197 protein-coding genes and 2 pseudogenes (1 of these 199 cut by a window edge) are annotated in these 230686 nt (G+C 35.1%); 128 read left to right on the top strand and 71 right to left on the bottom strand.

Annotated elements, in window-relative coordinates; all coding sequences use genetic code 11:
• Positions 1-61, bottom strand: partial view of a DUF6119 family protein gene (locus ACUTSE_RS03090; protein ID WP_445639202.1) — the start only. 1745 nt of this gene lie to the left of the window's left edge; the window shows 61 of its 1806 coding nt (coding positions 1-61); it begins with the start codon at positions 59-61; its stop codon lies off the left edge, out of view.
• Between the two features lie 165 nt (positions 62-226).
• Between ACUTSE_RS03090 and ACUTSE_RS03085 the strand changes: the two genes are divergently transcribed.
• A complete protein-coding gene (locus ACUTSE_RS03085) occupies positions 227-625 on the top strand; it encodes an XRE family transcriptional regulator (protein ID WP_445639201.1) in 399 nt (132 codons plus the stop codon).
• Between the two features lie 83 nt (positions 626-708).
• On the opposite strand, the gene ACUTSE_RS03080 is transcribed toward ACUTSE_RS03085, so the two are convergent.
• Positions 709-1251: a hypothetical protein gene (locus ACUTSE_RS03080; protein ID WP_445639200.1), complete on the bottom strand. Its 543-nt coding sequence runs from the start codon at positions 1249-1251 to the stop codon at positions 709-711.
• Between the two features lie 227 nt (positions 1252-1478).
• Between ACUTSE_RS03080 and ACUTSE_RS03075 the strand changes: the two genes are divergently transcribed.
• The 4 genes from ACUTSE_RS03075 to ACUTSE_RS03060 all read left to right on the top strand — a co-directional run bounded on the left by ACUTSE_RS03075 (position 1479) and on the right by ACUTSE_RS03060 (position 6665).
• Positions 1479-3113 carry a hypothetical protein gene (locus tag ACUTSE_RS03075; RefSeq protein WP_445639199.1) on the top strand — a complete coding sequence of 545 codons (1635 nt, stop codon included), beginning with the start codon at positions 1479-1481 and terminating at the stop codon, positions 3111-3113.
• Positions 3114-3135: 22 nt separating this feature from the next.
• Positions 3136-4668, top strand: a complete 1533-nt coding sequence (locus ACUTSE_RS03070) for a hypothetical protein (protein WP_445639198.1) — start codon at positions 3136-3138, stop codon at positions 4666-4668.
• 111 nt (positions 4669-4779) lie between these two features.
• Positions 4780-5097: a DUF6922 domain-containing protein gene (locus tag ACUTSE_RS03065; protein ID WP_445639197.1), complete on the top strand. Its 318-nt coding sequence runs from the start codon at positions 4780-4782 to the stop codon at positions 5095-5097.
• Between the two features lie 587 nt (positions 5098-5684).
• Entirely contained in the window at positions 5685-6665 is a 981-nt protein-coding gene (locus ACUTSE_RS03060) for a DUF3644 domain-containing protein (RefSeq protein ID WP_445639196.1), read from the top strand.
• Positions 6666-6904: 239 nt separating this feature from the next.
• Here ACUTSE_RS03060 and ACUTSE_RS03055 read toward each other — a convergent pair whose 3' ends face one another.
• Both ACUTSE_RS03055 and ACUTSE_RS03050 read right to left on the bottom strand, forming a co-directional pair.
• Positions 6905-7741: a hypothetical protein gene (locus tag ACUTSE_RS03055; RefSeq protein WP_445639195.1), complete on the bottom strand. Its 837-nt coding sequence runs from the start codon at positions 7739-7741 to the stop codon at positions 6905-6907.
• A gap of 2 nt (positions 7742-7743) precedes the next feature.
• On the bottom strand, positions 7744-8628 hold the full coding sequence (locus ACUTSE_RS03050; RefSeq protein ID WP_445639194.1) for a DUF488 domain-containing protein: 885 nt from the start codon (positions 8626-8628) through the stop codon (positions 7744-7746).
• Between the two features lie 608 nt (positions 8629-9236).
• On the opposite strand from ACUTSE_RS03050, the gene ACUTSE_RS03045 reads away from it, so the two are divergent.
• From ACUTSE_RS03045 to ACUTSE_RS03035, 3 genes are all read left to right on the top strand, one after another.
• The gene (locus ACUTSE_RS03045) at positions 9237-10259 is read left to right on the top strand and encodes a YiiX/YebB-like N1pC/P60 family cysteine hydrolase (RefSeq protein WP_445639193.1); all 1023 of its coding nucleotides are present in this window, start codon (positions 9237-9239) and stop codon (positions 10257-10259) included.
• A 15-nt stretch (positions 10260-10274) separates the two neighbouring features.
• Positions 10275-13064, top strand: a complete 2790-nt coding sequence (locus tag ACUTSE_RS03040) for a TrlF family AAA-like ATPase (RefSeq protein WP_445639192.1) — start codon at positions 10275-10277, stop codon at positions 13062-13064.
• 248 nt (positions 13065-13312) lie between these two features.
• Positions 13313-13654, top strand: coding sequence for a hypothetical protein (locus tag ACUTSE_RS03035; protein ID WP_445639191.1), 342 nt, complete (start codon positions 13313-13315; stop codon positions 13652-13654).
• A 731-nt stretch (positions 13655-14385) separates the two neighbouring features.
• Here ACUTSE_RS03035 and ACUTSE_RS03030 read toward each other — a convergent pair.
• Together ACUTSE_RS03030 and ACUTSE_RS03025 are read right to left on the bottom strand one after the other, a co-directional pair.
• Positions 14386-14904, bottom strand: coding sequence for a hypothetical protein (locus ACUTSE_RS03030; protein WP_445639190.1), 519 nt, complete (start codon positions 14902-14904; stop codon positions 14386-14388).
• Between the two features lie 188 nt (positions 14905-15092).
• A complete protein-coding gene (locus tag ACUTSE_RS03025; protein ID WP_445639189.1) occupies positions 15093-15308 on the bottom strand; it encodes a hypothetical protein in 216 nt (71 codons plus the stop codon).
• A gap of 779 nt (positions 15309-16087) precedes the next feature.
• Here ACUTSE_RS03025 and ACUTSE_RS03020 point away from each other — a divergent pair.
• The 3 genes from ACUTSE_RS03020 (at position 16088) to ACUTSE_RS03010 (ending at position 18876) form a co-directional block, all read left to right on the top strand.
• Complete coding sequence (locus tag ACUTSE_RS03020) at positions 16088-16522, top strand: hypothetical protein (protein WP_445639188.1); 435 nt, start codon at positions 16088-16090, stop codon at positions 16520-16522.
• Positions 16523-16741: 219 nt separating this feature from the next.
• Positions 16742-18181: a hypothetical protein gene (locus ACUTSE_RS03015; protein ID WP_445639187.1), complete on the top strand. Its 1440-nt coding sequence runs from the start codon at positions 16742-16744 to the stop codon at positions 18179-18181.
• 323 nt (positions 18182-18504) lie between these two features.
• A complete protein-coding gene (locus ACUTSE_RS03010) occupies positions 18505-18876 on the top strand; it encodes a hypothetical protein (RefSeq protein WP_445639186.1) in 372 nt (123 codons plus the stop codon).
• 136 nt (positions 18877-19012) lie between these two features.
• Here ACUTSE_RS03010 and ACUTSE_RS03005 read toward each other — a convergent pair whose 3' ends face one another.
• Positions 19013-19579 (bottom strand): DUF6624 domain-containing protein, encoded by a 567-nt coding sequence (locus ACUTSE_RS03005; protein WP_445639185.1) that lies wholly within the window; start codon positions 19577-19579, stop codon positions 19013-19015.
• A 778-nt stretch (positions 19580-20357) separates the two neighbouring features.
• The gene (locus ACUTSE_RS03000; protein ID WP_445639184.1) at positions 20358-20726 is read right to left on the bottom strand and encodes a winged helix-turn-helix transcriptional regulator; all 369 of its coding nucleotides are present in this window, start codon (positions 20724-20726) and stop codon (positions 20358-20360) included.
• A 102-nt stretch (positions 20727-20828) separates the two neighbouring features.
• Between ACUTSE_RS03000 and ACUTSE_RS02995 the strand changes: the two genes are divergently transcribed.
• The 8 genes from ACUTSE_RS02995 (at position 20829) to ACUTSE_RS02960 (ending at position 30556) form a co-directional block, all read left to right on the top strand.
• Positions 20829-21359, top strand: a complete 531-nt coding sequence (locus ACUTSE_RS02995; RefSeq protein ID WP_445639294.1) for an NAD(P)H-dependent oxidoreductase — start codon at positions 20829-20831, stop codon at positions 21357-21359.
• A gap of 16 nt (positions 21360-21375) precedes the next feature.
• Positions 21376-22164 (top strand): PhzF family phenazine biosynthesis protein, encoded by a 789-nt coding sequence (locus ACUTSE_RS02990; RefSeq protein ID WP_445639183.1) that lies wholly within the window; start codon positions 21376-21378, stop codon positions 22162-22164.
• 1050 nt (positions 22165-23214) lie between these two features.
• Entirely contained in the window at positions 23215-23844 is a 630-nt protein-coding gene (locus ACUTSE_RS02985; protein ID WP_445639182.1) for a DUF6266 family protein, read from the top strand.
• A gap of 722 nt (positions 23845-24566) precedes the next feature.
• Positions 24567-26300 (top strand): GmrSD restriction endonuclease domain-containing protein, encoded by a 1734-nt coding sequence (locus ACUTSE_RS02980; protein WP_445639181.1) that lies wholly within the window; start codon positions 24567-24569, stop codon positions 26298-26300.
• 112 nt (positions 26301-26412) lie between these two features.
• A complete protein-coding gene (locus tag ACUTSE_RS02975) occupies positions 26413-28431 on the top strand; it encodes a histidinol-phosphatase (RefSeq protein ID WP_445639180.1) in 2019 nt (672 codons plus the stop codon).
• Entirely contained in the window at positions 28412-28720 is a 309-nt protein-coding gene (locus ACUTSE_RS02970; protein ID WP_445639179.1) for a hypothetical protein, read from the top strand. Before ACUTSE_RS02975 ends, ACUTSE_RS02970 begins: the two co-directional genes overlap by 20 nt.
• A 207-nt stretch (positions 28721-28927) precedes the next feature.
• Positions 28928-29818, top strand: coding sequence for a hypothetical protein (locus tag ACUTSE_RS02965; protein ID WP_445639178.1), 891 nt, complete (start codon positions 28928-28930; stop codon positions 29816-29818).
• Positions 29819-30085: 267 nt separating this feature from the next.
• Positions 30086-30556, top strand: coding sequence for a GNAT family N-acetyltransferase (locus tag ACUTSE_RS02960; protein ID WP_445639177.1), 471 nt, complete (start codon positions 30086-30088; stop codon positions 30554-30556).
• 54 nt (positions 30557-30610) lie between these two features.
• Here the strand turns inward: ACUTSE_RS02960 and ACUTSE_RS02955 are convergent, their stop codons facing one another.
• Positions 30611-31360: a LytR/AlgR family response regulator transcription factor gene (locus tag ACUTSE_RS02955; RefSeq protein ID WP_445639176.1), complete on the bottom strand. Its 750-nt coding sequence runs from the start codon at positions 31358-31360 to the stop codon at positions 30611-30613.
• A complete protein-coding gene (locus ACUTSE_RS02950) occupies positions 31357-32445 on the bottom strand; it encodes a sensor histidine kinase (protein ID WP_445639175.1) in 1089 nt (362 codons plus the stop codon). The genes ACUTSE_RS02955 and ACUTSE_RS02950 overlap by 4 nt, the downstream gene beginning before the upstream one ends.
• 410 nt (positions 32446-32855) lie before the next feature.
• On the opposite strand from ACUTSE_RS02950, the gene ACUTSE_RS02945 reads away from it, so the two are divergent.
• Genes ACUTSE_RS02945 through ACUTSE_RS02930 form a run of 4 tightly spaced genes read left to right on the top strand, consistent with a single transcriptional unit; the run spans position 32856 to position 39209 of the window.
• Positions 32856-33977 carry an efflux RND transporter periplasmic adaptor subunit gene (locus ACUTSE_RS02945; protein ID WP_445639174.1) on the top strand — a complete coding sequence of 374 codons (1122 nt, stop codon included), beginning with the start codon at positions 32856-32858 and terminating at the stop codon, positions 33975-33977.
• 35 nt (positions 33978-34012) lie between these two features.
• The gene (locus ACUTSE_RS02940; RefSeq protein ID WP_445639173.1) at positions 34013-37153 is read left to right on the top strand and encodes an efflux RND transporter permease subunit; all 3141 of its coding nucleotides are present in this window, start codon (positions 34013-34015) and stop codon (positions 37151-37153) included.
• A gap of 9 nt (positions 37154-37162) precedes the next feature.
• Positions 37163-38572, top strand: a complete 1410-nt coding sequence (locus tag ACUTSE_RS02935) for a TolC family protein (RefSeq protein WP_445639172.1) — start codon at positions 37163-37165, stop codon at positions 38570-38572.
• A gap of 16 nt (positions 38573-38588) precedes the next feature.
• On the top strand, positions 38589-39209 hold the full coding sequence (locus tag ACUTSE_RS02930) for a TetR/AcrR family transcriptional regulator (protein ID WP_445639171.1): 621 nt from the start codon (positions 38589-38591) through the stop codon (positions 39207-39209).
• A gap of 94 nt (positions 39210-39303) precedes the next feature.
• On the opposite strand, the gene ACUTSE_RS02925 is transcribed toward ACUTSE_RS02930, so the two are convergent.
• Both ACUTSE_RS02925 and ACUTSE_RS02920 read right to left on the bottom strand, forming a co-directional pair.
• Entirely contained in the window at positions 39304-40272 is a 969-nt protein-coding gene (locus ACUTSE_RS02925) for a fumarylacetoacetate hydrolase family protein (protein ID WP_445639170.1), read from the bottom strand.
• A 3-nt stretch (positions 40273-40275) separates the two neighbouring features.
• A complete protein-coding gene (locus ACUTSE_RS02920; protein ID WP_445639169.1) occupies positions 40276-41319 on the bottom strand; it encodes an MBL fold metallo-hydrolase in 1044 nt (347 codons plus the stop codon).
• Between the two features lie 121 nt (positions 41320-41440).
• On the opposite strand from ACUTSE_RS02920, the gene ACUTSE_RS02915 reads away from it, so the two are divergent.
• From ACUTSE_RS02915 to ACUTSE_RS02890, 6 genes are all read left to right on the top strand, one after another.
• The gene (locus ACUTSE_RS02915; protein ID WP_445639168.1) at positions 41441-42298 is read left to right on the top strand and encodes a helix-turn-helix domain-containing protein; all 858 of its coding nucleotides are present in this window, start codon (positions 41441-41443) and stop codon (positions 42296-42298) included.
• 327 nt (positions 42299-42625) lie between these two features.
• Positions 42626-43135, top strand: a complete 510-nt coding sequence (locus tag ACUTSE_RS02910; protein ID WP_445639167.1) for a hypothetical protein — start codon at positions 42626-42628, stop codon at positions 43133-43135.
• 156 nt (positions 43136-43291) lie between these two features.
• Positions 43292-43789 carry a hypothetical protein gene (locus ACUTSE_RS02905; protein WP_445639166.1) on the top strand — a complete coding sequence of 166 codons (498 nt, stop codon included), beginning with the start codon at positions 43292-43294 and terminating at the stop codon, positions 43787-43789.
• A 126-nt stretch (positions 43790-43915) separates the two neighbouring features.
• Positions 43916-44398 (top strand): hypothetical protein, encoded by a 483-nt coding sequence (locus tag ACUTSE_RS02900; RefSeq protein ID WP_445639165.1) that lies wholly within the window; start codon positions 43916-43918, stop codon positions 44396-44398.
• A gap of 126 nt (positions 44399-44524) precedes the next feature.
• A complete protein-coding gene (locus ACUTSE_RS02895; protein ID WP_445639164.1) occupies positions 44525-44998 on the top strand; it encodes a hypothetical protein in 474 nt (157 codons plus the stop codon).
• A gap of 146 nt (positions 44999-45144) precedes the next feature.
• Positions 45145-45807, top strand: coding sequence for a hypothetical protein (locus ACUTSE_RS02890; protein WP_445639163.1), 663 nt, complete (start codon positions 45145-45147; stop codon positions 45805-45807).
• A gap of 130 nt (positions 45808-45937) precedes the next feature.
• Here ACUTSE_RS02890 and ACUTSE_RS02885 read toward each other — a convergent pair whose 3' ends face one another.
• The 6 genes and pseudogenes from ACUTSE_RS02885 to ACUTSE_RS02860 all read right to left on the bottom strand — a co-directional run bounded on the left by ACUTSE_RS02885 (position 45938) and on the right by ACUTSE_RS02860 (position 52564).
• A complete protein-coding gene (locus ACUTSE_RS02885; protein ID WP_445639162.1) occupies positions 45938-46471 on the bottom strand; it encodes a GNAT family N-acetyltransferase in 534 nt (177 codons plus the stop codon).
• Between the two features lie 110 nt (positions 46472-46581).
• Positions 46582-47499 (bottom strand): arginase family protein, encoded by a 918-nt coding sequence (locus ACUTSE_RS02880; protein WP_445639161.1) that lies wholly within the window; start codon positions 47497-47499, stop codon positions 46582-46584.
• Positions 47500-47820: 321 nt separating this feature from the next.
• Positions 47821-48984 (bottom strand): PepSY-associated TM helix domain-containing protein, encoded by a 1164-nt coding sequence (locus ACUTSE_RS02875; protein ID WP_445639160.1) that lies wholly within the window; start codon positions 48982-48984, stop codon positions 47821-47823.
• Positions 48985-48987: 3 nt separating this feature from the next.
• On the bottom strand, positions 48988-51327 hold the full coding sequence (locus ACUTSE_RS02870) for a TonB-dependent receptor (protein ID WP_445639159.1): 2340 nt from the start codon (positions 51325-51327) through the stop codon (positions 48988-48990).
• A gap of 136 nt (positions 51328-51463) precedes the next feature.
• Positions 51464-51778, bottom strand: a pseudogene (locus ACUTSE_RS02865) (glycosyl transferase); the annotation flags it as partial.
• Positions 51779-51934: 156 nt separating this feature from the next.
• The gene (locus ACUTSE_RS02860) at positions 51935-52564 is read right to left on the bottom strand and encodes a hypothetical protein (protein WP_445639158.1); all 630 of its coding nucleotides are present in this window, start codon (positions 52562-52564) and stop codon (positions 51935-51937) included.
• Positions 52565-52960: 396 nt separating this feature from the next.
• Between ACUTSE_RS02860 and ACUTSE_RS02855 the strand changes: the two genes are divergently transcribed.
• The 4 genes from ACUTSE_RS02855 (at position 52961) to ACUTSE_RS02840 (ending at position 55891) form a co-directional block, all read left to right on the top strand.
• On the top strand, positions 52961-53287 hold the full coding sequence (locus tag ACUTSE_RS02855; protein ID WP_002985441.1) for a DMT family transporter: 327 nt from the start codon (positions 52961-52963) through the stop codon (positions 53285-53287).
• Positions 53288-53408: 121 nt separating this feature from the next.
• Entirely contained in the window at positions 53409-54455 is a 1047-nt protein-coding gene (gene atpB / locus ACUTSE_RS02850) for a F0F1 ATP synthase subunit A (RefSeq protein WP_445639157.1), read from the top strand.
• A 460-nt stretch (positions 54456-54915) separates the two neighbouring features.
• Positions 54916-55329, top strand: coding sequence for a hypothetical protein (locus ACUTSE_RS02845; RefSeq protein WP_445639156.1), 414 nt, complete (start codon positions 54916-54918; stop codon positions 55327-55329).
• Positions 55322-55891, top strand: coding sequence for an RNA polymerase sigma factor (locus ACUTSE_RS02840; protein ID WP_445639155.1), 570 nt, complete (start codon positions 55322-55324; stop codon positions 55889-55891). Before ACUTSE_RS02845 ends, ACUTSE_RS02840 begins: the two co-directional genes overlap by 8 nt.
• 734 nt (positions 55892-56625) lie before the next feature.
• Here the strand turns inward: ACUTSE_RS02840 and hxsC are convergent.
• Genes hxsC through ACUTSE_RS02820 form a run of 4 tightly spaced genes read right to left on the bottom strand, consistent with a single transcriptional unit; the run spans position 56626 to position 60311 of the window.
• Entirely contained in the window at positions 56626-57768 is a 1143-nt protein-coding gene (gene hxsC / locus ACUTSE_RS02835; protein ID WP_445639154.1) for a His-Xaa-Ser system radical SAM maturase HxsC, read from the bottom strand.
• Positions 57765-59261, bottom strand: coding sequence for a His-Xaa-Ser system radical SAM maturase HxsB (hxsB, locus tag ACUTSE_RS02830; RefSeq protein WP_445639153.1), 1497 nt, complete (start codon positions 59259-59261; stop codon positions 57765-57767). Before hxsB ends, hxsC begins: the two co-directional genes overlap by 4 nt.
• Complete coding sequence (hxsD, locus tag ACUTSE_RS02825; RefSeq protein ID WP_445639152.1) at positions 59254-59634, bottom strand: His-Xaa-Ser system protein HxsD; 381 nt, start codon at positions 59632-59634, stop codon at positions 59254-59256. The genes hxsB and hxsD overlap by 8 nt, the downstream gene beginning before the upstream one ends.
• On the bottom strand, positions 59631-60311 hold the full coding sequence (locus ACUTSE_RS02820) for a peptidoglycan-binding domain-containing protein (RefSeq protein ID WP_445639151.1): 681 nt from the start codon (positions 60309-60311) through the stop codon (positions 59631-59633). Before ACUTSE_RS02820 ends, hxsD begins: the two co-directional genes overlap by 4 nt.
• Before the next feature lie 702 nt (positions 60312-61013).
• On the opposite strand from ACUTSE_RS02820, the gene ACUTSE_RS02815 reads away from it, so the two are divergent.
• Complete coding sequence (locus tag ACUTSE_RS02815) at positions 61014-61832, top strand: alpha/beta hydrolase (protein WP_445639150.1); 819 nt, start codon at positions 61014-61016, stop codon at positions 61830-61832.
• A 164-nt stretch (positions 61833-61996) separates the two neighbouring features.
• Positions 61997-63250 (top strand): alpha/beta hydrolase family protein, encoded by a 1254-nt coding sequence (locus ACUTSE_RS02810; RefSeq protein ID WP_445639149.1) that lies wholly within the window; start codon positions 61997-61999, stop codon positions 63248-63250.
• Positions 63251-63395: 145 nt separating this feature from the next.
• Here the strand turns inward: ACUTSE_RS02810 and ACUTSE_RS02805 are convergent, their stop codons facing one another.
• Both ACUTSE_RS02805 and ACUTSE_RS02800 read right to left on the bottom strand, forming a co-directional pair.
• Positions 63396-64244, bottom strand: a complete 849-nt coding sequence (locus tag ACUTSE_RS02805) for a hypothetical protein (RefSeq protein WP_445639148.1) — start codon at positions 64242-64244, stop codon at positions 63396-63398.
• A gap of 128 nt (positions 64245-64372) precedes the next feature.
• Positions 64373-65389 (bottom strand): PTS transporter subunit IIC, encoded by a 1017-nt coding sequence (locus tag ACUTSE_RS02800; RefSeq protein WP_445639147.1) that lies wholly within the window; start codon positions 65387-65389, stop codon positions 64373-64375.
• Between the two features lie 147 nt (positions 65390-65536).
• Between ACUTSE_RS02800 and ACUTSE_RS02795 the strand changes: the two genes are divergently transcribed.
• On the top strand, positions 65537-66883 hold the full coding sequence (locus tag ACUTSE_RS02795; protein ID WP_445639146.1) for a hypothetical protein: 1347 nt from the start codon (positions 65537-65539) through the stop codon (positions 66881-66883).
• A complete protein-coding gene (locus tag ACUTSE_RS02790) occupies positions 66880-68679 on the top strand; it encodes a WG repeat-containing protein (protein WP_445639145.1) in 1800 nt (599 codons plus the stop codon). Before ACUTSE_RS02795 ends, ACUTSE_RS02790 begins: the two co-directional genes overlap by 4 nt.
• A gap of 481 nt (positions 68680-69160) precedes the next feature.
• Here ACUTSE_RS02790 and ACUTSE_RS02785 read toward each other — a convergent pair whose 3' ends face one another.
• The gene (locus ACUTSE_RS02785; protein WP_445639144.1) at positions 69161-70114 is read right to left on the bottom strand and encodes a helix-turn-helix transcriptional regulator; all 954 of its coding nucleotides are present in this window, start codon (positions 70112-70114) and stop codon (positions 69161-69163) included.
• Between the two features lie 95 nt (positions 70115-70209).
• Between ACUTSE_RS02785 and ACUTSE_RS02780 the strand changes: the two genes are divergently transcribed.
• A complete protein-coding gene (locus ACUTSE_RS02780; protein ID WP_445639143.1) occupies positions 70210-71499 on the top strand; it encodes an NAD(P)-binding domain-containing protein in 1290 nt (429 codons plus the stop codon).
• 102 nt (positions 71500-71601) lie between these two features.
• Here ACUTSE_RS02780 and ACUTSE_RS02775 read toward each other — a convergent pair whose 3' ends face one another.
• Complete coding sequence (locus ACUTSE_RS02775; RefSeq protein ID WP_445639142.1) at positions 71602-72756, bottom strand: MFS transporter; 1155 nt, start codon at positions 72754-72756, stop codon at positions 71602-71604.
• Between the two features lie 164 nt (positions 72757-72920).
• Here ACUTSE_RS02775 and ACUTSE_RS02770 point away from each other — a divergent pair, with 164 nt between their 5' ends.
• Positions 72921-73790 (top strand): helix-turn-helix domain-containing protein, encoded by an 870-nt coding sequence (locus ACUTSE_RS02770; protein WP_445639141.1) that lies wholly within the window; start codon positions 72921-72923, stop codon positions 73788-73790.
• Positions 73791-74072: 282 nt separating this feature from the next.
• Positions 74073-74666, top strand: a complete 594-nt coding sequence (locus tag ACUTSE_RS02765) for an FMN-dependent NADH-azoreductase (RefSeq protein WP_445639140.1) — start codon at positions 74073-74075, stop codon at positions 74664-74666.
• Between the two features lie 52 nt (positions 74667-74718).
• On the opposite strand, the gene ACUTSE_RS02760 is transcribed toward ACUTSE_RS02765, so the two are convergent.
• The 3 genes from ACUTSE_RS02760 to srmL form a co-directional block, all read right to left on the bottom strand.
• Positions 74719-75969, bottom strand: coding sequence for an RNA polymerase sigma factor (locus ACUTSE_RS02760; protein ID WP_445639139.1), 1251 nt, complete (start codon positions 75967-75969; stop codon positions 74719-74721).
• 1 nt (position 75970) lies between these two features.
• Positions 75971-76312, bottom strand: a complete 342-nt coding sequence (locus ACUTSE_RS02755) for a YciI family protein (protein WP_445639138.1) — start codon at positions 76310-76312, stop codon at positions 75971-75973.
• 196 nt (positions 76313-76508) lie between these two features.
• Complete coding sequence (gene srmL, locus ACUTSE_RS02750) at positions 76509-77543, bottom strand: PheS-related mystery ligase SrmL (protein ID WP_445639137.1); 1035 nt, start codon at positions 77541-77543, stop codon at positions 76509-76511.
• A 181-nt stretch (positions 77544-77724) separates the two neighbouring features.
• On the opposite strand from srmL, the gene ACUTSE_RS02745 reads away from it, so the two are divergent.
• A complete protein-coding gene (locus tag ACUTSE_RS02745) occupies positions 77725-78603 on the top strand; it encodes a helix-turn-helix domain-containing protein (RefSeq protein WP_445639136.1) in 879 nt (292 codons plus the stop codon).
• A gap of 128 nt (positions 78604-78731) precedes the next feature.
• On the opposite strand, the gene ACUTSE_RS02740 is transcribed toward ACUTSE_RS02745, so the two are convergent.
• The 3 genes from ACUTSE_RS02740 to ACUTSE_RS02730 all read right to left on the bottom strand — a co-directional run bounded on the left by ACUTSE_RS02740 (position 78732) and on the right by ACUTSE_RS02730 (position 81897).
• Complete coding sequence (locus ACUTSE_RS02740; RefSeq protein WP_445639135.1) at positions 78732-79859, bottom strand: hypothetical protein; 1128 nt, start codon at positions 79857-79859, stop codon at positions 78732-78734.
• A 4-nt stretch (positions 79860-79863) separates the two neighbouring features.
• Positions 79864-81018 carry a helix-turn-helix domain-containing protein gene (locus ACUTSE_RS02735; RefSeq protein ID WP_002985391.1) on the bottom strand — a complete coding sequence of 385 codons (1155 nt, stop codon included), beginning with the start codon at positions 81016-81018 and terminating at the stop codon, positions 79864-79866.
• 246 nt (positions 81019-81264) lie between these two features.
• Positions 81265-81897, bottom strand: a complete 633-nt coding sequence (locus tag ACUTSE_RS02730; protein WP_445639134.1) for a helix-turn-helix domain-containing protein — start codon at positions 81895-81897, stop codon at positions 81265-81267.
• Positions 81898-82651: 754 nt separating this feature from the next.
• Here ACUTSE_RS02730 and ACUTSE_RS02725 point away from each other — a divergent pair.
• The 6 genes from ACUTSE_RS02725 (at position 82652) to ACUTSE_RS02700 (ending at position 92436) form a co-directional block, all read left to right on the top strand.
• Positions 82652-84403, top strand: coding sequence for a hypothetical protein (locus ACUTSE_RS02725; protein ID WP_445639133.1), 1752 nt, complete (start codon positions 82652-82654; stop codon positions 84401-84403).
• Between the two features lie 139 nt (positions 84404-84542).
• Positions 84543-85799 (top strand): gliding motility-associated C-terminal domain-containing protein, encoded by a 1257-nt coding sequence (locus tag ACUTSE_RS02720; protein WP_445639132.1) that lies wholly within the window; start codon positions 84543-84545, stop codon positions 85797-85799.
• A gap of 10 nt (positions 85800-85809) precedes the next feature.
• Positions 85810-86742, top strand: coding sequence for a PorP/SprF family type IX secretion system membrane protein (locus ACUTSE_RS02715; RefSeq protein ID WP_002985382.1), 933 nt, complete (start codon positions 85810-85812; stop codon positions 86740-86742).
• A 12-nt stretch (positions 86743-86754) separates the two neighbouring features.
• On the top strand, positions 86755-88713 hold the full coding sequence (locus tag ACUTSE_RS02710; RefSeq protein ID WP_445639131.1) for an OmpA family protein: 1959 nt from the start codon (positions 86755-86757) through the stop codon (positions 88711-88713).
• Between the two features lie 41 nt (positions 88714-88754).
• Positions 88755-89948, top strand: coding sequence for a hypothetical protein (locus ACUTSE_RS02705; protein ID WP_445639130.1), 1194 nt, complete (start codon positions 88755-88757; stop codon positions 89946-89948).
• A 184-nt stretch (positions 89949-90132) separates the two neighbouring features.
• Positions 90133-92436 carry a tail fiber domain-containing protein gene (locus tag ACUTSE_RS02700; protein ID WP_445639129.1) on the top strand — a complete coding sequence of 768 codons (2304 nt, stop codon included), beginning with the start codon at positions 90133-90135 and terminating at the stop codon, positions 92434-92436.
• Between the two features lie 164 nt (positions 92437-92600).
• Here the strand turns inward: ACUTSE_RS02700 and ACUTSE_RS02695 are convergent, their stop codons facing one another.
• The 3 genes from ACUTSE_RS02695 to ACUTSE_RS02685 form a co-directional block, all read right to left on the bottom strand.
• Positions 92601-93011 carry a VOC family protein gene (locus ACUTSE_RS02695; RefSeq protein ID WP_060874189.1) on the bottom strand — a complete coding sequence of 137 codons (411 nt, stop codon included), beginning with the start codon at positions 93009-93011 and terminating at the stop codon, positions 92601-92603.
• Between the two features lie 58 nt (positions 93012-93069).
• A complete protein-coding gene (locus ACUTSE_RS02690) occupies positions 93070-93639 on the bottom strand; it encodes a Crp/Fnr family transcriptional regulator (protein WP_445639128.1) in 570 nt (189 codons plus the stop codon).
• Positions 93640-94249: 610 nt separating this feature from the next.
• A complete protein-coding gene (locus tag ACUTSE_RS02685) occupies positions 94250-94705 on the bottom strand; it encodes an META domain-containing protein (protein ID WP_445639127.1) in 456 nt (151 codons plus the stop codon).
• 262 nt (positions 94706-94967) lie between these two features.
• Between ACUTSE_RS02685 and ACUTSE_RS02680 the strand changes: the two genes are divergently transcribed.
• The 21 genes and pseudogenes from ACUTSE_RS02680 to ACUTSE_RS02580 all read left to right on the top strand — a co-directional run bounded on the left by ACUTSE_RS02680 (position 94968) and on the right by ACUTSE_RS02580 (position 120147).
• Positions 94968-95906, top strand: coding sequence for a helix-turn-helix domain-containing protein (locus ACUTSE_RS02680; protein WP_445639126.1), 939 nt, complete (start codon positions 94968-94970; stop codon positions 95904-95906).
• A gap of 324 nt (positions 95907-96230) precedes the next feature.
• Positions 96231-97205 carry a FecR family protein gene (locus ACUTSE_RS02675; RefSeq protein WP_445639125.1) on the top strand — a complete coding sequence of 325 codons (975 nt, stop codon included), beginning with the start codon at positions 96231-96233 and terminating at the stop codon, positions 97203-97205.
• Entirely contained in the window at positions 97171-97767 is a 597-nt protein-coding gene (locus ACUTSE_RS02670) for a sigma-70 family RNA polymerase sigma factor (RefSeq protein ID WP_002985370.1), read from the top strand. The genes ACUTSE_RS02675 and ACUTSE_RS02670 overlap by 35 nt, the downstream gene beginning before the upstream one ends.
• 8 nt (positions 97768-97775) lie before the next feature.
• On the top strand, positions 97776-100928 hold the full coding sequence (locus tag ACUTSE_RS02665; protein ID WP_002985369.1) for a TonB-dependent receptor domain-containing protein: 3153 nt from the start codon (positions 97776-97778) through the stop codon (positions 100926-100928).
• Positions 100929-100938: 10 nt separating this feature from the next.
• On the top strand, positions 100939-102357 hold the full coding sequence (locus ACUTSE_RS02660; protein ID WP_445639124.1) for a tetratricopeptide repeat protein: 1419 nt from the start codon (positions 100939-100941) through the stop codon (positions 102355-102357).
• Between the two features lie 10 nt (positions 102358-102367).
• A complete protein-coding gene (locus ACUTSE_RS02655; RefSeq protein ID WP_445639123.1) occupies positions 102368-103714 on the top strand; it encodes an alkaline phosphatase family protein in 1347 nt (448 codons plus the stop codon).
• A gap of 240 nt (positions 103715-103954) precedes the next feature.
• The gene (locus tag ACUTSE_RS02650) at positions 103955-105304 is read left to right on the top strand and encodes a sigma-54-dependent transcriptional regulator (RefSeq protein ID WP_445639122.1); all 1350 of its coding nucleotides are present in this window, start codon (positions 103955-103957) and stop codon (positions 105302-105304) included.
• Between the two features lie 437 nt (positions 105305-105741).
• Positions 105742-105819 carry a K(+)-transporting ATPase subunit F gene (gene kdpF / locus ACUTSE_RS02645; RefSeq protein WP_081474131.1) on the top strand — a complete coding sequence of 26 codons (78 nt, stop codon included), beginning with the start codon at positions 105742-105744 and terminating at the stop codon, positions 105817-105819.
• Between the two features lie 114 nt (positions 105820-105933).
• Positions 105934-107628, top strand: coding sequence for a potassium-transporting ATPase subunit KdpA (gene kdpA / locus ACUTSE_RS02640; RefSeq protein WP_445639121.1), 1695 nt, complete (start codon positions 105934-105936; stop codon positions 107626-107628).
• Positions 107629-107631: 3 nt separating this feature from the next.
• Positions 107632-109650, top strand: coding sequence for a potassium-transporting ATPase subunit KdpB (gene kdpB / locus ACUTSE_RS02635; RefSeq protein WP_445639120.1), 2019 nt, complete (start codon positions 107632-107634; stop codon positions 109648-109650).
• Positions 109651-109654: 4 nt separating this feature from the next.
• Positions 109655-110215 carry a potassium-transporting ATPase subunit KdpC gene (gene kdpC, locus ACUTSE_RS02630; protein WP_445639119.1) on the top strand — a complete coding sequence of 187 codons (561 nt, stop codon included), beginning with the start codon at positions 109655-109657 and terminating at the stop codon, positions 110213-110215.
• A gap of 1 nt (position 110216) precedes the next feature.
• On the top strand, positions 110217-111308 hold the full coding sequence (locus tag ACUTSE_RS02625; protein WP_445639118.1) for a porin: 1092 nt from the start codon (positions 110217-110219) through the stop codon (positions 111306-111308).
• Positions 111309-112439, top strand: coding sequence for a sensor protein KdpD (locus ACUTSE_RS02620; protein ID WP_115090580.1), 1131 nt, complete (start codon positions 111309-111311; stop codon positions 112437-112439).
• Positions 112436-114142, top strand: a complete 1707-nt coding sequence (locus ACUTSE_RS02615; RefSeq protein WP_445639117.1) for an ATP-binding protein — start codon at positions 112436-112438, stop codon at positions 114140-114142. The genes ACUTSE_RS02620 and ACUTSE_RS02615 overlap by 4 nt, the downstream gene beginning before the upstream one ends.
• A gap of 76 nt (positions 114143-114218) precedes the next feature.
• Complete coding sequence (locus ACUTSE_RS02610) at positions 114219-115430, top strand: serine hydrolase domain-containing protein (RefSeq protein ID WP_445639116.1); 1212 nt, start codon at positions 114219-114221, stop codon at positions 115428-115430.
• Positions 115431-115524: 94 nt separating this feature from the next.
• A pseudogene (locus tag ACUTSE_RS02605) lies at positions 115525-116353 on the top strand (helix-turn-helix domain-containing protein).
• A gap of 61 nt (positions 116354-116414) precedes the next feature.
• Positions 116415-117029: a DUF417 family protein gene (locus tag ACUTSE_RS02600; protein WP_445639115.1), complete on the top strand. Its 615-nt coding sequence runs from the start codon at positions 116415-116417 to the stop codon at positions 117027-117029.
• A gap of 378 nt (positions 117030-117407) precedes the next feature.
• Positions 117408-117863 carry a hypothetical protein gene (locus ACUTSE_RS02595; protein ID WP_445639114.1) on the top strand — a complete coding sequence of 152 codons (456 nt, stop codon included), beginning with the start codon at positions 117408-117410 and terminating at the stop codon, positions 117861-117863.
• Between the two features lie 24 nt (positions 117864-117887).
• The gene (locus ACUTSE_RS02590; protein WP_445639113.1) at positions 117888-118661 is read left to right on the top strand and encodes a DUF362 domain-containing protein; all 774 of its coding nucleotides are present in this window, start codon (positions 117888-117890) and stop codon (positions 118659-118661) included.
• Positions 118646-119131, top strand: coding sequence for a hypothetical protein (locus tag ACUTSE_RS02585; RefSeq protein ID WP_445639112.1), 486 nt, complete (start codon positions 118646-118648; stop codon positions 119129-119131). The genes ACUTSE_RS02590 and ACUTSE_RS02585 overlap by 16 nt, the downstream gene beginning before the upstream one ends.
• Positions 119132-119265: 134 nt before the next feature.
• On the top strand, positions 119266-120147 hold the full coding sequence (locus ACUTSE_RS02580) for a hypothetical protein (RefSeq protein WP_445639111.1): 882 nt from the start codon (positions 119266-119268) through the stop codon (positions 120145-120147).
• A 105-nt stretch (positions 120148-120252) separates the two neighbouring features.
• Here the strand turns inward: ACUTSE_RS02580 and ACUTSE_RS02575 are convergent, their stop codons facing one another.
• Entirely contained in the window at positions 120253-121014 is a 762-nt protein-coding gene (locus ACUTSE_RS02575; RefSeq protein ID WP_445639110.1) for a DUF3883 domain-containing protein, read from the bottom strand.
• Between the two features lie 7 nt (positions 121015-121021).
• On the bottom strand, positions 121022-121450 hold the full coding sequence (locus ACUTSE_RS02570) for a hypothetical protein (RefSeq protein ID WP_445639109.1): 429 nt from the start codon (positions 121448-121450) through the stop codon (positions 121022-121024).
• 726 nt (positions 121451-122176) lie between these two features.
• Here ACUTSE_RS02570 and ACUTSE_RS02565 point away from each other — a divergent pair.
• The 3 genes from ACUTSE_RS02565 to ACUTSE_RS02555 all read left to right on the top strand — a co-directional run bounded on the left by ACUTSE_RS02565 (position 122177) and on the right by ACUTSE_RS02555 (position 124780).
• Complete coding sequence (locus ACUTSE_RS02565; RefSeq protein WP_002985330.1) at positions 122177-122314, top strand: hypothetical protein; 138 nt, start codon at positions 122177-122179, stop codon at positions 122312-122314.
• A gap of 183 nt (positions 122315-122497) precedes the next feature.
• On the top strand, positions 122498-123301 hold the full coding sequence (locus ACUTSE_RS02560; protein ID WP_445639108.1) for a hypothetical protein: 804 nt from the start codon (positions 122498-122500) through the stop codon (positions 123299-123301).
• 1257 nt (positions 123302-124558) lie between these two features.
• Positions 124559-124780 carry a helix-turn-helix domain-containing protein gene (locus ACUTSE_RS02555; protein WP_445639107.1) on the top strand — a complete coding sequence of 74 codons (222 nt, stop codon included), beginning with the start codon at positions 124559-124561 and terminating at the stop codon, positions 124778-124780.
• A gap of 64 nt (positions 124781-124844) precedes the next feature.
• Here ACUTSE_RS02555 and ACUTSE_RS02550 read toward each other — a convergent pair whose 3' ends face one another.
• From ACUTSE_RS02550 to ACUTSE_RS02520, 7 genes are all read right to left on the bottom strand, one after another.
• Positions 124845-125288 carry a hypothetical protein gene (locus tag ACUTSE_RS02550; protein ID WP_060874164.1) on the bottom strand — a complete coding sequence of 148 codons (444 nt, stop codon included), beginning with the start codon at positions 125286-125288 and terminating at the stop codon, positions 124845-124847.
• A gap of 34 nt (positions 125289-125322) precedes the next feature.
• Positions 125323-126135 carry a 5'-nucleotidase, lipoprotein e(P4) family gene (locus ACUTSE_RS02545; protein ID WP_353100217.1) on the bottom strand — a complete coding sequence of 271 codons (813 nt, stop codon included), beginning with the start codon at positions 126133-126135 and terminating at the stop codon, positions 125323-125325.
• A gap of 145 nt (positions 126136-126280) precedes the next feature.
• Positions 126281-127219: a cysteine synthase A gene (gene cysK / locus ACUTSE_RS02540; protein WP_445639106.1), complete on the bottom strand. Its 939-nt coding sequence runs from the start codon at positions 127217-127219 to the stop codon at positions 126281-126283.
• An 18-nt stretch (positions 127220-127237) separates the two neighbouring features.
• Positions 127238-128059, bottom strand: a complete 822-nt coding sequence (locus tag ACUTSE_RS02535; protein WP_445639105.1) for a serine O-acetyltransferase — start codon at positions 128057-128059, stop codon at positions 127238-127240.
• A 6-nt stretch (positions 128060-128065) separates the two neighbouring features.
• Complete coding sequence (locus ACUTSE_RS02530) at positions 128066-128440, bottom strand: winged helix-turn-helix transcriptional regulator (protein WP_445639104.1); 375 nt, start codon at positions 128438-128440, stop codon at positions 128066-128068.
• Between the two features lie 892 nt (positions 128441-129332).
• Positions 129333-131147, bottom strand: a complete 1815-nt coding sequence (locus ACUTSE_RS02525; protein ID WP_002985317.1) for a chloride channel protein — start codon at positions 131145-131147, stop codon at positions 129333-129335.
• A gap of 70 nt (positions 131148-131217) precedes the next feature.
• Positions 131218-131817 carry an acyl carrier protein phosphodiesterase gene (locus ACUTSE_RS02520; RefSeq protein WP_445639103.1) on the bottom strand — a complete coding sequence of 200 codons (600 nt, stop codon included), beginning with the start codon at positions 131815-131817 and terminating at the stop codon, positions 131218-131220.
• A gap of 99 nt (positions 131818-131916) precedes the next feature.
• On the opposite strand from ACUTSE_RS02520, the gene glmM reads away from it, so the two are divergent.
• A complete protein-coding gene (gene glmM / locus ACUTSE_RS02515; protein WP_445639102.1) occupies positions 131917-133305 on the top strand; it encodes a phosphoglucosamine mutase in 1389 nt (462 codons plus the stop codon).
• A gap of 178 nt (positions 133306-133483) precedes the next feature.
• Here glmM and ACUTSE_RS02510 read toward each other — a convergent pair whose 3' ends face one another.
• The gene (locus tag ACUTSE_RS02510) at positions 133484-134557 is read right to left on the bottom strand and encodes a peptide-N-glycosidase F-related protein (protein WP_445639101.1); all 1074 of its coding nucleotides are present in this window, start codon (positions 134555-134557) and stop codon (positions 133484-133486) included.
• A 155-nt stretch (positions 134558-134712) separates the two neighbouring features.
• Here ACUTSE_RS02510 and ACUTSE_RS02505 point away from each other — a divergent pair, with 155 nt between their 5' ends.
• The 3 genes from ACUTSE_RS02505 to aroC all read left to right on the top strand — a co-directional run bounded on the left by ACUTSE_RS02505 (position 134713) and on the right by aroC (position 137461).
• Positions 134713-135762, top strand: coding sequence for an AI-2E family transporter (locus ACUTSE_RS02505; RefSeq protein WP_445639100.1), 1050 nt, complete (start codon positions 134713-134715; stop codon positions 135760-135762).
• Positions 135763-135767: 5 nt separating this feature from the next.
• Positions 135768-136310: a YqiA/YcfP family alpha/beta fold hydrolase gene (locus tag ACUTSE_RS02500; protein ID WP_445639099.1), complete on the top strand. Its 543-nt coding sequence runs from the start codon at positions 135768-135770 to the stop codon at positions 136308-136310.
• 62 nt (positions 136311-136372) lie between these two features.
• Positions 136373-137461: a chorismate synthase gene (gene aroC, locus ACUTSE_RS02495; protein WP_445639098.1), complete on the top strand. Its 1089-nt coding sequence runs from the start codon at positions 136373-136375 to the stop codon at positions 137459-137461.
• A gap of 236 nt (positions 137462-137697) precedes the next feature.
• Here aroC and ACUTSE_RS02490 read toward each other — a convergent pair whose 3' ends face one another.
• From ACUTSE_RS02490 to hutI, 3 genes are read right to left on the bottom strand one after another with little or no spacing between them, the layout of a single operon-like run.
• Positions 137698-138372: a response regulator transcription factor gene (locus tag ACUTSE_RS02490; RefSeq protein ID WP_445639097.1), complete on the bottom strand. Its 675-nt coding sequence runs from the start codon at positions 138370-138372 to the stop codon at positions 137698-137700.
• Positions 138372-139418 carry a formimidoylglutamase gene (locus ACUTSE_RS02485; protein ID WP_445639096.1) on the bottom strand — a complete coding sequence of 349 codons (1047 nt, stop codon included), beginning with the start codon at positions 139416-139418 and terminating at the stop codon, positions 138372-138374. The genes ACUTSE_RS02490 and ACUTSE_RS02485 overlap by 1 nt, the downstream gene beginning before the upstream one ends.
• 27 nt (positions 139419-139445) lie before the next feature.
• Positions 139446-140699 carry an imidazolonepropionase gene (gene hutI / locus ACUTSE_RS02480; protein ID WP_445639095.1) on the bottom strand — a complete coding sequence of 418 codons (1254 nt, stop codon included), beginning with the start codon at positions 140697-140699 and terminating at the stop codon, positions 139446-139448.
• 76 nt (positions 140700-140775) lie between these two features.
• Between hutI and corA the strand changes: the two genes are divergently transcribed.
• The 3 genes from corA to ACUTSE_RS02465 all read left to right on the top strand — a co-directional run bounded on the left by corA (position 140776) and on the right by ACUTSE_RS02465 (position 144171).
• The gene (corA, locus tag ACUTSE_RS02475; protein ID WP_002985293.1) at positions 140776-141861 is read left to right on the top strand and encodes a magnesium/cobalt transporter CorA; all 1086 of its coding nucleotides are present in this window, start codon (positions 140776-140778) and stop codon (positions 141859-141861) included.
• Positions 141862-142637: 776 nt separating this feature from the next.
• Entirely contained in the window at positions 142638-143360 is a 723-nt protein-coding gene (locus tag ACUTSE_RS02470; RefSeq protein WP_445639094.1) for an OmpA family protein, read from the top strand.
• Between the two features lie 121 nt (positions 143361-143481).
• Positions 143482-144171 (top strand): phosphoribosylaminoimidazolesuccinocarboxamide synthase, encoded by a 690-nt coding sequence (locus ACUTSE_RS02465; protein WP_002985289.1) that lies wholly within the window; start codon positions 143482-143484, stop codon positions 144169-144171.
• 35 nt (positions 144172-144206) lie between these two features.
• Here the strand turns inward: ACUTSE_RS02465 and ACUTSE_RS02460 are convergent, their stop codons facing one another.
• The 5 genes from ACUTSE_RS02460 to ACUTSE_RS02440 all read right to left on the bottom strand — a co-directional run bounded on the left by ACUTSE_RS02460 (position 144207) and on the right by ACUTSE_RS02440 (position 149095).
• Positions 144207-145280: an alanine racemase gene (locus ACUTSE_RS02460; RefSeq protein ID WP_002985287.1), complete on the bottom strand. Its 1074-nt coding sequence runs from the start codon at positions 145278-145280 to the stop codon at positions 144207-144209.
• Positions 145280-145723, bottom strand: coding sequence for a GNAT family N-acetyltransferase (locus ACUTSE_RS02455; RefSeq protein WP_445639093.1), 444 nt, complete (start codon positions 145721-145723; stop codon positions 145280-145282). The genes ACUTSE_RS02460 and ACUTSE_RS02455 overlap by 1 nt, the downstream gene beginning before the upstream one ends.
• Before the next feature lie 344 nt (positions 145724-146067).
• Positions 146068-147183, bottom strand: coding sequence for a GNAT family N-acetyltransferase (locus ACUTSE_RS02450; RefSeq protein ID WP_445639092.1), 1116 nt, complete (start codon positions 147181-147183; stop codon positions 146068-146070).
• Positions 147184-147412: 229 nt separating this feature from the next.
• The gene (locus tag ACUTSE_RS02445) at positions 147413-148081 is read right to left on the bottom strand and encodes a spermidine synthase (RefSeq protein ID WP_259188122.1); all 669 of its coding nucleotides are present in this window, start codon (positions 148079-148081) and stop codon (positions 147413-147415) included.
• Between the two features lie 129 nt (positions 148082-148210).
• On the bottom strand, positions 148211-149095 hold the full coding sequence (locus ACUTSE_RS02440) for a hypothetical protein (protein ID WP_445639091.1): 885 nt from the start codon (positions 149093-149095) through the stop codon (positions 148211-148213).
• Positions 149096-149470: 375 nt separating this feature from the next.
• Between ACUTSE_RS02440 and ACUTSE_RS02435 the strand changes: the two genes are divergently transcribed.
• The 6 genes from ACUTSE_RS02435 (at position 149471) to ACUTSE_RS02410 (ending at position 156373) form a co-directional block, all read left to right on the top strand.
• Positions 149471-150421, top strand: a complete 951-nt coding sequence (locus ACUTSE_RS02435) for an ABC transporter permease (RefSeq protein ID WP_002985281.1) — start codon at positions 149471-149473, stop codon at positions 150419-150421.
• A complete protein-coding gene (locus ACUTSE_RS02430) occupies positions 150414-151361 on the top strand; it encodes an iron chelate uptake ABC transporter family permease subunit (RefSeq protein WP_002985280.1) in 948 nt (315 codons plus the stop codon). The genes ACUTSE_RS02435 and ACUTSE_RS02430 overlap by 8 nt, the downstream gene beginning before the upstream one ends.
• The gene (locus tag ACUTSE_RS02425) at positions 151358-152116 is read left to right on the top strand and encodes an iron ABC transporter ATP-binding protein (protein ID WP_002985279.1); all 759 of its coding nucleotides are present in this window, start codon (positions 151358-151360) and stop codon (positions 152114-152116) included. Before ACUTSE_RS02430 ends, ACUTSE_RS02425 begins: the two co-directional genes overlap by 4 nt.
• Positions 152117-152133: 17 nt before the next feature.
• The gene (locus tag ACUTSE_RS02420) at positions 152134-153072 is read left to right on the top strand and encodes a siderophore ABC transporter substrate-binding protein (protein WP_445639090.1); all 939 of its coding nucleotides are present in this window, start codon (positions 152134-152136) and stop codon (positions 153070-153072) included.
• Positions 153073-153244: 172 nt separating this feature from the next.
• Entirely contained in the window at positions 153245-153817 is a 573-nt protein-coding gene (locus ACUTSE_RS02415; protein ID WP_002985276.1) for a hypothetical protein, read from the top strand.
• A 102-nt stretch (positions 153818-153919) separates the two neighbouring features.
• Positions 153920-156373 carry a tetratricopeptide repeat protein gene (locus tag ACUTSE_RS02410; protein ID WP_445639089.1) on the top strand — a complete coding sequence of 818 codons (2454 nt, stop codon included), beginning with the start codon at positions 153920-153922 and terminating at the stop codon, positions 156371-156373.
• A 51-nt stretch (positions 156374-156424) separates the two neighbouring features.
• Here the strand turns inward: ACUTSE_RS02410 and kdsA are convergent, their stop codons facing one another.
• Positions 156425-157243: a 3-deoxy-8-phosphooctulonate synthase gene (gene kdsA / locus ACUTSE_RS02405; RefSeq protein WP_002985271.1), complete on the bottom strand. Its 819-nt coding sequence runs from the start codon at positions 157241-157243 to the stop codon at positions 156425-156427.
• An 18-nt stretch (positions 157244-157261) separates the two neighbouring features.
• The gene (locus ACUTSE_RS02400) at positions 157262-157819 is read right to left on the bottom strand and encodes a DUF4199 domain-containing protein (protein WP_445639088.1); all 558 of its coding nucleotides are present in this window, start codon (positions 157817-157819) and stop codon (positions 157262-157264) included.
• 163 nt (positions 157820-157982) lie between these two features.
• Between ACUTSE_RS02400 and ACUTSE_RS02395 the strand changes: the two genes are divergently transcribed.
• Genes ACUTSE_RS02395 through ACUTSE_RS02385 form a run of 3 tightly spaced genes read left to right on the top strand, consistent with a single transcriptional unit; the run spans position 157983 to position 161504 of the window.
• Positions 157983-158471 carry a SixA phosphatase family protein gene (locus ACUTSE_RS02395; RefSeq protein ID WP_353100185.1) on the top strand — a complete coding sequence of 163 codons (489 nt, stop codon included), beginning with the start codon at positions 157983-157985 and terminating at the stop codon, positions 158469-158471.
• 3 nt (positions 158472-158474) lie between these two features.
• Positions 158475-160583 (top strand): polyphosphate kinase 1, encoded by a 2109-nt coding sequence (gene ppk1, locus ACUTSE_RS02390; RefSeq protein WP_002985265.1) that lies wholly within the window; start codon positions 158475-158477, stop codon positions 160581-160583.
• 3 nt (positions 160584-160586) lie between these two features.
• On the top strand, positions 160587-161504 hold the full coding sequence (locus ACUTSE_RS02385; protein WP_002985263.1) for a Ppx/GppA phosphatase family protein: 918 nt from the start codon (positions 160587-160589) through the stop codon (positions 161502-161504).
• A 151-nt stretch (positions 161505-161655) separates the two neighbouring features.
• On the opposite strand, the gene ACUTSE_RS02380 is transcribed toward ACUTSE_RS02385, so the two are convergent.
• A complete protein-coding gene (locus tag ACUTSE_RS02380; RefSeq protein WP_353100178.1) occupies positions 161656-162030 on the bottom strand; it encodes a DUF488 domain-containing protein in 375 nt (124 codons plus the stop codon).
• 89 nt (positions 162031-162119) lie between these two features.
• Positions 162120-162689: a hypothetical protein gene (locus tag ACUTSE_RS02375; protein WP_445639087.1), complete on the bottom strand. Its 570-nt coding sequence runs from the start codon at positions 162687-162689 to the stop codon at positions 162120-162122.
• Between the two features lie 692 nt (positions 162690-163381).
• Between ACUTSE_RS02375 and ACUTSE_RS02370 the strand changes: the two genes are divergently transcribed.
• Entirely contained in the window at positions 163382-164857 is a 1476-nt protein-coding gene (locus ACUTSE_RS02370; RefSeq protein WP_445639086.1) for a hypothetical protein, read from the top strand.
• Between the two features lie 106 nt (positions 164858-164963).
• Here the strand turns inward: ACUTSE_RS02370 and ACUTSE_RS02365 are convergent, their stop codons facing one another.
• The 4 genes from ACUTSE_RS02365 to ACUTSE_RS02350 all read right to left on the bottom strand — a co-directional run bounded on the left by ACUTSE_RS02365 (position 164964) and on the right by ACUTSE_RS02350 (position 169669).
• Positions 164964-165722 (bottom strand): TIGR02757 family protein, encoded by a 759-nt coding sequence (locus tag ACUTSE_RS02365; RefSeq protein WP_445639085.1) that lies wholly within the window; start codon positions 165720-165722, stop codon positions 164964-164966.
• A 40-nt stretch (positions 165723-165762) separates the two neighbouring features.
• Entirely contained in the window at positions 165763-167148 is a 1386-nt protein-coding gene (locus ACUTSE_RS02360; RefSeq protein WP_445639084.1) for a di-heme oxidoreductase family protein, read from the bottom strand.
• Between the two features lie 86 nt (positions 167149-167234).
• Complete coding sequence (locus ACUTSE_RS02355; RefSeq protein WP_445639083.1) at positions 167235-168308, bottom strand: imelysin family protein; 1074 nt, start codon at positions 168306-168308, stop codon at positions 167235-167237.
• A 26-nt stretch (positions 168309-168334) separates the two neighbouring features.
• Positions 168335-169669 (bottom strand): autotransporter outer membrane beta-barrel domain-containing protein, encoded by a 1335-nt coding sequence (locus tag ACUTSE_RS02350; RefSeq protein ID WP_445639082.1) that lies wholly within the window; start codon positions 169667-169669, stop codon positions 168335-168337.
• Between the two features lie 554 nt (positions 169670-170223).
• On the opposite strand from ACUTSE_RS02350, the gene ACUTSE_RS02345 reads away from it, so the two are divergent.
• From ACUTSE_RS02345 to ACUTSE_RS02320, 6 genes are all read left to right on the top strand, one after another.
• Positions 170224-170637 carry a thioredoxin family protein gene (locus tag ACUTSE_RS02345; RefSeq protein WP_445639081.1) on the top strand — a complete coding sequence of 138 codons (414 nt, stop codon included), beginning with the start codon at positions 170224-170226 and terminating at the stop codon, positions 170635-170637.
• Between the two features lie 43 nt (positions 170638-170680).
• Positions 170681-171610 carry an FAD:protein FMN transferase gene (locus ACUTSE_RS02340; protein ID WP_445639080.1) on the top strand — a complete coding sequence of 310 codons (930 nt, stop codon included), beginning with the start codon at positions 170681-170683 and terminating at the stop codon, positions 171608-171610.
• Between the two features lie 2 nt (positions 171611-171612).
• On the top strand, positions 171613-171822 hold the full coding sequence (locus ACUTSE_RS02335) for a DUF4266 domain-containing protein (RefSeq protein ID WP_230848010.1): 210 nt from the start codon (positions 171613-171615) through the stop codon (positions 171820-171822).
• A gap of 10 nt (positions 171823-171832) precedes the next feature.
• Positions 171833-173287 carry a DUF3570 domain-containing protein gene (locus tag ACUTSE_RS02330; RefSeq protein WP_115090534.1) on the top strand — a complete coding sequence of 485 codons (1455 nt, stop codon included), beginning with the start codon at positions 171833-171835 and terminating at the stop codon, positions 173285-173287.
• A gap of 11 nt (positions 173288-173298) precedes the next feature.
• Positions 173299-173823: a hypothetical protein gene (locus tag ACUTSE_RS02325; RefSeq protein WP_445639079.1), complete on the top strand. Its 525-nt coding sequence runs from the start codon at positions 173299-173301 to the stop codon at positions 173821-173823.
• 110 nt (positions 173824-173933) lie between these two features.
• A complete protein-coding gene (locus ACUTSE_RS02320; protein ID WP_445639078.1) occupies positions 173934-174965 on the top strand; it encodes a hypothetical protein in 1032 nt (343 codons plus the stop codon).
• Positions 174966-175033: 68 nt separating this feature from the next.
• Here ACUTSE_RS02320 and ACUTSE_RS02315 read toward each other — a convergent pair whose 3' ends face one another.
• Complete coding sequence (locus tag ACUTSE_RS02315; protein ID WP_115090531.1) at positions 175034-175702, bottom strand: ABC transporter ATP-binding protein; 669 nt, start codon at positions 175700-175702, stop codon at positions 175034-175036.
• Between the two features lie 145 nt (positions 175703-175847).
• On the opposite strand from ACUTSE_RS02315, the gene msrA reads away from it, so the two are divergent.
• The 6 genes from msrA (at position 175848) to ACUTSE_RS02285 (ending at position 181277) form a co-directional block, all read left to right on the top strand.
• Positions 175848-176378 (top strand): peptide-methionine (S)-S-oxide reductase MsrA, encoded by a 531-nt coding sequence (msrA, locus tag ACUTSE_RS02310; RefSeq protein ID WP_115090530.1) that lies wholly within the window; start codon positions 175848-175850, stop codon positions 176376-176378.
• Between the two features lie 8 nt (positions 176379-176386).
• Positions 176387-176680, top strand: coding sequence for a hypothetical protein (locus ACUTSE_RS02305; protein WP_115090529.1), 294 nt, complete (start codon positions 176387-176389; stop codon positions 176678-176680).
• A gap of 111 nt (positions 176681-176791) precedes the next feature.
• Positions 176792-177205 (top strand): hypothetical protein, encoded by a 414-nt coding sequence (locus ACUTSE_RS02300; RefSeq protein ID WP_445639077.1) that lies wholly within the window; start codon positions 176792-176794, stop codon positions 177203-177205.
• Positions 177206-177476: 271 nt separating this feature from the next.
• Positions 177477-178217: a sensor histidine kinase gene (locus tag ACUTSE_RS02295; RefSeq protein WP_445639076.1), complete on the top strand. Its 741-nt coding sequence runs from the start codon at positions 177477-177479 to the stop codon at positions 178215-178217.
• Positions 178183-178893, top strand: coding sequence for a LytR/AlgR family response regulator transcription factor (locus tag ACUTSE_RS02290; protein ID WP_002985224.1), 711 nt, complete (start codon positions 178183-178185; stop codon positions 178891-178893). The genes ACUTSE_RS02295 and ACUTSE_RS02290 overlap by 35 nt, the downstream gene beginning before the upstream one ends.
• A 116-nt stretch (positions 178894-179009) precedes the next feature.
• Positions 179010-181277 (top strand): cation:proton antiporter, encoded by a 2268-nt coding sequence (locus tag ACUTSE_RS02285; protein WP_445639293.1) that lies wholly within the window; start codon positions 179010-179012, stop codon positions 181275-181277.
• A gap of 59 nt (positions 181278-181336) precedes the next feature.
• Here the strand turns inward: ACUTSE_RS02285 and mdtD are convergent, their stop codons facing one another.
• Complete coding sequence (gene mdtD, locus ACUTSE_RS02280; protein ID WP_445639075.1) at positions 181337-182764, bottom strand: multidrug transporter subunit MdtD; 1428 nt, start codon at positions 182762-182764, stop codon at positions 181337-181339.
• A gap of 171 nt (positions 182765-182935) precedes the next feature.
• Positions 182936-183514: an anthranilate synthase component II gene (locus ACUTSE_RS02275; RefSeq protein WP_115090524.1), complete on the bottom strand. Its 579-nt coding sequence runs from the start codon at positions 183512-183514 to the stop codon at positions 182936-182938.
• A gap of 39 nt (positions 183515-183553) precedes the next feature.
• On the opposite strand from ACUTSE_RS02275, the gene ACUTSE_RS02270 reads away from it, so the two are divergent.
• The 5 genes from ACUTSE_RS02270 (at position 183554) to ACUTSE_RS02250 (ending at position 190957) form a co-directional block, all read left to right on the top strand.
• Positions 183554-184522, top strand: coding sequence for an aminodeoxychorismate synthase component I (locus ACUTSE_RS02270; RefSeq protein ID WP_445639074.1), 969 nt, complete (start codon positions 183554-183556; stop codon positions 184520-184522).
• A gap of 208 nt (positions 184523-184730) precedes the next feature.
• The gene (locus ACUTSE_RS02265; protein ID WP_445639073.1) at positions 184731-185132 is read left to right on the top strand and encodes a hypothetical protein; all 402 of its coding nucleotides are present in this window, start codon (positions 184731-184733) and stop codon (positions 185130-185132) included.
• Positions 185133-185248: 116 nt separating this feature from the next.
• Positions 185249-186334: an efflux RND transporter periplasmic adaptor subunit gene (locus tag ACUTSE_RS02260; RefSeq protein WP_445639072.1), complete on the top strand. Its 1086-nt coding sequence runs from the start codon at positions 185249-185251 to the stop codon at positions 186332-186334.
• Between the two features lie 29 nt (positions 186335-186363).
• Entirely contained in the window at positions 186364-189528 is a 3165-nt protein-coding gene (locus tag ACUTSE_RS02255; protein ID WP_445639071.1) for an efflux RND transporter permease subunit, read from the top strand.
• Positions 189488-190957, top strand: coding sequence for a TolC family protein (locus ACUTSE_RS02250; RefSeq protein WP_445639070.1), 1470 nt, complete (start codon positions 189488-189490; stop codon positions 190955-190957). Before ACUTSE_RS02255 ends, ACUTSE_RS02250 begins: the two co-directional genes overlap by 41 nt.
• Before the next feature lie 113 nt (positions 190958-191070).
• Here ACUTSE_RS02250 and ACUTSE_RS02245 read toward each other — a convergent pair whose 3' ends face one another.
• Positions 191071-192594 (bottom strand): hypothetical protein, encoded by a 1524-nt coding sequence (locus ACUTSE_RS02245; RefSeq protein WP_445639069.1) that lies wholly within the window; start codon positions 192592-192594, stop codon positions 191071-191073.
• Between the two features lie 207 nt (positions 192595-192801).
• Between ACUTSE_RS02245 and ACUTSE_RS02240 the strand changes: the two genes are divergently transcribed.
• A complete protein-coding gene (locus ACUTSE_RS02240) occupies positions 192802-193620 on the top strand; it encodes a hypothetical protein (RefSeq protein ID WP_445639068.1) in 819 nt (272 codons plus the stop codon).
• 87 nt (positions 193621-193707) lie between these two features.
• Here the strand turns inward: ACUTSE_RS02240 and ACUTSE_RS02235 are convergent, their stop codons facing one another.
• A complete protein-coding gene (locus tag ACUTSE_RS02235; protein ID WP_445639067.1) occupies positions 193708-194427 on the bottom strand; it encodes a response regulator transcription factor in 720 nt (239 codons plus the stop codon).
• A 338-nt stretch (positions 194428-194765) separates the two neighbouring features.
• Between ACUTSE_RS02235 and ACUTSE_RS02230 the strand changes: the two genes are divergently transcribed.
• The 9 genes from ACUTSE_RS02230 to ACUTSE_RS02190 all read left to right on the top strand — a co-directional run bounded on the left by ACUTSE_RS02230 (position 194766) and on the right by ACUTSE_RS02190 (position 207038).
• Positions 194766-197150: an outer membrane beta-barrel protein gene (locus tag ACUTSE_RS02230; protein ID WP_445639066.1), complete on the top strand. Its 2385-nt coding sequence runs from the start codon at positions 194766-194768 to the stop codon at positions 197148-197150.
• A 170-nt stretch (positions 197151-197320) separates the two neighbouring features.
• A complete protein-coding gene (locus tag ACUTSE_RS02225; RefSeq protein WP_445639065.1) occupies positions 197321-199309 on the top strand; it encodes a TonB-dependent receptor domain-containing protein in 1989 nt (662 codons plus the stop codon).
• Positions 199310-199314: 5 nt separating this feature from the next.
• Entirely contained in the window at positions 199315-199710 is a 396-nt protein-coding gene (locus tag ACUTSE_RS02220) for an outer membrane beta-barrel protein (RefSeq protein ID WP_445639064.1), read from the top strand.
• A 106-nt stretch (positions 199711-199816) separates the two neighbouring features.
• Complete coding sequence (locus ACUTSE_RS02215) at positions 199817-199999, top strand: hypothetical protein (protein ID WP_445639063.1); 183 nt, start codon at positions 199817-199819, stop codon at positions 199997-199999.
• Positions 200000-200065: 66 nt separating this feature from the next.
• Positions 200066-202312 (top strand): radical SAM protein, encoded by a 2247-nt coding sequence (locus ACUTSE_RS02210; protein ID WP_445639062.1) that lies wholly within the window; start codon positions 200066-200068, stop codon positions 202310-202312.
• Positions 202312-204516 (top strand): peptidase domain-containing ABC transporter, encoded by a 2205-nt coding sequence (locus ACUTSE_RS02205; RefSeq protein WP_445639061.1) that lies wholly within the window; start codon positions 202312-202314, stop codon positions 204514-204516. Before ACUTSE_RS02210 ends, ACUTSE_RS02205 begins: the two co-directional genes overlap by 1 nt.
• A gap of 85 nt (positions 204517-204601) precedes the next feature.
• Positions 204602-205132: a HutD family protein gene (locus ACUTSE_RS02200; protein ID WP_445639060.1), complete on the top strand. Its 531-nt coding sequence runs from the start codon at positions 204602-204604 to the stop codon at positions 205130-205132.
• A 15-nt stretch (positions 205133-205147) separates the two neighbouring features.
• Entirely contained in the window at positions 205148-206494 is a 1347-nt protein-coding gene (locus ACUTSE_RS02195; protein WP_445639059.1) for a HEAT repeat domain-containing protein, read from the top strand.
• A gap of 1 nt (position 206495) precedes the next feature.
• Positions 206496-207038: an RNA 2'-phosphotransferase gene (locus ACUTSE_RS02190; RefSeq protein WP_445639058.1), complete on the top strand. Its 543-nt coding sequence runs from the start codon at positions 206496-206498 to the stop codon at positions 207036-207038.
• 281 nt (positions 207039-207319) lie between these two features.
• Here the strand turns inward: ACUTSE_RS02190 and ACUTSE_RS02185 are convergent, their stop codons facing one another.
• Both ACUTSE_RS02185 and ACUTSE_RS02180 read right to left on the bottom strand, forming a co-directional pair.
• A complete protein-coding gene (locus ACUTSE_RS02185) occupies positions 207320-207637 on the bottom strand; it encodes a hypothetical protein (RefSeq protein WP_445639057.1) in 318 nt (105 codons plus the stop codon).
• Positions 207609-208631: a M28 family metallopeptidase gene (locus ACUTSE_RS02180; protein WP_445639056.1), complete on the bottom strand. Its 1023-nt coding sequence runs from the start codon at positions 208629-208631 to the stop codon at positions 207609-207611. The genes ACUTSE_RS02185 and ACUTSE_RS02180 overlap by 29 nt, the downstream gene beginning before the upstream one ends.
• A 160-nt stretch (positions 208632-208791) precedes the next feature.
• Between ACUTSE_RS02180 and ACUTSE_RS02175 the strand changes: the two genes are divergently transcribed.
• A complete protein-coding gene (locus ACUTSE_RS02175; protein ID WP_002985184.1) occupies positions 208792-209601 on the top strand; it encodes an SDR family oxidoreductase in 810 nt (269 codons plus the stop codon).
• 82 nt (positions 209602-209683) lie between these two features.
• Positions 209684-210340: a fructose-6-phosphate aldolase gene (fsa, locus tag ACUTSE_RS02170; RefSeq protein WP_445639055.1), complete on the top strand. Its 657-nt coding sequence runs from the start codon at positions 209684-209686 to the stop codon at positions 210338-210340.
• Positions 210341-210418: 78 nt separating this feature from the next.
• Here the strand turns inward: fsa and ACUTSE_RS02165 are convergent, their stop codons facing one another.
• A complete protein-coding gene (locus ACUTSE_RS02165; protein WP_445639054.1) occupies positions 210419-210574 on the bottom strand; it encodes a hypothetical protein in 156 nt (51 codons plus the stop codon).
• 741 nt (positions 210575-211315) lie between these two features.
• Positions 211316-212521: a sodium/glutamate symporter gene (gltS, locus tag ACUTSE_RS02160; RefSeq protein ID WP_445639053.1), complete on the bottom strand. Its 1206-nt coding sequence runs from the start codon at positions 212519-212521 to the stop codon at positions 211316-211318.
• Between the two features lie 251 nt (positions 212522-212772).
• Here gltS and guaA point away from each other — a divergent pair, with 251 nt between their 5' ends.
• The 5 genes from guaA (at position 212773) to ACUTSE_RS02135 (ending at position 218645) form a co-directional block, all read left to right on the top strand.
• Positions 212773-214299, top strand: coding sequence for a glutamine-hydrolyzing GMP synthase (guaA, locus tag ACUTSE_RS02155; protein ID WP_002985175.1), 1527 nt, complete (start codon positions 212773-212775; stop codon positions 214297-214299).
• Positions 214300-214367: 68 nt separating this feature from the next.
• A complete protein-coding gene (locus tag ACUTSE_RS02150) occupies positions 214368-216395 on the top strand; it encodes a LysM peptidoglycan-binding domain-containing protein (RefSeq protein WP_445639052.1) in 2028 nt (675 codons plus the stop codon).
• Entirely contained in the window at positions 216395-216802 is a 408-nt protein-coding gene (locus ACUTSE_RS02145) for an OsmC family protein (protein ID WP_002985170.1), read from the top strand. The genes ACUTSE_RS02150 and ACUTSE_RS02145 overlap by 1 nt, the downstream gene beginning before the upstream one ends.
• The gene (locus tag ACUTSE_RS02140; RefSeq protein ID WP_002985168.1) at positions 216802-217023 is read left to right on the top strand and encodes a DUF3820 family protein; all 222 of its coding nucleotides are present in this window, start codon (positions 216802-216804) and stop codon (positions 217021-217023) included. The genes ACUTSE_RS02145 and ACUTSE_RS02140 overlap by 1 nt, the downstream gene beginning before the upstream one ends.
• Positions 217024-217340: 317 nt before the next feature.
• On the top strand, positions 217341-218645 hold the full coding sequence (locus ACUTSE_RS02135) for an NAD(P)/FAD-dependent oxidoreductase (RefSeq protein WP_445639051.1): 1305 nt from the start codon (positions 217341-217343) through the stop codon (positions 218643-218645).
• A 1-nt stretch (position 218646) separates the two neighbouring features.
• Here ACUTSE_RS02135 and ACUTSE_RS02130 read toward each other — a convergent pair whose 3' ends face one another.
• Positions 218647-219741, bottom strand: a complete 1095-nt coding sequence (locus ACUTSE_RS02130) for a DUF3810 domain-containing protein (RefSeq protein WP_445639050.1) — start codon at positions 219739-219741, stop codon at positions 218647-218649.
• A 65-nt stretch (positions 219742-219806) separates the two neighbouring features.
• On the opposite strand from ACUTSE_RS02130, the gene ACUTSE_RS02125 reads away from it, so the two are divergent.
• The 6 genes from ACUTSE_RS02125 to ACUTSE_RS02100 form a co-directional block, all read left to right on the top strand.
• Positions 219807-220085, top strand: coding sequence for a (2Fe-2S) ferredoxin domain-containing protein (locus ACUTSE_RS02125; protein WP_002985161.1), 279 nt, complete (start codon positions 219807-219809; stop codon positions 220083-220085).
• A 24-nt stretch (positions 220086-220109) separates the two neighbouring features.
• On the top strand, positions 220110-220931 hold the full coding sequence (locus tag ACUTSE_RS02120; protein WP_445639049.1) for a helix-turn-helix domain-containing protein: 822 nt from the start codon (positions 220110-220112) through the stop codon (positions 220929-220931).
• A gap of 75 nt (positions 220932-221006) precedes the next feature.
• A complete protein-coding gene (locus ACUTSE_RS02115) occupies positions 221007-221759 on the top strand; it encodes an MBL fold metallo-hydrolase (protein WP_445639048.1) in 753 nt (250 codons plus the stop codon).
• Between the two features lie 515 nt (positions 221760-222274).
• On the top strand, positions 222275-223825 hold the full coding sequence (locus ACUTSE_RS02110; protein ID WP_445639047.1) for a T9SS type A sorting domain-containing protein: 1551 nt from the start codon (positions 222275-222277) through the stop codon (positions 223823-223825).
• 3 nt (positions 223826-223828) lie between these two features.
• Entirely contained in the window at positions 223829-227047 is a 3219-nt protein-coding gene (locus tag ACUTSE_RS02105) for a hypothetical protein (RefSeq protein WP_445639046.1), read from the top strand.
• Between the two features lie 7 nt (positions 227048-227054).
• Positions 227055-230686: DUF6443 domain-containing protein (locus tag ACUTSE_RS02100; protein ID WP_445639045.1), on the top strand; the 3632-nt coding region annotated here is incomplete at its 3' end.

The following is a 230686-nucleotide window of genomic DNA, read 5'->3' as shown; positions in this document are numbered from 1 at the left end:
CAAAATAATTTTTATCTATCTTAAAAATTTTCAAATCAATCTTAAAATTATTTAATTCCATAGTATTTGTAAGGTTTATATAGTATTATCTAAAGACCATTTTTAATAAATTTAGCTATAATATTCTCATTTTGGGATATTTTACTAGATAATTTTATAACTTTACCTTTCAATCTTTTTAAATCATTGGCTTTATCTTTGAGCCTTCTTAATTCAGCTATTAATTATGGAACATAAAATACATCAAGGAAGAAATGTAAAGCGTTTTAGAGAAATGCTTGGAATCAAACAAGAGGTTCTTGCTTTTGATTTAGGAGAAGATTGGAATCAAAAAAAGATATCTGTTTTAGAACAGAAAGAGGTAATTGATAATTTACTGTTACAACAGATTTCTAAAGTACTTAAAATACCCGTTGAAGCGATTGAGAATTTTGATGAAGAGCAGGCTGTAAATATTATCTCTAATACTTTTACAGAAAATTCTGCAATTAATTTATACTGCAATATAAACCCAGTTGAGGCAATTGTGCAATTACACAATGAAAAAATTGCTTTATATGAACGTATGCTTAAAGAAAAAGATGAGATGATGAATCGCTTAGAGAAGTTGATTCAAAGTAAATAGACATTAGTTTATATTGTATATAACAGAAAAAAGGTAGAATTACTATAGATGGTATTCTACCTTTTTTGTTTTTAGATAAATATTTATCGATAAGTGGTTGTATCTCTTTGCTGAATAAGTTTAAAAGCATCTAACATTTTATGAAAGTTGAGCATTGAGACGTTACAACAATAATCTTTTTGATAATTACTATTAGCCATTGTAGCTAAGATTAAATCAAAGAATGATTTGTTTACTTGTTCAATAGTAAATCGATTAAAAACATTCTCAAATACTATATAAGGATTCTTACATTCATCTTTATTCAAATATTTAATCCTCTTTAGTTCTTCATCAGATATTTCAGAAATTGTGAGACCTTTTTTATAAAACTTCTTTGGTTTTAGATATATCCTATATCCTGCTTTAAATATGGATTGTAAAACAGTTGCATCATAGATAACCTCAGAAGCACTGATTTTATCATACATCTTATGACTTAAAGTATAGCAACAGTAATTGCGTAATTGCTCTTGGAAATATTCTATATCGGCAAGTTCTATTAGCCATTTGAGTAGTTCATACGGACATTCAATATTATCTTTTGTCCATAAATGAGATTCTAAAGTAAAATCATACGTTTTCATAATTTAAGGTTTTAGGTTACTTATAAAGTTACCTTACTATAAATCAGTAAAGTATTCGCGTTCATTGGTAAATTATACGTTTAAAATTGAAGACGATTTAATTTAATAATGATGAGTATTGGGTTTTGAATGAAAAACGATAGGTGAATATAATATGCTCTTTCAGAATAGATTACCGTAATCCAAGATAAGAACTTGCAGTTGTTAACTTTAAACACTGTAAGCTTATGAAAACTAAATTAGAAATCAACGAATTACAAGGTATTCCCCTTGTCGTTCAAGAGAAACTTCTCTATGAGATAAACAATGGAAATGTTGAATTAATCTTTGCAACAAGTCTGCATTTTTCAGCTATCAAGCAAATAACGGTTATTCTAAATAAGGATATACCTGAGAATAAAAGACAAGAACTACAAGAATCTTCTTGGACTAAAGAAGTGTTTGAACAATTTGCTGTAGTTGTAACATTTTGTAAACATACCGTCTTTCCTTTTGAAAGTGATTTTCACTTTACTTATCTCTCTCTTTATCTAAATCCACAGTTTATTATCTATTCTCGCAAAGAAAGTAGTTGGGGAAGTTTATTACAGAACTTTTATACTTTTTCAATCAGAAAACAACTCCTACAGCTTGATAATTGGGTAATGGAGATAAAACAGAAGCACGAGGATTATAAAGCTCGTTTTATTGATTCACTTGTTAAACAGAAGCAATTTCAGGCTGTATTGATTATGTATGCGCATATCATACGCCTTTACCTTCACAGCGTACAAAGCATGCTGTTTCCTAAAAGTGCTTTAATCTTTAATTCAGATGTAGAGTTATTGGAATCAATAGAAAATAACTACCCAGAACTAAGTCAAATCTTTATCAATAATGATATTGATAAGATGTATCTGTTCAATCTATTAAATGTTGATTGCAATAGCGAGATAGCAATTGAAGAGAGTGATCTTATTAAGCTTGAGCGTGTATGTACTGTTATAAGTGAACAATTTGAAAAAGGAGTCAATAGCTTTTTTACTCCAAGAATTGAGTATCTACTTAGTGATTTGAAAGGAAAGCAGATTTTCTCTAAAGTAGAATATGAACAGTTTATACTTAATGCTGTAATTAAAAGACTTCTTCAAAGCTACCGCATTGACTTAATCTATTTGATTGAAAGTAAAGTTTCTAATGACTCTATAGAATTCCTCTTGTTTATAGTGGGTACTGATATCAAGATTCAAATGGAACAGCACATGTCAACCTTAATTAGAAATCATTTTAATCAACGAGTTGAAATTACTTGTCTACTACATAAAACCACTTGGATAGAACGTCATGGTACAAAATTCTTGCCGTTTATCTATAAGCACATCACGGATGATAATGTAGTATACAGTAGAACCAAAAAGAAGCATGCTAAGTTTATTCTTCCTGTTTTTGAACTGCCCGAAGATACTGATAGTTCTAATTGGCAAAAGGACTTTTGGAAACTATGCCAAGATAATTTAGAGAGTCAATGGTTTCAGATGGATTTGTTTAGTTGTTCTACCTATCAAATCGGACATATTGTACAGTTAGGAGGTATTTTTAAGCAATTGTGCCTTTCATTCTTATATAAGAAGCTAAACTATGTTCCTCATTTTGCCAGCCCACGTTACTTGTGGAAACTCGTACAATGGGCTGATAGAGAGTATAGCAATCAGTTAATGAGTGTAGAACAGTCAGATGCTCTTTTCTATTTTCTAAATACAAAACTGCCTTACTTTCCAAGACAATCAACCCCTGTTAGTACTCCTACACAAGAGCAGTATTTAAACACACTGCACATTTGTAATCACTTCTATAATCACCTTAAAGAATTATATACCAATTAATAACCCTTAAATATTTTAAATTATGGAGACTAAATTTCAATTATTGAAAGAGCAAAAGTTCCCTGAGAACTTAGAGAAAAAACTAATAAGTAGTATAACAGATAAACAAGTTACTGCTATTTGGTACGGAGGAGTTTATGATTCATCCTATGACCTTGAAGTATTTTGGCTTCGCGTAAAAGACAAAGAGGAAGCTACTAAAGTATTTAGCAAGAAATATACTAAAGCACTCTTAGAAAACAGTAATTATCATATTGTATTATTAGACGATAACGATTTTGAATTACAAGATAAAGTAGGAAGAGCATTCACTAAATTATGTTTAGGTGATACGCTTTTACTCTATAAAGATGATAGTATAGAATTGCCAAGAAGTGATGGTTATTCGTATGATGTAGAGAGGTACAAGCTCAAATATATAGAAACCTACAAGCGTTTATCATCTTATTCAGATGATTTTATCAAAGAGGAAACCTCAGGAGTGTCTTATCTCTATTTAAAATTCTTTGAGCACGATTTAGATGTTATTGAAACAATGCTCTTTGGAACTACTAATACAAAATGTAACATTACAGAGAGACTGTTATTACTCGAGCGAGTATTTGCTCCTATCAAAAGCCTTTTTATAAAGAAAGAGGATAATTTGTACTACATAATAGATTCGATTGATAGGGACTCTGAAACTGCATTATACGATGATTGGGCGTTAGCACTTCAGAAAGTTCAAGCGAAGTTGCATAGTGTAGTTATACAGTTGCTTGAGAAACTCGAAGTAGATTCAAGATCATATAAGATAAAATCAAAAGGTAAGGTAAAGAAGAAAAAAGTATTCAAGCATTTATATCAATTATTTCCTCTAACTACGACTAAGGGAGTAGAGGAAATCTATAAATTTCATGAAGCTGTAATTTTTGAAGCTGAAAGAACAATTAAACATTTTTATCTTTTAGTGCTTACTACTAAAGAGGAAGCTCTTGAAGTACAAAAGGTAATTGATAGTTTTAGTTGTAAAGATGATAATGTCAGATTTACAATTATTGCGCATACAAGACTTTTTATTCAAGAATATAGCTTTGAACACATTTATTTCTTTGAAAGAGTAATTAAAGAAGAAAATATAATTTACTCAAATGGGTATTATCCTTCCATTCATTGGATGAGTAATTATGATTGTGATTATAGTGAAAGTGCCTTTAGACTAGATTATTCAATCTCCAAAATTAATAAGTTAATTAAGAAGAATATTATTAACCCTCAAAAAGAAGGCTTTATCTCTACAAATAAATTACATAGATGCTTATATATAAAGCTACAGATGTATGTGCTTTTTCACACGTACTATTTACCCCACACGACAAACTTAAAAACACTCATAGATTTAGCTCTTTATGCAGACAATGAAAATGCATCTAAGTTGAGTAAGCTGTTTAGTCAACTAGATTCCTTTTTGCTTACCTACACGCAGAAGAATACTGAGCAGAAAGACAATAATTTAATTTTAGATAACTCTACTATTGATTCGTTAAAGCAGTTTTTTGATTTTATAGATGCATAAAGTAAATGGGGGATATTTTTTATTAATAATTGCACAATGTTAGGCGTTATAAAAAGAGAGATGCACAGATAAATAGTTGCTTAACTTTCTTAAAATCATTATATTCATAATATGAAAAAAGAACAAAAACTAACAGATATTTCGACTTTAGGGACTCAATTATTTTGGGATACAGATATTAATAATCTTGATTATCAGAAAGCATATGTTCCCATTATAGCACGTTTAATTGAACGCGGAGATCAAAGTGAAATAGATGAAATAGTTCGACTGTATAGCAAAGAAAAAGTGCTTTTTACAATATGTAAAGAGATTAAGTTCTTACCTAATTACGCTATTAAAAAAGCTATTAGATTTTTTCCAGAACTTAGAAAAGAAGATATACTTTGTTATCAAAACAGAAAAGACAAATCCTCTCATTGGATATAAATAAAAAAAGGTAGTATTACTATGAATGGTATTCTACCTTTTTTGTTTAATTCATAATCTTAAATAATCATCTTACTAATTTGCAACCTTCGGGAGAAAAACGAGTGGTCTTTGATACTGGAAAATTTTCAATTTGTAAGGACAAAGACACATCTCGATAATTTAAACGTCATTTCGTTGTGGATAAGAACTTCGTTTATAAATTAACCAACAAGCATCAAGTAACTTATATAAATAAATAGATAGGAGGAATTTGGTAGTGTACTTCAAAAATTTGCTTTTCTTTCTTGCAGAGGGCTGGAAAACTACTCTGAAGTCGCAAGTTTTTGATTGAAATGGTAGGTAGACTCAAAATATTGAGGGGTTTACGGATTTCCGTAATAGAATTATAGAAAGTTTTAATATGTTTGAAATTAATACTTTTTGATTATTTCGCTATCTATAATAAGCTAATTTCAAAAGGTTTAATTTACAAAAACAATTATATTAATATAAATTAAACGAAATACAAATATAGGTATTTTTTACGAAACAAAACACGATGTAGTTTCGTAAAAAAACAATCTTACATTCAATTATAACCAATTATGGCACAAAAAAGAAATAGAAAAATAAAATCTTTCAAAGAAGAATTATTAACGAAATCTAGAGAAGCAATGCTTTCAGCTGTACAGATTTTCAATAATCCTAACATACAATTCAAATCTGAAAATTTCATTATTCTAGCAAATATTTCTTGGATGTACTTGTTACACGCATACTACCGAGAAAAAAATATAGAATATCGTTATTTCAAACAACAAGGTGCTAGAAAAAAATTTGATAGAACTAAAAAAGGAGCATATAAATTTTGGGAATTAGAAAGATGCTTGGATGATGATAATTGTCCTATTGATCAAGTTTCAAAAGCAAATCTTAAATTCTTAATTGGCTTAAGACATGAAATTGAACACCAAATGACAACAAGAATTGATGAATATTTAAGTGCACGTTTTCAAGCTTGTTGCCTAAATTATAATAATTTGATTAAGAAATTATTTGGAGATAAATACGGAATTGATAAGCATTTGTCTTTTTCACTACAGTTTTCTTCTATTAAAGAAGAACACGCCAACCAATTGAGAAAATTTACCGATTTACCTCAAAACATTGCTGCTTACATAAATGATTTTGACGAAAATTTATCTGATGATGATTATAACGATATAAAATATTCATATCGTGTTTTATATGTTCCAAAATCTGTTAATCACAAAGGTCAAGCTGATAAAGTAATTGAATTTATACCTGTAAATTCTCCAGAAGCACAAGGTCTGAATAAAGAATATGTCTTGGTAAAAGAACGAGAAAAAAAGAAGTATTTACCAAGTGAAATTTACGGAACTATGCAAGCTAAAGGATATCCAAATTTTAACGCTTATCAACATACACAATTTTGGAAACAGAAAGATGGAAAAAATCCTAAAAATAATTTTGGAACACAAGTCGTAAAGACATGGTACTGGTATCAAAACTGGTTAGAAGAAGTGGAAAAACATTGCCAAGAAAGTGGAAATAAATACAAGTAAAACTGCGGTAACAAGGGTTTGGCACAATGGCGGGTTAAGGCTTAATTTTAAGTTTCGATTTTCTATTCTGCAAAGAACCAACTATATTGACTTTTTTCTTAAATTTAGCTAATAATAGGCTTTTGTTCTAAGTTGCGTGCTAAATTGAAACTTTTGCTTTTAATTCCCACCATTCCGCAAAGTCCAACCATACTGTACCACAAAATACATTCTTAAAAAAGGAAAATATTTTTTTTATTTTATAAAAACAAACTATACTGTGTTTCAATCTTAGGCTGAAAAGTTCCGATAATCATAAACGGATTATGTGAAGTATAATGATACAATGCAGATGTACCTAGATAGAAATGCAAGTCTTTTGTTTTTGCAAAATCTTCAAAATATTTATCCTTAACATCTTGAATAGCTCTAGCTTCATTCCCTTCATGTTTGGCTAAACATTTCCAAAATAATTGACCAGTTTCCCAGTCTTCAATCATCATATTACTTACTCTACCTTTATCATCTTCAAATTTAAATTTGAATGTATAGGGCAATTTTTTTACGACCTCAAAAGGATTTTCAGGATGTTCATATTCGAACATATTGGTTTGATCTCTATTTGCTTTTAGTTGATCTATCTTTTTTTTATTCCATTCTCTTTCAACTGATTCAGCATAAAAATCAAGAATTTTAGTTGGTTTAAAAACGGCTAATGACGTTCTAATTTCTTTATTTTTAGCTTCTTCAATCAATTTAGTCATATTGGTATAGACATTTTTTAAGACTATTTGTTTACGTTCATACCAAGATCTATCTTTTCCGGTACCTAGATGACCTAAAATAGCTATTTCACTATCAATAGAATACGGTCTATAACTTTCAAATCGAAAATCACTTCGGTTTTTTACTAAATCAATTTCAATCCAATCATACTTACGGTATTGTTCTTCATATGATTTTTTTCTAAAAGGAATTGGATATATTCTAATCCAAGAGCCATCTTCTAAAAAACCTGCGGTACAGACTAATTCATCATATTTGCCAGAAATAGTAGGATAAGTTTTAACGGTAATAAGGACTCTTTTTTTAGCCATATTTAGATATGTTTTAATTCATATTCGAATATAGTGTTTTTTGCAATAGCTTCAGCTAATGGTTTTCTGTGGCATTGACAAATATCTGCTTCAAAACATGTTAAAGCAATTCTTTTGTATTTTGAAAGTAAATCAATTATTTTATTTTGATAAACATCAGTTTCTTTTAAAGTAGTTTTTTTATAGACTTCAAATAAAGCATTATAATCTTGTTGTGTATTTAACTCTTGACGTTGGTCTGAATTGATACCTACTTCTGGAATATGAATGTATTCGATACCCAAACTTTCACAATATTTTTTTAACAAACTTTTGCTAAAACCAAATTTCATACTTAAAGAATTTTTTCTAACATCAACTAAGAGTTTAACATCATTACTAACTAATTTATTTAAGTATTTTTCAAGTGAAACTCCTTCGTAACCTATTGTAAAAAGTATTGTTTCATTAGTTTCTTTTTTTGAACACATTACTTTTTGAAGTTGTTGTTCGTCTAAAATTTTACTAGCAATTGTACTGTTAATAGCATAGTAAGGAAAGTTAATGTATGTATGTTTAATAAGAGTGTTAATATTCATAGTACTATATAATTGTACTACTTCGATTAGTATTTTCTTATCATCAATTTTTAACATTTTTACAAAGTCATCTGAATTATTTTTGATATAATAGTTTTCGTTTTCTAGTAAACTACTATTCTTCACCATAGTATTCAAATCTGCTTTTACTGAAAAGGAATAACAACCAAATTTATAAGGTATAAATTCATATTCTGGCTTTTTCTTTTTCTGACTGTATAAAAACAATAATTTTTGGATGCGAATTTTTTCTAATTCTCCACCCAATAGTTGTATTAAAGCTAATATTATTTTTCTTCTGTAAAACATATTGCAAATTTAGGTAAAATGAAACTGATAAAATAATTTAAGTGAAAAAGCATATTCTAAAAACTTCCTTTAATCTTTACCGGATATGCTAGATGTTTGAATTGTAAAACTTTACATAGACAAAAAGAGTTCGTTATAAAAAACTTAGTGTCAAATAGTGGGTGATTTGCTAATATGAAATCACTTTAGATTTTACTTTGTAAAATTGGTAAATTTAGTTACCGAAAAGGTAACAGCAAGTTATGTTTTGAGGCACTCAAAACTACGTTCGTGTCATCAAAACGACTTGCTCTTGCAGAGGGCAGGAAAACTACTCCGAAGTCGTGAGTTTTTTGTTTAAATAGTAGATAGACTCAAAATATTGAGTGGTTTACGGATTTCCGTAATAGAATTAGAGAAAGTTTTAATAAGTTTGAAAGTAAAATAACATTGTTTAATTATTTTGCTATTTCTGTTCAAGTAACTCTATTAAGTATTTGATTTTTTTAAAACTAATAATATTAGTAACAAATTAGTGAAATATGCATATAGGTGTTATTTGACGAAATTACACCATGTTTTGTTTCGTTAAAAAACAATGTTATGTGCTATTTTAAAATAACCGACAGATGTATCTATTAGACAAAGACAGACTCGAATTAGGAGACATAATATTGATTAAATCAGAATCAAGAATTTCTCAAATGGTAAGAAGATTGACAGGAAGTCAGTTTTCGCACGCTATACTTTATGTAGGAGTTTCAAGTATTATTGACTCTGACGGTTATGGGGTTCAATCAAATAATTTACAAAGACTTCTTATTGAGAAAGAAGACGATGTTGTTGTGCTAAGAGTAAAAGATGAAAGCAAAAAAGACTTGATAATTAAGGCTGAATATTTTGCAAGACAGAAAATCGGTACAGAATATTCTACAGATGAAGCAAAAATAGCGACTATATCAAAAGAGCTTGAAGCAAAAGAACCCAATAGACAATTCTGCACAAGGTTTATTGCTCAAGCATATGACAGTGCTGGAATAAAGTTGGTTGAAAACCCAGCTTATTGCGTTCCTGAAGAAATATTAAACTCAACAGAACTAAAAGTTGTTGAAAATCCATTAAGACCTGTTTCTGTAAAAGAAATTGAATTTGCGAATTCTGAAAACCCATTAGCTAAACAAAGAGAAATACATAATAGCATTTTCAAAAAAGCAAGAGAACTTTCAGGACAAGACATTCAAACTTTCGAACAAATTAATGAATTGATTATTCAAAGACCAGAAATTGATACTGAACTAACAAAATTTGTTACTGAATCGGGCTATTTAACAATGATGGAAGATGACATTGAAAAGAATCCGTGGCATTATAACGCAGAGAAAATGATTGAATATTACAAAAATCCTGAAATAATTGTTGACACTGCTATTTCCTTTGCTTCGACAGAAGAAAAATCGAGAGAGAGATTAAATATGACCATTTATTCATTAGTCCAATTAGACAAACTCTATCCAAGAGAATATTTCAAAATGGAAATTAAACTTTATAGAAAATTAATTAAGTTTAGTTTTCAAAGGCAAACAGAAGCTTTAAAAGTTCTTAAATACTATAAAAAAACTATGCCTAATGCTATAACAACAGTGCTAACCTAAATTTCGTAATAAAAAATGACACATATTCCTCAAATTAATAAAGGTTCAGAATGGAGAAAATGGGACTTACACGTTCATACACCTTTTTCTATTTATCAACGATTTGGAAATAATGATGACACAACTTGGGAAACATATATTAAAGACTTAGAAAGTCTACCTGAAGATTTTGCAGTAATTGGTGTTAATGACTATTTATTTTTAGAAGGATATGCAAAACTAAAAAAAGAACAAACTGACAATAATAGGCTTCCCAATTTAAAACTATTACCTGTTGTTGAATTTAGAATTGAAAAATTTGCTGGAATTAATTTCGAACAGCTGAAAAGAATAAATCTTCACGTAATTTTTTCTGATGAAGTACTGCTAGAAACTATTCAAAGTCAGTTTTTGAATACTCTAGAGCAAAGTTATTATTTAGAAAGTGGAGAACCTTGGACTAGAGCAATTACACCACAAAGTGTGGAAGAACTTGGAAAGCAAATAAAATCATCAATTCCGCCAGCTGAACTGCATAAATATGGTTCTGATTTGACAGAAGGATTTAACAATCTTAACGTGAAAGAAGAAGAAATTTTCAGAGCTCTCAATAAAGATTGTTTTAAGGGAAAATATTTAATTGCTATTGGAAAAACTGAATGGGGTGATTTAAAATGGACAGATGCTTCTATTGCTACTAAGAAATCAATAATTAATAGAGCACATATAGTCTTCACTGCTTCAAATTCTATAGTTGAATTTGACAAAGCTAAAACACAATTAACGAATCAAGGCGTTAATGATTTACTTTTAGATTGTAGTGATGCTCACTACCTTTCAAATCAAACAGATAAAGACAGAATCGGGAATTGTTATACTTGGATTAAAGCAGATCCAACATTTGAAGGCTTAAAACAAATTTTATATGAGCCAAATCACCGAGCAAAAATTTCAGAACAAAAACCAAGAGAACCAATACGCAAAATTGAAAGTATCAAATTTAACTTCCTCAAAGAAACTTACATAAAACGTAATAATTCAAATGAAAGACAAGAGTTTTGCTTAAATCAATTGAGAAACGAAATTTTCTTTAGTCCATATTTTACTTGTCTAATTGGTGGTAGAGGAACAGGTAAAAGCACGATAATTAATTTATTAGCTGAAAGACTAGGAGAAAAAACCGATTTTTTCAAGGAAAATAATTTAATCATTGACGGCAAAAAATATGACATTGAAACTGATACGAATAATTTAGTTAATGTTTCGGGAACTAATGAGATTGAATTTGTTAGCCAAGGCAAAATTGAAAGACTTGCAGAAGGTAATGAATTAACTAAACTCATTTTTAATGAGAGAATAAAGGAGGTTGAAACAGGTTTCTATGATTTAGATGCTGAGATAAATTCATTAATAATCATTATAGATGAGACGGTAAAGTTACTTTTTGATTTACAAAATATTAGCCTTTCATTAAAAGAGAAAAATAAAGAAAAAGACACAACTCAAAACATTATTGATTCAGTCAATGATGATAGATATAAGGCAATCACTAAAAGAATTAATGAAATTCGTAGAGAAATTAATGCTATAAACGCAAGCCAAAATAGATATGAGAATTTATTAAACTCAATTCGTATTTTACTAATAGAAAACGTTAAAATTGAAACTCAAAATGATATAGAATTAAGAATTAATGAAATTTTAAATCTAATTAAAAGCATAGATGAGGTTTCTATTAACCAAGAAAATGAAGTTTATATAGAACTAAATGAGTTTAAAGCATCAACTGAAAGAATAGACATTTTAACAAGAGATTTTGTTTCGGAAAATCAAAAGCTAAAAGGGTTCTTTTTAGAAAAAGGAATGAGTGAGGAATCAATAAAAGACTCTCAAAAAGCGAACGAAAATTTAGAACGAACTAATTCAGAAATAGCACAGCTAACAACGAAAACAGATAGAATTAAAGAATTATTTAAAGAAAATTCCAATAAAATTGAATGTCTTTCAGGCCTTTACAATTCATATTATCAATTAATAGACACTAATCTTACTCAAATAAATCGGAAACTTGAAGTTAACAACGAAAACGTACTTAATATCAATTTTAAGTTTGAATTCAATACTGATTTTTTGAAACAAATAGTTTTTGAAGAGTTTTATAGTACATTTTCCAACTTTCATATTTCTGGGACTTCACAAGGTCAAGTCAGAGAAGTGCTATTTTTAATAGAACCTAATGAGGACTTATTAAACTATGATTACAAAACTTTTTTAACCAAATTAGAAAATGAAATTGAATTAAAGGGTTATCGTAGAACAAATAATTACGTAAAAATAGTTACTGATATTTTTAGCTCAAATATCAATTTCATTATCTACAAACTCATTTTAAGAAAACACATTTATAATCTTTCAAAATTCATTAAAATTAAAGGCTATTACGGAGATCGTGAATTGCAAAACTGTTCATTCGGACAAAGATGTACTGCTGTAATTGTGACACTATTAATGACAGGAGTTAAACCTCTTGTAATTGACGAACCAGAAGCTCATCTGGATAATCGATTAGTAGCAGACTATTTGGTTGACCTTATTAAATCAAAAAAGCTTGATAGACAAATTATATTTGCTACTCACAACTCAAATTTCGTAATTAATGGTGATGCAGAATTAATTCATATTCTTGACATTCCACAGAACAATATATTTACAAATTTAACTTCAACCTCAATTGAAAACTATGACAATAGAGAAAAATTGTTAAAACTTGAAGGTGGTAGGGATGCTTTTTTAACTAGAGAACAGAAATATGGGATACATAATTAATTATAAGCACTAGGCATAACATGGGGTTGCAGCAATGGCGGGTTAAGTGATTATTGAAAGTTCCCTCTTACTATGTCGCAAAAGCCAATTACATTGACTTTTTTTCTTAAATTTATTCAATGAATTGGCTTTTGCTTACCGTGTCGCTAAATTGAAACTTTTCGCTTCAATTTCGGTCACTGACGTCAAGCCTCGAAGCGTTATCTGCAAGTTCATCTCAACATTGCGAAATAAACAACTGAAATAAAATGTATAAGTATCATTTTCGTCCAGAATATGGATCAGAGAAACTTTTGATAGAAATCTTTGATGGTTTAGAAAAAGAAGAATTTCTTTCTGATTTCCTTGATGCAATTAAAATATTAAAGCCCAAAGTTGTAGACTTTGAGGATTTATGGATGAATGAGGAAATTTTAATAAATGTAAATTCCGAAATGGGAGAATTCATTCTTTCAAAAGATACATGGGGTTTTGTTTTCCTAATGTCCGAAAATAACCAAGAATGTCTTTTTCGAATAAATTCAATTTTAGAAATCACAGAAAATTTTGAAAAAGTAGAAGTCGATTTTGAAGATTATAAATTAAAATAGAGCCTGTTACTTAACACCTGATGAAATACACATTTTAGAGATAAACTAAGAACCTTTTTTTCCTCAAAATCAATTTATAAACAGTACATTTGATATAGAATCAAACGATTCCAATCATAGCATAAAACTTTCCGAATAAGGTGCTCACCATAATTTAAAAAAGTGAACAACCCTATTTATAAAGCATACGAGATAAAAGAGGCTAACCCTCTTTCTCCGCAAAGAAAACCGATAACGAGAGTTATCGGTTTTTTTATTTTGTGAAAGTGATGGAGAGTTTCACTCTCAGCATCACTTTCACAAAATAAAAAAAGCACAAGACCGAATGCAATGAGGGATTGTTTTTCTTTGTGTCAATTTACCTTGTTTGGGATCTATAATCCCTCTTTTCTTGTTTAAAGCTCGCTTTGAGGGTACTTTTTGGAAAATAAAAAAACGTGGATAAGCGCAGCTTATCTGTTTTCTTTGTGTCAATTTACCTTGTTTGGGGATCTGTAATCCCCTCTTTCTTTTTGAAATGAATTTTCATGTTATAGGGGGAATTGCCATTCACCCCTACGTTTATCCTGAAACTAAAAAAAGCACAAGACCGAATGCAATGAGGGATTGTTTTTCTTTGTGTCAATTTACCTTGTTTGGGGATCTGCAATCCCTCTTTTCTTGTTTAGATCTCGCTTTTGATGTTCATTTTAGAAAATAAAAAAAAGCTACTCAAACAAGTAGCTTTTCTATTATCTAAGAACCTTTATTAAAAGATTCCTTATCATATTTGCTCGCTGAACAGCATTTTTACCCTCAAATTCAAAAACAGTCTCATGATCAAACTTTCCATCATTCCAAAATACTGTAAGATACCCTAATTCATGTTTCTCTCTCTTTTTCCAAGCTAAAGCAAAAACACCCACTAAATATAATCTTGTAGCAGATATTCTACTTTCAATAGTTGATTGATCTTCAGATAGAATATTTGATATACGGTCAAATGGGATATCACCAACTTTTAATGCTTTAATATTAAATTGTTCATCATAATATTCATAAAGTTCAATGTTATTGTTCTTTAAATGAAACCCACTAAGTTTAATGGTTCTATCTATATCAGGATGACCATAAACTAAACTACCAGATCGTACAAAACTTTTAACATCAAAATCTTTTTTCCATTGATTTTGCTTCTTCAATTTTTTTATTGAGTAAACAATACCCACAATACAAAAGACTATTAGCGCTAAAATAATTATTACATCCATTTTTTTAGTTTAATACATTAATATTTGACCTATAAATTTTATCCAAATATAAACACAAAAAAATGTTAATCACTATACAACAACTAACTCTTTTACATTTTTTTTAAAAATATAACATCCATCCACTTTTTGTTTCCCAACGCTCTAAACCAATAGGTTGAAGTAAAAAAGCACGGTGCATTAAACTCTTAGTATGTAGTAGTTGTTACTTCTTTCTTTGGTTTGTTCTTTTTGATCTTTGTTACTTCTTCTTGGGTTAGAGGTTCTTCTTTTTCTTCTACGATAGGTATAACTTGTTCTACAGACTTAACTTCCATATCACCCCTCAGGATATTCATTAAATAGTCTTCATCGAGTAACTCCTTTTGACTGTCTTTTTTTGATGGTTGTTTTGCTGTTTCCATATTGTACCTTTTTAAAGGTTTACATTTTACATGATGGATAGTTGTAAGCTTTAGCTTATTGGAAACATTATACTAATACGTTTTTACAATAAGATCATTTTAAAACAGCATTAAAGTGCTATTTCAAAGAAAATTGCAAAACTTACTTAACTATCTTACAGCAAAGAAAGTATATATACAGTTTGAAAACTTTAAATGGAATTTTAAGGTTATACTTGGTACTTTAGTGTCAAATAGTGGGTGATTTCTTAATATGAAATCACTATAGATTTTACTTTGTAAAATTGGTGGAGTTAGTAATCGAAAGATCACAGCAAATTATGTTTTGAGGCAATCGAAATTGAATTCGTGCCATCAAAACGACTTGCTCTTGCAGCCGGCTAGAAAACTACTCCGAAGTCATTAGTTTTTTGTTGAAATAGTAGATAAACTCAAAATATTGAGTGGTTTACGGATTTCTGTAATAGAATTAACAAAAAAATTAATATGTTTGACTTTGTAACTATTTCGCTATCCATATTTAAAAAGATATTTTTTATTTAGATAGTTGTGCTAATTATAATAAATTAGCCTATTAAGTATGTGGTTTTTAGTGGGTTAAATGTGTTTACGGCATATTTTAGAAATATGGATATAGGTGTGATTTTAAGAAACTATGTTCTATTGTATTTCGAAAAAACAATGTTATATGTAAGTTTTCCTAACATGACGTGTAAATGAGATTCTATTATTTATTTCCCTTACTTATTTTATTAACTTCTTGTTCAAGTACAAAAAATTTGAATGGAAAATATCGTTCTAATAAAGCTGAATTAGGTTTTTTTATAACGGAATTAAATTTTAAAAATGAAAACGATTTTGAGTACAAATTTTCTGGTGATTTACAGCATACTGAATTAACTGGAACTTATAAAATTGTAGATAAAAATGTCTATTTAAAATTTAATAAAGAAAAGGGACAAATAGAATCGGAAAATGACAGTTTAACAATTGTTGAAATTTTAATCGGTAATTGTCATAACTACGACCTAAAAAATGAATTAAATATTGATTATCATTTAAAATATAAAATTAGAGGAAATAAATTATTTTCATACAGAATTGATAATGGTAAACTTGTTACAAGATCAAAAAATTATGAAAATACAAAGAGGTTTTTATTGTTCGGTTCAAAATGGAAATCAAAAAAAAGTTATCTCAAAGCAATAAATTAAAACCTGCATATAACATCGGCTTGGCAAAATGTGAGGTTTAGGTTTGATTGAACGTTATTGTTTTCTAATTGTCAAAACCTGTTCATATTTGTATTTTTCGTACGTTTACAACTAATGGAACAGCTTTGGCTTTGTTTGGGTCTGAATTGAACATTTACTCAATTTAAGTCCGCCACTTCGCCAAGTCCAATTTCTGACATTGTATCAAAAATGCTGCTAATGAAACAACTTATTCTATTCCTATTTTTAATAATTTCAAATTGCTTGTTTGGACAAATATCTAAAGAACTAGTAACAACAATAAAGTCTTTAGAAAAGTACCAATCATTTTATACATTAGATAGGGAAATAAATGACATCGAAAACAAAGTAGATAAAATTGCAAAATCAGATGAATTAGAATATTTAGCATTAAATGGGAGTAATGTTTATATAAAAGGTGTAGCAATTAAAATTTTAATTAACAGAAATGATAAAAATATTAAAGATGTTTTTAAAAAACTGATTAATTCAAAAGATTCAATAATATGTAATACAGAACACCTGTCAAGTTCGGTTTCACTTCCTGCTTTTTTCTTCGAAAACCTTTCTTTTAATAATAAATTAGACAAAGGAACCCAGAATAACATAAAATCCGATTTGATTGAAATTATTTTAAACAATCAACCTGTTAATATAAGTTTACTCAACGAAATTCACTATCAAATTCCAGTCAATAAAAAGTATTACGAAAAAATTAGAAATATTGTTGTTAAATCAAATTCACCTTCACTACTTATTACTTTGGCTAAATATCAAAACGAAAATGATATTGAACTAATCAAAAGTTTTAAAGAAGATTCTTTTTCTGCTATCGAAGAATTCCCAAATGATGACTTTTTACCTTTTCTTGAAGAATACACAAATCATTACGATGAGTTTCCTTATATGTTTGCTGTTTCAAAATTTTGCAATCCAAAAGGAGCAGAATTGGTTTCAAAAATTGTCGATTTAAAAACAACAAACCTTAAAAATAGTACATGTAATAAAAACTATTGTTTAAAAGCATTTTACAATCAAATCTATAGGAATGATTGCAAATTATTTTATCCAATACTCGAAAAAATGTGGTTAAGCCACAAAATTCTTTCCTTTGATATTTTAGATTTTTATGAAGAAAATCACACGAAAGAAGAAACTGTAAACTTTATACTTTCTGGACTTTCTCTAAACGGTAAAGCTGAATTAATCAGTCAAAATATGTACGATATTGAAAAAATGCTTAGTCAAAATAATGAAGAAGATTTAACTTTTGGTGAAACAGGTAAATTGATTAAACTTTTAAATAGACTGAAAACTTTGTCAGAAGAAAAATATCAATTCGCACTTAATGGTGTAATTTCTACTATTGATGATTTAGAAACTGATGATTTTATTTACCAACTCAACGATAATAGAAACCTTTTGAAAGCAAAGAATAGTTTTATTCAAAAAATGAAATCTAATGAAAGTGTTTACGGTCTTTTAATAATAATTAATGGTGTCAAAAAACTAGGAGATAAAAAGCTATTCAAAGCTTGTTTTGAAATTATTAAAGAAAGGCGAAATGAATTCCAAGAAAAAGAGGTTTGGGAAAAATCACTACAAGAATTCTTAAGAAAAAACAAATTGAAATTATAAAACACAATATTAGATAACATCTGTTTAGCAAAATTCGGGGTTTAGGTTTAATTGAGTGCTATTGTTTTCTAATCACTAATCCAAGCCCAGTTATATGACATTTTAAAACATGATCCTGCTAGAAGTTAACAAACGAAAGAATGATAAAAAATACGGATATTCTATAACTATATTTTGCAGGGATACTTTGTATTATTACAACTCCAAACAAGGAGTTTTAAAGCTGAAAAAGAGAGGTATAATGAAGCACTTGTAGCTTATCATTTTGAAAATAGTGTTGCAGTTCAAGAAGATGTATGAGGATTACATAAAATAAAGATAAGATGAAAAAAGTAATCGTATTAGTAGTACTATCCATGTTTATCATTAGTTGTGGGTATTCAACATCTAAAGAATATAAGGGGTATATGTACTATGAAAAAAAGCCTTTGACAGGGGTGAAGATTTTAGAAGAAGGAACGGATAACTTCACCTATACAGATCATAATGGATATTTTATACTGAAGAGAAGTCATGAAAACTTTATCAATGATTTAGTTATTTACAGACATAATACAACAGATACACTAAATTTAGAAAAGGGACGACCTTCTATAGGAGCTGGAAGGTATTTCTTGTTTTTAGAACCAGGTAGAAAAACGGATACAGTTGATTTACATTTGGAAAATAGGATAAAATCTAGGTTTATTGAATAAACAAGGAGAGTGAGAGTTGTTTGTTAAAATTCCTCTCAACAGTATAGTAAAAACAGTAGTAGGAAAGTATAATTTCCAATCCTATTGTGATTTTGAGGTAGGAATTTAATGGTTTCTTGCATCGTAATGAAATCAATTATTTTATCCAACCGATTTCTTTTCTCCATTGATTGTATGCAGGATCTTGATTGTCTATTTCTTTAATTTGATCAGAAGAAGGAATGTTTTGCAATTGTAAATCTGTTAATAAAGGTAAACCAACCTCATTGCGATATTTATTTAAATGTGTACTATTTTCAACAGGATAAAGTGTATCGGAACTGATCATTTGTGTACCATATTTCTGTGGTTTACTTTGATATACTTGAATTCTATCGTACAGATATGCTATATTTTCTGGTGAGATATCTTGCTGATGTTCCAGCATTAGGTTATATGAATTAATCATAAAATCAGGTTCACTAATCGCATGTTGTATAATAAGCCAAGCTGCTCCACTGGCTTTCTCTCCAACTTTACTTATGGTAGGATATCCAATTTGTTTTATAATATCTCTTAGAATTAGGCTGTTTTTTTGATGAACTTCTCTCATCTGAGGATTATAACCTTCAGACAGCTTTCCTTGGTTAAGTAGCTGTTCTCTTACTGCTAAATCATTTTCTGCTAACTTAATTAATTCTATAGCTATTTCAGGATATACCATTGTTTGTAGATATTTAGTTGAATTTATAAAGATATAAAATACGAGGCTTTATGAATAAAATATATGCTAAAGGATATTTAGAGTAAGTGCCTAGATCGCACTTCTTGCGCTCGCTAAGACCTTGCCAATTGTGACTGCATAATTATTCCAAATCAAAAGTGAAGACTTCATAGAGACCTTAGCTTATATCTTCTTATAATGCATATCAAATAGCACCAACGGCTTGGGATATAATGTATGTAAATACAGATACACCGAAGTAAATAAGATTTGAATTTATCCTCAGTGTTGACTCAAAATATTGAGGGGTTTACGGATTTCTGTAATGGAGATTAGTAAAATTATTTTATGTTTGAAAATAAAACTAATATTTATATTTTAAAAAATAATTAATTCATATTAAAATAATTATATTAATAGAAAATTTAACAATATTTGGATTATTTCACAAAATCAAACTGTGTTTTGTTTCATATAATAACAATGTTAGCTGCAAGTTTACTATTGCATATAATAATTACTCTCTCATAATAAATATGTATAAAGACTATTTTTCAATTGAAAATCACGATGAAGATAAAATAACTCTTTATTAAGTAAAGTCGTGATTTGTAAAGTCGTAAAGTTGTAAGATTTTTCGCTTAAAGGGAGATTTTACTATTTAGAAAATTCAGCGTTTCGATTTCCCATAACCCTTCACCCATAACCCTTCACCCATCACCTCATAACCCATCACCCATACCCCTCTCTTATTTAAAAGACGTAGTTACAACAACCTTTATAACGCGTTTTTGTCTTGTTCTTTATGTTCAGCTCCCCATTTTCCTAAAGCTTTAATAATTGGAGCTAGTTTTAATCCAATAGAAGTCAACTCATATTCAACGCGAGGGGGCACTTCAGGATAGACTGTTCTCAAGATAATATTGTGCTCTTCTAGTTTGCGTAATTGAAGTGTTAAAACTCTTTCTGTAATATTGGGTAATACCTTTTTTATCTCTCCAAAACGCATCTTCCCTTCAAGTAAATAACAACAAATAGCCATGGTCCATTGCCCTCCAATTATACTTGTGGCATATACCTCATTACATTCATTTTCAAGGGCTTTTTTGTTTTCGAAGTGAGTAGAAGTCTCCTTAATTTTGGTCATACTTACTTTTTTGATAGTATCTAACAATTGGACGTAAAGGTACAAAAAGCTGTTTGAACTCCCTATTTTTGTGGTAGTAATAACAATTAATGAGAAGAAATGATGCGTACATTAGTGATTTTAATTCATCCAAATTTTGGAGAATCTATTGTAAATAAGTTATGGATAAAGGCGTTAGAGCAATCTCCTGAACGTTACTTTATTCATAATTTACACACAGCATATCCGGACGGAATAATTGATGTTCAAAAAGAACAGGAATTGATTGAAACCTTTGATCATATTGTGTTTCAATTTCCTTTTTATTGGTTTAATTGCCCTCCTTTGTTTAAGACTTGGTTAGATGAAGTATTGACTTATGGTTGGGCTTATGGTAGCCAGAGTGGTTACAAAATGAGTAATAAGAAAATAGGATTAGCTATAACCGCAGGGATTGAGGAGAAGGAGTATCGTGTGGAAGGGAAGTATAACTATACACTGGAGCAACTATTAGCTCCTTTTGAAGTAACGTTTAACTACATTAAGGCAGACTATAAAGGATTCCATGCGTACTATGGCATCGAACTAGATAGCTCAGTAGAAACAATAAAAAATAGTATTGCTCCTTATATGCAATTTATAGCAACAGTATAATATTTAAAATAGTATAATGAAATTAGAACTATATCAAATAGATGCTTTTACAGCACATATTTTTCAGGGAAACCCCGCTTGTGTTGTTCCTCTGAAAAGTTGGTTGCCAGATGAGGTTTTATTTAAAATAACAAGAGAGAATGCTGTTGCAGAGACCGCTTTCTTTATTGATAAAGGCGACAGTATTCATTTAAGATGGTTTACTCCAGAGATAGAGATGGATTTATGTGGACATGCCACATTAGCTGCCGCACACTGCCTATCAAGTATATTGCATTACCCAAAGGACAGGATTGTATTTGATACCAAGAGTGGCGAGTTAATCGTAGAGGTGAAAGATGGAATGTACTATATGGACTTTCCTTCAAGAATACCAGAGGTTTCTTCGCTACCAGAGGTTATTGCTAAATCGCTTACTATACAGCCCAAAGAAGTGTTGAAATCAAGAGATTATATCTTGGTATATGATACTGAACAGGACATTAAGAACATCAAGGTAGATCAATCTGTGCTTGATTTAATCAACTTAGATCCAGGAGGTGTAGTGGTAACGGCTGTAGGTAGTGATAGTGATTTCGTATCGAGATACTTCACTCCACAATCTACTATTCTTGAAGATCCCGTAACGGGATCTGCGCACTGCTCATTGATACCTTTATGGGCATCGAGATTAGGGAAAGATAAACTTTTTGCTCGTCAGTTGTCAGCGAGAGGAGGGGAGCTATACTGTGAGAATAAAGCTGAAAGAGTAATCGTAGCAGGTCAAGCAAGAACGTATTCTACAGGACATTTCTGGACAGAATAATATTATACAAAACGAGGATAAGTCATACTTATCCTCGTTTTGTTATTTTGCATCCGTATAGGCTACATCATATAGACCATTTGGTTTTAGATAGATGATATTATCTTGAAAGTCCATTTGTTTCTTTGTGAGGTTCGTTTTTTGTAAATCGCCTTTAATCGATAAACTCTACAACTTCACAAAAGACAAAAAAGCGACTTAGCAGACAATAGAAAACCAATTTACTTGAAAGCAAAAAATATCATTATAAAAGACAATTTACCCCAACGTAAGTCAAATAAAGAGTGTCAAATGTTTGAAAAGGCTGAAAAAATAAAAGGTGTTTATACTTTGTGAGGTTCGTGTTTTGTGAGGTTCGTGTTTTGTGAGGTTTGTGCTTTGTGAGGTTTGTGCTTTGTGAGGTTTGTGCTTTGTGACAATCCTTCAAAAAGGTAAAGAAGCGAAAAAGCAAAACACACTTTTCACAAAAATTAATTTGACCTTTATTTGGGTTAGTTGAAGGGTTTTTTGTTTCTTTTTTACCCTTTAAAAAAGAAAGGATTGTTCTTTGTGAGGTTTGCTCATCGCCTCACCATCTCACCATCTATCTCATGGGTTTATATTTGTTTTGGTATTCGATGAATATATCTCACCGAGTTGCTATTTTGTTTTTGTGTTCGATGAATCTACACTTCGTTTCGATTTTCACTGCGTTCCGATTTCACCATCTTACCACCTCACCCTCTCACCCTCTAGGTAGATAGTAAAGGCTTTGTAAGGAGTAACATTGGTAAAAAGGCCTAAAACCCTTACTGGTACTTACTTTCCCCTAACAAACCCTTTACATGCTATTTACTGCTTTATGTCAAGGTGTTGAAATTCAGTTATTTGTAGTTTTTTAATTAGGAAAAGAAAGGAAAAAAACTCCTTTTTTATCCCAAAAGTGGAAGAAAACGGAAGGGGGGATTGTCCGTGTTTTTCTGCTTTTCTAGTTTTGTATCGAGTGCAATAGTAAAGCTAGCTACTAGGTGTGACTCATAAAAAAGTAAGAACCATTTAAAATGCAAAATTATGGGAAAAATGAATAATGGATTAACAGGAGGTTTCAGCGGTAAAGTAGGAACACTTGTAGGAGCAAACGTAAACGGGCAAAATATCATTCGAAATGCACCTAAAAAAAGTAGTAAAAAACCAACAGCTGCACAGTTGAGTCATCGTGAAAAATTTAAATTAGTGTCCAATTTTTTACGACCCTTAAACGGTTTACTTAAACGCCATTTTGGACCTATTCAAGAATTAAAGTCTAATGTAAATTTAGCTTTAGCGTATCACCTTCAGGAAGCAGTAAGTCCAGTAGAAGAGGGGTTTGTTGTAAACTTGAGTAAGGTTGTAATAAGCAAGGGAATTTTACAAACGATCTTTGTGGATAATGTAGCTATTGTAAACAAAGAGCTGACGATAACTTGGAATGTAAATTTAGTTTTTGGTTTGGTAAATAAAGCAGATGTACTTACTGTGGTACTCTATCAAAAGGCAACTCAATCCATATTTATTTTAGAGCAGGTAGCAGAACGTGGTGCGGGTGAATTTAAGATTCAATTTCCTGCTAGTTTTGAAGATACGGGCTACGGTGTTTGGATCTTCTTGACCGATGTTGACCAGGTAGAATGTAGTACAAGTATGTTTTTAGGGGAATATTAATAATAACAAAGCATCGCATCTATTTTCATTGTGTATTTGATGAAATAGCATGCGATGCTTTTTTTATGTTTGTGATTGGTGTGAGCAAATTTTCCGATTGGAGATCAGGCTTTTTTTTATTGAGAAGTTATAGATCTTTACAAACAATACCGTTATCTTCTGGTAATTCAATGGTGGTATTTGTAGTAGTGCATTCTATTGCGAATAAAGGCGCTGGTTTTTTAAAATATTAAATAGTAAAGATATTTTCACAGTTTTACGACTAGGTGAATGAACAGTATTCGCCTTATAAAAGCATACTGAATAGGCTAAAAAAGTTACAGTAAGTTGTGTTTTGAGGTACTCGAAATTAGATTCGAACTTCTAAAACGATTTGCTCTTGCAGTGGGCTGGAAAACTACCTCAAAGTCGTTGGTTTTTGTTCGAATATAATGTTAACTCAAAATATTGAGGGGTTTACGGAATTCCGTAATAAAATAAGAGAAAGTTTTATATGTTTGAGGAGAAAATAAAGTTGTTTAACTATCCAAATTATGGAAATAGTAGTTTAGTATGGTTAGTTTCGATATTTGTAATAAAATAGTTTGGTAAGTGTTTAATTTACAGAAAACTAATTATGGATATCGCGTATTTTACAAAACATTAAAATAGGTTTTGTTTTATGAAACCAAACTAATATTAAATAAAATTTTGATTAAAATATGAGCTTGACACCAAGAGGTATGAGTATTCAAGAAATATATAGACAATACTCAGATAAAAAATTTTTAGTAAATAGAAAATATCAAAGAAAATTAGTTTGGACTGTTGATGAAAAAGAATATTTAATTGACAGCATAATTTCGGACTTCCCTATCCCTTTAATACTATTTGCCAAAACTCAAGATGATAAATTTGAAATCATAGATGGTTTACAAAGATTAAATGCGATAATTTCTTTTGTAGAAAATCGTTTTTCAGTTGATGGAAAATTTTTTGATGTTAATCAATCATCACGAGCAAAACAAAATTGCGATAAAAAATTATTTGATGCAGTAACTGATTTTAGTTTGCTTTTAGACCCCCAAACTTGTGCAAATTTTCTTGACTATCAATTAGCGATTACAGTTTATCCTAATTCTAATGAAAATATAATCACAGATATTTTTGGTAGAATAAATTCAGGTGGTAAACAACTAAGTCCTCAAGAAAAGAGACAAGCCGGAATGATTGATAATTTTTCTGACTTAATTAGAAAAATATCATCTGAAATTAGAGGTGATTCATCAAACGATTTGCTTGAACTCTCTGATATGCCAGAAATCAGCATTGATTCAACACGTGAAAATATAGGTTATGGATTAATAGCTGAAGATATTTTTTGGTGCAAAAATGGTGTTATTTGGAAAAAACAATTAAGAGATAGTGAAGATGAAGAAATGATAGTTGACATAGTTTCATCTATTCTTAAAGATGAGCCTTTAGCTAAAAGTAGAGATTTATTCAATAAAATATATGATGAAAATTCTGATGTTCACAAAGAATTAAATAAAGAGTTAATCATATATGGAGCCGAAAGGATAACTCATGAAATAAAAGTCGTGTTTTCTATACTTGAAGAAATATTTGACTCCCAAAACACAACTATAATTGATATCACGAATCCAAAATCTAGAAATCCTGTTAAAGAGTCTTTTTATTCAATTTTTATGGCACTTTTTACCCTAATAGTAAAAGAAGAAAAATCACCTGCAGAAAAAGACAAAATTGTAAATGCTCTTCAATATTTACAAAAGAAAATGACATCTACAGCTAATTACTCTGTCACAGCTGATAGAGAAAAAAATATAGACCTAACATATGGTTTAATTCATAAATTTTTTGTAAAAAAAGACCCTCCTGTACTAAAACATGGGGCTGGATTAGCATTAGATTTTGAAAATTCTATAAGACGTTCAAAAATTGAGTCAAATAGATATGAATGCAAACAAGGCTTCTTTGATTTATCTACTAAAAGAAAATTAAATCAGAAATTGTACAAAGAAATAATTGATACAATTTGTGGTATAGCTAATGTAGGACCTGAGGAGGATGGATTTTTATTTTTTGGTGTTGCTGATAAACAAAGTGATGCCGAAACCATTAAAAAATTAGACTCAATTGTTTTTAGAACTATAAATGATAGATATATAGTTGGAATTGACAGAGAATTAAAAATAGAAAAATGGTCTTTAGATGATTATGTAAATAAATTATTAGGTGAAATAGATAAATCAGAGCTTTCAGAGCCATTGAAAAGTCAGGTCAAAAGTCAAATTGATATTATAGATTACAAGGGAATGTCGATTATAAGAATTAGAATTCCTAAACAATCTGAAATATCATTTGTTGGCAAAAAATCTTTTATAAGGGAAAATTCTAAAACTATTGAAATGGATGCTCCACGCCTTCTTGCGATAAGTAAACTATTTAAATAATTTTACCTTATATTACATTAAAAAATGACAAGTTTGTATTGAGTAGAATATTAGAATATGTTTCACTTAAATAGAAAATTTTTATTAAAATCACCTAAATAATGTATATTGAATGAAAAAAATCGACCTTCATACACATACAATTTCAACTGTGAGCGATTATGATTTCACATTCGATTTGACAAAAGTTACAGAATATGTTGAAAAACTAAAAATTGATGCACTAGCGATAACGAATCATAATGTATTTAATTTAAAGCAATACTACGAAATAAAAAATGTTCTCTCAATTCCGGTTTTTCCTGGAATTGAAGTAGATTTAGAAGGAGGACATATTTTAGTTATTACAGATATTGATGATTTTGAAATATCAAATTTTGATGAAAAGTGTAAATTAGTTTCAGCCAAAATAATAACAAATACAGATTCACTAACATTAGAGGAATTCAATTCTATATTTTCTGATTTAAGTAAATATATATTAATACCTCACTATGATAAAAGCCCTGTAATAAAAGACGATGTTATCGATAAATTAGCACCTCATATAACAGCAGGAGAAGTAGCAAGTATATCTAAATTTAAAAGGCTCTTCAGAGAAGAAGATGATTTAGTTCCTGTATTATTTAGCGATATGCGATTTAGATCAGATTTAAATAATTTTTCTACTAGACATACATTTTTTGATTTAAATGAAATTACATTTGCAGGGTTAAAGTCTTGTCTAGCAGATAAAAGCAAATTAGCATTATCAGAAGAGGATGGAAATGAATTTTTCCAAGCCACTGTCGATGGTCTAAAGCTTTCAACAGGTCTAAATATTATTTTAGGAGAACGTTCTTCTGGAAAAACAATTACTTTAAATAAAATTGCTTCATCATCCGGAAATGCTAAATATATAAAACAATTTTCCCTTCTTCAAGATGATGAAGAGACATTCAATAAAGCGAATGATCATAGACGAAGCATTGTATACAATAGATATCTTAAAGAGTTTAAAAATGTCGTTGAAGACGTGCTTCAAATAGATTTAAAACAAAATCATTTGAATATTGAATCTTATTTAGATTCTTTGAAAAGGTACGCAACTGAGAGCGAAAAAAAGGATTTGTATTCGAAATGTAATCTTTTTAATGAAAGTAATTTTGTTGATAATGATTTTACAAATCTTGATAAATTAATTCAATCTGTAATTTATATTATTGAAAATAATGAATATCAAGATATAATCACACAACACATATCGATTATTAATTTAAAAAACTTGCTTAACGATTTAATTGATAAAGCAATATCTTCCAAAATTGAAAATGAAGAAAAGAAATGGTTAAATGTTATTATAAATGATATACAACGTGAATTAAGAGTTAAGACTACTAGTGTTTTTGTAGAGAATTTAGATTTCTATGAAATATCAATTGAAGAAATGAAAGTTGAAAAATTTAATAATCTTGTCAAGGAACTTCAAAATGAACGAATAATTAATGAAGATAGTTTAGGTAAGTTTTCAATAATCACTTCGACAAAGAAAATTTATGGAGCATCAGATTTACAAAAAATTGGAAAAGATAAAAAAGCTTATTCTCCAGCTTATACTTTTTATAATAATCCTTATCCATATCTTTTGAAATTAAAAGAAATTGGTATTGAAGAGGCTTCAATTTATAATTTTTTTATTAAAATTGAATCTGAAACATTAAATAGTGATGGATTTAAAGTTTCTGGTGGTGAACGTTCAGAATTTAATCTGATACACGAGATTAAAGATGCTACTAAATTTGACATTCTATTAATTGACGAGCCAGAATCTTCGTTTGATAACTTGTTTTTGAAAAAAGAGATTAATACTTTAATTAAAGATATTTCACTTCTAATGCCTGTAGTAGTTGTAACACATAATAGTACCGTTGGAGCATCTATTAAACCAAATTATGTAGCAATCACACAAAAAAAAATTGAAAATAAAGAAATCATTTATCGAATATTTTCAGGTTATCCATCTGATAAAGAGTTAATTTCTTTTGATGGTGATAAAATTAAAAATTACGACTCCATATTAAATTGCTTAGAAGCTGGAGTAGAAGCATATCAAGAACGTCAAAATTTAACTTATGAAATACTTAAAAATTGATAATAATAAAGGATATTTTAGATTAGTTTCTGATGAAACTTCTTGGATAGAAATTGATAAAATAGATAAAGATAGCTTATTATCATTATTAAAATTAGCAGGGCGTTCAGACGAATTTAAAATGGATGAATATCAAGATGAATTACTTCAAAACCCTGCGCATAATATAATTTACAAGAATATCTTTTTGAAATTCAATGATTTTATTGAAAATAAAACAAGATTTAAAGATAGTGTAGAATCAACTTATAAACCTGCTTTAGAGAAATATAAAATAGAAATCGACTAAAAGCCTTTCTCTAACATTATATTGGTTAAATGACAGATTAAAGGAAAAACTTTAAGTTTTTCCTTTTTTTATAAATTCAGAAAATGATAAAAGTTTGTTGCTTAGGTTAATGCAAGATTGAAAGTTTCGACTTTCTATTTCACCGTTATCGCCAATACGCGATCCGTTAGCAGATATTTCTACAAATAACATTTTAATAATTAAATCATGTTAAATTGGTTCAATAATTTAGATACAATATTACAAACAGCAATTATTTCCCTTATTACTTCAATTACAATAATGGTTCTTACTTGGATAATTGGAATACTCAAAGATAGATATAGCTTAAACTATAAGCTTAAAAAAGAGTATGAGTTTTCACAAAGAAAAAAATTGAAAGAAGAAATAGCAAAAAATAAAATGCCACTTTTAAATAGTATTGAAGAGTTGAACTACCGAGTTTACAATTTAAATATAAATTTAAACAAAGGTTGGTTGAATATCTCAGAACATAATTGGTTTATAAATGAACAGTATTTTCTTAATAGTTCTATTTATAGAATGCTAGAATTTTGGTATTGGATTATAAAGACAGAGCGTGATACTATTTCAATTGATTCTACAATTGCGGATGATGAAGATATTTTATTTTTAACATATATAAAAACTTTTAAAAATATATTTTGTGATGCTGAAATACTCAAAGAACTGGGCTATAATTCTAGCCAAGATACAAATCATTTTTTTAAAAATGATTTGGAAACTTACGGTAATTGGTTGATTGAAAATGATAAATTAATTGGATTTGAGGAATTTAAAACTAAACTTAAATTAAATTATGTTGGATATAAAAAAGTGATTGAATATTGGACAAGTATTAAAGATATTGATAGTGATAAAAATTTGAATGCTATGAGAGCGTTTCATCTAATTTCAATTAATTTTCTTAATAAGTTTGGACATAATTATCAAAAAACTAATACAAAAAAAATTAAAATTTTAACAAAGTCTTACAATACTAAATTAAAAATTAAATCGGGTTTTAAAGACTTTTTGATAAAGAATAAATTAGATAAGGAAATGAAATATATTATGAAGGAATTAAATAAAAATTAAGCATGAAGGACTTCCTATTGGATTGAACTGCAGATAACTAATTAGTTATCAAGATGTTTTTGAGCTATAGTCTTAAGATATAGCATCTTGTCTTAAAATCAATTATTAAGAAGTACATTTGATATAGAATCAAACGATTCCCATCATCGTTTAAAACTTTCACGATGAGGTGTTCCCGATAATTTAAAAAAGGGAGCATCCCTATTTACCAGTACCCTTATCCCAATTTTAGCATACAACTCCTTATATAAACAACTTTAGATATTCATGCCTATAGATACTATTAGAATCGAAATAATTGATGTGGCTCATGCTCAAGGCTATTATGAGCTTTATAAAAACAGAGCTGCTAATGGGGATCATTGCTTTTTAGTCAATGAAGAGCCTTTAGATTTTTTAAAGCGTATTAGCTCCTATTGTGAGGCGTTATATGTCATTAAAACTAGTGACAATCCCAACGCTATCATTGGTGATATTGCTTTGCATCATTACAATATAGAAGACAAGAGTATTCAATTTGGAGGTACGATACTGTCAACATATTGGGGAAAGAACATCATGAAGCTGGCTTTTGAGCAAGTGAAAGAGGTAATACACCAAGAGTTTAAAGTGAATAAAATACTTGGCGTAACAACACCTGATAATAGTAAAGCCATTCGTTTAGTAGAAAAATTGGGTTTTGTGTGTGTCGCTAAGGATGATAATGAGGTTACTTACGAATTCGTGTTATCGCAATAAATCAAACTGAATCTAGCTTCACTCGAATTCAGTTTGACTCTTTTAATCTACGATTTAATAATCCATCCATGTTTTAAAAAGTGGCTTTTTCTCTCTACTAATCAGAACTTCTTCTTGGGGATTATTTTTAAGATCAATTTTTAGTTTTCCATTAAAATAGTTATGCACTTTTTGAATGGCATTTAGGTGTACAATATATTTTCGATTTGTGCGAAAGAATTCTTTTGGATTGAGTTGTAATTCAAGATTCTCTAACGTTTGAGGGATTACCTCTTTTTCTCCAGTATATAGTTTAGCGTAGGTAATATTGAGTTCGGAATAGAAAAAAGCAATTTCATGAATCAGGACTGTTTTGTAACTATCTCGGTAGGGAAGTAAAAATCTAGTGCGGTATTCCTTTGGCTGAATGTATTGGAGTAAATTCTCAATAGAAGGACGTAGCATTTGCGATTCGAATTTATTCAAAGCAAGTTCAAGTTCGTCTTTTTCAATTGGTTTTAAGAGGTAATCAATACTGTTGTATTTAAAGGCTTTTACCGCATATTCATCATAAGCGGTTGTAAATACAACCGGGCATTCTATTTTTACTTGATTGAATATTTCAAAGCTAATACCATCGGCTAATCGTACATCCATCATAACCAAATCAGGGGCTAAATGCTGACTAAACCAGTTGATTGCGCCTTTTACACTATCGAGAATAGCGAGTATTTCTATATCGGGTCTTAACTCGATTAATAACCGCTTAAGTCGATCACTATTGGGTTTCTCATCCTCTATAATTACAATTTTTTTTACTTTCATATGATCATCGGTATTTTTACAGTAAAGGTATGTTCACCCTTTTCAATGCATGGTTTTCTATCAGAAACTAAGGCGTAACGACTCATGATATTATTGAGTCCTATGGTTGCAGATTGAGGTTTGGTAAGCAAAGGCAATAAATCATTCACCACAATTAATTCATTTTCATTGGTGGAATAAACGCTGATTTTTAAGGGATTGTTTTTCAGGGTTTGATTGTGTTTTAGCGCGTTTTCAATCAAAAGTTGCAAAGATAAAGGAGGTAACCTCAAGGGAAGTTTATCTTGTTCAATATTTATTTCGAAAATAACGCCTTCTCCAATTCGATTTTTAATCAGGAAGAGATAGGAGTTTAAAAATTTTAGTTCCTCTTCTAATGTGATCAGATTCTTTTTTGAATTGACTAAAAGGTAACGGTAAACTTTGGTGAAATTCTCGGCATAATGATAGCCCAGTTGTTGATCTTCTAGTATTAATTCAGATAGCACACTTAGGTTATTAAACACAAAATGGGTATCGAGTTGTAACCTTAAGGCTTGCAATTCTGCTTCTGCAGCTACTTGTTTATGTTGTGTTGCGGTTAGTTCGTATTCTGTTGCTTTTAACTGATGTTCTGCGGCTTCAATAGCAGTTGCTTTCCAGTTTTGCAACAAGAAATTACCGGTACTAATGGCACTGATCATCAAGACAATGAGTATGGTTGCTACAACCCATTGAAAGAATTCTCTCATTTCTTTTTCTGTTGGGGTAGAAACATCAAAAATCTGATTGATGATAAAATTTAAAATAGAAATGACTACAAGCACGCCAATGATTTGAATGATAATTTGCGTAATCAATCGCTTTAAGGGCTTGATGGTCCAAGGCATTTTTACATTGAGTACAGAATCGAGATATAAACTCAATTCAGAGATTATCCCACAAAAAATCAAAGAGGTTGACCACTCTATGATGATGTCGACATAAGATCGGTCAAAGTAGTCCGTATAGTAGGTATTATAGGGGTCTAACATATAACAAAGTAAATGCGAGCCTACAAAAGCAAATAAGATTAAAATAATTCTAATTTCTTTATTTGTAATCATTTAGTTCGTTTTTTAATCCAGTTGTAAAGATAATAATTATAAGTCTAGCTCCTTCTTGTAAACCGTTTACTGATGTAGTAGCACAATAAGGTTTCTTAAAAGTATGCAAGCTAAAAAACGAAAGGAACTTTTCGTACTATAATTGCATTGGAACGGAAAAAATAGGCAGTGAACAGTCAAAATCTCAGCGGTGAGATGTAACTGAAATAAAGGAGGGTAAAACGGGCTATTGCTAACAAGGGTAAGGCTTAGGGGAAATTGCTACCCGCTATTTGGGTTGTGCGAATCAGTTGACTTTGCTTTAAAAACGCTTCACTTGGATATTTTTACGTTTCACCACATTTCTCTCCATAAAGAATAGGAGTCTGTTCTTTCTTTGCCCCCAATTATTAAACAAACATTCAAAAGAAATGATGAAGTATTCTACTAAAAAATGGAAAATTCGACCGGTATTATTGACTTTAATTTTAGTGACAATGTTAGCTGCTTGTGGTTCAGAAAATCAGGAATCGGCTCTATTTGATATGCCTGCTCAAGAAACAAATTTTGTTGCGTTAGAGCAAGGGAATGCCACTATAACGCATACTTATCCTGGAATGATTGAAGGAGCTGTTAATGTTGATATTAAGGCACAGGTTAGTGGATATTTAGAAGAAATCTATGTGAAAGAAGGAGATTATGTTGAAAAGGGACAATCGCTGTTTCGCATAAAAGGGGACGTTTTCCATGAACAAGTAAATAATAGCCAGGCTGCTTTAAAATCAGCACAAGCTAATTTAGCTACGGCAACCTTAGAGGTAGATAAATTAAAACCTCTAGTGGAAGGTAAAGTAATCAGTACGATTCAATTAAACGAAGCTAAAGCCCGTTATGAAGCAGCCTTAGCACAAGTCGCTCAGGCAAAAGCAAGTTTGGGGTCTTCACAACTCAATGCTGAATTTGCGTTGATAAAAGCCCCAGTTAGTGGTTATATCAGCCGTATTCCTAGTCGCATAGGGAATTTAGTAACTCCAAGTGATGCTGCTCCCTTGACAACGCTATCAGACATCCATGCTGTTTTTGTGTATTTCTCTTTTAGTGAGGCCGATTTTATCGCCTATAAAAGACAGCAAAAAGATAAAGAAACAATTGAATTAATCTTGGCGGATGGATCAATATATCCGCATCAAGGAAAACTGGAGTTTGCAAGTGGAAATATTGATAGAAACACAGGGAGTATGACCATGAAAGCCATTTTTGAAAATCCAGATAAGCTATTGCGTTCAGGAGGATCAGCACGTGTTGTAATCAATAAAATACAAGCGAATGTTTTAAAAATTTCTAAACTAAGTGTAAAAGATATTCAAGATAAGTTTTTTGTGTTTAAGCTGATAGAAGAGAATAAAGTAGCGATGACTCCTGTTGAAATATTCGGTAGCTCGGGTGATGATTATTTAATTCAATCTGGAGTTGAACAAGGAGATAAGATTGCCCTAAATAGAATAGATGCTCTTATGGATGGGATGGAAGTTATTCCAGTTGTAGCAGAGTAGGCGTATTTAAAATAAACGAAGTATAAAATAGAATTATGTTAAGAAAAATAATAGACAGACCGGTTTTAGCCACCGTTATATCCGTGATTATTGTAATCTTGGGTATTATTGGGCTTAGTCGTCTTTCAGTTACGCGTTTCCCCGATATTTCACCACCAACCGTAACCGTAACAGGTTCATATCCTGGAGGAAATAGTGAAACGGTTATTCGTTCTGTAGTGACTCCTTTAGAGGAACAGATCAATGGAGTAGAGGACATGCAATACATTAAATCTACGGCGAGTAATGATGGAACGTTTTCTATTTCTGTCATTTTTAAACAAGGAGTTAATGCAGATCAGGCTGCAGTAAATGTTCAAAATCGAATCCAACAAGCGACGCCAATATTACCAGCTGAGGTTTTGAGAATGGGACTTACCACCTCAAAACAGCAGAATAGTATGATTATGGTGTTTAATCTTTATACCAGCGATAATGAGAAATACGATGAGAAATTTCTTCAGAATTACGCGAATATCAATCTTATTCCACAAATCAAACGGGTTCCTGGGGTAGGTCAAGCGCAAATTTTTGGTAGTAAAGAATACTCCATGCGCGTTTGGTTAGATCCAAGAAAGATGGCGGGATATGGTTTAGTTCCTGCTGATATTACAACAGCTATTGCCGATCAGAGTTTGGAGGCCGCACCTGGTAAGTTTGGAGAAGATTCGGATGCGGTGTTGCAGTACGTCATGCGTTACAAAGGGAAGAAAAATGTGCCTGAAGATTATGGCAATGTCGTTGTGAAAAATGAAGGAACGAATATCATTCGATTAAATGATGTTGCTCGAGTAGAATTTGGATCTGTTTCGTATGGAAGTGAAAATAAGAGCAATGGTAGAAATGCGGTGACGATTGCTATTATGCAAACTACAGGATCAAATGCCAATGAAATTGAGATTGGAATTAATAAAGAAGTAGAGCGTTTATCTAAATCTTTTCCCCCAGGTATTCATTTTAGCAAAGTAATGAGTACAAAGGAAAAATTGGATGAAGCAACCAGTCAGGTGACAACGACGCTTGTTGAGGCATTTATTTTAGTTTTTATTGTTGTATTTCTGTTTTTACAAGACTTGCGTTCAACAATAATTCCCGCTATTGCTGTTCCTGTTGCTATTGTCGGTACGTTTTTCTTTTTGTTGATTTTTGGGTTTACAATCAATATATTAACGCTTTTTGCCTTGGTTTTAGCCATTGGTATTGTGGTCGATGATGCCATTGTGGTCGTTGAGGCGGTCCACAGTAAAATGGAAGGTAGTTCCATGTCTGGTAAAGAAGCAACTAAAAGTGCGATGAGTGAAATTACAGGTGCTGTTATTTCAATTACATTAGTCATGTCTGCTGTGTTTATTCCAATTGGTTTTATGGAAGGTTCAGCGGGTATATTCTATAAACAGTTTGCCTATACACTAGCGATTGCAATTATCATTTCGGCTGTAAATGCATTGACGTTAACGCCTGCTTTATGTGCGCTATTGTTGAAAAACAACCATGGACATGCTACAGAAAAGAACGGATTCGGGCAGCGCTTTTTCACCGCTTTTAATGTTGGGTTCAATAATTTAACCGATCGCTATGTACATGCTGTTCGATTTTTGGCGCTGCGCAAATGGTTGGCAACGGGGTTAGTTGTTGGGATAATCGCTATCGCTGCTTGGGCGATGATGAGCACGCCAAAGAGTTTTGTTCCGATGGAAGATGACAGCATGTTTATTTATTCCTTAGAGATGCCTCCAGGAACCAATGTGGGGCCAACATTAAAGGTAATGGAAGAAATAGATCGATTGCTAGCAGAAGTAGAGGCAGTTGATGAAAATACGGCTATTACAGGATTTAACCTTTTGAGCAATAGTAGTGGTCCAAGCTATGGACTTGGATTTGTTAAGTTTAAACCACAAAAAGAAAGAGGAGCTGTTAAGAATATAGATGAATTAATGGCTATTGTCAATGAGAAATTGGCAACCATTAAAGAAGGGACAGTCATGGCGCTGAGAATGCCTCCTGTAGAAGGGTATGGTGTTTCAGGGGGAGCGGAACTAGTCTTGCAAGATCGTATGGCACGTGATCCAAGTGTGCTAAAGGCTAAGGCAGATGAGTTGATTGGACAAATTATGGCAATACCTGGAGTACAGATCGCCTTTACGATGTTTAGAACGGATTATCCACAATATGAAATCGAAGTAGATGAGGATAAGGCGAAGCAAATGGGCGTGAGTGTAAGCGGTTTATTAAACGTGATGCAAACGTTCTTTTCGGGAGATCAATCTTTAGACTTTTCTCGTTTTGGTAAGTTTTATCGCGTAAATATTAAAGCGGATGGCGTTTTTCGCAAGGACAAAGAGTCGTTGAATGAAATATTTGTGAAAAACAAGGCGGGAGAAATGGTTCCTGTGAAAGCTTTGGTAACGCTTAAGAAGGTGTACGGACCAGAATCGGTTAGTCGTTATAACTTGTACAATGCTGTAACAATTAATGTGAGTGCAAACCCTGGGGTGAGCAATGGCGAGTTAATGGGGAAAATGGAACAGGTTTTAGATCAACTTCCTTCGGATTATAGCTATGAATGGACGGGATTGAGTTTAGAAGAACAATCAGCAGGAAATCAAACGGTATTAATCTTGTCGTTGTGTCTCTTGTTTGTTTACCTCTTGCTTGCAGCACAATACGAGAGTTATCTGTTACCTCTTGCTGTTTTATTATCTATACCAACGGGCGTATTAGGGGCTTACATTGGAATTAAAGCGGTTGGATTGGACAACAATATTTACGTTCAAATTGGACTTATTATGTTGGTTGGATTACTGGCTAAAAACGCGATTCTAATTGTCGAATTTGCCGTACAAAGGCGTCAATCTGGATTGGCAATTGCGGAGGCCGCTTTCGAAGGGGCTAAATCGAGATTGCGTCCAATTGTAATGACCTCGCTAGCCTTTATTGTCGGTATGATTCCTTTGATGCTTTCTTCAGGAGGTACAGCCACAGGTAATAAATCGATTAGTATAAGTGCAGCAGCTGGAATGTTAAGTGGAGTAGTACTCGGAATTTTTGTTATTCCACTTTTATATATTCTTTTCCAGTATGTACAAGAAAGAATTTCAGGTGTAAAAGAAAATGAACGTGAAACAGCACACAAATAAAGTTAAAAAATGAAACCAATATATAGCGTATTAGGTATAGCTACCACAATGTTACTGATTACGTCTTGTGTGGGGGCTAAAAAATACAAACAGGAAGAGTTAAATCTTCCTGTTACATTCCGCCAAGAATTAGAAGTAACAAGTGATAGTGTACAGTTACCATGGAAAAGGTTTTTTCGCGATGAACAACTCGTTGTCTTAATTGAAAAAGCTTTAGAGAACAATAATGATATCCATATCGCTTTAAAAAATATGGAACAATTAGATCTAGCCTTTAGGCAAGCTAAATTAGGATTGTTGCCCACGTTAGATTTTGCTGCGGGAGCTAGTAGAAATTATGGCTCAAAAAATGCGATGAGTAGCCAGATGGCAGAACAATTCGCATCAAAATCGTATGTAGATGATTTTAGTTCTTCGCTTAAACTGACTTGGGAAGTGGATATCTGGGGAAAAACGAAATTGCAAAAACAGGTTGCTCAAGCGGATTATTTTGCACAAGCAGAAAATCTTTTAGCGCTTAAAACACGCATCATTGTACAAGTGGTACAAGCGTATTACAACTTAGTGAGTCTTGATGAACAGTTAGAAATTGCCAAAGAAAACATTGCGCTAAGTGAAACAACGCTGCAAATGATGCAATTGCAATATGAAGCAGGACAGGTTAATTCACTTGCAATCGAGCAAACCAAAGCACAGAAAAAAACAGCAGAACTGCTAGTTCCATTAGTGAATCAAAATATTGCTATTCAAGAGAATGCGTTGAGTATTATCTGCGGAAAGTACACTGCACAAATAGATCGCACCACAGGGCTTCAAAATATCGTACAAGAAGAGGTGTTAACCTTGGGAGTTCCCGCTCAGTTGATTAGTCGAAGACCCGATGTGAAAGCGGCAGAATACGCAGTAGTTGCGAATCATTCGAAAATAGGATTAGCGAAGGTAGCGATGTATCCTAGTATTAGTATAAGCCCACAAATCGGAACCAATGCAGCGAAGTTTAATGATTGGTTTGATCTTTCAAACGCGCTAACTAAAACATTGGTAGGGAATTTAACAGCGCCAATATTTCAAAAACGAGCTTTACAAACAGCGTATAAAACGGCTGTTTTAGAAGAGGAGAAAACAAGAATCCAATTTAAACAAGTGGTATTAAATGCCGTCGGAGAAGTTTCGGATGAATTAGCAAAATACAAGGCTGCAACGGAACGATTAGTCTTGATGCAGGAAAAAGCTGCTTCTTTAGAGAAGGCCACTGCGGATGCTTTAAAATTGTATCAAAGTGGAATGGCGACCTATTTAGAAGTGATAACCGCTCAAAATAACAGTTTGCAAAATGCACTAGATAAATCTACTACAGAAATGGAAAAGCTCAATGCTTCTGTCGGATTGTACAGAGCTTTAGGGGGAGGAGTTGAATAAGGTTAAAATAGAAATTATGAAAGAACAAATTTGCCAAACAGCGCTAGGCCTTTTTATACAAGATGGTTTAAGAAGAATTACAATGGATGACTTGGCTTTGGAATTAGGGATTTCTAAAAAAACGATTTACCAATACTTTTCTTCAAAAGAAGAACTAATTGGCCAATGTGTAAAAGAGGTCAATCGAATGGTTCTGGTGTATCTTAAATTTCTCAAGAAGAGTAGGCTTTTGGCTATTAAAGAGTTATTAGAAATTAGGCAATGCTTAGAAATATTTATTGCATTTAGTTTTTCCTCTATTATCAATGAACATTCAAGGTTTTATTATAAGATTGAATCCAAACAAAAGAAATTTTTAACTCAAAAAGTCAGCCCTTATTTGGAAGCAAATTTAGAAAAGGGGATACAAGAAGGGGTATTTAAACAGGATTTGGATGTTGAATGCTGTTCGTGGTCGTTTATTTCCCTTATTACTTCAAAATTGCCCTCGGAGTATGATCACGATACGTTAAAAGAGTCGATCGTCGATTTTTATTTTAAGGCAATCACAACAGAACAAGGAAGTGATGAATTTCGATTGCTGAGTAAAGATTATTTAGAGGAAGTTAATTTTGATGATTTGCTCAAAGTCATTTAAACGTATAGAAACTAACGTTAGATTTTAAAAAAGACAATACACGGTGAACGATGTATTGTCTTTTTACTTTGTGTGTATTCCTATAATGGTCTTTTTACGCACTTATATGAACTGTATTGGTAATCGTACCAATGCCTTGTATTTCTAGTTCTACTAGATCACCGTGCTGTAATTGTTTACCTAATTCGATACCACATCCAGTGCCTACTGTGCCGGAGCTCCATACTTCACCCGCGTGAATGGTTCTACCTTTACTGATACTAACGAGAATCTCTTCAAAGGATTGAGCATGCTCATTGGTATTTCCTTCAGACCACAGCTGTTTATTGACGTACGCTTTCATTGCACAAGCATTGATGTCGATTTCATCCTTTGTCACGATGCATGGCCCTAAGGTAACGGACTGGTCAAAGTCTTTAGCGTTGTCAGCCCAACCTTTTCCATTGAGCACATTCTTGATTTGAAGATCGCGTAGGGTCCAATCGTTAAAGATGGTATATCCGAAAATGTAATCAGCAGCATCTGCTATTGAGATGTCTTTTCCAGTTTTGCCAATGACACATCCCAATTCTAACTCATAATCTAAGCCTTTAGTGCCTTGAGGAGCATGAATTGTTTCACCAGTATGTGAAATATACGTGTGATCTCTTAGTTCATATAATGCTTCTTTGCTGTTCTTGATTCGGTCAATCATCTTGTGTAACTGCTCACTTAAGATGCTGACATCTTGAGTGGTTTGCTGACCGATTAACGCTATAATGTTTTCTGAAGCAGTAGCAAGATGATTATCAGGATTCATAAACATAGTCCCCAATATTCTTTTGGGCTGTATAGGCGCCAATAATTGAATAGACGATAGCGGAATACTTTGATAGATATCTTCATTAGACAGTATCGCTCTTGCTTTCTCTAATCCATCCTGACCAGATTCTATTAAAGACTGCATAGAGCTAAATATCACTTCTTGTGGAGCGATAGATCTTAAGTCTAAAATAGCGTTATTGGAAGAAGTGATTACGCCCAAACGAACTTCTTTATTCAGTTGATAGGTTACAAATTTCATGGTTTACGGGTTTAAAAATTGTAGCGATTCATTCCAAGAGCTATAAGGATCCCAGGTTGGAATCGTATGATTGTATTTTTGGTCGTAAAAAGCCCTAACTTCAGTTAATGAAGCAGGGATGTCATTCCATGGTGGGATAAACTGACCTTCTTCTTTGCTTTTTACAACGGCTAAGATGCTCATGTAAATGCGCTCGGGTTGTATCCAATGTAAGTATTTCGAAATATCTATTTTCTTTGTGATTTCCTCTGCTGTAATTCCTTTTGTATAATGTTTGTCTACTTGCTCTAATACGAAAGTTAAATATTGTTTTTGCTCCTCCACAAAGTCAACACCGCAAAGACTACCATGACCCGGAACAACAATTTTAGGTTTTAAATCCTGTATAATGTAGTCCAATACTTTTACCCAATTATGGATACCTTGTTCACTATAAGCCGTACAGCCATTGAATACAACATCTCCTGCAAATAAGATTCTTTCTTTCTCCAACCACAGCAATACATCACTATTTGAGTGAGAAGGAGCTACATCTATCAGCTGTACTTCGGTAGTATCCAAGTGTAGAGTCGTGTTGCTCGTTATTTCTATATCAGGGGTAATCCACTCAACGCCTGTTAAATCAAAACCTTCAAACTCTTTCGCAAAGAAGCGTTCTCCTGTTGATGATGCTAAGGAGTCTTTTCCTCTTTTAATGATGGTGTCAAACCATTGTATATTTTCAGTAAGGCGTTCTTGAGCTGCATTCTTGTGCATGATAATGCAAGAATCCTTAAATACCTTATTTCCCCATGTATGATCACTGTTGTAGTGTGAATTTACCACATATTGAGGGAGTTCCTGATTGCTTACTTGAGTATAAATATCTTTGAGTTCCTGCGCGTGAAATAGATCAAAAAAAGTATCATATACTAATCCTTTTCCTCGATTAATAAATGCTGCATTAGCCCAGCTAATTCCTCTATATGGAGAAATAGCAGCAAATATATTATGATCAATCTCTATTACTTTTAAACGATTGGAAGTGATTACTCTTTGCTTGTTCATGGCTTTTAATGTATTGATTACTAGTACAAAATTAGGTAATATGCGTTTTTAAGTGGTGAACAAATCAGTAGAATAGATGTGCAAATAGTAAGATTTTGTATCTTTGAGCGAAAGACCGCTTATGGAAGTAAAACAACATACGATTGATTCAATCGTTCAAGATAGGGGATTGGACTTACAGCAAGCCATCTATATTTCTAAGCATACGAAAGAAATTGAGAATTACTTCGCGAAGCATCCTCATGTGATCAATGCTTTCGTGATTGGGCTTTGTATTGGTGGTCATGCTAAGATAAAAGTGGATTTGGTAGAGCACACGATTCAAAGAGGCAGCTTGATAAGTCTGGTACCTAATGCGATTGTTTATCCTATAACGGTTTCTGAGGATATTGAAATCCATTCTTTAATGTTTTCTTTTGATTTTATCACGACATCTGTTTCTCTTTTTAAGACAACGTTATTAGAAACACTAAGGCAACAATATGTTATTGATTTGGATGACACACAATTGGAATTATTAGGTGACCTTTATCAAGCGACAAGTAAGTATCATTATTCAGCGCATCCAATTGCTGAGGTACAGACGCATTTATTTAGTGCCTTGCTTTTAGAAATTCAAGGTGTCTATGTACATGCGAATAAGAATACCAAAGCTGAGTCGCGTTATGAGCACCTAACCAAGCTTTTCTTTGCCTTGTTGTACAAGCATTTTAAAGCAGAGCGCGCGCTGCAATTCTATGCAGATCAATTATGTGTAACTCCTCAGCATCTATCTACCGTGATTAGAACGGTAACGAAGCACACCCTCTCTTACTGGATAAGCGAGATGGTCATCTTGTATAGTAAATCACTGTTAAAAACGACAAGCTTAACAAGCAAAGAAATTGCGGCTGAATTAAACTTTGCAGAACCTACTTTATTTAGTCGTTTTTTTAAGAAGAACACAGGAATGACACCTAATGAGTATCGAAAGGAGTAGAGTAAGAAGTAGGGTAAAAGAAGATTTAGTTAAAAGGAAGTAATTTGGTAGAAGCAGGTTTAGGTACTAGTTTCCGACAGGAGGAGTATACGCATGATATTTTACGTTTATCTAGCTAAAAATTTAACTGTTTGGCTATAAGGGAATCAATGACTTATAATTTACATTTTGTGCTTCGATATAAATTTGTACTTTAGTAGAAATTCAGCTTCAGGATGCTTGTTATCAAGGAGCTTTGGTCTTTTTACGTCATAGTACAACACAAGCTACAGCGAAATGAAAATATTTATTGCACTCCTAACATCACTATTAATTTCGGTCACTGCCATGGGGCAAAATATACCTACAAATCAAAACCCGAAGTATAATTCAAGTATTAATCCGAAGTATAATTCAAGCATTAATCCGAAGTATAACTCAAGTATCAATCCAAAATATAGTTCTTCTATTAATCCTAAATATTCATCAAGTTTAAACCCAAAATATAACTCAAGTATTAATCCAAAATATACTTCTGACTTAAATCCCAAATACAATTCAAGTATCAATCCCAAATACTCATTTAATCTAAATCCGTTTTATGGAAATGGGGCAAGAAAATATCTGTTTAATGAAGAAGGAAATTTGATTGGGATTTTAGTTGAAGCAAACTCCAATGTTTATTTAAGTTTTAATACTGACGGAGAATGGGTGGGGTACTTCATTAGGGCAAAGTCAAATTTCAACTTATTTAATCTTGATGGAGAATGGACAGGACAATATTTGTGCTCAGATGCTGAAAATGGCTATAATTTATTTTATGAAAGTGGGGAATGGACAACTAATTATGTAAAATAATTATGAAGACATATCATCAATACATAAAAAAAACAGATGTACAAAGTCTAATAAAAACGCAAATCAAAAAGGTACCCTAAGAGGCAGAACAACTTTTAGGAAGAAAGCTAAACAATATAGGAGAGCTTTATGAACTTTCGCTTTAAAAACAAAGATATGAACAAGATAGTTGGTTTAGAAGATCAAAGTGATTATGAAGATTATTGGGACTTTATCAATTATCACATTGATGGCTATTGGTTAGATGAAAAACTGGATGAGCTTTATCCAGGTAATATGTACAAAGGACTTATTCCAACTCTTGTTTATTGGATGGAAAGAGAGGATGAAAAAGAAGTTGTTTGGAACAGAATTTTACCCAATGAAAATGAAACAAGTATCTGTCCGATTCTAATGTGTCCAGACGATAATGATTTTTCATGTACTGTACTTGTCGCAGAAATTCGAAATTGTGGAAACATAATTCAATGGAAACGAATAGGTTTAGATAAAACAGAAGCGTGGGAAGCTGAAAAAGTTGGTTCAAACGTGGAGTGGTTTGATCAACTAACAGAATTAAATTTTTCTAAAGATGATTATCTAAAAATGATTGAAAAATTTAAACAAAGATTAGCGACTGATAAGTTGCGAATTGAAGAACAGATGAAAGGATGAAATGAAATAAAATTTATTTAATTTTTGCTTACTGTGTCACTAATTGAAACTTTTCGTTTCACTTTCTGCTTCTGATACCAAGCTTTAAAAAGTTTGGCAATATTTTAAAAAGACACACAAACGACAATGGATTGGACGGACTTAAAAAATAAAATTTACTATTTGGACGGCTCTTTGCGTGATATTTATGTTGCGCAGACAACTATTGCCGACTGGAGAAAATGGACTAACTATGTAAATGAGAGGTATCGTATAGATTGGTATAACGGTAAAGCTAGTAAAAACGAAAATCAAATAACTTTTAATGTAATCGAGGACTTTTGGAATGGTAGTCATGATCTGTGTTCAACCGCAAATATCTTCATTGACAAAATCCAAATTAATGCCCATTTCTTTGACGACATAGAAATAGAAAACGATATTGACCCAAGAGAATTCATATCTATAGACGACCATAATAAATTAGTTAAGTATATGACAGACCTCTCTAAAATACTTGACAAAGAAGTAATATTGACACCAGAAAATGAACACGAAACAATTCTTTTTAAGGTTAATAAAGACAAAATAGAATTTGGCGAAAACATTAACCCTGTAACTGGAGATTAAGAACACAATAGAAAAAAAATTTCGCATAACAAGGGTTTGGCGCAATGATGAGGTAAGGCTAAAATCTGATGTTTCGCCTTTAATCCCGCTGCTTCGCAAAGTGATCACAACAAAACACACAAAGAAATGATAATAGTAAAATTCAGAGATTGGGAATTCATTGTAGACAAAGAATTGACAAAAATGACGTACGACAAAGTCCCTGGTGGTAGTTCTGAAGGTTGTGATTGTAATGACTGTAAAAATTTTGTCAACAGCAGAGAAACAATTTATCCTGAAGAAATTAAAAAATTCCTAACTGAGCTTGGAGTTGATTATAAAAAAGAAAGTGAAATTTGCCATTACTGTCGACAAGATGATGGGCTTCATTATTATGGAGGCTGGTTTCATTTTAAAGGCCAATTTAAAGGTAAAGATTGCCATGTTCCGACCGGTTATAATAGTTTCACCTTTGATTTAACACCAATAAATGACAAGTTTAGTATTGGTTTTCATTATTACAGTGCTTCGACTTTTTTTGATACAAAAGAGAATCTAGTCCAAATTGAATTTGAAGCCAAAATCAATTGGACAATTGACAAAGAACTAGAGAGTGAATAAATGGCCTATACATTGACACCCTATTAAAACGGAAAATCCTCTTCTCATTTAAAATCAACTATTTAATAGTATTTTTTTTAGAATCAAACGATTCTTATCCTAGCCGAGAACTTTCTTAATAAAGGGCTCATTCTAATTTAAAAACAATGATAATAGAATTAATTCCCGTTATAGAAATTGGATATAATAATCAAGGGATTCCAGTCCCTGACCAATATCCGTATTGGGATTTTCCAGAACTATGGGATAAATATAATTTTGATAGTTATAAAAAAGCAGGTTTTAAAGACGAATTAAAACCTTATTTAGCTGGTTCGTCATTTTATACACTTGCTGAAATAACAGATGATAATTTGACTAAGTTAGTGATAGACCATACACAAGAAATGCTAGATGGAAAATATCAACGCGAACAAACAAGCCCTTTATTTGGTGGTTATGTACTTCGCATTGATGGAGAAGATATATATTTTCCACAATGTTGCGGGGATCTTTCTGACATTCATTATTGGGAAAAGCTTGCAAATGGAGAAAATGGCTTTTATGCAGGACATCCACAACCACAGGTAAAAATAGAGGCGAATACTATTATACTTGACTTTTCAGTAGAAGCATTGGATGAAGACTTTATTCCGATACCAAAAGACAGCATAGTTTCTTTGGATATCCTCACTTTAAAGAAAGCGATTGTTCAAACCAAACAAGAACTCAAAACATTTGAATTAAGGCTGGAAAAAATAAATAGAGACAACCACCTAAATATTGATGAAATAGGCGAGCTCTTAATTTGGAATGATACAAATGATTAGTAAAAAACCGAATAGTTAACAATAACACGAAATACTTGGAACCTATAAGTTTTCCTTTTATTTCGAAATAGGACAACTAAAAAAGTGAAGGAAGCTTTGCCTAATGGAATAACGGAGCTAAGGATTATGATTAATCCACTCTAAATTTCACTGCTTTTTTCATCATAATATCTACCTGCTCATCATTACCCAATGTGAAGATGTGTTTATCAAACGTAACAAAACCATTCTTTTGATAAAAGCGGATAGCTCTTTGGTTTTCTTCCCAAACTCCTAACCAAATATAGTGTACCTCTTTTTGATGAGCCAGCTGCATCGCTTTTTCATAAAGTAGTTGCCCAACCTTTTTACCGTGGTAAGCTTGTAATACATATATGCGTTCGATTTCTAGTGATTTTTCGTCTTGTAATTCTGTCTGAGATTGCCCGAAATTAATCTTCAAGTATCCGATTACTTCCTGGTTCAATAAAGCAAAATAAAAGGCTGAATCTGATAGGGCTAGTTCTGCTGTTAGTTGCTCTTCAGAAAAACTTGCATCAAGGTATTTCTCCATATTTTCTGCTGTGTTATCAGCTGAAAATGTTTCAAAAAACGTCTGTCTGCTAATTTTTTGAAGTTGCTTACTCTCGTGTATCGTTACTTTTCTAATTGTTATATTTTCCATTCCCTTTTTTCTTTTTTGATGAAATTAGTTAATTCACTCTCTATTGTATTGTTGCTATTTTCTAAATGCTTGACAATATACTGTTTTTCAATTTCAGTTTTATTCTGAGTTTAGTAACTTGATTTTTCTGATTCGTTTATGTGTTGAAGACAACTCATTATATTGTTTATAAAAGCTTTGGTATATACTCCATCAGGATCAAGATCAGGGTCAAGAATAGTGATTTCTAGACCAAAACATCTCTCATGTTGTACTAACGTTGTTACGATTTCGTGTAATTCATCGTAGGTTAAGCCATCTTCTTGTCTACAATCAACAGCAGGCATGATTGTATCATGTAAAACATCTACATCCAAATGAATAAAGAAACCATCTAATTCTTCTTGATCAACCATAGATAAAAAGTGATGAACTACAGTTAGAACTGTTTCCTTGCGAAGTTTATACAAAGGATAATAATGAACATTTGATTCTAGAATCGGTTTTTCATAATCATCATCGTATTCTCTATTTCCGACGCAATAGACATGTTCTTCTTTTAAATAAGGGCTTAATTTTTGAATATTTGTAAGTTTTTCATGGCCATAACCACAGGCAATAGCTAAATCCATACCAGCAGCACCATGTGTTTGTGACAATTCAGGAATGGTATAATCTGTATGTCCATCTAGGAAAAAAAGTCCAAAAGTCCCTTTTTTCTTCAACGCTAGAGCACTTCCTATTAAAACACTACAATCACCACCCAGTACAAGTACAAAGGAGTCTTTATGTAAGTGTTGTACCATACTATTGGATTGTTGTTCTGCATATTGTATGATGTGCTCAGCATTGCGCACTTGTGTAATTGGATCCAAATGCATAGCAAACGGAAAAGCTTCTAATCGATGCGTTTCTTTAGGAGCTAAAAGGGTATGAAAGTGATGAAAACGCATCCAATCCGGTAGTCTTTTTACTCCGGGTTCATCAATAGTAGGGGATTTTATAAGCCCTAAATTCGTAGGGCATTCTAATAAAATAATCTTTTTCATCGTAGTTGTATTTCCTTGAGGAAAATAATGTATTCAAGTTAAGTAATTAATTACTAATGTTCAGTCGTTCCTTTGAATCAAGACATCAAGGTAAACGAGGCATACGGTTGAGAAGGTAACGCGTATAAAGCAAAACGTTTAGTATAAAAATGGAAGATACTAAAAAAAATAAAGCATTTATTATGTCCGCTAGAAGAATTTATTCTCGCGTTTGAAGGAGTAGGAGATACAAAAAACAGGCAATAGGATGAGCTTATTCTATTGCCTGTTTTTTTATTATAATAAGATGAATTCCCCTTCTTTTTAACTTATAAATTTTACTTATTTTTTCTTCTTTTTCTTCTTTGATTTATTATACCAAATGACAAATCCAGTAATAGGTAAAGAAGCACAAATTAAGGATCCTATAAAAGCCATAATTTTAGTAGGGTAACCCCAGATGGTTCCGACATGTAAATCATATTTTAGCGAGTTAACTTTACTTCCTAAAGCAATGCTTTGGTAGGTATGATCTTGTAAGGAAGTGATTTGTCCTGTGCTTTTATCAAAATAAATCCACTCGAATTTACTTGTTTTATCTTGTTCTAATCGCACCTGTAAATTGTGTTCTGTACTGGTTTTATCTCCCAATCGAAGTGACACCATATCAGCGGTTGGAAATGTTTGAAGAACATACTGTACAGCATTATCAAGCGTATTGACATACACTTGATCCACAAAATCAAATGAAGTAGGTTCCATAACCTGAAACTTAGCCTCATCTACTTTATTTAGCGTATTTTCAACGGACTTACTGAATGTAGGAAAGGCAAATAGAATTCCTGTAAAACCAATAAGAATAGCGAGCAGAAAACTATACATGCCCAATAGGTTGTGAAAATCATAATTTAGTCGTTTCCAATTGACTGAGAAGTCAAAGGCAAAACTTCTCTTAAATGTTTTTCCTTTCCATTTTTTGGGCCACCACAATATGATTCCTGTAACGCTGATAACAAGAAATAAAACGGTGCTACCTCCAACAACCCATCCACCATATTTACTGCCTAACCAAAGGTTGCGATGCAGTTGTAAAACCTGGTAAAAAAATTCGCGTTTGCTATCTTCTACTTGTTGTACTTGCCCCGTATAGGGATTGATAAACACGCGCTTGTAATACACTATTTCATTGCCGATACCGAAAGCTTCTTTATCTGTTTTTAAGGCTCGAAATACCCAAGTTCTGTTTTTAGCGGGATAGATATCTACTCGATTAATGGGGTAGTTTTCTCCCACAGCTTCTTGAGCCAAACGTTCAATTGCTGAATAAGGTAACGCTGCTGTATTCGTTTCCTTTTTGTCATTTACAAGATAAAAATGATTGGGATAAACTACTTTTTTTAAATCATCATGAAAAACATAGATACAACCCGTAAGACTGACTAGGACCACGATAATACCCGTAAACAATCCCAACCATTTATGTAACCATAAAAGAAATTTCTTCATGGATTAAAAATTATATTGTAAACTTATAGTGGCTTGCATTCCATTACCACGAATGTAATCTGCATCTAAAGCGCGATATTGACTTACAACAGGATAGTAGGTTTTATTGAATATGTTTTCTACACCCATACTAGCTTTCCAAGCTTTGTTGAGGGTATAGGTCGTTGCTAAGTTAAATAAACTGATATCTTTGACTGCCCCTTCGCTGTTTTTGTATTTTCCTTTTTCATTCATCTCAAAGCGATCTCTGCTTCCTGAAAATAACCAATAAAGTTGAATACTCCATTTATCCGTTGGCGTATAGTAAACAAACCCCGTTGCTTTTGGCGGAGAAATGCGTCCACCGTTTAGATAAACTTTACTTCCGTCATCAAATTTAGCTTTTCCTTCTACATAGGCATAAGAACCACCAACGGTCCATTGTGGAGATAAGGTAGCTTCTCCAGTAATTTCGAAACCATGTACACGTTCAGGTTCTCTTTGAGCAACTAAGTATCCATTAACATCCACCAAATTAGCTCCTAATTTAGAGGTACTGAGGTAATAAGCACCTGTAAAATTGAAAATGGAGAATCTACTTGAAAACCCTATTTCGTAATTATTGGTAATAATAGGTTCGGTTTCTAATTGACCTAATGTACTTTCGGTCGCTCTTCTTAAAATACGCCCCAATTCATTAATTGCAAACCCTTGTGAAAAACTGACAAAAGGATTGAACGCTTCGTATTTATTATAGCGCAATCCTACATTAAATAGCGTTGTTTTATAAGGGATTTTACCACCTTGTACAAAAATACTACCCTCATTATTAGGCCCAGAAGCGATGGTATTAAAATCTTTAACTTCTACATTTGCGTTTTCATATCGAATTCCTCCTTTAAAAATAAGATGATCCAATACATCTATTTTTAACTGAGCATAAGGTGCTATATTCACCATATTCATCGAAGGAATATAAACCCTTCCGTCCGTTAAGTCTTGATCTGTTTTATCGTTTAGTAAATCAATACCATAGGTTATTTCACTAGGCCTATCAAATAAAATAAAAGGAGTATTAAAATTCAGGCGAATCCCCTTTTTATTGGAGTTAATTCTCGTTTGTCCAGGACCATACCAAGAAGTACTTTGTTCAACATAGCGATTCATCGATCGGAAAGCATTCATATAGAAAGACAAATCGACTTGAGTATCAAGAAACAAATTGCTATGGGTATAGCCCAACATAATGTTGTGATTATAAGGTGTTCCTGCATGTTCTCCTGGATCTGTTCCTGCAATACCTATTGTAGGTTCGCTTCCATACTTTCCTGTTTTACTGATGTATCTAGCATGTTGCGTACTAGAATACCCATTGTAAAAAGCGCGAATAGCAGAATTTTCATTGATTTCATAGGTAATCTGTGCAAATAAATTCTTTTGATAAGTATTGGATAATCCATCCGTTTGCCCAACAATTAATCCTTCACCATCATGTTGAACACCTGTATAGTCTAAAGATGCCCCGGCGATATAATTCCATTTTTGATACTTCCCTCCAAAAGATTGAGATACTTTGTATCCTAAAGTACCGCTGCTATTGGCTGGATTAAATGAAGTTCCCAAAACAGTTGTTCCTCCAAATGAGTGATCCCCTTGCTTTTTCTTGGTGATGTAGTTGATGATTCCACCTGTAGAGCCATTACCATAAATAGCTGTAGCCCCTTTGATGACTTCCACTCTTTCAATAGCAAAGGGAGCAATTGAACGAATATCTCTGGCGCCATTCATGAGTGGGGTTGATTGTGGAATACCATCTATTAAAACAAGTAGTGGCCTCCCTCTTAATGTTTGCCCAGAAGAAGTCCCCTTATTCGTAGCACTTCCTAATCCAGGAACTAGATTGCTTAAAATCATAGCTATATCAGTCGTTACGCTCATCTGTTTCTCCATTTCTTTTTGGTTGATAATCGTAACAGAAGAAGGGATGGTTGCTATATTTTCTGCACGTCGACCTGCAGTGATGATAATTTCATTCAAAGCCTGTTCAGCAGCTTGTAATTGTATGGGTAAAATGGCTTTTAATTCTGATTTTAAAACCGTTAGAATTTGTTCCTGATAGCCATTTGCTGTAATTAATAGGGTAGCATCCTGATAGGGAGTCCAATCTAAAACTAACTCTCCACTCGTATTTGTTACCCCTTTATTTTCGCCATTAATCGAAATGATAGCTTGATTCACTGCTTGTAATTCCGCATCGGTAACTTTAACAGTCACCTGCTGTGCAACTAGGGTAGTTGGGAAAAAATACAGAATAAGCCCAAAAAATAAAATACTTAATTTGGTATTCTTTAGGGATAGTAACATAAAATACGGTATTTATTTAGAATAGTTCTATTTAATCACCGCAAATGTAATTATATTTTAGAATAATTCTATTTAAGGAATTATGTTTTTTTTATTAAAATTTAGCCTTGTAATTTCGAGTGTGTACAAGGTAATAGGCTCCTAAAATCTTAGCATACAAATTTCCTTTCAATACGTGAATGGTTTGCCATACCACAACAATGGTCAAAGCACTAAATAGCGCTGGAAAAAACTTAACCCAAAAGACCGTATTTCCAAGTAGTTTAATTAGCAAGGAAAACCAAGAAGTTACGGGTGGAATTGACATATACCCTAGGGCTAAATGATTCGCTTGATCTAAGTGTAGGTATTCATCCCGCTGCAAATCATAGTCTGGATGGATAAGAAAATACTGCAAGATAAATTTGAGCAGTACAAATCCAGATAAAATAAATACCTCCTTTTTGGGCATGATTTGATTGGATTAATGCATTGGTTATAGCTAAGATAAATATTTTGTAGTATTCTTTTTTAGTAAATAATGTATTGAAGGATATTTTCCAAACCTCCTTATTACCCAGAGCAACGGAAAATAGTTTGTGCTAATACAGCCTCGCAACTGCGTATTTTATTCCATGACATAAATCAATTGAGGAGCTCCTGCATCGTGTTCACCCACCGCAACATAAAAAGGTTTTTGGATGGGAAGAGATTGGAAAAGGTCCTCCTGATGGGCGAGTAAAAACGTTTGATGGGTGTCGATATACGCTGTAGTTTCAAAGAGATTATACATATCCATGACATCATCCCACTCTTCAAAATCATATTCTTTTCCTTGAATCTCTTGCGTTAAAATATCCAATAGAGGAATCACACAAGCAGGTAAATTAGTTCTGTTTTCTATATAATGAAATCGATCGTCCATTACCTCGAATTGAGGTAATTTCTTTGACGGATAGCGAAAGTCGATCGCAAAAGAAGTAAACTCACCTCCATAGAGTCCATCCTGTTCTAAATACAATAAGTTGAATGCGGTTGTTGAACCTTTGGTGTATTTTTCGTTTAACCAATAGTCCGCTACATTTTGCCTTAACTCATAAAACATGGTTTCTACCGCTTCCTCTCGATTGTGGTTTTTCCATTGTTGGTAAAACTCCTTTTGTACACTATTTCCTGTTCGTTCGATACTGTTACAAACCAGTTGTTCCATTTGTTTTTCTTTGGCGCGTAATTGGTCGAGGATGATTTTATTTCTCATGATGGGGTTATTTGCGCGAAAGTACAAAAAAGAGGGGATGAACGCTAAGAAAGGCTGTTGTATTACCGAACAATAACAATGGATGGGGGAGGCGATGTTTTTGAGGCGGTGAGATTGGTGAGATTGGTGAGGCGGTGAGGGGGTGAGATTGGTGAGAGGGTGAGATTGGTGAGAGGGTGAGAAGGTGAGAAGGTGAGAAGGTGAGGGGGTGAGGGGGTGAGGAGGTGATGAGGGGCTGAGATTTTTGAGGCGATGAGAGGGTGAGGAGGTGAGGGCTATTCACTGTAAACCGTTAACTAAACCGCCAACCGTCCACTAAAATAATTACTTATCCTGTGATAAATTTTAAGTAAATGAAGCCCTCTACCTTTACAAAAAATAAAAATCTAATAAAAAATGAACTGGATTATTCTAATTATCGCGGGCTTATTTGAAGTAGGATATACCTTTTGTTTGGGAAAGGCAAAAATTGCAACAGGTAGTGTTGCTGTTTCGTGGTATACGGGTTTTACTATAGCGATGATCATTAGTATGCTACTTTTGATTAAAGCTACTCAAACGTTACCGCTGGGAACGGCTTATGCCATTTGGACAGGCATTGGTGCCGTCGGAACGGTAGTATTAGGTATTGTAGTGTTTAAAGATCCTACCTCATTTTGGAGGTTGTTTTTTATAGTTACGTTAATTGCTTCTATCATCGGTCTGAAGGTCGTTTCTAGTTAAGCTCTACTTAAAAAGAGCACCAATACTTAAAGCCTTTCAGCATGGATGATGCATACATAGAAAACGACTTTCTTAAGGCCTCTTTTGAGTTTAAATTCCTCTAACTTAATTTATTTATCGAATGAAATATCTTTCACAATTACTATTTGTTTTACTTCTGTCTTTTTCATTTCAAACTTATGCACAAGTAGAGCAAGCTAGTAGTAAAAGCTTAAAAATAAAAGAAACTATAGAACATCATTTACTCGATGATTACTATTTTACGTTGTTTAAAGATGAAGAAAAGAATAAAACCTATGGTTTTCCTTTGCCTGTTATATTGGTTGATCAGGGGGTGAGAATATTCTCTTCTTCAGCTTTTATTGAGGGAGATCAACTAGCAAAACATGGGGAGCATTACTATCGTTTGGACCATAACAAAATTTATAGAACCGACGCGGCAGGACAGAAGATAATAGTTGATGGAAATCCTGTAAAACCTTTCGATTTTTCCATCACTAAAAGTGTGGTAGGATTGCTCTTTATTGCACTGTTGATGTTTGTTGTTTTTACCCAATTAGCAAAGAGTTATAAAAAGAATCCTACTAAAGTACCCAGTGGAATTGGTCGATTATTGGAACCGTTGATTCTATATGTAAGAGATGAAATCGCCAAACCTAATATAGGCACTAAATACAAACAATTTATGCCTTTTCTATTATCTGTGTTTTTTTTAATTTGGATAGTCAATATATTGGGATTAACTCCTTTTGGATTTAATATTACAGGGAATATTAGTGTAACGTTCTGTTTGGCACTTATGACCTTAATTCTTGTTAATATAAATGGAAACAAATCCTATTGGCAACATATATTTTGGATGCCAGATGTTCCGTATCCTGTTCGGTTAATCTTATTGCCAATTGAGGTATTGGGAATTTTTACCAAAGGACTTTCCCTCATGATTCGATTGTATGCAAATAATGTAGCAGGTCATACCGTTATCATGGGACTGATCGCGATTATCTTTCTTTTGAATGAGGAATTTACCGTAGGTGGTAGCATTAGTATTTCCTTGTTGTTAACCTTGTTTATTTATATCATTAAGATACTTGCCGCTTTTCTGCAAGCGTATATTTTTACGATTTTATCCGCTTTATTTATTGGTCAAGCTGTAGAAGAACACTAGTAGTGGATGGGGGAGGCAGTTAGGCGATGAGGAGGTGAGGAGGTGAGGAGGTGAGGAGGTGAGGCAGTTAGGCGATGAGAAGGTGAGATTTATTCTCCACTGTGTTTGTCCGATTCGTATGTCACCCTGAGGGCACGAAGGGTCGCATCCTATATGGTTAACGGTTTACAGTGAACTGTAAAACCTTACAAACCTCTACATATAGGAGTGACCGATGCGATGCTTCCTGCGTCAGCAGGACATAACGTTTAAAGATTATTTTTCTCTAATTGATAAATCATACAACTTCACGACTTGATAAAAAACAAACCTCAAAAACCTTACAAATCTCACCTCCTCACCTCCTCATCACCTTACAAACTTCACCAATCTCACAAAAAAACAATTTCCATACAATATTTTTGATGCTCAATTGTCTTCCTATATAGGACACTAATTGTTTAATTAAAGAAATTAAAAAATGAGAAAGACATTTTGTAAGTCTAAAGCGAAATACCGATTCATTAAGTTTTTCGCCTTTATGGTAGTTGCATTAGCATTATTTGGAACAGCTTTGATGCTCCTTTGGAATTGGCTTATGCCGAGTATTTTCGGGTTAACAACGATTGATTTTTGGCAAGCGATTGGGCTTTTTGTATTAGCAAGGTTACTTTTTTCAGGAAGGGGATTTCGAAGAGGAGGAGATTCTACTGAACATCGTGGTTTTGGAAGACACGCAGATCTAAAACGCGAAAAATGGATGAAGATGTCTTTTCAAGAAAGACGAGAATGGTTTAAGAAAAGAGGGTTTAATCGCGGTTTTGGTTTTCATACTCCACATGTGTTTGATTCTGCTTTTACTAAAGAAGAAAACGATACAGCTGGAAATGAGTAAAGATAAACATCATCAACAGGTAGAGCGACAGGTAAAAGAAAACCTGCCTCGAATCCGCAATTTCATTAAAGGCCGAGTAGCCAATGATGAAGATGCTGAAGACATACTGCAAGATGTTTTTTATCAGTTTCTCAAAGCTATGGAGGGTACACAAAATCCAATAGAGCTGGTTTCGAGTTGGTTGTATCGGGTAGCAAAAAATACCATCATCAACAAGAACAAAAAGAAAAAGGAAGAACTTATTCCGTTCTATTGGTATGATCAAGATGGTTTTTTGATCGAAAAGTATGCTTTGTTTCCCAAAGAAAATGATTTTGACGATCCGGAACAAAGTTATATATGGGCTATGGTTTGGGAGGAATTAAGTGAGGCTCTTTTGGAGCTTCCCATTGAACAAAGAAACATTTTTGAATGGACAGAGTTTGAAGGTATTTCGATAAAAGAAGTTTCGCGAACTACCGGTGTATCCGAAAACACCTTACTTTCCAGAAAACACTATGCAGTAAAACATCTTCGCAAACGGCTGAAAGACATTTACAATGAAGTCGTTTTAAACAAGTAAAAACAAAGAGAAAAGGAGTTTTAGGTGTATGGTATGGTAGACGAAACAAGTAAAAATGCGGGCAACCAACCCTTTATAAAATGAGTGGGATAAGGATCGTTATCTAACAATTCCAATACAGACAAATTAAATCGAACAAGAAGTACGTCAGTCCCAACGCGCATTTTAGCGTTATGTGGACTGACGTACTTCGTTGTCGTTTATGATTCTATTTCAATCTTGTGATAAGTCATTCCACGTTTTAAGTTTCCAACCATTCTTTTGAGATGATCCTCATTGAGGAAGATAGTAGTCCAGTACTCAAATCTTTTACATTGAATACTGATATAATAGTTCCTTTTGCATAAGAAAATAAACGTCAAACCGCTGTCCTTCTGGTACGTCAATTTCCTGTATTTGTTCGTGTGATTGGTCTGCTATTGGATAAGCAACTGACTTGTCGTTTTCTTTTAAATAAGTTAAAAGTCGCAACTCTTCTTCAATCTCTGTTTTTGTTCGCTAATTGTGGGTATACACTCTAAATACATATTTTAACTCACCATCTTCAACGAGGTATAAATGATTCATAGCAAGTCTAAAGATGTGGCATTGGGTTTTATCACTTACGTGATATTTTTCTTGAATAAGTTTAACGAGCTCGGTTGGTGAAAGTGTTGTGTTTATAGTTGGAAATTTTGCTGTTATCTTTTTTTAGGTTTTAGGATACTATTTTAGAGGTATTAAAATTTATTGTACTAACTAAATGCTTTAATAAACTCACTACTTTTTTTGATACTAGATTTAAACATCCCCCCGCATTCATTTAATTTTGTACAAGTTGCACAATCATCAAAGTAAATATTTTTCCAATCTGAAATAGATTTTACACTAAAACTCCAAAGGTCTTCTGATAATAGGCATAATGGAATATTATAGATAGAAACATTCATACCGAAATCATTTAGAAAATGAACAACCTCTTGTAAAATCTCTTGATAATCATAAGGGTCAATCCATAATTTGTCAATATTATAAGGTGTATATCCTTCCATTTCCAACCCCATTAAAGCAATATGTTCAACAAAGGGCATATTTTTATAAATGAACTGTGCTAATTCTTTTAATCTAACAATGCTAATTTTATGTAAAACAATTCTAATTTCAATTCGTTGATTATATCTTGCTAGATTATAAATTCCCTTTATTGTTTGATTAAATGCTCCTTGAGCTTGCACTACATAATCGTGAATCTCAGGGATATCAGCATATAGCGGTATAGCTAATAAGAGATTATTGTGATTAATTGAATGTAATTTTTGAGCTAGGTTAGGCCATGCAAAAGATCGGCCATTAGTTAGGCATTGAACAAAGGTAGTAGGTAAATTTTTTTTCAACTCTTCAATTAAAAGAAAGAAACGCTCTCCTAGAAGAGTAGGTTCTCCTCCTGTTATACCGAGAGTTTCGCATTGATCTTTAGGTATTAATTTGATGAGCTTAGAATTAATTTCATAAAAATATGCTGTATCGTCTCTGTCCTTAGGTGGTTGAGAGCACATTAAACAATTACTATTACATCTTTCTGTTAGAAAGAGAAAATTGTGATATGAGTTTTCTCTATACAAAGTATTTACTACTCCATTAGTATTAAGAACAATGATGTCATTTTGTTTTAAGTGTTCTAAATTTTTAACCGAATGAATAATTGGTAGATTTAAATCAGTAAATGAGTCTAATGGAAAAGTCGTTAGAATTGCTTTTGATTGAGAAAGATGATTAAATTCTACTTGATTTAAGTCGTTAATGCTAACAATAGCATCCTTTTCTACTTTATTAATACTTATTTTTCCTACTATGAAATGCTCTAAATGGGTTGCTTTACCTCTTGTTTGTAATATCATGATTGAAATCCTGTAATCCAGCTTTTAAATATTATTTCATTTTCTTTATCTGTTGCTATTAATTCAAATATAAAGCGAATTATTTCCATATTTTTTTTACAAAAAATACTAGTAGGTCTAAAACCATATAAATCCCCTTGTGTTGCATAATTAAGAATAGGATCTGCACCACAATAAGGTTGAAATGCACAATCACTGCAGCCAGCTAAACCTTCATTACACCAAGATTCAGATATTTCTAAGGCTTTACTGCCATAGAAGATATCCTCATAATTATCTTTTCCTAATTCACCTAATTGAAACATAAAATCTTTAGATTCAGCAATCATTCTTGCTTCATCGGATGCGTACACTTTCCCATCATAATTAAAGACAATAACACTGTTTAATATACCAGAAGGAGATTGTAAATCAACATAGCCTACTGGGAAAGGTGTAAATATCTTTTTAAGTAAAATAGAAGCATAATCTTCGGCTATGAATATTCCTTTTTTATTGTATTCTAAAATGTGAAGTAATCCTTCTTTATAAAAAGCTAAAAATTCTTCTATAAAATAGTGATTTTTATTAGGGTTGTATTTTGCAAAACCATAGGGGCTGATAGGTCTGAGAAAGATATTTGAGAAACCTAAGTTCACATATTCATCTACTATTTCTTTAGGATATTGAAGAGACAAATTAGAAGTAGTCATTAAAGCAGAAACCTTATCATTTCCAAGTATTTTACGACATTTATCAATACCGTTAATAGTCAGTTCGTAACTATTATTTCCAGGACGTTTTCTGTTTTTGTTGTGAAGTATTTCTGGACCATCTAATGATGTAGAAATTAAAATATTATGTTCTTTAACAAATGCCAGAATATCATCATTAATCAGCGCTAAGTTTGTACAAATAACAAAAGAAATATTCTTGCTTTTTTTGTCTGCTTCGATTTTAGCTTTTTCAACAGCATATACAATTTTATCAAACGCCAATAAAGCTTCTCCTCCTTGAAACTCCATAGTTAAATTAGGGTTAGGACTTTGCATCATTAACTTTATTCCTTCATCGATATGATAAAAAGACATATCATATCGTTTTTTATCTTGCACAACTCTAGATACTTGACAGTAATGACAGGTATGCTCACACCTTAATGAGATTACAAAAATGTGTAATGCAGTAAAATGGTCTAAAAATGATTTTTTTGTTCTATAACGAGCAACCAATACCTCTAGTAATTCAGGAACTGGAGTTTCAGAGATTATAAAATTTGAAATAAGATTATAGTATAAATCTATATTGCTATTTTTTTGAAAACGTTTAGTAACTAGTTCTGATATGAAATTCTTTGGGACTAAAACAAAATCGCCAATATCATTAGTGATAATATCAACAAAGTTGTTAAGTGATTTAAATTTAAAAGGTAAAAGATAGTAAGTTTCAGATGTATTATAGTAATCTGGATTTTTAAATTTTCTAGTCTCTTGTTTAGATTTTATATCAATCATGTTTTATCTCATTTGGATTAAAACCAACAGGATCGCTTATCGAATATTCTTTTTTTTCAAAAATATCAAAATCATAATTTGCGAAAGCTTTAGCAGTGATGAGTTCTCTTAAATTTGAGGTTTCAGTATTAATAATTTCTCTTAGTTTAAAATCAATCAAATCATTTTTAATTCGAACAATTAATTCCTCCTCATCAAATTCTTCTTTACTTTTGAGCGATAGAGAAACAAGATGACAATTATTCTCAAGAGTAATACTAACATTAAATTCATCTAGATACCAGTACATACATTTAAAAATTACTGATTCAGAATAGCTTAAAACATCAAGTTTAAAGGAAAGTGAGCCACTAGTATAGTTTATGTTTCTCATAACTTATTTTGCATTGATTCTAAAGTTTTAACACCTACTTTACCATCCGGTTTTAATTCATTTTCATCTTGAAATTTCTTAACAGCGTCTTCTGTTTTACCACCAAAATATTCAGATACTATGACATCATAGCCTAATAACTTTAAAATTGTTTGTAATTTTTCTACATCTTTTCCTTCACAGCCTTTATAAAGTATTCTTTCTCCCAATTCATAAACCCTAGTAGTTTCATCTACTTTACTAGTAGATTCTTGATAAGTTCCTGTTTGAGGCGACTTAGTAGAAGAACTAAAACTACTCGTTTTTGTCGAACCAGAAGAAGAAGTTGGATAACTATAAGTTGATGAGGAACTTGTAGTAGTTCTACGACTACTAGTTGAGCCAGAACTATAACTTGATGAATAATGAGATGAATGAGAACGATGAGATGAATGAGAACGATGAGATGAATGAGAACGATGCATCATTGCATTAAAACTAGTCCCTGTAGAATTTAATTTTAGAACAAGAGTTGGTTTTAAATTACTACGCTCTACTTCATCAGTGAAGTCATTAGAATCAAGAGAAAAGAGATCTTTGTTTTCCTTCGCGAATAGGTTAGAAAATGTTGCTAATGTCGCTAATAAGACTGTTAAAGATTTAGCTTTTAGCTCTTTTATTTTTTTAATATTTTTCATGATAATATAACTCAATACTAATATAAGTAATCGATCTATTTAGGAGACTAAATAAAAACATCTCTGAATTCGCAAAATTAACAATATATATTACAAATAATCTTTTTAATTTATAATAATATTCGAATGCTAATAGAAGAAGTTTTAGCTTTTATTTTTTGCCTTAAAAGTGAGTCTATGATTCTCGTAATTGATGTATATTATTATGATACAGGTACAAAAGTAGTTGGGTTTTTATAACTGTTTTATTCGTGATTATACACATTGATTCGATAGAGATGTTTTTATTTTTGTTTGTAAGAATAGTAACACACAGTATAGTTCATCCGAGACTAAATCTAAATTTATAGCAAGAGAAAAAAGCGAATGCATGAGGCATGCATTTCAATCGCTTTTTGATCGTATGACAAGAATAAAATTTTTTTCGATAATCCTGCTGTAGGATTTTAAACCCAACAGATAATTATTAGCCCAGGAGCACTCTTTTTTTAAGAGTGCTTCTTTATTTTGATACAATAAGTAGACCTTCAGAGTTTTAATAAACTTATTTTCTAAAAAAAATATACCATTCAGAAGAGCAGAAGTAAAAACAAAGCATGAAATGTCTTATTTTTAAAAGAGTAAAAAGTACTGTTAGGCATGTAGGAGTATCTTTTTATGGATTTACCTCAATGAACCCATTTAAAACTAAAAGATACGAAAATGAAAGCAAAAATTACGAAAGTATGGTATTTACTAGGTGTAGTCTTGATTGCGAGTTGTACCAATAAACCTGCGATTAAAGATGTAGTACCGGAACATGATACGTTTAAACTACACGCGAAAGAACTAAATGAAGAAAGAGTGATCAATGTATGGACGCCCAAAGACTATGGCAGTCATCAAGATTCATTGCCAGTGATTTATATGGCAGATGGAGGAATAGGAGAGGACTTTCCGCATATCGCTAATACAGTAGAAGAACTCATTCGAGAACAAAAAATTCCAGCGGTTATTTTAGTTGGTATTGAAAATACACAAAGGCGAAGAGATTTAACCGGATTTACAACGGTTGCAAAAGACAAAGAAATTGCTCCAGAAGTAGGTGGATCTGCTGCGTTTAGAGCGTTTATCAAGGATGAATTATTCAAGGAAATTGATCAGCGCTATCGAACCAAAGCAGAAAAAACAATACTGGGAGAATCTGCAGCAGGTTTATTTGTGTTGGAAACCTTCTTTTTAGAACCCGAACTATTTACTAACTACATCGCATTTGACCCTTCTTTGTGGTGGAATGATCATTATTTAGTTCGAACAGCGAAAGCCACTCTAGAAAAACAGAAACCCGTAGAAAAAAAGCTGTGGTTTGCAGGGTCTAATGCGACGGATATCGCTCCTTATACTAAAGAATTAGCTGCTATTTTAACGGAGAACAAAGACGAAGCCTTGAAATGGAGGTATGCAGATGAACCAAATGAAGTACATACATCTATATTTAGAGCCACGAAAGAGAAAGCCTTGATTTGGGCTTTGAATCCATAAAGCGTATCGGTTTAATTGAATATATTTAAAACACATATAAACAGTGTAATTTGTAAATTAATCTGTTTGTATGTGTTTTATTTTTTGTCTATTTGTTTTATTTTTTGTTAACTTTAGATTTATTTATGAATAGTTATTAGGAAATAAACATTAAAAAAATAGATATGAAAAGAATACCAAAAACCCTTTTATTGTTGCTATTCCTCTCCATGAGCGGATGGTTTATCGCTTGTTCAAATGATGATACAACACCATCGCCTAATCCGAGTGCCTATGTTTCGGAGGCGAATTACACCTTGGATCAACTAGAAGAAGCATCGAGTATTAAGATTATGACGTATCAAATGCCTGGTATTAGCGGACAGGAGGTACAAGCAACTGCTTTGGTGTTTTATCCCAATTCGCCTAAACCTGCAGATGGCTGGCGAATCGTGATGTGGGCCCATGGTACGGTAGGGGTATCCGATGATTGTGCACCAAGTAACAAACCAATTAGTGCCAATTTTAAAGTTTCGTTGAAAAGAATTTTACAGGAAGGCTACGTCGTGATTGCCCCAGATTATGAAGGGTTGGGTACTCCTGGTATTCACCCGTATTTAAATTTGAAGAGCGAAGCTTTATCTTGTATTTATGCGGTTCATGCACTGAAACAAAAGTATTCGGATGATTTTCAAGGCGATTGGATTTCGTCTGGTCAATCACAAGGCGGACAAGCTTCTCTAGGGGTGGCGGAATACGCGAGTGATGATGCTTCTTACAAAGGAGCTATTGCTGGGGCACCTGGTTCAAATCTAGGAAAGATTATCCTAGAAGTAGCACCAAATGCACTAAGAGCCCTAGAAGCGCAAGAAAATAAAGCCAATCCTCCCATTCCGTTAGAAGAGCGCAATTCAGTAGTTACTTACGCAACTTTATTGGCCTATGGCGCTTTATCGGGTGTGGGATTGAAAGCAGAGCATCCATCGTTTGATTATACAATCATGTTTAAGGGAAGGAGTAAAGCTTTTGCCTCTTTAGCAGAAGGTAGTAATGGAGATGATGGTTTGTGTTTGGATGGAATTAGAAATGCGTATAAAGCAGATATTATTCAATTTATGAGAGAAGATGAGTCTCATAAGGTCATGGACTATCCAGGGATCAATGAAGAAGCATTTCAGTCGAATAGTATAATCAAAACATCCATTGCCGCTAATCAACCGGGAACAAAAAGACTAGATAAACCCATTTTGGTGATTCAAGGAACGGCCGATACGAATGTTCCTTATACCATTACACAGGAGTTAGTCGATCACCTAAAAGAATTAGGTTCCCCTCAGGTAGAACTCTTGTTGGTAAAGGGAGCTTCACATACCCAAGCCATTGTACAAAGTACGGATCAATTAATTGCCTTTGTAAAGAAGTATTTACCGAGTAAATAGAACAATAAATTGTTGTGAATCGAAAGGGAGGGGATTCGGAATAAAGAAAGATAAATAAAGCATTGGTTTTTTAAGCAAAGTAAATAAAAAACAGTACAGTTATTGTTTTAATTAGTAGGTCAAAAATATAACATAGGTCTGACCATTACCACTTAAAGAATGCTTTTACAGTTAAATACAATCCTTTTAGTACGGAGCCTGTGTGCTCCGTATTTTCTTTTGCCTGAGATTTGCGCGTTCCTCTTACCTGAAAGACATCAGTCGTTGAGGTGATTGTTGCATCGAAGGTATTTTCATCTATAAATGTACCTACGATTAAAAAAGGCTCTGAATGATGAAAGGAGGAACAGATAAAGCCGTCGGCAGTCATCACACCATTAAATCCTTGGACGCCTCCAGCTCCATAGGCTTTGCCAATCATCATTTGATCTTTTCGGTATAGATCAAACGTTTGTACCCGATCCATGGTATAGCGAAGTAATTCTTTCGGATCACTCAAATCCTTCAAGGTACCAAAATCAAGATGCCAAGTCCCTGTAGGTACAATAGGGGTAGGGTGAGCTACTTCCGTAAAGGGCGATTTATATTGATCGACCTTTTGTGCTTTAAATTTCGCACGTTCAACCTTGGCACTAACCCCATCAAGGTATATTCCTGCTATGGTATCGCCCTTTCTTGTTCCTCTAAATTCGCTGTGTAATCCAGTCTCAAAACTGACTGAGTCTACAGCAGTATGCCAGTCTTCGCCTTCATGCCAATAGCTCCAATGTGCAAGTTCAGAGCCGCTAAATAAGCGTACTTGACGCATGTCTGTCTTTCCTTCAACGCCAAACAACAACGGAATTTTTACTCCATTTTGTACAATAAAATGGCCTTGCCAGATCTCGTAACCATACTGCCCCGCGTCTCGGGGTTCTAACTCATAGCTTTTCGTACACGATAAAAAAAGAAAAGGCAGACTAGTCAATACAAAAAGAGACACTGATTTTTTCATAAACAAAATGCAGTCAAATTTGATTCAGGTTACCCTAACGTATTTCAACGAAGGACTTGATTTAATTTTATCTAAAAATACGAAAAACAAACTTGCCGAACAATAAGCGATTACCTAATAACAAACCATTAAAACAATTTCATATCTCCATCTTGAATCCAGTTTTTCTTTTTCATGACAGCATAAATCAAGTAAGATAAAAGCATAGGCAATATAATTTGTAAGCTTACAATCGCCAAGAGAATATAGGTGGTGGAATACGCGTCTTTCATCGCATTAAAGGTTCCGATTTGACCTACTAATCCACAGCTTCCCATACCTGATTCTAAGGCTGTATTTTGCATATCAAAAAACAAAATGGCTATGGGACCTAGTATAGCAGCTGTTACGGTTGGTGGAATCCAGATCTTCCAATTCTTGTAAATGTTGGGCATCTGCAACATACTCGTACCAAGACCTTGGGCTAATAACCCCTTTATGCCATTGTCTTTATAGCTAATGGTAGCAAATCCAATCATTTGTGCACAACAACCAATCGTAGCGGCTCCTGCTGCTAAACCATCCAATTGCAACATCAAACACAGGGCTGCGGATGAGATGGGTAGGGTTAAAACCATTCCGACTACAACGGCTATGACCATCCCCATGATGAGGGGATTCGTGTCCGTAGCAAGGATAATTACTTGCCCGATCCATTGCATTAATTGATTGACACTAGGGCCAATCAATTGAGCTAAAGCCACACCAACTAAAACGGTGACGATGGGCGTAACGACAATATCGATCCTCGTTTCTCCTGCAACAGCTTTTCCAATTTCTACTGCAATAATGGTTGCTAGAAACACACCTAATGGACCTCCTAATTGATAAGCTGCTATGCCCACAACAGCAGAAGAGAACAACACCAATTGGGGCGCTCTTAAGCTATAGGCAATCGCAAGTGCGATTGCTGGACCTGTCGCCTGATTTGCAAAAGGCCAAACCACTTCTTTTAAAAAGGGAATACTAAATTCTTCTCCTATGGTTTTTAGGATTGTCCCTACAAGCAACGTTGCAAATAACCCATAGGCCATGGCTCCCATAGCGTCAATAAAGTATCGCTTACTTGAAATTTGGATGTCTTTTTTTTGAAGAAATGCTTGCATGAATCGGTTGATTTAATAAAAAATAATAAGCCTCAATCCGTTGTTGATGAAACCAAGGCACAATAATTAATACGGATAGAAGTACTGAATTATTTTTAAATGCTAATATAGTTCGTAAATTAGTATTTTTATTCACAAATTTAAAAAATGAGGACCTCCCATACCGCTATTAAATTAGTATTTTTACTACTCAGCACATTACTTCCTGCTGTTATATTTGGTCAGTCTGCTGTTGTGTTAGATCAACTTACGACCTTAGAAAGTTACCAAAAAGTATACTATGCAAATTCATTTGATCACAGTAATCCATACTTTAGAAAAAATGATAAAGGACGTTGGAATGGGTTCTCCGTAAAGGAGGTCTATTTTAATGAAGATTACTTTTCTTGTTCGCTTGATGTTTCAAAAGAAAATGCAGTGAATCAGTTTATTGCGTATTTAGAACAAACGTATCCTACTGACTTAAGAATAGAACAGGAGTATTATGAACGCAAGTATACAGTCGCTACGCGTGCTTTTGACCTTGTGTTTACGGTAGAAGTAAGAGAAGATGCTGATATCCAAGAAAATACAGAAGCTGAATTAATAATGAAATTTTCAAGGGTAGTGAATCATCCCTTAGCCAATCTCTCAGAGGAATTAAAGACAAATGAAAACGGAATTACCTGTTTATTGCAAGTTTCATGCTATAATGTGGTTCCGACGGTTTTGGTGGATGGTATTCCCATCTTACCCAAAAATAAAGAGGATGAATATTCTACGTATGGGGCCATTGTATTGAATAAGTATATCCTAAATTCCGATACGCCAATTGATTTAGCTTTTCTCCTTACACCAGGTATTGATGATGAGGGAAAGGTAATGCCTAAAATTCCAAAAAGCTCTTATGCATCGTTTTCGATTGAATATATAAACGGAAAAGGGGATGTGGTACAAACGATTGATTTGTTTAACAATCGCGCCTATGTAACCGATACGATTGTTGAAAATGGAGATACAAGATACTATTCTTACCCAGGAAGCAATGATTATACCAAGAAAGACATTCGATTCAACCACCAATTAAAAGCTCCTGTAGCCTATAACGTAACGGGATGGACCAAGGGGAAAGACTTGCGTAAAGAAAAGAATTTAGAGGAACAAATCAAACAGTTTTATCGAGCGTATGCCACTTTGATTTTAGATAAAAATCTCAATGCAATGACGCAGCTTTTGTATGATTCTTTCCTAGAAAAATACACGTATAACTACAACAATACGGAACTAAAATCATACCATGAATACGACAATTTGGAGTATATGCTCGAAAGAACGTTCAAAGTAGTAACGGCAGAGCAAACGAAACTTCATATAAGTGCTAATGGGAAATTGGCTTACTTAGAAGCAGTAGACAAAACGGCCTATTTAAAAGCAGTTGGTCTAGATTACATCAAGAATATATCTTTTCTATTTTATATAGATAACAATACAAACGAATTAAAAATTATCCGATGAAAACGTATCTGCCTATCTTGTTGTTTCTTTTAGTTAGCTCATTTGCACAAGCGCAAGTGGACCTCGATAAATACAGCAACGCCACAACCAATGAAGAATACATTGATTTGATTGAGGATGATTTAGAATCTTTAAAGGGTTTTGTACGTTTATTTGGTACGGATAATGATAAACCGAGAACACCGTCAGAAGTAGCGCCTTTAAAACTGGCGTTTAATCAAAAGGAGTATGAGGCTCAGATTGATGAAATTACAAAAACCAATATTCAGTTTACTGATGTAATGGCGGATGGTTTTGTTACCATACAATTGGTTAAGGACCCAGCAGTCTATCGTTCACTAGATGATATCAAAGCGCCTATTTATGTGAAGAAAGTGTATTATCAAGATGGTAGCCCGCAAACGATAGAGGATCAAACGAATATCAATACTTATTTTGCAGCAGGACTTGCATTGACCAAAGCGGTAGCTAAAATAGACGTTGAAATGACTTTTTCAACGGTTAAAAAGTTAGACAGCCTTGTACTTCCTGCCAAACTACATCAAAAAACAAGATACCGTGGGGTAGATATTGAAGTGGTTGAGGTAACGGATAAAAGCGTATTGCTCAAAACAGCAGCAGGCGATTTGGAATTTGATGAGATTCAAGCACTATTAAAAAATAAAAAACGCGTAAGTAGCTATCGATCGCAACGATCAGGTATGCACCCCGATCAATTTGATCTTTTTATAAAGGAATACTTGAAAGATATCGAGGAGGTTTTGGATTTTGCGGAGGATAATATGGAGCTGGAACATGCTGAATTCAAAAAGGCTGTAGCAGGTAAACTAAGCAAATTAGAAGAGCTATGGTTAACTAAAGTTGATCAATCTGAAGAAGCACGTTATTTGTATTATGAGTTTGGAGAGCCTATGGATCAACTCGTGCTGTATTTCAATAGCGAAACCTACGAGAAAAAGATTACAAAGACACTGTTGAATTACGAACCAAAATCTCGTTTTATTTCATACGAAGAGGATAAGACCTTGATATACAATGCGGATTTAAAGTTAATTAAAGAATTTTCAGACCCCTATATGTCCCTCAATGACTACTTCTTTGCTACAGAAAGACAATACTTTTATTTGAATGATAAATTCGAAATGCAACCATTGACCTATTATAGTGTAAGTAGCGTATTGAATAATTATGCGATAATTAAAGAGGATGACGAATCGCCTCAGGTGTTGGTGGATGCAACGAATACCAAAATCATGCAAGTAGATCACGTTGAAGTAAGCGAGGAATATCATTATGCGTTAATTGAATCGGGAGATTCTTATTATCTGTTAAACAACAAGAGTCTTACGCCTCAAAAAATGGCTCATGTAGATCAGGTTTCTGTAGCAAACAAAGGCTATTTTATCGTCAAGAAAAAGGATAAATATGGTTTTATGAATGCAGAAGGAAAAATCGTTGTTCCTATTCAGTATGAGCAAGCTAATGCTTTTTCTGATATGGTTGATTTATTACCTGCTGATGTGTTATTTGCTGTAAAACAGAACGGCAAATGGGGGTTTGTAGATGCAAATAATAAAACGGTTATTCCTTTTATGTATAGCGAAATTAATGGCCCTTTTTCGTACGGACTTGCACCAGTTTATTTAGATGATGCTTTAGGTCTGATTAACTTGAAAAACGAAAAAGTATCGAAGTTCGTCAATAGAAATTATGCACAATCCAGCAATTTCGGAAAGCGAACGATGAGCTTAAGTGATGGTACGTATGACTATAAGGGAGAAAAAGAGAAGGAATAAGTAGTGGGAATGGGTTATGGGTTGGAAGTTATGGGTTATGGGTTGGAGGTTATGGGTTATGGGTTGGAGGTTATGGGTTGGAGGTTATGGGTTGGAGGTTATGGGTTGGAGGTTATGGGTTATGGGTTATGGGTTATGGGTTATGGGTTGGAGGCGATGAGAAGGTGAGGCGATGAGAAGGTGAGGTGATGAGAAGGTGAGGTGATGAGAAGGTGAGGTGATGAGAAGGTGAGGCGATGAGGTGGTGTGATGTAAAGTCCCGTAGTGGCAAATGGCAATTTGCCAAATAACTTGATAAAACGTACAACTTCGCAAAAAAAAACAAAAAACAAAAAAGCAAAAAAGCAACTTGGTGAGCCGATGTGATGTAAAGTCCCGTAGTGGCAAATGGCAATTTGCCAAGTAACTAGATAAAACGCACAACTTCGCAAAAAACAAAAAAGCAAAAAAGCAATAACAGCTATTCTTCGTATCACAGTTTTTAACCTTTAAACAAACTAGGTACGACCCCATAGTATTTTTTAAAAGCTACTGTAAAGTGCTGAGGATTCTTATATCCCAAATGCTCGGATACCTCAGTGACATACCATTTTTGATCTAATAATAGTCGCTTAGCCTCAAGCATTCTATATTCTTTAGCATATTCAAAAATAGTGGTTTGAAATACGATTTTAAAACCAGTGGTAAGTTTTTTGATATTTAATCCAATTGTTCGACTTAATTGTTGAATGGTCAATGGGGTTTGGATATTTTGTTCGATTAATACCTTCGCATATTGAATTTGATCGAACTCCTTTGCAGATAGCTTTGGTATATGGTTTGTTTTATCAAAAGCATCGACTTGTAAGATCATTAACTCTGTAATCTTAGCTTCTAAATACAACTTTTTAAGATGCCCTTGATAGGTGTCATCTTTCATTTCTTGGAGTAGGGCAAACATTTTAGGGGTAATAGTTAAACTGCGATCCGTCCAAACGTGGTTCTTCTTTGTTGTTTGGTTGAGAAACTGTTTTTGGAAATCATTTCCATCTTCAAAAAAGCGTTCAAACAAGCTTCGGGATAACATAATTTCGATAAATTTCCCTTGGTTTTTCGTGGGATTCATGACCACTTTCGTTTCACAATTATTGTGAAACATAAGACTGTGTTCTCCTGATTTCAGGCTAAAAGATCCCCCTTCATCACAAAAGCAACTAGATGCACCAGAAAGTCGAAAGTGCATCTTTAACGCATCATTTTTAACATCGATGAGTAGGTTCTGATCTTTTTCGAGTTCATAATCACAAGAAATAACCTCAACGCGATCGAAAGACTTCTCATTAAATACAAAAGTAGCTTTATTCTCAGGCACACGTATTGCTCTTACTTCTTCTGTAAGTACTGTATTTTCCTTCGGTAGGCTTAAATCTCTTTTTATAGTTAACGGTTTAGTCATAAAGTTTGGATTGCGTCATATTGAGTTTGGATTGCGTTAATTCCTTGGTTCAATCTGCTGATATCTTTACACAAAATTAGTAAAACTAAAGCAAAATGAGACAGATAGAACAAGAACATTATGACGTTATTGTGATAGGTGGAGGCCAAGCTGGACTAGCAATAAGTTATTTATTAAAACAAGAGAAGATTAATCATATTGTATTAGAGAGAAGTCAAATCGCCAATTCTTGGGTGAATCAACGTTGGGATTCCTTTACGCTTAACACGCCAAACTGGATGAATCTGTTACCAGGGATGGTACTCGACCCAAAAGAAGATAGGGAAGCTTTTAAAACCAAGGAACAATACATTGATACCTTGGTGCGATACGCAAAAGAACACCATTTACCTGTGGTAGAACAATGCGAAGTTACGGCTGTGCATTCCTACAAGGAGTACTATGGTGTTGAGGTTCGTTATAAAGGGACTAGCAAGACGCTATCAGCCAATCAAGTCGTTGTTGCCTCTGGTCAGATGAGTGATTTTAAAAACCCTTTATTCGCTTACTCAATTCCTTCACACATTACGCAAATTAACGTGGCTGAATATAAAAATCCGACACAAGTTAGAGGAAATGTATTAATTGTTGGGAGTGGGCAATCGGGCGTTCAAATAGCAGAAGAGCTTGCACAGACAAATTATACAGATAAAGGACAGCTTTATTTAGCAACCAGTGAAGTAATGCGTTCCCCTCGTAGGTATAGAGGAAAAGATATGATGGAATGGTTGTACCTTATGGGAGTCATGGATATGCGTATGGATGAATTAGAAGATGTCAACATCAGTCGACAAACCCAGCCACAAGTATCAGGCGTAGGGGCTTATGGACATACAGTAAGTTTACAATCTTTGCATAAAATGGGCGTTACCCCTATTGGTAAACTGGTAACGAGTATGGAAGAAGGGTTTACTTTTAGTGATGAAGTCAAACAACATATTGCATTTGCAGATAAAGGATCTGAACAATTAAAATTGAGAGTAGATTATTATTTGGAACAAAAGAATCAACTTCATTTATTTCCACAAGACGAAATAGATGAAGCGGATTGCCCTAATGTGAACTTCAGTGCAGCTGGTACACGCACAGCCTTATCCTTTTCAGCAATTGATACCGTAATATGGGCTATGGGCTATCAGGCTTCTTTTTCTTATTTGCATATTCCTCATGTTTTAAATGAAAAGGGTTTCCCGATTCACACCAATGGAGTATCCCCACAACCAGGGTTGTATTATTTAGGTTTTCCTTGGTTGATTAAACGTAAGTCGGGTATTATTTTTGGGGTTGCCGAAGATGCACAAACCATAAAAGAATTAGTCTGTAAATATAGAAATAATGCAGGGTGAGGGACTGTAAGAGATTACACATACAGAGGTAATTGTAGTACAAATGAAAACAGCGTATAGTTTTTACTAACGCTGTTTTTATGCGAAAAGACGCATTTAATCCTATTTGAATAATGTAGCCTTGTTTCCTAGAAGTACCATGACAATTCCAAATAAAGAGAATAAGGCAAACGAGTATCGAAGGTCAAAAGACGAGGAGATAAAACCGATCACAGGAGGCCCTAGTAGAAAACCCAAAAAAGCAATAGAGGACACTAAGGTTAGCGCTGTTCCGGGATGTACCTTCGGATGTTTACCGGCTATTCCATATAACGTAGGAACACTACAAGAACCCCCAAGTCCGACAAGCATAAAAGCAAAAGTAGTCAGCAGTAAGTGGGGAAAGAAAACGGCAAGGAGTAAACCCGAACTCATCAAGATACCCGAATACTGAATGACCTTTTTATGTCCCAATACCGTTACGAGTCGATCACCTAAAAATCGGCCAATTGCCATCAGGAGAACAAAAGACGTATAACCGAGAATAATCAAGTGTTCTGGGGCTTGCACAATATCCTGAAAGTAGACACCGCTCCAATCAAACATTGCCCCTTCAATCGCCATACTCAAGAAGCCAATAATCCCCAATTGAACGAGCGTTTTGTCTAATTGTTTGAAGATAGAACCCTTTTCTCGTTCTTTATTTGACGTTGGCTCAACCGTTATCAATCGCTTATAACTAAAAACCCACAGTAAAATAACAAGGAAGTAGACGAGTATAAAATGCGTGGCGGTAGAAAGATGATAATGCAACATTCCTAAAGCAAATAAAGCACCGATAAAGCCAGAAATACTCCAAGCCCCATGAAAAGAGGACATCAGGGACTTGTTCAGCCTAGTTTCTAATTCGACGCCTTGTGTATTGATGGCGATATTGCATAGATTTCCCAAAACACCAAAGAAGAACAAACCCAATGCTAATGTTACATAATGCGTCGAAAATCCGAGGAGAACCAACACCAGGGGATAAAGCAGGAAGCCATAGCGAACACTGCGTTGACTACCATAAGTACGGATTAGTTTTGCCGATAAAGGCATGGTACTTATCTGTCCAATAGGAAGGAGTAAAAGTAGCGTGCCAAGTTCAGCATCTGTCAAAGCAAGCTGTGTTTTGATACTCGGTATTCTACTGGCCCAAGAAGATAGAACAAGACCATGAGCAAAGAAAAAAAGAGAAATAGCAACGCGCGTGCTGTTTTTAGAAAAAATAAACCTCATACGTAATGGAATAAGTTGAATCGGTGCGAAAGTAGGATTTACACGAGGGCTTGGGATATTCCATTTTAAGGCTTTTATATTCCATTTTAAAGATTTGATAAACGAAGACTAAGATTTAACAACCACACTCGTTTTGGTTTTATATTTTTACAAAAAAAACGACGATGCATCTTTTAACAATTTCGGAGCTCAATACTCGATATCAGGTATTTTATCCTTTTTTAATGGAAGAATTTTTCCTTGTAGAAGCAGAGGATGAGACAAAGTTGTCTTTCTTTGAATGGAGCTATCAGTTTAGAGGGCTTGTCTTGTTATGTTGTACGCAAGGTTCCTTGTCGATAAAGATTAATAAAGTAGCATATCGCGTAGAAGAAGAGGCTATACTTACCATCTTACCAGAGATGACGGTGGAACCCTTGTCTTTTAGTGAAGATTTTAGGGCGACTGTTTTCCTGATGTCTTATGACTTCATAGAGAAATTTACTATTCTTCCTGAGCTAATCAGCAATACGGAGGTTTTGAATTCCCCATTGTTATATGCTGCGGCACAAGATAAAGAAAGACTGGAAGAACTTGCGGCATTAATCGTGAAGTATTATGGGCAACCCAAAACTATTTTGTTGAATCAGATGATACAATATCTCGCTTTTTCACTTATTACGGGCGTAGCGAAGTCGTACCAATCCTTAACCCAAAAAGAGAATTTACAAAAAAATAGAATCAATCAAATTACAGATTCTTTTTTCGAATTATTGCAGCAACATGGCGAGTTACAACGACAAGTTTCTTTTTATGCGGAGCAATTGCATTTAACTCCCCAGCATCTGAGTTCATTAATTAAAAAAAGAACTGGAAAATCAATCAAGTCTTGGATTGGTTTTGTCGTCATTAATAAAGCAAAGGAATATTTAAATATGACTTCCTTATCCATTAAGGAGATTAGTGATAAAATGGAGTTTGCAGATGCCTCTCTTTTTTGTCGCTATTTTAAAAGATACATTGGGCAAACACCTAATGCTTATCGAAATCAATAAAGAATAAAAACGAAGAGAAAAAGGGATGATTGTGTACAATCTCATTGACTTTTGTTTGGGGTTTGTTCGGTGCACCTTCGGTAAAAAGGGGTTTTACCCAAGTAAACCCGAAGATGATCCGAACAAACCCCGAACAATATCAGTTTCTTTTGATACGGAAAGGATTTCCTAATCTAGGAAAAAAATAGCATCGTCATACTAGATGCATAAAATTAGTTAGCGCTGTGTCCCCTTTGTTGTTTGTCAATCGTTAAGTAGTAAAATGAAAATACTTTAAAATTGATGAAGACCATTTTACACCTTACCTCAAGTGCAAGAGGAGAACAGTCGCATAGCACGAATTTAGGATTAGCTATTATCAAGCGTTTAGAAGAACAAGAACAAGTGATTGCCATAGAAACGTGGGATTTGGTGCAGAACCCACCACCTTTATACAGCAGCGAGATGATTCAGAGCTTCTATGTTGCACCAGACCAACCCAACTATGATTCGATTCCAACGTTAGCCTATGCCAATAGAGTTGTTGACAAAGTGAAGGAAGCAGATATCATTGTGATTAGTACACCGACTTATAATTTTACTGTTTCGGCTCATTTAAAAGCATGGGTGGATCAATTGGTTCGCGTGGGTGTAACGTATACGTATGACGAAAAGGGGAGTCGAGTAGGACTGATTACGCAGAAAAAAGTCTATTTGGCTATTGCTTCTGGTGGAATACAACCAGCGGGAATCGTTCAGGATTATTTAGCGGATTACTTGAAAGCTGTTTTGAAGGCCTATGTTGGGATTACAGCCGTAGTGACTTATCGAATAGAAGGAACCGCTTTTCCTAATTTTTCACCTGATTATACAGGAATCGTAGAAAATTTTCAATAGCATAAGAGATTATAAAACTAAGAGCTATTGCCTTTTCGGCTGTAGCTCTTGTTTATTTTTCGTTTTGCTGTGTGGTTAGTGCAGCTATCTTTTGGTTTAGGATATTTTGCTCTGCAGGCGATTGAGTCAACGCTAACGCCTGTTGAAAGAAGTGAATTGCTTTTTGTGGATGTACTGGGGTATAGAGATAACCCAACAGCTCAAAATAAAAGCGGTTATGGAGAAGCTCCAGCTTTTCGGCCTCTTTTATTCCTGCTTCAACCCCGTAGACTTGCGCAAAAGCAAAGGTGCGATTTAAGGCTGTTATCGGCGAGTATTCGACTAAGATTAACTGATTGTACAAATCCAAAATAGACGTCCATTTCGCTGGGTTTTGCGTCGTATGCCAATAGGCAATAGCAGCTTCCAAATGGTATTTTGATGTTTCCTCCTGATTGGTTGCCTGTACGAGATAATAATTTCCTTTGTCTATCAGGGCAGTATCCCAATCTGCCGTATTTTGCTGGTCAAATAAAACAAGTTCCCCCTGATGGTTGACTCTTGCATCCAGACGAGAACTTTGATAGCAAAATAACGCAAGTAAAGCGTTCGTTTCTGCCGTATTGGTCCTGTCGTTGGCCGTTAGCATAACCGTTAATCGGAGGGCTTCATAACACAACTCTTTTCGAATCACTTGATTGTGATTGGTAGAAAAATAACCCTCATTAAAAAAGAGATATAAGGTTTTATGAACCTGAGGCAATCGCTGGTTAATTTGAGTTGGCAAGAGTGCTTTAATCTCAAAATTACTGGCTCTTAATTGCTCTTTTGCCCTGAATAGTCGCTTCTTAATTGTTTCTTTTTTCGTTAATAGTGCATTGGAAATTTCATCTATACTAAATCCGCATAGAATTTGCAGTGCTAAACAAAGTTGCCCTTCCGCTGGGATAATGGGATCACAAATAGCAAAAATCATCGCCAGTTGACTATCCGTACTAACCGTCGAATCTAGTTCAATCGGCAAATCCTCTTGGTCTGTGTGTTGGCTAATTTCGCTTTTTACTTTTTGATCAAAGACTGCCTGATGCTTAAAGTAATCTTTGGTTTTGTTTTTGGCAACGGTATACAACCAAGCTTCAGGATATTGGGGAATTCCCTCTATAGTCCATCGTTCCGTTGCTTTTAAAAAAGTATCACTCACAATATCTTCGGCTAGTTCAATATGCGCTAAGCCAAAATGACGGCATAGTACAGCCGTCATCTTTGCATATTGTTCTCGAAACAGATTCGGAATCACTTCCTGCACTTTTGTTGAATGATCCAAATTAGTTGCGTTTTAAAATTTCACGTACTTCAATACTTCCCCCAATTTTGAAAATAGGATTTTGTTTGGCAATTTCAACCGCTTCTTCGATGGTTTCCGTACGGATGACGATATAACCGCTTAAGAACTCTTTAATCTCCGTATAAGGCCCATCAGACACAATTTGGTTTGCTCGGATGTGCTTTGCACTTTCTTTCGTAGGTAAAAGTGTATTGCCTTTGTCTACCAATTTATTTTGTGCCGCAATACTGGCGAGCCAATTCATGCGTTCTTGCACTTGTTCTGGAGAAGGTTGAGTATCCGCTACATCCTGTAATCTGAAAATAAGCATAAAATCTTTCATGGTCTTTCTATTTTATTATTTACCCTAAGACGATTGAATCTTCCTAAAGGGGACACTTATTTTTTTCTAAACACTAATTTAATGAAAAACTGAAGATGTAGTTGTTTTTCCTCAAGATAAAAAGGGTAAAAAAACAACGTATAGTCCGCAAACTATACGTTGTGACAACTACTAACGTATATATGGACTTTGTCAGTTATCTTAGGGTGATGGCAAAGGTTTCAGACAGCTCCATTCGAATGGCCTCTTGGATGGCGTTAATCTCTTCGTTGAGTAAGGTTCTTTCGTTTGATCGATAAGCAATACGGTAGGCCAAAGAGGTTTTACCTCCTTGTGAATACGTATCCACCAAGGTGATGCTTTCAACTAAGTCGTGTCCTTTTTCTCGTATAATCTCACATAGATTGTTGTATTCGATCCAGTTTTCTTCTCGGTTTGTCGCATAATCATGAACCCAGAACGAGATATCTTTGAATACAGGAGGAAATTTAGAATAAGCTTTAAATGCTACCAATCCATTTTTAAATTGAGAGAGAAAGCGATCATCTTCACTCCAAAAATAGCGAATGTCAGGGATACTACAGAAAGACATGACTAAACGGTCCAAGCCTAAACCAAAAGCCCAACCCGTCGCTTGGATGTTACATTGCTTTAAAATATCGGCATGTATGACTCCTGCACCTAGTACTTCCATCCATTCTCCATTTTCCATCACTTCTATTTGCAAAGAAGGGGAGGTAAAAGGGAAGTAATCGTCCAAGAAGCGATAGGCTTTTCCGGGATATAAAAACTGCATTAAACCGATTAGGGTTTGCTTTAAATCGGCTAAAGCATCTGTCCCATTAGGAAGTATTTTCACTACTTCCATTTGGTGAAAAACAGGGTAATGGGTTTTATCAATGGTATCTTTTCGATATACATCTCCCGTCACAATGAACTGATGGTGCCCTTGGGTTAATAGCTGATTTTGGTGGGCTGAAGTTTGTGTTCGCAGGACAAAATTTTCATTGACGTAATAGGTATCATGTGTAGAACGCGCCGGATGATCCTGTGGAACCAGTAGCTTATCAAAATTGTCTTGTATAGATACAACTTCTTCCAAGTAATCAAACACGGTAAAATCGCTGAAGAAAGATTGAATCTTTTGCTTTAATAAGTAAATGGGATGCGACGGATTGTTGTGAAGCTTCTTACTTCTTTTCTCGTGAATAGGATTTGAAATATTGTTCATATACATTGAATTTGAGTGTCCAATACAGGCAGGCTGTATGGACTATTACAAGACACAAAAGTAGAGGCATTGAAACGATTATACTGTTCATTTATTTGGTTGTTATGTTCCTTTTTTACGTTTTTAAGGCTAAATTTAAGTCGTAAATGCATTTTATGTGCTTTTATTTAGATATTTGTATATGACATTATTTTTAAGTTTAGATCAACTCTATGCGTTACATGAACTAGATTCCGCTTTGCAAGGGGAGGGAATATTCATGGTAGACCATACGGATATACCCGTTCAACAATACGCTTACAGCAGACATCAATTTGATGGTTTGTTGCTCTGTTTTGTCCTAAAGGGAAGCATGAACGCACAAGTTCACTTTACGGAATATGAGGTGAACCAAGGAGATGTAATACTCGCTTTGCCTCATTTACTCATTGATGTCAAATCGGAAAGTGAAGATATAGAGGCTATTACGATTGGACTGTCCATTGATCTTATTAGTTCTATTCCTCAGTTATGGGAATTTATCAATAGTGATCCGGTACGTTCCAATCCGTTGCTTCATTTTCATTCGGAGAAACAAGCCTTACAAAGGGAGTTCCTCTTATATCTCCAGCAATTTTATCACACTACATCCAGTGCGCAAAAGAATACAATCATCAGGTACCATCTGCTGGCGTTGATGCACATGATTATGGAAGCGCATGAAGGGCTGAGTAGTAGAGTAGACGCAGGAACAGATCGCAGTACGACTATTATAGAGGAGTTTTACGCCTTGGTTTCTAAACATGCAGTAGCACATCGGGACATCCATTTTTATGCGGAAAAGTTGAACTTAACGCCTCCTTATTTAACGACTTTATTGCGCAAAAAGACAGGGAAATCTGCCTTGAAATGGATCAATCATATTGTCATGCTACAAGCAAAATCTTTACTAAAAACATCGGATTTATCGGTCAAAGAGGTGAGTCATCAACTCAATTTTCAGGATCCAAGCTTGTTTTGCCGCTATTTTAAACAACATACAGGCTTGTCGCCCAATGGTTTTAGAAAGCAAGGGGGATAAGGGGATTTGGAAAGTAGAAGAAACTTACTGAGGAAAAAGCAGATGAAGCCTAATTGCGAATGAGAAAAGTTAGTAGATGAGGTAGATTCCTGTATACTATTTTTAGATTAAAATAGTATACAGTTTAGCTACGTATTGCTGCACATCTCATTGGAAATCATTGTTTTATAGTAGTAGGATTCTGTTCGTTTAAAACTCTCATAGCTGCGAAAACCACTAGCCAATATAAGATCTACCTCATTGAGGTTACTATGATCCAAGGTTTCTTTTAAATCTAAATATTCTTTAAACCTACATTTATTGATAAATTGAGAGAAATTCATTTGATATGTATTATTGATAAAGGATGATAGATAGGTTCTATTCGTCATTAAATCAGGCAACAAATCTGTAATTTTTAATTGAGGGTTTAAAAAGGGTTTTTCATTATAAAGATATTGTTCAAAGGTGGCTTTATCGATGACCACTTCTTTGTATTTTTTCGTTTCTACTTCATCCGCATCAAGGATGATATCTTCATAAACGAGATTGAAATTTTGACTAAAAATATTATAACATAAACTAATATTAAAAAACATAAATAAAAAGTTGGGAATCAACTGCCCAAATAGCAAGCTGTTCTTCATATCGGGAATCAGGTAAAATAAAATAGGACCTGGGTAAATCAAAATGCTGATTAATAATATATGATACATCCAGGTCAACGAATTTTGACTAGTATCCGAAGAATAATTACTAATGTGTTTTCGATATCGAATGAGCCTATAAAGTGCTAAAGAAAGATATACGGTATTGTATATAATTCGAGTGACGATTCTACCATCATCGAAAAATAATGCATTTTTGATATCACTCCCTGATGCTAAAGGCGTTTGAGGCATTACTCTAGAATAGATGATATAAGAGATGCCAATCAAAAAACAAATGACATAATGGTAGTAACTAAAGTTCTCATCCTTTTTTAACCTTGATAATTTAAATACAATGTGATAAAAAATAATGGGCAGTAACAGCACCGATTGAAAATTCAAGCCTTTAAACCACCAATATAGTTTTAAATTAAAGACGTAAAAAAAGATAGTAACAAAGAAAATGATACTAACAATGTAAAAGGACATCAAAGCGATGGATAACCTTTTGGTGAAAAAATCTAACGAATGATCATATACTTTTAGCGTAATCAAGACCAAGCAAAATAAGGCTGAAAAAATCGACGCTGAAAAAGAAATCACTAAGAATAAGTATTCGAAATCCATAAGTTTATTGATTTAGGTCTATTTTATTTTGATTGATGATTTGTTTGGATCTTTGGTAATGCCTATAGTTGGAAAAACCAGCAAGAAGAACTATTTCTTCAAGACCTAATTCAGGCTTGGTTTGAAGTAATTCATCTACTTCTTTTAATCGCCATTGATTGATAAACTGGCTCACATTGGTATGAAACGTGACATTGATGAATTTGGAAATATACGTTCGATTAATACTAAAATGTTTAACCAAGTCATCGAGTTTAAAATTCTTGTTTAAATAAGGTTTATCTGTTGAAAAATAAGAGAGTATATCTTCTTGTGTTAGTAAACTCGTTGATTCTACATAAGTATTGTCATAGGCAGATTCAACAGGTAAATTATCGATGGCTCCTTTGTTGTCAACCGTTACGATTTGTCCAGAAGGTAACATAACATTGGTTCGATATTGACTGACTAATTTATTAACGATATTCTTTTGTAGCATATTATAAGTTACGACAATATGTTGTAAAGGAATTAGTAGAATAATCGCAACGTCAATGAATAAGATTTTATGATTATTGAAGGTGAATAAGATGGAAAAAATGGTTCTCAATACCAATAATAAATGAATCCAATTCAATCGGTTCGCATGAAACATAAAACCAAATTGTTCCTTGTTGTATTGATATAATCTCACCCAACATAAACTAGTATAATAGATCATCGTTAAAGAGGTATAGATATAGAGATAACGATAAAAGAAATAGTACAGATCTAAATCCTTATACCCTTTTGTGGAAAGCAAAACATAGACCAAAACAATAGACATGATAAAGATGACTAGGGTTAGTTTATAATGAAAGCGATTAAAGGCTTCTTTACTTGGTAGTATGTAGCATATAAAGTGATAGAATACAACTTGCGTGAGGTGAATCAACAAGAAAAAAACAGGCACAAGAAATAACCTACCTTTATAGTGTTCTAAAGATATATTGGTGAGTAACCACATAAAAATCATCAAGAGATAGTATCCGCCAAGTGTCCAGCGAATCCTATTCTCTGTAGCAGATAAACTCTTGTGAAAAACAATGATAAAAATGATGCCACAAGTCATTGCGGAAATCATGGGGATCGAAATCAATAAGTATTTTAGAAGATCCATCGTTTTAATATGATTAATCATTTAAATTAGTTCTAATTTAATAATTTATCGCCGCATAGGCAAGTAATTATGTAGGTTCTACAATAGTCTTTTTTGGGTCAAAAATGCCTTTGGTTTTCAATGAAATAATATTGAAAACCAAAGGTTCCTCTAGTTGAATATCAGGTGAGGGAACCTGTTCTACAAACCGAGAGCAGGTAGAAATAGCGTGATACTAACCAATAGATGCTATTGCGTTAGTGAAAAATTAAAATAAGGGGTGTTTTTTTATTGGATAGGATGGTATAATCCTTTACAATGGAATATCTCAATGATGTCTTTAGCAGCAACGTTTAACTTACTTGTTGCGGTAAGTTTCAATAAGAGGTGATTCGTAGTAGTATCTAGGTGCATTAATTCGCTATGAACAAACCCCTTGTCCTTGATAATCATAATATAGGGTTGATTGAGTACTAAATCACTTACCTCAACTTTTTTGCAAAAATAAAAACTCAACTTACTTTCTAGTTTAATTATATTGGCCTTAGGAAGTTGAATAATAATATCAAAATCAACATGCTGTGGAAAATATACTTGAGGTAAATTGTTCCATTGAAAAGTAGGATTAAAATAGTACTCCCAATGATTGGCAAGATAGAGAAGAGGAATTTCTTTCAAATCCTCTTTTATTTTAACGGTATGGTAATTGTCATAAAATAACTCGTTTAAATCAATTTGATATTCCTTACATAAGATTAATATTCTTTCATAGGGAATGGAATTGCGTATTTTCCAACTGGATAACGTATTGGCCTTTACATTAAATACCTCGGCTAAGTCCATTCCTCTTTTTACTCCTAATCGCAATTTGAGCTTTTCTAGTACCTTTTCTGTCGTAGTCAGTTCAAAAATCTTTTTCATAATCATCAATATATTAGAAACACAGGATAACCGTGTGTTTGATTCTACACCACAAAAAAACACGCTATTTGAGAATAAAATTCTTTAAAGCGTAAAAACATATTTTCTTATTGTATATGCTGTTTTTAGCATGGTACAAATAGAGGTAAATAAGTAAATTTTACATTTTTACAATTGATGTAATTAGCTGGTAGTTAGTGGATTATTTGTTTAAAATGATAAAAGTTAAAACGTGCCTGGCAAAAATGGAAGGCTGTATTTTTTTTGAATTTGACTTGAATACAAGGGGATGTAAGACTAATTTTAGCGATTTTAAATGGCGATTAGCTTTAGTGTATGTGATTTTTTTTTGACGCTTTTCAATCCTTATATAAGAGTGCATTACTTGAGTGTATTGACTTATCACGTTGTTGTTTGGTTTTGTTTTCACCTCTTTTCTGTTTGGTTAAAAAAAGAAAGATTAAAAACTCGCATTTTTTCATTCTAAAAAGTCGATAAAAGTGATTTTGGTACAGCATTCACTTTAATTTTTGCCATAAGGAATAAAAATTATTGTTAATAAAATAAGCTGAATTCCCAGTATTTAAAGGGGACAAAATAATTTTACCTTTTATTATATCATCTGTCCGTTTGTTTTTACACTTTGTAAATCAATTCGTTAGGAGCCAACCTACATTTGCACTAGTCCAATACGAGAAATGCTATAAGGCATAAGGTTGGATGTGATTTTTTTAATAATTAAAATATAAAATGTATGAAAAAAGTAACGGTAATGCTTGCTTTAGTGGGCGCTGTTTATGTAGCTAACGCACAAGTGGGAATTGGAACACCAAGACCTGCAGATGCATCACAATTAGACATTAAAGCAACAGACAAAGGATTATTAATCCCGAGAATAGCATTAACCTCTACTGAAGTATTTAGTCCTATTAATGGAACAGAAGTAGAGAGTCTTTTAATATATAATACCAATACGACGACAGGTCAAAATGGTGTTGAACCAGGATTTTATTTTTGGGTAGGAGAAAAAGCGGGTGCTACTCCTATTGTAGCGCATTGGGAACGCATTGTTGATCAAACCACTTTGGATGAAGCTATTGGTAATATTACTAATATACAAGGAGATTTAACCAAAGTTATTGAGTTACTAACCAAAGTTTACCCTTCTAATAATTTAGTTGATCCAGCGGTAAGTGATGATACATTAGGTGGAGGATTGATTTATACGCCTGGGCAAGAAGCAAATGGTTCAAATCCAGCAGTAGCACCTAAAATTGAATATGTGTACTATGATGGAACCAGCTATATGACCAAAGATATTACTTCGGATTTGGTAGCCTTAATCAACGGAAATGAATCAAAAACAACAATTTTAGAATATCCTGCGAATTCTGCTAAATTCTATTATATAGCGGAAGAAACAATTATTGCAAACGGAGGAGATACACCAACTACACCTTTTGAAACGGATGGTACTACTTTGCGCGCGGGTGTTGTATTTATTGATGTACCTGAGTCAGTAATCCAAAATATTGAAACGATATTGGATGGAACGACGACTATAGTAAAACCAGGTACAACGAATGAATATTATACGGTTGAAGAGATTATTAAACTAATTGCTTCAGAGGTTGAAGGCAATGTAATCTATAAAAATATTGGAGATGATACAGATCCAAGTTGGGTTTTCCAATATTTTGATGGTACGCAATATGTGACTATTGATTTAGCTGATGTATTAGAAGCTTTAGAAACGAAAACACAAATTAAAAGAGCAGTTGCTGAAGATGATAGAGATGATCTTGTTTATGAAGATAGTAGAACAGCACCAATAAAAGATAATATTAAAAAGGGAGAAATTTACTACCAATATAGTGCAGAAGGTGGAGCGGTTGATTATATCAATGTAACAGCAGATATCTTGACTTCGATTACCAATAACGAAGAAATTCGCAATGAAATCAACGAGATTATAAACAATATCATTCGTCAAGGAGGAAACGTTTATTTTACAGAAACTGCTATTGCAGCGGCAGATAATGAAGGAGTTGATGTTCCTGCAAATAGTTTATTTGTAATTAAAGAAGTTGGTGGAGTAGAAGTGAAAACACCGATTGATATTTCAGGGACCGTATTTCAAGTTATTGTAGATAATAGTGTTGCTATTAAAAAGATTTTAGGAGATAAAATTGTAAACAATACAGTAATTAATACAGGAAATCAAGAAAATGGAAAAGATATCTACCTTTATAAAGGAACAACTGATATTGAGGCAAATACGGCTGTGACTTCTGGAGTTACAATTGAAAATTTCCTTGATGGAATGACGCAAGTGAGCGATATTATTAGCATTAGACTAGCTAAAAATGGAAGCTATATTACAAGTAATGTAACAGATATCACAATTAGTGGTGCTCAAGTAGATTTTTACATTGGAACGGGTAGTATGTATCATGCACTATCTGGTGGAACGTATCAAGTGGTTATTGAATTTACAGCTCAATAAGAACAACACCCTACACTTGTCTGCTTCTAATTGGAGCAGGCAAGTGTTTAAAATTGAATGAATACGAACACGCTAATGCATCAATGGAGTGGTACTAGAATACACTTCGTTTAACCGCATTAGGGATAAATATAAAAGTATGCTAAATAGATGGTTACATTTGGTTTGCATTCTTTCTTCCTCTTGTGTCTTGGGACAAGTAGTCAATCAAGGCAGTTTATACATTTTACCTCATACAGAACTGTCCACATATTTCAGCTTTGAAAACCTGCATACGGCTCAGACTTTCAATAATGGTGTCTTTGTTTTGCATCAGGATTTCATTAATCACGGATTGTATGACTATTTGAATGAGGGGAAAGAATTCGGAAAAACAGTTTTTACTTCTACACAAATGCAACAGATAAAAGGAGCGGTTATACCTAAATTTTATGATGTCGTTTTTGATAATACCCACCAAGGAATTGCCTTTGAAGTTTCATCTGGACTGATTGCACAGGGAACAGTTGATTTTAATCAAGGAATTGTACAGCTTACCTCTCTTGATCAATCTTTTGTCTTTGAAGATGGAGCAGAAGCTCAAAAGATGAGCAACCAAAGTTATGTGGAAGGATATGTAGATAAAATCGGAAATACCCCCTTTGTTTTCCCTATTGGAGATAAGGGATTTTATAGAAATAGTACTATTTCAGGGCCCAAAAATAAGGAGGATGTGATTGCAAGTAGATATGTATTAGCTGATGCTGATTTTTTTACCGCTCATCCCCAAAAAGCGGAGGCAATAGAAATACTAAATACACAAGAATATTGGGAGCTCCAAGGAAATAAAGGGACACAAAGTGATATCATTCTCTCCTTGGAGTGGAATGAAGATACAACACCACTAGAGATTCTTCAAACAGCAGAAGCGAATTTAAGTATTCTGCGTTGGGATGTAAAAGAACAAGCTTGGGTAGATGAAGGCGGTGTAGTTGATATGGCAAACAAGCGCGTGACGACACCAACTACTATTCGAGATTTTGGGTTCTTTACTTTAGGGACGGTCAAAAAAGATTGGATGTTAGGAGGAGATGTAGTTATCTATAATCTGGTTACACCCAATGGCGATGGTAAGAACGATTATTTTATCATTGAAAATATTCACCGATATCCCAACAACAAAGTTGAGATTTTCAATCGTTGGGGGACACGTGTTTATGAAGCCAAAGGATATGATCCACAAGGCGACGGTAGTACCCAAGTATTTAGAGGGTATTCTGAAGGAAAAGCTACGCTAGATAGAGGCAGTAAATTACCAAGTGGTACGTACTACTATATCGTTACCTATGAACAGGTAGATGAGAAGGGTAGTCGTCTTATTAAAAAAGCAGCCAATCTGCACTTGGAGAACAATTAAAATTGCACAAATGAAAAGAAAAAAAATGCGAATAGGACCTATACTTCTCGTTTTAGGTCTACTCAACCTATATCAAGCCGCTGCTCAACAGGATCCTCTGTATACCCAATACATGTATAATCCGGCCATCATAAACCCTGCGTATGCTGCTAGTGTGAATCACTTGCAATTCTTTGGTTCTTATCGCACCCAATGGGTAGGACTGGAGGGAGCTCCTAAGACAGCGTACTTATCAGCAACTACCCCATTAAATGATTCCGGTTTAGGGATGGGATTCCATTTCAAAAATGATCATTTAGGAGTGATGGATGAGAATCAATTATCGATTGATTTAGCGTATACCATACAAGTAAATCAGGAATATAAATTGGCTTTTGGATTAAAGGGAAGTGGAGCTCTTTTGGATGTGAATTACGATAAACTAAGTATATATGATGGAACAGACCCTATGACAGCTGCCAATATTGCCAATTCGTTTTCTGGGAATGTAGGAGCAGGGGTGTATTTCTATTCTGATATTGCTTATTTAGGATTATCTGTACCGATGATTGTTTCAAGTAAGAAATACGATGACAATTCATATAGGGTCTACAATGAAAAAGCACACTTTTACTTGATGGGAGGGGCTGTTTTTGATTTGAATTATTACATCCAGTTTAAGCCTGCCGCTTTGGTGAAGGTAAATCCATCTTCACCACTACAAGTCGATCTGACAGCTAACTTTTGGTTCCATGAGAAATTAACACTTGGTGCAGCGTATCGTTGGAATTCTTCTTTCAGTGGTTTGGTTGGATTTCAACTGAATAAAGGCTTATTCATCGGTTATACCTATGATGCCGATACCCGTTCACTATCCAAGTATCACTCAGGTTCTCATGAAATCTTCATGAAGTTCGAATTATTTACTAATAATAGAAGAAAAGTAGCCCCGCGATTTTTCTAAATACAAACAATTATGGTTAGATATTTATATAAAAGTGTTTTGCTTTGTTTGTTCTTTACAAGCCTAAGTGGCTTAGCACAAACGCGAAAGGAAAGAAAAGCAGATCACAATTTTGATACATATGCCTATATAGAAGCCATCAAAGTGTATGAGAATATAGCAGAAAAGGGATTTATAAATACCTCTATTTTAAGTAAACTAGGTGATTCTTATTACTTCAATGGCAAGTTTGTTGAGGCGCATCAATGGTATGCTAAGCTCTTTGAGGAGGATTACCCAGATAAGGATTTAGTTGCCTTAGATAAAGAATATTATTACCGTTATGCTCAAACGCTCAAAGCGGTTGGAGAATACAAGAAGGCAGATGCAATCTTACAAGAATTTGCATCATTCGAAACGGCTGATTCAAGAGCTGTTTTACTGCTAACTCACACGGAGTTAGAACATCAAACTGTATCAGCTTCTCGTTTTACGATGGCCAATCTAACGATCAATAGCTCGTATTCAGATTATGGTGCTGCGCTTTTAGATGATCAATTGGTATTTACTTCTTCTCGTCTAAATGAAGACATACACAGTAAAGTACATGCTTGGACTGACGAACCATATACTCAATTGTATGCTACAACCATAACAGCGGATGGAACTTTTACACCCCCCATAGTATTTGCAAAAGAAATCGCTTCCAAAGAGTTAAATCGAGGAAGTGCGGTATTTACGCAAGAAGGGCAGTTGATGTATTTTACGAGTAACAACGGATCCATGAAAGGAAGCAAACGCGCAAAATATGACAAAGAGGATTCTTCCTTATTAAAAATATACCAAGCAACGAAACAGGTTAATGGGGATTGGGGCAACGTAGAAGAATTGCCTTTTAATATAGAAGGATACAATACCGCTCATCCTGCATTGACACCCGATGGCAAGTGGATGTATTTTGTTTCAGATCGACCAGGGAGTATAGGTGCATCGGATTTATTTCGCGTCGCTATATACGAATCAAATCGGTTTGGCCCTGTTGAGCATTTAGGAGATGCAATTAATACTGCAGGACGTGAAACCTTTCCCTTTATTTCGAAGGAGTATAACTTGTATTTTTCAAGTGATGGGCATCCTGGATTTGGCGGATTGGACGTGTACAAGACAAAAATAAATCGCGACGGACTCTTGGGAGTACCTGTAAATCTAGGACCAGATCTCAATAGCTCGTTTGATGATTTTGGATTTTATATCGACAGCACATCGAAAAAAGGGTTTGTGTCTTCCAATAAAGCAGGAGGGCAAGGAGGAGATGATGTATATCTCATTATAGAGAAACCGTGTATTCAACTTGTGATGGGAATTGTTTCAGACTTGGATACAAAAGAAGGTTTAGAAAAGGCAGAGGTACAGGTGATAGATGCCATGGAAAAACAAGTGGGTCAAATCAAGACAGATGAAGAAGGTTATTACCAGTTGAATCAACTTCATTGCGGGCAACACTATCGTATTCGCATAAGTAGAGCAGGGTATTTTACGAAAGAACTGGCGCTAACAATTGATCGTAATCTACAGCAACGACTAGATATTGCTTTAGAATCCAGTGATATACAAGTGGAGGCAGGAGATGATTTATTCAAAAAACTAAAGTTAGAACCTATTTACTTTGATTTTGCTCAATCCACTATTCGCCCAGATGCTCAAATAGAATTGATGAAAGTTGTAGCAGTCTTACAACAATTTCCCAACCTGAATATTGAGATTCGTTCCCATACAGATAGTCGAGGAGATGATACGTACAATCTGATGTTATCAGAACGTCGCGCTCAAGCAACAAGACAATGGATCATAAAACAAGGAATATCGGCTACTCGATTGAAAGCCAAAGGTTATGGAGAAAGTCAATTGCTAAATGAGTGCAGCAACGGAGTGCCTTGCGACGAAGATCAGCATCAACTCAACAGACGAAGTGAGTTTATCGTTGGGGAATAATTAGGATTGAAGAATAAAATAAATTTAAAAGAAAGAACACAATGAAAACGAAATATTGCACTATACCGTTAGTTGTACTCCTCTTAGGAGTATCAACTGCGTTGTTTGCACAAACGGGGATTAACACCAAGAAACCTTATGGAGTGTTTCATATTGATGGAGCCTCTAGCGTAGAAACAACAAATCCATTACACGACAAACCAACAATTTTACAACAATCTGATGATTTTATAGTATTGGAATCTGGAAGTGTGGGAGTAGGAACGATCGAACCCCATGCATCTGCTATTTTAGAATTAAAATCGGATAAAAAAGGGATTTTAATTCCCAAAGTAACTTTGCAAAATGCTACAGATATTGTGACAGTAAAAGATCCAGAAAAAGGGTTGATGGTATACAATAAAAAAGTAACCACTGGACTACAATATGAAGGTTTCGTGTATTGGGATGGACAACAGTGGAAAACCCTAGCCAATGACGTTTTAGCACAACCTAAAGTGACTACTTTGCATTGTAATGAGGCAGTGCTATCACCTGCTGTATTGAAGTCGGGTGTACCCTATGTAGGTTACTTAACTATCCCTTACTCAGGAGGAAATGGAGCTAAATATGAAGAAGGTAGCCCCTTGAGTTCTTTCGGAAATGGAGGGCTAGTGGCTACTTTAGAATCAGGTCAATTGAATATGGGGAATGGAAAACTAACATATAAAGTAGTCGGAACACCCAACAATGATGGAGGAGAAACAGGTAGAGCAGTTTTTAGTCTGGTTTTTGGTGAACAACATTGTGTGGCATTAGTAGGTGAATCGCCTTCTGGAAATTCGGGTTTTAAAACGGAAAAATTAGTTTATACAGGTTCTCAGCCCAATCTTAATCAAGTACTGACTATTGGTCGATTTCAATTTCGATACAATACGAGTAGCAGTAGTACAAGTGGGTGGGGGCCACAAATTGCCTTAGTTAATTCTGTTTCCATGGGAGAAACGTATCAAATAGGTGTTGATAAACGCCAAGGACAGGGTGGTTCTGGAGTTAGTTTTTATACGAGAGAAGTTACTTTATCTAGTAGAAATGACTTTAAATTCATGGGTACTAGTATGGGAGCTGGAGATGTTACTGGAGTATTTACCTACTATGTTGGTGATGTAGCGCATAAAACACTGTATAAAGTAACCTTTTATCACGCGGGTAATGGAGGAGGCGTATATGCTATTTTAGCCGAACAATATTATTAATTCATTCCCTTTTTTCCTTTTTCAAGAAGCATCAAATCAGTTTGGTTTGATGCTTCTGCTAATGGTACGAAAAGCCAAAAGATAAATGTTTTTTTTTACGAAATGACCTTCTATTTTTATCTTTTTTTAGGCTGAAAAACACAGACTTAATCAACTTTGCATACTAAATAGTAGAAAAGAAGTTATGAGAAAAATACAATACATAGTTCAATTTTTAGCGTATCTATTTCTCATTAGTAGCTATGCTCAAATCGGGATTAACACCCCTATGCCAGATTTATCTGCTGCGTTGGACATTACGGCTACTGATAAAGGTTTTTTACCACCGAGAATTGCCTTAAAAGGAATAAAAGATACTATAACCATTGCAAAACCTGCATCGGGCTTGTTCATTTACAATATAGCAACAACAACGAATGGGCAAGAAGCTGTCACCCCAGGATATTACTATTTTTCAGGTGCGACATGGGTTAGAATTGGAGATACGGGAAATACGTGGAGTACACAAGGTAATTGGGGTATTAATGCTAGTAATCAATTTATAGGTACGCTAGATGATGCGGATCTTGTTTTTAAGCGAAATAAAGTCAACATGGGGTTTCTGGCATCTGAAAATATGGCCTTGGGGCGTGAGGCGCTTACGGCTTTAACAACAGGGAGATATAATGTTGGCCTTGGATTTTCTACCCTGACTAAAAATACAACCGGTTCATTCAATACCGCGGTTGGAAATGGAACTTTAAGCCAAAACCTAACGTCTTATAATACGGCTATTGGTAATAATGCATTATCGAATCTTTCTTCAGGTGATGCGAATACAGCTGTAGGAAATGGTGCGGCTCAAAATTCGAGAAATGGCCGAATGAATACTACCATGGGGCATAATGCCTATTATAATGGATTCGCAGGCGGACACAATACCATGTTGGGCAGTTATGCCGGATTTAATAATTATTATGGCAACTACAATACTGTAGTAGGAGCAGAAGCGATGTACAACAATCAACACGGAAACTACAATGTCGTTTTAGGAAAAGGAGCTTTGTATCAACTAAAGCCATCAGCAGCCAATCAAGGAGATGCTAATGTGGCGGTAGGAAACGATGCTGGACTTAATTTAACTACGGGAAATCAAAATATTTTTCTCGGTGCTCAAACGGTAGCTAGTGACCCAACAGGAGATAATCAACTGAACATCGGAAATAGTATTTATGGAGTAGATATCAATAGAGGCAATACGGCAAGGATTGGGGTCAATACAGCTCAACCAGATGTGTCTGCTGTTTTAGATTTGAAAAGTACAAATCGCGGGTTTTTACCTCCTCGAATTGCACTAAAAGGAACGGATGATCAAGTGACGATAAAAACACCTGCTCAAGGATTATTGATTTACAATACCGCACAAGTAGAGAAAGGGGCACTTTCTGTTTCGGCAGGATACTATTATTTCGATGGACTTCATTGGGTTCCTTTTCGTTCAGAACAACAAGGATGGGGAACGAGAGGAAATTCGGATACTGATGCAGAACAGGATTTCATGGGTACAGTGGACAATCAGGATGTCGTATTTAAAAGAGGCAATATAAGAGCAGGATTATTGAGTTCAACTAGTACCTATAACACCTCTTTTGGAGTCAATACGTATAAGGGAACACCTAAGGGAAGTTATATAGGGCGATGGAATACCGCTATTGGGTATGGTGCTTTATCTGGAAACAATGATGCTGGGCTAGTGACGGGGCATGATAATACTGCCGTTGGAGCAAATAGTTTAAGTATAAACAACAAAGGGCAAAACAATACCGCTGTTGGTTCAGAAGTGTTGAGATCCAATATGACGGGTAATGACAATGCAGCTCTTGGTTTTCAGGCGATGATTTCCAACCGCATTGGAGGAGAGAATGTGGCAGTAGGTCGAAGTGCTTTAAGTGGAAATAGCGAAGGGAGCCAAAATACAGCGGTGGGGTTTCACGCATTGAATCAAAATATTTCTGGGAAGTTTAATACCGCAGTTGGGTATTTGTCAGGTGTAGAAAATGGCTTTGGAATTATACACAATACTACAGCAATCGGAAGTCAGGCTAAAGTATACCGTTCCAATGTTATTCGCTTGGGAAATAACGAAATTACCACTATTTACGGTCAAGTTCCTTTTGCGAGTATTGCTGATGCTCGATCCATGCGCGAAAGTAAACCCTTAGATTTAGGGTTGAATTTCATCGAACAATTAAAACCTGTAGAATATACCCGATCCACCCTTACAACGGGGAAAAAAGAATGGGGAGTCATCGCACAAGAGGTACAAGGAACTTTAGACACAATAGGGTATACTAATGCTGCACTCATCGAATCTGAAGGAAGCTCCGAGCAACTCTTACTCCTGCGATACAGTGAGTTAATAGCCCCCATGATTAAAGCCATTCAAGAGCTCTCGGAAGAAAATAAAGAATTAACGAGACGATTGGAAGCTTTAGAAACACAACCCTGATTCTTTAGTCTTACATGGAGTGATTTTGTTGTAAGGAGTGAGACTATTCTTAAAAAAAAGAGGAGGAGAATGTAAATTTGCATTGTTTACAGTAGGCATAAAAATAGCGCTAAAGTATTTTAACTTTAGCGCTATTTTTACTTCTAAAAGATAGGGATCATCTTTTATTCTTCCGCATGTAAACCTATTTTATTCCCTTCACTATCTAAAATCATCGCGATATAGCCTACAGGACCAAATAGCTGTTTGGGCTCTATAATTTGACCTCCAGCAGCTTCTACCTTATCGAGTACAAGTTGAATACTTGGGCTCGCATTGAGGTAGACAATTGTTCCGTGTTGTGAAGGTAGTGTAGTGGATTTTGCTAATACACCCGTTACTCTTCCAGACGTAGCTTGGACAACGGTTGGATTAAAAGGAAAGAAAACACCTTCATTAGCTCCATCCCCTTGTTTGATCATGTCTATAGCTAAAATGGTTTCATAGAATTGTTGTGCTCGATCAAGATCTGTAACTGGAATTTCAAACCAAGTCAGTACATTGGTTTGTGAGTCAATTTTTTTTAGTTTCTGCATGTTGAATCATTTTTCAACAAAATAATACCATAGAAAGTAGATATACCTGTGACTAATGTCACATAATTCTGCGTTTTCTTATACGACTTAATGTTTCTCTTTTTACACCTAAAAAAGAAGCAAGTTGAGAAAGAGGGACTCGTTTTAAAAGCTCGGGTTTGGTCCTTTCTAAGTAAGCTAATCGCTCTTCAGGGGAATACAATTGGAAAACAGTAGATAATTCTTCTTGCTTGATGGCATACAAACGAATACAACATCTTCCTAGTGCTTCAATGGCTAAGGAATGTTTGGCAATGTCAAACAATTTTTCTTTATCAAAAATGATTGCGGTTAAGGGCTCAGTAGCAATAATATTAAAATTTGATTTTTGACCTGAGCCGAAACTACTGAGGTTGGTTGCTATTTCATCTTCAAAGTAAAAGAAGGTGTTTTTAATTTCCCCATCAATTTCATAATAGCTTTTGCATGAACCACTTTCAATATAAAATAAAGAATTACATACTTCTTCTTCTTTTAATAAGAATTCATTTTTCTTAAATACCTTTTTACTTAATGCAGGTTGAAGTAATTCCCAGTCTTCAGTAGTAAAGGGAGTTAGTGAACGAATGAAAGTTAAAACCTTAAGCATGGGGTTGTTTTTATTAGATAGAAACAAATGTCTTTTATTTATTTTAGTAATCAAGCGTTTGCTTTCTCTTTTTTAAAATAAGTTCAATTTCCTGATGTATAGAGGTGATTCAAATCGTTATTCAACGATTCATTATAGTATTGTTTTATACCTTTTATTCGTGGATATATAGGAAAAATAATAAAAGACCTAATTATCTTTGTTAATGAGAACAAGTAAGTAAATAAATTATTTATTTACTTGTTTGAATCCTTTTTTGAAAGAATAAAGACACATTCAGTATTAGATAAATAGTGGGGACTACTACTAGTGAAATTTCGTTTTCAGTATTAGCAAAAAATCTTAAAAACACGCTGGCTCTATAGCAACAAAAAAGAAAACAACAAACAATTATTTTTATTCCTGCTGTTAGATGTACAATCAAACAGCAAACAAGTAGCTCAAAAGGCGCTCTTTTTTTAAAGAGTGCTTTTTGCATTCCTAAGGGATGTTATGGATAGGTATAGGAAGGAAAACGCTGGGTGTAGATTGTGGAAAAAAGAAGGGTGATTTTTTGTGTTCACAGAAAAATCACCCAGTCTGTTTAGTATTCTAGTAAAAGCGAGAACAATTATTCTGCCTTTAGTGTTGCAAGTACTTCACCCTTTGCATTTTTAAGTAGTAAAGTAGTTGCTTTAATTTCAAAAGAGGTACTATTAGTTAGTACTTCAATAAACTTTTGTTCGATTTCAAGGTTTGGACATGCCATTTGTGTAGAAGCTATTTGGCTAATAGTAAGTGTATTATCCTTACTCTCATAGCTCGCTCCAAAACCATTACATCCCAAATTTCCATTTACACTGTGATCTGGATTAAACGTCAATTGAGGCTCCTTAGGAAAATCTTTATCTAATGTGATAGCCTGGTTGTTTACTTCCGTTAATTTCCACACCGTTCCTACAAGTGCAGCATGGGTAGCAGCAACTTGTTCTGTTGCAGTTTGATCTTGTGGTGTAGCTGTTTCTTTTTTACTGTTACAAGACACAGTAGCGATTGCTAAAGCAACAATTAAAGTGATTTTTTTCATATTTTTTTTACTAATGTACATATAATTGAGATTATTTAAGAATTATATGTGTTATTTTGACTGCAAAATTCATAAAAAAACACCTAGCCAAACAATGTATATATGCGAATTTTTATTACATATTATAAATGAGGGTAGGGAGGGTTTTTCTGTCTATATTTAAAATTTTGTTATACTATTCTTTTTATTATGCTAATTGTTTTGTATTATTACTATTGTTTGTGTGTGATTGTTGTAGTTTTGTAATTTATAATCCGAATGGATGAATAGCGCTTCATCAGCTGCTTGTTTTAATAGATTAGGTAAGAGACAATTAGAGGTTTTGAATATGGATAAATTAATAGTAGAAGAATTTCACCATAGTGCGAATACTAGTTTATATATTAATTGTAGGAATCTTCATGAATTAATAGAAGAGCGAACAGATACTATTTTTAGCCCACATAAATTAAACTTCTTTTGTATTCAATTGTATGTACAAGGAGCGGGAACCTATACGGTCGATTTTAATCCCATAGCAATTCATGCAAAACATGCGTTAGTAATTGCTAAAAATCAAATGGGGCAATTTATCAAACCCGTAGACTATGAGGCTAAAGTGCTCATATTTACGGAAGATTTTTTCTGTATTGATGAACTTCATTTTCAATTTTTTTATAGCACAAATCTTTTTACGTTAGCGGAGCGCTTGGCACTTTTGGATGTGAGCGAACATTTCGATGAATTAGTGATACTGTTTGATTTGATTCGAAGTGAGTTAGATAAAAAGAATTATTTAAAAAAGCGACAAGTTCTCAATAATTACCTCTTTAATATTCTGTTACTTCTGGAAGAATGCATCGACCAGACGGAGTTAGAAAAACTGACAATCTGCAATGAAAGATACATTGTATCCACATTTAAAGCCTTAGTGAATAAAAAATTGGACAAGAGCATGAGTGTAAAAGACTATGCTGCTGAGCTCAATTTAAATGTTAGAACCATCCAATATGCTTTTAAACACGTAGAAAACAGAACGCCTTATGATTGGATTTGCGAGCGAATTGTGATGGAAATCAAGCGCTGCCTACTCTATAAGAACATAACAGTTAATGAGATCTCCATTTTTTTAGGATTTAAAGAACCCAATCACTTAACGGTATTTTTTAAAAAACAAACGGGAATAACGCCCATCAAGTTTAAGCATAATTTCAAAAATTAGTTTCGATATGCTGTAAAGCTAAGGGACATTTTCGCAGGAATACGCACAGGCAATTCTTCCAAATTTCGTTTTTAAAAATTTAAAAAATGACGCCTTATTTTTAAACGTACACTTCTTCTTTCCGTACTACAAGAGATGAAAAAGGCGCCATTCACCTTGTATATTCTTTTTTTAATACTGGGTTCATCCTATGTTCATTCTACGTTCATCTACCTTTTCATTATCCAAATAATCGTAATGATTCCCTAACAATTCAATAACCTTAAATTCTAGGTGTAAAATCAATTATTTCACTCCTTTACTAAACCAAACGTCTGATTAGTTTTGAGTGAACAAGAATTAAATAAGCGCCGATGTATTCAGTATCTCACTAGAGAACATACTGAAGAAGAACGAATTACTTTCGAAATAGATTTGCTTTTTGATGAAGAGCTAAAAAGCACCTATGAAACGTACTGTTTGTTGTGGAAAGCTTATCCTACCAATAATGAAATCTGGCAAGAAGCCAAGCAGCAATCAAAAAGAAAAAAACAGGTGAACACTTGGTATATCCGAGTGGCCTGTACGATTTTGGTGCTGATCGGCAGTTTTATGATGACGTATTTGCTGGTTCAACCTACTGTGAATCCAGCGCATTCCGAATACCGTATCTACACTAATTTACCAGGGGTGCGTAAACAAGTAACCTTAGAAGATGGGAGCGTTGTTGTGCTTAATGGACAAGCGCGTTTGCAATACACACAAAATGATTCTATGCGTTTAGCTTGGCTAGAAGGGGAAGCCTTTTTTGATGTAGTCAAAAATGTAAACAAGAAATTCCTCGTCAAACACGAAGATTTAGAAATTGAAGTAGTGGGGACTCAATTTAGCGTCAATACCCTCGGACAAGAAAAACGAGTAGCCTTGCTTTCAGGAAAAGTATTGGCCAAATTAGGCAACGGCGAACAACTATACCTCAAACCCAATGAGCAATTAGTATGGAATACAAACTTAGGGGAAGTTAAGCGATTCAAAACCAACGCAGAACAACAAATGAGTTGGCGCAATGAAAAGCTCATCTTTGACAATACTCCTTTAGCACAAGCTTTAACTCAAATCAATCAATTTTACGGGGTCACTTTTGTGATTCAAGATCCTGTTTTTGCACAAAAGCGAATCACAGGCGTATTTGATCAAGTAACCCTAGATGAATTCATACAAGCACTCGCTTTTGTGGCCAACTGCACCATCACCTTAAATAATACCAACTATTTAATCGAACCTTATGCCCAATATCCTCTATCAAAAAAGCAGCCCTAAGCCAGAAGATGATCTGGTGTTGTTTCAAGAAATAGCCCAGGGAAATAGACTCGCTTTTGAACGGTTTTATGTCAAGTATTACCAGTATTTATGCCGTTTTGCCTTGAGTTATGAAAAAGACCTGTACCTCGTTGAAGAAAAAGTATCGGATGTTTTTTACTATATCTGGCAGAAGAAAGAAGAGTTAAGTAAGATTGAAAATCCCAAGGTTTATGTTTTTACGATGACCAAGAATATGTTGTTTCAACAGAAGAAAATCACCAGAAAAACAATGCTAGACTTGGAATTTGAAACCGTAGAACACAAGCATTATGTCTCCACCATTGAAGACGATATCATACAGTCTGAACAAGAGGCCGACTTGCGACAAGCACTCTTGCATATTATAGATAAGATTCCGCCGAAATCAAGACGCATCTTTGAGATGAGTCGAATTGACGGACTGAAATACCAACAGATTGCAGACATTTTAGATCTATCTGTTAAGACAATTGAAAGCCATATGCACATTGCTCTGAAGACGATCGCCCTAGCATTAACCCAAACAAATAAAACTAAATAACCTACACCATGATGAAAAAAAGCGTCTTGCTAGCCACCTTAACTTTAGCTAGTATAGCAACACAAGCCTCCTCTTTATCTGCCGTCCCAAACGAGCAATTACAGGGGCAAGTAAAGAAAACGTCTAAATTAAAATTAACCCAAAATCAAGCAACACTCAAACAAGTATTTGAGCAGGTAGAAGCGCAAACCCAGCAACACTTTGTTTATATTGCTGCCGATATTCCGGTCAGTAAAAGCTATGAATTTACAACAGAATACGATTCGTTAGAAACGTTACTTCACCATATTGCTGCTAAGGCCAATGTATCCTTTCAGGCCCAAGGTAATCAAATTCTTGTGAAACCCAATACACAAGTACAAGAGCGCATTCTTGAATTCAAAGGAAAAGTAGTCGATCAAGATGGACTGCCTATTATTGGCGCCAATGTACGCGATAAAGACAATGAATTCATTGCAGTAACCGATCTAGATGGACAGTTTACGCTGACAGTAACCAAAGCGCCCATTACGCTTTCTTTCTCCTTTATGGGTTATAAAACCAAAGATTTGAGCTTTTCGAAAAACAACCTGAATATTTTAGTGAAGTTGGAAGAAGACAATCAAATGTTAAGTGAAATTGTTGTGACGGGACAAGGAGCCGATGTACAGAAAAAGCGTTTAGCCAATAATGTAACCGTAATCAAAGCGAGTGAGTTAGAAAAAATCCCAGCACAACGAGTAGATCAATTATTAGCAACGAAACTTCCCAATGCACAAATCAACCTAACAGGAGGGCAAGCGGGATCTACTTCATTGATTCGCTCTCGTGGTGTGAACTCGGCTTTTTTAAGTAGTACGCCCATTATTTATGTGGATGGAGTACGCTTGGATAACAACAATACTCGTGCTTCTCTTGGTGGAAGTGCACAAGGAGCTTCGATGAGTTCGATTGCAGATATTCCCATGGATAACATCGAAAAGATTGAGTTTATCAATGGAGGAGCAGCCACAACATTATACGGATCTGATGCAGCCAATGGGGTAATCCAAATCTTTACCAAAAAGAGAGGAATGCCAGGAACTTATGTCAATGTATTTACAGAAATGGGAGTGGAAACACCAACGACAGATTTCTTGTATTTTGATCGCACAAAAGACTTGTTGTTTGAAAATGGATTTTATCAAAAATATCGCTTAAACCTCAATGGAGAATCAGATAGTGGTTTTGGTTATAATTTCTCAACAAGCTACCAAAACTCATCAGGGGTACAAATACACAAGCAAAATGAAAATCAAAAATTTGATTTAAGCTCAGGATTTCATGCTAAGCTTTCAGAAGATGTAACCTATGAAAGTTCATTCATGTATGTTCACAATGCCTATAAACGAAACCGAAACGGAAACCAAGGGGGATATACGGGATTGTGGTTTGCGGAAGATGGAGCTTCTAAAATTACAGGACCGGGTTTTAAAAATCGCCTAAACGAACTGACGGATGAGGAATTTGCCGTGATGAAAGAGTTTGTGAATAATGCAGAGCGATTACAAGACAACAACATTACAGTGAATCGATTTACAACTTCGCAACAATTCAAGTACAATCCTTTGGAGAACCTATCCTTTAAATTAGTAGGAGGATTAGATTATCGTATTCAAGATCAAGAGAATATAGAAACCAATGAGTACTTGACAGCCACGAAAGGGCAATTGATTAAAGATCAGGGAAGTATTCAGAAAATACAGCGTAAATATTTAGGATTGACCGTAGAGTTCAACGGACAGCACAATATTAATGTTGGAGATTTCTCTTTCATTACAACCGTAGGAGGACAATTGTTTAGAAATTCGGATAATCAGACGTTGATTGAAGGGCGCAATATCCGAGATGGAGCCTATTCAATCTCAGAAGCTGCTATTCGCACCAGTGATGAATACATCAGTGAAGTATTGAACTATGGATTTTATCTTTCGGAAAACGTAGGATATAAAGATAAGTTGTTTTTGGATGTGGGGGTACGTGGGGACCGTAACCCTTCATTCGGAAAGAATATTGGGGTACAATACTATCCTAAAGTAGGGGTATCGTACATGATGTCGCAAGAAAGTTGGTTTGCCAATCCACTGGTGAATACCTTGCGATTGAGAGGGAGTTATGGGGTAGCAGGTAATTTACCTCCTGCTTACGCCAATGAAAAAACAGTTGCTTTTGATGGATACCTTGGTGAACAAGCAACGCGTTTTAGCCAACCAGGTAATGATGACTTACGCCCAGAGAAAACACATACATGGGAAACGGGAATTGACGCTTCATTTTGGAACAACCGCTTGACCTTATCTGTGGGGTACTATTACTCTAAAACCAAAGATGCCTTGTTTTATGTACCACCAGCCCCTTCTAGTGGATATACGAAAAGCCAATTGTACAACATAGGAGAAATTGAGAACAAAGGTTTTGAGATGAACTTTGCGTTGGAAGTTGTGCAATCACAAGACTGGAATGTTTCGCTTACAGGATCTGTCAATACCTTAAAAAACAAAGTATTAAGTACAGGTGGAGCACCTGCTTTTAATATCAATGGATTCAGTTCTAGAACATTACAAACAGTAGTGGAAGAAGGAAGACCCGTTGGATTTATCCGTGGAAACTATGGAGTAATAGGAGAGGACGGAACGTTAAAAGAAACTATTCCACAAGCGTATTTAGGAAGTACAATTCCAGAAGTATTTGGTAATATCGGTTTGAATTTACGCTATAAAAACTGGAGTTTATTTGCAAATGCCAATTACCAAACTGGAGGATATGCTGCCAATTGGGATGCCCAGTTTAGATACAATTACGGAGCATCGGATGATTTTGTACCAAAAGAAGAAATCGATAAAAACGGAAGAACCAATTGGTTGAACTTAACCAATCGCTTTGTAGAAAAAACAGATTACCTCAAAATTAGAACCATCGGATTATCCTACTATTTAAGACCAGCAAATCCGAGTTTATATCAATCCATCACCTTTGGATTTACTGTTGCGAATCCATTCAATTTTACTGCTTCATCTTTTGATCCTGAAGCGACCATCAGTGGCGCTGCTCAAGGACAAGGCGGGGCATCAACAGGAGGAATTGCCTATGCAACGTACTCTGCACCAAGACAGTTTTTAGGATCTATTAAAATTAATTTCTAAGTCGACCATCATGAAAAAAATAAGTATCGCTTTAAGTGTTGTTTTTACTCTAGCTCTAACAACGGTAAGTTGTGTGGATAACCCTTATGTAACGGAAGACAACTACCTGAATAAACCCAATGCAGGACATAGCTGGGTGATTGGGTTGCAAAAACAAATGGCTTTAACCACTAATATTATTGTCATTAATGCCGAAATCACCTCTGACAATTACTTCAATAATTACACCCAATATTCGAAAGTATTTGATCAACCTCAAATTGATTATTTTGATCCTGACGTCAATAATTTGCAAGCGAGTATCCAAGCGTTGCGCGAAATGGCTACTTATGGATTGGAAGTTGTTTTACCAAAAGATCCAACCTTGACCGAAACGGATATTGCCTATATGAATTTCTGTAAGGGATATGCCAATCTATTAGGGGGAGAGCTATTTCTGGGGTTACCTGAATCGAACTTAGGCCCTGTTATTACAGCCCAAGACATGTTGAAAAAAGCCGTTGAAAATTTTACAAAGGCGTATGAATTAGAAACCAAAGCAGACAGTAAAAATGCCTATGCCTTGTTTATTGCACGTGCCAATTACCGCTTGGGCAATAAAGCACAAGCTAAACAATATGCAGAGATGGCTATCGCTACGCCAAACTTACTGTACAACATTCAGTTTGACGGTAAAAACAGCGTGCCAAATGAAATGCAAAATGCAACCTATGATGCCTTGCCGAATCGCTTAGCTCCATTGCCTCGTTTAGACTACCTTGATCCGAAGTTTTTCTCGGTGGGAACCCCACAAAATGATCAGAAATCACTAGCACTGGCTAAAGGTGAAGAAGGATATTTAATATTAGCTGAAATTGCTTTAGCAACACAAGATATAGCAGGAAGTAAATACCAGTTATACCAGCTTTTGGACTTGGTTGCTTCTCGACCAACGGAATTAGTGGATGACAAAAGAGAAACGAGAAATGGAGGAATCCGCCCAGATTATCCGTTGAAAGAAGTAAAGGTTCGCTTTGATGCAAACGCACCAGAAAAAGAAGGATATGTACTGGATCGTCAAAAAGGAAAAGTACTGGTGAGTAAAGTATCGGGAACCAAGGTAACAAAAGCCGATATTGAATCAATCACTACCGCAGATGAGTTGTTGTATACGATTTATTTGTTGCGCCAAGAAATCTTCATCAGCGAGGGACGTCGTTTGGCTGATTTGGGAATCAAATTTCCTATTTCGCAAATTGAAGCGGGAAACAATGCCCATGTTTCTGCGGAATATACCAAAGCGTTAATTCCTGATTTTATTCCGGCAAAGGCTGGGATGGATGATTTTACAACCGATGCAACAACGGGAACTGTAACGATGAAATACGACATGAATAAGGTATTGGTTACGCATAAGAATAGCCCATACATCATGCCTTTATTTAAATAATAAGTGAACAATGAGAAAAGTAATTTTAAGTATAGGCTTGAGTTGTGTATGGGTATGTACCAGCTGGGCACAGGACATCAAACACGTCATCTTAGTGAGTATTGATGGATTCCGTCCTGAATTTTACCAAGAAGAACAATGGGGAACGCCCAATTTAAAACAAATGGCAAAAAAAGGAGTATCGGCGAATGGGGTGCGTACTATTTTTCCTTCTGTTACCTATCCTTCCCATACAACCTTGTCAACAGGAACGCTCCCGCATAAGCATGGGGTATACTACAATACAACCGTAGGCGAAAATGGTCAACCTGGGGAATGGATTTACGATAGTAAAGACATTAAAGTACCTACAATTTGGGAAAAAGCAAAAGCAAAGGGATTGATTACGGCTTCGGTTTCTTGGCCAATTACGTTACACAATACGTTTATTGATTACAATTTACCAGAAATATGGGATTTTGAACGCCCAATGGATCGCATTACGCCAACCAAATTATACGCCACACCGAAAGGGTTGTTTGATGAGGTGATGACGCAAGCATTGGGGCAAATTCACTACAATCAGTTGAATTTAAGTAGTCTCGCAATGGATGAAAACCTAGGGCGTAGTGCTGCTTACCTCATCAAAACGTATAAACCCAATTTGCTAACGCTACATTTGCCAAATACAGATGGTGCACAACACAGTGAAGGTAGAGAAGGAGAAGAAGTAGCTCGTGCAATTGCTGGTGCGGATAAAGCAATAGGAAATATTTGGGATGCAGTGGTTCAGGCCGGATTAGAGAAGGAAACGCTTTTACTTGTAACAGGAGATCACGGATTTGTTTCCACAGATTTTAGTATTGCACCCAATATCTGGCTCAAAGAAGCGGGACTATTGGATCGTGCTTTTTTCTTTTCAACAGGAGGAAGTGCTGTATTGCAAGTGAAAAACCCAAAGGACCAAAAGATTGTAGAAGAGGTAAGTCAACTCATTCGCAAACTGCCAGAACGCTATCAAGCGATGTTTGAACGTATTGATGAATCTCTGATTCGCGCTAGAGGAGGAGAAACAAAAGCGAAGTTGGCCTTATCAGGAAAATTAGGCTATGCGTTTTCGAATCAATCAACGGGAGAAATCGTTACCCCAAGTAAAGGTGGAAAACACGGATACTATCCTAATTTTCATGAGATTTACACCGGTTTTGTCGCGTATGGCCCAGGCCTGAAAGCGGGATTAGTAATTGATGAACTGAATTTAGAAGATATTCCTGTACTGATTAGCAAGGTGTTGCAATTTGAAATGGAAGAAGCGGAAGGCATGTACCTGCCTCTTTTTGAATCAAAAAAAAATGAATCAAAAAAAGAAGGGAAGTAATTGTATTTTAACTGGAAAAGAGTGGAGTAGTAATCTTCACTCTTTTTTTATTTTAGGCTACTTGTATATCCACTTATAGGATAGTTCGAACTTGAGGAATAAGCGAGGAATAAGCAAGAAAGAAATAAGGGAAGAGTGAGGAAGATGTGAGAAAAAGAATTGACGATAGATTCGTGGAAAGGGGAAAATAATTCCATCATTTATTTTATACCTTTAGCCTATTCTTATTAAACAAAGCAAATGGCACTACAGAAAATTTTAGTGGTCGATGATGAAGAGAAATTGCGCAAGTTATTATCTCGAATTATTGAGTTAGAGGGATTTGAGGTTCACCAAGCAGAAAATCTAAAAGTTGCTGCTAAGAAATTGGCCCAACTGCCAATTGATGTGGTATTATGCGATGTGAAGTTACCCGATGGGAATGGCGTTGCTTTTGTCGAACAAGTGAAGGTAACGCATCCAACGGTGGAGATTATCTTATTGACTGCTTATGGCAATATTCCAGATGGGGTACAAGCAATGAAGAATGGAGCTTTTGATTATATCACCAAAGGGGATGATAACAATAAGATACTTCCCTTGTTGTATCGCGCCTTAGAGCGAGTAGCTGTCAATCGCAGTTTGGAGCAAAATAAAGTAGATTGTATTGAAGAAGCCACAGGATTTGATCAAGTAATTGGCAAATCTCAAGCTTTTATGGGGGCGATTCATTTGGCGAAGCGCGTAGCTCCTACGAATGCAACGGTATTGTTGACAGGAGAAACAGGAACAGGAAAAGAGGTGTTTGCCCAGGGGGTACATCAAGCAAGTACAAGAGCAACCCATAATTTTGTTGCTATTAACTGCTCCGCGTTTAGTAAAGATTTATTGGAAAGTGAACTATTTGGACATAAAGCAGGATCCTTTACCAACGCTACAAAAGATCAAAAGGGACTATTTGAAGAAGCACATCAAGGAACAATCTTCCTCGATGAAATAGGTGAGATGCCCATTGAGCTTCAAGCAAAACTACTTCGCGTGGTAGAAACGGGAGAGTTTTTAAAAATTGGAGAGACAAAACCAACAAAGGTAGAGGTACGCATCATTGCGGCTACCAATAGAGACTTGGAAAAAGAAATAAAAGAAGGAAACTTTAGAGAAGATTTGTACTATCGTATTTCTGTATTTGAGATTAACCTACCTGCTTTAAGGGAACGCGTAGAAGATATTCCCTTGCTAGCGATGCGTTTTTGCAAGCAATTTGCAGCAGCACAGCACAGTACGGTGCAAACCATCTCCAACGAAGCCTTAGAAGCAATGAAACGGTATACCTGGCCCGGTAATATTAGAGAATTGCGCAACGCTATGGAGCGCGCTGTTATTCTGTGTACGCATACGGCCCTACAACTGGATGACTTGCCTTATGAGGTGCAACAAAAATCCCAAACGGAAGGGGAAGGCCTTGCTGCTTTAGATTTGGCTACGGTAGAAAAACTCCATATTCAAAAAGTATTGCAACACACCAAGGGCAATAAAACCAAAACAGCAGAATTGTTGGGAATTGCCCTAACAACCTTATACCGTAAAATGACAGAATACAACTTGATGTAAGATTGAAATAATACTAGAAAAGCTCCCAATACGGGGGCTTTTTTCGTTTACACCTCAACTTCACCCTATCGTTTTGATAGGGTTGAACGACACAAACCCTATCAGAACGATAGGGTTTTTTTGATGCTGGTTGTTGTGCTTTTTTATAAGATATTGATTTGTATGTAGTTGTGTTGTTGGTGTAAAAGCTGGTATGGCATTCGCTTATACCTAGGCAAAATAATACATCATGAAAGCACAATATGCAGTACAAAGCAGGCGTAGCCCAAAGCGACTACACAACACAGAATGCGCACTTCACGCAATCAATCACAAGTTTACTCTAACTTAAAAACAAACCCATGACCATTTTAGCGTGTATCCTTTTAGGCGTTGTGTGCTTTGTCTTGTTTTACAAAGCCATTCAATTTTTTGATAATCTATAATTTATTAGACCCATGATTTTATTGTTCCTTATTGCGTTGGCAGTATTTGCTTATTTGTGCTATGTCCTACTCAAGCCCGAAAAGTTTTAAAGACAGCTTGAAAGAGACTGTGAAAGAAGTAGGTCTAACCCTACTAATCTTTACGATGGTATATGGCATAGTATACCTCATTCATCAGATTTTATTATTAATTGATTAATTAAAATGAATACAGAAATAATCGGAATCCTTGTCACCTTTTTAGTGGCCATTGGAATTTCCATTCCCTTAGGGAAATATATAGCAAAGGTTTATGCGGGACAGCCAACCTTTTTAGATACAATTATGTCGCCTTTAGAGCATTTCTTCTATAAGAGCAGCCGAATTAAACTAGAAGAAGGCATGACTTGGAAACAGCATTTAGTCGCTTTATTGACGCTGAATGCCGTGTGGTTTGTCGTAGCTTTTATTTTGCTACTGACACAAGGATCATTACCCCTCAACCTAGACCACAATCCGAGTATGTCGCCTGATTTAGCATTTAATACCGCCATCTCTTTCCTCGTCAACTGTAACTTACAACACTATGCAGGAGAAACTGGAGTAACGTATTTGGCTCAATTGGCGTTGATGTTTTTGCAATTTGTGAGCGCTGCCACAGGTATGGCAGCAGCAGTAGCTTTATTTGAAGCATTTAGAAATAAAACCACCACTTTGTTGGGGAATTTTTATGTGTACTTTGTGAAGTCAATTACGCGTATTTTATTGCCTTTGAGTGTGATTGTAGCCGCTATCTTGATCTTTCAAGGTACTCCTATGACGTTTGAAGGGAAAGATACCATCACTACCTTAGAAGGACAGCAAGTAGAAGTATCTCGCGGTCCTGCAGCTGCATTCATCGCTATCAAACACCTGGGAACAAATGGAGGCGGTTTCTTCGGAACAAATTCAGCACACCCTTTTGAAAATCCGACTTACTTGACCAATATGGTGGAGATGATTGCACAGTTGATTATTCCCTTAGCCATGATCTTTGCTTTTGGTTATTACATCAAACGCAAGCGATTTTCTTGGATGATGTTTGGGGTAATGACTCTGGGGTTTTTGTGTTTGGCGATTCCAAACGTAGTAATGGAAGCCAATGGTAATCCTAATATTACAGCTATGGGAATTGACAATAGCCTAGGAGCAATGGAGGGAAAAGAAGTGCGAATCGGTGCTGCAGCTTCGGGGTTTTGGAGCATTGTAACAACAGTAATCTCGACGGGATCTGTCAACTCAATGCATGATAGTACCATGCCGTTATCCGGAATGAATCAATTGCTCGCCATGATGATTAACGCCTTCTATGGCGGGGTAGGTGTCGGCATCTTGAATTTCTTTGTTTTCATCGTATTAGCAGTATTTATCAGTGGATTAATGGTCGGTAGAACGCCAGAGCTATTTGGTAAAAAGATTGAAGCAAAAGAAATGAAAATTGCGATGGTTATCGCTTTAATACACCCTTTCTTAATTTTGAGTAGTACCGCTTTAGGTGCGGCTTTCCCCGAATTTACAAAGGATACCTTAAACAACCCTTCCTTCCATGGATTTAGCGAAATACTCTATGAATATACGTCCTCAGCCGCAAACAATGGAAGTGGATTTGAAGGATTAGGAGACAATACGCCTTGGTGGAACTTCTCTACGGGAATTATATTGCTGTTGGGGCGTTTCTTACCCATCATTGGACCAGTAGCTTTAGCAGGTTTCTTAGCACAAAAACGCTATGTACTAGAAAGTGCAGGAACGTTAGCCACAGATACAACAACATTCGGAATGATTGTATTCACTGTTATTTTAATTGTAGCAGCGCTGGCTTTCTTCCCCGTGTTAACATTAGGCCCTATTGCAGATTACTTTACAATACTAAGTTTATAAAAAATGGCAATTCAACATAATCAAGCTCTTTTTCAAAAAGAGGTCGTACTAAAAGCAAGTAAGGAAGCTTTTAAGAAATTAGATCCAAGAACCTTGTTTCGAAATCCGGTGATGTTTACCGTAGAAATCGGAACAATTATTATGCTTGGTGTTTGTATCTGGATTTTATTCGGAGAAGAAAGTCAAGGGAGTTTGGGATACAATGTGATATTATTCTTCTTGTTATTTATTACCCTATTGTTCGCCAATTTTGCAGAAGCAATTGCGGAAGCAAGAGGAAAAGCACAAGCAGATAGTTTGCGCAAAACCAGAGAGGAAACACCCGCTACATTAGAAGATGGAACAAAAGTATCTTCATCAACCCTTTTAAAAGGCATGGTGTATAGCTGCGTGGCAGGAGATATAATTCCAGCAGATGGTGAAATTATCGAAGGCTTGGCAACGATTGATGAAAGCGCCATAACAGGAGAAAGCGCACCCGTCATCAGAGAAGCAGGAGGAGATAAAAGTGCGGTAACAGGCGGAACAAAGGTATTGTCTGATCGAATTAAAGTACGAGTAACCGCACAAGCAGGAGAGAGCTTCTTAGATAAAATGATTGCTTTAGTAGAAGGAGCCAACAGACAAAAATCGCCCAATGAAATCGCGCTAACTATTTTATTAGCTGGCTTTACCTTGGTGTTTACTCTTGTGATTATCACGTTAAAACCCTTTGCTGATTTTGCCAATGTTGCGCTAAGTATTGGAGCATTGATTTCACTTTATGTGTGTTTAATTCCCACAACGATTGGTGGTTTATTATCGGCGATTGGTATTGCAGGAATGGATAGAGCCTTGAGAGCGAATGTAATTACCAAAAGCGGTAAAGCAGTTGAAACGGCAGGAGATATTGATGTTTTACTATTAGATAAAACAGGAACCATTACGATTGGAAACCGAAAAGCAACGCATTTTCATCCCGCTCCAGATGTAGATAAAAGTGTATTGATCAAAGCAGCAGTATTGAGTTCCCTGCGTGATGCTACACCAGAAGGAAAGTCTATTATTGAATTGGCTCGTGTAGATCCAACAGATTTTACAGTAAACAACCCGCGTTTTATTTCCTTTACAGCGGAAACAAGAAGCTCTGGTATTGATTATGATGAGGTACGCATTCGAAAAGGTGCTGTAGATGCCATCAAAAGTATTTGTGTACAGGCAGGAAATGAATTTCCTTCAGCGGTTGCAGATTGTGTCCGCAAGGTTGCAGAAAATGGAGGTACGCCTTTGGTTGTGGCTCAAAATGAGCAAGTACTGGGCGTTGTAGAATTGCAAGACGTTATTAAACCGGGAATTCAAGAGCGTTTTGCGCGATTGAGAAAAATGGGAATCAAAACGGTAATGGTAACAGGGGATAATCCCATGACCGCAAAATACATCGCAACAGCTGCAGGGGTAGACGATTTTATTGCGGAAGCAAAACCCGAGGATAAGATGAACTACATCAAACGCGAACAAGCAGAAGGTAGATTGGTGGCGATGATGGGGGATGGAACCAATGATGCTCCAGCCTTAGCACAAGCGAATGTTGGGGTAGCAATGAATAGCGGAACACAAGCAGCAAAAGAAGCGGGTAATATGGTGGATCTCGACAATGACCCAACCAAACTCATCGAAGTGGTAGAGATTGGTAAACAATTGTTGATGACTCGCGGTACCTTGACCACGTTTAGTATTGCCAATGACGTAGCGAAGTATTTTGCCATTATCCCCGCTTTGTTCATTACGGCAATTCCCGCCTTGGAAGGCTTAAATATTATGCATTTATACAGCCCTGAGAGTGCTATACTATCTGCTGTAATTTTTAATGCCATCATTATACCTTGTTTAATTCCACTGGCTTTAAGAGGAGTCGCTTATAAACCTATTGGAGCCAGCGCTTTATTGCGTCGCAACTTATTAATTTATGGCTTAGGTGGAGTAATTGTACCCTTTATCGGTATCAAACTCATCGACCTTTTTGTCTCACTTTTTATGTACTAAACAAATGAAAAAAACGCTTATACCCTCAATTATATTAACAACCGTTTTATTTGTGTTGTTAGGAGGAATTTACCCTTTAGTTTTATGGGGAATTGCCCAAGTTGCCCCAAATGCGGGAGAAGGATTTATTGTGGAATCAAATAAAGGAAAACAGTATACCAATATTGGGCAATCCTTTACGACAGAGGCGTATTTTTGGTCGCGCCCTTCTGCTGTCGATTACAATGCAGCAGGTTCTGGAGCAAGTAATAAAGCCGCTACGAATGCAGCATATCTTGCAGAAGTAGAGCAACGCATAGTGGATTTTAGTAGACTGAATCCAACCGTTCAAAAAGAAGAGATTCCCGTGGATTTAGTTACCGCTAGTGGTAGTGGATTAGACCCCCATATATCAGTTCAAGCTGCACGTGTGCAAATCGCGCGTGTTGCGGTACATAGAGGAATAGAAGCTAGTCGTTTGGAACAATTGGTTACAGCACAAACACAGCATCCGTTGTTAGGTGTATTCGGGCCAGAAACGGTCAATGTTTTAGCACTGAATATGGCATTAGATGCTTTACAATAACATGAAAAAGAGATTTTCTTTGGTGGGTGCGCTAGTCATCGGCGCACTTGCTTTTTCATCCGTACAAGCACAAGAACGCAAATGGATGGACGACCTCCAGGTACAAGCTTATGGGGAATTGTATTATATGTACGACTTCAATCAATCCCAATCAGGGCAGTTGAACAATTTTTTGTATTCCTATAATCGACATAATGAGGTGAACTTGAATTTTGGAATGGCCAAATTGAGCTATACCAAAGAAAGGGTGAGAGCCAACTTAGCTTTGATGGCGGGAACCTATGTGAAATCAAATCTAGCCAATGAACCCGAGGGATTAAAAAATATATATGAAGCCAATATAGGGGTGAAGTTATCCCCGACACAAGCACTGTGGTTAGACGTTGGTATTATGCCTTCTCATATTGGATTTGAAAGCAATATAGGAGCGGATATCATGACGATGACCCGCAGTATGATGGCGGAGAATTCGCCCTATTTCTCATCGGCTGTAAAACTGTCGTATAGCACACCCAATCAAAAGTGGTTCCTAGCGGTAAACGTAATGAATGGGTGGCAACGCATACAGCGTCCAGAAGGAAATTCAACATTAGCCGTAGGACACCAATTGACTTATACGCCCAATGCCGCATGGACCTTGAATAGTAGTTCTTTTATCGGCAGTGATACCCCCGATGTGGAGCGCAAGATGCGTTATTTTCACAACTTATATGTTGCGTATCAGTTCAACGAGCAGTTAAAGTTACTTGCCGGTTTTGATATAGGCATGCAACAAAAGGAAAAATACAGTAAGGCCTATAACACGTGGTATGCCCCATTGATTATGGGACAGTATAAAATCAGTGATGCCTGGCGCGTGGCGGCAAGAGTAGAGTATTACGGGGATAAAGAAGGGGTAATTATACAGACAGATACAGCGCATGGTTTTCAAACTTGGGGGTATTCAGTCAATGTGGATTATCAAATTACAACAGAGGTATTATGGAGAATAGAAGCCCGATCGTTTAATAGTAAAGATGCGGTGTTTAGTAGAAATGATCACGCCGTATCAGGACAAACGGTTATAGGAAGTAGTATCGCAATTCGTTTATAGATGGAAAGAGAAACGCGTCAAAGTGCAGAAGATTTTTTAGCACTTATTCGTCGTGCTAAACGAGGAAAGTTTAAGGTATATATTGGGATGAGTGCCGGTGTGGGTAAAACCTATCGCATGTTGATGGAAGCGAGAGATTTACAACGCAATGGCATCGATGTCAAGTTGGGATTTATCGAAACACACAACCGCCAAGAGACCCATGCACTTTTAGCAGGATTGCCTCTTATTCCTCGAAAAGAGGTCTTTTATAAAGGGAAAATGGTAGAAGAATTGGACTTGGAAGCTATTTTAAAAGAACATCCTGAAATCGTTATTATTGACGAATTGGCGCATTCCAACATTGCAGGAAGTAAAAATGCAAAACGCTGGCAAGATGTGATGGAGATATTAGAGGCAGGTATCAATGTGATATCTGCCTTAAATATCCAACACATTGAAAGTTTAAATAATGCAGTGAAAGACATTACGTCCATCGATGTGATGGAACGCGTCCCGGATAAGGTTCTACAAGAGGCGGATGAGGTTGTTAATATCGACCTTACCGCAGATGATTTGATTGAACGATTAAAGGAAGGAAAGATTTACCCTCCTGCTAAAGTACCGGCAGCCTTGCAAAATTTCTTTACGTCATCGAATATTCTTCAATTGCGCGAGCTAGCTTTAAAAGAAGTAGCCTCTCATGTGGAGAATAAAGTAGCTTCTGAGGTGAGTATGTCCGTATCAGCCAAACCAAGTCGATTCATGGCTTGTATCAGTTCGAACGATAAACACGCCAAAAATGTAATTCGAAAAACAGCGCGCTTAGCCAGTTACCTCAATTCAAAATGGTATGTGCTTTATGTACAAACGCCCAAAGAGCATCCAGATAAAATTGCCCTAGACAAGCAGCGACATTTGATTAATAATTTTAAATTAGCTACTGAATTAGGCGCGGAAATTATTAAAAGTGAGCATCCTAATATTGCTAAGGCTATTATGGTTCAGGTAGAACAACGACAGGTCACAACAATCTGTATTGGAAAACCTCGATTGCGTTTATACCAGATTATTTTAGCTACTAATGTATTCAATCAGTTGTTGAAGAAACTGACTTCTTTACCCATTGATATTATAATTTTTTCGAAATGAGAATTAAAACAAAACTAACGTTAGGTTTAGGCCTTCTATTCACGCTAATTATTTTTTTAGGGGGAATAGGAGCGGTATACATTCACTTTTTAAAGCTTGATACACGCAATATCCTACACGACAATTACAATTCACTGTTATATGCCAAGAGTATGTTGCGTGCATTAGATAAGTCGGGGGATGGTCGTTTGGCTCAGTTTGAAGAACAATTGAAAAATCAAGAAGGGAATGCGACTGAAGTTGGTGAAAAGGAAATGAATAGTACGTTGCGTAACTATTTTGAAAACTATAAGAAGAACGGACAACGTCAGGAGGATGTCGTTCAAATTAGGGAATGGTTGATTGAAGTGATGGAGATGAATATGCAGGCGATTGCACTGAAGAGCGAGTTGGCCAATAAAACAGAGGTGCAAGCAACCATCTGGATTGCTATTGCAGGAACTGCCTGTTTTGTCATTGCTTTAGGCTTGTTGATTAACCTGCCTTCCAATATTGCAGATCCCATTCAGAAGTTAACCGCCAGTATTAAACAAATTGCCAGTAGCAATTATAAAGAACGCGTATTTTTAGATAAAGATGACGAGTTTGGAGCCTTGGCTCAATCCTTTAATACCATGGCCCAAAAGTTAGAAGAATACAACAGCAGTCATTTGGCTAAACTGATGCGTCAGAAAAAGAGAATTGAAGCTTTAATTAACAATATGTCCGACGTTGTCATCGGTTTAGATGAGAATATGCAAGTGATATTTGTCAATGAAGAAGCTTGTAAAGTGCTAGGATTAGAAGAGGATGAAATGGTTGGGAAAAACAGTAAGGATCTCGCGTTATACAATGATTTAATGCGATTATTACTGAAGGAGATGAGTCTAGAACAAGTCGAAAAAGAACCGCTCAAAATTATCCACAACGACAAAGAAAACTATTTTGACAAGCAACTCTTGCCCATTGAAATTACCCCAACAGGAGAAGAACACGAAGAGTTGGTAGGGCATGTAATTATTTTGAAAAATATTACCGAATTTAAAGAACTTGATGCTGCGAAGACTCGATTTATCGCCACGGTTTCTCATGAATTTAAAACCCCTATATCCTCGATGAAAATGAGTTTGCAATTGTTGAAAAATGAGCGAATAGGTACATTAAATGATGAGCAAAATACGCTGATTGACAGTATTCAGGATGATGCAGGACGATTGTTGAAAATTACTTCGGAGTTGTTGAACCTGACGCAAATAGAAAGTGGTAAGATCGCGATGAATAAGCAATCGTGTTTAGTTAGTGAGATGGTACAAGACGCCGTAGAAGCCAATCACAGTCAAGCCGAACAAAAAAGAATTACACTCGAAGTGAAGCTTCCCGAAGTCTTACAACCAGTCGAAGTAGATGGAGAAAAAACAATCTGGGTATTGACCAACCTGATTGCCAATGCCATTAATTACTCCCATGAATCTTCAGTAGTACAAATCACTGTAGAACAACAGGAACAAGGAACCACAATTAAGGTGAAAGACGAAGGAATGGGGATTCCGCCCGAATATTTAAACAAAGTATTTGATCGTTACTTTAGAGTACCAGGTACCCATAAAGAAGGTACAGGGTTAGGTTTAGCTATTAGCAAAGAAATTATCGAAGCACAGCAAGGGACTATCACAGTACATAGTGAGTATGGCGTGGGAAGTGAATTCGTTTTATTGTTGTACTAGTAAAAGAGGTGAGAAAATAGCTAAATAATAAGAAAAGATGTAAAATTTATGCCTTTAAATAGTGTATCTTTAAAAGATGAAAAATAAAATACAGGTCGCCTTAGCTTTTTTAGTACTTGCCCTCGCTGGAGGTGCTGTTGTGCTGTATCAAAGATGGAATGCAGTAGCGGATGTAACCGTAACCAAACAGATCGAAAATGATAAACAGCCAAAGAAAAAAGAGAAAAGCCCGTCTTTTATAGCATTAAGTCAATTAGTCGATCAATATGCTGCCCATGCATTGCAACAAGGAAATATAAATGCGTTGGCAATTGCTGTATATAGAGATGGAGAAGTCTTTCAGCGATATTATGGTGTACTGGATTCAGTAACCAACCAAAAACCAACACCCAATACGCTTTATGAAATTGCCTCCATATCGAAGGTCTTTTTGGGGTCAATGGTAGCAAAGGCCGTGGTGGAGAAAAAGCTAAATCTACAGGATGATATTAGGCTCTATTTGCAAGGAGATTATGCTAATCTACAATATGAAGGAACGCCCATTACCATTCAAAATTTATTGACTCATACGTTGGGATTTCAAAAGAAAGCACCACCAAAATTAGATCAGATTTATCAGGGCGTACGAAAGGGAGATTATCAAGCGAAAGCCTTTGATTATACCATGACTGATTTATTGCAAGAATTACAAACCGCAAAGCTAAATAAGAAACCAGGAACGGTCTATGAATACAATTCGGTTGGCCCTGAATTGATGGCGTATATTATGGAACAGGTTTATCAAAAACCATACAAAGAAATACTCCAAGATTTTTTAGATACGCTTGATTTGAAACATACGTATCTGTATGAATACGAGAAACATAAAAAAGATTTAGCTGTTAGCTTTGATGAAGAAGGCAAAGTTGCACCTTGGTTGAAAAATCCATTATTGGGAGGATCTCATGGGATGATTAGTACGTTACCTGATTTGAGTACTTTCATGCAATTTCAACTAGAAAGCAATCATCCGCTTGTTGGAGAATCTTCTCGTTTACTATTTAAAGATGAAGAAGAAGGAGATGATAAAGGCTACTTATGGGATGTAGGATATGGGCAGAAGGAAGGAGCTTACCACGGCAAAACAGGAACATCAAATGGCGTGCAAAGTGGAATTTTAATCTGTCAAGATTCCAATTACGGTATGATTATCATCATGAATAATACTGCAGAAGCAGCCCAAGAGGATTGGATGAATCTATATAATCAAATAGAAACCGCCTTAATCGTATATCCCAACCTGAATTAACAATAACAAAACCATGTTATTCTAGCGGTAAATGGTTATTTCTATTGGAAATGATCAATAAGGAATGTATTTTTAGTATGAAAAACCAAGCATTTTGACGGAGACTGTTAAGATTCAAAACTATAGCCACGCAAGTGAATTAGATCCAATAAGGCATCCTTATTACGATATCTTGTTACTCGATGGAGACTTTGCGTTTACCCTCGATGAGAAGCAGTATCGCTGTCAAGGAAAGACGATTTTATTTATGTCGCCTTTTCAGCAGTTGGAGTGGTTGGAAGTTAATTCACATCAGGCAATCGTCTTGCGCTTTCACGGCGACTTTTACTGTATTGAATACCATAAAGAAGAAGTCGCGTGCAATGGAATTCTATTCAATAACATCTATCACACTCCTTTTGTTCGTGTTTCCGATGCTTTTTTCGACGAAATTCGCTCCTTATATACTAAAATTGAGGAGGTTGAGGATAGCATTCAATCGTATAATGTATCCATCTTAAAATCCTATTTACAGCTAATTTTAGCTTTGGTGAATAGAGAAAAACAACTCGAATTACATCAATGGGATTATCAATTAGAAGAAGACCAACTTCAATTCAAACATCAGTTGGAACAATCTTTTGCTCAACATAAATCGGTGGTATACTACGCGGAATTAAATGGTATTTCCCTTGCTAGTTTTAGCAAGAAAATTAAAAAAATCTACGGCAAAACACCGACGCAATTGATTCAAGAGCGAATCGTATTGGAGGCGAAAAAAACTCCTGCATTTGACAACAAAATCCATGAAGGAAATTGCCGCTGCTTTGGGGTTTGAAGATGAATTTTATTTTAGTCGGTATTTTAAAAAAGCAGTGGGACTATCACCCAGCCAGTTTCGCAAAGAAGTAGGTCTTTCGATCGTAGCAAAAAAGTCTAGGTAATAGGCTATTTTGTCCATGTTATCAGCGGAATTACCCGCGTATTTTTGGATAAAAAAACAAGATGAACATACTTCAAGTTGCTGCAGATTTACAAAAACAATTTTTTAATGTATTGAGAATCGCTATCTGTCTCGTTATGGTGTGGATTGGCGGTTTAAAAGGCTTTCAGTATGAAGCGGATGGCATTGTGCCTTTTGTTGCTAATAGCCCTTTGATGAGTTTCTTCTACCAACACGCCAATGATCGTGTATTGACAGAAGAAGGAAAGGAAGTAGCCGCCTATACTTTGCATAAAAACCCAGAGGGAAAAACAGTAAACCAAAATGTAGATTGGCATACACAAAATGGAACCTATCTTTTTTCATATGGATTAGGGATTGTTATTTGTGCGATTGGTATTTTGGTGTTCTTAGGAATATGGTCATCCAAAATAGGGTTACTAGGTGCTATATTAACGGTAGGGATGTCTTTGGTGACACTTTCTTTTCTCTTGACGACCCCAGAAGTCTATGTCCCTAATTTAGGAGGCGATTTTCCGACACCAAATTTTGGTTTCCCGTATTTATCCGGTGCAGGTCGACTGGTGCTTAAGGATGTCATCATGCTCGCTGGTGGTTTATTGCTAGTTTCGGATGGAGCAAGTAGAATGCTGAAAGACAAACAGAAGGGTAAATAATAAAAAAAACGAAGCTGATGGCTTCGTTTTTTTTGTGGTGAATTCATTCGCGTCTAATTGATATTAGACTGAGTAAAGGAGGAGGGGAAATAAATAATGATAAAAAATTAGTTTTATATTTTTCAATTAGTTGTTTATGAAGTACCGTATTAATATTAGAGTTGTTCGAAAATGTTTCAGAGCATGAAAATATGTAAAGTGATAATGCTATGGCAAATAGATAAGATAGTTATAATTCGTTTTTATGAAGTTTAGAGTTAAGGTGTTTTTAACGGTTTATTTATTATCTATTTAACATTTATTTGAGATTTCTTTAGTGAAATCAAATTCGTTATAAGAGTTAAATTTGCGACTTTTAAATTTAATTAAACTTAATAAATGCAAAGAAGAGATTTTGTTAGTAAGCTGATTCTTGGAAGTTTTTCGATTACGAGTTTAGTATTATTTAACTCATGTGAGAAAGATGATATAGTAGATTCGACAGCAAGAAAAATACGATTTAACAATTTTGAACATAAAGTAAATAAAATATTTATTACTAGAAATGATTTGAAAGAAGGATACTTGATTCAATCTAGTAATAACGATCACATGAGTTCTAGACAAATCATTGTAGGGTTTGTTTTTTATATAGATGATGATAAAGCATATTCATATTCATCTTTAAAAAAGAAGGCTATATGGATTGGAGAAGGTATATATTATTTTAAATATAAAACTCCAATCAAAATAGTTGTCAATAAAGAGGATCATAGAGTTAATTCAAGAGTTTTTATTGAAGAACGATTATTAAGCAACTATATTTTTGAAAAAACACAGTTTAAATCCTTTTAATTTTTAAAAAATAATATATACAGTATGGGAAGACCATTTATAGATAATGATAATTGTATTGGGTGTTATTTATGCATGGAAGTTTGTGGAGTAGACGCTATATATATAGCTAATATTTCTATAGGGGTTGGTAATGAAGAAATGCTACATAAAGGCTATAATATCCATATAGACGATACAAAATGTATTGAAACAGGGTTATGTGCTTCAGTATGTGATTATTGGGCAATTTATACTGTTCATGATGATGATCCTAGGTTACCACCGCCTAAACCAGGTGGAGGTGGAGGTGGAGGTGGAGGAACTCCTTTTCCTCCACCTCCACCAAAAAAAGAATGTACAGAACATATTAATAGATTGCAAGATCAACTCAGTTATGTGAATCAAAATTATTTTGGTATTGAGAAGTTACGAAATTTAAGTAGTGATTTAGGAGTTGTGAGTGATTTGAAAAAACTACAGGAAGAATCGATTATAAAGTTGATTAAGAGTACTGGTGGAGTAATTACTCCAGTTGATTCAAATCTAATTACTTGGGGAAAAATAGGCAAAAGTATTGGTAAAGTAGGATATTTAGCTGTAGCATTTGATGCTTATGATACAATTGTTGCTATTTCTGATGGCAATAGTGATGATGTATGGCTACCGCTTGGAAAGACTTTACTTGGGATTAGTGCAATAGTTGCAAGTGGGCCCATGGGATTAGTTTTTACAGGTGTTTCACTAGGTATAGCAATTTATGATTCAACAAAAACAGATGAAGAAAATAGAAAATTAGAACAATGTTTAACGAATTAAAAATGGAAATAATAAAATCTAAATACAGTCTGAAGTTTTTCTTTTTATATCCACTATTTTTCTTTTTGAATCTTGTGTTTTTAGGTGGACTTATTTATAATCTCTTTACTTATTCAGGAATCGTTTTTAAAGGATATTTTGAAAGAGAGCTATATGATGTGGTTGCAATAGTTTTTCTCTTAGTACTTTTTTTTGCTATGCAATATTATTTAATTTCAAATTGTAAAAGTATAGAGATTTCCGTATCGGAAATCAAAATGAAAAGATTGTTAAGTAAATCATTTCGTATAGCTAAACAGGATGTGATAATTCAGGAAGGACACGATAATATTGGACATAATCCTCAGACAAAAACATTCACGGTAATAAGTAAACAAACAAATAAAAAGTTTAAATTTAGAGAGTTTGAATACAAAAATTATGATAAACTTATTGCTTTCTTAAAGACTGAGGGATATGTTTTTTGTTAAGTATTGATACGAGGGAGATGAGACATAAAGGACGAAATAAAGATGAACGTCGTTGATGTAATAATGCGATCAAATCTAGGATTACACAACTCAAATCAATATTTTTGCCCCCTTTTTAAATTAAAATAAATCCTATGAAATTACGATTTTTAGCATTTTTGCTAACGATTATGACCTTCATCAGTTGTGATGATCCGTTTAAAAGACAAGACTTTTATTTATCTAACCCAACAGCGCAAGAAATAAAAGTGTCAATTGATGACAAGGCGTATGTGCTTGCTCCTCAGAGTTATGAAATACTGAAGTTAGAAGGAGGAATACACGAATTGACGTATAACAATCAAAAAACTTCATTCAACGTATTCAAGCAAAATTCAGGAGGTATTATTAACCCAACACTAGAGCCTCACTATATTTATTCGATGGTGTATGCGACCGAAGGAAATTTTGATAAGTTTGGTGCTAAGATGAGAGAAGTGTGGATTGACGGAGTGAGTTATGAAGATAACATCAAATCAACTAATGCGCTATTCATCGATAATAACTTGTATAGATGTACCTATTTTTTAGGAGAGGAGTACCCTGAAGAGCAAATTACGTATGATAAAAAAGCCGTTGGAAATTTCTTCAATAAGTTTTTTACTAAGGCTGAATTTATTGCGTTTTATGAAGAGATGCTAGTGGAAGAAGAAAAAGGTTTTTATCAGCAAAACCGCATTGAAGGCGGGGAATGCACCATTACAGAACCTGATGAACTAGCGTTAGTATTACCTGATGTGGATCAAGCCGATGTTATTGCCTCATATAAAAAAGAGATGGAATTGGTGCAAGAATTCAAGACCTCAACGGATGCAAGTAGACAAAAAGCAATCCAAAAAGAGTTGTTTGATTTAGCCATGAGTCGTTCAAAATTAGATATCAATTACAGCAAATTGACAACGGCGCAAAATGAATCAATGAATGATTTTGTACACGCAAGTGGTAGAATCTCTGGAGCAGGAATTATTCAGTTGTAAAATTCGAGTATAAAGGAATCCGTAAGGTTCCAGTTGAAATAGTATAAAAAAGCAGATTTTAGGAATGAAATCTGCTTTTTTTTTATGATTTTAAAGATGGTGAAATTATTCTTTAAGGTCAATTTTATAAACAATTGGATGAATACAGAGGGAAGCTAAATCTCCTTGAATAATAAGTAATTTTGCCTGATTTTCTTTTTCATTAAAGTCATATAATCGATAGAGATAATAGTTGTTTTGCTCCTGCCTACTTCGTTGTAATTCATTACTAGTAACAAAAAATGAAGTATCTTTTGGGCCCTTAGTTGTTTTTACTTCGATATAGATTTTAGTCCCATTTTCATTAAAGGATTGAATATCAAATCCTGTCCCATCGCCTTTATCTTTGGCCGTATGGCTTATTTTTTTAGCTAACTTTGGTTTATTTGCTAGAAGTAGTTTTTCTTTTTCGTACTGCATCACCAATAATTCACCTAAATCACCAATCCGTTTATTCTCGATTTTATTTTGAGTGAAATTGGTGAATTTTCCTCTAAAATCGTGAGAAGGGATTTGTACCTGTAACTGATGTGCTTCGGTTTTTGAGAGATTTAATATAGGAGTATGGATGCGAGATATTAGTAAATTAGTTTCTTGGTTTAGGTATTTATCTACAGCGTAAACAAAATCTTGTGTCAAAATAGTTAGTTTATCATCATAATAACAGGTTGCTGCAATTCTATTTGTGTGTAATTTTAGTAACTCTTGATCCAAAGATAGTTCATGTTGAATTATTTCACACATCAACTGAAATTGACCAATGTTTTCCAATCTCCCCTGGATAGGCTTATACAAGAAATCTACTTTTTTAGCAAAGTTTTTAAACATAGTAAATTTATAAAAAAAAGTATCTTTCAGGATAACGTAATACTAAGTATACTATTACAGCTCGATCATCTTGATAGGATTTTCTATCTGCAAAAAAAAGATTATTGATTTTATTTATCTCTTCTTTAAAAGTTTTGATACGGTAGTATAAATCTACTTTTTCATCATACAAAAAAATAAAAAGAGCTTTAACTTCAATAGGTTTTTTTTCCGCATACTGTGTAATCATTCGAAGTGGAAAGTACTGTCCAGCATTTAGTAAATTCTTTGTTTTTGATAGAGATTGAGCTAACATATCAGAGAAATTATCTGAATCAAGATTCCAATTGTCTTGAAAACATTTGACTGCCTGCCATTTGTAAATTTCTTTTTGACTGATAATCTCAAAATTCTCTTTATATCTCGCTATGTATTCTTTTAAAATTTGTTTGTTCATGTGGCTCAATATTTTAGAACTTATGCGGATTATGGAAACAAAGTGTTTAAGTTAATCCTATTTTATCTGTTCTTCTTTTCTTCTTTTACTCTTTTGTGTTCTCATCCAAACATCTACAGCAGCAGCAAAGAGGATGAAGATAAATTTTCCTTTCAGAACAAAATCGATATAAAATTGGAAATTAAGAAGCTCTTCAAAACATAAGATAAAATAGAAAAGAGTTAAAAAACAGAAGTTTTTTAAAATAGGAATCCATTGTATTGGTGTTGATGGTGTTTGCATATTAAATAAGTGAGATATAAGAGTGTAATATAAACAATAAAATGCAGTTACATGAATAAGAAGATAGTTTTAAAAGTTTTAATGTAATTTAACTTCAATAAGCACATCAATATTAGTGTTATACTTTTTAGTTTTATAGGATTATAAGGTATTTGTCGTTTCTTTTTTTGATAATAAGCAAAGAAATTTTTTGCCAGGATAAGACCAGCCTTCATGGTAATGTGCATGAAAACCAATATCAAAGTAGAGAAGAGTTCTTGTTAGATGTAACTTCATGAAATTTGAAATAAATGACACACTGTTATATCATAGAACAAGTGAGATAAGAAAATATCAAAATAAAATAACGGAGACTATAGTTCTAAAATAGAAATTGAATCCAACCAATTGTATTACTTTTGTTGTGGAATAGATGCAGTTCAAAGCTTATAAATAGGAGATACCATGGGGAGAAACACACCTGCAAATCGCAAAGTAGTCAAAGATAAAATCGCGAAAAAGAAACAAAAAGAACAAGAGGCTGCCACAAAGCGAAAAGCACTGTTAAAGGAAATTGTCAACCAAATGGCAACCAAGAAATAGCCCTGTCTTTCGCAAAAAACTAGCTATAAAAACTAGCGTATTTTATTAGGAACCGATTGGTTCTAAAAAAAGAACTTCATTTAGTAGAAAAATGACTGTGTAAAGGGTATCTTACACCGATGGAGTAGGGGATGAATCGAAGGATATGTACACTAAAATTTTAAAGATAAATAGACCAATACTATGCGAGTTATATTTTCCCTGGCACTATTTCTTGTAGCAACTTTTAGCTATAGTCAAAATACAATTGAAATTGATCAAGATCGAATAATTGAACTTTTTTTTAAGAATCGAACAGCTCCTGTAGCAGGAAGTAGATTAGATTCAATTTTTCAATTACCGAAAAAAATAGTTCGTATTAAGGGACGAAATGGAACCTATACTTGGAAAGATACGTTTGAATTTCGACGTGTATTTACCAATATAGTTACAAAGGAAGAATTGGTGTTTGAAATCCAATCGAAAGGAATAGAAGAAATCGTAACGCTTGATGAAGTAAAACAATTGAAACCTATTGTGGCTATTGATTGCCCTCCTGTAAAAATTGAGTGGGTGGAAGATCAGCAGTATTTTGAAAAATCGCTGGGATGTAATCGAGAAATAGAAGCAAGATTAAGTCAGATTTTCTCCCGTATTATTTCGGATGAAATACAAGCCTTCATACTGCAACTACCTTCGGGTGCTTACTACAATGGGATGCAAAATCTTATCGTGGATCAACCAATTAGAGAGGACGCTAAAAAATCGAAGGTGTATAGAAAAATTGAGGCAGAGTTCCATAAAAATGGAATAGAGCTTAGCAATCCTTTGGAACAACCCCTCGTTATCATTGATAATAAAAGGGTGTATTTAGAGGAACTTAATCGACTTGAAGGACAGGAATTTTTGTCTTCCATTGTCTTAAAAGGAGTCCAAGCTACTGCTATTTATGGTTCAAATGCAAGAAATGGCGTAATGATACTGAAGACAGCGTCTCATGTAAATTAGAAAATAGAGAAGGCCATGCAGTGTATCGTAAATACTGCAAATAGGTGGTATTTTACCAAACACTACTTATATATCTATACTATAAAATAGCCTATAACGCAGTGTTTTCTGGCGGTTGCGTCTCCCAATACAAACACGAGGAACACCGTGAAATAGGCATAAGTAGTCTGCACGCTTGCTGTGTTCTACAGCAACTGCGTATGTTGAAAAAAAAGAGTTGTTTCTACTGTCTCAATTGTATATTATATATCGTATTGTAAATATTTGACACGGTTTATTCGTGAATTATGACTGATTGTATAGCTAAAAAACGTCAAATTATCTGAGATCGAGACAGTGTATGTTTCTTGATTTTAAAGAACTAGTATAAAGGGGTTAAACATTATTTTCTTGGATGGAAGGTTGGTTAAACCTGCCCAAAAGCAGGTGTTTTGAGCAGGACTAAACAAACAAAAAACGAGATATTTAATCTCTTTACATTCCTATCATCTTGTGTACTTAGTGGTAAATATCGTAGGATTCCTTTATTTAACAGGCGTATCAGGAAAAATCCTTCGCTATTGATACTAAACAAGTAACAAAAACGTATTTAAAAAAAATTACATTGAATGAGATAAAAAAGAAAATATGAACTGCATTTGAGTGCAATTTTCTCTTTTTATGTTGTATTATCTTAGCTTGTTGGGAGATAAAAACTAAGTATATGGTAAACGCAATAGTATATATTGCGAGTTTTGATCGTGTGGATAGTTCAGTTTATAAGCTGAACTATCGCAATACGTCCCTCTTTAACAAATATCCTTGGTTTAAGCGGTTTTCTTTTGGAAAAAAACAAGAAAGTCTTTATTTTTAGAGTGCAAAATCATGTAAAATAAGATATCAAGTTCATAAACCTTGAGGCTTTTGTCTTAAGAGGTGCTGCATAAGAGGATATGACCCTTTTGCAGTGAAACAGAATAATCTGCTTTTACGCAATCAATACGCGTAGTAAACGAACAGTTAACCTAAAGCCCATTTTTAGGTAGCTACTGTTTCAAACGCTTGGACTAATGGAGTTAAATAAACAACAAGGTTTATATAAACGGACCTAAAAATACTTGTGGTATACGTGTAACTAAAAATAAGTGAAGTTTAGGTATGGTCTATAAATTACCACGAATGAGAACAACCAAGTCTGTATTGATTATCGTTTTGCTAAGATACGAAAAAAAACAAAGCTCGGAATGTTTTCCGAAAAAAAATGAATAAAAATTTACTATGCACAATAAGAATAGAAAAATCGTTGAGTTTATCAGAGACGAATGGTTACTCAAACATACCAATAATAGTCAGTTCGCACGAGATCACGGCATTGATGAAAAAATTGTGCGGCTGATTAAAGATGACGATACTTATGCGATTAGTTTAAACACATTAATTAAAATTTGTAACGCCAGAGCTTTATCACTTCAAGAATTTTGTGGTCTAGCTCAAGTCTAAGATAACATCTCAAGTCCCAATAAAAAAAGCCTTCTATGACGAAGGCTTTTTATTTTATGCGAGATTATTTTCTTTTGTATGTTACAGTAACAGGAAGTTTATCTCCTCTCATACTGATATCATATACTACGGTTAACTTTTGTTCTGTAACCGCTTGTATTTTTCTCGGTGTATGTCTAGGATCTTCACTAGTGAATGTAATTAGTTGATCTTTAATTACACCTTGAACTGCTGGACTTACATCACCTTTTCGTGTAGTTTCTACTAGTGTTGCTTTGTCTTCTGTCAAAGTCATTACATCCTCAGTAACTGCATTTTCTCCACCAGGCATGTCTGAAAATTTATGTTTCATAGATGGACCATTAGGAATTGAATAGAATAAACTATCCGTTACCCACGTTCCTTCATAATCGCTTTTTTTGCGGATCACGGAGTTATCATCACTTGAACAACTGCTGATGGCAAATGGCAAAGCCAAAAAAGCACAAATAGCTACTAATTTTTTCATTTTGTCGAGTTATTAATTTTTTATTTTTGTTGGGTTAAAAGCCTTTGACGCTTTTATTGTATAGGTTGTCTTTCTCTTCGGTTGTCAGATTGCGCTTGTATTCTAACAAAGCTGATTCCCAATCTCCATATCCTGTATTTGGTAAAACAATGAATCGCTTGCCAAATAACGCTTGGTTATTTTTTACATTTTGCAAGCGTTCTGCTTGTGTTTTTTTATCAAAAGCAGTAGAGAAATCAGAAAGGTTGTCACCAAGAAGCATTACAATTTCGTGTGTTTCACTTAATTTTTGTCTTCTTGTTTCTTTGCTAGATTCTGTCGTGCGAACAATCACATGTTGATCATCAGCAAAAGGGTAGTTGTATTTCTTTAGATTCTTCATCGTACCCGCTTTGTCATTTTGCGTACGATTCGTAATATAGTACACTTCGATTCCTTTAGAAGCTGCGTAGTTGAAAAATTCTAAACTACCTAATAGTGGTAATGCTTCTCCTTTAGAAGTCCAAGCATTCCACGTTTCTTCGCTGAATACTTTTCCTTGACGTGCCATTTCAACGGCATAAGGGGAGTTGTCTAAAAATGTTTCGTCAATATCGGTCACAATAGCCAATGGCTTGTCGAATTGTTGTGTTAAGATTTCATCCACTCTCAAGGTTGCTATATTGAAGGCTTGTGCAGCTAAGGCTTGATATTCAGCAGCATTTTGTTGAAATACCGCCGCGTATAATTTGCCATTTACTTCAATATGGTGTAAAGGATTGGTTGTTGAAGTAACTTGACTTGAAGGAGTTGTTTTACATGCGGATAAAACAAGAAGTCCTGCAAGGAGGAAAGTTCTTTTTAACATATTCTAGTTTTACTGTTTATTATACTGCAAAAATACAACATAAAATTAGAATAGAAGGAATTATGTAGTGGAAGGTAAAGTTGCCTCCATAAAAAAACCTTTCTACTTTGAGGTAGAAAGGTTTTAGTTATGCTAGTTGTAAGGCTTACTCTTTGTATTCAGCCGCTTTTTCGTCAAATAAATCATCAACAGACCAATAGCGTTCTCCTGTATCATAGTTGAACGTTAAAATCGTAGCTCCTGCTTCAATCTCAGGTAGTTTTTGTGCGATAGCAGCCAATGATGTTCCCGTTGAAATACCTGCTAAGATTCCCTCTTCTTTTGCAACGCGATTAGTATATTCAAAAGCTTCTTCTTTGTCAATGGTAATAATTCCATCAAAAATAGCAGTATTTACTACCTTAGGAACAAACCCTGCTCCAATACCTTGTAAAGGGTGAGGGCCTGGTTGTCCGCCACTTAATACAGGTGAATTCTTAGGCTCAACTGCGTATACTTTTAGTTTTGGAAATCTCTCTTTTAAGACTTCAGCTACTCCTGTAATATGTCCTCCAGTTCCAACGCCTGTAATAAAGTAATCAATACCTTCTGGGAAATCATTGATAATTTCTAAAGCTGTTGTTTTACGGTGAATTTCAGGATTTGAAAAATTATTAAATTGCTGTGGAACCCATGCGTTTTCCATTTGCTCTGCCAATTCAGTAGCTTTTGCAACAGATCCTGCTGTTCCTAATTCTCTTGGTGTTAAAACGAATTTCGCCCCAAAAGCAGCCATTAATTTTCTGCGTTCAATACTCATGGATTCTGGCATAACCAAAATTAATTGGTAGCCTTTAACAGCGCAAACCATCGCTAATCCAACTCCTGTGTTTCCTGAAGTAGGCTCAATAATCGTCGTGTCTTTGTTAATTAATCCTTTTGCCTCTGCATCTTCAATCATTGCTAAGGCAATACGATCTTTTAAACTTCCTCCTGGATTTTGTTTTTCTAACTTCATCCACACATTAAGGTTTGAAGGGAAAAGTTTATTGATTTTTACATGTGGGGTACGCCCAATAGTGTCTAAAATGTTTTGTGCTTTCATAACTATTTTTTTGTGTCGTTATATAATAAAATTGATAGGTTCTGGATATTTGTCTGTATACTTTGAATAGACTTTACTTTTGCTGTAAATAATAGAATTGGGATCAACACTTTTAGTTAACCAAACGTTACCTCCAATGACAGAATCATGACCAATAATGGTATCGCCGCCCAAAATAGTTGCCCCTGAGTAAATAACTACATTGTCTTCAATATAGGGGTGTCGACGCGTATTGGCTTTATCTTTAGAAACAGATATCGCCCCTAATGTAACTCCTTGATATATTTTTACATTGGTTCCAATGACGCAAGTTTCTCCAATTACAATACCCGTTCCGTGGTCAATGCAAAAGTGCGAACCAATCGAAGCGGCAGGGTGGATGTCAATACCGGTTTTATTGTGGGCATATTCCGTCCAAATACGGGGAAGTAATCGCACGTTTTGTCGCTGCAATTGATGCGCAAAACGATAGATGGCAATCGCGTAAAATCCGGGATAAGCAATGTGTACTTCTTGTAAACATGTTGCTGCAGGGTCATTTTCTAAAATAGCCGTTGCATCCGTATTTAATAATTGATATATACCGGGAAGAGCTTCAAAAAAATCATGCGCAATCTGATGTGAGCGGTCTTCTTGATTATTAATACTAAATAAAATGGAAATCATTTCATTCTTTAATGTATTTAATCGAATATTAATGGCTTGTTCGGAGTGATATCTCTTATCTTCTAATTGAAATAAAAAATGAAAAAGTGTATCCGTAAACTGTTCCATTCTTTTTTTATCTAGAAAAGCATTGGTGCTTTCATTTTTATGCAGTAATTCTTGAATAAAATCCATTAGAAATTAGATATTGATGGTTAAGAAATGATTGATTTCATGTTTGTTTTCAGCCGTGAGCTGAGTTGCTTTTACGGGAAGTTCATTGGCTCCCCAACCTGAAAGCGCTTCTAAAACGGGACGTAAGGATTGGCCTTTAGTACTCAATTGATATTCAATGGTTACAGGTGTTTCTGTAATAATGCGTTCAATAAGGTTCAATTGTTCCAACATCTTCAATTCTGAAGTGAGCATTTTACTTCCAATTTTAGGTAAATACTGCTGTATGCTAGAATAACGAGCCTTGTCCAAGTGAAATAAAGCGATCAATATAGGAATTCTCCACTTGCCACTAATGCAATGGAGGGTATGTTGAATCGTATGAAGATCTAAGGTTGCCATTATTAAGTTTCTTTTAGGAAAGTTACTTCCTTTATAGAAAGCTAATGTAAGCAAAAGTGCACAATTCACAAGGTGGTTAACGTTTATTTAGTATATTTTTCTACTAAATGTGGCGAAAATTAGTTTTTATAGTGTAATAAATATACTCATTGCGAACAATGGGTATCTTTTTGGGATAATAATTGTTAAAAGCGAAGTCGGGTATGCAAGGTTTCAGTAAATTAATCTGTATCTTTGATTTAAGAAAAGTGAGGAGCGTTAGTTTAAACGCTCTGTAAAGAATGCATAGTTCTTTGTATGTTTGTTTTGAAATAGATTTATTTTTAAGATTTCTTTTGAGCGGCTACTTGTAAGGAATTTGGTTTTGTTGTTTTGTTGTTCTATTTCAATGGTAAGTAACAAATACAAAGATACTATAATACAAGAGAGTGCCCCCCAAAATGGCACTCTCTATTATTTCTACCTTAACTCATGAACTGTATCTCAAATGCAGAAGCTGAGTTCTTATTTTCGAAAGGTTAACAATGCTATATTACGTTTCGCGCAAAAGCTCTATAATTAGTCCCCAACTTTTGCGCTTGATGCGTAAATTTGGTTTACAGTCAACGGTTTGCAGTCTACTGTAGATAGCTTGTAAGAAAAAAGATTTATAGCTAACGGTTACCACCTAGTGTAATGGTTTAGAATAAGAAAAACATACAATTACCTCTATTAAGTAAAGTTGCAATTTGAAAAGTCGTAAAGTTGTGAAGTGTATCAACCAAAGGAAAACTTTCATTATTTAGAAAATTCACCCTAAACTCATAACCCATCACTCATAACGTTCACCCATAACTCATAACCCATCACCTAAATAGCGCTGCACAATTAATTCCCTATTTATTCTTTTCGTTTAATTAATGGAAAGTGATTTCAAGTTATTTCGATAAGCTTCTAACATATCCGCTTTTAAGATATAACCAAAATAAGCTTTATCCTTTTGCACCAATAAAAAGTCAGACTTTCTCAGGTCAAAGCGATTGATAATATGCTTGGTACTATCATCATAAGAAACCGTAATCGGTTGCTCAATCAAATCAGACAAGGGGGTAAATTTCGTTTGGAACGTACTAAATACAATAGGACGCACGTGATTGAGGTTAATAACTCCTACAAGCGTTTGATTGTCATCCACAACAGGGATAAATTCTTGCTGGGTTTGTGTGAATATAGTTACCGCATCTTGTGTCGTTTGTGTCGACTTTAAAATGTGGATATCATTGCGAATGAAATCATGTGCATTAATTGTCGATAAAATATTTGCATCTTTATCAGAGGTGAAAACCATTCCTGTTTCCGCAATAGATTTAATATCCATGGAGTACTTTTCCATGTGTTTTGCAATGGCAAAACTGATAGAAGAGACAATCAATAGTGGCACCATTAAACCATAACCTCCCGTAATTTCAGCAATTAAGAAGATTCCAGTAAGGGGAGCATGAAACAAACCACTGATTACACCCGCCATTCCAACGACGGTAAAGTTGTGAATAGGCATGTCTTTTACACCTAAAAGGGATAAGAATTTAGCTACTGTAAAACCGAGGTAAGAACCAACAAATAGAGAAGGAGCAAAGTTTCCTCCATTTCCTCCACTTCCCATGGTCAATCCAACAGCGAACGTTTTAACTAAGGCAGCACCTGCAACAAAAAGGAGAAGAACCCATTCATTGGTTGCGAAATTTTTTAATAAGGTATTGTTGAGTATCGCTTCAGGTTGATCACCCGCTAGTATTTTTATACTTTCATATCCTTCACCAAAAAGGGTGGGAAAGAGGAAGATTAAAACAGCTAACATGGTTGCTCCAATCAGTGCTTTTTTATAGACGTGATTGGTAAACTTGGAAATGTAGGCTTCTGTTTTTCGAAACATACGCGCATGGTACACGCAGAATAATCCGGCAAGAACTCCTAAAATAACGTAATACCCCGTATTGAACGTATCGAATACCAGCTGTTTCTTAAAGGAAAGTAATATATCTTCTTTGATAATTAAATCAGTGACAATCGTTCCTGTTGCAGAGGCAATCATAATCGGAATAAAAGCAGAAACCGTAATATCAGCTAATACAATCTCAATGGCAAAAAGAACACCTGCAATAGGAGCATTAAAAGCAGCAGAAATACCCGCAGCTACACCGCAACCTAAAAGTAAAATACGATCTTTATAGCTGAGCTTGTAATTTTGTGCAAAATTAGACCCAAAGGCAGCTCCGGTAATGGCAATTGGCGATTCTAATCCGAGTGATCCTCCCATACCTACCGTCAGGGAACTCGTTACAATCTGAGAGTACATTTGTTTTTTAGGCATGACTCCCGAATGTTTTGCCACAGCAATCATAATTTGATATGTCCCTTTTTCAATGCTACCATTTAAAAATTTGCGCACCACAAATACCGTTAGTAGAATACCAATAATGGGTAAAATACTATTGGTGTAGGGCAGGTGAGAAATATTGTCAATATAGGTGGCAAATTTGAAAACAGCATGGGCAAATGACTTTAAAATGGTCACTGCTATTGCACTGGAAGCTCCTACTAATACACAGGATAAATACAAAAATTGGCGATCCGAAAGGATCGATTTTAAAAAAAATAAAATACCTTCAGCATACCGAAAGGTTTGCTTAAAATAGTACGCAATACGTTTTTTATTCCAAATTTTCATCTTGCAAAAATAGCCTAAATAGTCGATATAAGTAATCCGCTTCTCAATATTTTTTTATACAAAAAATAGATTAAATATCCGTAAAACGTGAAGTTTGTTGAACGGAAATAACGTGGTTTTCTAATTCTTTAAAAAATTGAGTAAAATCAGTTTCTAAGACAGCATAGTATTCGACTAGTTCTCTTGTCGCTTGAGACATTTTCGAAATTCCCTTGGTTCGTCTATCCATTTGAGAGAGAATATAGCCTAATCCTTCCACCGTTTCATAACATATAAACCAATTTTCTCGAATCATAATGGGTAAAAAGTTCTGAATCTTTGCAGGAAGTAAATCAAAATTACGCTCTAAGGTATCGTAAAAATTAGCGGTATATGTAGCTAAAGGCACCTCGTGATAAATAGCCCAATTCTTGGCCAGAAAATGATCGTAATACATATCGATTATCACTGCCGCATAATGGTTGTAAGTTGGAACTAATATTTTTTTGTCCTTGCGCCAAATAGAATGGTTATCTGTATAGGTGTCAATCTCGCGATGTAAGAGGATTCCATGCTGAATGCCTTTTGGAAAATCTAAGTATTGCTTGCCGCGAACACTGTCCGCAATAAAATTGCCAATGGCTTTTTTCTCGTCCTGTCCCGACAAATAAACATGTGCTAAAAAATTCATCTGATTGCTTTAAACTCAAATTTACAATTTTACCTTAGTATTTGAAAGTATAAGCGATTGAATTGTTTTATATTTGTTGGTAAGAAAAAAAATAGAAATATGACATTGATAAAATCAATTTCAGGAATACGAGGTACAATAGGAGGTAAGGTAGGTTTTAATTTAACTCCCATTGATGCAGTTAAATTTGCTTCTGCTTACGGAACATTTTTGAAAAATAATAGTGGTAAAGACCAATTGAAAGTAGTTATTGGTCGTGATGCACGTCTATCAGGCCCTATGATTCACAACTTGGTGATGCATACATTAGTTGGCTTGGGAATTGATGTAATTGACTTAGGTCTGTCTACTACACCAACAGTAGAAGTAGCGGTTCCGATGGAAGGTGCGGATGGTGGAATTATCTTAACGGCTTCACATAACCCGAAACAGTGGAATGCTTTAAAATTATTAAACGACAAAGGAGAGTTTTTAAGCGGTGCTGAAGGGGAAATCATTTTGGAAATTGCAGATCAAGATGCTTATGTCTTTGCAGAAGTAGATCGTTTGGGAAGCATTACCACAAGAAATGATTATATGGATATTCACATCGAAGAAATTTTAAAATTAAAATTAGTCGATGTAGAAGCAATCAAAAAACGTCAGTTTAAAGTAGTTGTAGATGGTGTTAACTCTTCGGGAGGAATTATTATTCCAGACTTGTTGCGTAAACTTGGTGTTGAAGTGGTGGAATTGTATTGTGATCCAACAGGACATTTTCCACATAACCCAGAGCCATTAAAAGAACACTTACAAGATATTTGTGCTTTAGTAAAAGCAGAAAAAGCAGATTTGGGAATCGTTGTGGATCCGGATGTTGATCGTTTGGCTTTCATCTCAAATGATGGTGAAATGTTTGGGGAAGAATATACGTTAGTAGCGGTAGCGGATTACGTATTGAGTAAAACTCCAGGAAATACCGTTTCGAATTTATCGTCTTCTCGTGCTTTACGCGATGTAACAGTAAATAGAGGAGGAAATTATGGAGCTGCAGCAGTAGGAGAGGTGAATGTAGTAGAATTGATGAAAGCAACAAATGCTGTAATCGGTGGTGAAGGAAATGGAGGGATTATTTATCCTGAAATCCACTACGGACGCGATGCTTTAGTTGGAGTCGCTTTATTCTTAACTCATTTAGCAAATCAAACCTTATCTGTAGCAGAATTAAGAGCAACGTATCCTCAATATTATATGAGTAAAAATAAAATCGAATTGACACCTAAATTGAATGTCGATATGATTTTAGAACTAATTGCTGAAAATTATAAAAATCAAGAAGTTAGCACAATCGATGGAGTGAAAATTGACTTTCCAACGAGTTGGGTACACTTAAGAAAATCCAATACAGAACCAATTATCCGTATTTATACAGAAGCCCCTTCTCAAGAGGAAGCCGATGGTTTAGCTGCTCGTATGATGGAAGAATTACGCGTAATTGCTGGGATTTAATGATAAAAAAAGAAGAGCGATGCAGCCAATTAAATATACAAAATGGGCAAAAATCAATCGGATACAAATGAATAAAAAAAGCGAAAGAAGATTCTTTCGCTTTTTTTATAGATTAAATTTTTAAAGTCTCTCAACCTCATCGCCTCACCAATCTCACCACCTCACCAATCTCATCCATTTATTGTACAACAGCAGGTTGAATCGGTGTAGTACTATGCACAACAACAAACGTAGAAATAGCATAGAATGCTTTATTTTCTGGGTTGTTCGCTGTCCAAGGTTCTAATTGGTAATTAAAATTCAAAGTTTTGTTTTTCAAATCACCTGTAAGGTTATTGATATAAGGAGGAACTACCATACCTGGACACCAACCCGCGCGATCAGGTTTCCAGTTTCCAGGTGCTTGATTGTTGATTGGATTATTGGCACAACCAATAGGCCCCATATAATGTTCAAAGGCGTTGCTTCCTTCTAATTGAATATGATGAGTTCTATAGCACCATTCTGCACATCCTCTACCACCAGCATCATTTGGCGTTGCATGTCCCCAACCTGAAATGGTTGTTCTGAAATAAGCCAGTTCAGTATTAGCAGGTAACTTAATACTTCTTGCTAAATCCGTTGTTTGTGCTGTTCCATACGGAACACCATCAATAGACGATTGGTTGTATTGGAATAAAGGAACGACAGCAGAATATTGATAAGCCGTTTCTCCATAGATGAAATCGAAATCAACGCTGTAAACACGTCCTTTGGCCAACCAAGTTTCCGTGTATATTTTAATTTCTGCCTCTCCTGTTAATAGTGATTTGAAATCAGTTACGTCAAATTCCCATCCTCTAGGTAACTTTTCAGAACCTACCCAATATGGAGTGATAAAACGACCAATTTCATACCATTCGTTTGTCTTTTTATTTTTTACATATACATTGGCAAAGCGATCCCATTCATCACATTCTTTATTTTGACATGGGTTTTGTACATACATCTTAATGGTTTGTACTTTTTCTATATCGGTTGGAAAAGTAAAAGTTCCCTCTGCGCTTTGAGATAAACCATCACCAAAACCTACTTTGACATCTTTAAATGTGGTGTAGTTAAAAGTTCCTGTTTTGGCTGGTTCTTCAATTACTGGACCATCATCATCAGGATTTGGTTCTTCTTTTTTTGGTGAAGAATCATCCGAAGAACAAGCGGTGCCTAGCAGTAAACCGCAAACTAAAAAACTAAGTAATAAAATTTTTTTGCTCATTGTTTTTTGTTAAGTGTTATAAAAGTGTGAATATAGTTAAAAAAAACAAAAAATAGCACAAGGGGATAAAATATATTTACAGGATTTGAAGGAATTAATCGGTTGTGAATTGTTATTTTTTATAACTTTAAACCTTACGTTTTAATGATTTCTATATGACTTCGAACCCAAAACCGTTAATTCCCAATTCTATTTTAGTACAGTTGGGATTTCTAGTTTTAATCTTGTTTGTATTTTACTTGTTGGCAAGTAATCTCGTTTTTTTTCTGCCTGGTTTTTTAGGAGCTTTGTGCTTGACTGTGCTATTATTACCTCCTTATCGTTGGATGACACAGAAAAAAGGGTGGAACAAGAATTTATCTATTATAGCTTTGATGCTAGGAAGTAGCATGTTGGTGCTTGCTCCCTTGTATTTGTTAATTCAAACAATCACCCAAAAGGTTCTAGTTGTTTTACAAGATAAAGATAAAATTCAAGCCGGAATTGAATCGACGGTTCGCAGTTTACGAGAGAGTTATAATATTGATATCTTCAATGAAAATACAATTAGTAAAGCAACAGAGTTGGGAACACAAGCTTTTCAAGCTATTGTGAATACCTCTGTAAATAGCGTCGTGGAAATTGGAGTGGCGTATTTGATGCTGTATTTTCTATTGAAGGAATATCAACAAATTCAAGCTTGGTTAACGCGTTATTTACCTATGCAGGCCAATAATATGGATGAGCTAAAAGTAGATATGAAACGCCTGGTTATTTCTAATAGTGTAGGGGTACCACTAACAGCTTTTATTCAAGGTATTGTTGCGTTTATCGGGTATTTAATCTTTGGGGTAGAAGATGCTTTTGTGTTTTTTATTCTTACGGCTTTTGCTTCTTTGCTGCCTGTTGTTGGAGCAGCAGTGATTTACATTCCTTTAATCGTTATGATGTTGGCTAATGGTCAGCAGGGTAGTGCTATAGGTTTGTTTATCTATTGCTTAGTGGTAGTGGGAACTTCAGATAACTTAATTCGATTTTTACTGCAAAAGAAAATGGCAGATGTCCATCCTCTAATTACTATTTTTGGCGTGATTGTTGGGGTGAATGTGTTTGGATTCATCGGAATTATATTCGGGCCAATTTTATTTTCTCTTTTCATGTGGTTAATAAAGATATACTACAGAGAATTTGTAGAGGCGAATAAGGCTAAAATTATTGAAAAATAGATAGCATGCAGTTGATTTATATTCATGGGTATGGCTCTAATAAGGAGTCAAGAAAGTATGTGTTATTAGAAAAACATTTCGCTACTTATCAAGCAAGTTGTGCAGAATGGACACCAGAAACAGATTTTAGTACGTGGTTGATGCAAGGCCATCAAGCGGTTGAACAAGAAGAAGCATTACTCCTTATTGGAGATTCAACAGGGGCTAATTTTGCTTATCAATGGAAGGAGAAACGCAAAGCACAAGGGCTTCAAACCATTCTGATTTTGTTGAGTCCGTTGTTGAGCTATTCCCATCGATTAAATAAAGATTTAATCTTTACCCCCAATTTAAAAAATAGCCTTCTTGATATTTCTGCGCCAGAAGATGCTTTTCTTCTAATCGGAAAGCAAGATGAAACTTTAGACTTACAGGAGTTGAATCCATATCAATGTGCAAATAGTGAGGTTCTCTATATAGAGGATTCTCATCGCTTGCCTTTATTTGAGCAATATCTACCGCTTCTTGCAGATTATGTGGAACGTCAACGACTGATTTTAGCGAAATAAAAGAAAGAAACGATTGGTTTGAAGTATCTTTGTTTGGCTCAATTAAATGATAGTATTGGATTATGAATGGAAATACCTTTGGCAACTATTTTAGCCTAACTACTTTTGGCGAATCACATGGCGAAGCTTTGGGAGGCATTATTGATGGATGTCCTGCTGGAGTAGTGCTCGATATGCAGGCAATTCAGCAGGAAATGGACAGACGCAAACCTGGACAATCTACCTTAGTAACCCAGCGCAAAGAGGCTGATGAAGTTCGTTTTTTATCGGGTATTTTTGAGGGAATCACAACCGGAACTCCTATTGGTTTTACTATTGAGAATACCAATTCAAAATCCAAGGATTACGAGCATATTAAACACGCTTATCGACCGAGTCATGCGGACTATGTATACGATCAAAAATACGGAATACGCGATTATAGAGGGGGAGGAAGAAGCTCGGCTCGTGAAACTGCTTGTAGAGTGGTAGGCGGAGCAATTGCTAAACAAATTTTAGCTCCTATGCAAATTACAGCTTATGTTTCCGCTGTAGGAGATATTCGCGTAGAACAACCGTATACAGTATTAAATTTCAACCAGATAGAAACCAATGCCGTGCGTTGCCCTGATCCAAAAGTGGCACAAGCAATGGAGGAACTAATTCGACAAGTAAAGAAAGAAGGGGACTCAGTAGGAGGGGTGATTACTTGTGTAATACAACAGGTTCCCGTTGGTTTAGGCGCTCCAGTTTTTGATAAATTAGATGCAGCATTAGCCAAAGCCATGTTGAGTATCAATGCCGTAAAAGGCGTAGAGTTTGGCAGCGGGTTTGCTGGAACACAACTAAGAGGAAGCCAACACAATGATATCCTATTGCCGAATGGCATTACAGTAACAAATAATGCGGGAGGAATTGTTGGAGGAATTAGCAATGGAATGGATATCTTTTTCAATGTTGCATTTAAACCAACTGCAACAATCATGAAAGATCAACCATCTATCAATGCGGCTAATGAAGTAGTAACGGTAGAGGGAAAAGGACGCCATGATGCTTGCGTATTACCTAGAGCTGTACCTATCGTAGAATCCATGGCTGCTTTGGTATTACTGGATATGCTTATTGAGCAATATGGGAGACAGGGATGGAAAAACTTCCAAGATAAAAAATAATTTTAATGCGTAGGTTCTTTGTGAAAGCGTTGGCTGTAAAATTGTTTGAATTATCTTTTAACAACCGATTTTCTTTTAATACAATGGATTACATACGCTGAAATTTTGTGAAGTTGTAGGTTGCGAAGTTGTTTAAAATTCTCTTGCAGCAAATCATTCTCTTTTATATAAAGGATAAAAATGCACTAAAGATTGAAGAATTGAATAAAAAAACAACTTCACAAAAAACAAAAAAACTATTCCTGAAGCATATACCCCGTTCCTTTGATGGTGTGAATTAATTTACCTTGTGTTTCGTCTATTTTATTTCGAATGTACGAAATGTACACATCTACCACATTGGTATTGGTGTCATACTGAATACCCCAAACTTGTTCTAAAATTTGTGTTCGTGAAATTACACGTCCTTTATTTTCCAATAGATACAATAATAATTTGTATTCTTTCGGGGATAAATCAATGATTTTGCCCGCTTGGGTAACTACGTGTTTTTCGGGATCCAATTGTACATCTCCACAATTGTAATACTTATTTTTATTTTCGTAGTTGAATTTAGTTCGACGGGTTAAGGCATTGATACGCGATAACAATTCACTGAAGTGAAAAGGCTTCGTTAAATAATCATCAGCTCCACCGTCTAAAGCATCAATCTTATCTGTGGTATCACTAAGTGCACTTAGCATTAAAATTGGAGTATAATCCTTTTTAAAACGAATCATTTTCGTAAGCTGAATGCCATCAATATCCGGAAGCATAATATCCATGAGGATTAAATCCCAATCGCCATTGAGGACGAGTTTTCTCGCCTCATCCCCAGAGGATGCCAATTGTACATGCATTCCTTTTTCCTCTAATCCTTTGACTATGAATTCGCTGATTCGTTTGTCGTCTTCAACTAATAATATATTCACTACTTTGGGCTATTTGAATTTGATTTCATAAAATCAGAGACAAGATACGCTATTAATTTACCAACTACATGATTATTGGTTGGATAATCTAAAGAAGGAGCACCTTCACAAATATGCAAATAGGCAACATTGGTTGATTCTGCAAAGAAATGCAAGAATTGACGGGTGCGTTCTGCAGAAAAACCAGTAGGGGTAATTGCGCTACTAGCCACTTGTGGAATCGCGTCTAAATCAATTTCAATCCCGTAAAATCCGCCGTCAATGTGTTTTTTTGCGAGCAATAATTCATTGCTAAATGACTTCTCTTTGCGGATGTTAATTTGCTCATACGTATTATATTTTACACGATCTGCATGCAATTTGATAGAACTGAACACACCTTTTGACGTGTAGTTTTCATGTAACCCAAAAACAAAGTAGTTTTTTAAAAAACCTTCTTCAAAAGCATAAGAAAATCCATTACCGCTATGTCTTCCTTCTAAAGGTCTAAAATCCGTATGGGCATCAAAGTTAATGGCATTGATTGCTTTACCTTTAGCTAAAGCAGTTCCTTTGATATTTCCATAAGCATTGTTATGACCACCGCCAATGACAATGGGAATTTTACCTGCCTTTACGATTTTGGCAATCAAATGAGAAACCTCTTTATCAATCAGCTGTACAAGTTCAAAAAGGCGCTTGCGATCCGCTTTGTTTGTTGGGTCTAGTTGTTGAGCTTCTGCTACTTCTGCAGCAAAATTAAGATGTCCAAGAATGGTCACCCAATATCCCTTGTTGAATCTATTGTGTTGAATATTCAAAAAAGTAGCAATAAATTTTTCCCAAGCACTAGCTGTTCCCATACGACCAAAATTAGCTTTTACCCCAATGTCTTCTGGAATACCTAAAACAACGTATTTGCTTTCATTTTGAGCGAGTTCTTTTTCCCAATCTGAGGGCTGTTGAATCACGTGAACGCGTTCGCCCAATTTTATTTCTCCATTTCTTAAACTCGTCAATTCAAGTAGTTTGTCTCTTGTAAAAATCGTTAGTTTAGTTTGTGTCATGTCGCGGTATTTTAAAGCTGCGTTTAATTAGTTTTTATAAGGTTGAATTTGCCCATTTAAAATGACAGTACCGATAGGGTTACTAGCAAAGGCATACGGTATTTCATAAAAAGAATGCAAAGGTTTAGTGATAATTACACTTGCTTTTTTTCCTTTGGTGATACTACCATGTGTAGCACTAACGCCCATCGCATAAGCACCATTGATGGTTGCTGCATTGATCGCTTCTTCTGGAGTTAACTTCATTTTAATACAAGCTGTTGCTACAACAAAGTTCATATTACCTGAAGGTGTTGTGCCTGGATTGGAATCAGAAGCCAAAGCCAAAGGCAATCCTGCGGCTAACATTTTTTTTGCGGGTGTGTAAGGAATAGAAATGAAGAAAGAACAAGTAGGTAAAGCTACAGGCATAGTGTTGCTGTTTTTTAATACCTCAATATCTTCATCCGTTACAATTTCTAAGTGATCAACAGAAAGGGCATCGTGTTTTACACAAGCGGCAATACCATCAATAGCTGTAAATTGATTCACGTGAATTTTTGCGCGTAAACCATATTGTTTTCCTGCCTCCATGATGCGCTCTGTTTCTTCCACAGAGAAATAACCCGTTTCTAAAAAGGCATCAATGTACTCTGCTAAGTTTTCTTTGGCAATCGCCGGAATCATTTCGTTTACAATGAGGTCAATATAGGCTGTATGGTTGTCTTTGTATTCGCTTGGAAAAGCATGAGCACCTAAAAAGGTCGCTTTAATGGCAATGGGATAGTTTTCTTTCAAGCGTTTAATCACGCGCAACATTTTTAATTCTGCTTCAACTGTTAACCCATAACCTGATTTGATTTCAACCGCGCCCGTTCCTTGTGCAATTACTTCTTCTACACGAACTTTTGATTGCTCGTATAAATCAGTTTCACTCGTTTCTTGTAGTTTTTTGGCTGAATTTAAAATTCCTCCACCGCGATTGAAAATTTCTTCATAGCTCAAACCATTGATGCGATCAACAAATTCTAAAGTACGATTACCTGCATACACCAAGTGGGTATGACTGTCAACCCAAGTTGGCAATACAACACAACCTTGGGCATCAATTACTTCTTGGATGCTATCATCTTCTTTTGGACAATCCGCCATTGAGCCATAATCCAAAATAAGTTCATCTTCAATTAGTAAAAAAGCATTGTCTATTTTAGGTAAGATTTTCATGTCACTACCTGAAATCATGTCGACAGAAGTTGCTCTTGTTTGTAGTAATTCTTTTATGTTTTTTATTAAAATTTTCATGGTTGTTCTTTAATTTTTTTATGTAGCTCTAAAAGTACAGTTTAAAAATGTCATATATTTAAACAAATTTACGAATGTGAGACGAGTTAAATATAGTAAAATAAGAAAACTTCAGCCAAATACTTTGGAATATTCTGGTTCTTTTCCGGATGTGCCTATTTCTATGCAGCTTTTTATTTATACAGAAGATCATTTTGAAGAGTATAATGATTTAAGCCTGAAGGAAATAGAGGAAGTTTTGAAGAATTCTAGTGCAGATTCCATCAAGTGGTTTAATTTGCACGGTTTACACGATATTGAACTATTGCAAGAAATAGGGGAGTTCTTTCAAATTCAATCGTATATCATGGCCGAGATTTTAAACTTTGGACGTAGAACAAGGGTTGAAGATTTAGACGATACGCTTTTTTTTAGTTTAAAAGCGTTATTGCCCTACCAAGATGCAAATCAAAATATCGAAATAGAACAAATTAGTTTTATTTTAAAATCGAATATACTCCTGTCTTTTCAAGAGAAGAGAGGTGATTTTTTTCATATCATTCGAGAGCGAATTCGCAAGAAAATTGGACAGGTTCGCAAAAGGGATACGGGTTATTTATTGTATTTGTTGATTGATTCTCTCATGGATAGCTTTTTTGTGACATTGGATGTCGTAGAGGATAATGTCGAGCAAATATTATTGGATGCAAGAGCGAAGTATCATCGAGATACACTCGTTGGTATTGAGGAGTATACGCAGGAATTAAACGATGTAAAACGCGCAGTGATGCCAATGCGGGAGATTTTAAACAATGTGGGAACGTTGCACGATAAAAAACACGCGCATATGATTATCAGCAAAGATAGCTTGGTTTTCTACGATCGATTGCAATATAAAAGCATCGAAATTTTGGATCAAATTGAATACAACCTCAATAAATTAGATAGTGCGACCAATTATTACTTTTCTTCTCAGAGTAATCGAATGAATGAAATCATGAAGGTATTAACTATTGTGTCTGTTATTTTTATACCGTTGACATTTATTGTAGGGGTATACGGGATGAATTTTGAAAATATGCCAGAACTTAAAATGGAGAATGGTTATTTTATTACGTTAGTGGGAATGTTTCTACTCGTGTTGGCTATGATTGCCTATTTTAAATGGAAAAGATGGTTTTAAACGCTATATAATAAAAACAAAAGCCCAACGACTCTCGTTGGGCTTTTGCATAGGAAACAACATATAACTTAGATAAAGTATAAAACTTTATATAGTTCGATTTTGGTAAGATAAAAAATACCGAAACAGTTGATTTTACTAGCGCTAAGCTGTATACTCCTTCGCCTGTATTTTTCTTTCTCGAACAAATGTAGATAACCTTATTCAGTTGAACTAATTTATTTTCTTAAAAAGTAATTAAAGATATGGTAAATCTAGGAGCTAATAGTTAAAAATAAAGGATGCTTTATAGGTAAAAGGCGAAATATTTTTATTTAAATGATGTATTTTGTGTTTTTATTTTAATTATTAACTATAATGATTTTTGGATAAATGAAAAATATGATAAATAAATACAGAAGACTTATTTATGCTAAATATTAAGACTTCCTGCGGAAAACCTTGACCGGACTGGGATTTGACAAGCAAAAAGAAGAAGTAAAAAAATATAAAAGGAAGTTTTTTTGTGCTAAAATAGATGTCGTTCAAGTTATACGCTTATTTTTGCATAGTTCTAAAAAAGACGAGGACAATTTGAGAAGGTATAAAGAATTTGAAAGGAGAATACAATAGTTAAGGAGATATTCTTACTAGAAGATGCTAATAAAAGTGTTTTCTTTTTAAAAGAGTGAAAAATAAAAAGTAAATGTATTTTATTTTTAATTATATTTGACTTGTTTATGTTAAAAAACAACAGAAGTGAATAAGAGTTTCTGTTTTTGTAAAAAAAGAGTATTATGAAGAACATCTATTTTTTAGTTTTGGGGTTGTCTTTACTTGGCACTCAACAGTTTTATGCCCAAAGTATCCGCGGAACATTCTATAATAAAGAAAACAATCAGGTGATAGCTGAAGGAAGAGTGTCATTTTATAATGATAAAGGGCAAAAAGTCATCGATATGTTGGTAGATCAAGAAGGAAATTTCGAAATCAACAGTAAAAATATAGACAAGGTTCAGAAAATTGTGGGTACAGCAGAAGGTTATAATTCAGCTGAAGTTGTGGTAAACAATATTCTCGATGATTTAGAAGTAAATTTCAACCTGACTAAAGAAATAGGGTATCCTAGAAAATCACAAGAAATAGGCGGACAAGGAGCAACTTTGTCGGCTGCTACGGCAAAGAATATGTTGCCGTTCTTTATTCAATATGATTTCAATAGTTCTTATTTTAACGATGACAATAGAGTTGCTGCAGATGAATTGTTGCGCTATATGCAAAAAAATACGACACAAGCCGTTGTGATTCGCTCGTATGTAGAAACAAGAAACAACGCCCAATACAACACCTGGATGGGAGAACGCAGAGCACAACGCGTGATTGATTATTTAGTAGAACAGGGAGTAAGCCCAAGTCGCTTAATAAAAGATGTAGTGCACTTGTCTCAAAATGCAAAAAACAGAGAAGGATCAACAGGAACAGCTAAAGATTTTAGACGATGTGATTTCTTGATTCAATAAAATATAAAACCGATGTAACATACATCGGTTTTTTTTTGTGGTAGAGTGAATTTAGAAATTGAAAATAGCGGGATATGTCGTAGTTTTTCTTATTTTTGGGGCCTAAATAACAACACACACTATGGAATTAAAGTACCAAGGAAAGACAAAGGATGTTTATAGCTTAGGTAATCATCAAGTACTTCTAAAATTTAAAGACGATGTAACAGGAACAGATGGCGTTTTTGACCCAGGAGCCAATACAGTAGGATTGACAATTGAAGGAGCGGGTAGAAGTGGATTGAAAATGACCAAATACTTCTTCGAATTAGCAAACGCTAACAATATTCCAACGCATTATGTTACTGCTGATTTAGACGAGGTTTCTATGGTTGTAAAAGAAGCAGTTCCTTTCGGAAAAGGATTAGAGGTAATTTGTAGATACCGTGCAGTAGGAAGTTTTTTCAGAAGATATAACGATTATTGTACAGAAGGACAAGCATTAGATAGCTTCGTTGAAATTACAATTAAAGATGATGAAAAAGGAGATCCTGTAATTTCAGAAGATGCTTTGGCCATGTTGGGTATTTTATCACATGAGGAATACAACACATTGAAAGAGTTGACTAAAACAATTTGTTGGATGGTGAAAGAAGAGTTAGCCAAAAAAGAGTTGGAACTTTATGATATTAAATTAGAATTTGGTAGAGATAAAGCGACAAATGAAATCATTTTGATTGACGAAATTTCAGGAGGTAATATGAGAGTATACCAAGCAGGCCAATATGTTGCACCATTAGATTTAGAGAAACTTTTTTTAAGTAACTTATAAAAAACAAAAAGGAGAAGCGCAAGCTTCTCCTTTTTTTATGTAATTACTTTTTTCTCTACATAATCTGAATTCATCAATCGAAGGATTCCCATATAATCCATATGGAAGGAAATCGTATCACCTACTTTTAGTTTTTCTGGATTAGCATCCAAGTCGATGACCATCATATCTGAACTAGAACCAACCAATTGGTGTTTGGTATTAACGGGAAAGAAGTGATCGGTATCAATATCCAGTAGCCCTAAATCAATAATCGCTCTGAACTTGGTTACATCTTCCCATTCTGGGTTAAATTCAATTTTTTCGCCCGTCATATTGATTCCTGTTTCTCCACTCGGCATCATTGGTTTTTCATGCAGTTCAATAATTTCGGCATGTAGTTTGAAAATATGCTGTTCATATTCTTCGTATTGACTACCATCGTAAGCATTGGTTCCCATGAAAAGCGTTTCACCAATTCGAAAGTGATTGATGGCTTTCGGTAGTTGATGATTGACAATTAAGGGAAGCGTAACAGATGCCCCACCTGAAATAAAGGGCAGCTTTTTGTTGAATTTTAGCTCTAAGAGCTCTTTATAGAGGCTTAGCTGAATTAATTTATCATTGTTGGGTAAAATCCCATACATACAGGTTAAGTTCGTTCCTAGGCCTATAATTTCAATATGAGGTAGACTGAAGACTTTTTCATAAAAAGAAATCAAATCTTCGCGTAAAACGCCTTCTCGGAGTTCTCCAAGCTCAACCATGATTACAATTTTGTGTATTTTATCCTGCTTTACTGCTTCTTTGGACAGTAGTTTAATCGTCTCTAACTCTGTATTGAAACTAATATCGGCATATTCAACAATCTCATCAATACTTCCATTAGGAGCAGGCTTGATGTAAATGGTTTCGATATCGGGATCAATGAGTTTGATACTCTTGAGGTTAGAAACGCGAGAATCACAAATTTGCTTGGGCTTTAATTCCAATACTTGTTCTAGGAACAACGAGTTACCACAGAGCAATTTACCCACCACGGCCCAAGTAATACCTTCCGTATCAAATAGGTTCTCAAGCAGGTCAAAATTGTGCTTTAGTTTCGTTTTATTTAAGGTTAAAAAAGCCATTACTTGTTGTTTAATCTCATTTCTATATACTTCTTCTCAAATCCTTTGCGCTCGTATAAATGTTGAGCAGGGTTGTTAAAGTCAACGTGTAAGGCAATGGATCCTGTTAAGTCTTCTTTTAGGAAATCAATTAACTGTCCGCCAATACCTTTTCCTCTTTGCGATTGGTCTGTGGCAATATAGACTAAAATATGTTCAGGGATAAATCCTCCCATCAAGGTATTCAACACAACAGTCATCCCTACGATGCGTTCTTCCTCTTTTGCGATGAGAATCACGCCGCCTGGTTTGTTGTCTTGACCTAGTGCATAAGCAAGAGCTTTGGCAATATCTTCTTTTGCATCTCCATATTGTTCGAGATGTTGAAATAAGAAGTTGGTGTATTGTTCTACTTCTGCTTGACTGACGGGACTGTCTGAATTCTTTTTTTCTATTTGAATCATAATGTGTGTTTTTACAACTAAGTAGTCGTACGCAGGTAAAAACCATTTCCATTATAAAAAATCAGCGGTAAAAAATAAAAACTGATGTATCGGATTGATGTGCTTATTGGCACATACAATTAGGGTAGATGTACTTCTCCTGACGTACTACTTACAATAGTTGAAAATTGTAAAATAAAATGTTTAAACCATAAAATTACAAAAAAAGAGGGCTTCTTGCAAATTTTTCAGAATTAATCTTCGTTTTATTTGTTTTAAATTGAGAATTATTCAAAAAAAATAAGCCTATTAAAAACAAGCGGAACACTTGGTTTTAATAGGCTTAGTACAGGTTAAGAATAATCTTAAATATCTTTGCGGTACGTTTTGCGCTCTTTGTGAATTTCAGGGTTGAAATGTTTCCATAATTGTTGAATTTTTACATTTTCAACAAGTAAAGGATTCGTTTCAATATGTTTGATTTTATGCTGTGTAAAACAAGCGTAAATTTCTTCAAATATAATGGCCGTAATTCCTTTATTTCTATAGTCTGGATCAATACCAATCAAATAGAATTCCGCGCGATTATTGTGTTTCATTGCCTGTAGCAAGTGAATGAATCCGAACGGAAATAATTTACCTTTTGTCTTTTGAAAGGCTTTCGAGAATGAAGGCATCGTAATAGCAAAAGCAATCATCTTGTTGTTTTCATCCATGACACATGATATAAAATCAGGATGAATGAACTGCAAGTATTTCTTTTTGTAATGTTCAATCTGAAAAGGTTCAATGGGAACAAAACTCTGCAAATCAGCATAGGTCTTATTAAGTAGGGCAAACATTTCATCTACATAAGGCATAAGTTCTTTGATGGTATTGAACACAAGAGGTTTAACCCCATAGCGCTGTTGAATCATCTGCGACATTTTGGCGATTTTCTCTTGATCAAAATTAGAGATGTCAAGGCTGTATTCCATCCATTCTGCTTCTGGTTTAAAGCCCAATTGATTGAGGTGCTTCGGATAGTATTCATAGTTATACAACCCAATCATAGTCGCAATGCGATCGAATCCTTTAGTCAACATTCCAGCCTTATCCATATTGGAAAATCCCATAGGACCTTCCATGTAGTGCATTTTGTTGGCTTTTCCGAATTTTTCAACTTCAGCTAGTAAGGCTTTGCTCACTGCTACATCATCAATGAAATCAAACCATCCAAAGCGAACTTTGGGCTTGTCCAAATCGTTAACTTCCGTCCAATTGATGCAACAGGCAATACGCCCCGCTAGTTTATTGTTTTTATATGCAAGAAAAAAACGAACATCTACAGTTTTAAATATATCATTGGAAGGATCAAAACTTTTTACCTCTTCTTTGATAATTGAAGGTACCCAATAAGGATTGTCTTTGTATAGGGTGAAGGGAAACTGGACAAACTCCTTCATCTCTTTTCGAGTACTCGCTTGTTTAACTTCGATCATTGTTTTTGAGTTAAAATCTAAAATGGGGATAAAAATACTAAATATTAGTCCGGCATTCCCTCTTTAAGGAGAATAAAATTTGAGAAGAGTATGAGGTTATTTGACGTTTTGCTTTGAAAACTTATACAAATGATAAAATCTGCTGGTGTAAAAGAGAAACTGATGTATTACTGAACAAAATAAATTAAAATACAATCCACACAATCTATTCTATTAGTGAATAAAAAGATTAAGCTAATCGTTTAATTGTGATAATACTATTGTGTTCTAAGGTCGTTGGCATAAAACGAACAGAGAAATGAGTGGCATCAAATAATGCTTTGAAGGCTTGATTGCGCTGTTCATCTTCTGGTGTGAGGACAATCGTATTGAAAATAATAAAACCATCAAGGGCTAATAATTGTTTGAGATGATCAACAAAATAATGCTCAAATAAGAAAGAAGGCATATGACTATCTTGAAAAATATCAATGACAATGAGATCGTATTGTTCTTGACAAGTTAAGACATATTCAAAAGCATCCATTTGAATGATTTGATGGTTTGCTTGATAACGGTCGAGATTAAAGTATTTGCGGGCAACATAGATAATCGCTTCATCGAGTTCAATACTCGTCATCGAGCCTGTGAAATTGATGTCATTGCGAAGTAAATGAACGGTACTACCAGCACCTAACCCCAAGTTTAGTACTTGTTGCATGGGTTTAATTTTAGGATAGCCAATGAATTTAAACGCCTTTTTAAATACTTGTTCTAATTGACCATACGAATAATTGGTGTTCTTTGTATCTAAAACCAATTGCCCATTTTGCCAGGTTATTTCTAACTTATGGTTGATTTTCGAAGTGATTTTTTTTACGGGAATAGGTGTTACGTAACTTAACCATTTTTTTAGCATATACTTTCACATCAATAAAAACAAAGATAAAGGAAAATATAGAGTGCTTTGTATTTTTATACAAATAGAATAAAAACTTTAAAGAATATAAAAAAAGCCCAAGTTCGTCTTGGGCTATTCGTTGTTTATTTAGTCTTGTTTTGTGACTTCGTACTGGTAAACAATTAACATATAGTGCTTGTCTCTTACTTTGGAACCTCGATATATTTTAGTGTGTGTAATATAGTTATCCTCATTATATGTATGTTCAAATATGAAGGGAGATTCTTCTGTTGAAAGGGTATAACTTGCTAAAGTGTTTGCAAATTTATAGGTAAGAGGAACAAAGTAAATATTGTCTAAAATGAGAGTGGTTAAATCAAATGGTAAAGCGTCAAACGGATTTTTACCTGTATCATAGCTAAAGTCAATCTCATTGTTTCCATCTGTGAGATTTATTAATTGATTGGCTGAGTTGTAGGTATAGGCTAACTCCATTGTTCGAGGTTCATTTTCTATTGTTTGAACGGATGCCTGAGTAAATTGCTTTAAGTTGTTGTACACCAAGTGTTGATTATATGAAATACGAGCATTATCTAGGACTTGTAAGTTTTTTACTAGCTCATTTTCATAAGAAAACGAATATTCACTTGTTGTGTGTGCCTCTGAACTAACCGTTAACGTCTCCATCTGTTGAAAAGTGTTGTATTTAGGTTTAAACGTATAAGAATTACGAGCAACAAGTAGGCCATTTTCGTACATGTCTTTTTTTAGAAGTAGCTCTTTTACTTGCTTGTCGTTATCATAGGTCAAGTCAAATAACGCTACAAATTCAGGCTCGCGATATTCCGGAGTGTAGTTTAAAGTGAAATCACCAGTTTGATTAGGGGCGGATGAGTAGGCAGTATAATTGACTCTTGTTAGTAGATAATTTTTTTTGCCTGTTGGTTCTTCCTTTTGGTTGTCATCAGAAGTACAGCTAATAAATAGAAATAATAAGCTGAAAATTGTAGTTAATTTTAAGGTGTTGTTCATGTTTTTTTGATTTTATGCTAATGTATGTTATTTTTTTAAGATAAGATAGTATTAATTTTTGGCCGTCTGTAGTAATACAGAAAATAGCTCAGCGAAGGGCAAAAGAAATCTATAGTTGTAAGTGCTAGTCCAAGTAAAAAGTAAATTTTATATAAATTACGGTATTCAAATCAAATGTGTTCGAATAGTTAGGTTTTATATGCATTTACTTCGAATTACTAAGGCTTTCTGATTTTTAAGGAAAGCTGTTGATAATATGAGAATTGAGAAAAGGTTATTTAAAGAAAACAAACCGAGAATAGTTTTTTCAACTCCTTCAAGTTTTATATATTTGCTCTTATTTAATTTTATTCTAAATAAAAATAACGCTTTTTTATGATAAGAATTACCTTAGTTCTTATACTGATTGTACTCTCTTTTTTATCCATTTTCGTGGGCGTAAAAGATATTTCGATTTTTGATTTACACCAATTGTCGAAAGATGAATTGCTGGTTATTGTTGTCAGTCGTATACCTCGAACCATTGCAGTATTGATTGCGGGTGTAGGAATGAGTATCTCCGGTTTAATTGTACAACAAATTTCCTTGAACAAATTTGTCTCTCCAACCACTATGGGTACACTAGATGCTTGTAAAATGGGAATTTTATTTAGTATGATTCTCTTTCCCAATGGAGGGATTGTGTTTAAAACGGTATTGTCTTTTACCATTGCTTTAGCAGCTAGTATTGTTTTTCTGCGTTTAGCTAGTAAAATCAAAGTGCAAAATGTGATTTTTATCCCCTTAATAGGAATTGTATTTGGAAATATCCTTAGCGCGATTGCTACTTTTTTCGCTTTCCGTTATAATCTCGTTCAGAATATGGACGGTTGGATGATGGGAGATTTCTCATCTATCTTAAAAGGAAATTACGAAATTTTATATCTCGGTGTATTGGTGGTTATTTTATGTTACCTCTACGCCAATAAGTTCACTATTGTAGGGTTAGGAGAAGACGCTGCAACAAGTTTAGGGCTAAATCCCAAACGCATCATGTATTTAGGTTTGGTGTTCGTTTCTATTACTTCAACTGTAGTTGTACTGACAGCAGGAGTAATTCCTTTTTTAGGCTTGATTGTTCCGAATATTGTCAGTTTAATTTTTGGTGATAACCTCCGCAAAACGATTAGTTATACGGCTTTGGTCGGTGCCATCTTTTTGTTAGTTTGTGATTTACTTAGCCGCATGATCATTGCCCCGTATGAGGTGCCTATTGGGCTGACGGTTAGTATTGTTGGGGGAGTGGTGTTTTTATATCTAATCTTAAAAAAGACAAAACATGCCTAAAAATAAGTTAATCACGATATTACTCGTTTCGCTACTAATCAGCATTGCTATTTATATGTTCACGTTTACAGGAACGAAGCTGGATTACGTTTTGCCTCGAAGAGGATTTAAAGTATTGGCGATGTTGTTGGTGTCTTTTGCTATTGGTTATTCTTCTGTCATTTTTCAAACCATTACAGCCAATCGAATTTTAACTCCATCTATCATGGGTTTTGATTCTTTTTTCTTGCTGTTGCAGTCGCTGATTGTTTTATGGTATGGAGATCGCACATTTCAAGTACTAGGATCGGAGTGGAATTTTGCCTTGTCTGTCGTCTTGATGATGGTGTTTGCCATGGTCATGTATTTCGCTGTCTTTAAGAGAGAAAGTAAGGGATTGTATACCTTGCTTTTAGTCGGACTTTTAATCGGGACGCTATTTAAGAGTGGTGCTTCATTTATTATGTTGCTAATTGATCCCAATGAGTTTAGTATCATTCAAAATGCCATGTTTGCTTCATTTGAGCGCATTAATTTGAAAATTTTAAGTATTGCTGCTGTGATTTTAGTGGCAACAATGTTATATGGAATCCGTTATTTCAAACAGTTAGATGTAATTAGTTTAGGTCGTGATCACGCCATTAGTCTTGGTGTGAATTACCACAAAGTAGTGCGATCGAATCTAATCTTTATCTCTATTATGGTGGCTGTTTCCACAGCGTTAGTAGGACCGATTACATTTTTAGGTTTATTGGTTGCCAACTTAACCTACGAATTGGTGAAGAAAAACAACCACGCTTTAATCGTCTTTACCTGTTGTTTGCTGACCTCCGTAACCGTTATTGGAGCGCAGTATCTGGTAGAGCATTTATTTAATATGACAACAACAGTAAGTATCATTATCAACTTCGTAGGAGGGGTGTATTTTATTTACTTGCTGTTAAAAAGTAATAAAGTATGATTCAAGTCAATCAAGTATCAAAATCATATGGTGAGAAACTGATTTTAAATCAGGTATGTGTAAGTTTCCCCAAAGGAAAGATTTCCTGTTTTATTGGCGGAAACGGTACGGGAAAAAGTACACTTCTATCAATCATTAGTCGTTTAGTTTCCCGAGATAAAGGAGAAATCAATTTGTTGAATAAAGAAGTATTAAGCTATACAAATGAAGATTTCGCTAAGCGTTTAGCGATCTTAAAACAAAGTAATAGCCCGAATATTCGATTGACAGTAAAAGAGTTAGTTTCTTTTGGTCGTTTTCCCCATTCTAAGGGAAGACTTAAAAAAGAAGATCATCAGAAGATTGAGGAAAGTATTGCTTTCATGGGATTGAAAGATATTGAGAATCAATTTATTGATGAATTGAGTGGAGGACAGCGTCAACGTGCTTTTCTCGCTATGGTATTGGCGCAAGACACGGAGTATATCTTATTGGATGAACCGTTGAATAATTTAGACATGAAACACTCGGTCGAAATTATGAAAACCTTGCGTGAATTGGCAGATAAATACCAAAAAACCATTGTTATTGTTGTGCACGATATCAATTATGCTGCAGCGTATGCAGATTACATCGCTGCTGTAAAAAACCATCAAATTCTGTATTTCGGACCAACCAACGAAGTGATTACAGAAGAAAAAATGAAAGATGTCTTTGATATCGATATGAAAATTATCGACAACGGAGACCACAAAATTTGTGTCTATTTTAAATAATTTATAAAAACATCGTTATGAGTAAATTTATGATTAGCTGCTTAGCAGCATCCGTTTTTTTATTTGTTTCTTGTAAAGAAACAAAAAATGAAGAACAAAGTTCAGCTACTGAAACAGCAGTACTTACCGTGGATCACCTATCGGGTACTTCTGAAGTAAAAGTAAACCCTAAAAATCCTGTAGTATTGAGCTACGGTATTTTAGATACGTTTGATGAATTGGGAATTCCAGTGAAAGGAGTGCCAGGATCAAATCTACCAGTTTATTTAGAGAAATACAGCGCAGCGGAATATGATAATGTTGGGGGAATTAAAGAACCTAATGCAGAAAAAGTAAACGCAGCAGATACAGAATTAATCATTATTGCAGGTCGTACAGCAGCAATGTATGATGAGTTCAAAAAAATTGCACCAACCATCAATCTTGATGTAGATGCTAAAGATTATATGAATTCATTCAAAAACAATCAACGCATTATCGGTAAATTGTTTGGAAAAGAAGAACAAGTAGAAAAAGAATTGAAAGACATCGATGCGCGTATTGCTAAGATTAAGAGTATCACGGAGAATTCAGATAAAAAAGGATTAATCGTTTTAGCAAACGAAGGTCGTATGAGTTCATACGGAAAAGGATCTCGTTTTGGTATTATCCACGATGTTTTTGGTCTAAAACCAGCAGATGAAAACATCGAAGTTGCAACGCATGGTCAAGTGATTTCTAATGAATTAATCAAAGAATTAAACCCAGATTATATCTTTGTGATTGACCGTGGAGCAGCAATTAAAAGAGCTACCTTAAGTAAAGAAGAATTTGCAAATGCACTCGTACAACAAACGAATGCATATAAAAATGATAAAATCATTTTCTTAAACCCTGAAACATGGTATTTATCAGGTGGAGGACTAAAATCAATCAAAATGATGATTGACGAAGTAGAAAATGCTGTGACGAAATAAGTAAAGTTGTTGTTAATTTCAAACAGGTAAAAACGAGTGGGTACATAATAGTACTCGCTCGTTTTTTTTTGCTCTTATTTTATCTAAATGAAATGTTAAATGGTGTCGTTTTTTATTTAAATTAGCAACTAAAATCAGCGGGTATTAACTTCTTGCTTTGCTACTTTATCTTATGGACAATCAATTTTCAAACACCATTTTCAAGCGTTTATTTAAAGATGTACAAACGCTTTTAGCGATTGCCTACCTTGTTGCTGTCGCTATTGGAATGCTCTTCAATTACAAGAAGTTTATCTTATTCGATGTCAATATTTTCGATTATGCAGGTTTGTTTGATTTTTTAATTGCTCCTTTTGGCGATTTTACCATTACCTTATTTACACTTGGAACGATTCTCCTGACAATCTTGATTTATCAACTCGATCTTTTTTGGCGTAAAAAACATCCCGCTTCCTATGCGAAAATGATGTTTAATATGGATCAAACCAAATGGTATACGAGTCAAAAGTATAGTTTAGGATTACTTCTTTTTGTTTTGTATATGTTTTTAGGAGCAGATGTTTATGCAAAGCGAAATAAACGCGCAGTTGTACAAGAAAATCCCATTGCTATAACGTATGCAGACAATACACAAATACAAGGAATTTTAATCGGCAAAACAACGGATTATATCTTTTTGTTGCAGCAAGAAGAAGTAAAAGTAATTCCAATGAATGCGCTGATTAAGGAAATCAAATTGAAATAAGAGTTAAGGGAATCTACCTAATTCTAGTGATTTTTTTATTTTTTATGCTCCAGTTGTTTTTTGCGACATAGGTTCGCTTTATTTTTGACTGAAAATAAAGCTATGGCACATCGCATTTACCTCTACAATATAGACAGTGAAACCCATCAAGTAGTTGAAGGGAATTTAGGAGAATGGAATTATGTAATTCCGGATCTATTGTTGCCCCTTTTATCAGCAAATGTACGAGCGAAAGGAAAGGCGTTGTATTTTGATAAAGAAGAAGGACTCAATCGATTGGCTAATTTCTATGATTTGTTGACCGAAACTTATCAATTACAAAATAAACAAGCATTTACGGAAGCTGTCACGGTTATGTTTGAATTTTTGTCTGATTTGCCTTATGATGCGTTTTATATGGATGCAAGTGATGTGTATACCATGAACGAAGAGAAACCGAAAGAACAGGCCAAACAGTGGGTAGAAGAAATCCAACAAAAATGGACGTTGTATCAAAAAGCCATAGAGACAAAAGACTTAGGTGTATTAGATGATTTAATTCGCGCCTCAGGTTATACTTCTTTTCTGGAAGCTTTAGAACACGATTGGGTACAATATGGCTTGGGACATTGGGAGGAAAGTAGCGTAAAACAAACGCGTAGTGTTGTCTTTCAGGAAGGTGAATTACAGGGGTTAAAAGACAAAAATGGAGTAATTATTGCTCCTGCAATATACGATGTTATTTACGCATTTAGTGAGGCCTATGTAGCCGTAGTAGAAAAGACAGGTAAATTCGGCTATATCAATGATCGAGGTAAATTGCTAGTACCCCTAGAATACGAGGATGCTTTTGATGGGTATCTTGTTGATCAAACCAAAGTGGGAATTGTTTGTGTAAACGGAAAAACAGGGCTTCTTCATCTTGATACACATCAGTGGGGGATTCCACCCGAATATGAAGAAATAGAGCAGTTGTACGGTCCTTATTACAATGTTGTACAAGACGAACAGTATCAATTACTCGATTATACAGGAAAGTATATCATTGAAGAAACAAGTGCGACGGCATTTGAACTCGACTATCCCATTAAGTTTTTTGCAAAACAACCCCAAACATCAAAACGAAAATACTATACTGTAACGGGACAATACCTTGGGGACTATCCCGAAGATGTATTGGAAGAATTGCCTTTGGGGTACTATTGGATTAAACCGAATAAGTATCAAAAAAAGAATAGTGTAATCAATCCCATGGGGGAAACAATACTGACGGATATTGACCAACTCATGCTATTTCCAGCATACACTTCTTTTGCCTATAAAGTAGAGAAGCAATGGAAGCTATTTGATTGCCAAGAACAAAAGAACATACTAACCAATGAGGTAATTGCTAAAATTCATGCGAATTATTTGTGTAATTACATGCACGATGCCTATGTGATTCAAACGGAAGAGGGGTATGGGTTTTACCATACCGCATCCCATCGTTGGCTAATTGAACCCCAGCAGGATAATCTAAAAATAGAACATGTAAACCAGTTGTTGCTGCTAGTGACCCAAAAACAGGGAATGCGTTATTTTGATTATCAGACACATACCTTAAGTGAATTGTATACGTATCTATGCGAACCCATTGATTATCATACGCAGCGTTTGTGCTTGTTTCAAGGAACGACAATGTATGATCTAGATCTTGAAGGAAATCGCCAAGAAATTAGCAACGAGCAAATGGGGCAATTATACGAACAACGCTATAATTTACGCGGTAAAGATTTAGCTTTTTTTACTTCGTTTTACGAAGCTTGGACGCAGCGAATGGGCGATCAGTATGAGGCGTATTTTGATGTAGATACGTTATATCGACGCGGAATTGCCGCCAGAGATGAGGAGGATTGGACTTCAGCCATCAAGTATTTTACAATTGGAGCGGAGCGCAAAGATCCGCGTATGTTGTATGAGTTGGGCGTGATTTATACCGATGAAAATGCATGGACAGCAATAGCGAACGGAATTGCTTATTTAGAAGAAGCTGCGGAACAAGACTATGCCGATGCGTGGAATACCATCGGGTATTTGTATCAAAATGGCATTGGATATGCGTATGATTTTGAAGCGATGATTCAAGCGTACGAAAAAGCTGTTGAATTGGGATGTGTTTGGGCCAATAACAATTTAGGCGACTTGTATTTCTATGGACAACACGTGGTACAAGATTACGATAAAGCCTTGTCTTATTATGTGTTATCGGAAAAATATTATGGAAGTTATGCCCAAAACTTGATCGAGATTTACTATCAGAGAAGTGATTTTGATCAAGTATTAAAATACTTGAAGCGCAACAAATACCAGCCGTATATTCACATTTATTACGGTATTCTATACGATCATGGGTATGGCGTTAAACAAAGCGAAAAGAAGGCGGTTGAACACTATGAGCAAGCAATAGAACATTCAAGCTATTTTTATGCCGTAGAGCGCCTTTTATACTATTATAAAGAGCATCCTAAATTTCAAGATGCAATACAGTATCAGCGAATTGTAGATTATGCGCGAATAAACGAAATAGAAATACCCTAAATACAAAAAGAAAAGAGGATGCTTTAGCATCCTCTTTTTATATGATAAACCTTAGAACTGGCGAACCGTTTGTCTAATTGCAACTAATTTAGTCATCAAGTCTTCGAAGTAATCCAAGTGCAACATATTCGCACCATCACTTTTCGCTTCTGCTGGGTTGAAGTGTGTTTCTAAGAAAATTCCATCAACACCCACTGCGATTCCCGCTTTCGCTACAGTTTCAATTAAATCTGGACGTCCACCTGTTACACCACTCGATTGATTTGGTTGTTGTAAAGAGTGGGTAATATCCAATACCGTTGAAGCAAATTGTTGCATAGCTGGAATTCCTCTGTAATCAACAATCATATCTTGGTAGCCGAACATAGTTCCACGATCTGTAACCATCACGTTTTCATTGTGGCAATCCAGTACTTTCTGTACTGCGTGTTTCATGCTCTCTGGACTCATAAATTGTCCTTTCTTCAAGTTAACCACTTTACCTGTATTTGCTGCTGCAACTACTAAATCAGTTTGGCGAACTAAGAAAGCTGGAATCTGTAAAATATCTACATATTCAGCTGCTAGAGCGGCATCAGAAGATTCGTGTATATCTGTAACAGTTGGTACACCAAATTCTTTTCCAACTTTTGCTAGTATTTTTAATGCTTTTTCATCACCAATCCCTGTGAAACTATCAATTCTCGAACGATTTGCCTTTTTAAAAGACCCTTTAAATACGTAAGGAATTTGTAATTTATCTGTAACTTTTATGATGTGTTCTGCAATGCGCATAGCCATTTCTTCACTTTCAATGGCACATGGTCCAGCTAATAAAAAGAAATTATCAGCTTCTGTATTTTTTATTTGAGGTATATTTCTGATATCCATAGTGTTCTTGTATTAGAATTATTTTCGTTTTGTTTTGCCTTTTTGCTTTTTCACTTTAACCATTTCTGGCTTTTGTGCAGCGGCCTTTATTTGGTCGTAATTCTTTGTTTTTAAAAAGTAAGCAATTATAGTAGTAAAGATAATACCAAATGAGAGATTATTCATCACACCATTTCTTAAAAATAAGTCAAAAGAAGCATTCTTCTGGGCTTCTTCCACACTCATTTTAGCATCGTGAATCAATGCTTGTTCTAGGGTTTCCATGAAATGTGGACTTACCTGATTGAAGGTAATGAATTGAACAATAGGGAAGAACAAGGTAATCATGATACACATAACTAACCCCGTTAGAAAGGCTTGTTGCCATTGCATCACGTTGTCAAAATAGTCTTTCTTTTTTTGTCGGATCCCCAACCAGTAAAAAATAAAGAGTAAAAAACTAAATAACATCTCATGTAGTACCTCAAAACGCACCTTTTCAGTGTGGAATCCCATCGACTTTCCTATAAACATCCAAATTAATGCAGCCAAGGTGGCCAAAGCAGCCCATTTGAATTCAATAGAGAATTTTTTCATTGTATTAGCTTAAAATATAATACTTCAAAAGTAAAGTTTTTATTTTATAGCTTAAAATATATTTTTTTCTAATTTTTTTTCTTAGATTTAATAGGAAGTATGAAAAAACAAAATAAAATAACCACTATTTTGTAAATTAATATAGTAAAAAAAACAATTAGTTATGAAAACGCTTATTTTAATTCGACATGCAAAATCGTGTTGGGAGGCTATTACGGAAGATAAGAATAGACCAATCTCAAAAGATCGTGGGGTGCAGGATGCGCTTTTAGTTTCTCAGGCAATTGCTTCACTTTTACCGGATCGTTTTATTGTTTGGACAAGTACGGCGCAACGAGCAAAACAAACAGCCGCTCTTTTTTGTCAAAACTTAGATATCAATCCAACTTATGTCATTGAAAAAGAAGATATTTATACTTTCGACGTCAAGAAACTGGCTCGAACGATAAAAAAATGTGAAAATACACACAATGCGCTGATTATTTTCGGACATAATGATGCTATCACGGATTTTGTTAATAAATTTGGTATGGTTTCGATTGATAATGTGCCAACATCAGGAGTGGTTGTGATGGACTTCCCTCAAGATGATTGGAAAGAAATTAAAAACGGAACTGTAATAAGTAAAGTTTTTCCTAGAGATTTAAAATAAGCAATGAATACAACTACTGCAACACCTAAATATTATTATGTTGATCGTGAGAAAAGCTGGTTGGCTTTTAACGAAAGAGTTTTACAAGAAGCCGGAGATATCACAGTCCCTTTACTTGAGCGCTTGCGTTTCATTGGGATTTTCTCTAATAATTTAGATGAGTTTTTCAGAGTGCGTTATGCAACGATTCGCCGGATGGTTTTAACGGGCGAAAGCAATCGTCGCCTGGGAAGTGGAGTAGTAGTCAAAGATTTGTTGACGCAAATTACCAATCGCGTAATCGTCTTGCAAAGCGAGAGCTTGCGTATCCTTGCTGAAATTGAAAAGCAATTAGAAGCAGAGAAAATTTTTATACTCAATGAAAATACGATCAATGACAAGCAAAAAGCCTTTGTCAAAGATTATTTTTTACATACCCTATCGCATGATTTAGTCACAGTTATCTTGAGTGACTTGGCTCCGTTCCCTTTGTTGAGAGATACACATGGGTACTTAGCAGTAAAGCTTGAGGTAGATGAAGCCTTGCGAAGCCAAAGAAGTAAAGCAAATAAACGCGAAAAAGGAACGCGTTATGCCATTATTGAAATCCCGAACATCGTCAATCGATTTGTTGAATTACCCTCAGAAGATGATAAAAAATACATCATCCTAATTGACGATATTATTCGAGATAATCTAGCGTCTATCTTTGGTATTTTCGATTATAAAGCGGAAAAAGCTTTTATGATTAAAATTACGCGTGATGCGGAATTAGGGGTAGATACGGATTTACATAAGTCTTTCGTCGAAAAAATCTCTAGTGGAGTGAGAGACCGAAAGGAAGGTGAAATTGTTCGTTTCGTTTACGATCAAGAAATGGATCAAGATCTATTGGATTTTTTACTTAAAAATGTAGAGATTGAAATGAACGATAGTATCATTCCTGGTGGACGATACCACAACCGACGCGATTATATGAGTTTCCCAACAATGGGAAGATCTGATCTAACCTATCCCAAACAAATACCGGCAGCCGTACGCGATTTGGATATGGAAGACAGTATCATTCAGCAATTGCAAAAGAAAGATTATTTGATCTATACGCCTTATCAGTCGTTCTCTTATTTGGTTCGACTCTTGCGTGAAGCGGCATTGGATCCACAAGTCTTGTCTATTAAAATTACCTTGTACCGCTTGGCTAAGAACTCTCAGATTATTAGTTCTTTAATCAATGCTGTGAAAAATGGAAAAAAGGTAATTGCACAAATTGAATTGCAAGCGCGTTTTGATGAGGCTAGCAATATTTACTACTCTGAATTGATGCAATCGGAAGGAGTGCAACTGATTTTTGGAGTAAAGGGACTCAAAGTACACAGTAAAATCTGTGTGATTGAGCGATTAGAAAATAAGAAAATTAAGCGATACGGTTTTGTTTCTACCGGAAACTTCAACGAAAGTTCAGCGAAAATATATACGGATGTTACCTTGTTGACTGCTCATAATCAAATTATGAAAGATGTGTCTAAGGTATTTGAATTTTTACAAGTGAATTACCGTGTACACAAGTATAAGCATTTACTGGTATCGCCCCATTATACCCGATCGGGATTCTATAAATTAATTGATCGAGAGATTCGCAATGCAAAGAATGGATTGCCAGCCTACATCCGACTAAAAATGAATAGTTTATCGGATTTGAGAATGGTGGATCGCCTGTATGAAGCGAGTAATGTAGGAGTAAAAATACAATTAAACATTCGCGGGATTTGCTGCCTAGTACCAGGTATCCCTGGGATGAGTGAGAACATTGAAGCCATTAGTGTGGTGGATCGTTTCTTAGAGCATTCGCGTATTTATATTTTTGGCAATAACAACAACCCTGAAGTATATATCTCTTCTGCGGATTTTATGACGCGAAATCTAGATGAACGCGTGGAAGTGACCTGTCCTATTTACGATGAACGAATCAAACAGGAATTGATTGAAACGTTTGAAATTGGCTGGAAAGGAAATGTAAAAACGCGTATTCAATCGGGTGATTTATCTAACAAATACAGGGATAAAAATGGAAAAGAAGACTTTCAATCTCAAAAAGAAATGTACCGTTATTACAAAGACAAACTAAAAGGATAATTCATGTTGAAGATAAAGAAATATGCAGCAATCGACATCGGTTCCAATGCGATGCGTTTGTTGATTATGAATATTGTGGAAGCGAAAGGGAAAGATCCCGTTTTTAATAAGAGTTCACTGATTCGCGTTCCTATTCGATTGGGACAAGATGTATTTACGCAAGGTGAAATTAGCAGTGAATCCAAGCAACGCATGATAGAAGCGATGCAAGCCTTTTATTTGTTGATGCGCGTGAATAAAGTCGAGCGTTTTATGGCTTGTGCTACTAGTGCCATGCGAGAGGCGGACAATGGACAAGAAGTAGCAGAAGCTGTTTTTGCTGCATCCAAGATTAAAATCAATATCATTGACGGCGAAAAAGAAGCGATGATTATTGCTTCTACGGATTTGAAAAATTACATCAATCAGACGAAGAATGTGATGTTTGTTGATGTAGGTGGGGGGAGTTCTGAATTTACAATTTTCAAAGAAGGAGTGCCCTTGGCTTCTAAATCATTTCGCAACGGTACTGTCCGTTTGTTAAACGATATGGTATCTAAAAGTGTGTGGAATGACATCCAAAATTGGGTTAGAGAAGAAACCAAAGATCTGCATGATTTGATTGTTATCGGTTCAGGAGGAAACATCAATAAAGCCTTTAAGATGTCTGGTAAAAGCCAGGATAAACCCTTGTCATATAGTTATTTGAACCAACAATTGACAAAATTGACAGAAATGACCTATGACGAACGTATTGCAATATTGGGATTAAATCCCGATCGTGCGGATGTAATCATTCCTGCGTTGCGAATTTATACGTTTGCCATGAGATCAAGTGGAGCAAAACAGATTTACGTACCAAAAATTGGAGTTTCTGATGGAATTGTAAAAGCCATTTACTTTGGTAAAATCCCATTGGAATACCAAACGATCACGTATTAATACAGGTAAGTGCTTTTTCAAAAAAGCCCAAAAATAAAAATGACGCAAAGTTTCTTAAAAAAAGAAAGCTTTGCGTCATTTTTATTTTTTCTATAACAGTACTTTTTCTTCCAGAGGCAACGTAGCTTTCGGTTGATAGTTATCCAAAGATTTAAACATCAAAGCGTTGATTAAACAATTTTTGCATATAGTCTTGAAGAATCAGCGCATGTGTATGTTCTGTGTCACGCGCAGCATAAACAAACGTAATAACTGGGTATTCTTCCCATTTTTCAATGAATGTAGGAACTAATTCATTGTGTTTGAGTTCTTGTAGATATTGGTAGGTAAAAGTTGGCCAATTTTCAACGATATGTCCATAGGCTTTTCGAATTTCTGTAGTAGGAGTAATGTCTTTGGCCCATTCCTCAATTGCTGCATGTTCTTTGGAAATACCCCGCGGCCATAAACGATCGACCAAAACGCGATAGCCATCCGCTGCAGAAGGTTCTTCGTAAATTCGTTTGATTTTTATTTGCGGTATCATGTTGAAATTGATTTAATTGCGCGATTAAGTCCTACCTTCTAAGATACAATTATTCTTTGGGAAATTCTTTTTTAGGATGCGAAATAATGCTACATATTTTTTATACACCAACTTTCTATTGTGTTTTTTACATTAAAATCATCAAATGTATTTTCAATTACTCTTTGCCTTCTCTTTTTATTTTTAGGGATATTATAATATTCACCTTTATAATACACTACTATATTATATGTATCAATTATAGCAGTATCAAAAGTTAAGTAATTATCATAGATAATAATATTGTCATCGTGCCATAACGCTCTATACAAACTCTCTTTTTTAGGAAATATTCTAAAAAGGTCTAGTTTTTGACCATCTTTATTAGAAAACGATACTTGCTTTAATTTAGTACTACGCAAACTATATTCTAGGTTGTTTAGTTTATCGCTAAGAATATTGTTTCGAATATAAAAAGAATCAAGTTTAATTAGTTGGTTATTATACAGCATTTCACCTTTCAAAAATCCTTGATAAGAAATAGTTGTTCTACTATTTTTTGCATAATTTCCAATATACAAGGGACTTCCTGGCTTAACGAAACTCGATAAGTCGTAATTTTGAGCATAATTACAAGAATAAATAAGTAATATTAGAATAGTTAATAGTTTGTGTATCATAATTTAAAGATAGAAAAAATAGTAATACTTTTTACTTTCCATTTAAATTTAAATGACAAGCGTATTGAAACGGTTTATAACTCTTTTATAGTAGATAATAATAGCTTAACTTATTAGGAAATACGCCTTTCCAGATACCGAAATCAACACTTGTATTGTTGTTTCGAACCATCTACCTGAGGTACATCTAGAAGTGGATAATTAAAATGGTAATATTAAAAATAAATGTTTAATTATTAATTTTTTTAATAAAAATTATTTTAATTAAATTTGTTTGTTAACATTTTTTTCTAAATTCAGAATAAATAATTTTTTTAAATATTTATATTATGGGAAATTTTTTTATTTTTTAGGAGTATTCCTTTTTTCATTATCAGGTTATGCACAAATTAAACCTGATTCTGATAAAGATGTTATTTTTGAAGGGCAATTGGCGAGTCGAGGATAGGATTTCATGTGGCTCTAAAAAGGAAAAATGTGTAACTATAATGGAGCCAATTCGTTTGTCACCACCATCAAGTGGCCAAAAAATTAATGAAAATGAATCTATATTAATTTATCATTCAGGAAAAAAAGGATGAATATTTTATTATAGATAAAAAATCTTTAGAAGCCAATGCTGGTAAGCTGGGGTCGGTAGGTTCAACTTTGTATTTTGAATATTTTAAAATTTTATTTATAATTAATACCTTATGGAAGTAATTGACACCTATTTTAAAAGCGTTAATAAGAGCCTTCTTTTTTTATTTATTTTTATTTTCTCCACTAGTTCATTTTCACAAGAAGTGTATTTTAGAGTATCAGAAAATGATTGTTTTAATTGTTATGTAAACATAAACCAGCATATCATAGGAAAAAGTGATATTCAATTTTTATTTCCTGAGAGTTCTAAAGGAAAAAGATTTGATGAATTTAATAAGCGATTTTTTAAAAATCAAATAATAAAAGAAAAGGTGATTTTTTCTGATAGTTTATATGCATTGACGAATCAGCCTTTAGATGATTTATCGGGTTTAGTTTTTATTTATAATGGCAATGTTATTTTTTCAGAAAAAGGGGCATATATAGATGAAGAAAAATTAAAGAGATTCAATAGCAGCGTTTTAAGTTTTACGATGACACTGAATATCAGAGAAAAAGGGTTTTCTAATAGGAATTTAATAAAAGCAGATTATAATGATGATCATTTATTGATTACTGATTTTCTGTTTAAAAAACTATACTTAATTGATGGTGTTGAAAATACCGAAATTAATTTTGATGCAATTGATTTTTTAGATATTGCCAAAAAAAGTCTAAAGAATGTAGAATATTTGGATTTAGAAAAAAATATTGATTTAATGTCAAGGTATGGAAAAAATGGTATAGAATTAGTAAATGTTACCTACTCTGAAGGAAAATTTTACATTAGCTTATATTGTCCTTTTATTTCAGATGACGAAATTATAGATGAAAATGGGAATAAGAAAGAAGTTTTTCGTATTGGAAATAAACCAAATTATTTAGTGCTTAAAAAAGAAGAGTTTAATGAGCGCAATGTACTGAAAAATATTTTTAGTTTTGATTTTGAAAATGAACAATACTTTTATGCTTTAGATGAACTTGTACAAGGCAATAGTCTATTGAAATTAAATCAAGTTATTTATTCAGATGAACAATTTAACAAAGATCAATCATATCCTTTATTTACTAAATTTCATATTGATGCTGCAAATAAAAGGATAACTTTTGATAAGTACTTAGATAGTATGGATTTGCTTGATTTTCAAAAATATAAAAATTTTAATACATTAGAATTCATCAATGTAATTAGTTTTATATCGCAAGATCAAACTATAGTGTTAAAGGATTTTCCTTATGTTATTGAACCTCTTTTAGGTACAAAAAAGAAACTTGAATGGGATGAGAACGTGAATAAAGTTTCTTATCCCCAGGATATTAAGTATAAAAATTTACAGTTTTGGAAAAGTAATAATGGATATAGTCTGCTCTTTCAAAAAGAGGATGAAATAGTAGTAAAAGAATATACTAATACATGGGAATTGAAGAGTCAGAAACCTTTTATGTTCAATAAAGCATTTATCAAACAGCTATACATAACTAAGAAGTACATTTATATGAAATCCACAACCGAAGATATTTATCGTATTGATAACTATTTGATTTAATATGTTATTTTTTTGTCTATGTGAAAATAGTTTATAGATGTATAAACCTCAATGAGTTAAATTCTTATTGAGGTTTTTTTTTCTCTCTCATTTTCCGTCACCCATCTTAAAACTTCTCAATCGCGCCCAATCCAAACAATGCAAAATCGTATTTCACGGGATCAACAGGATCTAATTCACGCAAAGCCGTATCCAATTCCAATAGTGCTTTGGCATCGTTTTGTGTGCGTTTTAAAATGCCCAATTTGCGTGCCATATTTCCTGAATGCACATCCAAAGGACAGGACAACTCACTTGGAGATACGCCTTTCCAAATACCGAAATCTACGCCTGCATTGTCTTGGCGCACCATCCATCTGAGGTACATATTAATGCGTTTTGCAGCCGATCCTTTTAATGGATCCGAAATGTGCTTTTGCGTACGTTGTTGGTGTTGAATTTCAAAAAATAAAGTTTTAAATTTTGAAATACGTTCCTGTAGAGGCAGGGAAGAATCGCTAAATACTCCTTCTAAACCTCTATGATGGCGGTAGATATGCTGTAACGCCTGAATAAAAGTAGCGAAGTCCGTACTGTTAAAGGTACGGTGAACAAATCCAGTTAAAGCATCTAGATGATCTTCGTTGTGATTCATGACGAAATCATAGGGAGAATTGCCCATTAGTTCCATCATTTTATGCGCATTTTTGATAATCATTTTGCGATTCCCCCAAGCAATGGTTGCACTTAGAAAACCTCCAATTTCAATATCTTCTTTTTGCGTATATAAATGAGGAATTTGTACAGGATCATCCACTATAAAAGAAGGATTGTTGTACAACAGTACTTTCTCGTCTAAAAATTCTTTGAGTTCAGCTTTATTCATCTAACAAAGGTAGGAATTAAACCTAAAGAAAACTGTTGTTTTAAAGCGAATTCAAAAAGGCTAATAGATCTTCTCTTTCCTTTTTGGACAACTGTTTGAATTTATCTTTAGCGCGTTGTGCTTCACCACCATGCCAAAGAATGGCTTCCGTCAAGTTGGTTGCTCGACCATCGTGTAAGAACTGCGTATGTCCGTTGACTAAATACTGAAAACCAATGCCCCAAAGAGGTCTTGTTTTCCATTCTCTGCCCGTTGCCATAAAATCCGGTCGACCATCGGCTAAATCTTCTCCCATGTCGTGCAACAACATATCCGTATATGGATAAATGGTTTGATAAGCTAAGGCTTTGATTGGACTAGGTCCTGTTTTTTGTTTCGGGACATGGCATTTTGCACAATCAATTTCTTCAAAGATACGCGCGCCATTGCGGACATTTTGATTGTCGTGAAAGCGAGAAGCTGGGACTGCCAAGGTTTGGGTATAAAAAGTGACCGCATCAACAAGAGCATTAGACACTTCTATTCCAGCCTTCAAGCCATCATCTCCATTGGTCTGTCCATATCCCGTTTCATAAGGAAATACATAGTTGGTAATTCCCATATCATTGTTGAAAGCAGCTGCACATTGCTCTAGGAGTGAAGCCGTATTGGCTTTCCATCCAAAGCGACCTAATTTTGTTTGTTTGGAAATCACATCGTATACATAATTAGCCTTTCCATAAATGCCATCTTGATTGGCATCGTTTGCATCAATTTGAGCAAGAATATATTCCTCAGGAATAGCTTCTAGTAAACCTAAACCAAATACTGGAGAACCAATACGCGGAGATAACAAGATATTGGCAGGAATGGGAATATAGGATTCGACCAAACTATAGTGTGGTTTACGCAAAGTTACTTTCGTTCCGTCTGCTAATTCTTCTACGAGAGTGGAATAAGTAACCTGAAATTGAGCCTCTGGTTCCACACCAAATACCGCCTGATTTTGTATTTGTAATCCAAAACCAGGAACAGGAACGGGGCCTCCGTTATCCGCGATGCCTGGTAAACTTACACGCATGAAAAAACCACTTCTCGCATTGAGGTTGGTAGGGAAGGGCGCTCTACCATCTTTGGGATGACAAGAGATGCAGGAAGAATTATTAAAAATCGGACCTAAACCACCATTTACTTTATTCGGCGGAGTTACATAAACGGATTCAAAAGTCAAGTCTCCTGTTAGATGTAAGGCTAGGTCAGCTCCTGATAAATTAGGAGCAGGGGTACCATACGCATTACTGGTATTGATAAAAACAGTAGTGGCTCCACCTGCCAATTGACGATCCAACAAAGAAGGAAGTTCTTCATAAGGCGTAGCATCATCACTAGAACAAGAGATAAAAAAAGAAGAAAAAAGAAGTACGGTAAGGAGTGAAATGTATTTCATTGCAAAAGGAAATCAGAGGGTGTTGTATGGAAAAAGAATACACCTTTTGGGGTGTATTCTTTTATAGATTGGGTTAGTAAGATGAATTAAAGACTATTGATATAAGGTTTCAATTTAGACTCTAATAAAGTAGATAAATCATTAACAATGTTTTGCGCTTTGATTACTTCTGGTCTATGGCTATAAATAGCTTCTGTAAAGGTTCCAGGAATTGCTTCAATAGCTGTAATTGCTGCGGTGATTGCTGTTTTGATTTCCGTATCTAAGGCTTTGTTATCTCCAGCAACAATTTCAGATAATCCTTTAACCGATTTATTGTATCGGCCTAAATAGATATTTTCAATACTTCTCATATTGTCTGCGAAGTCTCTTTTAGAATTGTTGCTAAAACGAGATTCTTCTTTTTCTGGGTAAGGAGTACTTCCTTCTGAGTTTAATGGATCTTCAATTTTACCTGTTCCTACTTCATCGGCAATGGTAATTAATCCATCGACAATTTCTTCTAATGCTGCAGCTTTTGAAGGGTATTTTGTCGAGTTTATTCCCGCTGAATTGAAGACTGCAACGTAATTTCCACCATCAACTTTCCATTGATCATAAAGCAATTGCGTATTTTGTTGTAAGTCTTCCGTAGCAGCTTTCAAGTATTCTTTTTGTCTAGCTGTAATATCTGCCGCTTTTTTAGAACCAGTTTCTCCCCATAGTAAGAACTCTATTAAGTGAAAACCACGTGCTTCGTTATTCGAACTAATTAAAGAAGCAGTGATTGCTTGATTACTTCTCAAAATGTTGTTCATCGCTTCTACATCCACAGGCCAAGTATCCATAGCTGGGTCAATTCCCTCTGTATCTACAGGACCATATAAGAACCCTTCTGATTGTTCCCAAGGTTTTCTCGTTTCAATCCACGCTTGTTTAGCTAATTCTAAATTTGCATCTGTTGCGTTAGCTGTAAAGTTGCTGATCGCTTTTCTCAAAGCATTGGCCTTGTCATTTAGATCGCGATAGGTTTCTGTAACAACACTTCCTGTTAAATCTGAAATTACAGTTGCGTATAAATCATCCTTTTTGGTGTCTGTAGAGGAGTCATCATTATTACTACAGTTCATCATCATGAAAGAAGTAGCAACCAATCCTAAAGCTAAAAATTTGTTTCTCATTATTTTATACTATTTGTTTTTTATAATTAAAAAGTAAATCCAATTCCTGCAGAGAACGTATTCTCTTTCTGTTTGTTTCCTGTATTTAAAGAAGTCACCGGATCAAAGTGGTCTGAACCTAGTCGTCTTGTTGCGTAATGCGCTTTAACTACGATTTGTGGATGAACAAACCAGTTGATTCCGCTGGTCCAAACACTTCTTTCCCAACGCGGTTTTCGAACTACAGCACCTTCTGTTTCATGCATGGTGTCATAGTATTCGTAACGTACAAAAGGATAGAGTTTTTGCGTTGTTGTATTGTTGAAGAAGTGGAGCACCTCATACCCAATATCCCCAGAAAAACCAATCATATTTTTCCCTACAGGCGTGCGTTTCACACCCAGATTATTGGAAAGATTGGCATTTTTTCGGCTGACAATGTTAGAGTTCTCTACATTTCCATATAAGAAGACAGAACTAAATTTTAGGTAGTCCTCATCATAACTCACATGGGCTTCTAGGATGCTGACATAAGCAGAAACATCCATGTCATTTTTAGGTCTATTAGCCGCTGCATCGTTGATGTAGGCTGAAACTCCCGCAAATGTGTTTTTATTAGTGCCAAATTTGTAATCGAGTCTAGCAGCGTACGCTAAACTATTGCCAACGGCCATTTCAAATCGGGTTTGATGCCCTCTTTTTATCCAATTTCTCGAGCTAAATCCAGTAGCATCCAATCCATTGGTGATGGAAAATTCATAGCTAAATCTATTTTTTAAGAATGTACCGTAGAATTGAATTCCGTTCTCATACCACCCCAGAGGAAGCATTTCATTTTCCATTTCTTGTCGGTATGTGGTGAAATACTGTGTTGGACGATCGAGATTTTGTGCCAAACTCAGGTGTAGTTTCATGCGTCCAACGCGAACATTGAAGTAGGGGCGAATTTTAAAATCAATGTGAATTTGCTCTAGTTTTACTTCTCCTCCTGATTCAATTTCTTTCTCATATTCACCAAATTCTTCTTGTGTATCAAGCTCTATAGTAGAACCCGTTCCGCCATGTTCATATTCGATTTCCGTTTTTAAACTAATCCAATCATTGAAGCGATAGCCTAAATACAAATTCAATCGTTCTGCATCAAATTTATTCTTGATGTTTGGATCTGTATCATAACGCCCATAGTTGTAATAATTAACAGCGCCATAGCCACTTAGTGTAAAGTTGTTTAAGCTGACTAATTTTTTCTTGTCCTCTTTAAGCTCTTCGAGGATTTCTTTTTTTAATTCTTCTTTGAGTTGTTGAAGCGGAATAGCGTCTTTGTCTTGGGCTTGCGTAAGGAAGCATTGTAAGGCCAAACAAACCAGTAATCTTGTTTTCATAAAGTGGTTATGAGGTGATTAAATTCAGTAAATTTTGACGCAAATATATGTTTATTTAGATTTATTAAAAATAAAATATAAGATTTTTTTAACTTTGTATGAAAATTAATGCTTGCTAATTAGTAGGTGTATGTTTGATTTTTGGGTTAAATATTGAGTATATTCATTTATTATTAAGAAATAAATTCATTATATGTAAAAATTGGTAAATTATTTTTTGAATTTGATTTAAATTTTGTGCTAAAAAAAGGGGTTTTTAAGGGGTGAAATGGGTTGAAAAAGAGCTTTACTGGTTTTTTGAAGTAAAATTTTAACTTATTTGTTTTTATTTGGTCTAAATAAATATATATTTGCCGTCAAAATTAGTATATCCTTCACGAGGTATTGACTTATAATTAACAAATAAAGATCGGCATGTTTTCTTGTTTTCCTTTCATCAAAGGGGATGGATTTGAGTTTCGTTTTCTCAGGATGAAAGAAGAGAAGTAGCTGTATAAAAGTTGAAAAAGGCAATATCGAATGATAGAGGATTAAAAATATAACCCCAAAGAAATATGAAAAAATTATATGTACTCTGTGCCTTTGTAGTAACCAATTTTTGCATAGGCCAAACATTTAACGATGCCCTAAAAAAGGCAACTGCAGAAGATAAACCTGTTATGTTAGTTTTTGCTGGCTCCGATTGGTGTGCTCCTTGTATCAAATTAGAAAAAGAAATTTTTCAATCTGCCCTTTTTGAAGCAGAAAAGAAGAATTGGGTGTTGTACAAGGCTGATTTTTTAAAGAAATCAAAGTTACCCGCTGAGGTTAAGAAAGAGAATGGTCAATTGGCCGATCAGTACAACCAAGAAGGATATTTTCCTTTGGTTGTGGTATTAAATTCTACGGGAAAAGTACTGGGGAAATTGAGTTATTCGAAAGATACGCCTGCAGCCTACATCAAAAAACTACGTGAATTTATTCAATAAAATAAAAACGGTTTAGCATCCATTTTTCTTCATTCCCTTTACTATGTCTTCCATTTTTAGTCGAGCGTTTTTCCTCATGGGATGTAATTTCGATGTTACTATAGTCGCTGATCAGTTAGAAGTAGCTCATGCTTTAATTGATAGGGCCATAGCCGAAATGAAACGCATAGAGTATCTACTTTCAGAGTGGATGCCTGATACCCCTGTTTCTATTGTCAACGCTCATGCTGGTATACAGCCTGTGCAAGTTCCTGAAGAGCTTTTGGAACTAACTGCTCGCGCGTTGAATTTTTCCAAACTTACCGAAGGTGCTTTTGATATTACCATGGCGGGTTTGAATCAAATTTGGACCTATGATGGGACCATGAAGAAGCTTCCTTCTTTTGCTGAATTAAAAGCGGCTATTCGGCATGTGGGCTATCAAAAGATTCAATTGGATCGAGCAAATCAAACGCTTTTTTTAGCGCAAAAAAAGATGAAAATAGGTTTTGGTTCCATCGGAAAAGCCTATGCGGCGGATTATGCAAAAGCTTTTTTAATGCAGCAGGGCGTGCAGGCAGGAATCGTTAATGCCTCGGGGGATATGGCAGCTTGGGGAACTCAACCCGATGGAAAACCTTGGTCAGTTGGCATCGTAAATCCCCTAAATAAGGCAAAGGTTTTCGCTACGTTTCCTTTAGAGAATGGCGCTGTTGTCACTTCGGGAACGTATGAAAAATACGCGGTCATCGGCGATAAAAAGTACTCGCATATTATTGATCCTCGTACTGGGATGCCTACAACAGAAATAGCAAGTGTTACTGTTTTTGCTCCTAAAGCGGAATTGGCTAACGGAATTTCAACATCTATTGCCGTGATGGGAATTGAAACGGGCTTGCACCTCATCAACCAGATTCCCAGCGCTAGCTGCGTTATTGTCGATCATAAAGCCAATTTATTCACCTCAAATAACATTAAAACCAATACGATTTAACAATGAGAAAACTATTTTACATGGGATGTTTGGTCTTGCTTCTCCCGTCCTGTCAGACGGTCAAAGAATACGAGAAGCAATACATCAATGATCCCGATATGGTACTAAGTGCGCATACATGCGAACGCTATGAAACTAATTTTCAGGTATACAGAGAAGGGGCTTCGGGCGCCAATGGAGGTAAAACGGGGGGAGGTTGTGGATGCAATTAAATAAAAAACAATGAAAAAACGACTCATTACTTTAATGTCTTTAACCTGTGTATCAGGATTGCTATCTGCACAAGAACATAACTCAACTCCACCCAGCTATAAAAAGAAAGTCTTGGAAACAACAGAACTCGATTTTTTAGGTAGTTATTATGATCAAAAAGGAAAGCATTCGGCTGTAAATGGCGGAATGGGAACGGAAGAACTGGATAATTACGCCGGAAATATGATTTTGTCTATTCCAGTGCGTTTGGATGGAGTATTGTCTTTTGATGTGGGATTTTCAGCTTATACTTCAGCGTCTTCAAGTAATATCAACCCCTTTATGAGTAGACAGATTACGCAAGTAAATGCTACGGGGGCTTCTACAGGTGCTACTTCAGTTGAAAGCACTAAAACACTGCAATATGGTAGCCCTTGGTATGCCTCAACAGGGCCTTCGCGCAAAGATGTCTTGTACAATTTGGGAGCGAATTACAGCCATAGTTCGGATGATAGAAACACCATTCTTACGGTTAATGCTGCTGTTGCCAGAGAGTTTGATTATGAATCCATCGGCGTAGGCATTGGTGTAACAAAGCTCTTCAATGAAAAGAATACAGAAGTTGGGCTAAAAGCCAATGCTTATTTTGATACGTGGAAGCCTTTCTATCCTACTGAATTAGATGAATATCACACCTATGGGACCAATTTCCAAAATGCAGGCTATTTTGCCAATGTAGAAATTTATGACCAAAACGGAAATGTATCGACTAAATATTTACCTGATCGATTTGTCGCTTTTGATGATTATAAACGCAATTCATACGCGGTTTCATTATTCGCCACACAAATTGTAACAGAAAAAATGCAACTCGCTGTATTTGCTGATGTTTTATATCAAAAGGGATTGCTATCAACGCCTTATCACCGCATCTATTTTGCAGATAAACCCGCTTACTATATAGGTACGCCAAATTATATTCCACTCTATGATTCTCCGCAAAATACAGAAGTGTATCGCTTAGCAGATGACATCGAACGCCTACCTGATACGCGTTTTAAATTACCGATTGGTATGCGTTTGAATTACTACGTCAACAATTGGTTAACCCTACGCAGCTATTACCGTTTTTATACGGATGACTGGGAATTGCGATCGCATACTTTTAGTTTGGAATTGCCTGTAAAAATATCAGAACGCATTACGCTATTTCCGATGTATCGTTTCTACACCCAAAGTGAAACTAAATATTTTGCTCCCTTTGGTCAACATACAACCAAGCAAAAATATTACACTTCTGATTACGACTTATCTGCCTTTGATAGTCATCAGTATGGAGGTGGTTTGGTTTACAACAACCCTTTTAGCAAAGCAGCGATTGGAGGCTTCTCCTTGAAAAATTTTGAAATCAGGTACAACTACTATGATCGAAACGATGGGTTAAGTGCGAATATCGTAAGTGTTGGATTAAAATTTGTACAATAAATTTAGAAGAGATGAAAAGAGCAGGAAGTTTAGCTGTCATAGGCCTATTCCTTTTGTTACTAGGATGTAATAAAAATGACGATTCCTCAGATACGCCTAAAGAAGACCTCGTTGGGATTTGGAGATTGAGAGAAAGAATAGAAAATGATCGTTTGATTACTTTGGGAATTTGTGATCTCAAAGAAGTTTATGTATTCGGAAAGGATCAGTATTCCCACGAAACCTATAGCCAGGAGCGCGTGAAATACAAAGCTGCAGGCGAGCCAAGTAAAAACGCAGGAATTAGCATTTTTGGAAGTGATGATGACTATTATACTGAAATTGACAATACGATTAACTGCAAATCCAATGGAGTAGTCTTAGGAACTTGGACGAAAATAGGAGGAGATAAGTATCAACTGAAAGGAACAAATACAACTGAAAATAAAACAGTTGAGCTTTTTTTCAGTGCAGATAAAAAAACCTTTTATCTAGAGCAAGAAACTCGTTTAGCAGGCAAAACATATAGCAGTTATTCGGTTTATAAGAAACAGTAAAATAGCCCAATAATCACAAGAATATAGAAGGAACCAAAGGGTTGATCCCAAAGTTGTATCAATAGTGCTAAGTAACACACATAATTATAATTATTTTAAACACACACACTATGAGTTTTAAAAAAGCAGGATTATTGAATGTCCTAATGTTACTATTTATTATGGTAACTAGTTGTAGTAAAGGAGATGATAATACAGTAGACCCAGATAATACACCCACAACCAAATTACCTACTTTGAGGTTAACGGCTAGCCCGAAGGACGCTTTTGTCAATGAAGATATCGCGTTTAAAGTTGTCGATGAAAAGGGAAATGTCGTAACAGATGCGAAGCTTTTTGTCAATGAACAAGCCTTAAATGCTACGACTTTTTCTTCAAAAACAGCAGCAAGCTTTAAAGTTTATGCCCAAAAAGCAGGGTTTAAAACCAGTAATACAGTTGAGATTCGCTTTATGGACGAAGAGGATGTTGATGCCGTAGTAACCGGAAAATGGAAGTTTATTCCGTCTGCAGTAGAGACTATTTTCGAATTCAAAAAAGACATGAATTTTACCTATACACAAGGAGGGATAGAGAAAAAAGGAACCTATACAGTCAAGGGAAATAGAGTACAGTTGACTTTAGTTGATGGGAGTTCTCAAGACGATGACTATGGAGTAATTAATATTTCGAACTATACGGCCAATTTACTAGATGTTGATATGATTATCAAAGATGGTTTTAAAAATGGTAAAACAGGACAATTGGAACGCGTAGTAGATGTAGATCCAGGAACTGGTGGAGGAGACGATGATGACGATGACGACAATCACGTGAATATCAATTTACAAATGTTTTATGGTGAATGGAGAGGATATGAAGATAATAACACCGAGTATGTGATCAAAATGAAGTTCAAATCGGAAAAGATGGAGGCGGAAGCTAAGAATATGGGAAAATACAATCCGGTATTGTACCTTGTTGATGAAATGCGTTATTACAGTTTGTACAATTCAAGCACGCTACTTCTTGAGGATAAGCACTCAACAATCAAGTATTACTTTAAAGTATCGAGCTATACCAATAGAGAGATTGTTGGAACCCTATACTTAGATAGCATGATTCCAAGTAATGGTATCAAATTGACGTTACAAAAGAAATAAACAGCTTTTTAAATGGATACAAAGAGGGTAACTCATTTGAGCTACCCTTTTTTTATTTTGTATCAAGGCTATGAATTACTAGTCATCAAACCATCGGTCATGATGAGTTTGCGGTCAGCCATATCAGCTAGTTCTTCGTTATGTGTTACTATAACAAAAGTTTGACCAAATTCTTCTCTCAATTGGAAGAAGAGATTATGTAGGTTCTCTGCCGTTTTTGTATCTAAATTACCCGATGGTTCATCAGCGAAGATTACCTTGGGTTTATTAATTAAGGCTCTAGCAACGGCAACACGCTGTTGTTCTCCTCCGGATAGTTCGGAAGGAAAATGGTGTGATCGATGTGAAACACCTAAATAGTCCAATAATCTTTTAGCTTCTTGTTCCGTTTCTTTTTTCTCTCTTCCTGCAATAAAGGCTGGAATACATACATTTTCTAAGGCATTAAACTCCGGAAGTAGTTGGTGAAATTGAAAGATGAACCCCAAGTTTAGATTTCGGAAGGTCGAAATTTCTTTGTCTTTCAACTGTAAAACATCTGTATTATTGATGACAAGAGAGCTATTTGGTTGAATAGTAGGTTTGTCCAATGTCCCTAAAATTTGAAGTAAGGTTGTTTTCCCAGCACCAGATGCACCCACAATAGAGATGATTTCTCGCTCTTTGATGTGGATATCAACTCCTTTTAAAACTTCTAACTGGTCATAGGATTTTCTAATATTCGTTGCTCGTATCATAATACTGTCTTTGATCGATTACAAAATAACAATGTTTTACTTCAATTAAAAATTAAAAAAGGAAAAATATTTCAAATGATTATTGACTTCCAATGATAATTAATAACTTAGACCTAGTAAAAAGAAGTAGTAAAGCATTGAATAAATGAAAAAAGCAATAGTAGCAGGGGGATGTTTCTGGTGTACAGAAGCGGTATTTAAAAGTTTAAAAGGAGTAATCGACGCAGTTCCAGGGTATATAGGAGGAGCGAAGGCGAATCCTACTTATGAAGAAGTTTGTACTGGAGAAACAGGGCACGCAGAAGCCATTGAGATTACCTATAATGAACATGAGATTAGTTATACTGAATTGTTGGAAATCTTTTTTGCAACACACAATCCAACGACGTTAAATCGACAAGGAGAGGATGTGGGGACGCAATATAGAAGTGAAATTTTCTATGTAGATGAAGGACAAAAACAAGCAGCTTTAGAATATATCGGTATTTTAAATGACGAAAAGGTTTTTGATCAGCCTATTGTTACACAAGTAAGTCCCGCTTCAACCTTTTATGTAGCAGAAGAGTATCACAAAAACTACTTTGAACGCAAAGGAACAGAAAACCCGTATTGTCAGATGGTGGTAAAACCAAAAGTCGAAAAATTTAAAAAGAATTACGCTTCTAAATTAAAATAAACCGACCCATGCAAGAGCAACAAACACAAACAAATTCACTCAAAACAAGACAGTTGATTATTGGTCTATTCCTTGATTTATTAGGGATGGCAAGCTATTTGATTCCTGGCTTAGGAGAATTTAGCGATGTGATTTGGGCCCCCATATCGGCTTTTATCTTAGCCAAAATGTACCCTGGAAAAGTAGGGAAAGTAGGAGCATTAGTTAATTTTGTGGAAGAGCTATCTCCAGGATTGGATATCATTCCAACCTTTACCTTAACCTGGGTGTATACCTATTATTTTCAGAAGAAAAGTTTCTAATAAATATTGTTTTTTATTTTGTTAAAATCATAAATTTTTCTTAACTTTAAAGTGCTTCCAACAATAAGCTTGGAGGTGGAAAAGCATTGATTAACTATAAACCATAATTTTATGAGAAACTTATTTGTGATTATTTGTAGCGTTCTTCTATTCGTTAGTTGTAAAGAAACAAAAAACAGTAGAGCGTTGGGGGATGAGAATGCAGGGAAAACTTTAATAGGTTGGTATTACTATAATTTAGGAGAAGAAAAGTATGACGATTTGAAACAATATCTCGACCAAGATTTTTTTAAAACAACGACAGAAGCGGAGTTTTATGCTAAATTAAAGGAGAGACAAACAGAACTTGGACATATCGTTAAAGCTGTTTTTAGAGAGGGCGATATGACAGAGGAAAACAAAAAAGAAAAAATTAAAGAATTCGAATTTGAATACGATGTTCAATACGAAAAAACGGCAGCAGTTGAGAAATTCCATTTAATCAAAAGAGGAGATGAATTCAAAATTGCTAAGATCGATTTCTAGAATTAGCACAACATATTATAACTCATGATTGGGTGTAAAAAGAGAAGTTTAAAATGAACTTCTCTTTTTTTGTTTTATACAAGGAATATTAAATATTCCAACTGAAGGAAAGAGTATATACGGAGAAAACTGTACATTTGTTAGCAATACTAGAGAGTAAACCGCTGAAATATTCAACTGATTCGACTAAACCGTATTGCCATAATCCTCACTAGGAAGAGCCATACGGTATAAATTTGCAGTTGAAAAATAGTAGCTAAAAGAGCAGAGCATGAAGTATTTATATCTTTTTATCATCTTGTTATTATTGATCATTGTTGGGATTTTGTTGTATTTTTTATTACAATACAACAAGCAGCGTGTTGCTTTTGAAAAAGAAAAAGATTTATTTGATACTAAAATCAAATATTTGCAATTGGAGAACTTGGAATCGAGGTTGGACCCCCATTTGTTCAAAAATATTTTAAATTCCATTCAATCTCATGCTTACCAAACGTATTATGCCTTGGATAAGATGGCAGGTGTACTAGATTATATTTTATATGATAGCCAACGTAAACTAGTAACGTTAAAAGAAGAACATGAGTTTGCCTTGCGTTTGATTGATATTAATAAAATTAAGTTGAATCCTCTTTTTCGCTTGGATGTTCGCTCGAATATTGGAGAAGTAGAGGCACTGTACGGAGAAGATTTAGTTGCACCTTTAATTTGTGTGGAGTTGATTGAAAATGCCTTTAAGCACGCAGATTTAACAGGGAATGATGCCTTTATTACCATCCTGTTTAAGTTGAAAAATGGACACTTTGATTTAGTCGTTTCTAATAAGAAATCCTCAAAAGGTTCACTTAGAAAAGAAAAAGGAGGATATGGTTTATCCGCATTGCGTGAACGTTTGCATTTGATTTACGGTCCTTATTATAAATTAGAAAAATCAGAAGACGAGCAAGTACACTCGATGCATTTAAAAATTAATTTGTATGATTTCAAAGCTAAAATGTATACTCTTAGATGATGAGTTGCTGGGATTAAAATACCTAAAGATGCTATGTGAACAAATTCCCGAAATTGAAATAGTGAAAGTATTTGATGATCCTACACAATTTTTGGAAGAAGCTCCTTCTTTGGATTTTGAATTGGCGATTCTCGATATCAATATGCCAGGTATGGATGGATTGAGTGTGGCTCAATTGCTGACCAACAAAGGAATTGTATTTGTTACCGCTTATAAAGAATATGCCTTAGAAGCCTTTGAGGTAGATGCAATTGATTATATCGCTAAACCCATAAAAAAAGAGCGATTGCAGCGTGCGATTCAAAAGGCAATGCGCCAGTTGAAACCTATCGAACAAAATACATCATTGACGATCAATTCTAACAAAGGGAAAGCCATTTTACAGTTTGATGATATTCTTTATATCAAAACGTGTGAAAATGACGGTCGCGATAAAGAAATTATACTAGAAGGAGAACAGCATTTGATTGCTAAGAATATTGCATTAGATAAATTAGTAGAGGTATTGCCTGCTCATAAGTTTTGTCGTATCAATAAACGCGAAATTATAGCGCTAAAGATTGTGCGCTTTTTTGGGCATGATTTGATTACCACACAGCTATTTACCGAGCAAGGAAAACCCCTCGAATTGACCTTGGGAGTTACTTTTAAAACAGATTTCCTAGATAAGATATAATTTCATTACAAGAATTTCGCGTTTCATTACAAGAAAGCTTGGTTTGAACTCAAGGCATGGTTTTTGAACCTATAAATTTCAGAGTTTTGCCTCTGAAATCGAAAACCTTAATCATGATGTCAAAATATAGGAATACCCTACTTTACGTTTCAATTATTGGTGGATGTACGGCTCTTATTTATTGGGTAGTTACACAAGGATCAAAATTGGAAGTAAATACAAAAGCCATTGTTTCAGACAATACGGCTTGGGAAAATTTTCTTCAAACCTTAGTACACAATTTAGAAAGTCCCTTAGCTTTACTTTTAGCTCAAATTGTAACCATTGTTTTGGTTGCAAGAGTGTTTGGATGGATTTGTAAAAAAATTGGACAACCTTCCGTAATTGGTGAGATTATTGCCGGTATTGCTTTAGGACCCTCCTTGGTAGGAACTTATTTTCCGGAGTTCTCAGCTGTTATGTTCCCTACGCAATCTTTGGGGAATTTAAGTTTCTTGAGTCAAATTGGATTAATTCTCTTCATGTTTGTGATTGGAATGGAACTGGATCTCAAAATCTTAAAGAATAAAGCGCATGATGCTGTTTTAATTAGCCACGCGAGTATTGTGATCCCATTTGCTTTGGGAATGGCGTTGGCTTACTATATATTCGAATCGTTTGCACCAGATGGTGTTGATTTCCTTTCCTTTGGACTCTTCTTGGGAATTTCCATGAGTATTACAGCCTTTCCCGTATTGGCGCGGATTGTACAAGAAAGGGGACTGCAGAAAACGCGAATAGGAACCATTGTAATTACCTGTGCAGCAGCGGATGATATCACCGCTTGGTGTTTGTTAGCTGCAGTAATTGCTATTGTACAAGCAGGAAGTTTCGTGAGTTCTCTTTATATCATAGCATTAGCTATTATCTATGTAATCGTCATGTTGAAACTGGTGCGTCCTTTCTTAGCGCGAATTGCAAAATATCAAGGGAATAGTAAGTTGCTATCGAAAGGAACTGTTGCTATCTTTTTATTGACGTTGATTATCTCAGCCTATTGTACAGAAGTAATTGGTATTCACGCTTTGTTTGGTGCGTTTATGACAGGGGCTATCATGCCAGATAACATGAAGTTTAGAACGATATTCATCGAAAAAGTAGAAGATGTAGCTGTTGTTTTATTCTTGCCTTTGTTCTTTGTTTATACGGGATTACGTACAGAAATAGGACTGCTAAATGAACCTTACCTATGGGAAATAACGGGATTGATCATTCTTGTGGCTACCGTTGGTAAGTTTGTTGGAAGCGCCATAACAGCCAAGTTCGTCGGTATAAATTGGCGGGATAGCTTGACGATTGGTGCTTTGATGAATACTCGAGGTTTAATGGAACTCATTGTCTTAAATATTGGTTTTGACCTCGGAGTAATGACAGGAGAAGTATTTGCCATGATGGTGATTATGGCGCTAGCTACAACCTTTATGACAGGGCCTTTATTGGATTTAATTGCGAAAATATTTGGTCCGCTTGGAGATGAACCACAGCACAAAGGGGTGATTATTGGAAAATATCAAGTGTTCTTGTTCTTTGAAAATAAACTAAGTTTAGCTCCGTTGATGAAGTTAGCCAATGCCTTTACAGGTAAATCAAGTGTAGATACGCGTATTACTGCGATGCACATGATTGATAGTCAAGAATTAAACTCCTTCAATACACAAGATTATGAAGAGGAGATATTTGAAGCAGTACAAGAACAAGCGACAGAAATGGACCAAGAGGTTCAGACCTATTATAAGGTATCCAATGACATTGAAAGTGATGTTGTAGGTATGGTTCACCAAGAAACTTGTGATTTACTACTGATCGAAATGGGATATTCGATTTATCGCGGATCTGTATTGGGAAATATCCTTGGTTTTACAACGCGTATCATCAATCCAGATGTGTTGTTAAACAAAGTAACAGGTAGAGAAAAATTGTTTGAAAATTCATGGTTTAATGCACGTACACAGCAAATAATGAATCGAACAAAAGTTCCATTAGGAATTTTGATTAACAAGGATTTTCAAAAATTAGAGCATGTATTCTTGCCTATTTTTAGCAAAGGAGATTTAAAACTATTGTCGTATGCGCAGAAGATGATTCGCAATAATGATGTGCAAGTTTCGATTTTAGATGCTACAGGAGAGCTAGAAAATCATACTGAGTTTAAAGAAAATATCAGGCTTATTGAACAGTATAAGCCAAATCACATACGCATCGTAAGTAACAAAGTAGTATCGAAGGAATTCATAGAGGAATTTGACTTGATGCTCATTACGTTAGATAGTTGGAAAAAATTGATTGAAACGAGAAGTATCTGGTTGAATCATGCTCCATCTATGCTTTTGATGCAATCGCTATAACTATTTAGTTATGTTGTTTTATATTAATTTGCAGAACCTCAAGCTGAAAAGCTTGAGGTTTATTTTTTGTTAGCCTTGTAATCCTGTGTACCAGATAGACTAGCCCCATCATTTCTATTGAGTTTCATAAAAACAGCACTCGATAAAATGGTTAAAATACCCATGACTAAAAAGGTATAATTAAATACCGCCGTAGGGTGATTGGGTGTATCAATCGTACTCCCTTGAAAGAGTTGTAAAAACATAGCCGAAATGGAAATTCCCAAACTAATTGCCAATTGTTGTGTAACTGATAGTAAACTATTTCCATCACTTGATGTTGAATTGTCTAAATCTGCGAGGGAAATTGTATTCATAGAAGTGAATTGTACCGCGTTAAAAGCGCCGTTAAATACCATCAATAAAATAATAACATAGAACGGAGTGTCTTGTTTAACAAAGAAAAACAAACTGATGAGCACACCCGTTGCAATCGTATTAAATACCAAAGTTTTTTTGTAACCATAGCGCTTCACAATTGGAATGACAAAGTTTCGAGAAATTAGATTGGACAATGCTTGTGGAATCATCATCAAACCCGCATAAAAAGCAGAGTATCCAAAACCTAATTGCAGAAGTAATGGAATCATTAATGGCATTCCACCAATACCAAATCGCGTGACTAAGTTACCAATCAACCCAATATTTAAGGTTTTGATTTTAAATAAATCTAGTTTTATGAGTGGGTGGCTACTTCGTTTGGCATAGGCTATATACGCCACGATAAGCAATAAGGCTAAGACCAATAAACCGACTAATTGAAAAACAGATATAGTAGGGGAGTTCCAGCGCTCAATAACCAAGGTTAATAAGGTCAATCCACCACTGAAAAAGATCCATCCAAGCACATCGAATCGCTCAACCTTATTGGTGAAATTAGGAATAATAGAGCGAGCGAGAATGATAGCGATAATCCCTACGGGTAAGTTGATCAAGAAAATCCAGTGCCAAGATAATTTCTCAACTAAAAATCCCCCTGCAGTAGGCCCTAACATCGGCCCTATTAAGGCGGGAATCGTAATGAAATTAATAATCTTTAAAAGCTGATCTTTGGGATAGGCATAAAGGAGAGTTAATCGGGCTACAGGAACCATCATGGAACCGCCAATAGCCTGAAATATACGGGCAAAGATTAACTCATTTAACGTATTAGATAAAGCACAAAACAGGGAGCCTAACGTGAATAAAGCAACGGCTAATATAAAAATACGCTTGGTTCCAAATCGATCGGCAAGCCAACCACTTAGAGGAATCAATAACGCTACCGTTAGGGTATAGGAAACAATAATACTTTGCATCTCAAGAGGAGATTCACCTAAACTTTTAGCGATAGAAGGAAGACCTGTATTTAGAATTGTACCATCTAATGCTTGCATAAAAATAGCTAAAGCGCCTAAATAGGGAAGATATTTCTGAACCTTAGGATCTTGTATTATTCCAGCTTTCATCTAAAAAATTTGTTTAACCTATAAAACCTTGAATTTACCATTTTCCATTTAGCCTGACAATATTTTTTAGAAGTTTTATGATTTAAGCACAATTCATCCACACTAAAAATCTTGTAAAGAAGGTATCAACTCTTAGGTCAAATAAGCTAAAAAATCACCAATAGGGGGGTGTTATTGCTCAATCCAATTGGCAAGCATTTGCCTACCCGCTGGAGTCATATAGGATTCAGGGTGGAATTGAATCCCTCTTACGTTTTTTGTTTTATGAGCAAAAGCCATGATAATTTGATCATTGCTCATGGCTGTGATCTCCAGCGTTTCCGGGAAGTTTTGTGGAGACAACGCCCAAGAATGATATAATCCAATGGGAGTTTGGTCAGGGATATTGTTAAAAAGCAAATCAGGGGTAAGGAGTTGTAAAAAACGCGTTTGCCCATGAAATACTTGTGCGATATTATACAGTTCTGCCCCATAATATTCTCCAATAGCCTGATGACCTAAACAGACACCAAGGATGGGTTTTGAATGCTCATAACGCGCAATAATATCGAAAAGAATTGGATAGGCGCGAGGTACATCTGGACCTGGCGATAAAACCAATTGGTCATAGGCCGCTAAATCATCAAGTTGTACTTGATCACTCTGCACAATATGGATATTGCAAAGGGGATGCTCATCGAAAATTTGATACAAATTGTAAGTAAACGAATCTCGATTATCGATAATTATAATTTCCTTCTTTTGGCTCATAAACAATTTGTACTTTTGACCTTCAATTTAGATTAGACTATGGGCATCAAAGATACAATTATCTCAAGTATGAATGCATTGGGAAAGGCGAGAAAACCTTTTTTATTTTTTGTGGATTACAAAGGAGAAAAAGGGCAAGTCATTCCTTTAGATGAGGTTGATGCTGAGGAAATTTTATTTGCTTTTAATGGAGTAACCAATCAAGAGAATCAACCAGAGTGTAAGAGACTGCAACTTCACGCTTATCCACTTTCCTTTGAAACCTACCAAAATCGATTTAATCAAGTAATTGAACAAATTCAAAAGGGAAATACCTATCTGATGAATTTAACGGTTTCTACCCCTATCGAAATAGATGGAAGCTTACAAGATGTTTTTTATGCAAGTAAAGCCAAATACAAGCTTTGGGTAAAAGATAAAATGATCTGTTTTTCTCCTGAGATTTTCATTCAAATCAAAGAGAATCGCATCTATTCTTTTCCGATGAAAGGAACCATTGACGCTACAATTCCACAAGCAGAAACCTTAATTCTCCAAGATGAAAAGGAAACGGCGGAACATTATACGATTGTTGATTTAATTCGCAATGATTTGAATATAGTGGCTAAAAAAGTAGGCGTTGATCGCTTTCGCTATTTGGATAAATTCCAAACTACCAAGGGAGAGTTATTGCAAATGAGTTCGCAGATCAGTGGTGATTTAGAAGCAGGATGGCAAGATAACATAGGCGATATTTTAAATCAGCTGTTGCCTGCAGGGTCTATTACAGGATCTCCTAAAGAAAAAACGGTAGCTATTATTGAAGCAGTAGAGGAATACGACCGAGAGTATTATACAGGTGTTTGTGGACTTTTTACTGGGGATTCACTAGATACGGCTGTGATGATTCGCTTTATTGAACAACAAGGACAACAGCTGTATTACAAAAGTGGAGGAGGAATTACCTTTAGTAGTGAGGCTCAGAAAGAATATCAAGAGATTTTGCAAAAAATATACATTCCATTCTAGGTTAAAGTACCTACTAAATGGACTAGAAAAATACGTAATTTGCATTCAATTATCCCAATTTTACCTCTGATTTTGTTTTAGTAGTAAAAGATAAAATAAAGGAAGAATTTCATTTTCAAATCGTTAAAAAAATTTGATTCTTTCGACGTGTTAAAAAGAGTTAAGCTAAAACGTAAATTTAAATCTCGTCTTATATTTGATACGATTTATGAAACGTATCCTTACCCATATTTTCTTTGTTTTAGTCCTCCTTTTTATAGGGGCTACTAACGTATTGGGGCAAGAGGTAAACACCAGATCAGCTGCATGTACTAAGGCAAAGATCGAAGTGGAGCATCTTGGAAAAGAAAAAGGAACATTCACGCAAAAAAATATTGAAGAATACAGGAAAGATTCTCTTTTTTCTAGTGTAGAACTAGATGAAGGAGATTCCCATGTTCAAGATCAACAAGATTCTCTTGTTTTCGCTTCTGCTTTAGTAAAAGTAGGCGGCTATTTATTTTCCTTATACTTCATTCTTTTTGCTATTAAAAAACGCCGTACTTCTTATGTGGCGTCTATACAATTATTTGATTATAAATATATTGTGTATCGCGTATTGCGAATCTGATTCTTCTAGCTTGTAATGCATTCATTTTAATTGCCTAGCACTTTTGTCGGCAATTTCGGTCAACGTTCTTTTGAGACGCTGACTTTTCAATCAAATTAATGAACAAAATGTATGATATGAAAACAGTAGTTTATATTGTTTCTCTAAGCGCTGTAATGGGGTTATTTAGCTGTAATACCTCAAAACAGGAAAAAGAAGAGGTTAAAGATTATCCAGTTACAACACCTTTAGTAAGGGATACAGTTGTAACCAAAGAGTATGTCTCTCAAATTAAATCCGTAAAAAACATTGAAATTCGCACCCAAGAAAAAGGGTATTTAGAAGCGATATTGGTCGATGAAGGGCAATATATCACCCAAGGCCAATTGTTATTTCGCATTCGCCCTCAATTGCATGAGGCTGAATTAGATAAATCAAAAGCAGAAGTAGCAGAAGCCCAAATTGAAGTAGAAAATGTAGAAAACTTAACCCGTAATAATATTGTTTCTACCAATGAGAAAGCCGTAGCTCTAGCGCGTTTGCAAAAGGCAAAAGCCGAAATGAAATTGGCTCAAATCCACTTGAGTTATACCGAAATTAGAGCGCCATTTTCTGGTTATGTTGGGCATTTAGCTAAACGTTTAGGTAGTCTATTAGACGAAGGAGAGTTGCTGACTACCTTATCTGACAATACCGCTATGTATGCCTATTTTAATGTATCCGAAGTGGAATATTTGAACTATAAAACAACCCCTCAGAAACAAGAAAGTGAAGCGGTAGAATTGGTGATGGCGAATAGTAAAGTCTTGCCATTTAAGGGAAAAATAGAAACCATAGAAGGAGAATTTAACAATGAAACGGGAAATATAGCTTTTCGTGCAAAATTTCCCAACCCAGATCAATTACTTCGCAATGGCGAAACAGGTAAAGTACGCTTATCTATTCCTTTGGCACAGGCGTTGATTCTTCCGCAAAAAGCAACCTTCGAACGACAAGGACAGAAATTCGTATTTGTCGTAAATAAAGAAGGTATTATACAAGCGAAAGAAATTGTGGTAAGCTATGAATTGCCTGATATTTATGTGATTGACTCCAATAGCCTTTCGGCTAAAGACCAGGTATTACTTGAAGGGATTCAACGCGTAAAAGAAGGAGATCACATTCATGCCACAGTCCAAAATCCCATAGAAGTATTGAAAACGCTGCATTTAAGTGCGGATTAATTGAGTATTAAGTAATTCACTGAATCAAGATGTTTAAACTATTTATTCGCAGACCTGTGCTGTCGATTGTTATTTCGTTGATTATCGTATTCTTAGGGGTACTATCGCTATTGAAATTACCCGTAACTCAATTTCCTTCGATTTCTCCTCCTAAGGTTAATATTACGGCAGAATATCCGGGAGCCAATGGAGAATTATTGATTAAATCTGTAATTATTCCTTTAGAACGAGCACTTAATGGAGTGCCTGGAATGAAATATATGGAGTCTAATGCGGGGAATGATGGAGAAGCGTCGATTCAAGTTATTTTCGAATTGGGAACGGATCCTAACTTAGCCGCTGTCAATGTGCAGAATCGCGTTTCTTCGGCGGTTAATAAATTACCTCCTTTAGTGGTCCGTGAAGGAGTGAAAATTACAAGAGAAGAATCCAATATGTTGATGTATCTAAACTTGTATAGTGACGATGCTAAAGCAGATCAGAAATTTTTATACAACTATGCGGATATCAATATCTTGTCGGAATTAAAAAGGGTTAATGGAGTAGGAGTCGCCGATATTTTGGGAAATAGAGAATATGCAATGCGTATTTGGCTGAAACCCGATCGTATGACTGCACTTCATATTTCTGCTCAAGAAGTAATGGAAGCCTTGCAAGAGCAAAGTATAGAGGCTTCTCCAGGGCGTATTGGAGAAAGTTCAGGGAAAAGAGCAGAAGCCTTTGAATATGTCTTGAAATATTCCGGGCGTTTTAATACAGAAAAAGAATATGGCGATATTATTTTAAGATCGACGCCAGAAGGAGAAATTCTTCGATTGAAAGATATAGCTGATGTAGAGTTTGGTAGCACGATGTACGATATCTATTCGAATCTGAACGGCAAGCCTTCTGCTGCTATTGTCATCAAACAATCTTTTGGAAGTAATGCAAGTGAAGTCATCAATCAGGTGAAGCATTTAATGTCGGAGTTAAAAGAAGATTTTCCTAAAGGAATGCACTATGAAATTAGTTATGATGTATCTTCTTTTTTAGATGCGTCGATGGAGAAAGTTGTACATACGTTGCTTGAAGCTTTTGTCTTAGTAAGTATAGTTGTCTTTGTCTTTTTAGGCGATTGGCGATCAACCTTAATTCCAACGTTAGCGGTTCCCGTTTCTTTAATTGGAACTTTTGCCATGATGAGTGTATTTGGCATTACGCTAAACCTGATTTCACTCTTTGCGTTGGTCATGGCGATTGGTGTTGTTGTCGATGATGCTATTGTCGTGATTGAGGCTGTACACGCCAAGATGGAAGTAGAACATCTATCTCCATATCGAGCCACTCAAGAAGCGATGAAAGAAATTAGTGGCGCCATTATCGCCATTACTTGCGTGATGGCAGCGGTATTTATTCCTATTGCCTTTATGAGTGGTCCTGTGGGGATTTTTTACCGTCAATTTTCTATTACCATGGCAACCGCGATTGTTTTATCTGGTGTTGTGGCCTTGACATTAACGCCGGCTTTATGTGCGATGATTTTGAGAAACAACCACGGGAAAGAAAGAAAAAGAACGCTATTGAATCGCTTTCTAGATGGGTTTAATCGCTTGTTTACCCGAGGAGCGTATCGATACAAAAGCATATTAAATAAAACGGCAAGTAGAAGAGTATTGACTTTTGGTATGTTGGCTATTTTCTGTGGCGCTATTTATTTGTTGAATATGAAATTGCCAACGGGTTTTATACCAAATGAAGACCAAGGGATGTTTTATGCCATTATTCAAACGTCTCCTGGAGCAACATTAGAGCGCACTAATGAAGTCGCCGCTCAATTACAGCAATTAGCGCAAGAGATTGAGGGAGTAAAGTCTGTTTCTTCTTTAGCAGGGTATGAGATTTTAACGGAAGGAACCAGTGCCAATACAGGATCGTGTTTGATTAACTTAAAACGTTGGGAAGACCGAGAGAAGTCAGCACAAGAAATTATTGAAGAATTAGAAGAAAAATCAAAAAGCCTAACAGGAGCTACGATCGAATTTTTTCAACCTCCAGCTGTACCTGGGTATGGAGCTGCAGGTGGATTTGAGTTGAGACTCTTGGACAAAGTCGGAAGTGGCGATTATAAACAGATGGAAAAGGTGAGTAAGGAGTTTGTTGCTGCATTGAGTAAACGTCCAGAAATCAGTTCGGTATTTACTTTTTATAGCGCGAGTTTTCCGCAGTATTTATTGAAGATTGACAATGATAAAGCAGAGCAAAAAGGCGTATCAATTGCACAAGCGATGGATAATTTATCAACGTTGATAGGAAGTGATTATGAAACTAGTTTCATCAAATTTGACCGACCATATAAAGTTATGGTTCAATCCGCCCCCGAGTACAGGGCCTTGCCTCAAGATGTATTGAATATGTTTGTAAAAAATGACCGAGGGGAAATGGTTCCGTATTCTGCTTTCTTAACGATGGAAAAAGTATACGGGTTGTCAGAATATACACGTTTTAATATGTACAATGCCGCTGAAATTAGCGGAGCTCCGGCCCAAGGATATAGCAGTGGAGCTGCGATAAAAGCGATACAAGAGGTAGCAAAAGAAACGTTGCCTCATGGTTATGGAATTGATTGGGCAGGGATTTCGAAAGATGAGGTATCAAGAGGTAATGAAGCGGCTGTTATTTTTGCCATTTGCTTGGGGTTTGTTTACCTCATTTTAGCTGCACAGTATGAGAGCTTTATCCTTCCTTTACCTGTTATTTTATCACTGCCAGCAGGTATTTTTGGAGCTTATTTCTGTCTGAGTATCTTGGGATTGGAGAATAATATCTATGCACAAGTTGCCCTAGTTATGTTGATTGGTTTACTGGGGAAAAATGCGGTTTTAATTGTAGAGTTCGCCCTGTTTATGCATCGACAGGGACACAGCGTTTTGAAGTCCGCAGTAGAAGGTGCTGCTTTGCGTTTTCGTCCCATATTAATGGCTTCTTTCGCCTTTATTGCCGGATTAATTCCCTTGGCTATAGCTAGCGGTCCTGGAGCAATTGGAAATAGAACCATTGGAACGGCAGCCGCAGGAGGAATGTTAATCGGTACGTTGTTTGGTTTAGTTGTCGTACCCGGACTTTACTACATTTTTGGAACGATAGCAGAGAAAACAAAACTAACGCATTACGAAGATGAATCTACTATTTACGAATACATTGAAAAAGATGAATAAATCGATTTTATATCAAGTAGGTTTTTTAACCTGGATTAGTTTGAGTTTGTGGAGTTGCAAAGCCCCACAAGCCACGCTTATGGAGGATAGTAAAATGAAACTTCCCACGATTTATAACAAAGAAAGCGATACACTAAATTCTGGTTTAGCCCCTTGGAAACAGTTTTTTACTGATCCACATTTAACCGCGTTAATCGAAGAAGGATTAAAAAATAACCAAGAGTTATTGATTACGCTTCAGGAGATTGAAGTAGCTAAAAATGATGTTTTACGTCAAAAAGGGAAATTAGCACCTAAAGTAGGAGCAGGCCTTGGTACAGGTCTTGAAAAGGTAGGTCGATATACAAGCCAAGGAGCGGGAGATGCCGGTACTGAGATGGAAAAAGGAGTAAAAGTACCTGAAAATATAGGAGATTTTTCAGGGGCGATCTCAGCTTCTTGGGAGATTGATATGTGGGGAAAACTCCACCATGCCAAAGAAGCGGCTGTTAAGCGTTATTTAGGAACAGTAGAAGGAAAAAATAAGGTACTGTCAGTTTTAATTGCGGAAATAGCAACCTCTTATTATGAATTGTTGGCGTTGGATAATCAATTAGATTTAACGCTGCAATATATTGAATTACAGAAGAAAGCACTGGAAATTGTCGTTATTCAAAAACAAGCGGCCCGTGGTACGGAGTTAGGAGTTAAAAAATTTGAAGGTGAACTCTTGAAAGCACAGAGTATAGAATTTAGGATTCGACAAGAAATAACAGAAACAGAGAATCGAATTAACGTGCTATTAGGCCGTTATCCTCAACCTATTGTCCGAGAAAAGGACACTTTTATGGATTTAGTGCCAACTACAATTAAAACGGGGATTCCAAGTCAATTGCTGTCGAATCGCCCGGATATCAAACAAGCAGAACTAGAGTTAGAAGCTGCTCAATTAGATGTAAAAGTTGCACAAGCTGAATTTTACCCTTCGCTAGAAATTTCTGCTGCTGTGGGATTAAATGCATTTAAACCTTCCTATCTGATTAAAGTGCCTGAATCTGTGATGTATTCTGTCGTGGGAGAGTTAGTGGCGCCTTTGATCAATAAAAGTGCAATAAAAGCTGAATTTAATACAGCAAATGCCCGTCAAATACAAGCGTTGTATGAGTATGATAAAACGCTGTTGAGTGCTTATCTAGATGTAGCTAATCAAATGGCTAACATTGAAAATATGCAACACGCATTTGAATATAAAAAGAAGGAAACCCAGACGTTATCTGAGGCAGTAGGTATTGCCAATGAATTATTTAAATCGTCGAGAGCTGATTATCTAGAAGTATTAATGACTCAAAGAGAAGCCATGGATGCTAAAATTGAATTGATTGAAGCAAAGAGCAAACAGTTAATAGGGGTTGTGGATATTTATAAGAGTTTAGGAGGAGGATGGAAGTAGAGGAGAATTGAAGTGCGTGTTATTATGGAGTCAATAGCATGATAAAAAAGGAGCTTTAAAAGAGCTCCTTTTTTTTATAATGCTGTAGATTGAATAGTATGAGAACAGCGCTATTAGATTTCAAGGGTTGTAAAGAATTGTCGCAACTGTTGAACAGTCACTTGATCTAGCACCAAATTGTATTTTTTTTCTTGTTTATTTTTGATTGTATAAGCAAATACATGCGGATGCAAGACATCATATAAAGACTTTAATTTAGGGGCTTGTTTGTCTTTAGCATACAAGGCTAAATGAACCAAAGTATGAATGCTAGTGGTTTGGGGTAAATAGCGCAAACGATGCAGAATGTAAATTTGTAATTTAACGATTAAACAAGTATGCAGATGATGTGTCGTAATAAACGTATCGTTTTGCGGATTTTTAAAATGGTGTTGGATCGTTTGGTTGATTTGCGTTAAATGCCCTTGATAACGTTGCATGAAATCACTGTAATCTTTCATCTGACTTTTATACCAATGAATAGTAGGATAATAGTCACTAGCATAAACCCTGTTTTTGGATTGAACCACTGTTTTGAAAAAATCAAAAAATTCATATACATATTCTTGAATATAAAAGCGAGAATGAGCCAGTAGAGTAAAGCTAATGTCCTCTTTGTTTGCTTCAATTTCCTGTAGAATCTTTTTTATTTCTTTGGATGGATCTTCTTTGGTAATCACCAGTAAATAAATGTGTTTTTGCTGTTTTGTTTGCTGTAAATAAAGAACTTCGTGAAACTGATAAATTTCCTCAACTTGATTGGTCCTTAGCAGGGGAGCTAGTTTTTCTTGGTACGTAAAAGGTTTCTTTTTTTGCTTGCTTCCTTTGCGTTTGCTTGGTATTCGTGTTGGTGATGCATCCATTTGCTCTAACACAAAAAGAACAATACGGTGGAGTTTCTTTTGAATTTTTTGAAGAGCAGTATTCCACATCGTATACGGAACATCTTCTATCTCTTGTGCCAAATCATCTAAAATATAGTACGCTTCCGCTTCACGCTTGACAAATAGTGTTTTCATTTTTGGTATAAGTTGTTCCAAAAGCAATAGTCGTTGGGTTAAAGTTGCTGCTGTTTGCGGTACACCGAGTAAAACAGTTTCCAAGACATCAATATCATAGGTCAATGACTTGAGCAATGCGTGGCTACTTCCGCGATAATTTTGTGCAATAAAATCACTACAATAGGAAGATAATAAAGCGTGTTTGTCTTGATAGAGCGCAATAAAGTTGCCAAGGGATTTAGGGACTGGTTGAGGGGGAGGAATTGCTGTTGTTTGATACATGATACGGCTGGGAAGTAAGCTAGTTTTGAATAGGGTATTGCCTATCGTCTGGTGATAGTTTAAATCCGCAGCGTCTAGTATAACAACAAGGAGCTGCTCTTCCTCTAACAGTGTTTGTTTATAAGCAGCAGAAAATAGAACATTCGTTTGAGCTTTATCCTGTACATACATCCATAATCCACGAAGGCTTGAAGATCCCCAAATGGGCCCTAGCCAAAGGGTGAATAATTGTTTTTCTTGAATAGAAATGCTTAACTGCTGAAGGAGTTCTTGCGAAAAATCTTGTTGGGATATGTTTTGCCAATCGATTCTCATAATAGTTTATTTTTTAGAAGGATTTATATTTGAATTTTGTAATAAAAATGATTTATATTTGAATTATTATAAATATAATTGATTATTTTTTATTGAATTTTCTGTATTTTTGCTATTTAAGTGTAAAATCAAATGTACGAACAAAGTTTTTTTCTACCATGAAAAATTACGTATAACGTTCGTGTATTTTTAGTAAATTATTTAGATATGGATAAAATTGAACGCCTCAATGAGGCTGTAAAGTGGATTATTTTTGAAGGGTTGGCTAAAAATCATACCGACCTTGCTCAAAAATTAGGGTATAAGAAATCTTCTTTTTCCCAAATAGTCAATGGAAAGGTGAATATCAGTACAAGCTTTATTAATCGATTGGTCACATTTGCTCCTATATTAAATCGCAAGTGGCTAGCAAATGGAGAAGGGAGTTTATTTATTTCACAACCCAAAACGATGCACGATGAAGCGCTGAAAGGACAGAAAAGGGGCATACATGTGTTATTTGAAAGTGAAGCGACGTATTTGACCAAAAGTAATGTGCCTGAAATTTTTTATAACAAGCGAGGGAATACTTTTACTTTTTACTCCGGGCGGAAAATAGATATGGAAGTTTTTAAAATTCCATTTACGGCGCATACGGTCTATATTGAAAAGTATCAAGATGTTCATTTGCTTCAAGATCACTTTGTGCGAGCAGAGTTTAGTGTGGATTATTTTGAGTTAGGTTATTATCAAGCATTTGAAGTAGTAGGGGACACAATGAACGGAGGTAATATTGAAGATACACCAAACGGAGCAGAAATTCTAGCGAAAGAAATTCCTAAGAATCTATGGGAGGGTGGTTTTAAAGCTACAAAGTACGGTTTTGTATTAGTAACCAAAGATCATATTCTTCATAAGGATATTACAGATTACAATCCGCAGAGTAGAAAATTGATCTTGTCTAGTCGCAATACCAGTTATGCAATTATGGAATGTGCTATGGATGATGTTGTTCAAATTTTTCACGTGATTAAACGCTTTTTTTAAAGGGTAAACTTATGATACAAAACATGAACGCAGTTCGTGTTTTGTAGTTATAGGGAGACAGGGAAAGGTCTACAAGTGTAGGTAATATTATAGTAATTTGTTAACAATTGAATAGCGAATAGCCTCAGCTATGGTATGCACCCGTAATTTCTCTAGAATCTTTTTACGGTGAAATTTAATTGTATCGGAGGTTAGATAAAGGCAAGAAGCTATTTCGTGTATCTTATAGCCTCTGATAGCATACTGTAAAATTTCCAACTCTCTAGGAGAAAGTTTAGGCTTGATCTCGGTTTTCCAGGTGTTGTGGCTTGAATCATACCTCCAAGTGGATGTACTGTTTAACTTAAATATCTTGCTATTTCCCATTTGATGTGCGGTCGATAGTGAGACAATACAAATAGATTTCCACAATTTCCCTGTTGTTGTTAAACAAAGTGGGGTTATCTCATGGTGAATCAAAAGGAGAGGGATTTGCCTGTGTTTCAGATGAAAATCACACGCTAAGGTATACTGTATTCGTTCTTCCATGGGAATAGCATACAAAAAATGAAATCCCGCTTCCGCTATTTTAATTAACATATTCCGATCCTGATCCGGAATACATTGGGTATAAAAGTCAAATCCCATTTTTTGTACTTCATAAACGGAATATCCACAGAGAAAAAGAGGGTTATCCGAAACATAATCAAATACTTTCTTTTGATGATCAATGATGTAAATGCTTTTATACGTCATTCTAGCTAACGCTTGTACAGCTTCTAGGTAGTTGGGAGCGCTTGCTTCCATTTCTTTCTGTTTTACTTCCATTTTTTTGTTTTTCTATAATTGATTAAAGGGGCTTTACTTTAAAAATAATAGAAAAGAATAGATGTAGAGCACTGATGTTTCTTAGTTGTACGTAATAGGAATGAAATATTTGAATCGTGATAGGATTAAAGGCTTGTAGGTATCTATACCGACTCTTATTGCGGGAAAGATACCTAATCCGTAGACTACTCCTAGGGGTAGTTTTTTGGTGTTGAGCTAAAAACTACCCTTAGGAGTAGTTGCTATTTAGACTCCCTTCTTTAATTTAGATTTTATTAATTAATGCACTGATTAATAGTGTTTTGTTTTTTAAAATTTAAATTAAAAATAGTTGGATTATGTATAATTTATCGCCTTGTTATTTTGTCTTTTTACTAATTCCTTGTTTGAGCTATGGTCAATCTTTTCAGCTACAAGGGCAAGTGGTGAATTCAAAACAACAACCGGTTGAATTCATGGATGTTTATCTCACCAGTAATACAAATTCAAATACGCCTCATGCGTATACGGATAGCTTAGGGAATTTTACTTTACAGGTGTTACATGGAAACTACACCTTACTGTTAATTGAATTCGGTAAGCAAAAATATAGCCAGGATTTGGTAGTAGCACAAGATATGAATTTAGGAAAGATTCAAGTGGATGAAGGTGTTTTATTGGATAGTATTACCATTACAGCGAAGAAAAAATTAATCGAGCGCAAGGTGGATCGCTTGGTCTTTAACGTAGAAAATTCGGTTTCTGCGAGCGGTGGTGATGCATTGGATGCACTGAAAGTAACGCCTAGTGTTCAAGTGAAGAATGATAAAATTGCATTGGCTGGTAAATCTAATGTGACGATACTTGTGGATGATAGGACTATTGTCCTTTCCGGAGAGGAGTTAATTCAATTTTTAAAAGGAATTACTAGTGATAATATTAAAAGTATTGAAGTAATAACAGTCCCACCTGCTAAATACAGTGCTGAAGGGGAAGGAGGATTGATTAATATAAAATTAAAAAAATCAGCACTACATAGTTGGAGTAACACAAGCAGAACATCTTATACCCAAGGAACTTATCCTTTGTTTTCTTTGGGAAATAATTTCAACTATCAACAAGGAAAATGGAGCTTTTTAGTTGATGTTTCCAAGCTGCAAAATAAGACAATTTACACCAATGATATGCAGTATTATTATCCAGAGGCCTATTGGAAGAATATGGTTTATAACCGAGTACACTACAATGGTTTTTCAAGTATAGTTAATATGGGATATGCCATCAGTGATAAGCGAAAAATCAATGTGCAATATATGGGTAATAGTGCAACACCGAAGATTGATGGAGAGGGAAATACACTGATTTACCAGCAAGAAAATGGGAGGTTAATAAACAGATTGCCTTCCGTTAGTCAAACAAAGAATAAGAATTACAACCATGCTTTTTCGGCATCCTTGGTTACCCAATTAGATACGTTGGGCAAAAAGTATACCCTAGACGCAGCTTATTTTGTGTACTTTACTGATAAAAAAAGTAAACAAACTAATCAAACACGGACAGGAGATAATGCGCTTATTAACACCACTTGGTTGAATAATAATAGTACACAACGGATTGAAAATTGGGCAACGCAATTGGATTTTGAGCTTCCCTATACTTGGGCAACTTTAGAATTTGGTGCAAAACTGAGTTTGACTAAAACGAATAACGCTCTTGCTATTACTATGGTTGAGGATCTACAACCTCTCAATCAACAAGTAGACCAATTTACTTATTGGGAAAATACACAAGCCTTATATTTCTCAGGCACTAAGTCCTTTGGAGAAAAATGGCAAGTCAAGGCAGGGTTACGCGCTGAGGCGACCCAAAATAAAGGCGATTCGTTTAGTATGGATCAAGTCCATAGAAATAAGTATAGCAAATTATTCCCAACCGTGTATGTTTCTTATCAATTAAGTGGTAATCATGACCTAATGCTGAAATATAGCAAGCGAATAGCACGTCCACCTTATGGAAATTTGAATCCAGCTCGATGGTATCTCAATACGACGTCTTATGAAGAGGGAAATCCTTTTTTACAGCCCGCTTTCAATACAAATGTCGAATTGTCTCATTCTTATAAAAAACAATTTACTACAACCTTGTCTTATACCCATACAACCAATGGATTCGGTCAATTAACCATTCACAATGAGGAACAGAATTTTCAGAAATTCGTTCGGCTAAACTATTATTCTGCTGCTATTGCCAACCTAAACTTCTACACCAGTATAGATGTAGTTCCGTGGTGGACCAATACATTGGAATTCAACACTTTTTATACGGAAACAAATATGCATACAATATACTTAAAACCGAAGTATAGCGGCTGGGGTGCTTATTTTATGAGTACAAGTAGTTTTACCCTCAATGCTGCCAAAACACTAACTGCTGAAATTAGTTATGAACAAGATTTTGCCTCCGAATATGCAGGAAATAAGGCAGGTGCCAATGCCAATGTAACCGCAGGAATCAAGTTGTTTCTATTAGACAAGAAGTTACAATGTGTATTAAATGCCAATAATATCTTAGGGACGGATCGAATGTTACTTTCAAATACCACTCAAAATGTATTTCAAACTTTCAAACAATATTATGACACACAGTATGTCCGATTCTCTATGTCTTATTCTTTTGGGAACAAAAATATTGCAGTAAAAAAACAAAATAGTAGTAATGAGGAGGAAAAGGAAAGGGTTAATTAAAAGACATAGTATTCACTACTGATGTTTTTTGTTCTTGGATGTAAAAACTACCCTTAGGTGTAGTGGCTAGAAAATCTAATTCATTTAATTTAGATAAAATAAATCATAATAAATTGACAATCATTTGCTTATGTTTGATTTTTATATGTTGATTGAAAAATAGTTCTATTATGTATAAAATACCCTTTAATTACTTTTTAATACTATTGCTCTTAGGTGATGGTGTGAGTTATAGTCAATCCTTTCGAATAGTAGGACAGGTAGTCAATGCAAAGACTCAGCCGGTTGAATTCATGGATGTCTATCTCACTACTAGCACAGCATCCAATATGCCTCATACCTATACCGATAGTTTAGGGAATTTTACGTTACAAGCTGAAAGGGGAAGCTATACGTTGACACTCGCTGAATTTGGCAAAGAAAAATACAGTCAAGTTATCGCGTTAACTCAAGATCTCAACTTAGGGCAACTCACAGTAGACGAAGGAGTAGTATTAGATAGTATTACTATCACAGCGAAGAAAAAACTGATCGAGCGCAAGGTTGATCGCTTGGTTTTTAACGTAGAGAATTCGGTTGCTGCAAGTGGTGGAGATGCTTTAGATGCACTGAAAGTCACTCCAAGTGTAAGAATTCAAGGAAACGAAATTAAACTTGCTGGTAAAAGTTCAGTCAGAGTACTTGTGAATGATAAACTTGTGCAGATAAACGGTGATGAACTTCAAAACTATTTGAAATCAATTCCCATAGCAAATATCCAAAAGATTGAGGTTATTACTAATCCCCCCGCTAAATATGAAGCGGAAGGTAATAGTGGACTGATTAGTATACAACTAAAGGAAGTAAAACAGAATAATTGGAGTGCTACCTTACGATCCTCGTATCAGCAAGCAACTTATGAAAATCTTTCTCATGGTATAGGAATGAGTTATAAAAAAAATAAATTCTCAGTATTAACAGATGTAAATTACCGTTACGGAAGGGATCTTTATATCAATGATATCAACTATTATTATCCTGTAGAACACTGGAATAATACTGTTTTTAATAGGAGCTATAGGCATATTTTAAGTACTCTGCTCAATGTGAAATACGATCTCACCGAAAAAAGCAGTATTGGAGTACAGTTTATTGGGGCATTTTCAGATAATTATACTGATGAATACAATAATAATTATAGTTATGCTGATAATGGATTAATGAAGTTTTTTAAAACTGATGGTGTTTCAAGGGAGAAACCTAAAAATGTCTCTATAAATTTAAATTATGACGTAAAAATAGGTGATAAGGGCAAAGGGGTTTCCATTGACGTAGATTACTTTAATTCTTTATCACCTAAGGATAACAATTTTACTTCCATTTTACAAAATTATATAGAACATACTAACGATAAACAGTCTGCAAATAATACTTCTGATCAGGTACTTAAAAATTATTCCCTGAAAACCGATTTCGACTTTCCTTATACATGGGTAAACATATCATTTGGGGCAAAAATCAGTTCCACAAAAATAGATAATATGGTAAGTGAAATTTTTTATGATGACATAAATAGTAACCCTATTTCTTCTCAGCGGGATTATTTTAGGTATGCTGAAAATACACAATCTCTGTATTTCAGTGTATCGAAGTCGTTTGGAGAAAAATGGGAGACTAAACTTGGGGTACGAGCTGAAAACACACAAACGAAAGCCAATTCTATTTCTATAAACCAAGTAGATAATAACGACTACTTCAAAGTATTTCCTACTGTTTATTTGTCTTATAAAGCAAATGATAACCATACTTTATCGGTAAATTTTGGTAGAAGAATTGGTAGACCTGGGTTTGGGGAGTTGAATCCAGCAAGGTGGTACATTAATTCTAAATCCTATGCTACAGGCAACCCATTTTTGCAACCTTCATTTGTTTACAACTATGAATTCAATTACGCTTATAAAGGATTTCTTAATTTAAATATGACGTATGCTGATATAAAAGATATTTCTGGTCAGTTAACTTATCATGATATTTTAAATGAATCACAGCTGTTCAAAAGGTTGAATTATGCTGATGGAAAGTATATGGGAGGTACAATAACGATTTCAGATTCCCCTTTTAAATGGTGGGAATCTTCAATTGATCTTTCTATAAGTTATGGAGAGTTTACCCTTATGTAGCTATCATGGCAAAAAGATATTCTGGCTGGCAAGGGTATATAGCAACAAATAATATCTTGACTCTCAATCAATCGAAGACTTTCTTTGTGTCAACTTATTATCAGTATAATTCTCCATCCAAGGTCGGTTATAATACGGCAACTTCTTCTTCAACATTAGATGTTGGATTCAAATACATTACGCTAGATAAAAAACTTACTATAGGTGTGATGTTTGAAGATGTTTTTAGAAAAAATTTTAGTATTTATCAAAACTTCTCTTCCGAAATTCTTCAGAATTTCAAGCAGTATTATGATACAAGATTATTTCGATTCTCGCTTAGTTATAAATTTGGAAATAGCAAGATAGTTGTAAATCAAAGAAATATTGGAAATCAAGAGGAGAAGAGGAGATCCAAATAAGTATTCGAAATTAATAAAGTATAGAGCACAATATAGAGAATTTAGATGTCTAGATATCGCTTTTATTAAAGCAAAAACTTTTTTTTAATTCCAAAAATAATTTATCATGGAAAACAAAAAACAAAAATTTCAAGAGTTAATTAAAAAAATGGAAACTCTTAAAGAAACAGAAAAAGGAAAACTAAGAGGAGGTTTCACGGTGCTTAGTTCTTCCAATCGTACAGGCTTACTTGATAACCAGCCAACAAATTATTTTCAATGTACATGTGATAACTACAAATGTAGTTAATGGCAACTAAAAATAAGGCTAGGAAAATTCATCTTAGCCTTATTAACTTTTTTAATTTATTTTGATATGAAAACAAGTTTCTATAATCATTTTTTTGAAAACGAAGGAAAAGTAATAGGATATAATGCTATAACAGATCATTTCTTGATCTTGGAGCCCATTCTATATGATTTATTTATTGCTGGATGGAGTGAAGGAAAAATTCATGAATTAAAGTTGATTCATGAAGATTTTTATAACATTTTAATTTCTAGGGGATTTTTGATTGAGGATTACGTAGATGAATTAGAGAATATAATTGCAATAAGTGATAAAACTGATTCAGATTATAGCTTGTTTGAAATGACCATTAATCCTACGATGAATTGTAATTTCAAGTGTTGGTATTGTTATGAAACACATATCAAAAAATCAAAAATGGATGAAGTTACTATACAGCGTGTTATTTCACTTGTAGATGAGGTTTTGCTAAAAAAGAGTACTACACTTAAAACTTTTCACCTACAGTGGTTTGGAGGTGAACCTTTGTTATATTTTGAAAAAACGGTACTACCTTTATTAGAAGAAATATATCCTAAATTTTATAAAACAGGTATCCAATTTATTTCTGGTTTTACAACTAATGGATTGCTAATTAATCAAAAAATGTTGGATCAATGTAAAAGGTTAGGTGTGAAAACTTTTCAGATAACCCTTGATGGTTATCGTGATAGACATAATCAAGTAAGGTTTGTTTCAAAAACTAAAGGGTCATATGATGAAATTGTTGCAAACATTAAATTATGTCTTCAAAATAGGTTTTATGTTGTTGCTAGAATTAACATTTCTGCGGAAACAATTTCCGATTTAGAAAAAATATTAGATGATTTTGCAGATATTGATAATGTAATGAAAGAATATCTTAATTTTTCCTTTCATGAGGTTTGGCAAGAAGAAAAAGATTTGGCTGTTGACATATCTCACATAGTTGAATTATTTAGGGATGCTAATTTTAAGTCATCTTATTTAGCAGAAAGTAATGCTTCAATTTATAATTCATGTTATGCAGATAAACCTAATCATGTAACAATTAATTACAATGGCGATTTATATAAATGTACAGCGAGGGATTATCTTACTGAAAATAGAGAAGGTGTTCTAGAATCTTCGGGTAGTTTAGTCTGGAATGAAAAATTTTATAAAAGAACTATTGAAACTCGTTTTAAAAATAAACCATGTTTGGAATGTAATATCTTACCAATATGTAATGGTGGGTGTTCACAGCATAGACTGGAAAATGAAAATAATGATTATTGTATACATGATTTTGATTACGAGAAGAAAATGCGAATTGTAAAAGAAAAGTTTTCCTCGCGTCTTCATTATAATAATCTTCATGCTACAAACAATCAATTTTTTCAGGCAATTATAAAAATAGATTTTGATAAAATAAAGAGGGATGAACCTATTATTTTTCAACAATCACTAAAAGAGTTTTTTGAAGCAGAACTATCTTCAGATAAATTAGATCCTTATTTGGAAACAAATAGTCTTTTTTCAAAGGCAGTGTATCAATTGCGTAGAGGTGATCTATCCTTTTTTTTGAAACAAGAGTCTTTTGTTTTAAATAAACTGAATCAACTAGGATGGGACATAGGGGGGAAAAACGTTTTTAATCTATACTATCTCCCAGCGAAAGCGTATTATTTCTATAAAATAAGAAGATTTGAAGAAGCAATTGATTTTACTCACCAATCTATTTTAAGTGATGATGTATTTTTAGACAGACATTTATTTCTGTATGGGCACAAAATACAACAGATACACAATTTAATTAGAATTAATTTTAGAATGGGATTATATGAAGAAGCTTGTAAGCTAACAAATGATGTGTTAAATCATCTAGTTTTTGGATACCATTTTGAGTATGAAGTTGGATGTTGGAAAGAAAGTTATAATCTTTTAGAAGATTTAGAGATGTTAGGAATGGTTTACCAAGTTTTTACAGAAACTGTTAGAACTATTGTTGAGGTTTCTTTTTCAAAATATGATGAAAAAACGTTATTTGAAATAGCATTCAAAGATTTATTAAGTGCTGAGAATGGATCTAAAATTAAGGAAATATCATACCTACTTACTTTTTTAGATTTCAAATCCAAAATATTTGGTAACATATTTATTGCTGAGGATATATTAGAAAAATGGCTTGACACTGGTTTGAAATCGGAATATGGTTATGAATATAAATCGCTATTGTTCAGTTTATATACATCATTAGGAATTAATAGCTATGAAGATAATAAGACACATTTTAAGCAATTGTACTCTAAGTAATGATCAACTTCACCCCCCAACACGACCAAATGGACTGTGGCCCTGCGTGTTTAGTCATGATTGCTGGACATTATGGAAAGAAGGTAAATATTCAATATATACGGGAACAGTGTTTTATTAGCAGAGAAGGAGTTTCTTTATTAGGTATTAGTATGGCAGCGGATAAAATAGGATTGGAAACCAAGGCGGTGAAAATCGATGTAAACCACTTGGAACAAGCCCTTTTGCCTTGTATATTGCATTGGAATCAAAACCATTTTGTGGTGCTTTACAACATATCTATCTCTATGTTGACTAAGCAAATCCATTATAAAATTGCAGACCCAGGATATGGGATGATTTCTTTGTCAGTAGAGAAATTTAAACATGCTTGGTTATCAGAAGGTGAAAAGGGAATTGCTTTGTTTGTTCATCCAACAGAAATTTTTCATGAACAACAAGTTATAAAACAAGAGAAACAAACACTTGCCTATGTTTGGCACTATCTAAAACCCTACCGCAAACAAGTATTTCAATTATTTGTTTTACTATTTTTAGGTACTTTGACGATGTTGTTTTTTCCATTTTTAACACAACAACTTATTGATGAAGGAGTCAATAAAGCTAATTTATCCGTAATCACATATGTGTTGATGGCTCAGCTAGCCTTTTTTTTGGGCAATATTGTGTTTAGTGTAGGTCGAAATTGGATCTTGTTAATTATGGGAACCCAAATCAACATTCAAATTATCTCCGATTTTCTAAAAAAATTATTGCAATTACCCATTAAGTTTTTTGATACTAAATTGATGGGAGATTTTAATCAGCGTATTCAAGATCATGAGAGAATTGAACAGTTTCTAACTTCGGATAGTTTGCTAACTGTTTTTTCAATGTTTACATTTTCTGTTTTCTTTGGGGTATTGTGGTACTATGATATTCAGATTTTAATTGTTTATATCAGTCTAACGATTATTTCTATTGGTTGGTCTTTGTATTGGATGAAAAAGAGAAAAATGTTAGATTATTTTCGTTTTCAACAACGCAGTGAGAATCAAGAAGCAATTTACGAAATTATCAATGGAGTTTCAGAAATGAAATTGAACCAACTAGAGGAAAGTAAACGAATCGAGTGGGAAGAAATACAACAAAAACTCTTCGTTATCAATAAGCGGATTTTAAAAGTAGATCAAGTGCAACTTTCTGGATTTGAATTTATCAACCAGTTTAAAAATATTGTGGTAACTTTTCTCACTGCTTATTTAGTGGTACATCAAGCAATGTCATTAGGAGCTTTACTCAGTGTTTCTTATATCATCGGACAAATGAACAGTCCGATTAATCAACTTATTGCATTTTTTAGGTCATTTCAAGATGCGAAGCTTAGTTTAGCCCGATTAAATGAAGTACAACATCATCCTATAGAAGAACAAGAGACATTAAAACCACTAATCGTGACAGAAGGAAAACAAGATAATGAGAAAAAAAGAGGAATATATTTAAATAAGCTTTCCTTTCAATATGAAGGACCTCAATCTCCCTATGTGTTGAAAAATCTTCACTTATTATTTCCAAAGGGTAAAGTAACCGCTATTGTAGGTGCCAGTGGAAGTGGTAAAACTACATTGATGAAGCTTTTATTAAAATTTTATGAGCCTACACATGGAACAATCTATTTTGATGAAGATTCTTTGACTGCACTTTCTCCTAGGAGTATTCGTGAAAATTGTGGTGTCGTTATGCAAGACGGTTTTATTTTTTCAGATACCATTGCACGTAATATTGCCACAAGTGATCAGGAAATGAATGAATCGAAACTAAGGCATGCTGCTCAAATGGCCAATTTAGACTTATTTATATCGGAGTTGCCTTTAGGATATCAAACTAAAATTGGTGCGGCAGGGAATGGCATTTCTGGCGGGCAAAAGCAGCGTATCCTAATTGCTCGCGCTGTGTATAAAAATCCTCATTATCTGTTCTTTGACGAGGCAACTTCTGCTTTAGATGCTGAAAACGAGAAGGTAATTCACGACAATTTACAAGTTTTTTTTAAAGGAAAAACCGTATTAATCATAGCCCATCGTTTGTCTACTGTAAAACAAGCAGACCATATTATTGTACTTCAACAAGGTCAATGTATAGAAGAAGGGAACCATCAAGCTTTAGTCGCTAAAAAGGGTACAAACTATAACCTTGTCAAGAATCAACTAGAATTAGGGAGTTAATAAGCCAAAAAAATGTGGTAGTTTTAACCTCTCAATTACAAGGTTTATTTGTACGATGCATATTGAATTTATACAAAAAAAAACGGTGACTGCGAACCAATGGTCAGGCGGGCAAACGAGAGAATATAGCATTCACCCTAAAACGGCGCTATATGCAGATCGAAAGTTTGCATTTCGCATTAGTAGTGCCACCATTGAAACTATTCCTTCTGAATTTACAAAATTTGAAGGATATCACCGTTATTTAGCGATGTTAGATGGCAAGCTAACCTTAACAATCAATGGTGTAGATCAGCATTATGAAAATCACGAGCTATTTACATTCAAGTCAACGGACACCATTACTTCCTATTCAAAAGGAACGGATTTTAATCTAATGCTGCAGGATACGATTGTCGATGAGGTCGTTGCTGTGCGTCAAGAATCCTTTCAAACGAATCAACCGTTTATTATGCTATTTGCATTAGCAGCGGGAGAAGTTGTGATTAATACCCAATCTTTTGAAATGCAACCGTGGGATTGTATCCTGATAACCAATGAGGAAGAGCAAACAGTAGAAGTACAAGTAAATCAACCGACTATTGTAGGGTATTGGTCGATGCCTGAAATAAAATAAAGAAGAAAAAGAAAAGTGGAGATACAACTAAGTAGAATCAAAGAAAAGTTAGCGAATATTGAACAATACGACGAAGATTTTGTTGTATTTGGTGCAGATTCGCATGAATATAAAGTAGGAGCGAGTGTCAATCTTCAGGAAGTAACAACTTTTGAACAAAAGTGTGGAATTAAACTACCCGAAGCTTATGTGGCATTTGTAACCCAAATAGGAAATGGAAACACAACAGAAAACGCCTATATGGGAAGTGCTGCGGGTCCTTATTATGGGATTTATCCTTTAGGGGATGGGCTAGAAGATCTCAATGCAGGGGATGTTAAGCGCTATTTGAGTTATCCTTGTCTATTAGATCCAGATATGACTGATAAGACTTGGACAACGTTAACGCAAGCCATGTATGATGAGGAGTTATCCGATGAGGCTTACGATGCAATTGTAGGACCTTTATTTGGTGGATTATTACCTATTGGCACGCAAGGATGTGCGATTACAACTTGTTTGATTTTAAATGGACCGCATAAAGGTAGAATTGTCTATCTCAATGATGATTACAAACCTGCATTTGCTTACGAAGCTGATTTTTTAGCTTGGTATGAGCGTTGGTTGGATGAAATTATTGCTGGGGATTTACTCGCAGAACAAGCCGGATGGTTTGGCTACAGAAGGGGAGGAACAAGTATTGATTTATGGGAGGCTTTTCGAACGGCTACCACAGAACAAGAGCAATTGGAATACTTGGATGGGTTAATTAGTAAAAAAGAAATAAGCGAACCTATTCTTCAAGGGGTGATAGAGACAATTCCTCAAGTGACAATTGTAGTAAGAAAGCGTTTGATTTCGATTTTAGCGAAAACAGCCTTTAATCGTGCAATCCCTTTTTTAGAAGAAGAAGTGGAAGCTAACTTGTTGTTTGTCTTGCAACAAATTCACTGGTATGGAACAAATGAAGCCTATTGGCTTCCTGTATTAGAAGCGTATAAAGATAAAATAGAAGAGGAAGAAACCTATCGTTTTTACAGCTATATTGCAATAAAAGCAACAGATAATTATGCGTATCTAATTGTACATGGATTAACGTCAAGACAAGCTGAAATTCGCAGTCAAGCTATTTATACGCTGGGTAAATTGGAAAATAAAGAAGCCTATATCGTTTCGTTTAAAGAAGCATTACAAGATGAAAATGAAAATGTGGTGTTGTATAGTTTACAAGCACTAAGAGGGATAATCGATGAAAGTTTACTGCCAGTATATCAAGCAGTGTACCACAAGTATAAAGACAGTGAGGAAGAGAATTACATCCTGACTAATCTAACGCATCGTTTAACAGAAATGAAATTAACCGTAGAAGATTTACAAGCCTAAAATGGAAGAAGCTAGAAAGAAAAGTATAGGAAAGTTTTTGTCTTTGATTTTACGCCATGAACCTAGTAAAATAGGAATTCAACTAGATGCAAATGGCTGGGCAAATATTGATGAATTAATTCAAAAATGTGGCAAGCACCGCGTGTCCTTTACTCGAAAAGAATTAGATGAAATTGTAGCAACTAATACAAAGAAAAGATATTCTTTGAATGAGGACCAAACGAAAATACGCGCCAATCAAGGGCATTCGATTGTGGTGGATTTAGAATTTACTCCACAAGTGCCACCAGTATACTTGTATCATGGAACAGCCGATCGTTTCTTACCATCGATTTACGAGGAAGGAATCAAAAAAATGAACCGCCAACATGTGCATTTGAGTCAAGATAAAGAAACCGCAATTGCCGTGGGCTCCCGTCATGGACGAGTTGTTGTATTAACGATTTTAGCAGGGAAAATGCAAGAAGATGGCGTATTGTTTTTCTGTTCTGCTAATGGTGTTTGGTTGACAGATTATATAGATAGCAAGTATATTTCTAAATAGGGGGATGGTTTATGGTGAACGGTGCCCAGTTGTTTTTTTGCTCTTTGTGAGGTTTGCTCTTTGTGAGGTTTGCTTTTTGTGAGGTTTGCTTTTTGTGAGGTTTGCTTTTTGTGAGGTTTGCTCTTTGTGAGGTTTGCTCTTTGTGAGGTTTGCTCTTTGTGAGGTTTGCTCTTTGTGAGGTTTGCTCTTTGTGAGGTTTGCTCTTTGTGAGGTTTGCTCATCGCCTCATCGTCCTACGTTCTCATCGTTTCACCCTCTCACCGCCTCACCTTCACACCCTCTCATCGCAAAATAAAAATCAAAATATACGTAATAACCAATGACTTAAGGGATAGGAAAGCAAAAGAATCTACCGATAGTTTTCGGTTTATGACGCTAAACCCCAAGGCAACAGGAAGTGCGTATAGCGCATAGTACATGGGAGTATACAAATGATTGTACACCCAGGTTGCCCATGGTCCCGTATGGGAACCCGTAATATAGGAAGCGCGAATAATCCACAGGATTAAATGAACAAAACAAAGGACGAAAATCGAAATATCAACGATTTTTGCCCATTTTATTCTATTTTTAGTTGAGTTGAGGTCTGTTTGCTCCATTAGCTAATTTCCAAGCAGTTTCAAATATAAATTGCGTTCTTTTGGTTAGAATAGGAAAATCTATTTTATCAAAAGTATCAGAAGGTAGGTGATAGTCATCATGCGTACCATTGTAAAAAAAGATTGCCGGAATATTGTTTTTAGCAAAGTTGTAATGATCCGATCGATAGTAAATTCGCTGTGGATCATTATCGTCATTAAAGGTGTAATCCAACATTAATTGTACCGATTCCTCATTGGCTTTTTCTGCTGTATCATGTAAATCCTGACTTAATTTATCCGACCCTACTAAAAAGATATAATCATCTGTTGAAGGATGTTCAGGGCTTCGTCTTCCAATCATGTCAATGTTTAAATTGGCAATGGTGTTAGACAATGGAATAGGTGGATTTTCGGTGTAAAATTTAGAACCAAATAAACCAAATTCTTCCCCTGTAAGATGGAGAAATAAGATGGAGCGTTTAGGTCGAATACCTTCCTTTACTAAAGATTGAAAAACACGTGCAATTTCCATTACCGCAGAAGTACCTGAACCATTGTCATCTGCGCCATAGTAAATTTTGTTTAGCAAAATACCCATGTGATCAAAATGAGCAGAAAGCACCAAAACCTCTTCTGGTTTTTCACTTCCTTCAATATATGCCCAAACATTTTCACTGTCTTTTAATCGCATTTGCCAATTGGTCATAAACGAGGCAGGAATTGGTTGAAAATAACTTGTAGTTTCTGGAGGCATTCCGATTCCCAATTTTTTATAGTAATTCGCCAAGTATTGAGCGGCTTTCTTTTGACCAGGTTCACCTGTGCGACGTCCTTCTAAACTATCCGCCGTTAAAACCAATAAACTTTGCTGAATCGAATCAGAAGAGATGCGCTTAAAATAAGCCTCTTCCGTCAATGTAGGTGGGTTTTGTACCACGGTTTGTGGGGATTGACATTGAACAAAGCCCAACGACAAGGCACTAAGGATAACTAGGATACTATATTTTTTCATAGGATATTCGATAGGATATGTATTGAATCACAAGTGATCAAAAATACTAATTATTTTCTGTTGTATAGGCATTTTCTGCGATTCCCTTTGTTTTTAAAAGGCGACTTCCAATTGTCTTTTTTATTAGTTGTGTTATATTTGTTGAAAACAAAGCAAAAACATGACGAAGGTAGTTTTTATTACAGGAGGATCATCTGGGATTGGTAAATCGATCGGTAACTTTTTACATGAAAAAGGATACAAAGTATATGGAACTAGTAGAAATCCAGAGCGTGTAACGACCTCCGTGTTTCCTTTAGTGCAATTGGATGTTCGCGATGAAGCTAGTATTGCAGAAGCTATTCGAACTGTAGTAGAGCAAGAAGGGCGTTTGGATATTCTAATTAACAATGCAGGTGTGGGAATTACTGGAGCAATTGAAGAAGTGCCTACTGCTGAAATTGTCAATAATTTTCAAACCAATGTATTTGGACCTATTGCGGTTATTAAAGCAGCTTTACCAACCATGCGCAAGCAAAAGACAGGATTGATTATCAATGTAACATCTATCGCAGGGTATATGGGGTTGCCTTTCCGTGGCTATTATTCTTCCTCTAAAGGGGCACTAGAATTGATTACGGAATCCTTGCGTATGGAGTTGAAACCATTTGGTATTGAGGTGACTAATGTAGCACCTGGGGATTTTGCAACGAATATTGCGGCAGGGCGTTATCATGCACCTGTGATTGAAAAATCACCTTATGAAGACGTGTATAAAATGTCGTTGGAGATGATGAATGAACATGTGGATGATGGGGGAGATCCGATTGAAATGGCACAAGCGATTTACAAAATTATCCAAACGCCAAAACCGAAGGTGCGTTATGTGATTGGAGCACCGATGCAGAAATTCTCTTTGTTTTTGAAAAAGATCCTCCCTGGTAAAACCTACGAAAAGCTCTTGATGAACCACTATAAAATTAAAGGCTAAAAAAGAAGAGTGAGGATGCCGGAAACGGGAATTAATATTGTATTTTTGACACACAACATAACAAATTTTAAGTTTTAAAATTATGAAGTTTTTTATTGACACGGCTAACTTAGATCAAATTAAGGAAGCAGAAGCGCTGGGGGTATTAGATGGAGTGACAACCAATCCTTCACTGATGGCTAAAGAGGGAATTACAGGTGCAGCAAACATTTTAAACCACTACAAATCGATTTGCGAAATTGTAGAAGGTGATGTTAGTGCTGAGGTAATTTCAGTAGATTACGAAGGAATGATTAAAGAAGGGGAAGAGCTTGCAGCCTTACACCCACAAATCGTTGTAAAATTACCAATGACAAAAGAAGGAGTAAAAGCTTGTAAATACTTTTCATCAAAAGGTATTAAAACAAACGTTACTTTAGTATTCTCTGCTGGTCAAGCTTTATTAGCTGCTAAAGCAGGAGCTACTTACGTTTCTCCTTTTATTGGACGTTTGGATGATATTTCAACTGATGGGTTAGTGCTTATTGAAGAAATTCGCCAGATTTATGATAATTACGGATATGAAACACAAATTTTAGCTGCTTCAGTTCGTCATACGATGCACATCGTGAATTGTGCAAAAATCGGAGCTGATGTAATGACAGGTCCTTTATCTGCAATCTTAGGATTGTTGAAACACCCTTTAACAGATAACGGATTAGCTCAATTCTTAGCTGATTACGCAAAAGGGAATCAATAACCTTTACAATACAAAACTTATTTACAAACATACAAACTAAAAAAAACCAACCTCAAAAGGGTTGGTTTTTTTGTTGATCTATTTTTGAGATTTCGATTTGTTCATTAAAAATAATATTCCAATAAGAATAAAACCAATCCCTGTGATTAAAGGAGGTTGCATACTCGCTTTAATTCCCAAGTAAATCATGTAGATTCCTAATAAGATAACGATAATAGCTAGAATACGATGCATAGAAGTGTTTTTTTGTGAGGGTTGTTTTTTGTGAAGTGGCTAGGCGATGAGAGGGTGAGATTGGTGAGGGAATGTCGACTTGTGAGGTTTGTTCTTTGCGAGGATTGTTCTTTGTGAGGATTGTTCTTTGTGAGGATTGTTCTTTGTGAGGATTGTTCTTTGTGAGGATTGTTCTTTGTGAGGATTGTTCTTTGTGAGGATTTCTTCGATTAAAGAAGAAATCCTCATCGTCTCATAATTCACACCCTGTATGTCACCCCGACAAAGGAGGGGTCGCATCCCGCGCTCACGCAACTGTGCTTTGTGAGGTTTGCTCTTTGTGAGGTTTGCTCTTTGTGAGGTTTGTTCTTTGTGAGGTTTGCTCTTTGTGAGGTTTGCTTTTTGTGAGGTTTGCTTTTTGTGAGGTTTGCTTTTTGTGAGGTTTGCTTTTTGTGAGGTTTGCTTTTTGTGAGGTTTGCTTTTTGTGAGGTTTGCTCTTTGTGAGGTTTGTATTTTGGAGGATTGTCGATTAAAGAAGAAATCCTCATCGTCTCATAATTCACACCCTGTATGTCACCCCGACAAAGGAGGGGGCGCATCCAGCGCTCACGCAACTGTGCTTTGTGAGGTTTGTTTTTTGTGAAGTGGCGAGGTGATGAGAGGGTGAGATTGGTGAGGGAATGCTGGCTTGTGGGATTTGCTGACGCCTAACCTCTCAATCTCACCTTCTCATCATACCCCATAACTTCTAACTCATAACCCCTAAGATATAAACGTCAAAAAGATATTCAAAATAAGTGCATTGATAATATCAATAAAAAAAGCTCCGACTAAAGGAATAATTAAAAATGCCTTATAAGAAGGACCAAAACGATTAGTTACCGCTTGAATATTCGCAACAGCCGTCGCTGTAGCACCTAATCCAAAGCCACAGTGTCCTGCGCTCAGTACAATGGCATCATAATCTTTCCCCATCCAGCGATAGGTAACATAAGCAGCAAAAAAGAGCATTAGGGCTACTTGGATTAAGAGAATCAGTAAAATAGGCAAGGCTAAATCTACAATGAGCCATAATTTCAATGACATCAAGGCACAAGCTAAAAAGATAGACAACCCTGTATTTCCGACAACGTCGATATTTCTGCTGTGTACTTTATATTTAAAGATATACGTTAAACTATTTCGAATGAGCAATCCAATAAACAAACACCAAACAAAAGTGGGTAATTTGAAGGAGTATTGCGTATTCCAATCCGCTAACCATTGCCCTAAAACCAAACAAATAGCCATCATAGTTACCGTATGCATCATGGTCGTATAGCTAATAGGAGAGAAGTTTTTAGATTTTGTAATATCCTGTGCTTCCTCTTGCTTTTCGATGGTTGCTGGATCAACTTCTTTGTAGTTATTTTTCTTCAATAGGCGGTATGCCAAAGGGCCTCCAATAGAACCACCAAAAATTAAACCGAATGTAGCACAAGCCATTCCGATTTCCTTTGCACCTAAAAGAGGATTTCCACTAACGGCAAAATCATCTGCCCATGCACCTGCGGTCCCATGTCCGCCCGTAAGAGTAATTGACCCTGCAATCAAACCAAATCTCAAATCCAAGTTAAGCACCTTCGCTAAAAGGACACCTAAGGAATTTTGACAAACGATAAATAAAGCAGCAATAACGAGAAAAATAACCAGTGATTTCCCGCCTTGTAACAGCTTAGAAAAATCAGCATTTAATCCAATAGAAGAGAAGAAAACAAGCATCATACTCTGTTGGATGGCCTCATTAAAGGTAAAATCAGTGCCTAAAAAAGAATGAGCACCCCAAGTAAATAAGGCGATAAGAAAACCGCCTACTACGGGTTCTGGAATATTATACTTTTGTAGCCAATTGACTTTTGATACAATAAAATGTCCTAATAAAAGAACAAAACAAGCTAACATTAAGGTTTCGTAAATTCCAAAATCCATATTGAGTATATTTAAGTTTTTTCCTCCTGTTCGTAAGGGAAACAGGGATACTTGATGCACAAATATAAGTAAAGATCAAGTGAGTTCGCACTATGTAAAATATTTTTTGCGTGTTTTTTAAGTATTTTATTTACGGGAATGTGAAAATATTTAAGTCTTTCATTTTATTAGGGCAGAGTGTTGAGAATTTAGCAATAAAAAAAATGCAGTAAAACTTTTTTGTAGTCTGTGTGAAATATCTATTTTTGCATATGCAACACAATGTACTTATTTTAGATTTTGGTTCGCAATACACACAGTTAATTGCGAGAAGGGTTCGAGAATTAAATATATTCTGCGAGATCCTGCCTTATAATGGTTTACCCGAGGATTTATCAGCGTATAATGCGGTAATTTTATCAGGAAGTCCTTATTCTGTTCGTTCACAGGAAGCTTTACATCCAGACCTTGCTCAGATTAAAGGTAAAATGCCTTTATTAGCAGTGTGTTATGGTGCGCAGTATTTAGCTCATTTCTTCGGTGGGGAAGTAGCTCCATCAGATACACGTGAATACGGAAGAGCGAATCTTGCTTTTATTGCAGAGGATCCTTTCTTAAAAGATATTCCACAAAACAGTCAAGTGTGGATGAGCCACAGTGACACCATTAAAGCATTACCTACCAATGCAGTTTTATTGGCAAGTACTGCGGATGTTACAAATGCAGCTTATAAAATTGAAGGAGAGCAAACGTATGCGATTCAATTCCACCCAGAAGTTTACCACTCAACAGATGGTGCTCAATTATTGAAAAACTTCTTAGTAGATATCGCTGGTGTAAAACAAGATTTTACTCCTGCTTCTTTCGTAGATGAGACTATTGCTGATTTACGTGCTAAAGTAGGAAATGAAAAAGTAGTTTTAGCTCTTTCTGGAGGTGTTGACTCTACCGTTGCTGCTGTTTTATTAAGTAAAGCAATTGGAGATAACCTACACTGTATTTTTGTAAATAACGGATTATTGCGTAAAAATGAGTTTGCTAACGTATTGACGCAATATGAAGGAATGGGACTAAACGTAAAAGGAGTAGATGCTTCTCAACGTTTTATGGATGCTTTAGCAGGACAAGAAGACCCAGAAACAAAACGCAAAACCATTGGACGTGTGTTCATCGAAGTATTTGATGATGAATCAAAATTGATTCAAGATGCTACGTTCTTAGGACAAGGAACAATCTATCCAGACGTAATTGAATCAATCTCTGTAAAAGGACCTTCAGCTACGATTAAATCACACCACAATGTTGGTGGATTACCAGACTTCATGAAATTGAAAATAGTAGAGCCTTTGCGTATGCTATTCAAAGATGAAGTACGTCGAGTAGGAGCTTCTTTGGGAATTGACCCTGAATTATTAGGTCGTCACCCGTTCCCAGGTCCAGGTTTAGCGATCCGTATCTTAGGAGATATCACACCAGAGAAAGTAAGTTTATTACAAGAAGTGGATGCTATCTTTATCAATGGATTAAAAGAACACGGATTATACAATTCAGTTTGGCAAGCAGGAGCAATCTTATTACCTGTAAACTCAGTAGGAGTTATGGGAGATGAAAGAACATACGAAAAAGTAGTAGCGCTACGTGCAGTTGCCTCTACAGATGGTATGACTGCAGATTGGGTACACTTACCATACGAGTTCTTAATGGAGATTTCAAATAAAATCATCAATAGAGTAAAAGGGGTAAACAGAGTGGTATACGATATCAGTTCTAAACCACCTGCAACAATTGAATGGGAATAAAATTAGAAAAATAAATAAGTCGCTGTATATTTGTATAGCGACTTATTCGCTTTTATAAAACGACCAAGATGAAAAAGAGAATTGTTATAGCTATAGCAGCATTTATTTTTACCAGTGGATTAACGTTCGCTCAAGAGCAAAATTATACAACGTATCGCGTAAGTAAAGGCGAGACAATTAGTAAAATAGCAAGAGAGCATAAAATTTCGGTCAGTGAGATTTTAAGGCTAAATCCAGATGCAAAAACGGGAATTAAAGAAGGAGATGTCATCCAAGTTCCCGCAAATAAAACGCAAGCAAAATCTGCTGTAACGAGCAAACCTACAACAACACAAACGGCACAGCCAACCGATAGCAAACGAAAAACACACCTTGTGCAATCGAAAGAAACGGTTTTTGGTATCAGTCGCCAATACAATGTGAGTGTACAGGATTTGTATCAATGGAACCCTGAATTGGAGCGCAACGGATTAAAAGCCAATACGTATCTTTATATTTCTCCTTCCGCTACTTCTGCAACAACAGATCAATCTGCACAAGTGAATGTCGTACTAGCAGCGACAAAAGCAGATACGCCTATTGACAAAGCAAAAATAGGATACAAGGAAATTGAAATTGAACCTAAACAAACGCTGTATAGTTTAGCTGTAGAATATCAAACCAGTGTGCAGAAAATTATGGAGTTAAATCCAGAATTGAGCGAAGGCTTGAAAAGCGGACAGAAAATAAAAGTACCAACAGTAGGTAAAGCAGCTGTTTCTACCACAACTACACCAGAGGTAAAACCGACAACTACGGGAACTACACCGAAGGAAACAGAGCAATATAGTACAATTACTGTAGCACCTAAGCAAACCCTTTTTGGTCTTGCTAAAGAAAATAATATCTCTATTGAGGAGTTGATTGAACTCAATCCCGAATTGAGAAAAGGATTACAAGTAGGTATGGAAGTAAAAGTGCCTCATACAGGAGAAGTAAAAACTTCGGGTTCTACTACAGCGCCTAAATGGAATATGGAATCTTCAGGTTCTTTTGTAGATTTGACGCAGTCTCTTGATCGCTATACCGCAAAAGAATTAGTTTTGTTGTTGCCGTTTAATACTTCACGTGTTGGAGATAATGCAAGTGAACGCATGAAAACGGATGGGTTCTTAAATATGACGATGGATTTTTATTTAGGAGCTAAATTAGCCATTGATAAAGCAGTAGGTATGGGATTACCCCTTACAGTTAAAGTTTTTGATTCTAACGAGACAAAAAGCAGCTCAGATGTGACGCGAATCCTAGCTAGTGAAAACTTGGCGAAGACAGAAGTAGTCATCGGACCTTTTTTTCAAAGCAATGTAGATGATGCGGTAAAAGCGTTACCAAATAGCGATATTATCTTGGTTTCTCCTTTGTCTAATGAAAAAGCCAATCCATCTTCTCAATTGGTGCAAACGATGCCTTACGGAGATGTATTAAAACAATCTTTGTTGGAGTACTTTATTCAAAAAGACAGTAAAATTACGGTTATTGTAGACGAAAAGAAAGCTTCTACGAAGCGCTTCATGCAACGTCACTATCCGAATATTAAATTGATCGAAACAAAAGAATTAAAAGATATTGATAAAACCTTAGTAGCAGGGAAAAACAATGCGTTTATCCTAGATTCGAACAGCATTGAATCTGCGCTATTGTTGACTGATAAATTAAAAAACAAAACAGATAAGTTCGATATTCAAGTTGCTTCTTTTGATAAAAGCGAGGTGTTTGACTATGGAGAAATTAAAATTGAAACCTTAGTTGCTTTACACTATACGTATCCTTCGGTAACCAGAGATAGTGAAACGAGTTTGGATACTGCTTTTGCAAGAGAGTATAAAGCACAGAATAATGTTGTACCGAATCGATTTGCAATTCGCGGATATGACGTAACCTTAGACGTTATTTTGCGTATGTTCCAAAAAGACGGATTTACAGGTGCCTTGGGATTGAAATCGACAGAAATCGAAAATAAATTCGTTTACAGCAAGAATCCAGAAGGAACTGTGCGCAATAGAGGAGTGTATATCCTACAATACAATGATGATTTAACCGTAAAAGTAGTAGAGTAATGCTGTCAAAAATAACATACTTAGGAGATTTAAGAACAGAATCAGTTCACTTGCAATCAGGTGAGCATATTATAACCGATGCACCAGTAGATAACCACGGAAAAGGCCAAGCTTTTTCCCCAACAGATATGGTGACGAATGCAGCAGGCTCTTGTGCGATGACCATCATGGGCATCAAAGCTAATGAACTAGGTGTAGATTTAGTGGGTTCAACCATTGAAGTGTACAAAGAAATGCAGGCAGACCCAAGGAGAATTAAGAAAATTACCTTGCACTTGTCGATGTTGAGTACAGCAAATGAAAAAGAGCGTATCATTTTAGAGCGTGTGGCGATGCATTGCCCCGTTTTGTTGAGTTTACATCCAGAAATTGAGAAAGAAGTAACCTTTAATTGGACGCAAAAATAATGCTAGACAATCAAAAAGAACTGATTGAATTGGCTAAAGCCAAAATGCCCTTCGGCAAATACGAAGGCAAATACTTGATTGATTTGCCTGAATATTACGTCGTATGGTATCACAATAAAGGGTTTCCTAAAGGGAAATTAGGACAACAATTGGCCTTGGTGTACGAATTAAAACTAAATGGTTTAGAACCGTTAATCCGAAATATTCGAAATAACTTTTAACGATTAAACTGACTCTTTTGGGTCAGTTTTTTTGTTGATAGACTTTCCTGAAATAAGCTGTAAGGCCTGTAAATAGGGCAAAGAGTGTTAATTCTTTCTTTAAATAAAAAATTAGGACAAATTAAAAAAGAGGAAGGTATTTTGCTTAATTTTTTTGAATCGTTAGTTTAACCTCCTTTTTTTAGTAATTGAATAGTAAAAGCCTTTATTTTTTGTGTAGTAGATAAAATGATCGTTTGCGTTTCCTTCATTTGCCCAAACTGGAAACGCAAAACTTGATAAATAATTGTAAATTTGTAAGATAAAATAGTGCAGTTATGATGAATATTCCTACATCTAATCGTCCGAGAGTAGTAATTATTGGGGGAGGATTCGGTGGATTAGCATTAGCTAAGAAATTGAAAAATAAAAATTTTCAAGTTGTTTTATTAGATAAGCATAATTATCATACGTTCCAACCGTTACTTTATCAAGTCGCAACTGGCGGTCTTGAGTCAGGATCTATTGCGTTTCCTATTCGTAAGGTGGTTCAAAATTATGAGGGAATTTACTTTCGCGTAGCTCAAGTTCAACGCATCGATACCGAAAACAAAAAAGTAGTAGCTGATATTGGAACTATCTTTTTTGATTATTTAGTTATTGCAACAGGATCTAAAACTAACTTCTTTGGCAATACAGCTATTCAGCAGCATAGTATGGCGATGAAGACGATTCCACAATCGTTAAACATCCGAAGCTTAGTATTGGAGAATTTTGAAGAAGCACTATTGACCAATGATGAAAAGGAAAAAAGAGCGTTGATGAACTTTGTGATTGTTGGAGCAGGACCGACTGGAGTAGAACTAGCCGGTGCTTTAGCAGAAATGAAGAAACACGTTTTACCTAAAGATTATCCCGATTTAGATATCAGACAAATGGAAATCAACGTGATCCAAGGTGGATCTAAAGTATTAGATGCCATGTCTGAAAAATCATCTCGACGTGCACAGGAATTCTTAGAAAAACTAGGTGTAAATGTTTGGGTCAATGAAATTGTAACCAATTTTGATGGTAAAACAGTACAAACTAAATCAGGATTAGAATTTCAAACCGAAACGGTAATCTGGACAGCTGGAGTAATGGGAGCTGTGATTGATGGATTTGAAGCTTCTGTTATCCAACGTGGAAACCGCTTAAAAGTAAATGAATACAATCAAGTAGAAGGCTTTACGGATATTTTTGCTATTGGAGATGTGGCGGCTATGGTAACGGAAAATTTACCTATGGGACACCCTATGATGGCGCAACCCGCTATTCAACAAGGACAACTATTAGCAACGAATTTAATTCAGTTGAGAGACGGGAAACCATTGAAGAAGTTTACTTATAATGACAAGGGATCAATGGCAACCATTGGTAGAAATAAAGCGGTAGTTGATTTACCTAAATTTCACTTTAGTGGATTCTTTGCTTGGTTCGTTTGGATGTTTGTCCACTTGATGTCGTTGATTGGATTCAGAAACAAATTCTTGGTGTTCTGGAACTGGGTATACAACTACTTGATGTTTGATCGTCAAGCGCGTTTAATCGTACGACCATACAAGAAAAAGAATGAAGAAAGTTTTACAAAAAATAATGAATAAACTAGAAAGAGCCTGTAAATACAGGCTCTTTTTTATTGTAGTGAATCAGTAGATCGATAAATTTATTATAGGAGCGAATGCCTTCTTTTTGATTGTTTATCTTGAGGAAATTGCTGTAAATGAACTTGAAAATCGAATCGGTTACCGTTTTATACGATTGCCAAAAGAGTGTATTTTCAATTAAATTAGTTTGCACTCCAGGGTGAATTTGCGCGTACAACGCTTGGAAATTAGCCTCTGTTTCTTCAGTTCCTAGCGCTTTTAGACAATAGCGCAAGGCGAATATGTTGGCAGAATATTGATAACGGATATCCTGTTGTTTTTTGGTTGCGAGAAAACCAATAAAATTAGCCTCACTTTCTTTTGCATAGCCCACTTGATGCGCAATTTCATGGGAAGACGTAACGATAAGTGTAGAGGTCGGTATTTTGGTATTGACTTGGGCTTCTAAGGTAAAGGGATTGACATAGCCCGAAAACCCCATATACGTTAAAGGCAAACTATAGAGTGAACCTTTGGCTTTTTGATTTCCATAGGTAAACCATTGCGTAGATTCGCTTAATCGCTGTACACCAAGTTGAGCATCCTGTCTAATTTGATCTTTGTCAGCGGGCAGCACAACTGCTTGTAATGAATCTTGGGTTATCGCCAATTGTAAGGCATTGGTTTGTTGAATCATAGCTTGCGTCAGCTCCAAAAGCTTTTGTTTGGTGTATCCCTGTTGTAAATCTAGCTGAGTAGCTAAGGGAATGCGATAGTTGTTGAATCCCCAAAAGAGATTAAAGGCAACGTAAAAAAGAAAGCACCCTTTGATAAGTAAACGGGCATACGCGCGTATTCGCTGCTTTGTTTCTCTATTCTTTTTCCAAAGCTGGCGAATTTTCCACAGGAGAAAGAGGCCTACTGCAAAGTAAAGAACATCGCCAATAGAGAAGGGGAATAGGTTAGTACAAGCGGTAATTATACGCAGATAAACCGCATAAAAGCCGTGGGTGTAAAACCGTTCAACCCATTGAGGATTAGCGGTCAATATTGTTTTTAGTAGGAGGAACGCAACAAATCCTACTAGGTAATATCTCAATTTTATTGGGCGCATTTTAACTAAAAATTTATTTAGAATAGATAAATATAACCATATATTTGCAGCAAACTTTGATCCAAATGAGTAAAGTTAAGAAAGGTGAGCGAACAATCTTCGTTTGCGATGGAAAAAAATGTTGCCGATACAATGAAGAAGCCAAAGCCTGCTTTGAAGACCTACTGGAAGAAAGTGGTCTTGGAGCAGATTACGCGTTGTGTAAAATGAAATGTCAAGGCATGTGTAAAAAGGCTCCTGTAGTCTACCTTTCTGAACACGATACCTATAAAAAAGAAGTAACAAAGAAAAAAGCGAAAAAAATATTCGAAAAATACGTCACAGCTGCCGTTTTATCTTCTTAAATTTAGTCTTTACTTCAAGACCAAATGACAATACAACTTTTTGAACCGCCTGCTGCTTTACAATGGATTGTAAAGGGATATTGGTATTCCGATGCAACGAGTTGGAAGCACGCCTCTTATCGCATCTATGCGGATGGTTATCCCGGGTTGATTTTTCAACACCGACAAGGACAATCGGGTTTATTTAGGGGAGATACTCCTTTGCCCTTGTGTTTTGTCTATGGGCAAAAGACCAAGGGATTTTGTCTGAATCAATGTGCCAATGGAACGCTATTTTTTGGTATTCAATTTCAACCTTATGCGTTGAAGCACATTTTTGGAATCGATACAGCCCAATTGACGGATCTTTGTATCGATGCTCGGGAATTGTTTAAAGGTATTCAGCTGGATCAATTGTTGCACTTGACGAATGGGCAGCAGTTGCTCGATTATTTTACCACTTATTTGAGCCAATTGATCCATCAAAGTGTCACTCAACCGTCTTATATTATACCTATTGCGCATGCTTTTGAGCAATATGTCGGCTGTTCCAGTCTGCAAGTGGCACAAGAATGCCGCGTTTCTCCTCGTACTTTTCAGCGCGATTTTAAAGCGCATGTCGGATTGAGTTTTGAAGCTTACAAGCAATTGATTAAATTTCAAATGGCTGTAGGTCAATTGCAGCAATTGAAAGAGGAAAAGCTCGTCGAGGTGGCTTACGACTTGAATTATGCTGATCAGGCACACTTTGGGCGTGTATTCAAAAGTTATGCGGGTTATACCCCTAAAGCGTTTGTACAAAAAATAGGGCGCTGCGAGGATGGGGAGCTTTTGCGTACCCAACGCTTGCGAATTGTAGCCAATTAATACTGTCGTTTTTGTTCTATTTTTTGTGAAGGAGATACCCGTAGTTTGTTTTCTTCATTTAAAATTTGAATACCGATGAAAATACACCACCTGAATTGTGTAGCTATTCAATCTCCAATAGGCGATAATGCTATTGGACATTGTGTACTAATTGAAATAACAGAAGAATTAATTCTGCTTGATGCTGGAATCAGCAGTATGGATTTAGCTCAACCTTCTCTTCATTTTAGCGAGGAACTCATACAGCAAATTGGACTTGACTTTACCGAAATGCGTTCAGCAAAAGAACAAATCCTCGCTTTGGGATTGAATCCCAATCACGTAACAACCATTGTACTGACTCATCTCGATTTTGACCACAGCAGTGGATTACTTGATTTTCCACAAGCTACGGTGCATATAGGCGCAGAGGAATTGAACAGTTTTGTTCAAGGAAACCCGCGGTACTTATCTTTTGTCTTGGAACATCGACCAAAAATAGAAGCGTATGCTGCTTCTCCCGCAAATTGGTTGGGATTTGAGGCGAGGTATCTCTCGATTCATCCCGAGTTAAAAATAGCGCTAATCCCCCTCTTTGGCCATACGACTGGTCATTGCGGTATTGCTTTTGAAGTGGAGCAGCAAGTGTATTTCTATATTGGAGATGCCTATTATCTACGCGCAGAATTAACAGATCCCCATCACCCTGTTCATGGGTTAACTGCAGCTCGGGCGGTAGATAATGCTCAACGCGTTGAAACGTTAGAGCGATTAATGACTTTTGTCAAAGACCATCCAGAAGTTTGTGTGTTTGGGTATCACGATGCAGCGGAGTTTAAGGGGGAGTAGGGAAACTACGAGAATAGAAAACATTCGATTAAAAAAACACATCGTAGGAATAAAAAAGGTAAATAAGTAAGAGTCAGTGGTTCATACTTGAAGTGTTTATTTAAAAATCAGGTAAGCTAGAAATTGTGATTTGACTTTTTTATTGCGAATGAGGTAATGAGGAGATAGGTTGTTTCAGAAATATGAAATAACCTATTTTTTTTATTTTTTATACTAAAAAAGGAAGATACTGCTTTTTCTTTTTTTTTAAAGGCTTCTGTGTTGTGTTATGTTTTGTTTTTTAATATTTAATGATAATTATATTTATTTTGTTAATATTATTTATATTTATTTTTTGATAAAAAAGTATTAATTGGCTTAAAATTAATTTAAATTTATATTTTTGCAACGAATAATAGAGAATAAATTACAAAAAATACAAATACAGTCTTTTTGATTGGTCTTCATGAAAGAATCAATTCAAGCAGAAATGAATGGACATTTGTTCTTTTCTCTCTAATAAATAACAGTTGCATATGAAAATAAAACTACTACTAGTTATTTTGATCCCTATGCTAGGATTTAGTCAAAAAGTAAAATGGGAACAAACGTTGGGTAGCGCTCATGCGGAATACCTATTTGATGTCGTACCAACAGCGGATTATGGTTTTTTGTTAGCGGGGAGTTCCCTGTCCAATGAAGGAGGAGATATCAAAGCGAAGCGCCGTGGGAATATCGATGCTTGGTTGTGGAAGATGAAAGAGGATGGCGCTCAAGAATGGCAATATCGCTTAGGCGGTGATGGAAATGATTATTTGCACAGCATTTGCCATACGGCAGATGGTGGTTTTTTATTAGGCATTACGTCTACCTCTGGAATATCAGGGGATAAAACAGAAGAAAATAAGGGCAAGGAAGATTTGTGGTTGGTGAAGCTCAATGCAGCCAAGACAATCGAATGGCAACGCAGTTATGGCGGAATAGGAACGGAGGAAATTGTTAAGGTAATTGCTTTAAAAGGAGGAGATTATGCTGTATTAGCCAATAGTAATTCCGTTGTGTCAGGTGATAAAACCGCTCCTTATTATGGAGGGATGGACTTGTGGGTTTTGCGATTAAATGCACAGGGAACTATTTTGTGGCAGAAGAGCTATGGAGGAGAATATAAAGAAGTAGGAATCGATATCATTGAAACAACCAATCGAGGTTTGCTTATTGGTGCTCAATCGAATTCTCCTCGCAGTGGCAATAAAACAGCTGAGGCTTATGGAGGCATGGATTATTGGTTGATTCAGTTAGATGCCACAGGAAAAGAGCAATGGCAACGCACCTATGGTGGAGAACAGGAAGAGGAGCTAAAAGAAATTCAACAAGTAAAAGACGGAGGTTATGCATTATTTGGCATGTCTAATTCAGATGTATCGGGAAGTAAAACCAGCAAACAAGAAAGTCAGTTAGACTATTGGCTGGTTCAAGTAGATGAACGCGGCAGCGAAGTCGAATCATTTGTATATAGCTATGGGGATTATAATATCTTAACTAATGGTTTTGTGAATCCTAAGGGAGACTTCTTTTTAGGTGGGAGTAGTATCGCTAGTATGGAAAAGGCATCGACTTTTGAATATTTAGGTACTCGTTTGGATGGAGAACGCAGTGTTGCTTGGGAGAAAACCATCAGCAGCAAGGGCAACGATGTGTTGACTAAAGTGATTCAAACCCGCGATGGAGGGTATGTTTTTGCAGGTACGTCTAATGGCGAAAAGAGTAAGGTGAAGGCTACACAAAAAGGCGGGAATGATTTTTGGATTGTCAAAGTAGAACCAGAGGAGAAAGAAAGAGAAGAGCCTACGCGTATTACATTGGAGGCCTTTCCCAACCCAACGACTGGTTTTTCGAATATCGTGATGAATTTTGCCTATACCACAGGAAAAATGGAAGTATACGATTTAGGTGGACGCTTGTTGCAAAGCAGATCGATTGAGTATCAAACGGAACCTGTTGACTTAACAGCGCTATCTCGAGGGACTTATATTATTTGGGTGAAAACGGATACAGAAAGTGGAAGTATTAACGTGGTAAGAAGATAAAAAATGAAAAAGATAGTTTTTTTAGTAGCATTTATTTTAGGAGGAATACACTTCTCTTTTAGTCAAGAAGAGGTTAAAAATGAGTTGAATCTGATTTTACCTTCTTCAACCTCTTATTCGTTGGGAAGCTATGGACAACACAGTATTGGTATGTTTACTGGTACAGTCCAAGAACAGATTGAGTTGTATAACTACAAGGCCAATGATTTAGTTGTGCCCATTACGTTGAGTTATTCCTCTAATGGAATCAAGGTTGATCAAGCAGAGAATAATGTGGGTATTGGCTGGGTGCTCAATGGTGGTGGTGTGATTACCCGAGTGGTGAATGGCAGGGCTGATGAAAGGAGATCCAATAAGTTGCCGCCCGATGTACAGTGTCACGATCAAGAAATGGTCAACTATGTTTACCATAATTCGTCATCGAGAATAGATACTGAACCTGATTTGTTTCTATTTAATTTTTTAGGGCGAAGTGGGCAATTTACTCTGGATGATAATAAACAGGTGTTGTTGCTGGAGCAAGAAGACTTAGAAATTAAGATGCTGAAAGGGACAGATCAGAACTACTATTTTACGGTACGTGATGAAAGAGGGGTAACCTATGTCTTTGATCAACGAGAAACGACGTCTACACAATATGATCATTCAAATGATAGTGCTGTTACTGCTTGGTATTTAAAGTCAATCACTTCTCCTTCGGGAGCTGTTATTAACTTTGAATACAAACAAGATAGCCAATCTTTTACTCAAGTAGCAAGTCGATCGATTAAATTAATTAAAAGAAATAATTTTTGCTCTAATAAAGGTATACCCTGGGAGTATGTTATAAATAGAATACATACTAGTATGTCTACAGTTACTTTATCTCGAGTTTATAGCAACAACCCTCAAGATGGAGAGATTGAATTAAAGTATGATCATAGAAGACCCTATAATGCTGTTACGATAAAGGAACCGATATTAATTTCGGAAGTTGTTTTTCGCGATAACCGCAAACAGGAAGTAGATAATATCAAATTCAACTACACAACAACAAGAAATAAGAGAACTTTTTTAGAAGGTATACAATTTAAAGAACCTAATAAAACGTATCAATTTGAATATCATGATGCGGAGCGATTAAATGAAAGATTTGGTAATAAAGATGCTTGGGGGTATAATAGTAGCAAGGGAGGGGATTTTCCTGATCCTATTAAGAATTATATGTTAATTGGAGAAACACGTCTGGGATATGAAAAATATGTTTCGGTAGGAGATAATTATACAGATTTAGATTATGTGCAAGCAGGGTTGTTAAAAAAGATTATTTTTCCTACTAAAGGATATTCTGAATTTAATTATGAAGCTAATAGAGTATGGGGGCCTGACTTTATACCTGCCCAATATGGAATCGTATCTATGTCTTTAATGCATGGATACCCTCAGGATCCAGTATATTTTAAGACTCGTGATCAAAATAGTTTAGAGACAGAATTGAGCCTTGGGTTTTACGATCCCAATTATAATCCTGGAGGAACAGAATATCCTATTGATCAAGAAGGTTTTTATTTTAATTTAGACAAAGAAAGTCCGAAAGGATCAGGAAGATATATTCGTTTATATTCTCGTTTGACTACAGAAAAGGTGAATATAGCTGTTTTGAGAAAATTTGATGTTGAACCTTTTACTAGATATAAGTTAACAGGTGTGTACACAGGTCATGCAAATGATAGAGTAGGAGGTATTCGATTTAAAATAAAAATATCAAATGATACTACCGTGGCTAAAGCAATAGCTGTTAATGGATTATTTGTAAGTGGAATACGATCTTATTCTGCTGATGGTCAATTGGCATTAGAAAAAAAATACACTTATAAGGAGAAAGATGGTTCTAGCTCTGGAAATCATTATTTTGATAAATACCAATATATTACTTCAGGTAAAGAATTGGTTATTTGTGAATCTACATTAGGGGCTCCATCTTATTACGATTATTCAACCACAATTCATACCAATAGTTTATTGTCAATGAATGATGCTATTGGAGAAGGTAGGTTGTCTTTTAGGAGGGGAGTGGAGGAAACACAATATGCAAATGGTTCTAATTCAACTATAGAATATATTTATCAACAAAGGCAAGGTATGACAGGATATCAATGTATTAATGGAACATATGCAGGGCCTCCAAAATGGACAAAATCAGACTGGGGACATGGGCTTTTATTGGAGAAAAATAGTTTTAATGAGAAGCAAGAACAAGTACAAAGTGAGCGCTATGAGTATACAGAAGATGTTTTAAAGAGGAAAGAGGTAAGAGGACTGGCTACAGAGATACAGTTTATGCCTGCGGTGGGTTATGTTAATAACGGTACAAATATCAATCCATTAAATATAGAGCACATTGGTTATACCATGTATTCCGTTAATTCTTTTAGAAGTTACTTGAAGTCTATCACAACCATTGACTATACAGGAAACAAGCAAATGCAGGAGAAAAAGACGTTTGATTATAGTAGTTCAAAACATTACCAGAAAACAAAAATGGAGGTTGCGAATGAGACAACTACAATAACCGAGCAGTACGTTTATCCAGATGATATTCTCAGTAGTACAAGTTTAACTGGAGAGCCATTGACTACTGGAGAGTATCAAGAAATTAATCGCTTGAAAAAGACAGCTACGCATCAACCTGCTGCGTTAATTCAAACCAATACGTACAAGGATGGAACGTTAAATGGAATCAGTCGAAATTTATATAAAAACTGGAATAATACTCCATTGTATCACAAAACAATTAGTAGTAAAGGAACAGGGAATTTTAATCCAGCAGATTTTCAAGTTACGCACTACAATAAAAATTCTAAAGTAGAAGAAACAGAAGATCAAAGTGGAAGTAAGACCGTTTACCTCTATGGGTATGGACAAACGCTTCTGCTTGCTCGGATTCAAAATGCAACCAAAGAACAAGTAGCCAGTGCACTGGGTGTTAGCATTGCCAATTTAATTACAATCGACGAAACCAAATTGACACAACTCAATAATTTGAGAACAAATACTGCTTTAAAAGACGCTCTGATTACCACCTATGAGCACAAACCTTTAGTGGGAATTACGAAAATGACAGATCCCAAAGGCAGCAGTATGTCCTATGAATATGATCTTTTTAATCGTTTAAAAGCAATAAAAGACAGCAAAGGGAATATTATCGAAGAATACGAATACAATTATAAAAATAATCAATAGAATTGCAATGAAACAAATTACACGTTATATCTTGTTTGTGTTTGGCTTGACTTGTAGTTCCATGGTAGCACAAACGCGCACAGAAAACTACATCAAGACAACACAACCTCAGTACGCAACGAATAGCTCATTTACTTCTTTGTATAATCCGCCCAAGTTAGAAAACATAGTATATTATGATGGTTTAGGCCGTCCAAAGCAGGAAATTGCAGTAGGTATAGGCGCTTTAAATCGCAATGTGGTTAAACATATCGAATATGAGTTGAATGTAGGCCAAACAAAGGACTATTTACCTTTTGTAGAACAATATTATCCAGATAATTCACTTCAAGTACATCTCAGTGCAAAACGAGATTTTATACCCAATGCTAAAAGTCAAACGCAGGAGTTTTACAACAGTGAAAAATACGAACGTACAACCAATCCGTATAGCGAAACGGAGTTTGAAAAATCGCCTTTAAAGCGGGTGTTACAACAGGCCTCACCTGGGGAAGATTGGAAAATGGCAGCCAATGCAAGCCATACGGTCAAGCATACCTATGGGTTTAATAAAGCTAATCAAGTAAAGAAATTCAAAGCGATAGCGACTTGGAATGCGAGTTTGAAAGCGTATGACATTCGCCTAGTGGATGAGGGGTATTTCGCGGGCAATAAGCTGTATGTCACGTCAACCAAAGATGAAGATGGCAACTATTCGGACCGTTTCACAGATCAAGAAGACAAAGTTTTGGCTACGGTTCAATTGCTAGACCATGAATTGGCTGTTGTGGATCCTACTTGGCCAGGTGGTTCGTTATCTGGAGGCATTACTAGTGGCGTTTCAAATGAGCTCGCAGGAAAAAGTGTGAGTGAAATCATCGATCATGCGGAAGACATCGGGAATAACTTGACGGATCAGGTATCCGAAGGAGTGAACTCACTTACTCCACCTGTTAAACCAATAGATCCAGGTATTTGGAGTCCGTATTTTGGAATCGCGCTTTATACTTATTATGTCTATGACCAGTATAACAACTTAACGTATGTATTACCTCCTTTGGCCTACGGAAAGACGGATGCCACTACTTTAGATAAGTTGTGTTATCAGTATAAATACGACCACAAGAATCGCTTGGTAGCGAAGAAACTACCTGGGAAAGAGTGGGAGTTTATGGTGTATGATAAAGCCAATCGCTTATTGGCACAAGGTCCGGTGTATAGTCCTTTTGGAGACGAAGCAAAAGGTTGGATGTTTAGCAAATACGATGCTTTTGGGCGTGTGGTATATACTGGATTCTATACGGGAACTCCAAGTACAGCAGCAGGAAGAGCTACGTTTCAAGGACAGGTGGACACAACAGTTGATTTTCACGAGAAAAAAGCTACGGTTAGTACAATCGATCAGGTATCGGTTCCCTATACTAATGCAACTATGCCTAAAACCGCAATCAAAATTTTAGGAGTCAACTACTATGATGATTATAACTTTGCAGGAGCACCTGCTGCTATTGAAACGATAGAAGGTCAAGAAGTAATCACCCAGGTTAAGGGATTGCCTACAGGTGCTTGGACTCGAGTGATTACCACAGCAAATGAAGCACAAGGAACACTCAGTTATATGCTCTACGATTACAAAGAACGCGTATTGAGAAGTTACAAAACCAATAGTTTGGGAGGTTATACCCAAGTTGATACAAAGTACAACTTCCGAGGTCTTCCAACCAAAACGTTGACTAGTCATAAGTATAAAAATGGAGTAGAACCCACCACTATAGAACAGCGCCTTTATTATGATAAGGCTGAACGTTTGTTGTATCAAACCCATAAAATAGGTGCTGCAAATCCAGTGGTTCTTTTTGAAAATATATACGATGAATTAGGGCGTGTAAAACAAAAGAGAATAGGTGGTCGAGAAACGGCTATTTTGGTAACAGATCCTGTAATTAGACCAGCTGCTCTTGATTTTCCTATTATAAAGGATATTAATAGTACTATTCGTTCCTCTTTTTTACAAGAGTTAAACTATACGTATAATATTCGAGGTTGGTTAACCCAGGTAAACAGTACGAGTAATTTAGAGGCAGGTGATTTTGGCAAGAAAGCTTTGTTTGCAATGAAGCTGAACTACAATACCTTAGATAGTGAGGGGATTAGTGGAGTCAAGAAGTTGTACAACGGCAACATTGCCGAACAAACCTGGAAAACAGCCCAAGACAATGTATTGCGTCGTTATAGCTATGCGTATGATAAAGTAAATCGTCTAAAAGCAGGAACCTATCAAGAACCTGGAGGTATCACACCTATCATCGGATTGTATGATGAAAAAATGAGCTACGATGCCAATGGTAATATTACCTACTTAAATCGAAAAGGACGCAGTGTGAATACAGCTATTGCGTTGGATCTCGATCAGCTGACTTACAGTTATGAGGGTAATATCCTACAAAAAGTAGTAGACAGTTCTAACAATACTGATGGATTTAAACAAGGGAGTACGGCTGATAAACACTACGATTACGATAGTTTTGGTAACCTAAAAGTAGACCGAAACAAGGGAATTACAGCGATGAAGTACAACCATCTGAATTTACCTACTGAAGTTGTTTTTGCAGCGGGAAAAATTACTTACCTTTATACAGCCACAGGTGAAAAGGTACAGAAAAAAGTAACCCAAGGCAGTACAACAGTCGTTACGGATTATGTGGATGGCTTCCAATACGTAGATGGTATATTGAGTTTCTTCCCTACAGCAGAAGGATATTTCAATGCAGAGACTAGTAGCTATGTATACCAATACCGAGACCATTTAGGTAATGTCCGTTTAAGCTATTCGGATGCGAATAAAAACGATAAAATCGACGTTGGTGAGATTATTGAAGAAACGAATTACTATCCATTTGGATTGGCACATCAAGGGTATAATGAGAAGAATAATACCATTGGAAAAAACTATAAGTATCAGTATAATACAAAGGAATATCAAGACGAATTAGGATTAAATTTGTATGATTACGGTGCAAGGAATTATGATGCTGCACTTGGTCGATGGATGAATGTGGATCCGTTGGCAGAACAGTTCCCAGCATGGACACCGTACCATTATGTACACAATAATCCGATTAATTTGATTGACCCGACGGGGATGAAAGGAGAAGATTGGTATATGAATAATAAAACCAAAAAGGTTACTTGGATTGATGGAAGTAAAAATGTTAAAGGACATACTAATTTAGGATACAGTTATAGTGATCAAAGTTATGGGGAGAATAAAACGGACCATTTAGTTATGGATGGATCCACTCGAAAGATTACTGTTAATGGGAATGTTATTACTGATTTTAATAAGAGAGGAAGTAATAAACAAGATGGTGTTATGGTTTGGGGAACTGGAGCAGACCCTATGGATAGCGCAATAGGAAGAGACAGAGGACAGGGATCTATTGAAGTTGGAGATAGTGATGTAAATGCTTTTTATGCTTTGATGAATAAAGTATTGAGTTATTTTAAAGATGAAGTTATTAAGTCGAATAAAGCTACAGAATCAGCAGCTCCATTAAAGTCGAGTCAAGAAAAATCAGAAACAATGACTTTTAAACTGAAAGGGTATCAAAATAAGGATTTGTTTGATAGGTCAGACGAAGCGATTGTTAGGTGGTCAAC

It is taken from the genome of Myroides sp. TSA_177.3, assembly GCF_052691955.1.
The sequence above is the reverse complement of the archived record's forward strand: the minus strand, read 5'-3'. Positions and strand labels throughout refer to the sequence as shown.

Excerpts from the sequence above, each read along its gene's own strand:
- ACUTSE_RS02425 (WP_002985279.1), top strand. The coding sequence starts at position 151,358 with ATGATTCAAGTCAATCAAGTATCAAAATCATATGGTGAGAAACTGATT.
- ACUTSE_RS02115 (WP_445639048.1), top strand. The coding sequence starts at position 221,007 with ATGAAAATACACCACCTGAATTGTGTAGCTATTCAATCTCCAATAGGC.
- ACUTSE_RS02190 (WP_445639058.1), top strand. The coding sequence starts at position 206,496 with ATGGAAGAAGCTAGAAAGAAAAGTATAGGAAAGTTTTTGTCTTTGATT.
- ACUTSE_RS02690 (WP_445639128.1), bottom strand. The coding sequence starts at position 93,639 with ATGCTTAAGGTTTTAACTTTCATTCGTTCACTAACTCCCTTTACTACT.
- ACUTSE_RS02450 (WP_445639092.1), bottom strand. The coding sequence starts at position 147,183 with ATGATCGAAGTTAAACAAGCGAGTACTCGAAAAGAGATGAAGGAGTTT.
- ACUTSE_RS02300 (WP_445639077.1), top strand. The coding sequence starts at position 176,792 with ATGAGAAACTTATTTGTGATTATTTGTAGCGTTCTTCTATTCGTTAGT.
- kdsA (WP_002985271.1), bottom strand. The coding sequence starts at position 157,243 with ATGGATATCAGAAATATACCTCAAATAAAAAATACAGAAGCTGATAAT.
- ACUTSE_RS03030 (WP_445639190.1), bottom strand. The coding sequence starts at position 14,904 with ATGGATGTAATAATTATTTTAGCGCTAATAGTCTTTTGTATTGTGGGT.
- ACUTSE_RS03085 (WP_445639201.1), top strand. The coding sequence starts at position 227 with ATGGAACATAAAATACATCAAGGAAGAAATGTAAAGCGTTTTAGAGAA.
- ACUTSE_RS02400 (WP_445639088.1), bottom strand. The coding sequence starts at position 157,819 with ATGAAAAAATTCTCTATTGAATTCAAATGGGCTGCTTTGGCCACCTTG.
- ACUTSE_RS02260 (WP_445639072.1), top strand. The coding sequence starts at position 185,249 with ATGAAAACAGTAGTTTATATTGTTTCTCTAAGCGCTGTAATGGGGTTA.
- ACUTSE_RS02895 (WP_445639164.1), top strand. The coding sequence starts at position 44,525 with ATGATAATAGTAAAATTCAGAGATTGGGAATTCATTGTAGACAAAGAA.
- ACUTSE_RS02365 (WP_445639085.1), bottom strand. The coding sequence starts at position 165,722 with ATGAATAAAGCTGAACTCAAAGAATTTTTAGACGAGAAAGTACTGTTG.
- ACUTSE_RS02120 (WP_445639049.1), top strand. The coding sequence starts at position 220,110 with ATGACAATACAACTTTTTGAACCGCCTGCTGCTTTACAATGGATTGTA.
- ACUTSE_RS02995 (WP_445639294.1), top strand. The coding sequence starts at position 20,829 with ATGCGTACATTAGTGATTTTAATTCATCCAAATTTTGGAGAATCTATT.
- ACUTSE_RS02900 (WP_445639165.1), top strand. The coding sequence starts at position 43,916 with ATGGATTGGACGGACTTAAAAAATAAAATTTACTATTTGGACGGCTCT.
- ACUTSE_RS02660 (WP_445639124.1), top strand. The coding sequence starts at position 100,939 with ATGAAAAAAATAAGTATCGCTTTAAGTGTTGTTTTTACTCTAGCTCTA.
- ACUTSE_RS02715 (WP_002985382.1), top strand. The coding sequence starts at position 85,810 with ATGAAAAGAAAAAAAATGCGAATAGGACCTATACTTCTCGTTTTAGGT.
- ACUTSE_RS02105 (WP_445639046.1), top strand. The coding sequence starts at position 223,829 with ATGAAAAAGATAGTTTTTTTAGTAGCATTTATTTTAGGAGGAATACAC.
- ACUTSE_RS02610 (WP_445639116.1), top strand. The coding sequence starts at position 114,219 with ATGAAAAATAAAATACAGGTCGCCTTAGCTTTTTTAGTACTTGCCCTC.
- ACUTSE_RS02950 (WP_445639175.1), bottom strand. The coding sequence starts at position 32,445 with ATGATTACAAATAAAGAAATTAGAATTATTTTAATCTTATTTGCTTTT.
- ACUTSE_RS02855 (WP_002985441.1), top strand. The coding sequence starts at position 52,961 with ATGAACTGGATTATTCTAATTATCGCGGGCTTATTTGAAGTAGGATAT.
- ACUTSE_RS03040 (WP_445639192.1), top strand. The coding sequence starts at position 10,275 with ATGACACATATTCCTCAAATTAATAAAGGTTCAGAATGGAGAAAATGG.
- ACUTSE_RS02110 (WP_445639047.1), top strand. The coding sequence starts at position 222,275 with ATGAAAATAAAACTACTACTAGTTATTTTGATCCCTATGCTAGGATTT.
- ACUTSE_RS02910 (WP_445639167.1), top strand. The coding sequence starts at position 42,626 with ATGGGGCAAAATATACCTACAAATCAAAACCCGAAGTATAATTCAAGT.
- ACUTSE_RS03070 (WP_445639198.1), top strand. The coding sequence starts at position 3,136 with ATGGAGACTAAATTTCAATTATTGAAAGAGCAAAAGTTCCCTGAGAAC.
- ACUTSE_RS02455 (WP_445639093.1), bottom strand. The coding sequence starts at position 145,723 with ATGATTCAAATAGAAAAAAAGAATTCAGACAGTCCCGTCAGTCAAGCA.
- kdpC (WP_445639119.1), top strand. The coding sequence starts at position 109,655 with ATGAAAAAAACGCTTATACCCTCAATTATATTAACAACCGTTTTATTT.
- ACUTSE_RS02220 (WP_445639064.1), top strand. The coding sequence starts at position 199,315 with ATGGCAAAAAGATATTCTGGCTGGCAAGGGTATATAGCAACAAATAAT.
- ACUTSE_RS02965 (WP_445639178.1), top strand. The coding sequence starts at position 28,928 with ATGTTAAATTGGTTCAATAATTTAGATACAATATTACAAACAGCAATT.
- ACUTSE_RS02580 (WP_445639111.1), top strand. The coding sequence starts at position 119,266 with ATGAAATTACGATTTTTAGCATTTTTGCTAACGATTATGACCTTCATC.
- ACUTSE_RS02505 (WP_445639100.1), top strand. The coding sequence starts at position 134,713 with ATGACTTCGAACCCAAAACCGTTAATTCCCAATTCTATTTTAGTACAG.
- ACUTSE_RS02820 (WP_445639151.1), bottom strand. The coding sequence starts at position 60,311 with ATGAAAAATATTAAAAAAATAAAAGAGCTAAAAGCTAAATCTTTAACA.
- ACUTSE_RS02585 (WP_445639112.1), top strand. The coding sequence starts at position 118,646 with ATGTTTAACGAATTAAAAATGGAAATAATAAAATCTAAATACAGTCTG.
- ACUTSE_RS03080 (WP_445639200.1), bottom strand. The coding sequence starts at position 1,251 with ATGAAAACGTATGATTTTACTTTAGAATCTCATTTATGGACAAAAGAT.
- ACUTSE_RS02265 (WP_445639073.1), top strand. The coding sequence starts at position 184,731 with ATGAAACGTATCCTTACCCATATTTTCTTTGTTTTAGTCCTCCTTTTT.
- ACUTSE_RS02510 (WP_445639101.1), bottom strand. The coding sequence starts at position 134,557 with ATGAGCAAAAAAATTTTATTACTTAGTTTTTTAGTTTGCGGTTTACTG.
- ACUTSE_RS02535 (WP_445639105.1), bottom strand. The coding sequence starts at position 128,059 with ATGGATTTTATTCAAGAATTACTGCATAAAAATGAAAGCACCAATGCT.
- ACUTSE_RS02785 (WP_445639144.1), bottom strand. The coding sequence starts at position 70,114 with ATGACTAAACCGTTAACTATAAAAAGAGATTTAAGCCTACCGAAGGAA.
- ACUTSE_RS02890 (WP_445639163.1), top strand. The coding sequence starts at position 45,145 with ATGATAATAGAATTAATTCCCGTTATAGAAATTGGATATAATAATCAA.
- ACUTSE_RS03035 (WP_445639191.1), top strand. The coding sequence starts at position 13,313 with ATGTATAAGTATCATTTTCGTCCAGAATATGGATCAGAGAAACTTTTG.
- ACUTSE_RS02225 (WP_445639065.1), top strand. The coding sequence starts at position 197,321 with ATGTATAAAATACCCTTTAATTACTTTTTAATACTATTGCTCTTAGGT.
- ACUTSE_RS02700 (WP_445639129.1), top strand. The coding sequence starts at position 90,133 with ATGAGAAAAATACAATACATAGTTCAATTTTTAGCGTATCTATTTCTC.
- ACUTSE_RS03075 (WP_445639199.1), top strand. The coding sequence starts at position 1,479 with ATGAAAACTAAATTAGAAATCAACGAATTACAAGGTATTCCCCTTGTC.
- ACUTSE_RS02255 (WP_445639071.1), top strand. The coding sequence starts at position 186,364 with ATGTTTAAACTATTTATTCGCAGACCTGTGCTGTCGATTGTTATTTCG.
- ACUTSE_RS02340 (WP_445639080.1), top strand. The coding sequence starts at position 170,681 with ATGTCTTCCATTTTTAGTCGAGCGTTTTTCCTCATGGGATGTAATTTC.
- ACUTSE_RS02805 (WP_445639148.1), bottom strand. The coding sequence starts at position 64,244 with ATGAAAAAATCAGTGTCTCTTTTTGTATTGACTAGTCTGCCTTTTCTT.
- ACUTSE_RS02325 (WP_445639079.1), top strand. The coding sequence starts at position 173,299 with ATGAAAAGAGCAGGAAGTTTAGCTGTCATAGGCCTATTCCTTTTGTTA.
- ACUTSE_RS02435 (WP_002985281.1), top strand. The coding sequence starts at position 149,471 with ATGATAAGAATTACCTTAGTTCTTATACTGATTGTACTCTCTTTTTTA.
- ACUTSE_RS03005 (WP_445639185.1), bottom strand. The coding sequence starts at position 19,579 with ATGGTATATCCTGAAATAGCTATAGAATTAATTAAGTTAGCAGAAAAT.
- ACUTSE_RS02885 (WP_445639162.1), bottom strand. The coding sequence starts at position 46,471 with ATGGAAAATATAACAATTAGAAAAGTAACGATACACGAGAGTAAGCAA.
- ACUTSE_RS02235 (WP_445639067.1), bottom strand. The coding sequence starts at position 194,427 with ATGGAAGTAAAACAGAAAGAAATGGAAGCAAGCGCTCCCAACTACCTA.
- ACUTSE_RS02590 (WP_445639113.1), top strand. The coding sequence starts at position 117,888 with ATGGGAAGACCATTTATAGATAATGATAATTGTATTGGGTGTTATTTA.
- hxsB (WP_445639153.1), bottom strand. The coding sequence starts at position 59,261 with ATGATTGATATAAAATCTAAACAAGAGACTAGAAAATTTAAAAATCCA.
- ACUTSE_RS02560 (WP_445639108.1), top strand. The coding sequence starts at position 122,498 with ATGCGAGTTATATTTTCCCTGGCACTATTTCTTGTAGCAACTTTTAGC.
- ACUTSE_RS02485 (WP_445639096.1), bottom strand. The coding sequence starts at position 139,418 with ATGACACAAACTAAACTAACGATTTTTACAAGAGACAAACTACTTGAA.
- ACUTSE_RS02415 (WP_002985276.1), top strand. The coding sequence starts at position 153,245 with ATGGACAATCAATTTTCAAACACCATTTTCAAGCGTTTATTTAAAGAT.
- ACUTSE_RS02500 (WP_445639099.1), top strand. The coding sequence starts at position 135,768 with ATGCAGTTGATTTATATTCATGGGTATGGCTCTAATAAGGAGTCAAGA.
- ACUTSE_RS02140 (WP_002985168.1), top strand. The coding sequence starts at position 216,802 with ATGCTAGACAATCAAAAAGAACTGATTGAATTGGCTAAAGCCAAAATG.
- ACUTSE_RS02870 (WP_445639159.1), bottom strand. The coding sequence starts at position 51,327 with ATGTTACTATCCCTAAAGAATACCAAATTAAGTATTTTATTTTTTGGG.
- ACUTSE_RS02880 (WP_445639161.1), bottom strand. The coding sequence starts at position 47,499 with ATGAAAAAGATTATTTTATTAGAATGCCCTACGAATTTAGGGCTTATA.
- ACUTSE_RS03060 (WP_445639196.1), top strand. The coding sequence starts at position 5,685 with ATGGCACAAAAAAGAAATAGAAAAATAAAATCTTTCAAAGAAGAATTA.
- ACUTSE_RS03045 (WP_445639193.1), top strand. The coding sequence starts at position 9,237 with ATGTATCTATTAGACAAAGACAGACTCGAATTAGGAGACATAATATTG.
- ACUTSE_RS02465 (WP_002985289.1), top strand. The coding sequence starts at position 143,482 with ATGGAATTAAAGTACCAAGGAAAGACAAAGGATGTTTATAGCTTAGGT.
- ACUTSE_RS02720 (WP_445639132.1), top strand. The coding sequence starts at position 84,543 with ATGCTAAATAGATGGTTACATTTGGTTTGCATTCTTTCTTCCTCTTGT.
- ACUTSE_RS02335 (WP_230848010.1), top strand. The coding sequence starts at position 171,613 with ATGAGAAAACTATTTTACATGGGATGTTTGGTCTTGCTTCTCCCGTCC.
- ACUTSE_RS02410 (WP_445639089.1), top strand. The coding sequence starts at position 153,920 with ATGGCACATCGCATTTACCTCTACAATATAGACAGTGAAACCCATCAA.
- ppk1 (WP_002985265.1), top strand. The coding sequence starts at position 158,475 with ATGAATACAACTACTGCAACACCTAAATATTATTATGTTGATCGTGAG.
- ACUTSE_RS02290 (WP_002985224.1), top strand. The coding sequence starts at position 178,183 with ATGATTTCAAAGCTAAAATGTATACTCTTAGATGATGAGTTGCTGGGA.
- mdtD (WP_445639075.1), bottom strand. The coding sequence starts at position 182,764 with ATGAAAGCTGGAATAATACAAGATCCTAAGGTTCAGAAATATCTTCCC.
- ACUTSE_RS02470 (WP_445639094.1), top strand. The coding sequence starts at position 142,638 with ATGAAGAACATCTATTTTTTAGTTTTGGGGTTGTCTTTACTTGGCACT.
- ACUTSE_RS02550 (WP_060874164.1), bottom strand. The coding sequence starts at position 125,288 with ATGAAAAAATTAGTAGCTATTTGTGCTTTTTTGGCTTTGCCATTTGCC.
- ACUTSE_RS02275 (WP_115090524.1), bottom strand. The coding sequence starts at position 183,514 with ATGAGCCAAAAGAAGGAAATTATAATTATCGATAATCGAGATTCGTTT.
- ACUTSE_RS02810 (WP_445639149.1), top strand. The coding sequence starts at position 61,997 with ATGAAAAGAATACCAAAAACCCTTTTATTGTTGCTATTCCTCTCCATG.
- ACUTSE_RS02175 (WP_002985184.1), top strand. The coding sequence starts at position 208,792 with ATGACGAAGGTAGTTTTTATTACAGGAGGATCATCTGGGATTGGTAAA.
- ACUTSE_RS02305 (WP_115090529.1), top strand. The coding sequence starts at position 176,387 with ATGCAAGAGCAACAAACACAAACAAATTCACTCAAAACAAGACAGTTG.
- srmL (WP_445639137.1), bottom strand. The coding sequence starts at position 77,543 with ATGAACAATATTTCAAATCCTATTCACGAGAAAAGAAGTAAGAAGCTT.
- hxsC (WP_445639154.1), bottom strand. The coding sequence starts at position 57,768 with ATGATATTACAAACAAGAGGTAAAGCAACCCATTTAGAGCATTTCATA.
- ACUTSE_RS02905 (WP_445639166.1), top strand. The coding sequence starts at position 43,292 with ATGAACAAGATAGTTGGTTTAGAAGATCAAAGTGATTATGAAGATTAT.
- ACUTSE_RS02575 (WP_445639110.1), bottom strand. The coding sequence starts at position 121,014 with ATGTTTAAAAACTTTGCTAAAAAAGTAGATTTCTTGTATAAGCCTATC.
- ACUTSE_RS02380 (WP_353100178.1), bottom strand. The coding sequence starts at position 162,030 with ATGATACCGCAAATAAAAATCAAACGAATTTACGAAGAACCTTCTGCA.
- ACUTSE_RS03065 (WP_445639197.1), top strand. The coding sequence starts at position 4,780 with ATGAAAAAAGAACAAAAACTAACAGATATTTCGACTTTAGGGACTCAA.
- ACUTSE_RS02240 (WP_445639068.1), top strand. The coding sequence starts at position 192,802 with ATGGATAAAATTGAACGCCTCAATGAGGCTGTAAAGTGGATTATTTTT.
- ACUTSE_RS02925 (WP_445639170.1), bottom strand. The coding sequence starts at position 40,272 with ATGAAATTTGTAACCTATCAACTGAATAAAGAAGTTCGTTTGGGCGTA.
- ACUTSE_RS02375 (WP_445639087.1), bottom strand. The coding sequence starts at position 162,689 with ATGATACACAAACTATTAACTATTCTAATATTACTTATTTATTCTTGT.
- ACUTSE_RS02545 (WP_353100217.1), bottom strand. The coding sequence starts at position 126,135 with ATGTTAAAAAGAACTTTCCTCCTTGCAGGACTTCTTGTTTTATCCGCA.
- ACUTSE_RS02705 (WP_445639130.1), top strand. The coding sequence starts at position 88,755 with ATGAAAACGAAATATTGCACTATACCGTTAGTTGTACTCCTCTTAGGA.
- ACUTSE_RS02970 (WP_445639179.1), top strand. The coding sequence starts at position 28,412 with ATGAAATACTTAAAAATTGATAATAATAAAGGATATTTTAGATTAGTT.
- ACUTSE_RS03055 (WP_445639195.1), bottom strand. The coding sequence starts at position 7,741 with ATGGCTAAAAAAAGAGTCCTTATTACCGTTAAAACTTATCCTACTATT.
- ACUTSE_RS02165 (WP_445639054.1), bottom strand. The coding sequence starts at position 210,574 with ATGCATCGTATTCTAGCTATTATCGTTATCTTATTAGGAATCTACATG.
- fsa (WP_445639055.1), top strand. The coding sequence starts at position 209,684 with ATGAAGTTTTTTATTGACACGGCTAACTTAGATCAAATTAAGGAAGCA.
- ACUTSE_RS03015 (WP_445639187.1), top strand. The coding sequence starts at position 16,742 with ATGAAACAACTTATTCTATTCCTATTTTTAATAATTTCAAATTGCTTG.
- ACUTSE_RS02445 (WP_259188122.1), bottom strand. The coding sequence starts at position 148,081 with ATGCTAAAAAAATGGTTAAGTTACGTAACACCTATTCCCGTAAAAAAA.
- ACUTSE_RS02770 (WP_445639141.1), top strand. The coding sequence starts at position 72,921 with ATGCATCTTTTAACAATTTCGGAGCTCAATACTCGATATCAGGTATTT.
- ACUTSE_RS02680 (WP_445639126.1), top strand. The coding sequence starts at position 94,968 with ATGAATAGCGCTTCATCAGCTGCTTGTTTTAATAGATTAGGTAAGAGA.
- ACUTSE_RS02295 (WP_445639076.1), top strand. The coding sequence starts at position 177,477 with ATGAAGTATTTATATCTTTTTATCATCTTGTTATTATTGATCATTGTT.
- ACUTSE_RS02395 (WP_353100185.1), top strand. The coding sequence starts at position 157,983 with ATGAAAACGCTTATTTTAATTCGACATGCAAAATCGTGTTGGGAGGCT.
- ACUTSE_RS02230 (WP_445639066.1), top strand. The coding sequence starts at position 194,766 with ATGTATAATTTATCGCCTTGTTATTTTGTCTTTTTACTAATTCCTTGT.
- ACUTSE_RS02620 (WP_115090580.1), top strand. The coding sequence starts at position 111,309 with ATGGAAAGAGAAACGCGTCAAAGTGCAGAAGATTTTTTAGCACTTATT.
- ACUTSE_RS02270 (WP_445639074.1), top strand. The coding sequence starts at position 183,554 with ATGGGCATCAAAGATACAATTATCTCAAGTATGAATGCATTGGGAAAG.
- ACUTSE_RS02215 (WP_445639063.1), top strand. The coding sequence starts at position 199,817 with ATGGAAAACAAAAAACAAAAATTTCAAGAGTTAATTAAAAAAATGGAA.
- ACUTSE_RS02130 (WP_445639050.1), bottom strand. The coding sequence starts at position 219,741 with ATGCGCCCAATAAAATTGAGATATTACCTAGTAGGATTTGTTGCGTTC.
- ACUTSE_RS02460 (WP_002985287.1), bottom strand. The coding sequence starts at position 145,280 with ATGGCTTTTTTAACCTTAAATAAAACGAAACTAAAGCACAATTTTGAC.
- ACUTSE_RS02765 (WP_445639140.1), top strand. The coding sequence starts at position 74,073 with ATGAAGACCATTTTACACCTTACCTCAAGTGCAAGAGGAGAACAGTCG.
- guaA (WP_002985175.1), top strand. The coding sequence starts at position 212,773 with ATGCAACACAATGTACTTATTTTAGATTTTGGTTCGCAATACACACAG.
- glmM (WP_445639102.1), top strand. The coding sequence starts at position 131,917 with ATGACATTGATAAAATCAATTTCAGGAATACGAGGTACAATAGGAGGT.
- ACUTSE_RS02180 (WP_445639056.1), bottom strand. The coding sequence starts at position 208,631 with ATGAAAAAATATAGTATCCTAGTTATCCTTAGTGCCTTGTCGTTGGGC.
- ACUTSE_RS02385 (WP_002985263.1), top strand. The coding sequence starts at position 160,587 with ATGTTGAAGATAAAGAAATATGCAGCAATCGACATCGGTTCCAATGCG.
- hxsD (WP_445639152.1), bottom strand. The coding sequence starts at position 59,634 with ATGAGAAACATAAACTATACTAGTGGCTCACTTTCCTTTAAACTTGAT.
- ACUTSE_RS02985 (WP_445639182.1), top strand. The coding sequence starts at position 23,215 with ATGGGAAAAATGAATAATGGATTAACAGGAGGTTTCAGCGGTAAAGTA.
- ACUTSE_RS02790 (WP_445639145.1), top strand. The coding sequence starts at position 66,880 with ATGAAAACGTATCTGCCTATCTTGTTGTTTCTTTTAGTTAGCTCATTT.
- ACUTSE_RS02320 (WP_445639078.1), top strand. The coding sequence starts at position 173,934 with ATGAGTTTTAAAAAAGCAGGATTATTGAATGTCCTAATGTTACTATTT.
- ACUTSE_RS03010 (WP_445639186.1), top strand. The coding sequence starts at position 18,505 with ATGAAAAAAGTAATCGTATTAGTAGTACTATCCATGTTTATCATTAGT.
- ACUTSE_RS02960 (WP_445639177.1), top strand. The coding sequence starts at position 30,086 with ATGCCTATAGATACTATTAGAATCGAAATAATTGATGTGGCTCATGCT.
- msrA (WP_115090530.1), top strand. The coding sequence starts at position 175,848 with ATGAAAAAAGCAATAGTAGCAGGGGGATGTTTCTGGTGTACAGAAGCG.
- gltS (WP_445639053.1), bottom strand. The coding sequence starts at position 212,521 with ATGGATTTTGGAATTTACGAAACCTTAATGTTAGCTTGTTTTGTTCTT.
- ACUTSE_RS02710 (WP_445639131.1), top strand. The coding sequence starts at position 86,755 with ATGGTTAGATATTTATATAAAAGTGTTTTGCTTTGTTTGTTCTTTACA.
- ACUTSE_RS02740 (WP_445639135.1), bottom strand. The coding sequence starts at position 79,859 with ATGGATTTCGAATACTTATTCTTAGTGATTTCTTTTTCAGCGTCGATT.
- ACUTSE_RS02875 (WP_445639160.1), bottom strand. The coding sequence starts at position 48,984 with ATGAAGAAATTTCTTTTATGGTTACATAAATGGTTGGGATTGTTTACG.
- ACUTSE_RS02420 (WP_445639090.1), top strand. The coding sequence starts at position 152,134 with ATGAGTAAATTTATGATTAGCTGCTTAGCAGCATCCGTTTTTTTATTT.
- aroC (WP_445639098.1), top strand. The coding sequence starts at position 136,373 with ATGAATGGAAATACCTTTGGCAACTATTTTAGCCTAACTACTTTTGGC.
- ACUTSE_RS02185 (WP_445639057.1), bottom strand. The coding sequence starts at position 207,637 with ATGGAGCAAACAGACCTCAACTCAACTAAAAATAGAATAAAATGGGCA.
- ACUTSE_RS02355 (WP_445639083.1), bottom strand. The coding sequence starts at position 168,308 with ATGAGAAACAAATTTTTAGCTTTAGGATTGGTTGCTACTTCTTTCATG.
- ACUTSE_RS02205 (WP_445639061.1), top strand. The coding sequence starts at position 202,312 with ATGATCAACTTCACCCCCCAACACGACCAAATGGACTGTGGCCCTGCG.
- kdpA (WP_445639121.1), top strand. The coding sequence starts at position 105,934 with ATGAATACAGAAATAATCGGAATCCTTGTCACCTTTTTAGTGGCCATT.
- ACUTSE_RS02650 (WP_445639122.1), top strand. The coding sequence starts at position 103,955 with ATGGCACTACAGAAAATTTTAGTGGTCGATGATGAAGAGAAATTGCGC.
- ACUTSE_RS02350 (WP_445639082.1), bottom strand. The coding sequence starts at position 169,669 with ATGAAAACAAGATTACTGGTTTGTTTGGCCTTACAATGCTTCCTTACG.
- ACUTSE_RS02915 (WP_445639168.1), top strand. The coding sequence starts at position 41,441 with ATGGAAGTAAAACAACATACGATTGATTCAATCGTTCAAGATAGGGGA.
- kdpF (WP_081474131.1), top strand. The coding sequence starts at position 105,742 with ATGATTTTATTGTTCCTTATTGCGTTGGCAGTATTTGCTTATTTGTGC.
- hutI (WP_445639095.1), bottom strand. The coding sequence starts at position 140,699 with ATGAAAATTTTAATAAAAAACATAAAAGAATTACTACAAACAAGAGCA.
- ACUTSE_RS02530 (WP_445639104.1), bottom strand. The coding sequence starts at position 128,440 with ATGGCAACCTTAGATCTTCATACGATTCAACATACCCTCCATTGCATT.
- ACUTSE_RS02520 (WP_445639103.1), bottom strand. The coding sequence starts at position 131,817 with ATGAATTTTTTAGCACATGTTTATTTGTCGGGACAGGACGAGAAAAAA.
- ACUTSE_RS02525 (WP_002985317.1), bottom strand. The coding sequence starts at position 131,147 with ATGAAAATTTGGAATAAAAAACGTATTGCGTACTATTTTAAGCAAACC.
- ACUTSE_RS02615 (WP_445639117.1), top strand. The coding sequence starts at position 112,436 with ATGAGAATTAAAACAAAACTAACGTTAGGTTTAGGCCTTCTATTCACG.
- kdpB (WP_445639120.1), top strand. The coding sequence starts at position 107,632 with ATGGCAATTCAACATAATCAAGCTCTTTTTCAAAAAGAGGTCGTACTA.
- ACUTSE_RS02930 (WP_445639171.1), top strand. The coding sequence starts at position 38,589 with ATGAAAGAACAAATTTGCCAAACAGCGCTAGGCCTTTTTATACAAGAT.
- ACUTSE_RS02745 (WP_445639136.1), top strand. The coding sequence starts at position 77,725 with ATGACATTATTTTTAAGTTTAGATCAACTCTATGCGTTACATGAACTA.
- ACUTSE_RS02570 (WP_445639109.1), bottom strand. The coding sequence starts at position 121,450 with ATGAACAAACAAATTTTAAAAGAATACATAGCGAGATATAAAGAGAAT.
- ACUTSE_RS02725 (WP_445639133.1), top strand. The coding sequence starts at position 82,652 with ATGAAAAAAGTAACGGTAATGCTTGCTTTAGTGGGCGCTGTTTATGTA.
- ACUTSE_RS03000 (WP_445639184.1), bottom strand. The coding sequence starts at position 20,726 with ATGACCAAAATTAAGGAGACTTCTACTCACTTCGAAAACAAAAAAGCC.
- ACUTSE_RS02145 (WP_002985170.1), top strand. The coding sequence starts at position 216,395 with ATGCTGTCAAAAATAACATACTTAGGAGATTTAAGAACAGAATCAGTT.
- ACUTSE_RS02920 (WP_445639169.1), bottom strand. The coding sequence starts at position 41,319 with ATGAACAAGCAAAGAGTAATCACTTCCAATCGTTTAAAAGTAATAGAG.
- ACUTSE_RS02735 (WP_002985391.1), bottom strand. The coding sequence starts at position 81,018 with ATGATTAATCATATTAAAACGATGGATCTTCTAAAATACTTATTGATT.
- ACUTSE_RS02670 (WP_002985370.1), top strand. The coding sequence starts at position 97,171 with ATGCCCAATATCCTCTATCAAAAAAGCAGCCCTAAGCCAGAAGATGAT.
- ACUTSE_RS03025 (WP_445639189.1), bottom strand. The coding sequence starts at position 15,308 with ATGGAAACAGCAAAACAACCATCAAAAAAAGACAGTCAAAAGGAGTTA.
- ACUTSE_RS02800 (WP_445639147.1), bottom strand. The coding sequence starts at position 65,389 with ATGCAAGCATTTCTTCAAAAAAAAGACATCCAAATTTCAAGTAAGCGA.
- ACUTSE_RS02360 (WP_445639084.1), bottom strand. The coding sequence starts at position 167,148 with ATGAAATACATTTCACTCCTTACCGTACTTCTTTTTTCTTCTTTTTTT.
- ACUTSE_RS02285 (WP_445639293.1), top strand. The coding sequence starts at position 179,010 with ATGTCAAAATATAGGAATACCCTACTTTACGTTTCAATTATTGGTGGA.
- ACUTSE_RS02210 (WP_445639062.1), top strand. The coding sequence starts at position 200,066 with ATGAAAACAAGTTTCTATAATCATTTTTTTGAAAACGAAGGAAAAGTA.
- ACUTSE_RS02860 (WP_445639158.1), bottom strand. The coding sequence starts at position 52,564 with ATGAGAAATAAAATCATCCTCGACCAATTACGCGCCAAAGAAAAACAA.
- ACUTSE_RS02685 (WP_445639127.1), bottom strand. The coding sequence starts at position 94,705 with ATGAAAAAAATCACTTTAATTGTTGCTTTAGCAATCGCTACTGTGTCT.
- ACUTSE_RS02315 (WP_115090531.1), bottom strand. The coding sequence starts at position 175,702 with ATGATACGAGCAACGAATATTAGAAAATCCTATGACCAGTTAGAAGTT.
- ACUTSE_RS02695 (WP_060874189.1), bottom strand. The coding sequence starts at position 93,011 with ATGCAGAAACTAAAAAAAATTGACTCACAAACCAATGTACTGACTTGG.
- ACUTSE_RS02990 (WP_445639183.1), top strand. The coding sequence starts at position 21,376 with ATGAAATTAGAACTATATCAAATAGATGCTTTTACAGCACATATTTTT.
- ACUTSE_RS02135 (WP_445639051.1), top strand. The coding sequence starts at position 217,341 with ATGATGAATATTCCTACATCTAATCGTCCGAGAGTAGTAATTATTGGG.
- ACUTSE_RS02945 (WP_445639174.1), top strand. The coding sequence starts at position 32,856 with ATGATGAAGTATTCTACTAAAAAATGGAAAATTCGACCGGTATTATTG.
- ACUTSE_RS02370 (WP_445639086.1), top strand. The coding sequence starts at position 163,382 with ATGGAAGTAATTGACACCTATTTTAAAAGCGTTAATAAGAGCCTTCTT.
- ACUTSE_RS02440 (WP_445639091.1), bottom strand. The coding sequence starts at position 149,095 with ATGAACAACACCTTAAAATTAACTACAATTTTCAGCTTATTATTTCTA.
- ACUTSE_RS02125 (WP_002985161.1), top strand. The coding sequence starts at position 219,807 with ATGAGTAAAGTTAAGAAAGGTGAGCGAACAATCTTCGTTTGCGATGGA.
- ACUTSE_RS02655 (WP_445639123.1), top strand. The coding sequence starts at position 102,368 with ATGAGAAAAGTAATTTTAAGTATAGGCTTGAGTTGTGTATGGGTATGT.
- ACUTSE_RS02845 (WP_445639156.1), top strand. The coding sequence starts at position 54,916 with ATGAGAAAGACATTTTGTAAGTCTAAAGCGAAATACCGATTCATTAAG.
- ACUTSE_RS02665 (WP_002985369.1), top strand. The coding sequence starts at position 97,776 with ATGATGAAAAAAAGCGTCTTGCTAGCCACCTTAACTTTAGCTAGTATA.
- ACUTSE_RS02955 (WP_445639176.1), bottom strand. The coding sequence starts at position 31,360 with ATGAAAGTAAAAAAAATTGTAATTATAGAGGATGAGAAACCCAATAGT.
- ACUTSE_RS02430 (WP_002985280.1), top strand. The coding sequence starts at position 150,414 with ATGCCTAAAAATAAGTTAATCACGATATTACTCGTTTCGCTACTAATC.
- atpB (WP_445639157.1), top strand. The coding sequence starts at position 53,409 with ATGAAATATCTTTCACAATTACTATTTGTTTTACTTCTGTCTTTTTCA.
- ACUTSE_RS02775 (WP_445639142.1), bottom strand. The coding sequence starts at position 72,756 with ATGAGGTTTATTTTTTCTAAAAACAGCACGCGCGTTGCTATTTCTCTT.
- ACUTSE_RS02795 (WP_445639146.1), top strand. The coding sequence starts at position 65,537 with ATGAGGACCTCCCATACCGCTATTAAATTAGTATTTTTACTACTCAGC.
- ACUTSE_RS02780 (WP_445639143.1), top strand. The coding sequence starts at position 70,210 with ATGAGACAGATAGAACAAGAACATTATGACGTTATTGTGATAGGTGGA.
- ACUTSE_RS02625 (WP_445639118.1), top strand. The coding sequence starts at position 110,217 with ATGAAAAAGAGATTTTCTTTGGTGGGTGCGCTAGTCATCGGCGCACTT.
- ACUTSE_RS02250 (WP_445639070.1), top strand. The coding sequence starts at position 189,488 with ATGAATCTACTATTTACGAATACATTGAAAAAGATGAATAAATCGATT.
- ACUTSE_RS02840 (WP_445639155.1), top strand. The coding sequence starts at position 55,322 with ATGAGTAAAGATAAACATCATCAACAGGTAGAGCGACAGGTAAAAGAA.
- ACUTSE_RS02345 (WP_445639081.1), top strand. The coding sequence starts at position 170,224 with ATGAAAAAATTATATGTACTCTGTGCCTTTGTAGTAACCAATTTTTGC.
- ACUTSE_RS02815 (WP_445639150.1), top strand. The coding sequence starts at position 61,014 with ATGAAAGCAAAAATTACGAAAGTATGGTATTTACTAGGTGTAGTCTTG.
- ACUTSE_RS02150 (WP_445639052.1), top strand. The coding sequence starts at position 214,368 with ATGAAAAAGAGAATTGTTATAGCTATAGCAGCATTTATTTTTACCAGT.
- ACUTSE_RS02330 (WP_115090534.1), top strand. The coding sequence starts at position 171,833 with ATGAAAAAACGACTCATTACTTTAATGTCTTTAACCTGTGTATCAGGA.
- ACUTSE_RS02975 (WP_445639180.1), top strand. The coding sequence starts at position 26,413 with ATGAAAAAAATCGACCTTCATACACATACAATTTCAACTGTGAGCGAT.
- ACUTSE_RS02935 (WP_445639172.1), top strand. The coding sequence starts at position 37,163 with ATGAAACCAATATATAGCGTATTAGGTATAGCTACCACAATGTTACTG.
- ACUTSE_RS03050 (WP_445639194.1), bottom strand. The coding sequence starts at position 8,628 with ATGTTTTACAGAAGAAAAATAATATTAGCTTTAATACAACTATTGGGT.
- ACUTSE_RS02245 (WP_445639069.1), bottom strand. The coding sequence starts at position 192,594 with ATGAGAATCGATTGGCAAAACATATCCCAACAAGATTTTTCGCAAGAA.
- ACUTSE_RS02755 (WP_445639138.1), bottom strand. The coding sequence starts at position 76,312 with ATGAAAGATTTTATGCTTATTTTCAGATTACAGGATGTAGCGGATACT.
- ACUTSE_RS02555 (WP_445639107.1), top strand. The coding sequence starts at position 124,559 with ATGCACAATAAGAATAGAAAAATCGTTGAGTTTATCAGAGACGAATGG.
- ACUTSE_RS02595 (WP_445639114.1), top strand. The coding sequence starts at position 117,408 with ATGCAAAGAAGAGATTTTGTTAGTAAGCTGATTCTTGGAAGTTTTTCG.
- ACUTSE_RS02730 (WP_445639134.1), bottom strand. The coding sequence starts at position 81,897 with ATGAAAAAGATTTTTGAACTGACTACGACAGAAAAGGTACTAGAAAAG.
- ACUTSE_RS02600 (WP_445639115.1), top strand. The coding sequence starts at position 116,415 with ATGAACATACTTCAAGTTGCTGCAGATTTACAAAAACAATTTTTTAAT.
- ACUTSE_RS02565 (WP_002985330.1), top strand. The coding sequence starts at position 122,177 with ATGGGGAGAAACACACCTGCAAATCGCAAAGTAGTCAAAGATAAAATC.
- cysK (WP_445639106.1), bottom strand. The coding sequence starts at position 127,219 with ATGAAAGCACAAAACATTTTAGACACTATTGGGCGTACCCCACATGTA.
- ACUTSE_RS02940 (WP_445639173.1), top strand. The coding sequence starts at position 34,013 with ATGTTAAGAAAAATAATAGACAGACCGGTTTTAGCCACCGTTATATCC.
- ACUTSE_RS02980 (WP_445639181.1), top strand. The coding sequence starts at position 24,567 with ATGAGTATTCAAGAAATATATAGACAATACTCAGATAAAAAATTTTTA.